Source organism: Lysinibacillus sp. fkY74-1 (genome assembly GCF_053165895.1).
In genome coordinates this window covers 3,631,153-3,861,838 of the sequence record NZ_CP170173.1, presented here as the reverse complement: position 1 = coordinate 3,861,838, position 230,686 = coordinate 3,631,153, and the positions used below count along the sequence as shown (strand labels likewise).

Sequence of the window (230,686 nt, the reverse complement as noted above, 5' to 3'; positions counted from 1 at the left end):
ATCCCGAGTTACAGTGCGGAACAGATGTCTTTAAATATGATTATTTGGTTTTTAGTTGTCATTAGTGGTATGCTGTTTGCTATTTTCTTCTATATGATGAATGTACAAAAGATTGGCCTATATGGCATTCTAAAAGCAATTGGATTAAAAACAGGTAGGTTGTTTAACATGATCTGGACACAGATGGTGATTATTACAGCTATTTCACTAGTATTATCAGTCAGCCTTAGTCAATTATTCAATATAGTTGCGCCAAAGGGGATGCCATTTACGTTAAATTTAGGTACAACAATGCAGCTATCGTTAGTGTTCCTTGTCATTGGTTTTGTGGGAGCTACATTGTCAGGTCTACAAATTAAAAAAATTGAACCGTTACAAGCAATACACCAAGGGGAGGCTTAGTCATGACGTTATTTACGATTGATGAAGTAAGAAAAACGTTTAAAAATGGTGATGTCGAAGAGGAAATTTTAAAAGGTATTAATTTATCCTTAAAAGAAGGAGAGATTACGGCATTGGTAGGTGCATCTGGTTCAGGAAAAAGTACGCTATTAACTATAGCTGCTGGACTGCAACCCGCAACGGATGGACAGATTCTTTTTGAGGGACAAAATCTAACGACTATGAACGAAGAACAAGTACGAAAGCTGCGTGCAAGTAAATTTGGCTTTGTTTTTCAGTTTGCTCATCTTGTACCTTTTCTTACCGTAGAAGAACAGCTGCTATTAATGTTGGATGTTGCTGGGTCTCCACTGAAGAAACATGAACAAAAGCATGAAGTAAATCGTTTATTACAGTTAGTTGGGCTGGCTCATCGTCAAGATGCTTATCCTTCTTCATTGTCAGGGGGAGAAAAGCAACGTGTAGCGATTGCACGTGCCATCATTCATCAACCGAAAGTGCTGTTTGCAGATGAGCCAACAGCAAGTTTAGATTCACAGCGTTCTAAAGAAATTATGATGTTATTAAGAACATTAACAAAAACTTTAAGTATCACAACATTATTAGTGACGCATGACGAAGAGATGCTAGCTTATACAGATCGTATTATTAAAATGAGCGATGGTGTGGTATTACAAAATAAGCAAGGCTCCCACTAGTAGGGAGCCTTTGTAGCGTTTAGGTTAAACGGGCATTACGACTCACTTTACAAACCATTCTCATTAACGCTTTGTGTAGAAAAGGAAAAATAGTAAAAATAACATCCAGTGTTTTGCGCATTGGCATTGGACAAATGATAGGCTTATTTTGATGAACACCTTCTATAGCAATTTTTGCAATTCGCTGAGGTGAGATCATTTTTTGCTGCTGTAATTGTTTGGTGATAATTGATTTATCCATATGAATCGCTTTGGCGTTATCGAAAATAGGTGTATCCACAAACGTTGGACATAAGGCACTCACCTTAATCCCAAATTCCTCAGCCTCATAGTGTAGAGAGGTCGTTAATCCTATAACAGCATGTTTGGTAGTAGCGTATGCAGAAGAAAAAGGAGAAGGTCCTAACCCTGCAGCTGATGAGGTATTGATGATATGTCCAAAACCTTGTTTTTTCATAAGTGAATAACCTATTTGAGTACCATAAATGACACCCCATAAATTAATAGCCATAATTTCCTTCCAATCCTCAATAGTCGTTTCACCCAGCTCTCCGTACATAGCAATTCCAGCATTATTAAACAGATAATCTATCCGATGATATTCTTCAATTACACCATGAATGACAGATGCTACACTATTGTAATCGGTTACATTTAGTGGTACAAATTTTGCATGAACAGCATCATTATTTAACTGTGCTTCTAACATACGACCTTCTTGTTCTTGAATATCAGCAATAATGACAAATATATGTCGAGTAATTAATTCCTGGCAAATGGCCTTTCCTATCCCAGATACACCACCTGTAACAACAGCAATCTTTTTCATTTTTTAGGACCTCCCGATTTTGTCTCCTTCGTTTGCATAATGTTCAATGATAGAGCTATATTGCTGTGCCACTATATCAGCACCTTTACTATTTAAATGAACGCCATCCATAGTTACATGTAGCCCTCTTTTTTGAGATAATTTATCGATGCGTAAAGGATTTTTGTAAAATAAAACATCTAGTAGAACTCTCATTACACTCGTATTAATAAAGCTTGAGCAGTCCAAATGTTCTAAATGCTCTTTAAAGAGATTTTGCATATTCACAAAATAAACATTGCCGGATTTCAATGCAATAGACTCCATAACGGACGTTAGCTCTTTTACTTCGTTGTTAGAGTGATTTTGAAGATCTTCTCCTACTAATGCTGGAGATACTAGCACAACATTTTTAGAAGCGGTATGTGCTTTCTCTAATACTTTGAGGCAGTACTCTTCGAATTCTATATGATCCTTCGTCACGGGTTGTGCTTGCACCTTTAATAATTTTGAATAGACGTCATTGACGCCTACCCAAAGAAAAAGGAGATCATAGGAGGATTGGAGTGGCGTTTTTTCCAAGCGAGTAAATAAACTTTTAATCGTCTCGCCTGGATTCCCAAGATTGTCAAATGAAATATGAGGATATTGCAGTTTTAAAAGATTATAAAATGAAACTCCTGGACGACCTTCTGTTAAGCTATCACCTATTAAACCTACTTTCATTTAAATCCCACCTTTTTTAATTTCTTTTAAGAAAATCGTTATTGCTTGTTGAAAGAGTGGTTCTAATGATTTCAAATGTTGAGTATTGGTAAGCTGACATAATCCGCCTAGCCATGTGCCTAGTAAGACGGTCCAAGTATCTACATCGCCATGAACAAATTCGTTTTGGTCGATGCCCTCTTGAAGAATTGCACGATAAGCATTCATAGGTGTAATAGCTAAATTGAATAACTGCTGTATAGATTCGGGGGTTGATTTAGGATTAGATGCCAGTTCCTGACCTGATTTTAGTAAAGGTGTTTGATACTCATAGAGGACATGTAGGGCCATACCATACAATTTTTCTGTTGATGTGGTGTATGAAGATTCTTTTTGCAACCATTTGTCATGCCAATTTTTCATTGATTGCTGCGCTAAAAGCACAAATAACTTTTCCTTATTTTCGAAATGATAATAAATATGTCCTTTACTGTAACCAGAAACCTTCGAAATATCGCCAACAGATGTTTGATTATAGCCATGTTGAGAAAATAATTGGGTGGCATGTTTGATAATTTCAAGCTTTGCCTTGTCACTGTCATAGCGTCTTTTATTCAATGTTGTACTCCTTTAATGATTTGAACAATCGTTCTAATTTAATTATACATAATTTTCTAATTAAATAAATAGGTAAAATTTTTATTTGAAATACGGTTGGAAAGGAAGGAAATTCCAATTGTTTGTTGAATTATTTGTTATGCTTAAAAAAGGGGGATTTGTATGGGAAGAGTGATTGGCTTTGAATTAAATAGTCAGGAACCGAAGAAAGCGGCAGCTTTTTATAGCAAAGTGTTTGGCTGGAGGATAGCGGCTCCAAATTGGGATTATTGGCCAGTTACAACTGGGCATGAAAGCAAAATTGGGATTAATGGTGGTATTAGCAAAGGACCTAGTGATTATCCACATGGTACACGAATTCAGATTGAAGTGGATGCAATGGATGAAGTTATTGAGCAGGCAACCAGCAATGGGGCTACTATTTTACGTGGAAAAATGGAGTTTGAGGACTTTTATCTTGCTTATTTGATGGATCCGACTGGCATAGAAATTGGATTAATTCAACATAAAAATAACGAATAAAGTCTCTTTCAGAAGAGTCTTTTTTCATTTTTAGCATAACTACACGTCTTTATGGGTAAAGAATCGATGGAGGAGGGATAATGTGAGGAACATATTGAAATTAGTATGTTTGATCCTGATAGCGATTGGCATAATACCGAGGGAAGTGCAGGCAGCCAGCTTTAAAGATTTAACGGATGATACCTTGATGACAGAAATCCATTATTTAGTAGAGCAGGATATTGTGAAGGGCTATTCCAATCAGTTATTCAAGCCGAATGATTATGTAACGAAAGCACAGGTAGCTGTTATGCTAACACGTGCTTTGGGGCTAAACACAATCAACATACAAAACCCCAATTATCAGGATGTAACGCCAGCTAATAAATACTACAAAGAAATAGCTGCTGTACAAAAAAAAGGAATATTTGATGCAGCCCATAAATTTAACCCAGATGCACCGTTAACTAGAGCGGAAATGGCTATTGTGCTAAATAGGGCTTTCAAATTAAAAGGGTCAGATCCTTATTATTTTACAGATGTGACGGAGCAGACATATGGTTATAAAGAAATTTTAACACTGGCTCATAATCATTTGGTAAGGGGCTATGAGAATGGTGAGTTTAAACCTAATGCTCCTGTTACACGTGCCCACTTCTCAGCTTTTTTAGCGCGAGCATTGACTCTTTCTAAGCCTAGTTTGCTAAAGGACCCCGCGTTTGTTTATACGTATGGCTATTATTCTTTAAGTGACCATAAGCGGTATACCTTGAGCTATCGATATAAGCAACATGACGGTAAAAATGATGTATGGACAGTCAAAAATATTAGCACAGGACAAACTCTTTCTGATGAGCTTTTATATGGTCATGATCGTGTATATGGTCAAGCCATTGCTAGTGACGCTAATACACATTATGATTTATATATGGAACTACCACTTAGAATAGGGGTTATTTTACATGAAGATGATCCAGGGGTTACTGCAGGAGAACGAGTAACTGTAAAATCAACGAATGGTACAGTACAAGCTGGAGAAGTGCAATATACGGGTGTAATTATAGTAGAGAAAAGGTCAGTATATAGTGATGTGGTAAAAACTTATTATTTCGTAGATGATATTGGTTTAGTCAAGGAACTACACAATGATAAAGTTGTATTTGAACTATTCAATCGGACAATGAAATAATCAGGAAAGGAAAGCAAGCCACTGATGGACTCGCTTTCCTTTATTGTTGTAAAGAGATATGAAAAAAGCGCTGTAGAGCTTGCAGCCATTCCTTCTCAGTGTTTGTTGTATAGGTAGTTAAGGATTGCCCTTCGTAAATTCTAAATTCATTGTTCATCATCGTGTGACGTCCACGAGTAGTTCGAATCATGGCAATTTTATTTTTTTGTTTAGAGAGTCGTGGGGCAAATTTTGCATCATTTGCATCATCATGAAAACAATAAAGCAAACGCCATTGTTGCTTGGTTAGTTCAAAAAGCATCCAACCATTTTCTTCATCATACTCTACTTTATACAATTCTCGGCCTTCGCGATGCTGATATCCTGCTATTAACGGTACTGGTTTACAAGGCGCTAAAGCACCAACGCCTACATCTGAAATATAGGATTGTTTTGCATCTTTTACTAGTAATAGCTGGTGCATGGGTATATCTTCAGGAGGAGAGTGTTCTTCAACATTACGCCAAAACTGAGCATAGCGATTGGTAACTGAAAAGCCGAGCTCCCGTAAAAGCCAGCTAAATAAAATATTCAGTTCAAAACAATTGCCCCCACGTCTTTCTATAATAATCTTTTGAAATAAATCAGGAATAGAGAATGAGATACCGAGGTTCAAGGCAACATCTAAATTTTCATAGGGAATCGTCAATAGATGCTTTGTTTGTAGCTGTCCAAGTAGTTGGACGGTAGGCTCTAAGGTTCCTTGAAATTGAATATGCTGTAAATATTGCTGAATCTGTGCATTCATAAAATCGCCTCACTTCCTTATTAATAACATAACCGAAACAGCATCAGAATACACGCATAATATTAAGAGGGAAATGATAGAAAAATAGCTAAATAACTTGTAGAATTAATATATTAGCTACTATAAAGTGAAATATTTCCCAGTATAGTTAATGAATAAGAAATTAAGGTAGGTATGATAAGGAAAATGAAATGGATCGAAGTCAATACATATGACGAAATGAGCGAAGTGGCCGCAAATATTTTTTTAAAGCAAATACAGAAGAAGCCCAATAGTGTTCTAGGATTAGCAACTGGTGGTTCACCTGTAGGAATGTATAAAGAATTAGTAGCGCGATATCAAGCCGGTCAATTAACATTTAAGGATGTACAAACTTTTAATTTAGACGAATATGTAGGTCTTAAGCGCTCAAGTCCTGCAAGTTATTGGACTTTCATGCACAACAATCTATTTAATGGTGTAAATATTAAACAAGAAAATATACATTTGCCAAATGGTGAGGCAGAGGATTTAGCTGCTGAATGCAAGGCATATGATGCAAGGATTGATGCAGCAGGAGGTATTGATTTACAGCTTCTTGGAATTGGCGTAAATGGTCATATAGGTTTTAATGAGCCAGGTACACCGTTCGATTCGATGACGAATATTGTTGAATTAACGGAATCGACAAGAACAGAAAATGCGATTTACTTTGATGACGCAGCAGATGTCCCAATACATGCCATTACGATGGGCATTCAATCGATTATGAAGGCGAAGGAAATTGTCCTGATTGCCTTTGGTGAAAAGAAGATGGAGGCCATCCAAAAATTAAAAAGTGGCCATATTACTGAAGATTTCCCTGCAAGCCAATTATTAAAACATCCTAACGTCACGATTATTTATGGCGGTACCAATTAACAATAAAAAGCAAAGCCTTCTTATGATTGAAGTCTTTGCTTTCTTGTTTTTCTGATTACCATATGAGCAAGGAATATACGCTCCAGCAAATTACTGCTACAATAACAATTAAATCAACCTTGTTGAAGAGAAAGGTTACTGTTCAAGAGTCTGAAGGTTCCTATCGCTAGAATGTCGATAGTTTCTCCTCAAGAAGTAAATGATCGTATAGAATCATGGGAAGAAGAGGCAATAATAGATAAGTGCCTCACATCAGTATAGAGGCAAGCTTAAGGAAAATAAGAGGAGGAATGAACGTGAAAAATACCGTACCACGTTTACAAAAGGGAGATCTAGTTGGTGTAGTTGCCCTATCAAGTGTAGTAAATCATGAAAAGCTAGGGGACGCATTATCTTTTTTAGACGAGTTGGGTCTTCACTATATTGTAGGGGATACGATCCATGCAACGCATGATTATTTAGCTGGTAGTGATGAAGTTAGGCTAGCTGATTTTCATGAAATGGTAAAAAATCCTGAAGTGAAAGCTATTTTTTGTGTAAAGGGTGGCTATGGCTCTGCTCGCATAGCTGAAAAAATTGATTATACGTTATTAGAGGAAAATCCAAAAATTTTCTGGGGCTTTTCAGATATTACCTATTTGCATTGTGCGATCAATGAGTACGCCAATTTAGTAACATTCCATGGACCTATGTTAATGGCGGCCAATAAAATGGATGAACTATCGAAGAAAATGTTTGTACAATTATTTTCCCCCATTGAAATACAATACACGGAGTCAATTTCTCCTTTAACAACCATTGCTGGAGGGGTGGCACGCGGTGAATTAATAGGAGGAAATCTGTATCGTCTTGTCAGCACATTAGGCACTAAATTTGAGATACAAACAGAAGGTAAGATTTTATTGATAGAGGAGTTAGCAGAATCCATTCCTAATATTGATTCGATGTTACAGCAATTAAAGCAAGCTAGGAAAATTGAGCAACTAGCAGGTGTTGTCATTGGTTCCTTTACACAAACAGAAGCGAATGAAACAGCCTTACATAATTTAATGAAAGAGTATTTTGGAGACTTAGGTATTCCTGTTGTGGCAGGTTTTAAAATAGGACATGAATCAACCAATGTAGGCATTCCCTTGGGGGTAGACGCCTATTTAGATGCAGAGGAAAAAGTGTTGAAGATATTACCAGGTGTGTATTGACTATAGGGAGATGTTAAATGATATGGATATTGAGAAAAAACTCTATGAGGCAGCCGTCCAATTAGTGGAGAAAAGATATCCGTCAGGATGGGGTGGAGCGGCGGCTTTGTATTCGGAGGACGGGCATATTTTAACTAGTGTTGCACCAGAGGTCATCAATGCAGCTACTGAATTATGTATGGAAACGGGTGCTATTCTGGAGGCACATAAATTGAATACAAAGGTGACACATTCGATTTGTGTTGCTAGAGAAAATGAAAAATCTAAATTCGTAGTACTGACACCCTGTGGGGTCTGCCAAGAAAGACTCTTTTATTGGGGAGAGAATGTGAAAGCAGCAGTTACGAATACAGACGATACACTACTATTTAAAACTTTAAAAGAGATACAACCCTATCATTGGTATAAGGCCTATGAACAATAATGCAAAAAAGACGTTACATAAAAATGTAATGTCTTTTTACGTTTGCCTTAATAAGGCTCAGCATTATGGCCTTTATCTATCGCATTTTGAGGGGCTTGATCTCCATCAATATTGCCAAGTGGCTTTGAAGTTGAGGATTCCTTTCTAGCCTTATGCAACCCTTCTTTTAGCAAACGACCATATTCTTCATCTGCTTCTTCCGCAAGTGCAATCATGGCATTTTGTATCTCCATATGACAGACCGATAAATCACGAATTAAATTGGCAAGCAATTCATCGCGCTCCCATTGCTCAAAGTTACGATAAGTTTCGCCAGCTTGCTTGGTATTACTTTGACGGTCAATGGATTCTCGAACAAGGTTGCCTTCTACATATGGAGTATATTCCTTACCATCCTGTGTTGCTTCCTTTAAGCCATTTAACATGGAGGGCTCATAATTAATATGTGGATTTTGACCAGGTGCTAAATCCCGTTTATACATCATTTGCCCACCGCTTTGATTGGTTGCTACACGTTTTTTTGGCGCATTAATTGGTAATTGAAGATAGTTAGCTCCTACACGATGACGCTGTGTATCCGAATAAGAGAATGTACGACCTTGCAACATTTTATCATCAGAGAAATCTAAGCCATCGACTAGTACGCCCGTACCGAAAGTAGCTTGTTCTACCTCTGCAAAATAGTCCTCAGGATTTTTGTTTAACACCATTTTACCGACTGGATACCATGGGAATTGATCGTTTGGCCAAAGCTTTGTGTCATCCAATGGATCAAAATCAAGCTCAGGATGTGGACCATCCTCCATAATTTGAACATGTAACTCCCATTCAGGAAATTCTTCACGTTCAATCGCATCATATAAATCCTGTGTGGCATGATTAAAATTTTTCTGCTGAATTTCTTCTGCTTCTTTTTGTGTTAAGTTTTTAATGCCCTGAAGTGGCTCCCAGTGATATTTGACGAGGACCCCTTTGCCTTCCTGATTAACCCACTTATACGTATTGACGCCAGAGCCCTGCATCATACGATAGTTAGCTGGAATACCCCAAGGTGAATATACAAATGTAACCATATGGAAGGATTCTGGTGAGCTAGCACAAAAATCAAAGAAACGTTCAACGTTCTGAATATTAGTAATAGGATCAGGCTTAAATGCATGAATCATGTCAGGGAATTTCATGGCATCACGGATAAAGAAGATTTTTAAATTATTACCAACTAAATCCCAGTTGCCATCCTCTGTATAAAATTTTACAGCAAAGCCTCGTGGATCTCGTAATGTTTCAGGAGAGTGTCCACCATGTATAACCGTTGAAAAACGGACAAATACAGGTGTTTTTTTTCCTTTATCCTGAAAGACCTTTGCCCGAGTATATTTAGAAATAGGTTCATTGCCTACAACACCATATGTTTCAAAATAACCATGTGCACCAGCACCGCGAGCATGAACAACTCGTTCCGGTACTCGCTCCCTGTCAAAATGACTTATCTTCTCTAGAAAATCATAATTTTCAAGTGTTGCAGGACCGCGATTACTGACTGTTCGTAAATTTTGATTGTTAGTAATGGGATGCCCCTGTCGATTTGTCAATGTTGTATCTTGATCATGTGTTGAATCATTTTTCTGCGTCATCGTATGACCCCTTTCCAATAGATACGTCCATTTTGTCCTTGAAAGGGGTAATTTAGACATAGGGAATTTTTACATATTCGCTAATAAAAAAAGCTCTCCATACATAAATGTAGGAGAGCCTTGGATGGTGTTTTCAAATGGAATCAAGTTTTTTGAGTATGGCCTTTACCTATAGTTGGTCATTAGTCATGGGTCATACAGTAACAGGTAACTTGTTATTGGTTTTAATCTAATTAGCCGTAAAGCTAAATTTGAAAACAGCACATCCAACTCGGTTTGGAGTCTCACCGCCCCGAGACTAGAAATAGCGGGAATCATCAAAGTTAATTTGTATACTGTAATTTTTTGAATTAATAAGATTGGATAATTTATGTGCCTCTTTTTCAAGCTTCATTGCGCGCTCCCGATAGTCGTCAGGCTCATATAATGCAATCTCGTATAGCATTGCTCCATCACCATAGCCAAAACGAACACTTTCTTTTTCCCGCATACTAAATTCTTTACATAACTCAGCCTCAGCACGAAGCTGTGTAGCTAATTCGATAGCTTCTACTAGTGCGAGTTTCTGATCTTTAAATTCTACTGTGTTTTGGATGTTTGCTTCATATACTAGACGATCTAGTGTACGGGTATCTAGACGAACTTGTGCCAATTCGGTTTCGATAAGGGGGAGTGCACGGTTACTTGTTTTAGGAGTCTGTCCCTTTTCTACTGTCACAAAAGCACTACGATGTAATTCACTAATAAGCTCTTGTGTTTTTTTTCCTAAAATACTTTTTAGTTTAACAGCTTCTGCAAGATTGATCACGCAAACACGTCCTTTTTATAAACTTGTAGATGGTGCATTGTTTGATAGGAGGGCAATTTGATAGTCACCTCCATGAATTTGGTTAAACATTTTGCCTGCTGACGCCAAAAGGTCATTCGCTGCTTCATGTGTTAAAGAGGGTCTGAGATAAAAAATCTGTAGCGCCTCAGTCGTATCCTCTGTAACGGCTGTACGTTTAGAATCGACAAATGGAGAACCAAATGCTCCCTTCTCATCACGACTGTAGAGGATCTTGTTGAATGTATTAAAACGCCCATTTAAACCCTCATAACCAATGTCTTCATGGCCAAGAGCTATTTCTACATATCCTTTCATAAAGGCTATATCATATAGACCAACTGGAATTTCATATTGAAGAGAGAAGAAGTTATTTAAATCTACAGCAGAATGAAATGGTGTTACATAGTTTTGTTTACTAATTCGCCGCATAAGACTTTCTGCTGAGTGTCGATAACGATTTGGATCGGCACCTAGCTTTTTCCAAAATACCCGCCATTCAGCAATACCCTCACGCTGGTTCACAGGAAAATCCTGCATGTCTAGAAAAAGGTTTTCTTGATACAATTGCATCCGACCTTTAATCATTTGAGGGGATTCTGCTACAACAATTTTGGTATAATGAATAATGCCGATTTTTAGCTCGGGATGTTGCGTTAATAGAGATTCATTAATGGAAATTTCCAAAGAACATCACCTACTTTATCTATTTCTATTATTGTATCATGTAAGGAGTTGGAAATAAAATGAACATACATGACCTACAGCGAGACTTTGTGGCATATGCAAGAGCCATTGGCGTTGATAAAATAGGTTTTACAACAGCAGCTCCCTTTACAGAATTAAAAAACCGACTGCGTCGCCAGCAGGAGCTTGGTTATCAGTCTGGCTTTGAAGAAAGTGATATTGAAAAACGTACCGAACCCCTTCAATTATTAAACGAAGCAGAGAGTATTGTCTCGATAGCCGTTGCTTATCCCTCCCGTATGCAAAATGCACCCATTGGTAAAAAGGGAGCTAGAAGAGGAATATTTTGCCGTGCTTCATGGGGTGTCGATTATCATACAGCAATTCGTGAACGTTTGAAGTTATTATCTGCTTGGCTTGAGGAGCGTGTCGAAGGTGTACGTATCGAGTCGATGGTTGATACAGGTGCACTTGTAGACCGTGCTGTAGCAGAACGCGCAGGCATAGGCTGGAGTGGTAAAAACTGTTCGATTATAACACCTGAATTCGGGTCATATGTGTATTTAGGAGAGCTCATAACCAATGTTCCATTCTCGCCAGATAAGCCAATGGAGGATGAGTGCGGGGAATGTCGCTTATGCTTGGATGTTTGTCCAACGGGTGCATTAATCCAAGGAGGGCAATTGGATGCACAACGTTGTATTGCCTTCCTCACTCAAACGAAGGGAACACTTCCTGATGAGTTTCGTAATCACATTGGTAATCGCCTCTATGGTTGTGATACATGCCAGACTGTGTGTCCCAAAAATAAAGGGAAGATTAATTGGATTCATGATGAATTTATACCGGATCCGGAGCTTGCCAAACCATTATTAACACCACTATTAACGATTTCCAATAGAGAATTTAAGGCCAAGTTTGGCCACGTTTCTGGTTCATGGCGAGGTAAAAAGCCTATTCAACGAAATGCCATCCTTGCACTGGCCCATTTTAAAGAGGAAGCGGCTATACCAGATCTCATCAACCTTTTGAAGAACGATGATCGTCCAGTCATACGAGGCACATCAGCATGGGCTTTAGGGAAGATAGGCGGAGAACAGGCTAAGTCTGCCCTATATGACGCGGAAGCTAATGAGCAGGACGAAGAAGTATTGAACGAAATTCACAAAGGTTTGCAGTTTTTTCATGAATGAAGAGAAAAAACACTCCATTAAATGAGTTCCACTTAAAGAAATTTTTATAATAAGGAAGTGTATCGTTATGCCATTGCATATCGTTTTATATCAACCAGAAATTCCAGCGAATACAGGAAATATTGCTCGCACTTGCGCTGGTACAAATACATCATTACATTTAATTCGTCCACTAGGCTTTTCAACCGATGATAAAATGTTAAAGCGGGCAGGCTTAGATTATTGGCATAGTGTGAATATTGTTTATCATAATTCACTGGATGATTTTATAGAGTACTCTAGAGATGGAGATGTATATTTAATCGAAACATATAGTGATGAGCCGTTCACCACACATGATTTTAGTAATAAAGAGCGTGACATTTACTTTATGTTTGGAAAAGAAACAACAGGCTTGCCAAAAGACTTTGCGTATGAACGTCGTAATATGTGCTTGCGTATTCCACAAAGTGATCATGTCCGTTCACTCAACTTATCTAATACGGCTGCGATTGTTATATATGAGGCATTACGACAACAGGGATATCCAGGTTTACATTAATAAAAGCAGTTCTCATTTGTGAGAACTGCTTTTTACTAAAATTTTAATAATACAACATTTCCAGCTGGATCTTCAGTTTGGAATCCACCGTCTATATCGATAACACGTGCACCAATTGTGCGAAGGTTTGCTTTCATCATGGATGCTTGTTCTTCATTATCTAAACGCAGTGAGAACGTTTTTAAGCCTACTTGGTTTTCTCCAAGCTTTGGAGCATTTTCTGAGTGCCAAGTGTTTAAGCCAATGTGATGGTGATAGCGGCCAGTAGAAATAAATAATGCCTGTGAACCATAGCGTGCCACAATATCATAGCCTAAGCCCTTTGTGTAAAATTGTTCAGCCTCTGCCAAGTTCGAAACAGATAAGTGAATATGTCCCATCACTGTACCTGATGGGAGGCCATCCCAATTTCCATCACCTTCTTCTAAAATCGATCGAATATTTAGTGGCTCTGTTACCATATTCACTTGGTCCTGATGCCAATCCCATACATTTTCAGGGCGATCTGCGTATACCTCAATACCATTATGATCAGGATCATTTAAATAGAGTGCTTCACTGACAGCATGATCAGAAGCCCCAAGATATACTCCTTTTTCGTGAAAATGCGTTATAATATTTGCCAAATCACGACGAGTTGGTAATAGTAATGCAAAGTGATAAAGTCCAGTCGTCATGCTAAGCTTTTCTTCCACTGTGTCTGGTTGGACTATTGTTAATAGTGCAGTATGTCCATCTGCTGTTAAAGTAGCTTTATGTGATTCTTGGTGTAAAACGTTGAAGCCAATAACCTCTTGATAAAATGTTAAAGAACGTTGAAGATCGCTTACTTTTATTTCAACATTTGTTACATATGTGTTAGGTTTTTCATGAAAATGCATATAGAATACCTCCGGTAAGTTATTTTTATTCATTTAGTTACTTTATGTAAGTTAGTTTATTTTAATAATAACTGAAAGTCAAGTAAGTTATTTTATTGTCGACAAAAAAGAAAATCACTAAGCATATCTAATGCTTAGTGATTTTCTCGAGGTATTATTTATCCGCTTTGTAATCGCCTTCGTACCCAGCAGTAAAAATAGCTGTTAAGAAAGCAACTGTTACACCAATGATTAATAATAGTTTCATGGAAGTAACCCTCCTCATGTAATAAAGACATCTCTATTTAGTATAGCCTATCTACTATAAAAATGAAACGACATACCTGAATAAAATATGTCAGAAATGGTTCAAACGTATAATTATCGGGAAAACTATTAAGGAGGTGATTAGTATGAAAAAAAAGGTGCCAAACATTGAAAATGGTACGATGGCGAGAGATATGAAGGAATTAAAAGATTTGGGCAAACAAATGGAACATTTACGTGATGGTCTAGAGCTTGCGGATGATGAGCGTATTGCAGATCCTATTCAATTGGAAAGTATCGAGGAAAAGGATGAATAGTGGTAAATAACAGTAGCTTCCTTATTTTTCTTAAATCCAATTTTTTGTATAATGGTACTAGGAAAAAGAAAGGGGTTGTGATTCGTGTATTTACAATCATCGAAAACATTATCAAATGGAGTAGAAATGCCTCGTTTCGGCTTAGGTGTTTATAAAATGACAGATCATGAAGAAACATTACAATCCATCGATACAGCGCTGAAGTTTGGTTATAGAGCTATCGATACAGCATCTTTGTATGGGAATGAAGCAGAGGTAGGAGAAGCTATCCGTTATTCAGGTATACCACGTGAGCATATTTTTGTTACCACAAAAGTATGGAATAATGACCAAGGATATGATGAAACCTTACGGGCTTTTGAAGTATCGCTAAAGAAACTTAAGATGGATTACGTAGATTTATATTTGACACATTGGGCTGTTCCAGAAACATTTGAGGAAACTTATCGCGCTATTGAGCGCCTATACGATGAAAAACTAATTCGAGCAACTGGTGTGTCGAACCATCATGAGCATCATTTAGAAAAAATACTAGCAAAGGCCAATATTGCTCCAATGGTTAATCAGGTGGAAATGCATCCGTATTTACAGCAACAAGCATTAAGTGCATATTGCCATGAACATCAGATTGCTGTCACTGCATGGTCACCGTTAGGGCGAGGTGGCGTACTTGATGATTCTACTATCTTAGAAATTAGCAAGGAAATCGGCAAGACCACTGCTCAGGTAGTGTTACGCTGGCATTTACAAAATGACACATTAATTATTCCTAAATCAGTGACACCAAGTCGAATTGAAGAAAATGCACAGATTTTTGACTTTGAATTAACACAGACTCAAATGGAAAAGATAGCGTCATTAAATCGTAATCAACGATTTGGGCAAGATCCAGATCATTTCAAATTTGATTTTTAGTTCTATATATAAATCCCGCTCTCGTTATTGAGAAGCGGGATTTTTTGATGATTGTTCGTCCTTGACGGTAATGCGTTTATTTAAAAATGGATGGTCAAATTCTAATTGGATAGCATGGAGTTCATAATCACCACTAGCAGTTTCTCTTGCGCCGTACATAGTATCACCAATAATGGGATGACCGATGTAGGCTAGATGTACACGGATTTGATGTGTTCGACCAGTTTCAAGAATCAAATGGACCACACAAGAATTCTTGTAGCGTGAAACGACTTCATAATGGGTCACTGCATGCTGTCCAGTTTGCGACACGACACGTCTAGAAGCGTGATGGCGATCCTTACCAATAGATTCAGAAATGGTACCCGATGAGGAGCGTATATTTCCTTGTACTTCCGCTGCATATGTCCGAATAATAGATTTTTCTTCAATCATTCGATCGAAAATTGATTTCGCTAAAGGATGCTTGGCTACAAGTAATAAACCTTGTGTCCCTTTATCTAATCGATGGACATGCTCTGCATAAATACCACCTTGTTCTTGAATATGTGCCCTAACATGGTTCATACATGTATGGGTATCTCGGTCATCATTAGGGTGAGTTGCCATACCCTTTGGCTTCGATACGATTAAGCAATGATCATCCTCATAGACTATATCAATCGCACAAACAGGTGTTGGTTTATAGCTAGACGCTGGGATTGGGAATGTAAATTTGACAATAGTGCCGACTTGTAAAGGAGTATTCCATTGAACAAGTTCATCATTCTCTAAAGTAATAGCTTTTGCCATACGTAATTCATGTACGAGCTTTTTACCTAGTCGCCAGTGATTACGTAAAAGTTCCTCAATCGTTAAGTTATCTTCATTAAATGCATAAAGAAACATTGATCTTCCTCCGTAGAAAAGACCGTATTCTAATGGTAGAACACGGTCTTTTGATTATTTTACAGCTTTTGTAGCTTTGATTAAATAGAAGCTTGCCCCTGCAATTAAAATAAATGCAGTTAATGCTAAAAATGGGATAGTAATAAAGCCTAACCAATTAATATATTGTCCTGTACATGATACGGCGCCACAAGAAGGGGCACTATCCGCTAAAAAGCTAAGCTTTTGAATGCCATAATGATAGAGTGAGATACAGCCTCCGATAACAGAAAAAACCGCTGTTGTAACAGCAATACGGGCATTTTTTTGTATAAAGGCTACAGTGGCCATAATGACAATCGGGTACATAAAAATACGCTGTATCCAACATAATTTACACGGTTCATAATGACGAATTTCAGAAAAGTATAATGAACCAAGTGTAGCTACAGCAGATACTATCCATATAAATAATAAGCCATTTTCCTCTTTTTTAGACATATCAATTCTCCCCTTTATAAAAACACTACTTGTACGATTATAGTTGTTCTAGTTTTATATGTAAATTAACTTACGCAAAATAAGGAAGATAATTTCAGTCTAAAGTATGAACGGCTAATGAAGACGAGCCTAACGCCTTAATGGTATCATTAATAATAGTAATGCTAAAGAAGAGGTGTTTTCGTGAAGGAAAATGAGCATTCCAATATAAGTATATTAAAGGAAATTGCAGAACTATTAAATGAAGAAACTGAAATCGTTACGATGCTAAAAGGGGCCCTTATCCAATTTTTAAATGGCACGAATTTTGAAACAGGCTGGATTTTTTTTATTGATGCAAAGGGACGCTCGGAGCTTGTTGTTCATGAAAATTTACCTGAGGCATTGGAATTTAAAAACTGTCACTATTTAAATAAAGGTGGCTGCTGGTGTGTATCTCGTTATCGTAATGAGGAGCTAAAAAAGGCATCTAATATTATTGAATGTCAACGTATTGAAAGTGCAATCGCAGCTAATGTTGGGGATCATGAAGGAATTACCCATCATGCCACTGTGCCCCTTCAATCAGGGCAGGAACGTTTTGGTGTACTAAATGTAGCTTCTAAGGATACGGTACGTTTTTCTGAGGAGGAGCTAGCTCTATTGGAGTCAGTAGCATTTCAGATGGGTTCTGCTATAAAGCGAATTTTACTGACGAAACAAGAGCAAGAAATGGCCCTTGTAAAGGAGCGCAACCGTCTAGCAAGGGATTTACATGATTCTGTCAATCAACTATTATTTTCGGTTACGCTAACGGCGAGAGCTGGTATTGAAATGACACAGGATAGTGATGTGAAAGAAACATTTAAAGAGATACAGCATTTAACTCAGGATGCGCTTACAGAGATGCGAGCATTGATTTGGCAGCTACGACCAAAGGGATTGGAAAATGGCTTACTGGAAGCGATAAAAGTATATGCTGAGATGCTTGGCTTAAAATTACATGTTACGGTTTCAGGAGTCCTACAATTTCCATCGCGCATTGAAGAGACATTATTTCGAGTAGCTCAAGAGGCTTTAAATAATGTGCGACGCCATGCTGGTGTTTTAGAGGCAGCACTTTATATTACCGTCACGTCTACAGATATTTTATTGGTTATACGCGATGAGGGACGAGGGTTTGTCATTGACAATAATACGAAGCTATTGTCAATGGGCTTACAATCCATTAAGGACCGTGCAAAATCAGTGGGTGGCACTGCTGACTGGGTAAGTGAAATGGGCAAAGGTACGGAACTGCTAATCCGCTTGCCATACTAAGGGGGAGAGGACATGATACGTGTATTAATTGCAGACGATCATCACGTAGTGCGTCGAGGATTATTGTTTTTCTTAAAGACACAAAAAGATATTGAGGTTGTTGGAGAGGCAAAAAATGGACATGAAGCCGTATCATTAGCAGAAAGTATCCAACCAGATATTATTTTAATGGATTTAGTGATGCCTGAGTTGGACGGCATACAGGCGACAAAGCGCATTAAAGCAAAATTTCCAAAAATAGAGATTTTAATGCTGACAAGCTTTTCAGATAGGGACCATGTTGTCCCTGCAATGGAGGCAGGGGCAGCAGGCTATCAATTGAAAGATATTGAGCCAGATGAATTGGTTTTATCAATTCGTCGCATTATGCGTGGCGAAAATACATTACACCCAGAGGCTACAACCACACTTGAAATGGATCGCCAGGAGGCACAGAATGCCCCACATTCGTTAAATCCATTAACACCTCGTGAGCAGGATGTGCTGGCAGAGCTAACAAAAGGGAAAAGTAATCGAGAAATTGCATCCTCATTGTTTGTTACAGAAAAAACAGTTAAAACTCATATTTCTAATATATTTACAAAATTACAAGTACAAGATCGTACCCAGGCTGCTCTATATGCGGTTAAGCATGGTTTGACAGAGGGAAGCGGTAGCTAAAGCAAAAACGACGAGTTTCTACAATGTGTAGGAGCCCGTCGTTTTTAGTGTGGTTATTTACTTTCCACAAATAATTTTTTTGATATCTCTAATAAAGTAGAGCTTGGAGGTAATGCTAAATCCTCTTTTAGTTTTTGTTTATACGTTAGGAAAATTTTGTGCGCCTGCTCATGAAGACCCGCCTGAATTAATGTGTATAAATAGTGCTCAAGCTTTTGTTCATTATAGGGATCATATTCTAACAAAGCATGTAAAAATTCAATTGCTTTATCAGTATCTGAAAAAACGGTAGTTTGGAACCCTTTTTCTAATAACTCTATGTATGATTTCGTCAATCTATCCTTATAGGCTTTTGCCCATTCATAATCATCGAATACAAATAAACCATTTTTATAAATTGCTAGACATTGATGAATTAAAGATATAGAAGGAAATTCTAATCGTGAAAAATCTTCATGAAGTTTTTGAAAATCATATAAGTCACACACGAGACTTGGTTTTTCAAAAATATAGTATTTATTTGAAAAAACAATACAGTTTTCATAGCCAATTGTATTTAATGTTTTTCGTAAGTACGACAAAGCTGTATGAAGATTTGATTTGGCTCTTACATAATCTAAATCTGGCCAAAGTATTTCAATTAAATAATCTCGGTGAATCGGGATATTTGGATGCAAAATAAAATAAGCAAACAATTCCTTCGTCTTTTCGGTTTTAAATGCCACTAAGCTTTTATTGCTATAAACAGCAAATTGATCAAAGCATTGTACGTTTAATAACGTTTGAGTTGCCTGTTGAAGCATTTGTTGTATTGAAAATTCATGCTCAATACGAGTCACCGTTTTTTCTAAACGAGCATGGCTGATAGGTTTTAATAAATAGTCAAGCCCACCAATTTCATAAGCTTGTAAAGCAAATTCATGATAGGAAGTAATAAAAACAACACTGACATGTGGACGCTCTGTTTTAATCATGTCTGCTACTTCAAGTCCAGAAAGTTCTTTGAGTTTTACCTCTAAGAATAGAACCTCAAATTCTATCGAGGGCAGCTCATTAAGAAATACTTCTACACTAGTAAAGGTTTGGATAACCTGAATTTGTTGAAATACTTGTAATTTATTTTGAAAATAATGTAAAGCTAAAGGTTCATTGTCTATTAAAACGGCTCGAATCACATCAAACTCTCCTTTTTACAATTAAATTAAAAACCATTAAACTCTAGTTCATTTTGGTTGAAAAGGCTTTCTATATATACTGAAAGGGCATGAAAAGATAAAATCACTTAATTTCTCTATTAAAAATTTGATACTAGAATAAAGCAATTTGTAGTAGGTCTTCCACAGGCGAGAGTTAGTAATCCTGTGGGGGTGTCACATCACGCCAAATCCTTTCTTAGAAAGTATTCGCCGTTCATTATATAGAAGAAAGAAGTTTTTTATTTGTGTTAAGAGAATTGAAATAATTGTTTAGGCGTTTATGTATCAAACTATTCTTATAAAAAATTGAAACAGTTTATATTTAGTAGGAATTAAATGCTGTAAGAGATTGACTTTTAAAAGTAATATTTTTTCTTATATTGTAAAAATAGTATAATGATTGTAATAATTAATCAGGCGTTATTATAGTACATTTGTCTTAAATAAAACTCAAAAAGTACTTAAAAAATACTTAAAAATATAGGATGATAGTAATTAAAATGCATTTTGCTGAGAAAAAAATAAGATCTTCTAAGAAAGGGGCTTCGCTATGAAATTAGAGCGTCTGCTAACAATGATAATGATATTAATCAATAGAAAAAAGGTAACAGCACAAGAATTAGCAGAATTATTTAATGTGTCGGTCCGTACTATTTATCGAGATATTGAAACGCTAAGCTGTGCAGGGATACCAGTTATTAGCCAACAAGGGGTGCACGGAGGAATTAGCTTAATAGATGGCTATCGTGTAGATAAACAGGTTTTAACAAAGGAAGAGCTTGCGTCTCTGACAATTGCCATTAAAAGTGCTTTGACTACCTATGAAGATTCACACGCATTAGCTGTTCTCGAAAAGCTAACAAGTATTGCAGATGATCATGTAACACAAACCATTGACCACTTATTTGTGGATCTGAGTCCATGGGGGCCAAACATCCTGTTTAAAGAACATATTACGAGTTTAAAAAGTGCTATAGAAAATAGGCATTGTGTAAGCTTTACTTATACCACGGCGCATGGAGAGTTAACAAAGCGAGTGGTGGAACCTCATACAATAGTTCAAAAAGGGAAGACTTGGTATTTATACGGCTATTGCACATTAAGAATGGACTTTCGTCTATTTAAACTGGCAAGAATAAAGAACTTAATGCAAGAAGATTTACACTTTGAGCGGAAGGAAATTAATTTAAGTGAACTTCCATGGGGGAAGGAATGGTATCAGCCACAAAACGTAGTCGATTTAGTAATTAGTTTTGATACGGCTATAACAACATTAGTGGAAGAATCTTTTGGAGTAGCATATGTTGATCATGGGCAGGACAAAATTTATATATCTATACCAGAGGATGAGTGGCTTTACGGTTTTTTACTTAGTTTTGGCAATCGCATAAAAGTATTAGAGCCGCCCCACATAAGGGACATACTTCAAAAACGTGCGCATGAAATTGCTCAATTATATAATCAGGATAATAGTTGACAGACAGTTGTCAGGTTTCCTTTGCTATAGTAAGGACAAATAAAGCGAAGGGTGGAATCAACAATGATGCAAAGCTATTGTCAAAGCTGTGGAATGCCTCTAACAGATGAGGCTTTATTAGGAACGGAAAAAGAAGGTCACAAAAATCAAGACTATTGTACATATTGTTATGAGGAGGGGAGCTTTAAACAACCTAATTTAACCGTTGAAGAAATGATTGATATTTGTGTGCCACATCTAAAGGGAGATGGCATGCCTGCAAACGAGGCCCGTACTATGCTTACATCTTTTTTGCCAAGCTTAAAAAGATGGAGAAAACAGGAGTGGTCAGAACCAAAGATTATAAAAAGAGAAGCATTCCAAATCATAGGAATTTCGACGAAAACAAGCAATGCAAATGAACTGACAGCACAAGCCAAGATCCCGCAATTATGGCAGGATTTTTATGAAAAAAATATTGTTGACCAATTATCTAAGCTGGATAATCAAAATGTGTACAGTTTGTATTCGGACTATGAAACCGATGTAAATGGAAATTATGCAATTACAATTGGTGTAGAAGCTTCAAAGATGAATGATGCATCACCTGAGTGGGTTATTAAGACTATTCCAGCAGCTAAATATTTAGTATTCACATCACATAAAGGGAAAATGCCAGAAATTGTTATCCAAACATGGCAAGAAATTTGGGCATGGTTTGCAAATTCTAAGGTGGAACGAACATATACTGGTGACTTTGAATTGTATGATGAACGCTGCGCAAACCCTCAAGAGGCGCAGGTGGAAGTTTATATCGCTATAAAATAAAAATAAGTCTCCTACCAATCAACTGGTAGGAGACTTTTCATCGTTTTGAGGGGGGATTATTTCAATATGTGGTTCGATATGCACAAGAACCTGACAAAACCGATTTTCTCGCAAGATGGTACGTTCTATTTCTTCAGTAATACGGTGACTGTCAAAAACATTTAAATAAGGGTCAACAGTTACGGTTATGTCGATAAAGTACATATTACCGTGAGCACGGCCTTTAAAGTCTAGGAGCTCGATTACACCATCCACATTCCGAATTAGGACGGATAACGTTTCCACTTCATCGATATCAAATGCATCTGTAAGACTTTGAACAGCTTCCCAAAAAATTTCTACTGCTGTTTTAATAATTAAAACAGCAACAATAAGGGCCGTAAGAGAATCGATAATTGGAAAACCAAAAATTGCTCCAAAGATTCCTATTGCTGTGCCAATACTAACAAATGCATCTGATCGATTATCAAAGGCAGCTGCTTTGACAGCGGAGCTTTTTATTTTTTTAGATAGTGCCAAATTATAGCGATAAACGATATACATGACAGCACCACTACCTATTGCTACAAATGCGGTTAAGAGGGAAGGAGTTGTGCCGGATGGTGCCCATAAGCTTTTTAAAGAATTGATTAAAACTTGGAGACCAACAACAAGCATGATAAATGATGCTACTAAAGAGGCAATGGTTTCAGCTCGCAAATGCCCATATTGATGATTAGAGTCAGGTGGCCTTTGCGCAATTCGTAACCCAATTAATACGGCGATGGATGCGATAATATCCGTAGTGTTATTTAAACCATCAGCTTTTAATGCCTCCGAGGTGCCGATATAGCCAATCGTTAGTTTGATGGAGCTTAGGATTAAATAAGTACCAATGGATAACCAAGCGCCTTTTTCCCCTTGACGTAAATTTGTATAGAGCTCCATTTTGTTTCCCCCTCGCAAAATTTTCTGACATTAGAAAACGACTCCCTATTATTAAAAGGGAGTCGTTTTTATCTATTATCACGGTATTAACTCCCACCTATATAAGGTGTGAGAAAAAGCCCATATTTATAGCATGAATCATATAAGTTTGCCTTTAATAGTAGCACGCTCAATCATACAAAGCAATGAAATCTTACTCCGTAACGGCGTCAAATTCATTTGATAAATCAGTTTCAGGTAACTTCAGAACTTCTAAGTATAAAATATGGTGACCATCTAATTCTTTTGCAATAAATTCATAACCTTGCTCCTGAATGCTGTCTCCTTCGACTGCATCGAAGCGTTTTGTCATAAACCAACCACCGATAGTATCAATATCATCATCTTCTATGTCAGTACCTAGCATATCATTCACATTTTCAAGAAGCATTTTGGCATCTAAAATAAAATGATTATCTGCAATTTCTTGTACTTCCGGGATTTCATCTTCGTCGAATTCATCTTGAATATCGCCGACAATCTCCTCAATAATATCTTCAATCGTCACTAAACCAGATGTTCCGCCATATTCATCCATTAAAATGGCCATATGAATACGTTCACGTTGAATTTTGAGTAATAAATCGTTAATTTGCGTTGTTTCCATCACTCGAATGATAGGCTGCATATAGTCAATAACTGGTTTATCCCCATTTTTCGAGTCTTTAATGTAAGCGGTTAATAAATGTTTCATATTAACTAGACCAATAATATGGTCTTTATCGCCGTCAATAATCGGGTAACGAGTATATTGCTCAACACCCATTAAATCAAATACTTCTTTTATAGTCAGTTCTTTTTCAATGCCAACAATCTCTGTTCGAGGAACCATTATTTCCTTGGCAAGGCGATCTGAGAACTCAAAAATACTATTTACATATTCATATTCTGCGTTATTAATTTCTCCACCCTTTAAACTATCCGATAAAATCATACGTAGTTCTTCCTCTGTATGAGCTACTTCTGATTCTGACATCATTTTTAAGCCGAAAAGGCCAGTTAAGCCACGGGCAGATCCGTTTAATAACTTTATGACTGGATACGTAATGTTGTGGAATAAAATTAAAGCGCCAGAAAAGTTTAATGTGACAAATTCTGCTTTTTGGATGGCTAATGTTTTTGGCGCCAATTCCCCAATAACAACATGCATAAACGTAACGATTGAGAATGCAAGTATAAATGAAAGGATAGATGTTATACTACCATTCAAATTTAGAAATTCAAACACTGGGTGCAAAATAATTTCGAATGTAGGTTCACCTAACCAACCTAAACCGAGTGCAGTAATGGTAATACCTAACTGACATGCAGATAAGTACTCATCTAAATCTGAAACAACACGTTTTGCATTTTTCGCTTTCTTATGCCCTTCTGCGAGCAATTGATCGATACGTGTAGTTCTCACTTTAACGATTGCAAATTCTGTTGCAACGAAAAATCCTGTCATTATAATTAGTAGGGCGAATGCCGCCAACCTAATGGTTATCTCCAATATGTCTCCGTCCAAATAATTCCTTTGTTCCCGCCCAAATGAGGGAAGTAAACAAAGTGTACACCTCCTATGATTTAAAAAATTGTTGGATGTTTCAATAATAAGTTATTTAAAAGAAAAACACAAATATTGACAACAACTTTTTCAGTTGATTTTCAATCCCGTTTAAAAAAATAGGTAGAATCAAAAGTAAAGTAATTGTCAACGCCATTGCAATATGCTAATTTAAAATTGAGCAAAGATAGTTTGTTTAGGGAAAGAAGCATTTTGCATCTCATATAATACGACACGTCAAAAATCTCAAGAGTGCGTTTACTTGCGGATTTTTTTAAATGAATTATTTTGTATAGCTAAAGGAGAGACTCGATAATTAATTGGGACTTTCCTTTTTTTTGTGAAAAAAACTTAGAAGGAGCAGTCTCACATGTGACTGCTCCTTCTAAGTTTATTCCTGTTGGAAACGTAATTTTAAACATGCCTTCTCCACATCATGAAAGGATTCTTTTAAAGGTAAATCACCCGTAAATGGTGCTATAGATACTGGTGCCTTTTCCGTAATACCTTGCTGAGTCAACATATAATTTTTACCGTTATAAGTAAAGTACATTGTTTTAATTGATTTTTTACCAAAAGTGCTAGCAGAAGAGTCAAAGAAACCTTTTAGTTGACTACAATATTCATTATAGAAATCGCCATTAATACCCGAAATGGCTTCAAATTTTTTAATATCTAAATTACCAGCTTCGTCAGCTAATTCGAATATTTTTGCGGAAAATTCTGAAAAGAATTCTTTTACTTTTACACGTATTAATGCTTTTGAATGATAACTGTTTAAGTCATCTGAAAGCGTGACTTTACTCATTGAAATGGCCCCCTGCATAAAAAACATATACTATTTAATTGCTAACCTTAATGTATAAGAAATATATAGGAATTTCAACATGTATCAACATAATTAGCATAAAGGACGTGCTATATATAGTAAATATAGGTATTTTTATGTGGGAGGTAAGCGAAAAAATTACTATAGTTTTTAATCATATACATGGAATAGCATTAACTCATGAATCATTTTTTTAACATCCTCTTCGTTTGGTGGTGTTGGTCCCGTCCATTGAATAGTGCCATCTTTTAAATATTCAGCAGAGTAGCGTTCACGTTGATAAAAAAATGCAATAGTCCACCCTGGAAGTTGGGTATTTTCAAATAATGGCTTAAAACTAAAATGCTGAATCATCATAAAACCTCATTTCTATAATATGTAGTTCATATTATTCAAGGATAATGGTAATTTTGCAACTATTCACGTTTATGCTCAAATCTAAAGGGGGTATTTCTTTCGTTGGAAATCATTGCTCTGCTATAATAAGTGCAGAAGGCGACAAGAAACGCCAATCGTGAATACAACTGAAATGAGAGGATACTAATGGACAATTTTATAGTGACATTACTTTTTATGGCAATTATAGGCGCAGCAATCGGAGGCGTTACCAATCACCTAGCCATTAAAATGCTTTTTCGTCCACATAACGCAATTTATATTAAAAACTGGCGCGTTCCATTTACACCTGGTCTTATTCCAAAACGACGTGACGAATTAGCAAAACAGCTTGGTCTTACCGTTGTAAATTATTTATTAACTCCTGAAACATTTAGAAAGAAATTTTTCTCGAAGGATATTCAAGAGAAGGTTGAACAGTTTGTGCAAACGAAAGTAGAGGAAACCATCTTTACAAATGATAAAACCATTCAAGATTGGTTAAATATTGCGGGGTTTTCTCATATGCCAGCTACGATTGAGCAGAAAGTTGAAGCAATTGTTGAGGGACAATTTGCATCAGTGAAGAATACACTATCAACAAAATCAATTCGTACACTGCTATCGTCAGATATGCAGGATACTCTTGATGCCAAGATTCCTGTAGCAGTCAGTCATATACTAGAAAAAGGCGAGGATTACTTTTTATCACCTGAAGGTGAAATGACAATTAAAGCAATGATTGATGATTTCTTATCATCAAAAGGATCATTTGGTGGTATGATCAATATGTTTTTAGGTGATTCATCGTCCCTTGTAGGAAAAGTTCAACGTGAGCTCGTAAAATTTTTACAAGCTCCGGGCACGTCAACATTATTAACAAAAATATTTACGCAAGAATGGGAAAAATTAAAAGATCGACCAGCGATGGACTTTTTACAAGACATGCAGTTTGATCCGATTTTATCGAAATTACAAATGTATGTAAAAGAACAATTAGCTGTCGCCGAACGTTTAAATCAACCTATTTCTTATTATTGGCCTGAAGGAAACGAATGGATGAAAAATTCGGTCATTCCACAAGCAATTGACAAAGCTTTTGTCAAAGCAGAGGAAAAACTAGAAGATGTACTTAAACGTTTAAATTTACAAGAAGTTGTTCGTGAGCAAGTGGATTCTTTCCCTGTTGAGAAATTAGAGGAACTTGTATTAGGTATTTCAAAACGTGAATTTAAAATGATTACCGTATTAGGTGCAGTTCTTGGTGGATTGATTGGAATTGTGCAAGGTTTAATTGTTAATTTTATTTAAAAAGGAGATTGTATAAATGGTTAATATTTATAATGACATTAATGCACTAGAGGCAACTTTCCGTAAGACCCCAGAGTTTGAGGCTTTACAAGCGGCGGTTGAAGTTGTAAAGAGTGATGAAGAGGCGTTAAATGTCTTTAAAAACTTCCGTAAAATTCAAATTGAATTACAAAAGAAACAATTAGCTGGAGAGGAATTATTGGAGGATGAACTTGTTTATGCTCAAAAGGCATCTCAGCTTGTACAGCAAAATGAAAAGATTTCAGCTATGCTTGAGGCAGAAATGAAATTAAGTAAAGTGATTGAGGAAGTAAATCGTATTTTAATAAAGCCAATTCAAGGCCTATATGAGGATATTCAATAAATCATTCATATAGTAAGGAATAATTGTCTGAGGAATTGCACATATACAAGTAAGAGGAAAACGTGTATCCGCTAATCGGAGCACGTTTTTACTTTATATACACCAGTCGATTGTATTGGAGGTTTTATCTATGTATGTATTCATTGAATGGACCTATAAAACACCGAAAGGAGCCACAACTGTTTTACGTTCAGAAGAGATGCCTACAGCGCAAGCGCTATTACTAGCAGAGGATATGGAAAAGACCGGAAGAGTCAAGTCCATTCATTGCTTGGATCGTCAAGATACAAGTTGGACAATAAAAGAACTCAAAGCCTATCTAAAAGAAATAGATACAGAGCCGCATAATATCATTGTCTATTTCGATGGAGGCTTTGATCGGGGGACAAGACAGGCAGGGCTTGGATGTGCTATTTACTATGAACAAAATGGCAAGGCTTATCGTTTAAGAAGAAATGCTTTTTCATCCGAGCTTACATCTAATAATGAAGCAGAGTATGCTGCGCTTTATTTAGGTGTAGTAGAGCTAGAATTGCTAAATGTCCATCATCTACCTGTCCAAATTAAAGGCGACTCCCAAGTAGTTATCAACCAATTAAGGGGGGAATGGGCAGCATTAGAAAAGGATTTAGTAGGTTGGGCAGATAAGATTGATGCCAAATTAGCACAGCTTACTATTCAACCGGACTACCAGCTAATCACTCGCAAGGACAATTCAGAAGCAGACCGTCTTGCTACCCAAGCATTAAATGGAATAGATATTACAGGTTTGAGTGAACTCGTAAAAGAATAAATGTAAGAGGTGTCAGTAGTTACTGTCACCTCTTTTTTAAATTCTCTATAGGTGATGAAACTTTTTCCCCATTGAAACTACTACTCCTATGAACCCAAACAATAAGGAGAGATATTTTATGTATATGAAAAAATTAGCACCTGTAGCTTTGTCTGCATTATTAATGGGGAGTGTTATGATACCTGTTGCTTCGGCAAATGAGCAAAAAGATGAAGTTGAAATTCCACAAATTCAAATTGATCCAGTACACATTTTCAATCAAACACATGGAACAGTTGAAGATGTTCGCGTTGGTAAAGACATTACATATTACACTGTTAAAGACGGAGAGCAAACAAATATACTAGAAATTACAAAAGATACTCTTGTGTATGATAATACTGGTAAAAAAGTAGAGCTTAAAGAAGGCGATCAGGTAGTGGCGTATACCTTTGCAAATAAACCACAAAAATATATCTATCCACCGCAATTCAATCCAGAGATTATTATTGTAGATTCAAAAGAAGTTGGGTTTGTAGAAGTGGATTATTTCTTTGATGACTTAACAAACACATATGATATTTTAAAATTAAATATCGGTAAAGAAACAGAGCTAGTCAACGCAAAAGGTAAAAAAGTAACATCAAAAGATTTAGTAGAAAAGCATTTAGCTGTTTTCTATACAGCATCTACTAAAAGTATTCCTGCACAAACAACACCATCGAAAGTAATTGTTCTAGACGACAATTCTGAAATTTCTTTAAGTCCAATAGATGAGGAAATTAATACGATCATTGCCACGGATTATTATATGGTAGCTGAAACAACAATGGTGCCTTTACGTAGCATTGCAGAAAAGCTTGGCTTTCAAGTAGAATCAAAAGGTAAAACGGTTATTCTAACGAAGGGCAATGAATCTTATACAATCACACGTGGTGAAAAAGCGTTTGGTTACAACAAATCATTACGCACTTTGTCAGTAGCACCCTCTTTGAAAGATACGAAAACTTATGTCCCTGTTGAATTCATTGAAGAATATTTGAAATAAATTTGAAACTAGTATGCCAACTTTTTGTGGCATACTAGTTTTATGTTCAAGAGACTATTTTGGAAGAATTAAAAGTCGGATATCTTTTTACGAATTGTTGCAGGCAATACTTGAAAGACACGGTATTCATAAAGTTATTAGCTAATATCATTTCATCTGAATACAATAAAAGCTGCTGGAAGTGCTGTTTAACAAATGCCCTAGCTTTCTCATAGTGCTTGTTGATAGAAATAGCTCCATACATGTCTTGTTGGTCAATGATGTAGATAAAGTCACAAATCACATTATGTGTCCCATACTTAAATAATACAGTGACATATAATGTTTTTTCATCACATCGCGCTAAGTCAAAATGGTGGAATGCTACCTCTACTTGATGAATAAAACTCGAAATGAATGGACGTTTATTATTTTTTAAAAGAAACACTATCAACACCACCTTTTGTAAAAATTATAATGATAAAAAATTAGTTTGTCTATATATAGACTGAATATTCTGTTTTTTGTAATTCCCTATTGTTACTTTGCTTAAAGTCATATAAATTTGTTAAACTTAAGTCTGCAATATATATGGAATAAGAAAAGAAGAGAGCGAAACAATATGAAAATGATTCACATAGATCAAAAATATCCCGAAGATTGGATTCGCGTATTAAATCATATAGCGAATTTATTTTTTGAGGATTCCAAGCTGCGAGTGGAGCCGGAGGAAGCAGATATGTCGGTTTCATTTACGTACGACGTTGAAGAGAATTTTACTATTTCTACAAAAGCAATATTAACTGTAGATGGACAACAATATACAAATAATTACAGCATCCAATATGAATCAGCTGCAACGGGTCGTGAACTCAATATACGTATGAAACGAGCATTATCTCATGTATTTTTAGATGTTCTCGAGCAGCATACAGGGGTACACCAGCAATGGGGGATTTTAACAGGAGTTCGTCCGACTAAGCTCTATCACAAGTTTAGAAAAGAAGGAAAAGGGGAGCAAGAAATTGCTGAGCTATTAATTCGAGATTTTCGCCTGTCTGAGGAAAAGGTGGCACTTTTAAAAGATATCGTGGAACGACAATTAGTAACCATTCCAGATATTGATCAAATTGGGCAAGAGATTAGTGTATATATCGGCATTCCATTTTGTCCAACAAAATGTGCCTATTGTACGTTTCCAGCCTATGCGATAGGAAGTAACCGTAAGCAAGGTCGTGTAAATACATTTTTAGATGGCTTGCATATTGAATTACGCGAAATGGGGAAATGGCTCAAAAACAATAATATGAAGATCACGTCTATTTATTGGGGAGGCGGTACACCAACTTCCATTGAAGCAGATGAAATGGATGCCTTATACCAGACGATGTATGAATCTTTCCCAAATCCTGAAACAATTCGAGAGATTACAGTTGAAGCAGGAAGGCCAGATACGATTACACCGGAAAAATTAGAAGTTCTTAAAAAATGGGGAATTGATCGTATTAGTGTAAATCCACAATCTTATACAGATGAAACGTTAAAGGCAATTGGTCGTCATCATACAGTTCAAGAAACAATCGATAAATTTTGGCTTGCTCGTGAATCAGGGATGAACAATATAAATATGGACCTCATTATTGGTTTACCAAATGAAGGTATTGAAGAATTCCAGCATTCGTTAGTGGAGTCAGCTAAGATGCAGCCTGAGTCATTGACTGTCCATACATTATCATTTAAACGTGCATCTGAAATGACTCGCAATAAAGATAAATATAAAGTGGCGGATCGTGATACAGTTGCTGAAATGATGCAAATGGCACAAGATTGGACAAAGGAAAATGACTATGTTCCATATTATTTATATCGCCAAAAAAATATTTTAGGTAATCTTGAAAATGTTGGCTATAGTAAAGCTGGTGAAGAGAGTATTTATAATATTGTAATTATGGAAGAAGTACAGACAATCTTAGGGGTTGGTTGTGGGGCATCTTCTAAATTTGTTCATCCTGAAACAGGAAAAATCACGCAATTCCACAATCCAAAGGATCCTGCCGCCTATATTATGACCTTTGAAGAGGCTATCGGGAAAAAAATTGAGTTTTTAGATGAGTTATACAAAATATAAAATAAAGGCGGTCTGAGTTATTCAGATCGCCTTTATTTTATAAAGTTCTTAATGTACACGCCATTTGCAATATAACAGCATCTTCAAAATATTGTGGGTCATAGCCAGTTAACTCTCTTATTTTATTTAATCGATAAGTAAGTGTATGGCGATGAATATTTAGTTGCTGTGCACAAAGCTTTAACTGTAAATTGCAGTCAAAAAAGGATTGTAATGTTTCCAATTGTTTTGCGTTGATATTTTTTAGTATTCGGTGATGGAAGGCTTGTACCTCCTCTGATTCACGATGTTTAAAAAGAGAAAATAACTCTACATCTTCGAAAAAGGTAATCTCGTTATGGATGGTAGCAAATTCAAGTGCTGTTCTAGCTCCCTGATAGCTATAGGGAAGTTGCGAAAGTTGCTGCACAACAGGACCAATACCAATTTGTAAGGAAGGAAGTTTTTGTTTTTTCTTTCTTAAAGCTTTTATAATGGATTGATAGTTTTGTTCCTGGCGATATGTTAGCAGTATATAATACTCCTGTAATTGGCTATGTCCAGCTAGAATAGGCTGTCTATAAAATAAATCTTCAAAAAAGAATGGCATCCTATTTTCTAAATAAGATGTTTCATGTAAACTCACTAAAATAACTTGGAAGGGTGCTATTAGTGAAAAGGGTAATTTCTGAATTCGTTTATTTAAAGTAGCATCAAGCTTACTTCCATGAACGAGTGCCTCGAATATGTAGTCATTATTCTTCCGTTGCCACTCGCTTTTAGACTCGACGAGTGCTTGATGTGTCATGATCTCTGTCGTTAATTGAACAAGATTGGCGATTTCAAGCATTTCTTCTGAATTTCCAGTTATACCAATAACACCTACAACTTCATCCTGATACAGGATAGGCATATTAATGCCAGGCTTTGTATTTGGATACAATTCTATATTATCCTCATTAATAATCAACGTTTTTTTGTTTGTGCTACGTAAACTGCACCTTCGTGAATATCCTCCACCCTCATCTTATCTCCAGAAGCTAAAATAACACCAGTAGGGCTAATGACATTAATATTGTGACGTAAGCGTAACATTGTTTGATGTACGATTTCATCTGCTAATTTTTTGGTCAACATGTTTATACACCTCGGATAAAAAACAGTCTGTTATAGGACAGATAAATTGTACATTTATTATAATGTTTTCTGAATTTATTGTCATTATAATAATTTGTAAGCGCTTAACTAAGGAATTTGAAAATTTACGTAAGTGTCAATAGGCGACATAAGTGGAGGTATTGTATGAAAGTCATTATTAGTCCAGATTCCTTCAAGGGTACTCTATCGGCAGTTGAAGTAGCGAAATCCATGCAGCAAGGCATTCTGGATGTAAATCCATCAATAGAAACTATTATTCTACCGGTTGCAGATGGTGGCGAGGGGACACTTGATTCACTTATTGCCTCTACGGGTGGTCAGTATTTTTCAACGGAAGTGCTAGATCCAATAGGAAGAGACATACAAGCACAGTATGGTGTATTGGGTGATAAAGAAACATGCGTGATTGAAATGGCTCAGGCATCTGGCATCATGTTGCTACAAGACCATGAGAAAAACCCTGAATTTGCTACAACGTATGGTACTGGCCAATTAATTAAGGCGGCACTCGACCGAGGCTTTAGAAAATTTATTATCGGTATTGGTGGAAGTGCCACAAATGATGCAGGGATTGGCATGCTCAAGGCATTAGGTGTGCGATTTATAAAGGAAGATGGCTCAGATTTAGAGGATGGTATTTCGAGTTTAATGGAATTAACTGCAATAGATATAAGTGGACTTGATGAAAGATTGATAGGAGCGATATTTACCATTGCCTGTGATGTGGATAATCCATTCATTGGTGAACGAGGAGCAACAGCTATATTTGGCCCTCAAAAAGGTGTGCAGGACTATCAAATTACACATTTTGATAACTGCTTAAAGCATTTTGCAGATATCATCGAGCAACAGTTTGCTATTCGATTGCACGATTATCAAGGAGCGGGAGCTGCAGGAGGATTAGGTGGCGCGTTAATCGCATTTTTAAACGGGACATTTCATGCAGGAATTGATATTGTCATAGATGCTGTCCAGTTACAGGATCACTTAGCAGCCGCACAGTTGGTAATAACGGGTGAAGGGAAGTCGGATCTCCAAACATTACATGGTAAGGCTCCATTAGGGGTTGCTAAAGCGGCTGCTTTAGCACATGTAGAGGCAGTTTTATTGTCGGGAGACATTGATAGTATGGCTAAACCTGCACTTCAAAAGTATTTTAGTGTTGTGGAGACATTAGTAGATGAGGAGATTACTACTGAGCAGGCAATGCGAGAATCCGCTTATTTTATTCGTTTAAAAACTAAGCAAATCTTTGAGCTTTACATACAAAAGGGGGATGACTAGATGTTATTCATCATTATTTTACTAGGGGTATTGTTTGTTGTATGGGGCACGGCCAAATTAAAGCTACATCCTTTTCTGGCGTTATTAATTAGCGCCTTCTTCGTTGGAATTGCTTCGGGAATGCCACTATTAACAGTGGTAGAAAGTATTAACACTGGCTTCGGTGGTCTAATGACGAGCATTGGCTTAGTAATTATCGCTGGAACAATTATAGGTTTAATTTTAGAGAAATCAGGCGCTGCCTATCGAATGGCAGAAGTAGTTTTACGCATCGTTGGTCCAAAACGTCCACAACTTGCGATGTCTTTAATTGGTTACATCGTATCTATCCCAGTATTTTGTGATTCAGGTTTTATTATTTTATCGAGTTTGCAAAAATCATTAGCAAAACGGGCTAATGTAACGATTGCATCCATGGCTGTAGCTTTAGCGACGGGGTTATTTGCAACACATGTATTAGTACCCCCTACACCAGGTCCCATCGCAGCAGCTGGAAATATTGGGGCGGCCAATTATTTAGGGACAGTTATTGTCATTGGTTTATTAGTAGCGATACCTGCTACATTTGTAGGCTATATGTGGTCAGTGAAAGTTGCAACCAAAATTCGTGTACCCCAAGATGAGGTAGAGGCATTAGATTATGAGGAAGTCATTAAATCCTTTGGCAAAATGCCTTCAACATTTAAAGCCTTTTTACCAATCGTTCTACCTATTGTTTTAATTGGTCTTGGCTCAATAGCATCGTTAGCGGGTGATCCCGAATCAACATTCAATACGATTTTTAAGTTTTTAGGTTCGCCAACAGTAGCATTATTTTTAGGTGTAGCAGCTGCCTTTTTATTATTGCCTGAAATTAGTGAAACGACCTTAACGGGCTGGATTGGTGAAAGTTTAAAAGAAGCCGCGCCTATTTTACTTATTACAGGAGCAGGTGGTTCGTTTGGAACAGTTATTAAAAATGCTGGTGTTGGAGAAATACTACAGGAAATGGACTTGGGGATGTTTGCATCAGGTACTTTGTTCTTGCTAGTACCGTTTATAGTAGCAGCTGCCTTAAAAACTGCTCAAGGATCTTCGACGACAGCGCTTGTCATTACGTCTACTTTAGTAGCACCAATGCTCGTGACACTTGGCATTGAGGGCGCTGTCCCATTAGCATTAGTAGTAATGGCCATTGGAGCTGGTGCAATGACGGTTAGCCATGTGAACGACAGTTTCTTCTGGGTAATTACACAGTATAGTGGAATGGAAGTAACTCAAGCTTATAAGGCACAAACCGTTGCTACATTACTACAGGGCATTGTCACAATCATGATTACAATGGTTTTATGGTGGATATTTGTTTAAAGTACAAGGAGGGCTGCCCCATGGGAAGCTCTCTTTTTTGTATAATAGAAAAATAGAAAGGAAGTTAGTAACATGAGAAAATTAATAGTAGTACTCCTTTGCATTTTTTTATTAGCAGGCTGTACAGAAGCAATTAAGACACAGCGGGTGCCTGTAACGGCTGGCGATGAAATGCGAGTTCATTTTATGGATGTGGGACAAGGGGATTCCATATTAATTGAATCGCCAAATGGGAAAACCATGCTTATTGACGCTGGTGTGAAAGGTGCAGGACAACAGGTAGTTTCTTATTTAAAGGAACTTGGTGTGAACAAACTTGATAAGGTAGTGGCGACACATCCCGATGCTGACCATATTGGTGGGCTCATTCCAGTGTTACATGCAATCCCTATTGAGCAATTTTATGATTCGGGCAAAGTACATACTTCTCAAACTTTTGAAGAAATGCTGATGGCGATTGATGAAAAAAACATACCTTATTATGTGCCGAAAACAGGAGATTTTATTGAATTTGATAAGGATGTAACGGTGAAGGTTTTAAATGCAAATGAACATGCAACCGATAATAATGACGCTTCCATTGTCTTAAAAGTGGTTTATGGCAATGTATCCTTTTTATTAACGGGAGATGCTGGCATAGCATTAGAGAAGGAAATGATGTCAAATGATGTAACAGCTACTGTTCTGAAGGCAGGGCATCATGGTTCTAATACCAGTAGCTCAGAAGATTTCATTCGTGCAGTGAAGCCAGAAGTCACTATATTAAGCTATGGTGAAGATAATAAATATGGACATCCACATGCAGAAGTAGTAAATCGATTGCAAGCTATTGGTAGTAACATCTATGCCACTGCGGATTTAGGAACGATTACAGTGGCAACAAATGGGGTAAACTACACGGTGAATGGAAAGAGGGCTGTAACTCAAAAAAAACCATCCACGGTTGAACCAACAACTGCTGTTGAGATTGTCAGCAAAGATTTAGTGACAGAAATTGTAGGCATTAAAAATAACGGTCAACAAGCTGTTTCGTTAAACGATTGGCAGCTCATTTCTCTGGAAGGAGATCAAGTCTTTAATTTTCCTAATCTATCCTTACAACCTGGTAAAATTATTTATGTTACTAGCGGGGCTAATGCTCGTGAAGGGGATAATTATTTAAAATGGACCACTAAACAGATTTGGTTAAATGATGGAGATGCTGCGCAATTACGGAATGAGAAAGGGGAACTTGTTAGTGAGCTCGACTAAATATACTTTAGATCGGATTGAAGACGGTTATGCTGTTTTTTTAAAGTATCCTGAGGAAGAAGAACAAATTATTATTTTACAGTCAGCTTTGAACAAGCCTGTGCTTGTTGGGGATCGTGTACAGATAGAAGAAATAGATGGCATGTACCATATTGAGATTTTAAGAGAAGAAACGGAACAAAAAAGAGCCGATATCCAGAATTTAATGGACCGTTTACGTCATAAAAACAAATAATAAATGATAAGCTGTGGAAGTTACCCGCAGCTTGTTTTTTTGATTGAGCAATGTCCTGTCCATCAGCCTTCTTTGGATAGATGTTTAGGTGTAAGGGATTTGAGAGGAATTGGACATAATTTGTTATCCTAAATATTTTGAAAATATGCTAAAATAATAGTATTAATCAGGAGCTAGGAGCGTACGGACAAAATGTCGATAAACACTATTATTTTTGATTTAGATGATACATTACTATGGGATAAAAAATCAGTAAAAACTGCTTTTGAAAAAACATGTGACTATGCTGCTACGATACATAATGTGAATTCTGCAGAGCTAGAAGAAGCAGTTCGTCAAGAGGCTCGTGCGTTATACGAAGGCTATGAAACGTATGACTATACGGTATTAATTGGTATCAATCCTTTCGAAGGTCTATGGGGAACATTTGATGACCCTACTGAATCCTTTCAAGCCATGAAGAGGCTTGTACCGGGCTATCGTGCGGCAGCATGGACAAAAGGTTTAAGCGCTCTTGGTATAGAGGATGCAAAATTCGGAGCAGAGCTAGGAGAACGCTTTGTAGCTGAGCGCAAAGCATCACCATTTTTATATGAAGATACATTTACTGTGTTAGACGAATTGAAAGGGAAGTACCAGCTTGTTTTACTTACCAATGGTGCACCTAGTCTGCAAAATTTAAAGCTAGAAATTACGCCTGAAATAGCGCCGTATTTTGATCATATTATTATCTCAGGAGACTTTGGAAAAGGTAAGCCAGACGCTTCTATTTTTGAGCATGTGATGGAGAAAACAGGCATTACAGCGGATGATGCCATTATGGTTGGCGATAATCTCAATACTGATATTTTAGGCTCTTCTCGCGTAGGAATGCGAAACGTATGGATTAACCGCGATAATAATATGGCCAATGGAGCTGTGACACCAACCTATGAGATTAGCTCTTTAACAGACCTAGTAAAACTTGTGAAACAGCTTTAAAAAAATGTACTGCACCTTCAAGGATGCAGTACATTTTTTTGTAGAAATATTAAAAAGGCAGACCATGCCTGCGAAGTTCGTCAGATTACCCTTCATAAAAGTATTAATTACCAAAAAAGCAGAGAGTAGGAAACCCTCTGCTTTTCACTTTACATATTATAGATTGATGGCTTTTACTTCATCAATATTTTCAAGCTGTGCCACAAATGCTAAATCCTCATTTGTTACAACGTTATCTATTGTTAACATCATAACCGCTGTTCCGCCAACTTGGGCACGGCCAACTTGCATGGTTGCGATGTTGATATCTTTTTCCGCAAGTTTAGTTGCTACACGGCCGATTGCACCTGGTTTGTCAGTATTTTTAATGTAAAGAAGATGACCCTGTGGAATAACGTCTACAACATAGTCCTCTACTTTGACGATACGTGCACCTAAGCCGTTTAATAATGTACCAGCTACAGTGTGTGTTTCATTCGCAGTAATAATTTCGATGGTAATTAAACTTGTAAAGCCCTTAGCTGTTGTCGTTTTATGCTCAATAATTTTCATACCAATACGCTCAGACAGGTAGCGAGCATTGACATCATTCACATGATTACCGTGATTTTTAGCTAATAAACCTTTTAATGCATTTGAAGTTAATGGACGGACATCATAGTTGGCTACTTCCCCAGCATAAGATAAGTTGATTTCTTTTACGGGCTCTGTTGTTACTTGTGATAAGAATGAGCCGAGTTTTTCCGCTAATTCAAAGAAAGGTTCAACTTGTGCTAGAAGTTCTTTCGGAATAGATGGCATATTCACTGGATTTGTCACAGTACCTGTTTTATAAAATTTAATAATATCATTTGACACATCAACAGCTACAGACTCTTGTGCCTCAATCGTAGACGCACCCAAGTGAGGTGTAGCAATTACTTGAGGTAAAGTAAGAAGCTTATGGTCTGTCGCTGGTTCAGATACGAATACATCCAGGGCAGCACCAGCAACTTTTCCTGCTACGATAGCATCATATAGGTCATCCTCATTAATAATACCGCCACGCGCACAGTTAATGATACGTACGCCATCTTTCATCATCGCAAATTTTTCTTTATTAATGAGATTACGTGTTTCAGGAAGAAGTGGTGTGTGTACAGTAATGAAATCGGCTGCTTCACAAATTTCTTCCACTGACGCCTTTGTGACACCTAATTCTTTTGCACGCTCATCAGTTAAGAAAGGGTCATATGCCATAACATTCATACGTTGACCTTTTGCGCGGTAAGCTACTTCAACACCGATTCGACCAAAGCCTACAACACCTAAAGTTTTGTTTTTTAGCTCTACTCCCACATAAGATTTACGGTCCCATTTCCCATTTTTTAGTGTATTAAAAGCTTGTGGAATGTGACGTGCAAGTGATGTCATCATGGCAATTGTATGTTCAGCGGCTGAGTTTGTGTTACCATCCGGAGCATTAACAACGATAATACCATGCTCAGTGGCAGCAGTAAGGTCAATATTATCGACACCTACACCAGCACGACCGATTAATTTTAAGCTTTTTGCGGCTTCAATTACTTCTCGTGTCACAGTAGTTTGTGAACGAACAAGTAACACATCTACATCTGCAATTTTAGTCATTAATTCTTCTGGTTCTAGACCAGTGTCTACGATAATATTTAAATCTAAATCTTGTTCCTGGCGTAATGGGAAAATACCATCCTCACTTAGTGGGTCAGCGATAAATACGTTAATTGTTTTTGTGGCAGTAATCATTATAATTAGCTCCTTTTAATAAATAGTAATTGTGGTTTTAACTACGACAGTCTGGAATTTGTAAAATTCTAACATCTTACAGCATGCAAACAATCTCCTTTCCGAATCGAAAGCAATATAAAAAGCCTTCCACGCCTTACAAACACAGTTATTGTGTTGTAAGGGGCGAAAGGCTGTATAAACATTGGTTCGCGGTACCACCCTTAATCACTGCTAGAAAAATTTATTCTTGCAGTCTTAGCAATATGCGTAACGTGCATGAGACGGATAAGCTTACTTAGATGGTTCGGCTTAACTATTCAGGAGTGGAACTATTATCGTAGAAATCACTGATTTACACCAACCATCAGCTCGCTTTGGATTTTCTTACGACTAGTGTGTCTCCGTCGTTATATTTTTTATGATTAAATTTGTTAACATCATAATCCCTATTGTTCACCTTTGTCAACAATAATTCTAAAAAAACTAAAAAAACATGACTTCAAAAGTCTGAAAAATACTTATATACGAACAATTTATATATATAAAGTGTATAATGTTCGTCTTTATGGAGCGCACAATGAAAGCGCTAACGATATTTGTAAATACTGATTTTATCAAGCTTCCATGAAGTTTATTGCGAAAATATTATATGGTAATTATATGGAATGAGTGAAGTGTTCTAAATTAGAACTGGATCGTTTTATGAAAGAAGACGAACGTTTTACGTTGTCACATTTTAGACAAACCTTTGATTTTTAGAAGGTAAATAGACTAGTAGAGAAGAATTTAAAGTAAGGATGATTGATTTGGGGGTGTAGTAATGAAATACGATGTTGCAATAGTTGGTGCTGGACTGGCAGGCTTAGTGGCAGCCTGCGAGTTAGTCGATGCAAAGAAAAAAATACTTTTAGTAGATCAAGAGCCTGAAAATTCAATGGGGGGACAGGCATTTTGGTCTTTTGGTGGCATATTTTTGGTAAATTCTCCTGAACAAAGAAGGCTCGGCATTAAGGATAGTAAGGAGTTGGCATGGCAGGATTGGCTAGGGACAGCAGGTTTTGATCGTTTAGAAGATGAGGATTCCTGGGCATACAAATGGGCGAGGGCCTACGTCGATTTTGCTGCGGGTGAAAAATATCATTGGTTGAAGTCAAAGGGTATTAAATTTTTCCCTGTTGTTGGTTGGGCAGAACGGGGTGGCTCACATGCTGGTGGACACGGGAATTCAGTGCCGAGGTTTCATATTGTATGGGGAACAGGTCCAGGCATTGTCAAGCCATTTGTGGATAAAGTTAAAAAGGCAATAAAAGATGGCTATATTGAGTTTAAACCACGACATCGTGTGGATGAATTTATTCAACAAGATGGAAAGATTATGGGGATAAGTGGCACAGTACTAGCAGAAACCTTTATCAGTCGAGGGGAAAAAAGTTCAAGATTAGGAGTCGGAGAATTTTCGTATGAGGCTGCAGCCGTTATTGTGGCAAGTGGTGGTATCGGGGCCAATTTTGATTTAGTGAGAAAAAATTGGCCAGAACGATTAGGGACCCCTCCTAAAAATATGGTCTGTGGTGTTCCTGCATATGTAGATGGAAGAATGCTTGAAATTACAGAGCATGCAGGGGGACGTATTGTGAATCGTGATCGTATGTGGCATTACACAGAAGGATTAAAAAATTGGGATCCGATTTGGCCTAATCATGGAATACGAATTTTGCCAGGCCCCTCCTCTTTATGGTTTGATGCAGAAGGTAACCGATTTCATGCGCCTAATTTCCCTGGATTCGATACGCTCAGTACACTAGAAACGATTCAAAAAACAGGCTATGACTATTCCTGGTTTATTTTAACAGAAAAAATTATTGAGAAAGAATTTGCTTTATCTGGCTCGGAGCAAAATCCGGATTTAACAAACAAAAGCATTGGTGATGTTTTAAAAAGGATCATGCCCGGACCACCTGCTCCAATCCAAGCCTTTAAAAATCATGGTGAGGATTTTGTGATTGCAAATGATTTAAGAGAACTAGTAAATGGAATGAATAAACTAGCAGGCAATGATTTACTCGATTTCATGAAAATTAAAGAGCAAATTTTAGCGAGGGATCGAGAAATGGATAATAAGTTTACAAAAGATATACAGGTGAACGCCATTCATGGTGCCAGAAATTATATTGGGGATAAGCTAATCCGTGTTGCCAAGCCACATAAAATTTTAGATACTAAAAATTGGCCTTTAATTGCGGTACGATTAAATATTTTAACAAGAAAAACCTTAGGGGGCTTACAAACAAACTTAAATGGAGCAGTATTAGGGATGGATGGTCAGCCTATTCCAGGACTATTTGCTGCTGGTGAAGTAAGCGGCTTCGGGGGCGGTGGTGTTCATGGCTACCGCGCTTTAGAAGGTACGTTTGTTGGTGGCTGTTTATTTAGTGGTAGGCAGGTAGGGCGTTTTTTAGCAGAAGTGTAATGCCAGTGCAAAAAGAGCATCGTTATAAACGATGCTCTTTTTGTCACCAAGTAATAATGACAGCGATTATGATTTTGCGTTTTGGACAACTGCAATTCTAGCGATTTGTTCTTCGATTTGATGAACCGTCCAGCCATGCTCCTCCACGAAGAAGTTACGTTTGGCACGACGGCATTCATCAGAGCAGCTGCGCATATAAAAGGCTTCATGCTTTTCTTCACATAGCATTAATTTATGGCATTCAGGGTTTGCACAGTTCGTATAACGTTCGGAAGGTTCACCTGTGAAATAATCTTTTCCGATAACGATATGCTCCACTTGATTGATTGGCACACTGCGACGACGATCAAAAACAAACATTTGCCCATCCCAAAGTTGCCCCTTTACTTCAGAATCTTTTGCGTATGTGGCAATTCCACCATGTAATTGACCAACACTTTTTCCATAGCCCTCACGTTTTAACCAACCAGAGAATTTTTCACAGCGTATTCCACCTGTACAGTAAGTTAAAATCTTTTTATCAGCGAATTCTTCTTTATGTGTTTCCATCCATGCTGGCAAGTCGCGGAAATTTTCAATATCAGGTCGAACCGCGCCTCTAAAATGGCCAAGATCGTATTCATAGTCATTACGTGCATCGATAATAATAGTATTCTCTTCTTGCATTTGTTCCATAAATTCCTTAGGAGATAAATAATCCCCTGTTATCTCTAAAGGATTGATATCATTTTCTAAGCCTAAGTGAACGATCTCGCGGCGAGGGCGAACGTGCATTTTTTTGAAAGCGTGTCCTTCAGCTTCATCAATTTTCCACATGATATCACTAAATCGAGGGTCAGCCTTCATATGATTCATGTAAGCATCTGTTTGTTCAATAGTCCCCGAAACCGTTCCGTTAATCCCTTCGTGACCAACTAAAATGCGGCCAAGAAGTCCGAGTTCTTGACATACTGCTAAATGTTCTTCAGCAAATGCTATAGGGTCTTCAATCGTAACATATTTATAATAAAGTAATATACGATAGTCTTTTTGTGTCAAAATACGTAACCACCTTTATAACAATATTCGTCCTTTAATATAGCATAATGAAGGTAAATTTGTTTAGCAGAGAAGGAGTTTACTAAAAAAACACGAATAGTACATAGTGAATGACTATTCATATTTGGGGGTAATGGAGATGGAATTTTCAACAATTACTGTAGAAAAGCTAGATCGACGTGCAACGTTAACTTTGAATCGTCCTCAGGCGATGAATGCGATGGATGACGTTATGATGCGAGAACTCGCTGAATGCTTTGAGGCTTTGCAACAGGAAAAAGATATACAAGTACTTGTTATTCGTGGAGAAGGGAAGGTCTTTTCTGCTGGAGGCGATATTAAGGCGATGCTTGATTCAACTAAGCCTTTAAATATTGATGAGGCGATGGGTTATCTTACACGCATCGTTAAGGCCTATTATCAGCTACCAATGATAGTCATTGCGGCAGTTCATGGCGCATCGGCAGGTCTTGGCTTTAGTTTAACACTGGGGGCGGATATTGTTGTGGCCTGTGAAAATAGTAAACTAGCTATGAACTTCATAGGGATAGGACTGATTCCAGATGGAGGTGGTCACTTCTTTATGAAGGAACGTGTGGGGACTGTTAAAGCAAAACAAATGATTTGGGAAGGGAAGGTGCTTACTGCAAATGAAGCATTAGATGCAGGATTAATCGACTATATGGCACCAGATGGCACTGTATTTGCAATGGCAGATCAGCTTGTGGGTAAAATGCTTGCTTCACCTATTTCTTCTATGATTACGACAAAAAACATTTTACATGCTCAAAATTTACCACAGCTGGAAAATATCCTTGCACTAGAAGCAGAAGGACAATCAACAATGCGTAAAACGACAGATCATATAGAAGGTATTCATGCTTTTGTAGAGAAAAGAACACCTGTCTTTGTAGGAAAATAAAAATAAGAAAAGGCATGTAGATATCCTACGTGCCTTTTCTCAATTATTAAACATGGAATAAAATTAATTTACCTGAAGCATTTACTAGACGATGAGTTTTGTTGGCAACACCTTTTTCTTCAATTTGTTGTTGGCCATTTAATTTAGCAGCTTCGTCATTTTCAAATGTCCATGTTTCATCAAACAATGTTTCCCCTGTTTTTTCGAAAGCTGTGAAACGATAGTTCTCCATACAAACCCCACCCTTTTATTTAAATATATATCTATTATACATAGAAGATTTATAAACTTCACGGTAAAACTAGTAAACTATTTGATGAATTACGAAAATTGTGGAAAAAGTAAGTCGACGCTTTTTTTTAAGCACTACCATTTTTCATAAATAGGGAAGTATGATAAAATAGAACAAATATTCGGTTTTGTAATCATATATGACTGCTTTGGTTGATAGTTTGTAGTAACTAACTGAGGTGGGAAATATCTATAGTTGGGGTGATTGGATGTCAGAAATTCGTTTTTTTCATATGGCAGATTTACATTTGGATAGTCCATTTAAGGGCTTATTTGGCTTACCTGAACACATTTTAAAGGAAATTCGATCAAGTACCTTTGATGCTTTTGATAAAATTATTCAGAAGGCAATTCAGGAGCAGCCAGACTTTTTATTAATTGTCGGAGATATTTATGATGGTGAAAATCGCAGTTTACAAGCCCAAAGAAAATTTCAAGATGCAATGGAGAAACTTTTTCAACACAATATTCCTGTAATTATTAGCTACGGGAATCATGATCATTTAAAAGGAACTTGGACACGTTTTTCTTTACCAAGTAATGTTTATGAATTACCGGCTGAAACAAGTGTTGTCCAGTTGAAAATCCGTGGTAAGCAAGTCTGTATATACGGCTTCAGCTATAGTGAACGCCACCTGAAGGAGTCTGTTATTGATACGTTTCCAATCGCTCAAGATTCTCATGCAATTCATATTGGCATGTTGCATGGCAGTGAGGCTAGTGATACGTCACATGCTTTGTATGCGCCATTTACCAAACAGCAACTGCTTGAAAAGAATTATCATTATTGGGCGCTAGGGCATATTCATAAACGACAACTGTTACATGAAAACCCTCCTATAGTTTATCCAGGCAATATTCAAAGTCGTCATCGTAAAGAACAAGGAATAAAAGGTTGCTATGATGTAACTTTATCTCAAACAGCATGTGAATTAGATTTTATTCCTACCTCCGCTATTGTTTATACCACGATAGAGGTGGATTGTACAAATATCGTTCATGCTAATGAATTACTTAAAAGATGTGAAGAAGCAATTGCTGTCAATCGTACTTCATGGGGAGCGGCGGTAGTTGAGCTTTATTTAAAAAATATTGATGAGCAAACAGAAGCATTGTTTGAGCATGCGACGGTGGACACTTGGCTGGATACCATTCGAGAGGCAGAAGAGGGTATTGAGCCAATGTGTTGGGTACAAAAAATGGTGTTACAAAAACCTTCGATTCATGGTGAATATTCTGCTGCTACGCAGTCAGTCGTAAGTTTAATGGAGCAATGGGATAGTAATGACTGGAAGGATATACTAAAAGACTTATACCAGTATGCTGGTGGCGCTCGGCTGATTGAGCCTTTATCTGAAAAGGATATAAAGAATCTAACGCACAATGCACAGTCACTATTGGCGGAAGAAATTCAAAGGGCGTGATGCACATGCTAACAATCAAAAAACTACAAATTTATGGCTTTGGTAAGCATGAAAACGTGACGATTCCCTTAAATGAAGGCGTTACAATTTTTTATGGATTAAATGAGGCAGGAAAAACAACGATTCAGCAATTTGTTTTACAAATGCTCTTTGGCTTTCCAACAAGGCAGCAGACACAACGCAAATATGAACCAAAAGCATCGACGAAATTCGGTGGTCAGCTGACACTATTACACCCTATTTATGGTTCATGCATTATTGAGCGTGTGAAAGGCAAGGCTGCAGGTGATGTTACTGTTTATCTTGAAGATGGTACAACAGGACAGGAGGAGCTGTTAGCTAAGCTTTTATATGGCTATTCTAGAGCATCCTTTGAATCCATTTTTTCCTTTTCATTGCATGAGCTTCAGGGCATTGAAAAAATGTCTGAGGAGGAACTAACACATCTTCTCCTCTCCTCTGGTACAACAGGTATCCAGCACTTGTCTGCTCTTGAGAAAAAAATGGATAAAGAGGCCAATGAGCTATTTAAGAAGACAGGTAAAGTTCCAGTAATCAATCAAAAAATTGAGCAGTTAAAGCAACTCGAGCGAATGATTAGACACGAGCAAGGTAAGATCCAAACATTTGAGGATAAATTACAACAATTGCAACTTCTTGAGCAAAACCTTGAGAAACTTTATGCCACTCAAAAAAAGCAACAACAACAATGGCAATACTTAACGGTTCAAAAGCAGGCCTTGCCTCTTATCAAGCAACAACAGATGTTGCAGCAAGCATTAGGTAATGATCCGCATGTTCAATTTCCAGCAGAAGGTGTAAGACGATATGAACAAGTAAAGGACCGACTTTTACATGAAAATCAGCAGTTGCTGCAATTAAAAGAACAATATCAATTGCTACAGGACAAAGTGCTCGCGACAGTGAATGAGCAAACTGTAAATGAAATGGGCCGCCTTATGCAAAAAGAGGCAACATGGCATCAGCTGATCGTGAAGGAGAAAAACTTACGGGATGATCTCTTTATGCTTGAGCAAGAAATAGATGCACAGTTTCGTTTATTAGGTGTGCAAGAAAAAGAGGCACAGAACATTCTTCTTGGAGAAACAGTATCCTTACAGCAGGAACAGCAATTTCAACAGCAATTAAAAAGGCTGGAGGAGGCGGAGGATGAGCTAAAGTTTCATTTGCATTCGCTAGAGCAAATCCATCAAGCATTAGATGCCATAACGCAACAAAAGCAAAGGCTAAAGCAGGAGTCATTAACAAAGGAAGAAGAACATATTTTAGCACAGTGGCCTCAACAAAAGCGGAGGCTAGAGCAATTGCGTGCTGCCAAATCGCAACGGACTAAACAAAGGCAGCCTAATTATTTTTCCTGGATGATTTTATTAATTGGTTTATTATCATTTGTTTATGGGATATTACAAAAAAATGTGGCAGTGGCCATTATTGGTGCTATTTTGACCATCATAACCATTTGGTTGATAAAGTTTGTTAGACCAGCAACGGAGACGTCCGATAAAGTAAATAGTCACCTCTTACGACAATTAGAGCAGGATGAAATGACTGTACAAACTATACTCCTAAAGAAACAAAGATTGGAGGATCGTTGGTTACATGTCCATGAACAGCAAAGTGAGAAGGAGCAACAATATGCTCAATTGGAATATAAAATTCAACAAGCGGAGCTGGAGAGTGAAGAAACTACGCAGTCATTGCAGCAATTTTTAAAACGCTATCGATTACAAGGTACGATAGCTAGAACGTTAATGCCCGAATTATTTATGCGTATACGAAGTGTTCAAGAATTGGCGGTTAAAAGGGAGGGCTCAATAAGCCTTTTGCAAGAAGTTCAGGATGAAAAGAACAGCCTTTATGAACAGCTTCAACTAGTATTAAATGAAAATTATAATGAACATGAAATATATATGTATCTACGAACAGCCTATCTGGACGCACAGCAACAGCAACAGCAAGTGCAGCAAGCACAAGCTCAGCTAGCTGACATCAAGATTAAGCTACAAAGTGGACAAACACGAATAGATCGTTATACAGCTGATATGATGCAGCTATTGAACGAAGCGGAGGTGCAAAACGAGCAAGCTTTTTATGAGAGATATGAGCAATTTGAGCATCAAAGAAAAATAATGACAGAGCTTCAAACGGTTCAGGCTCAAATAGCCTCGTTGGATTTATCTGAAAATGTTGGTTTAAAAGAGGACTCTGTTATCGAGGATATGCGGGTTTTAGAGCAGGAGCAAGCTTCTTTGCAAATGGATATAGACCGATGTCTTGAACATCGTGCTGCATTGCAAATTGAAAAAGAACAGCTATTAAATGATGAAAAATATGGCCAACTACTTCAAGAGTTTGAGCAGGAAAAATCGGAGTTACAGCAAATGATTGAGCATTGGGCAACGAAAAAGGCTGTGGCGACTGCTATTCATGAAACATTATTTCGTCTTCGGGAAGAAAAATTACCACATGTTTTATCGAAGGTTAATGCAATATTCCAATTACTTACAGGAGGGCGCTACGTTCAACTTACGATTCACGACGAAGGCTACTTTATGGCGCAAGATGTGGCGGGAATCCGTTATCAAATGGTTGAATTATCGCAGGCAACTAAGGAGCAAGCCTACATTGCATTACGTCTGGCACTTGCACAAACGTTGATAACCTCTGCGCCATTCCCGATTATTATGGACGATCCGTTTGTCCATTTTGATCGAAACCGTACAGACAAAATGGTACAATTAATGAAAGAAGTAGGATATGAACGTCAAATTTTATATTTTACTTGCCATGATGAAATGCTCAAACATTGGCCAAAAGAGCAAATTATAGATGTAGGAGCACTAGCAAATGAAAGGGGAGTGGCGTCAACATGAAAGGAATTACAACGCTTCAGGTTGGAGAATCAGTGGATCAATATTTATTAATTAAACAAGCGACAAAAGGAGTTACTACTGTTGGGAAGCCATTTATGTCGCTAATATTACAAGATAAAAGTGGAGATATTGAGGCTAAGCTTTGGGATACAAATGAAGATCATGAAAAGATGTATCATGCTGAAGCCATTGTACGTGTCGGTGGAGAAATTCACGACTATAGAGGGAAAAATCAATTGCGTATCAAAGCTATTCGTGTGGCAAAGCCAGAAGAAGGAGTTGCCATTCATGATTTAGTACCCTCCTCTGCAACACCAAAGGAACAACTTTTTGAAGAATTAAATCAATTTTTCTTTGATATTAAAAATCCAAATATTTCACGTATTACGAGAGCGGCCATTAAAAAACACCAGGATGCCATTTTAGTGTTCCCAGCGGCTACTAAAAATCATCATGATTATGCTTCTGGCTTATTAGATCATATGGTGTCTATGCTAAAACTAGGTAAGGCCATTGCTGATTTATATCCGACTCTTAATCGAGATCTATTATATGCAGGTATTATTTTGCACGATATTGGAAAAGTGGTGGAACTGTCTGGACCAGTTGCCACGACGTACACAGTGGAGGGAAACCTTTTAGGACATATTACGATAATGGTGAATGAAATTGCTAAGATTGCTAATGAACTAGAAATTGAAGGTGAAGAAGTGATGCTTTTGCAGCATATGGTTTTATCTCACCATGGCAAAGAAGAGTGGGGTAGTCCGAAAAAGCCGATGGTTCAAGAAGCAGAAATTTTACATTATATTGATAACATCGATGCTAAGATGAATATGCTAACTAGAGCATTAGGTAAAACAGCACCTGGTGAATTTACAGAGCGACTATTCCCTCTGGATAATCGATCATTTTATAAGCCAACATTTTAATCTTTCAACACATTATTTGTGAAATTTTTGTTTCAAAATAACTGGATGAGCGAGCTTTTATATAAGTCTATCTATATATCTGTGGAATTTCAGTACCTATCCATTGTACCAGTACTGTATTTATTTTAGAATATAGGAAGAATTTATAGGAATGGGGAAAAACAATGGATAAAGAGGGACTTGTTTCACTAAAATAAAATTTTGGAAAAGCTTGATTTTCAAAATGATACTAGCTATTGGTATCAGTTTATTTATTAGCTCACATATATCTGAGTTCGTCAGCCAACAAATCGAAAAGGTAGTGGCGTTAAATGGTAGTGCAGGAGTGGCCATTAATACATTTATTTCGCTATTTATTGGTACAGTTATTATTTCTTTATGTACAAGGTATATCGTCTTAAAACGTGTAAAGCGCGTCTTAAAAGCAATGACGGAAGCTGCGGATGGCGATTTAACAGTTCGTATAGATGATAAATTGAAAGATGAAATTGGTCAATTATCAACGGAATTTAATCATATGTTAGAGCAAATAGGTACAGTTATTGAAAAGGCGAATAAAGCATCTTCGGATGTTTCTACTTTTACAAATGAATTTACTACTATTACTGAGCAAAGTAGTAACACAGTTGAAACCATTTCTGTTGCCATTAGAGAAATTGCTGCTAGTGCAGAAGGGCAATTGAAGCAAATGGACTTATTATCGGACTCCGCTAACTTAATTTCCAAAGATATGGACCATGCTTCATCCGCAGTCCAGGCAGTTGCAGATATAGCGAATGAAACGAATCAAAAGGCTGATTTAGGATTACAGTTAATTGAACAAACGATTGGAAAAATGAATACCATTAATGAATCTGTACACCAATCAACAGAGGTTGTTAATGAGCTAGGGGAAAAATCGAAGGAAATTAGTACTATTGTGGCACTAATTACAAGTATTACGGATCAAACAAATTTGCTTGCACTGAATGCTTCCATAGAGGCGGCACGTGCAGGAGAGGCTGGAAAAGGATTTGCGGTTGTGGCAGATGAAGTAAGAAAACTAGCAGAGGAATCTGGGAAGGCTGCTGACAATATTAGAACATTAGTAGATGATATCTTAAGTCAAACATCAAGCGCAGTTTCTGCTATTAATAGTGGTACACAATTTGTGGAGGAAGGGCGAGAGGCTGTTGAGCAGACAGGTGGTGCCTTTAAAAATATTGTAGATTATTTACAACAAATTAGCCAACGTACCAAGGAAGTTACGGATATAGTATTGCGTGTAAATGACAAGGCAAGCCAAACCGATTATGCAACAAAAGAAATTGTTGATATTGCAAATAGCACATCTTCAGGTATACAGCATATCGCGCTCTCTATAGAGCAACAAACTGCGTCTAACGAGGAAATTGCAAGTGCAGCAAATGTCCTTCAGACGATGTCGAATGACTTACAAGCCGAAATAAGCCAGTTCAAAGTAAAATAACAAAAGAGAAAGGGAGCATCTGTATTATGAGATGCTCCCTTTTTTTGAGGATGTCGCTCTTTAAATGGAAAAGGACATCATCTGAATTATTTAGATTCTTTATCTGTATCTTCTGCTTTGTCGCTAGATTCTTCCTTAGAAGCTTTTTCTTCTGCTTTTTTAGCCTCTTCTTCAGCCGCTTTAGCTTGTTCTTCACTTGTAGTCGTAAAGAATTCTAGGGAATCTTTTAAATCTTTATCAGAAGTTTTAACATTCGCATCTTTTGCCATTTTCGCAACGATGTCTTTTAGAATAGTTTGTGCTTCACCTGTTTGGTTCAGTTTACTTAACATAGTTGTACGAATTTTTTCTTCTTCATCTTTAAATGAACCAACATCTTTCACGTCACGTTTCTCCGTAATTTCGATTACGTGATAACCAAAGCTAGATTTTACCGGCTCACTTAAAGTGTTTAATTCAAGCGCATAAGCAGCATCGTTAAACTCATCAACCATCGAACCAACTGAGAACCATCCAAGCTCGCCGCCTTTTTGTGCAGAGCCTGTATCTGTAGAGTACTCTTTTGCTACATCAGCAAATTTAGCGCCACCTTTTATTTTTTCAATGACTTCTTTTGCTGTTTTTTCATCTGCTACTAAAATATGACGACCATTTAGTTCTGTTTTCATTTGCTCGTAGTATTTTTTCACATCTTCTTCTTTAATGGCTTGGTCTTTTAAAGCTTTTTCTTGAAGAAGTTGAACGCGTAATGAATCTTTAAAGCCTTGCTCTGTTAAGCCACTTTCAGCTAGTGCTTGTGCAAAACCATCACCAAATTGTGAAGCTGTTGTATCGTAAGCTTCTTTAAGTTCTTTATCTGTTACTTCATATTTGTCAGACAATACTTTTTCAGTCACCATTTGCTGTAATACATATGAGCCTGTTAAAGATTTGGCTTTTTCATTAAAGTCAGCAACTGAAATATCGCCAACTTTAGAAGTAACGATTGCTTTGCTATCTCCGCCGCTACACGCACCAAGCGCTAAAACAGAAGCAGCTAAAGTTAAAGATAAAACTGTCTTTTTCATAGTGGATATTCTCTCCTAACATGGTTTCGTCCATTTTTTACTATAACATAAACGTTTTAAAAACAAAATGGTTCCCCCTTGAGTATTGCCTATATTTCAAATTTTGAAGCGCATAGGATATAGAAAAGAAAGGGGGTGAAGTTATGGGCAACGGAGGATACGGTGGCGGTGGCTACGGCTCAGGCTTTGCTTTATTAGTTGTGTTATTTATTTTATTAATTATCGTTGGTGCAGCGTTCCTATACTAATTAATAAAACAGTGAAAAGCTAAGAGCTCTATTAACTCTTAGCTTTTCTTAACAATGTTAGTACTTCACGCCGCATGCCAAAGATCCAAGCCGTTAGTAATGGTTTGAACAAGTTGTTTAATGGGGACTCAACTTATCTTGTAGCGTGCGGACGTGAATGTATTTTACTTTTCGATTGTTATACTGCATATAAAATTTCAATATAAAATGAGACAAGTAAAATGGTAATAAGTATATTTATAGTTCGGAATATTTTTGGCTGGTTTTCTTCGGGAATTTCACGTCGCATACATAGAGCATATGTCATACGGTTAATTTGAAATAAATAGAATACCGAGAATAGAACTACAATCATTAATAGCAAGTCTATTCCTCCCCTCTTTCAATAGTAATAGCATAACAAAGAACGCCATTAAAAAACAAGTACAAGCAATTTAGTGAACAGTTGGTGGAACTAAAATCTCATAGCCCTTTGGTGTTTCTTCAATTTGTGAGTTTTTTGGTGAATTCAATAAATATTTCACGTAAAGTATATCAATTAAACATAGACTACAGTGATATGCTAACAGCAATGTACCGTAATGTGTATAGGCTGGTAGTAGCCAAGTACCTATGATAATACTAGTATTGAGAACGATAAAAGGCGTAAGAAGTGCTAGTATATAGCGATTTTTGGATAATGGCTCATGAATACGCATGTGTAGAACAGGAATTAGATAAAATTGCGTACGGACACGCAATTTAAGATGCTGTCGTAAATCGTACAGAGCTAAAAAGTGTAGAAACTTGTGAACCGGATAAAGTGTTAATACGGCTATTACAAAGAGCCAGAATAAATGATCGGTGTAGTGCTCTTCATTAAATAAATTAAACGTCACATACGATACGGAAAAAACGGATAAAAAAGTAATAACACCCATTATAATAATACGCGTAGTGCCGTAATGATGTTCAAGATTTAAAATTTTCCAACAGTGCATAGTTTATTATCAACTCCGAAAATAGGAAGTGTCCTATTTAATGTAAATTGAATTGTCTTAGAATGCAAGAGAAAGGAGGTACTTCAGAAATATTTCTGAAATACCTCCTTTCACATAATTTATTCCTGCTAGCACAACAAGAATCCCCATGAAAATATCTGTACGATAGTTTTATTTATCCTTTTACAGTTGGACGTTCTTCAAGGGTGTCAAAGGAATCACGAAAATGCTGGAAGGAGCGTTCAAAAATATCGATGAAATCCTCACCATAAATATTACGAATGACAGCCATTACGTCTAAAAAATCTGGGAAACGGCCATATAAGTCCTTTAAGGCCAATGATCCTTCTAATACAGAATGATAAGTATTATGGTAGTTTTTATTCATCTCTACAATGAGCTCTGTACCAGCTTCAGTTAGCTCAACATACGTATTGCGCTTATCATCATCTCGCTTTGAAAACTTAAGGAAGCCACGTTCTTCTAATTTTTTGGAGAAATTGAATGCTGTAGATACATGCATGACTCCAAACTTTGCTACATCCGAAATAGATGCCCCTTTTAAATGATAGGAAATCCACAGAATATGGTGTTCATTAATATTTAAATCATAGGGTTTAATCCATTGTTGCCAATCTTTCTCAACCGCTTTCCATAGTGCTTTCGATAATTGCGCGATTCTTTGACTATAAAGCATAGCTTCTTTTTGTGTGTATAATTCCTCTGACAATACCATCACCTACTGCTTTCTTTCACATTTTTAAAAATATTATAGCAGTAAAGAAAAAAAGTTTAAAGTTAGAAAAATTCAAAAATTGAAAAGTGGTTAAAAAATAATATTATAGCAATAGTTTTTGATGAAAAAATAGATAAGTAAGCTCCTAAAGAGGACTTTAGTCGCTTATTTTTTTCTGTGGTTTTTCCTTATTTTCTGTGAATTGTGCAATGTTTTTCTCGATTTCGCTTATCGAATTCTGTAAAGCATCTAATTCTTGTTGCAAATTATTTTTATTTGGCTCTATTTCTTCTGAAAAAGTGGTAATTGTTTGTTTTAAATCATTTATTATTTGTGGGATATTATTTTTAACTTCGTTTGTTAAAGTATTGACAGAGTGTTTCACAGTCCCTACTTGTTGTTTAACATCGAGGAGCATGCCTTTTGTTTGATCTACGTTTTGTTTTAAAGTTGTACGTAACTGCTGGCCTGATTGTGGAGTTGAGAACAAAACAGCAGCTGTTCCACCGATAATACCTGTTGCTAGTCCAATTAAAAATGGTTTTGCTTTCATAATATATACCTCATTTCTTGTCATGTTTATCTACTATTAAACCATGAAAAGCATGAATACAAAAAGAAAAAGAAACTGAACGAGTGATAGATCATCACAGTGCAGTTTCTTTTAAATGTTTAAAGTCAATAGTTATGAAATCTGAGAAATGGCTGTTACAAATTTAGAGCGCTTCACTAATTTTGCTACAATAGGATAAATAATAGCAAAAGCAACGACATTAAATGCTACAGCTGGAAGGACAACCCCAATAAATAGCATTGTAAACGTTGCACCTACATTTGCATTGAAAACAAAAAGTGCTGCTGCTAAAAAGACTGTACCTGATAGAATAGTACCCAAACCAACTAAAAATGCAGAGACAGCGAAACTCTTTGCTATCCTTTTTAGAATAACTAAAGCAGCTAAAAACACAAAGCCTGTCACCGCTTTATCAATAATGTTCGGAACTAGACCAGCAGGAAATGTTGTGAACAAACCTGAAAGTACCCCTGTTGCTAGCGAAAGTAAAAACGTTTCTTTCACTGTAGGAAATAATAAAATGCCAATGAACATCATTGTTAACATGAAATCAGGCTTCATGCCATTAATCATTCCCGGTGTCACGACATATAGTGCCGCTCCGATACCAACTAAAAGGGCCATTAATACTAAATTCTTTGTATTCATTTTTAATCTCTCCTCGACTGAGCTAATCTATTAGTTTCCCAACGTGTCCTCGTGACCGTTAGCGAAACTTATTTGTGATTGTACGCTAAAATTTTTATATTTGCAATACAGTAATTGGGTTATTAAAATGTTAATATATGACAAAAAATTATAAATGAGCTTTAATATTTTCGGCCACATCAGCCAATTGTTCAGGTGAATATTTTTGCGTTTGCCAAACTAAACCTAAGCCTTCTTTTTCGTCATAACGCGGAATAAAATGTAGATGATAGTGGAACACAGTTTGTCCAGCTGCCGCCCCATTATTATTAATTGTATTCAAACCTATTGGCTCAAACGCTGCCTTTATGGCATTCGCAATCTTCGGTGCAACAGCGTATAAATTACGTGCAACATCCTCTGGCATTTCGTATAGATCTTGGCAGTGATGCTTTGGAATTAGTAAGGTATGACCCTTTGCAACTGGCGAAATGTCTGTAAATGCATAGACATGTTCGTCTTCATAAACTTTTGTACTTGGAATGGATCCATCGATAATTTTGCAAAATAGGCAATCGCTCATGAGAATTTCCCCCTTAACGTATATGTAAATTCATTCTATCATACTCAAACCTGTATCATTTGCTAATTTTTGATAAAATATAAAACAAGAAGAGGAGTGAGGATATGTCAGTATTAGAGGTACAGCATGTGACAGGTGGATATACAAGAAAACCTGTTATTAAAGATTTATCTTTTACTATTGAAAAAGGAGAGCTTGTTGGCTTAATTGGCTTGAATGGAGCTGGGAAAAGCACAACGATTAAACATATAATTGGAACAATGTTGCCAAAGGAAGGGGATATTTACCTTAATGGGGTAACGCTAAAGGAAGATACGGACAAGTATCGTACAGCCTTTTCTTATATCCCTGAAACCCCCGTGCTCTATGATGAGCTAACATTAAGGGAACATTTAGAATTAACAGCGATGGCTTATGGTATTGATAAAGCAACTCTAGATGCTCGTTCTGAGGTACTTTTAAAGGAATTTCGAATGGAGAAAAGATTAAACTGGTTTCCTTCGCATTTTTCAAAGGGAATGCGTCAAAAGGTTATGATTATGTGTGCCTTTCTAATTAATCCTAGTCTTTATATTATTGATGAACCTTTTGTGGGGTTAGATCCTCTGGGGATTCAATCATTATTAGATCAAATGGATGAGAAGAAAAAAGAAGGTGCTTCCATATTAATGTCTACGCATATCTTGTCAACAGCCGAAAAGCATTGTGATCGAATTATATTATTGCACGAAGGAAGAGTTCGAGCACAAGGAACGATGGCCGATTTGCGTCAAACATTTGCGATGCCTAATGCAACGTTAGACGATCTTTATATTGCAATGACAAAGGAGCGGGACCATGAAGAACTTGCGTGATGTATGGTCCTCTCGCTTCATGCATTATATAGGAGAAGTACAAAAATATATGCAATTTATTTTTACAGGGCATATTGCCATTGTGCTTGTATTTCTAATTGGAGCAGGAGGCTACCAATATAGTGAATGGTTGAAAGTTGTACAGACAGATTTCCCAGCTGAAATACTTATTGCTGTTTTTATAGGCATTTTATTGGCTTTTAGTCGTCCTACTACATTATTGAGAGAGCCAGACCAGGTATACCTATTGCCCCTAGAATCTAAAATGTCACATTATTTCAGCAAGGCTTTAGCTTGGACATTTTGGTCTCAGGTGTGGATTGTAGCAATCGTCTACATCGTCAGTATCCCGTTATTAAAAGCAGTGACTGATTTAACAACAATTGAAATTTGGTCCATTTTCATACTAGTGATTGTACTGAAATATATAAGTGTTCGAGGAGAATTTAGCTATCGATATAGTGAACGTGGTCAAATGGTTTGGGTGGACAGGCTGATTCGAGCAATAATATTTGCTGCAGCTGTTTATATGGGTCTGCAAGCTCAGTTGCTCCTAACCATTGTGGCTACAGTCATTAGCATCATTTATATGATTGTCTTTAGAAAAAAATCTGTCGGCGAACCAGTACCTTATGAACATTTTGTAAAGCTTGAACAAAATCGTATGATGAGTTTTTATCGTTTTGCAAATTACTTTACAGAGGTACCCCATCTACATGGAAGCATTCGACGTCGAGGATGGATGGACTGGCTCTATAAATTCGTACCATATGGTAAAAAAAATTCTCAAAAATATTTGGTGTTTCGCACCTTTGTCCGTACAGATGATCATTTTTATTTATGGCTCCGTCTTACGGCAATTGCAGGAGTGATTGCAGCCTTTGTAGACATTCCGATAGTTACATGGATTGTAGCTGGGGCACTAAGCTTTGCAACGACTATTCAATTAAAGCAAGCATTACTATCAAGTGGAGAATTCCGCATGGATATGCTGTTTCCATTGCCAGATAATGCTCGTCAACTAGCTGTGAAGCAAATTGTACGTCTAGCTATGGTTACACAAGCAATCATCGTTGGATTATGTGCAATTACACAGCCTATGTTTTACATTGTAGTTGTTATTGTTTTAGTAATTAGCGAATTGACTGCGAAAGTATCTAAATAATGAAAAGCTCATTTTCCCAGTACTGCACTGAGAAGATGAGCTTTTATTTGTTGTAGATCTATTCTGATTGCTCTTTGGGCATAGCACTATAAGTTGTTACGTAGGAAGCTGCTGAGAAAATGTTCTGCTGATTTACTCCTGTTGAATCATCTCTTTTAGCATGAGCTTTTTCAAAGGCTTTAGAGCTTTTCCAAGCTTCAAATGAGTGTGGTCCATGCCATTGAGTCATGACAATATAAGTGTCACTTTTGATGGGACGAAGTAATCGGTAGGACTCAAATCCTGGCTCATCTTCAATGGCATGTGAGCGTTGTAAAAAGCGATGCTCGAAAACAGGGCGACCTTCATCTGTTACGGGAATATTATTAAGAACAAAGAATCCATGTTCTTCTAGCTCGTTTACCGAATCTAACACTTCAAATTTGCGGGGTGTGGCAAAAACAGATTTTCCTTCTGTTTCATGAATTAATACGGAGTTTCCCTCTCCGTGAATTAAGATCATATGCTCATTTGGATACTTATTTTTCAGTTGCTCTAAAAAATCACCAGTACCAGAAGTTAAATAAATATTCATCAATTTATCCTCCTTATGAATCTTGCTAATTATAGCGTGATTATACCCTTTTTAGCATAAGTCTAAGCTTTGACTAAAAAGAATCTGTCTAGAATGAACAATTTTATGACATTTCACTAGGATAACTATACAATAACAGAGGAAGCGTTTACTATTGGAAACGGATATCAATAATAATGGAATAAATAATACATTTTTTTCTTGATTCAGCAAATGTTTTTTGTACTAAAACAATGGATAAGATACAGAAGACTCTTTCCGCTATAGAAAGTGGTAAGCCCACTGATTCAAGATAAAGTCTCTGATGGGGATTGCAGATTTTGAAGAGAAGCTATTTGAGTAAACAGAAAGAAATCTGGAAACAATTACCCGAGAGCGTATGGATAGTAATGAATTTATCGAGGGGAAGGAATTATTCATGACAACTTTTAACGACACACTTCTGCGTGCTGCTCGTGGAGAAAAAACGACACACACGCCAGTATGGTATATGCGACAGGCAGGGCGTTCTCAGGCAGAATATCGTGCCATCAAAGAAAAATATTCTTTAGAGGAAATTACACATCAACCTGAACTATGTGCGTATGTCACTCGTCTACCTGTTGAAAATTACAACGTTGATGCAGCTATATTATACAAGGATATTGTCACACCTCTACCTGGAATTGGCATAGATGTAAAAATTAAAGCAGGTGTTGGTCCTGTTATTTCTAATCCAATTCGTTCAGTTGCAGATGTAGACAATTTAGGTGAATTCAATGCCAAAGAGCATACTCCCTTTGTACTAGAGACTATAAAAATCTTGACAGAAGAGCAATTAAATGTCCCGTTGATTGGTTTTGCTGGAGCACCATTTACACTAGCCAGCTACATGATTGAAGGGGGTCCTTCTAGAAACTATAACAAAACAAAATCATTCATGGTGTCAGAACCGCAAGCTTGGTTTGCGTTAATGGATAAACTTGCTGACATGATTATTGCAGATGTAACTGCCCAAATTAAAGCTGGTGCAAAAGCAATCCAAGTATTTGATTCTTGGGTGGGTGCTTTAAATGTGGAGGATTACCGTGTATTTATAAAACCAATTATGACGCGAATTTTTGCGGAATTACAAAAAGAAAACGTGCCATTAATTCAGTTCGGTGTTGGTGCAAGTCATTTAGCGAAGGAATGGAATGATTTACCGATTGATGTTGTCGGCTTAGATTGGCGTTTACCAATAAAAGAAGCACGCACGAATGGCATTACAAAACCAGTCCAAGGTAACCTAGACCCATCTCTATTATTGGCGGATTGGTCAGTCATTGAAAAACGAACTAAGGACATTATCGATCAAGGTTTAGAAATGCCAGGTCATATCTTTAACCTAGGCCACGGTGTTTTCCCTGAGGTTGATCCAGCGGTCTTAAAACGTTTAACGACACTTATTCATGAATATAGTGCACAACAAATACAAGCTCGTTCTTAAAAAAGCGAATTCAAATGTGAATTATGTCCTTTTCTATGTATGAAATTTTTATCATAGAAAGGGAGCTGTCCAAGATAATAGATTGGACAGCTTCTTTTTATCACATAATGTATAAAACATAAAACAATTTAGAGGTGAAAAGGGTAATGAAAGAAGTTAAAGGCTTATTGGTAATGGCATACGGAACACCTTATAAAGAAGAGGATATTGAACCTTACTATACACATATTCGTCATGGTCGCAAACCTTCGGAAGAGCATTTAGAGGATTTACGTAGTCGCTACGAAGCGATTGGAGGTTTATCTCCTTTAGCGGCAGCAACACAGGCACAAGCTGAAGCATTGTGTTCCCGCTTAAATGAAGTTCAGGATACTGTAGAATATAAATTGTTTATTGGTTTAAAGCATATTCATCCATTTATTGAGGACGCAATAGAGCAAATGGTGGCAGAGGGCATCAAAGAAGCGGTATCCATTGTTTTAGCTCCTCATTTCTCAACATTCTCTATTAAATCTTATAATGGCCGTGCTGTAGAAGCAGCAGGGGATCGCTTAACGATTACATCAGTAGAATCTTGGTATGATGAACCTAAATTTATTGAGTATTGGAAACAACAAGTCAATGATACGTTTAAGTCAATGTCAGAAGAAGAACGTGAAACAGCTTGCTTAATTGTTTCAGCGCATTCACTTCCTGAAAAGATTAAAGATTTAGGTGATCCTTATGAGGATCAATTAATTGAAACAGCTCGACTTATTCAAGAAGCAACTGATTTGAAAAACGTTGAGGTCGGTTGGCAATCAGCAGGACAGACGCCAGAGCCTTGGATTGGTCCAGATGTTCAAGACTTAACACGCGAGCTCTATGAAGAAAAAGGCTTCCGTTCATTTGTTTATACACCAGTAGGTTTTGTAACAGAGCATTTAGAAGTGTTATATGATAATGATTTTGAATGTAAAGTTGTTTGTGATGAACTAGGCGCAAAATACTATCGTCCGTCAATGCCTAATACACACCCTTTATTTATTGATGCGATGGTCGATGCGATTTATAAAAAATTAAGCTAAGCGAAAAGAAAGTGATGATGTTGGTGACTCAGAAAAGACGAAAGGTAGTTGTTGTAGGTGGTGGTATTACAGGCCTTACAGCTGCGTTCTATATGCAAAAACAAGCAAGCACAAAAGAATTGCCATTAGATATCGTACTTGTCGAGTCGTCATTACGTCTTGGCGGAAAAATTCAAACACTAAGAAAAGATGGTTTTATTATTGAGCGTGGACCAGAATCTTTTTTTGACCGAGAAAATTATGTAAATGCTTTAGCGAAGGATCTCGGTATTGAACAAAAAATCATGACAAGTAATGCAGGACCTAACTATGTGGCTGTCGGAAGTCAGTTATACCCAATCCCAAGCCATTTATTATCAGGAGAAACGCCACATATCTCGTCATTCATTACATCAGGTTTGTTTTCACTAAGTGGTAAAGTTCGCGCGGCGGGTGATTTTTTTATCCCGCGTTCCATACAGGACGATGATCAACCATTGGGGTCATTTTTTAGAAGAAGATTTGGCGCTGAGGTTGTTGAAAACCTAGTTGAACCATTACTGGCAGGGACATTTGCAGGGGATATTGAGCAATTAAGTATGAGTTCAACTTTTCCACAGCTTTATCATCTAGAGCAAAAATATCGTAGCTTATTAGTAGGGATGAAAAAGGCAGGAACAAATTTCTTGAGTAATGATGTTATTGATGAAAATAAAGGGATTTTTCAAACGTTTAGTAATGGACTTGAAACCTTAATCGAAAGTATTGAGGAATCTCTACTTCCTGGGACAGTAATGAAAGGTGTCAAAGTGGAAGAAATTGAACATGGAAAAGATGGGTCTGTACATGTAATGCTTAACAATTTCACACATATTAAAGCAGATGCAGTAATTATTGCTACACCCTTTAATATGGCGGATAAGATGTTCAGTAAGTATAATTTGTTAAATGAACTAGGGACAATGAAAGCTGCAACTATCGCAACCGTTACAATGGCATTTAAAAAGGAGCAGCTTGGTGATTTAGACGCGCTATCTTTTTATGTCTCTCGAAATAGTGATTTTTCAATAACTTCATGTACGTGGATGAATCGAAAATGGCCGGGTACCACGCCTGATGATTATGTGCTATTACGTAGTTACATTGGTCGAGTTGGAGATGAGGCGATTGTCGCATTATCAGATACTGAGATAGAAAAAACAGTGCTACAGGATTTAAATAAAACTATCAGTATAGATGGAGAACCCGTAACGACAGTGGTTACACGTTGGAGAAATGCAATGCCACAATACACCGTTGGACATGAGGCGAAGGTCCAACGCATAAAGCAGGAATTACGAGAACATTTTCCAACTGTAAAATTAGCAGGTAGCTCATTCGAAGGAATATCCATCCCCGAATGTGTGCAACAAGGTAAACATGTTGCTGAGGAAGTGTTGGCGGAAATTTTTTGTTAGTAGAAGCAAAATAGTACAAACATTATGTTTGTACTATTTTTTTATTGCAGTAAGTTCAAAATATAAAGAAATAGCAAACTAACTATTTCATAGTTTGCTATTTCCATAACTATATTTTGAAAATTTGAATAACGTTGTTCTAAGAAATTCGGTGACATGACCAAACGATACCGCCAGAGTTTGCTCCGCCTAGTATAAGAGAGATAGTTAATCCATTGGCTTCATAGAACAAATCAATCGTATCTCCAGCATTTAAATTCACTTCTCCTGCTAAAGTGATTGTGCCATTTCCAAGAACTGCTCGTAACGTTAATACAAGTGCCACATTGACGTTTAGTACAGGGAACAGGCCACTAATTAAATTTGTAGTAGCATTTTGCCTAATTGCAAATGAAGGGTTTATTCCCGCTCCTAAAGTAACAGTAATGGCCGCAGAAGTGGAGTAGTTAATGGTTGCTTCAAAGGAATACCTACCTGTAGTTGGTACAGTGAATATTCCAGTAGTTGGATTGAAAGCAGGTGTTGTAAAGTATGGTGACGCTACACTCCAGTTAGTGATTGAAGTAGATCCACTAACTGTCAACGTGTTTTTAAAGGCAGAGAATCCTTCAGTAAACGCAGGTCCAGTAGCCCCCGTCGTGCCTCTAGCCCCAGTAGGTCCAGTAGGTCCAGTAGCCCCAGTAGCCCCAGTAATACCCGTAGCTCCAGTAATACCCGTAGCTCCAGTAATACCTGTAGCTCCAGTAATACCTGTAGCTCCAGTAATACCCGTAGCTCCAGTAATACCTGTAGCTCCAGTGATACCTGTAGCACCAGTTGTACCTGTAGGGCCAGTAGAACCGGTAGTTCCAGTAACACCCGTAGCGCCAGTAACGCCAGTAGCTCCAGTTACCCCCGTAGGGCCAGTAGAACCGGTAGTTCCAGTTATGCCAGTAGCCCCAGTAGTTCCCGTTACCCCCGTAGCGCCAGTAACGCCAGTAGCTCCAGTTACCCCCGTAGTTCCAGTAGCCCCAGTAGCCCCAGTAGCTCCAGTTACCCCCGTAGGGCCAGTAGAACCGGTAGTTCCAGTAACCCCAGTAACCCCAGTAACCCCAGTAACCCCAGTAACCCCAGTAACCCCAGTAACGCCAGTAGAACCGGTAGTTCCAGTTATGCCAGTAGCCCCAGTAGTTCCCGTTACCCCCGTAGCGCCAGTAACGCCAGTAGCTCCAGTTACCCCCGTAGTTCCAGTAGCCCCAGTAGCCCCAGTAACGCCAGTAGCCCCAGTAGTACCAGTAACACCCGTAGTGCCAGTAGCGCCAGTAGAACCGGTAGTTCCAGTGATACCCGTAGTGCCAGTAGCCCCAGTAGTTCCAGTTACACCCGTAGCTCCAGCAGAACCGGTAGTTCCAGTAACACCAGTAGTACCAGTGATACCCGTAGTTCCAGTAATACCCGTAGCTCCAGTAATACCTGTAGCTCCAGTAATACCCGTAGCTCCAGTAATACCTGTAGCACCAGTAATACCTGTAGCACCAGTTGTACCTGTAGGGCCAGTAGAACCGGTAGTTCCAGTAACACCCGTAGCGCCAGTAACGCCAGTAGCTCCAGTTACCCCCGTAGGGCCAGTAGAACCGGTAGTTCCAGTAACCCCAGTAACCCCAGTAACGCCAGTAGAACCGGTAGTTCCAGTGATACCCGTAGTTCCAGTAGCCCCAGTAGCTCCAGTTAGCCCCGTAGTTCCAGTAGCCCCAGTAGCTCCAGTTAGCCCCGTAGGGCCAGTAGAGCCGGTAGCTCCGATATCACCAGTAGCCCCAGTAACACCCGTAGTGCCAGTAGCGCCGGTAGTACCCGTTACACCTGTAGCGCCAGTAGCTCCGATATCACCAGTAGCCCCAGTAGCCCCAGTAGCCCCAGTAACACCCGTAGCTCCAGTTAGCCCCGTAGGGCCAGTAGAGCCGGTAGCTCCGATATCACCAGTAGCCCCAGTAACACCCGTAGTACCCGTTACACCTGTAGCGCCAGTAACGCCAGTAGCTCCGATATCACCAGTAGCCCCAGTAGTCCCAGTAGTCCCAGTAACACCCGTAGCTCCAGTAGAACCGGTAGTACCAGTAGCCCCAGTAACCCCAGTAGCGCCAGTAGAGCCGGTAGCGCCGGTATCACCAGTAGCCCCAGTAACACCCGTAGTGCCAGTAGCGCCGGTAGTACCCGTTACACCTGTAGCGCCAGTAGCTCCGATATCACCAGTAGCCCCAGTAGTACCAGTAACCCCAGTAGCGCCGGTATCACCAGTAGCCCCAGTAGTCCCAGTAACACCCGTAGTGCCGGTAGTACCCGTTACACCTGTAGCGCCAGTAACGCCAGTAGCTCCAGTTAGCCCCGTAGTGCCAGTAGCGCCAGTAGAGCCGGTAGCTCCGATATCACCAGTAGCCCCAGTAGTCCCAGTAACACCCGTAGTGCCAGTAGCGCCAGTAGTACCCGTTACACCCGTTACACCCGTAGAACCAGTAGAACCAGTAGAACCAGTAGAACCAGTAGAGCCAGTAGAACCAGTAGAACCAGTAGAGCCAGTAGAGCCGGTAGCTCCGATATCACCAGTAGCCCCAGTAACGCCAGTAGGCCCAGTAGTACCAGTAACACCCGTAGTGCCAGTAGCGCCAGTAGAACCGGTAGTTCCAGTGATACCCGTAGTGCCAGTAGCCCCAGTAGTTCCAGTTACACCCGTAGCTCCAGCAGAACCGGTAGTTCCAGTAACACCAGTAGTACCAGTGATACCCGTAGTTCCAGTAATACCCGTAGCTCCAGTTAGCCCCGTAGGGCCAGTAGAGCCGGTAGCTCCGATATCACCAGTAGCCCCAGTAACACCCGTAGTGCCAGTAGCGCCGGTAGTACCCGTTACACCTGTAGCGCCAGTAGCTCCGATATCACCAGTAGCCCCAGTAGTCCCAGTAACACCCGTAGCTCCAGTAGAACCGGTAGTACCAGTAGCGCCAGTAGAGCCGGTAGCTCCGGTATCACCAGTAGCCCCAGTAACACCCGTAGTGCCAGTAGCGCCGGTAGTACCCGTTACACCTGTAGGGCCAGTAGCGCCGGTATCACCAGTAGCCCCAGTAGTCCCAGTAACACCCGTAGTGCCGGTAGTACCCGTTACACCTGTAGCGCCAGTAGCTCCGATATCACCAGTAGCCCCAGTAGTCCCAGTAACACCCGTAGCTCCAGTAGAACCGGTAGTACCAGTAGCCCCAGTAGAGCCGGTAGCTCCGGTATCACCAGTAGCCCCAGTAGTCCCAGTAACACCCGTAGTGCCAGTAGCGCCGGTAGTACCCGTTACACCAGTAACGCCAGTAGCTCCAGTTAGCCCCGTAGGGCCAGTAGAGCCGGTAGCTCCGATATCACCAGTAGCCCCAGTAACACCCGTAGTACCCGTTACACCTGTAGCGCCAGTAACGCCAGTAGCTCCGATATCACCAGTAGCCCCAGTAGTCCCAGTAACACCCGTAGCTCCAGTAGAACCGGTAGTACCAGTAGCCCCAGTAGTCCCAGTAACCCCAGTAGCTCCAGTAGAACCGGTAGTACCAGTAGCCCCAGTAGAGCCGGTAGCTCCGGTATCACCAGTAGTCCCAGTAGCGCCGGTAGTACCCGTTACACCAGTAACGCCAGTAGCTCCAGTTAGCCCCGTAGGGCCAGTAGAGCCGGTAGCTCCGATATCACCAGTAGCCCCAGTAGCCCCAGTAACACCCGTAGTGCCAGTAGCGCCGGTAGTACCCGTTACACCTGTAGCGCCAGTAACGCCAGTAGCTCCAGTTAGCCCCGTAGGGCCAGTAGCGCCAGTAGAGCCGGTAGCTCCGATATCACCAGTAGCCCCAGTAGTCCCAGTAACACCCGTAGTGCCAGTAGCGCCAGTAGTACCCGTTACACCCGTTACACCCGTAGCACCAGTAGCACCAGTAGAACCAGTAGAACCAGTAGAACCAGTAGAACCAGTAGAACCAGTAGAACCAGTAGAGCCAGTAGAGCCGGTAGCTCCGATATCACCAGTAGCCCCAGTAGTCCCAGTAACACCCGTAGTGCCAGTAGCGCCAGTAGTACCCGTTACACCCGTAGCACCAGTAGAACCAGTAACGCCAGTAGTACCGGTAGAGCCAGTAGAACCAGTAGAACCAGTAGAACCAGTAGCCCCCGTAGCCCCAGTAGCGCCAGTAGCACCAGTAACGCCAGTAGCTCCTGTTACCCCAGTAGCCCCAGTAGAGCCGCTAGCTCCTGTTACACCAGCAATCCCAGTCGCCCCAGTGGCACCGGTAGGTCCGATATCACCAGTAGCGCCAGTAGCCCCGGTTACCCCAGTAGAACCAGTAACGCCGGTAGCCCCAGTAACCCCAGCAATCCCAGTAGCGCCGGTAGTTCCAGTAGCGCCGGTAGTTCCAGTAACGCCAGTAGCTCCTGTTACACCAGTAACCCCAGTAGTACCGGTAGCGCCAGTAGAACCGGTAGGTCCGATATCACCAGTAGCCCCAGTAGAGCCGGTAGCTCCAGTCACGCCAGCAATCCCAGCGGCCCCAGTGGCCCCGGTAGCCCCGGTAGAGCCCGTAACCCCAGTTGAACCAGTTATACCAGTAGCGCCAGTAGCTCCTGTTACACCAGTGGCCCCGGTAGGTCCGATATCACCAGTAGCGCCAGTAGAGCCGGTAGCGCCAGCAATCCCAGCAGCGCCAGTGGCCCCGGTAGGTCCGATGTTACCAGTGGCACCAGTAACCCCAGTGGCACCAGTAACCCCAGTAGAACCAGTAGCGCCGGTAGTTCCAGTAACCCCAGCAATCCCAGTAGAGCCGGTAGTTCCAGTCACGCCCGTAGCTCCTGTTACACCAGTAACCCCAGTAGAGCCGGTAGCGCCAGTCACGCCAGCAATCCCAGCAGCCCCAGTAACGCCCGTAGCTCCTGTAACACCAATAGCCCCAGTAGCGCCAGTAGGTCCGATATCACCCGTAGCGCCTGTAGAGCCGGTAGCGCCAGTCACGCCAGCAATCCCAGCGGCCCCAGTGGCGCCGGTAGCCCCAGTAGTTCCAGTAACCCCAGCAATCCCAGTGGCCCCGGTAGAGCCCGTAATCCCAGTTGAACCAGTAAAACCAGTAGCGCCCGTAGCGCCAGTCACGCCAGCAATCCCAGTGGCCCCAGTAGGTCCGATATTACCAGTGGCACCAGTAGCCCCGGTAGAGCCAACAATCCCAGCAGCCCCAGTGGCCCCGGTAGAGCCGGTTACCCCAGTAGAACCAGTAGCGCCGGTAGAGCCAGTAGCCCCAGTAACACCAGTAACACCAGTAACACCAGTAACACCAGTAACCCCAGCAATCCCAGTAGCGCCGGTTACCCCAGTAGCCCCGGTAGAGCCAGTAACCCCAGCAATCCCAGTAGCCCCAGTAGCCCCAGTAGAGCCAGTAGCCCCAGTAGAACCAGTAATGCCAGTAGCTCCTGTTACACCAATAGCGCCAGTAGCGCCAGTAGCGCCAGTAGCGCCAGTAGCGCCAGTAGCGCCAGTAGCCCCAGTAACACCAGTAACACCAGTCACGCCAGCAATCCCAGTAGCCCCAGTTGAACCAGTAATGCCAGTAGCTCCTGTTACACCAATAGCCCCAGTAGAGCCAGTAGAGCCAGTAGCCCCAGTAGCGCCAGTAACGCCAGTAACGCCAGTAACACCAGTAACGCCAGTAAAACCAGTAGCGCCAGTAGAACCAGTAATACCAGTAACACCAGTAACACCAGTAACACCAGTAGCCCCGGTAGAGCCAGTAACCCCAGCAATCCCAGTAGCGCCGGTTACCCCAGTAGCCCCGGTAGAGCCAGTAACCCCAGCAATCCCAGTAGCGCCGGTTACCCCAGTAGCCCCGGTAGAGCCAGTAACCCCAGCAATCCCAGTAGCCCCAGTAGAGCCAGTAGCCCCAATAGCGCCAGTAGCGCCAGTAGCGCCAGTAGCGCCAGTAGCACCAGTAGCACCAGTAGCCCCAGTAGCCCCAGTAGCCCCGGTAGTTCCAGTAGCCCCGGTAGAGCCAGTAACCCCAGTAGCACCAGTAGCACCAGTAACGCCAGTAACCCCAGTAGCGCCAGTAGCGCCAGTAGCGCCAGTAGCACCAGTAACGCCAGTAACCCCAGTAGCGCCAGTAGCGCCAGTAGCACCAGTAGCACCAGTAGCACCAGTAGCCCCAGTAGCCCCAGTAGCCCCAGTAGCCCCAGTACTTCCCGTTGCCCCAGTAATGCCCCCAGTAGTTCCGGTAGGTTTTACAGGCCAAACTGGACAACTTGAAATAGGTCCAGTTCTACAACAGCAAGGAAAAGAATTACATTTACTACATACTTGTTTTAAATAATTTCCAAAATGCAAAGTCTCACCTCCCCTCTCAAATATCGTATTCTGAGAATTGATAGAAGAGGTAGACACATAACTATTAAATAATAGTAAATAGAAGTTTGTTACATTGTTTAAGGATTTTTAATGTTCTACTAAATACAAATACGTAATTTTTTGTCCTGTTTAAACTAGCAATTAGAACTTCTAGGAATCCGTCTGATTAGACTTTAAGATTTGCTGAAAATACTTTTTATTGTGTAAAACTTTTGCGTCGTTAGGGATAAAGGAGCCAGCTAATTCATTGTGTGCGTTTGCGAGTTCGTATTCTTGAAGTCGGTCAAATAGAACACAAAGCTGTAAGTGAGGAAGCCAAGTTGAGAAGCTTTTATTTTGAAAAGGAGCGTTAGGATTTTGTTTAATGATAAGTGCTTGTTCGTACCAGAAAATAGCTTGATAATTCTTATATTGCTCCATGAAATAATAACCTAGGCGACAGCATGCTTCAGGGCGGGGGACATCGTATTCAAAGCTTCTTAATATAGAACTAAAATTGTTTTCCGGGTCATTTAAATTTGAATAGCAATCCGCTAATTTAAAGCAAGCACGAATATTATCCTCCACCCAGCCTAGTTTTGAGGTTAAAAATAATTCGTAATAGTAAATGGCTTCTTCAAATTGACCGTGATCTAGTAATTCATTGGCAAAATAAAAGGTATCTCTTGGTGATAATGTTTTACCAGATTCCACTAATGTTTTATAAATCGTTATATTACGTGAATGGTCATGCGTTAGTGGCAAGTGACTTACGGCTATATCGCTATCCAACAGTGTTCCACCCACTTCTAAATATTCGTGGACAGCACCAATCCATTGGAAATTTTTATCTTTCTTTACGAGTCTGTTTCTTCTTATTAAAGCATCTACATTTCCCTCACTATCAAAACTAAGATTGTAATTCATTGAAACGGCATCAATAGTAGCGGAAAGAGAATTCTTTAGCGCCTTAAATTTTTCTTGATCTTCTTCTAAAAATACATCGTCTGCATCTAACCAAAGAATGTAATCCATCGTTGCTTGCTGAAAGGAATAGTTTCTGGCAGCGGCAAAATGATGGATCCATTCGAAATCAAAAATTCTATCAGTAAATTGAGCAACAATTTGTTTTGTACGATCTGTTGATCCTGTATCCACAATATTGATTTCATCTACTAACCCTTTAACAGATTCAAGACATCTTCCAATGACTTCCTCTTCATTTTTCACAATCATACATAAGCTGATGGAAACCACATTTTATTCCTCCTTACGATTATCCTAGTAGTATATGTATAGAAGGAAATATTGGCTGGATGAATACAACTGAAATACTTCGTTTAAATTGTGAAATGTCTTTTTATGGTTTGTCATAAATTTACCTTTCAAGTTTCACCCGGATTTCACAATTGTGAAGTATAGTAAAGGGGCAGAGGTGATAACGTTGAAAAAATGGGCATTCTTCATTTTTTCTTTACTACAAATAATTTGGTTAGCTGGTTGTACTGAAAAATCGTATGAATCGATTGAGCGTGATCGGAATTTTATAGCTTCATTAAATATTCAAGAGCCATCCTTGGACTTTATTGATGAAAATGGTCATGTATTAGCAAAATGGTTATTTGATAAAGCTTACTCAGGAGCAACATTACTGGGGGATGATCAAGTCCTCTTATACGGACACCAATTAAATACCATTGATGTCTATACATTATCAACTGGAGAAAAGCTCTATTCCCAAAAGGTAGAGGTAGGTACAACAAATGTGTATTATGATAACAATATCAAGCAATTTTTTATAACGAATAGTAAAACTAATACAGTGACAAGCTTTGATCATGAAGGAAACATGTTGGCCTCACAACGAATAGGTAATTATCCTATGTCAATGGCATCGTATAAGGATAAGCTGTATGTAATAAATTTTAAAGATACAAAATTATCTGTTCTCAATATGAAAGATTTACAGATTGAACAGGAGTGGCCGATCCAAAAATCCTCACATGGGATAGCCATTATAGACGAGATAGACGAACTCTGGATAGGTGGTCATGGAGAAGGGAGTAAGCCAAATAGTTCGGTTAAAAAATACGATTTGAACAGTGGTCAATTACATGGTGAAATAAACATGCCATTAATGCCAGTAGGGTTAAAAAAGACAAAGGATGCTGTACTTGTTGTCAGTCATGGTCATAATGAGTTATATGTCGCTGACTTTGATGGTCATATAAAATGGCAGCAGGAAGTAGGAGCAAACCCTTTTGTGGTCAATCAATTTAAAGACTATATTGTGGTCGCTGGCTACGACGATCACAAATTGCACTTTATAAAAGATGGCCAGACAGAAAAAACAGTTGATGTGGGGAAAGGTGCTTTTCAGCTGTTAGTAAGGGAGGAAAAATGATGACAACTGTATTAATAGTTGATGATGAGCAAGATATGCGGAACCTAATCGAAATGATGCTTAATAACTCTGATATTGAAACATATACTGCTGCGAGTGGGACTGAGGCATACGATATAATTGTACGTGAGAAAATTGATTTAGTGCTGCTTGATGTAATGATGCCACACGAGGATGGCTTTGTTGTTTGTCAAAGTATACGCGCAATGTCAAATGTCCCGATAATATTCCTTACAGCTCGTGATGCTAATGAGGACAAAGTGAAGGGTCTTACACTTGGTGGAGATGATTATATTGTTAAACCATTTACACATGATGAACTAGCTGCTAGAATCTACGCAGTATTAAGAAGAAGTGGTGCAAATATTGCTGAGCTACAGCAAAAGTATGTTGTATTTGGTCCCATTAAAATAGATGAAATTGCACGTAAAGTATCAGTACATGGAAAAAGTATCCCCCTTACTTTAAAAGAATTTGAACTACTCCATTTATTTATGAAAAATCCAGGAAATGCTTATACACGAGAGCAATTATTAGAACGCATTTGGGATATTGATTATGTAGGTGGGACTCGAACTGTCGACACTCATATAAAAACCTTACGCATAAAGCTTGGAAAGGAAGCGGCTGCACATATTCAAACGGTCTGGGGAGTCGGCTACCGCTTTGATCCTGGCGAATGAAAAAGATAGCCACTCGTATTTGGTTGTTAATTTTCGCATTTCTAATTATTACTGTTGTTTTTATGTATGTCCTCACAAATTTTTTGTACCAACGTTTATATGTACAGGATACGGAAGATACAATGGTTGAGGTTGGCCTAAAGCTACAGACTATGTATAACAATGGAAAGGTAACGGATGAATTTATTGCTGATATTGAACGTTTTAACGATTATTCAAATTTAAATATATTTGCAGTAAGGAATCCACGTGAACTAAGTGCCTGTGTTCCATTTGATATAGATTATGAAACATTAATTGGTCCTGAAGAAAGACAAAAATTACTTTCTGGTAGTTATGTGCAAAAAATCGGCTATGAGCCTCGTTTTGATCGACAGCTAATTTCTGTAGTCTTGCCTCTTGTCGATCAAAATAGATTAGAAGGAATTATCTACATTTATTTCCCTCTAGCCAAAATTAGTGAATTAGCTAATAGCGGGGTGATTCTGTTATTTATTAGTGCCTTTATATTTTTAATGGTTGTAAGCTATTTAATTTATAAAGGGATTCGACATATTATGCGACCATTAAACGATTTGCAACGTGCTGTGGAACAGATGTCCTTCGGGAATTATGAGACACGGGTACCTGTAAATTCACGAGATGAAATTGGTAAATTATCAAGCACTTTTAATAAAATGGCAGAAGCAATCCAGCAGGAGGATGAAGCACAAAAAACATTTTTAGCCACTGTTTCTCATGAGCTACGAACTCCAATTAGCTATGTAAAAGGCTATAGTGAAGCAATGCAAAACGGCATCATAACAGAAAATCAAAAAGAGGAAACGATTCAGCTAATTGTTCGTGAGGCAAATCGTATGGAAAGATTGACGAACGAATTACTTCAACTTGCCAGAACTGAAAATGAACAAACAGAGATTGTAGTATATCCAATTCCTCTGGGAGAGACTTTACGAGAGGTTCAAAAAATCTTAACACATCAAGCTGATAAAAAGAACATAACCTTACATTTAGATGTGGACGATGCCCTCATTATTCAGGCAGATGAGGTAAAGCTTAAACAAATTTTTATAAATATTATTGAAAATGCTATTAATTACTCGTATGAAAATTCGAAGGTTGAAATGGTTGCTATTGAAAAGAATGGCAGTGCCCAAATTACCATCAAAGATTATGGAATCGGAATCCCACAAGAGGATATATCACACGTAACAGAGCGATTCTACCGTGTTAATAAGGCACGGAGCCGAGCAGATGGTGGAAGTGGATTAGGTTTATCCATTGTAGAGCAACTATTAAAACAGCTACAGGGAAGATTAGAAATAAAAAGTATTATTGAAAAAGGCACAATCGTTAAGATTACATTGCCATTAATGGAGGATTAAAAAATGAAAAAATGGTTATTTGCACTAATTGCGGTTCCTGCCTTGTTGGTAGGCTGTGGAGAAAACAAGGAGGAGACTTTACCAGAGCCAGAAGTACCACAAATACCAGAAGTTGAAATTTTAACACCCAAAGAAGTAGCACTTCATGAAACAATTGAGCTTGCAGCCCATGTTGAGCAGGGTGGTAAAAATGTCGATGACGCAGTAGTAGAGTTTGAAGTGTGGGAATCAGGGAAACGTGATGAAGGTCAAATGGTTGATGGGAAATTAGAGAAAGATGGCGTATATAAAGCGACAACTACATTTGATCATGATGGGGTCTATTATATGTATGCCCATACAACAGCAAATGGTGTTCATAATATGCCGAAGCAACAAATTATTGCGGGAAGCCCTGATATGACACAAGTTTTACCTGAAGATGAAAAGAGCAATAACAGTATGGATAATAATATGATGAACCATGGTAATGGCACATCTGACGATACTGATCAGAACGAAGAAAAAAAAGATGAAAAAAATCATCATTAAAGACTTGCAATTTTTTTAAAATAGGAATATGATAATGACCAGATGACCGAAATGGTTTTCTGGTCATTTTTATGAATGTGTACTTTAGATGTACATAACCTAACAAGAAAGGGTGTTACTAATGGATCGTAGGCAGGAAATTCTTGAAGCAGCTGCAAAATCTTTTACATTGTTTGGCTACAAAGCGACAACAATGGAGCAAGTGGCAAAGATAGCTAATGTTGGTAAAGGTACGATTTATACATTCTTTGCAAATAAAGAGATTTTATTTCAGGAAATCGCTATGTCACTTGTTCGAGAGATGAAGGGTGAAGCAGATGCAGTGTTGGATGCATCAGCAAGCTTTATGGATAATGCACATAATGCTTTAATGAAAATGCTACAGTTCCGTGAAAAACATCTTTTATTTGCGAAGTTGATAGAGGAAGAAAAAGAACTACGTACACCAGCTGTTAAACAGGTGCTCCTACGCATCGAGACAGAAATTTTATCGTATGTTGCAGAATTAATTCAGCGACGTATTAATAAAGGTGAAATTAGAGATTGTGATGCAGAGCTGGTTAGTTACTTACTGTTAAAAGCCTATCTTGCATTTGTTGTCGATTGGCATGAGTTACACGGTGATGCGATCCCTGAAGAGAAGATTCTTAATCTTTTCAAGGAGACAATCTTTCGAGGTTTAATTCTAACTTGATTCGATTTCGTTACTCCATAAAGTGTCGAATCAAGTGTTATTTTGCAAAGGTTGAAGGGTTTATATTTTTTTGAATGAAAATGACCAAATGACGTTTTCGGTCAAATAGTTTAGGAGTGAGGATATTATATGATTAAAGCTGAGTGGCTGAAGATCTTTAAAACAAGAAAAATGCTTGTCTCAATCATTGCTGTATTATTTATTCCAGTAATGTATGCAGGTATGTTTTTATGGGCGTTTTGGGATCCTTATGCAGGACTTCCTAATCTTCCAGTAGCTGTTGTTAATGAAGATACTGGTGCTGAGATGGATGACGTTAAATTAGACTTAGGGGACACCTTAGTTGATAAGTTAATAGATAGTGAGCAGTTTAACTTTATAGAGGTCTCAAAGGAAGAAGCAGAAAAAGGCTTAAATAGCCGTGATTATTATATGATTCTAGAAATCCCAACAAATTTCTCTGAACATGCTACAACATTATTAGATGACAAACCATCAAAATTGGTTATGAACTACATTCCAAACGAAGGACTTAACTTCCTTGGTGCACAAATTGGTGAGACTGCAATGGATCGTGTCCGTGCAGAAGTAAATTCACAAGTTTCAGCAACATACGCAGAAAAATTATTTGATTCTATTGCAACACTTGGAGATGGCTTTACAGAGGCAGCTGATGGCTCTAATAAGCTTGATGAAGGTGCACAAAAGGTTGCAAATGGTGCAAAAGATTTAAAAGGTTATCTTGAACAACTAGCATCAAGTACAGTTGAACTGTCTAATGGTACAGATAAACTTACAAAAGGTGCTGGAGATGCTGCAAAAGGTGCGAATGATTTATCTAGTGGTTTAGTTAAACTTCAAGATGGAACTGTACAATTACAACAAGGTGCACAGCAGGCAGCTAATGGTGCAACTAGCCTTGAACAAGGAATATCACAATATACACAAGGTGTTGCAAAAGTTGGGGCTGGTTTAAACACTTTAAACGATAAACAGCAACAAATTAGTGCAGGGGCAGCATCTATTGCAGAAAATGCAGGTGCATTAAATGGTGCAGCTAACCAATTAACTGCTGGTTCTGCAAAGGTGGAAGCAGGCATTACAGCCTTATCCAACCAGTTACAAACAATGATGACTTCAATGCCAGAGGAACAAGCAGCGGCATTAAAGCAAACATTAGCGGAGCTACAAGCAGGAAGTGCTAGTGTGCATAACGGTTTAACGACATTATCTGCAGGTACAGAAAAATTACAAGCTGGTGCTAATCAAGTAAGCTCAGGTGCAGGTCAAATAGCAGCAGGGCAAGCAGAGGTGCTAGCGGGTGCAAATGCTCTAACAGCAAAAAGTAATGCTTTAGTAGAAGGTGCTAAAGGTCTACAAGCAGGTAATGCAACATTAGCTGCAAAATTAGGTGAGCTAAATGCGGGTGTAACTACAGCTGTAACAGGTTCTAAAACATTGGCATCTGGTTTAAATGAATTAGCAAATGGTACAACGACATTAAATCAAGGTACATCTACGCTTGCTTCAAAATCAGGTGAACTAGCACAAGGTTCAGCAACACTTGCAGATGGTTCTACTGAGCTTGCTGACGGTACATCTACATTATCAGGTAAATTAGGTGAGGCTAGCGAAAAAGCGAATGAAGTAAAAGCTAATCAAGACACTTATGATATGGTAGGTAGTCCAGTTGAAGTTGAAAAAGAGTCAGTCAACCATGTTCCTAACTATGGTACAGGTTTTGCACCATACTTTATCTCTCTAGGTTTATTCGTAGGTGCATTATTAATTTCAATTGTATTCCCACTTGTTGAACCAGCTATCCGTCCAAAAAATGGAGCATCTTGGTTCACAAGTAAAGTGACTGTTTTAGCAGTCGTAGGTTTAGTACAAACGGTACTAACAGTAGTTATTGTTAAATGGGGTCTAGGACTTGAAGTCAATAACATGGGCTACTTTATCGTAACAGCATTATTAACAAGCTATGTATTTTTAGCTTTAATCCAAATGCTTGTTTCTATCTTTGGTGATCCAGGTCGTTTCATGGCCATTGTGGTATTAATTTTACAATTAACAACAAGTGCAGGTACTTTCCCACTTGAATTAATTCCATCACCATTACAAGTATTTAACAAACTATTACCGATGACTTATACGGTTCAAGCATTTAAATCAAGTATTTCTACTGGGGATACATCATTCTTAATGCAAAACTATGGAGTTTTAGCCGGCTTCTTAGTAGCATTCTTAGCTATCACATTCGGTTATTTCATGCTGTTGCATAACAAACGTTACTCAAAAATAGCTGAAGAAAATTAAAGTATTTGAAGCACTCACCATCTAAGGTGGGTGCTTTCTTGTGTAATTACCACAAAAAAACAACAGCTGATATGAGCGTATCAGCTGTTGTTTTGTAAGTGTAAGAGATTTAATTAAAGGTTCATCAAAATATGATGAAGAGTGTCATGATTGCTACGTGTGGGGCACGTAAATGACAATTACAGAATAGGCAAATGCTTACAGGTGGTTACATTTTTCACAAGTGTTGCTGTAGCATTCACTTTGTTCTTCAATTTTTTCACCGCACTCTGTACATTGCTTAGCAGGTAAATTCTTGAAAAATTCAACTACGTTTTCTAACATTGTGGACTCCTCCTTTAAGTTCATCTGTACTATTACTGTTTTGATATTTCCTAGTGTATTATAACAGATGCTTTTCGTCAACACAAAATGCCTAATTTACGTTAAAATAAATATGGATATTTTGTGAAGGAGGAAACGTAAACTATGATTTTCGTTGATAATAAAGGGATCCATGATCCGCGTGTTAACCTTGCTATTGAGGAGTATTTGCTTAAAACGATGGATGTGGAAAAGGAGCCAGTGCTACTTTTTTATATTAACCAGCCATCCATCATTATTGGTAAAAATCAAAATACCATTGAAGAGATTAATACGGATTACGTAGAGGATAATGGCATTATTGTTGTCCGTCGTTTGTCAGGTGGTGGAGCAGTATACCATGATTTAGGAAATCTTAATTTCAGTTTTATTACAAACGATGATGGCGATAGCTTTATGAATTATAAAAAATTCACGCAGCCCGTAGTAGATGCTTTGGCAAAAATGGGGGTCAATGCAGAGCTTTCAGGACGTAATGATATTCTTGCAGAGGGGCGTAAAGTTTCTGGAAATGCTCAATTTTCGACACGAGGCCGTATGTTCAGTCATGGTACGTTGATGTTTAATACGGAAATAGACGCTGTTGTGTCCGCCTTAAAAGTCAAAAAGGATAAAATTGAATCTAAAGGAATTAAATCTATTCGTTCCCGAGTAGCAAACATTTCGGAGTTTTTAAAAGAGAAGATGACAATAGAAGAATTCCGTCTTGAAATTTTAAAATCTATTTTCGGTGGAGAAACAAACATTCGTTATTATGAACTGACGGATGAAGATTGGGTAAACATTCATAAGCTTTCTGCAGAACGTTATCAAACATGGGAATGGAATTATGGTAAATCACCACGCTTTAATATTCAAAAGACGCACCGTTTCCCAACAGGTGGCATTGATATTCGCCTTGAAGTTAATCATGGTGTCATCGAAGAGGCACATATTTTTGGAGATTTCTTTGGTGTAGGTGATATGACTGATATAGAACAACGTTTAGTTGGGACAAACCACGATAGAACAGCTATTGCTAATGCATTAGTGGATATTGATATTCCTACATATTTTGGTGGAATTTCAACTGAGGACTTTTTACAATTAATTTATTAAGAAAAATTCGATTTCGTGTAATGATTTAGCCTAAAGGTTCGCTGACAATTATGTCGTCGAACCTTTTTTTGATACAATATAGTTAGAAAGGAGTGTTGATATGGAAAAGCATCGAATATTCATAGTTGAAGATGATGTAAAGATTGCATCATTACTAGCGGAAACGCTTAGAAAATATCAATACGAAGTTGAAACGATTCAAGAGTTTGATCATCTTATAGAAGAATTCACAGCATTTAATCCACATATGGTGCTGCTCGATATAAATTTACCTTCATATGACGGCTACTATTGGTGCCGTCAATTACGTCAACATACAACGTGTCCGATTATTTTTATTTCTGCCCGCTCAGGTGAAATGGACCAAATTTTTGCACTTGAAAATGGGGGCGATGATTTTATTACAAAGCCCTTTAATTATGAAATTGTCTTGGCTAAAATTCGTAGTCATTTGCGTCGTACATATGGTGAGTATGCTACAAGGCAAGAGGAGCGGACAATTAAGCAAGGGCAGCTAATTCTTCATTTAGAGAGGATGGAGCTGCATAAAAATGAATTAGAAATTCCTCTACAGAAAAAAGAGTGTATTATTTTGGAACTGCTTATGGGGAATGCCCCGAAAGTAGTAACACGTGAGCAACTTTTAGAGGAACTCTGGGATGATCAGGCATTTGTCGATGAAAATACATTGAATGTTAATATGACTCGTGTCCGTAAAAAATTAGCGGATTATCATATTTCATCAACCATTGAAACTGTGCGTGGAGCAGGTTACCGATTCATATTGAGTGCGGGTGAGCTATAGTGGGCTGGAAATTATTTTTACGAGATTACGCATCATTTATTGTCTTTCAGCTCTTATTAGTTGGCTTCATCATGGTCTTATATGGACTAGACGGGTTTAGGAATATCGATACAGCTATATATTCCTTCTGTATTAGTCTTGTGCTGCTATGTTCATTTTTACTAGTTCGCTATTTAATGCGACAACGTTATTTGTTGAAAATATCTCAGCTTCCAACAGCTATGGAGGATGTGCTACAAAAAAACGCCAAAACGCCAGAAGCAATGCAAGCAGAGAAATATATGCATGAGTTGTATCGACTTTATCAACATGAGCTGCATTCATTATACGCAAGTCAAAAGCGTCATGATCAATTTATGAATCAGTGGGTGCATCAGATGAAAACACCCATTTCTGTCATTGAGTTACTTTTACAGGATGACCGTCCTCTTGATAAGAAAAATGTGCAGGAGGAAATTGACCGTTTACGTAGAGGCTTAGACATGGTGCTTGTAAATGCACGTTTAGAAAACTTTGAAGATGATATGCAAGTAGAACAGGTTGCATTAAAGACAATAGTGACTGCAACTGTTAATGAGAATAAACGTTTATTTATTACGAAAAGAGTATTCCCTGAAATTCATATTGAAGATGATCTTATCGTGGCGAGTGATTCAAAATGGCTTCGCTTTATTCTCGGTCAGTTTGTAACCAATGCTGTGAAATACACTTTTGAAGCCAATAAAAAAATAGTCATTTCTGCCATTAAAAAGGACGATTATGTGCAGCTAGCCATTTGCGACGAGGGAATTGGTATTCCAGCTTCCGACCTTTCACGTGTTACGAAGGCGTTTTTCACTGGTGAAAATGGGCGAAAAACAGGGGAATCTACTGGGATGGGCCTTTATTTAGCCAAGGAAATTTGCGAAAAGCTTGGACATGATTTGGCTATTTCATCAGAGGTAGGAAAAGGGACGATTGTTACAGTGACATTTACAAATTAGGGGGAGCTAGGATGACAGAAGTAAGCATTGAAGGCTGGTTATTAAATATAAATAAGGAAAAAACAAAAGCACTGTATATGACCCATTTGCAAGAGGGTGATCAAGTATCTTATCAAAATTTCGTCATGGCAAATGAAGTGCTAAATGAAGAACTACTGCATTTTTCAAATATCCTTGGGTTAAACTTACAACAACCAACATTATTACAGGCGTTTCCTGTCGATGGTCAACAGATTATGTATAGTGGACATTACACTGTATATGGTGAAATTCTAGAGGGAGAAATGGATGCCTGGGATGTCATTATAGGAGAGCATTGTTTTAGTTTGGTAGCGGAAGAGTCCGTTTTAGGATTAACAGAGCCCCATTTTCAAATCGGCTTTGAGGTTGTATTACAGTGGCTTTTACCGCAATCATTAGAATTAATGAAGAAATAAGGTGAATTTAGCATGCCTATATTACAAATTAAAGATGTGACAAAAGTTTATGAAGGCAAGGTCACACATCGTGCATTAAATCAATTGAGCTTTGAGGTGGAAGAAGGCGAATTTTTAGCAGTTATGGGCCCTTCCGGGAGTGGCAAAACAACATTATTGAATATTATTTCTACTATTGATGAACCAACGAGTGGTGAAATAATTTTAGATGGCATGAATCCACATACGCTTAATGCAACGGAGCTAGCCTATTTTAGAAGAAGGCAGCTTGGCTTTGTCTTTCAGGACTTCAATCTCCTGCATATGCTAACAGTTGAGGAGAATATTGTGTTGCCGTTAACATTGGACCAGCAACCATTAGAGGTCATGGAGGAACGTTTGGCTAATATTGTCGAAAAGTTAGATTTGACACCCTTCTTGCACAAGCGCCCAAATGAAATTTCAGGTGGACAAGCACAGAGAACAGCCATTGGTCGAGCACTTATTCATAATCCGAGTCTCATTTTAGCAGATGAACCAACAGGTAATTTAGATTCCAATTCTTCACGGGATGTACTTGAACTTTTAACGAAAGTAAATAAGGATAAACGCACGACGATTGTGATGGTAACACATGATCCAATCGCAGCAAGTTACTGTGATCGAGTGCTCTTTATAAAGGATGGCGAATTTTTCAATGAAATTTATCGAGATGACCGTCGTCAAATGTTTTTTCAACGTATATTAAATGTTTTGAGCTTACTAGGAGGAGGGCAAGTAGGTGACCTTTCGACAATTCGCTTACCGTAATGTCGTACGGAACAGCCGGATATATGGTGCCTTTTTCATGGCGAGCTTTTTTTCTGTGGCTGTATTTTTTATCTATTCCATGCTAATGTTTCATCCCGATATTGAACGTGGGATATTAGGAGAAGTGTCCCTTATTGGCATGGTGGGTGCTGAAATTGTACTCGTACTTTTTACTTTGTTCTTTTTATATTACTCTATGAGTGCTTTTTTAGAGGCTAGATCACATGAATTTGCGATTTTATTGCATCTAGGAATGGAAAAGCGTCAGATGAATAAACTTGTCTTTCTTGAGACAATGATTATTGGAGCGGGCTCCATCATTGTGGGAATTGTTTTTGGTTTTTCATTTTCAAAATTCTTTTTCATGATTGTGCGGGAGATTTTGCATTTGGATGAATTACCATTGTATGTTTCGTGGCAGCCATTTCTACTGACAATAGGTGTTTTCACAAGTGCTTTTGTGGTGATTTCTTTTATTAGTGTATATTTTACACGAGAGAGGAAATTACGTGATCTTATTAAAGGTAGCGATTATTTAAATAGTTTAACAACCTATTCCAAAATTCGGGCTGTTTATGGTATTGCTTTAATTTTAGGGACTTATATTCTAGCGTTTGTTGTGGGGCATACTTCTTTGATTGGGCTAACGCTATTAATACCATTTTCAGCAACATTTGGTACTTATTATTTTTTCAGTGACTCTGTGCCGTGTTTTTTAGACTTAGCACGTGGCAAACGTAAATTTCATTGGCAACGTTATCGTCTGCTCTCACTTGCTGAGCAAACTCATATTATGATGGATAATGTGAAGATGTTTTTTGTCGTTACTATGGTGTCCACCCTCGCATTTTTATCTGTAGGTGTATTAGCAACAATGTCTTCCTACACAACCCAATACGATCGTTTAAATCCATTGGGGCTAGTTTATAAGGGCGACATTGATAATCCTTATGAGCGGGAGCATATTAATTCATTGCGCCTGCAGTTAGAAGAGAAGGGTTTATCCTATCAGCTGTCCCGCTTTGTTGTGATTAAGCAAACATCTTCTTTTACGCAAAATGAAGTAGAGGTTTTTCGTGAGTCTGATATGAATGTCTTGCTATCTTCCTATAGTTATCCACTACTAGATCTTGGCTCTGGTGAAGCGGTATTTATTCCTTATTCAGAGGATTCTCTAAAAAAATTAAAAAATAGAGTTGTGCATACAGTGCTTGAAGAGAATTCAATACCTATTACGATTGATAGTGTCTATCCAAAGATTGTGTTTCCTGGTTCAATTGTAAGCGTTAATTCGATCGTTATTAGCGATGAAGATTTTGCAAAGCTTATTCATCCTATTTCTGAGAAAAACCTTATTCAACCAAGCTATCATTTATTTACATTTGTTATTCCACAATGGATGGAAACAAAAGAAGTCGGTAAGGACATAGATTATTTAGAATCCAATTTATATTTTCTTAAAAAGGATAAATTTAGTCCTTTTTACTTTGAAAATGCTGGTTTAAATTATTCTTATATATTAGCTACCTACTCATTATTTACATTAGTGGGTGTTTTAGTAGCTACCGTTTTCTTACTGGCCGCAGGTAGCTTTATTTATTTTAAATTGCATACGTCATTAGAAAGAGAAAAGCGTAAATTCGATGTGTTAAAGCGCATGGGTTTAACGGATATAGAGTTAAAGAAGCTTGTTAACCGTCATTTATTTCCTCAGTTTTTCTTACCGTGGGGCGTTGCTATGATGCACAGTGCCTTTGCTTTTCTAATGGTTCAGGGCATACTAAAAGATATCGCGAATATTTCTATTGTAAAAGAAGTATTCTTTGCTTTTGGCTTTTTTGTATTAATACAAGTAGTGTATTTTTATTTAATTCGTTGGCGGTACATTTCTCATATTCGTTCGTGATGTAATGGTTTAAAAGAGAAAAAAATGAATTAATTAACGTAATTTATGACATGAAATAAAAAGACTCATTGTTTTTTAGATATATTTCTTATATAATATTACTGAATAACGATTCATTTTATACGATAAGGGGATGGTGTAATTGAATTTAGTTTCACGTGTTCGCCAACAGGCAACAGAACAGCCGGATAAAGTTGCGTATCATTTTATGGGGAAAGATACGACATACGGAGAGTTCGAGCAAACAGTTGGTCGTTTTGCAAAGGGGTTACAAGATTTAGGTATTGAAAAAGGGGATCATGTGGCGTTTTTACTCGGCAATACACCACATTATTTAATTGCATTGTATGCAACCATGCGTATAGGGGCAACGGCAATCCCTGTTAACCCAATCTATACACCAGATGAAATTTCCTACATTTTGCATAATGGTGATGTAAAAGCGGTCATTGCGCTAGATCTTTTACTGCCATTGGTAGAAAAAGGTGTACAAGCATTTCCACAAGTAAAAGCATTTGTAGTATGTGAAACAACGGCAGATATAGCGGAAAAAGTGGCAGCTTTATCACTAAAAGCGCAAGAAAAAACACATTTATTTACACAAATCGTCACGAATACTTCTCAATCTTTACAGCCTGTTGAAGTGGCAGATGATGACAATGCTATTATTTTATATACTTCGGGCACTACCGGCACTCCAAAAGGGGCTATGCTCACGCATGAGAATGTGTATTCAAATGCTCGAGATGTTGCCCATTATTTAGACATTCAAGAAAAAGACCGTGTCATTGCCACATTGCCTGTATTTCATGTCTTTGCTTTAACAGTTGTCGTAAACGCACCATTATTAAGTGGAGCAACAGTGCTACTAGCACCTAAATTTAGTCCTACAGAAATTTTTGCTTTAGCACGAGAGCAAAAAGCAACAGTCTTTGCTGGGGTACCAACTATGTATAATTTCTTATACCAATTACCTGAAGGCAACCCGGAAGATTTCTCGACAATTCGTTTGGCTATTTCAGGAGGAGCTTCTTTACCTGTTGCACTATTACATAATTTCGAGCAGAAATTTAATGTGCGTGTATCAGAAGGATACGGCTTATCAGAGGCTTCACCTGTTACATGCTTTAATCCTCTGGATCGTGACCGTAAAGCTGGGTCTATCGGGACATCGATTAGCAATGTGGAAAATAGAGTGGTCGATGTGAACGGTCAGGAAGTACCTGTTGGCGAGGTTGGGGAGTTAATCGTACGCGGACCTAACGTGATGAAGGGGTATTATAAAATGCCAGAGGAAACAGCTATGGCGATACGTGATGGTTGGCTCTATACAGGAGATTTAGCGAAAGTGGATGACGAAGGCTATTTTTACATTGTCGATCGTAAAAAGGATATGATCATTGTAGGAGGGTTTAATGTCTATCCTAGAGAGGTCGAGGAAGTATTGTTTGCCCATAATAATATTGTAGAGGCAGCAGTAGTAGGATTCCCTGATCCTAATTTAGGAGAGGCAGTTCATGCATATGTTGTTTTAAAAGAGGTTGCCGCCACTACGACAGAAGATCTTCTATCATATTGTGGTAAGCATATGGTGAAATATAAGGTACCAAAGGTAATTGAAATTATGGATGAATTACCTAAAAATACGACTGGAAAAATACTTCGCCGCTCCTTAAAAGAAAAAGTTTAAAACGAAAAAAGCTACTATTAAAAAATGGTAGCTCTTTTTTTGTGTACATTATTCGTATAATAGTAAAATGAGTTGAGAGTAGTTATCTGTAAGTGATAAAATCAAACTTGTGAAATCTTCTACATACTTTTCAATAGCTTGTCATATAGTGAGGAAGTAATGTAAAAAGATGTACAAAACTGGAACCCTTTGATGTAAGGCTACGTCAAAGCTTTTAGGTAAAAATACTATTGAAAGAGAGCATACAAAAACATGATAGAACTCATTAAAGAGTTAATAAGCTTTATTGTGCATATAGATGTGCATTTAGAAGAAATCATTCGTGATTTTGGCAATTGGAGTTATCTTATTTTATTTGCCATTGTTTTTGTAGAAACAGGCGTCGTTATTTTCCCATTCTTACCGGGCGATTCATTGCTTTTCGCTAGTGGTACATTGGCTGCTGCAATGGGAGCCTTTGATATGTGGATATTAATACCAGTATTTTTAGCAGCGGCCATTTTAGGTGATACAATGAATTACCATATTGGTCATAAAGTTGGGACGTCGATTCCTCCAAAGAGTCTTCTCGGAAGAGTTGTTAAAAAAGAACGTATGGAAGCAGCTGAAAAATTCTTCAATACACATGGTGGAAAAACAATTGTTATAGCTCGTTTTATGCCATTTATTCGTACATTTATCCCATTCGTAGCGGGAGCAAGTAAAATGAATTATAGCTACTTCTTACTTTATAATATTTTAGGTGCTATTTTATGGGTATTCAGCTGTACATTACTAGGTTATTTCTTCGGTAATATCCCTATTATTAAAGATAACTTCTCAGTTGTGCTTATATTGATTATTTTTATCTCTGTCGTTCCTGCGGTAATAGGTGCGATAAAAGCCAAGGTTGGCAAATAGTTTGGACAGTCCTAACGTGATACAACATCACTGGGACTGTCTTTTTTTAGGTAGAAAAAAGATATAGAAAATCTTCAATGGTGATGATAAATTATATTGAAGTATAAGCATCAGGTCGTAAAAAATGTTATACTATTAATAACTAGAATGTGGAGAAATGGGGGCAACGAAATGGAAGTATTTATTGGCAGGCAACCTATTTTTAATCTTCACGAACAGGTCGTTGCGTATGAATTGTTATATCGTGGAAAAAACGTTAATGCCTTTCCAATGGTTGATTCAGATGCAGCAACTATTGATGTACTGGTGAACTCATTTCTTTCAATTGGTTTTGAAGAAGTAACGAAGGGTAAGCCGGGTTTTGTTAACTTTACTGATAACTTATTAATGAGCTCCATTCATGAATTTTTAAATCCTTCACAAGTTGTCATTGAAATTTTAGAGGATGTTCCACTGACATCTCAATTAGTGAAACGTGTGGTGGAGCTAAAAAATTATGGATTTCAAATTGCATTAGATGATTTTATTATGGATGAACAGGTTGACATCTATGATGAATTATTTGAACAAGTTGATTTTATAAAGGTTGATTTTCTAGCAACATCGATGGTCAAAAGAATGGAAATTGAAAATAAAGTTAAGGGAAATTACCCACATATTCAATTGCTTGCAGAAAAAGTAGAGACTCGTCATCAATTTGAAGTGGCTAAATCTTCTGGGTACGTATTATTTCAAGGCTATTTCTTTGAACAGCCTCAAATCATAAAAGCAACAGATATCCCTGCTAATACGATACAATATATTCATATTATCTCGTTGTTAAAAGAAGAAGAACCAAATATTCAATTATTAGCAGAAAATATCGAACGAGATATTTCTTTGACGTATAAATTATTACAAATGATTAATAATTCTTCTAAGCGTTCAAAATCTAAAGTACGCTCTATAAAACAAGCGATTGTGTTATTAGGAATATCCAATTTACGTAAATGGATTTATCTATTAGCGATGCGAGAAATTGATATTGATGCGGACTCAGACCTTTTTAAAGAAGTAATGTGTATGTCCTTGTTTCGAGCAAAAGTTTGTGAGAAGTTAGCCAAGCTATCCTATAAAAAGAATTTTTCGGAATATTTTCTAGTAGGTATGTTCTCACTTATTGATACATTACTGCAAAGACCCATGAGTGTCATATTGCATCAGCTACCATTTTCAGAGGATATTACCAATACAATCTTAGGGCATGAAACAGATATGACGCCATTTCTAGAATTCAGTATCGCTCTAGGAAAATTAGATTGGGCACGATTAGAGGAACTAAGTGCTCAATTAAATATCCAGCTCAACGATATGGATCATCTATATTATGAGGCAATGGAATGGGCAGAAAAATCATTTTAAATAAATACCTATTACTCCTACAATAAGCTATCTTACGTCCGTTTTAAGATAGCTTATTTTTTATCCTCCACAATAGCTAATCCCTTCATCAAGATGAAGTTCTCAATGTGTAAAGTATTTGCTATAATCATTTCGTCTTTAAAAAATTCTGATAGTTGAAGTGGGCGTGGGGAAATGAAACATGATGTTAGGGAAAACATTGTGGACTATGTGTATGTTATTGTAGGAGCGGCAGTGATTGCTATTGGTTTTAATGTCTTTTTATTACCAAATCAGGTTGCTTCCGGAGGGGTAAGTGGAATTAGTACAATTTTGCATGGGTTATTTGGCTGGAATCCAGGTATTGTGCAATATGCCTTTAATATTCCACTATTTATTGCTGGTGTTTTATTACTCGGCAAAAAATTTGGCATAAAATCATTTATTGGGACGATTACTTTACCGTTTATTGTCTTGCTAACAAATAGTTGGGAGCCTTGGACGGATAATCCTTTGCTTGGAGCTCTTTTTGGGGGAATTGTAGTTGGTTTAGGAATAGGACTAGTCTTTAAAGGGAATGCTTCTACTGGTGGCACTGATTTACTAGCGCAAATCATTACGAAGTATACAGGATTAACGCTTGGTACAAGTGTACTGTTAATAGATGGAATCATAGCGATTAGTGCAGCAGTTGTTTTTGATTTAGAGAAAGGTTTGTATGCCCTGATTGGACTTTATGTAACAACCAAAACGATTGATATTATTCAGCTAGGTTTTAGCCAATCAAAAATGGTCTATATTATTACGTTGAAACAAGATGAAGTACGTGAAGCCATTTATGCTGAAATTAATCGGGGTGTCACTAAGTTACAAGCATTTGGGGGCTATACAGGAGAAGCGCGACCAGTTCTTATGGTTGTTGTTTATCAGACAGAATTCACAAAGCTGAAACAACTCATTAAAAGCGTTGACCCATCAGCGTTTGTCATTGTTTCGGATGCCTATGAGGTATTAGGAGAAGGTTTCAAACGTGCATAATTTTGGTATAATGGCGGCGTAAGGTAATTATCGATTATGAGGAGGGGTACTAATGAAAAAGGCAATGTTAACATTAGTGTTCGGTTCAGCAATTTTCTTAGCAGCTTGTGGAGGCGGAAATAAAGAGGCAACTAACAATGAAGGTGCCACTGCTCCAGATGGAGAAGCTATCGCAATGAAATCATGTGTTACATGTCATGGTGGCGAGCTACAAGGTGCCAATGGACCAGCATTAAACGATGTAGGTTCTCGTTTATCGGAATCGGAAATTTTAGATATTATTAATAATGGTAAAGGTGGCATGCCTGGAGGAATTGTAAAAGGCGCAGATGCTGAAGCAGTTGCTAAATGGTTAGCTACTAAAAAATAATAATTCAAAAACTAGCGGACTGGAGAGCCGCTAGTTTTTTTCATTAAGAGTAAATACATTTCTTTTATACATAGACATGCTAAAATAAGGAGAACTTTATCCATTGATTGGAGGCTTTTTCATTGGTTGTAGTATTAACGAGAGATGTTATGGAGAAATTTAAGTTAGAGTTATTAGCAGGCGAGGAAGGAATCGGCAGAACGATTGTGACAAGTGACATTTCAAGGCCAGGACTTGAAATGGCCGGGTATTTTACGCATTATCCAGCCAATCGGGTACAATTGCTTGGCAAAACGGAGTTATCCTTTTTTGAAATGTTACCAACAGATGTTAAGCTTGAACGGATGCGCTTACTTTGTTCCCAAGATACACCTGCAATTATAATTTCTCGGGATTTAGAAGTACCTGAGGAGCTGATTCAAGCTTCCAACGAAAAGCATGTTCCTGTTTTTAAAACACATATGACAACAACCAAATTTTCAAGTAGATTGACCAACTATTTAGAGGGCCGATTAGCACCAATGACAGCTGCACATGGTGTACTTGTGGATGTGTATGGCATCGGCATACTAATTATTGGTAAAAGTGGCGTGGGTAAAAGTGAAACAGCACTTGAGCTTGTCAAAAAAGGTCACCGTTTAGTAGCTGACGATTGTGTCGAGATTAGACAAGAATCAGAAAATTTATTAATTGGTAGTCCACCTCCTCTTTTAGAGCATCTATTGGAAATACGAGGCATCGGCATTATTGATATTATGACACTATTTGGTGCAAGTGCAGTCCGCCCATATAAACGTATTACACTCATTATTGAGCTAGAAATTTGGGACCCACAAAAAGTATATGATCGATTAGGCTTAGAAGAAGAAAAGATGAAGATCATTGATACAGAATTGACGAAATTAACAATTCCGGTAAGACCAGGACGAAATGTATCTGTAATTATCGAAGTAGCAGCGATGAATTATCGATTAAAGAAAATGGGTGTAAATGCGGCAGAAGAATTTTCAAGACGTTTAGATGAAGTTATTTCGTCGAACGATGTATTAGATGATTAAAAGTTTACCGATCTTTGGTAACAGATAATTGGAGAGGAGCAAAAGATGGATTTATTACTTTTACAAATTAACCCGATTGCCTTTCATTTGGGGCCAATTCCAGTTCGTTGGTATGGATTGCTCATCGTATCGGGTATTATTTTAGCGTATGTGGTAGGCCAACGAGAGGCCGTAAAGCGAGGATTGCCTGAAGATTTTCTTGCAGACTTATTATTGTGGGCTGTTCCGATATCCATCATTTGTGCGCGCATTTATTATGTGTCAATGAGATGGGATTACTATAGTGAAAATCCAGGTAAAATCATTGAGATATGGAATGGTGGTATTGCCATACACGGTGCGTTAATTGGAGCATTTGTGACGGCTTACATATTTACTCGTATTAAAAATGTAAGCTTCTTACGAGTAGCAGATATTGCAGCACCTAGTATTTTAATTGGACAAATTATAGGTCGCTGGGGTAACTTTATGAACCAAGAGGCTTATGGTGGGCCTGTTTCAAAGGAATTTTTAGAAAATTTAATGTTACCAGATTGGATTATCAATCAAATGTATATTGAAGAATTAGGTACTTATGTACATCCTACATTTTTATATGAATCCGTCTGGAATCTAATAGGGCTGATTATTTTACTGATATTACGAAAAGTAAATTTAAATCGTGGGGAAATTTTCTTCAGTTATTTAATTTGGTATTCCATTGGTCGTTTCTACATTGAAGGAATGCGTACAGATAGTCTTTACCTAGTCGGTGATTTACGCTCAGCTCAAATTGTATCTATTATAGGTATTGTAGTAGGTCTTGGAGCCATTATTTATCGTAGAATAAAGGTTAAACCAGCCATGAAATACTTAGATAATAAATAAGGAGATGTAACATATGGCTGTAAAGGCACTACTATTTGATTTTGATGGAACTTTACTGAATACAAATGAATTAATCATTCAAACATTTATGCATGTTTTAAATGAGAGATTTCCCGGGCAATTTTCGCCAAAAGATTGCTTGAAATTCATTGGTCCCTCACTTAAGCAGACATTTAATGACATTGCACCAGGTGAAGAGGAAGCTTTGATAGCCAAATATCGAGCTTGGAATATAGAGCATCATGATGAACTTGTTAGTCAATACCCAGACGTTGTCTCAACATTAGAGCAATTAAAAGCACAAGGGATTCGTTTGGCGATTGTTTCGACAAAATGGAATGATACGATTGATCGTGGGCTATCTATTCTTGGGGCTACACACCTATTTGATGTGCGTATTGGAACAGATGATGTGCATAATGTGAAGCCAGATCCAGAACCAGTTTTACTTGCATTGGAACGTTTAGGGATCAACAAAGATGATGCAATTATGATTGGAGATAACTCGCATGATATTGAAGCAGGACATCGTGCAGGAGTCAGAGCAGCTGGTGTCGCTTGGGCAATTAAAGGCGAGGCATACTTACAGCAGTTCCAACCAGAGTATATATTGCATCATATGACGGATTTATTGGATATTGTGAAAGAGGGGTAAGTTAGATGGCGCGTAAAACAGAACGTTACCGTGTCGAAGGAGCAAATTCACTGTGGAAAATCTACGACACGGTGTCCTTTTGGAAGGTGATGAAGTGTTTCATTGTCATTCAAATTGGACGCTTCACACCATTTTTACGTGTGAAAAACTGGCTTTATCGAACATTTTTAAAAATGACCATAGGTGAAAAAACTTCACTAGCGTTAATGGTTATGCCAGATACTATGTATCCTGAGCGTATTTTTATTGGGGATAATACAGTAATTGGCTTTAATACGACCATCTTAGCCCATGAATATTTAATAGAGGAATATCGTTTAGGGGATGTCCGTATTGGCCATGAAGTAATGATTGGTGCGAATTCTACAATTTTACCAGGTGTGACAATTGGAGATGGTGCCATTGTTTCTGCCGCAACTCTTGTACATAAGGATGTGCCGGCTGGCTGTCTAGCAGGAGGAAATCCGATGCAAATTATTTATACAGCAGAACAAATGGCAGAGCGTAAGCGTCATGAAGTTGTGCAATGGTGTACACCTAAAAAATAATCAAATTCATACATCTAAAAAGCTAAAGCTACTCCCAAAATTGGGAGTAGCTTTTATTTGTTGGTATTTACTCGTCAAATCTTTTAATTTTAGATTTTCAGGTAGTTGCAACCTTCTTCATAAAGTAATTTAAAGATTTAGATAATTAGAGGGAATACGTTGACTGTTTAACAGAAATAAGTTAAAATTCTTTCATAATCTAATTCTCTAATACTCTAGTGAATTAAAGTGAATGTGAGGAAGTGTTCATATGTCGTCAATAAAAATGTTTGAAAAGCCACTTGGAATGCGTGATACCTTTCCACAAATCTTTGAAAAAGTTGAAGCGGTAAGACAAACAGGTAGAGATTTTTTAACTAAAAGGGGATATGAGTTTATTAAAACACCTGCTGTTGAATATTTTGATACAGTTGGAAAAGCTTCTGCGATCGCTGATACCCATTTATTTAAACTTGTAGATAGTCAGGGAAATACATTAGTGCTCCGACCAGATATGACAACCCCAATTGCTCGGGTGGCCACCTCGAAATTATTGAAAGAAATGATTCCTCAACGTTTAGCTTACTTCGCAAGTGTTTTTCGTGCACAAGAAGCAGAAGGGGGGAGACCAGCAGAATTCGATCAAATGGGTATTGAATTAATAGGGGACCAATCTGTATTTGCTGATGCAGAAGTGATTGTGACAGCAATGGAGCTTTTAAAGCACTTAAAACTAGAAGCGTTTAAAGTAACGATTGGACATGCAGGCATACTAAACTGCATTTTACAAGATTACACAGAGAGTATTGAACAGCAAACTACCCTTAGAACATTACTTGTCCACCGAAATTATGTTGGATTTGAAGAAGCGGTAGATTCATTTAATTTACCTAAAGCTAAAGCAGATGCCCTCCTCCAGTTTATTGAAGAAGCAATGGATGTGAAGGATATCCGCGATATTGAAAAATATGTTCGTAAAAATGATGCATTAGTATATATGCAACAGCTTGCTCAATTATTGGAAATGGCCGACTTAGCTGCTTATGTTACGTTTGATTTTACACTCTCAAGTCATATGAGTTACTACACAGGTATGCTTTTTGAAGTATTTGCCTTAGGTAGTGGTTTTCCATTAGGAAATGGTGGCCGTTACGATGGATTGTTAGAGGTGTTTGGATCAAAGGCTGGTGCGACGGGATTTAGCATTCGTGTCGATCGTTTATTGGAAACATTACATGGGCAATCAGAGAAGCAACAAGAAGCAACTGTTGTGCTTTTTGATGAAGAACAATTTGAGGCAGCTTTAATAAAGGTAAACACATTGCGGGCAGCAGGGAAATTAGCTACTTTACAGTTGCGTAGTAGCCTAGTCGATGAAGAAGCCTTTTTAGCTCACTTTACGGAAGTAGTTGTAGTTGGACAGGAGGAAATTGGTAGTGAATGAATTAACAATTGCAATGCCAAAGGGGCGAATCTTTGAAGAGGCCTATCAGATGTTATTGAAGGCAGGTTTTCATTTACCAGAAGAGGTCGAAATGTCGCGTAAATTAATGATTGAAATACCAGAAGAGAAAATTCGCTTTATTTTATCTAAACCAATGGATGTGCCTGTCTACGTTGAGCATGGCGTAGCGGATATCGGTATTGCTGGCAAGGATGTTTTGTTAGAGCAACAGAGAGAGGTACATGAATTACTGGATTTGAATATTAGTAATTGCTATATCGCGTCAGCTGGTTTACCAAATACAGATATGAATGAAATTGCTCCTAGAATTGCGACGAAATATCCGAATATTGCGATGAAATACTATAAAGGCATCGGGGAGCAAGTCGAAATCATTGAGCTTAATGGATCTATTGAATTAGCACCTATGATTGGTTTAGCTGACCGAATTGTCGATATTGTTTCTACAGGACGTACATTAAAAGAGAACGGCTTAGTTGAATATGAATTTATTTCGACTGTGTCGTCTCGGTTAATTGCTAATCCGGTTAGCTATCGTATGAAGGGTGAGCGCATCATTGACCTTGTTAGGCGATTAAAGAAATGTGTGAATGAACAAAAAAGTAATCATATCTAGCTACATATGAGTAACTGAAGGGGTTTAATTCAATGAAAATAACTAAACTAGCAAAGGGTATTTCCTTAAAAAGACCACTTGAAGGTGGAAATGAGGAACAGTTAAAAGTTGTAAGACAGGTGTTAACAGATGTGAGGACACAGGGAGACGTAGCGTTACGTACCTATACAGAACGTTGGGACGGGTATATGCCTACAAGCCTGCGTGTCACGAAGGAGGAAATACAAGAAGCTGTAAATGCTCTTGACCAACAACTCTATCAGGATTTGGTGGAAGCAGCTCAAAATATTCGACTTTATCATGAACAACAGTCACGACAGGGTTATCGCTTAGAGCTAGGTGACGGTTCTTGGCTAGGTCAACGAGTAACAGCTCTAGATGCAGTAGGATTATATGTTCCTGGCGGTACAGCTGCCTATCCCTCATCGGTGCTAATGAATGTGATTCCAGCACAGGTAGCAGGTGTGAAGCGTATTGTGATTGCTTCTCCAGCAGGCCTTGATGGAAAAATGCCAGCAGGTGTCCTAGTGGCGGCTCAGCTTTTAGGAATCGAAGAAATTTATAAAATAGGTGGGGCACAAGCAATTGCTGCTCTTGCATATGGCACAGAGACCATCGCACCAGTCGATAAAATTACAGGCCCAGGAAATATTTTTGTAGCCCTTGCTAAACGGGAGGTATTTGGGGAAGTTGCTATTGATATGATTGCGGGACCTAGCGAAATTGCAGTACTAGCTGATGACACTGCATTTCCAGACGAAATTGCTGCAGATCTGTTATCTCAAGCAGAACATGACCGATTAGCTTGTGCTGTTCTCGTCACGACCTCAGAGGAATTGGCCAAAAAGGTAGCTGAAGAAGTTGAAAAGCAATTGGAGATTTTACCACGTCAAGAAGTAGCGCGTGCTTCAATCGAAAATTTTGGGGTCATTTATATAGCTGAAACGGTATCAGATGCAGTGGAAGCGATTAATTCATTAGCACCGGAGCATTTAGAAATTATGACAAATAATGCTGAGGCGATCGCTGAACAAATAAGGCATGCAGGTGGTATTTTTATTGGTCGTTATAGTTCAGAGCCTGTTGGTGATTATTTTGCGGGGACCAATCATGTGTTACCAACTAATAGCACAGCACGTTTTGCTAGTGGCTTAAACGTAGATGATTTTGTGAAAAAATCAAGTGTTGTTTATTACAGTGAAAAAACTTGGCAAGAGCATGCACCAAAAATTGCACGTCTCGCACGTATGGAGGGTTTAGAGGGCCATGCACGTGCAGTGGAATCTCGCGGATGGAAGAAGGAATAGTACAATGACGGAAAAGAAACGATATGCACAAGTAGAGCGAACAACCAATGAAACGCAAATTTCAGTAGCCATCGATTTAGATGGTGAAGGGAAGGCAGATATTAAAACGGGCGTAGGTTTTATGGATCATATGCTGGATTTATTTATCAAGCATGGTCTTTTTAATGGGACCATCCAAGCGAATGGGGATACCTATATTGATGATCATCATACAACGGAGGATCTAGGCATTGTGTTAGGGCAAGCTATTCGAGAAGCACTTGGTGATAAAAAGGGCATTAAACGCTATGGAACGGCATTTGTACCTATGGATGATGCACTTGCGCAGGTGGTGGTTGATTGCTCGAATCGCCCCCATTTAGAATACCGAGTGCCCCCTTTAAAAGAAAAGGTGGGAACTTTTGATACAGAATTAGTGCATGAATTTTTGTGGAAATTTGCCTTAGAGGCACGAATGAATGTACATGTGATTGTACCCTATGGGCATAATACGCACCATATTATTGAGGCAATTTTTAAAGCCTTAGCTAGGGCGATTGATGCTGCCGTAGAAATTGATCCACGTGTTAAAGGAGTACCATCGACTAAGGGGCTGTTAACGTGAAAATAGGTGTGGTTGATTATGGTATGGGAAATTTATTTAGTGTGGTACAAGCTTTGAATCGACTTGGCTGTGAGGTCATAGTGACAGCTAATCAACAATTGCTAGATACTACAGATGCACTCATATTACCAGGAGTTGGTGCATTCCCAGATGCTAGAAAGCGTTTAGCAGAGACAAAATTAGATTGTTATCTAAAAAATGCCCAAAGCCAGCATCGCCCTCTTTTAGGCATTTGTTTAGGGATGCAATTATTATTTGAAAAAAGTGATGAGGTCACACCAACAAATGGCTTAGGTTTCTTTAAAGGACATATTAAGCGATTTAGTGGCACAAATGAGGGGCGAGCATATCGGGTGCCACATATGGGCTGGAACGAATTAGTTATGGCGAATCGTCCTGCTTGGTTAGAAAATAGTGCTCCTGCAAAGCATGTCTATTTCGTTCATTCATTTTATGCCACTAATATTGAGAAGTCTGAACTTGTTGCTTATGCAGACTATTGTGGTATACAAGTTCCAGGTATTGTAGCGAAAGGTTCTGTGACAGGTATGCAATTTCACCCTGAAAAATCAGGTGAGCTGGGCGTATATTTATTAGAGCAATGGCTGAAAGGAGTGAAATCATGCTAACGAAACGAATTATTCCTTGCCTCGATGTCAAGGAGGGACGCGTTGTAAAAGGGATACAATTTGTATCCATTCGTGATGCTGGTGACCCAGTGGAGCTAGCAAAATTTTATGATGAACAAGGCGCGGATGAGCTTGTATTTTTAGATATATCTGCTTCACATGAAGGCCGCGAAACAATGATAGAGGTTGTCCAACAAACAGCAGCTACTCTAGCGATTCCGTTTACAGTTGGTGGTGGTATTCGAACGTTGGATGATATGAAGCGTATTTTACGCGCTGGTGCGGATAAAGTTTCTGTCAATACTTCTGCTTTAGAGCGCCCTGCCCTTATTCAAGAAGGCTCTGATTTCTTTGGTGCCCAATGCATCGTGGTAGCAATCGATGCTCGCTATAGTGAAGAGGACGGTACATGGATGGTTTATACACATGGTGGGCGCAATAAAACTACTTGGTCAGCTATAGACTGGGCAAAGGAAGCGGTGCGTTTAGGAGCTGGTGAGATTTTATTAACTAGTATGAATCAAGATGGAGAAAAATCTGGCTTTGATTTGGGATTAACAAAAGCGGTACGAGAGGCTGTGTCAGTCCCAGTTATTGCAAGTGGTGGGGCAGGTTATGCCGAACATTTTTACGAAGTATTAGCCGAAGAAGTTGATGCAGATGCAGCACTTGCAGCTTCTATCTTCCATTATAAAGAAACAAGCGTAGCCCAAGTGAAAGAATACTTACGTGCAAAAGGAGTGGCAGTGAGATGATAGAGCGAATTCGATTTGATGAGAAAGGTCTTGTAACGGCAGTAGTACAGGATGCCAATACGAAAGAAGTATTAACGGTGGCTTATATGAATAAAGAGTCATTCGTTAAAACGATGGAATCAGGTGAAACTTGGTTTTATTCTCGTTCACGTCAGGAGCTTTGGCATAAAGGTGCCACAAGTGGTCATACGCAAAAGGTTGTAGCAATTAAAACAGACTGCGATTATGATGCAATAGTTGTGGAAGTATTACCAGAAGGTCCAGCTTGTCATAACGGTACAGCTTCTTGCTTTACTGAGGTTGTACAGCAAAATACTGAGGTAGGTTCTGTAGAAATAATTGCAAAACTTGTCCGTGTAATTGAAAAGCGAGAACAGGAAATGCCTGTGGGAGCATATACTACATATTTATTTGAGAAGGGCATCGATAAAATCTGTAAAAAAGTAGGTGAGGAAGCAACAGAGGTGGTTATTGGGGCAAAAAATCGCGATGCCGAAGAAGTAAAGTGGGAGGCAGCTGATTTAATTTATCACCTTCTAGTATTACTACAAGAACAAAAAGTAAGTATATATGATGTCCTAGATGTGTTGAAAAAACGTCACGAGGAGAAATAACAGCATATTATAAATTGTGTGGTATAATAGGGTTTACTGTGTAAAGGAACGTTTAATACGTTCCTTATTTCTTGTTTCGGAGGAAATGTATTGGAAAAGAAACGTCAAAATAAGAACCAATCGAATATAGTGTCGTTCATTCCAACAGGCGACTATTATTATAAAAAATCAATTCAAGCTATGAACAGTGGACAAATGAATAAAGCCTATAAATATTTGCAGCGTGCAGTTGATCTTAGCCCTGATGATCCTATGATAATCTTGCAGCTTGCTATTATAGAGTTAGAAGGTCAACGTTTTGAAGAAGCGTATGATTTGCTTCGTCGTGCCTATCAAATTGATCCCGATAATCCAGAAATTATTTTTTACATGGCGGAAGTATCAGGTTGTGTAGGAATCATGCAGGATGCGAAACGCTTTGCTGAGGAGTATTTGCAGTTAGAGCCTGAAGGTGCTTATGCAGATGAAGCAGCAGAAATTTTAGAATTTGTTGCATTTGAGCAAGATGAGTTTGAGGAGCTTGAAGGATCTGGTGAAGATTTATATCGTCAGGAACAGGCTCGCCGTCATATGGAAAAAGGCGACTTTCCTGAAGCTATTACTATTTTAGAAGATTTAATTGAAGATCGCCCAGCCTTTTGGTCGGCGTATAATAATCTTGCACTTGCTTATTTTTATGTGGGAGAAGAGGAACAGGCAAAGGCTCTCTTACATACCGTATTACGTGAAAATAAGGGAAACTTACATGCACTTTGTAACTTAACAGTGATTGCGTATTACGAAAAGAATGAAGAGGATTTGCAAGAGCTATTAAATGTGCTTGTTAAAATTCAGCCATATACATGGGAGCATCGTTATAAACTAGGTGCTACATTAGCTTTAATAGGGCAATATGAATTAGCTTATAAATGGTTGCGCAGTATGCAAAAAAGAGGCTATGTAGGCGACGCGGGCTTTTACTTTTGGTTATCTCATGCCGCTTATTTTTCAGGGCATGAGGAGGTTTCCAAAAGTGCTTGGGGTCAACTGCTAGAGGTAGATCCAGATAAAGAAGGCTTTGAGCCTTGGCGCCAACATGATAACGAATTTGCGCTAGACGCGTTGGAACATGATCGGAATTTCATCGTTGAAAAATTAGAAAGTAGCTATTTAAGTGAGCGCATCTTTGGTCTGTTTTTATTAAAAGCTACGGCTCATAAGCAAGAAATAATCGCCCATCCTAAATGGGTTAATATTGAGCAATTCGGTGCTTTTGAGAAATTATTTTTAGCATATGCACTTGGACATGAATTTGATAAGAAAAATAAAGTAGAGGCAAGCTTTCTACGTGCTGTAAATGTGCCAGAAATTTTATTAAAGCAGTACGGCAAATTATCAACATTGATTGTACCTATGTTTCAAATGTGGTTTGTCCTGTGTGAACAAGCTTTAATTCAAAATTACCGTTTTACAAATCCTGTTGCAATTGCAGGAGCAAATGATTATCTATTTAGATCCTCTCAAATGCTCAAAGTAACAAAAAAAGAAATAGCTCAACAATATGGAGTATCTGTTGCCACTTTATCGAAGTATATTGATGAAATTTTAGCTTTTTTACCAAGCAGTCATAATTAGTGTGTGAGCAACATAGTTGAATAACTTTATACTTTCACATACGATGAACATACTAACGTTATCATTAATTTGCCCTGGCAACATTGCGTTCGATTGTTATTCCTTGCTAGTTGCCAATGGTTTATCTTCATCCCCTCTATTGTAAGTTGGGATCATATGTAGGTGACGTTACACTTTCACTACTATTTGTTGAATGAAGATAAAAAGTATTCTGTTTAGGGGGAAGTATTTATGTCGGAAGAAAAAATTTATGATGTAGTCATTATTGGTGCAGGCCCTGCTGGGATGACTGCTGCTGTTTATACATCACGTGCTAATTTGTCAACGCTTATGATTGAACGAGGAATCCCAGGTGGACAAATGGCCAACACTGAAGAAGTAGAAAACTATCCTGGTTTCGATACTATTTTAGGGCCTGAGCTGTCTACCAAAATGTTTGACCATGCTAAAAAATTTGGTGCAGAATATGCCTATGGTGATGTCACAGAAATCATCGATGGGGAAGAATTTAAAACAATTAAATCAGGTACAAAAGAATATAAAACACGTGCCATTATTATTACAACTGGTGCAGAGTATAAAAAAATGGGTGTGCCTGGTGAAAAAGAACTTGGCGGCCGTGGTGTCAGCTACTGTGCAGTTTGTGATGGTGCGTTCTTTAAACAAAAAAATCTGGTAGTTGTTGGCGGCGGAGATTCAGCTGTAGAAGAGGGCGTATATTTAACACGCTTTGCTGATAAAGTAACAATTGTCCACCGTCGTGATAAATTACGTGCACAAAAAATCCTCCAAGATCGTGCCTTTGCCAATGACAAAATTGATTTCATTTGGAATGCTACAGTAAAAGAAATTAATGAAGCAAATGGTAAAGTGGGCAGTGTTACATTGCAATCAACTGTGGATGGAACTGAGTCAGAGTTTACAACAGATGGTGTGTTTGTGTATATCGGTATGCTACCTTTAACAAAGCCATTCGAATCTTTAGGTATTTTAAATGATGCTGGTTATATCCTGACAAATGATAATATGGAAACGACAATTCCAGGTATCTTTGCAGCGGGAGATGTACGTGAAAAATCACTTCGTCAAATTGTTACTGCGACTGGTGATGGCAGTATTGCTGCACAAGCTGTACAGCATTATGTAGAAGAACTATTAGAGAAAATTAATGCATAACATGGCTATTTTAAGGAAAAAAATACAATTTTAATGTGGTTTTAATATTGTTGTAACTTGAATGACATATAAAAGGTGTATGATTTAAAGTGTAATTAGCAATCCCCCTTTTATTTTGTTTAGTAGGTTGTTTCCGCCTCAATTAGGTGGGAACAACCTACTTTTTTATTTGTATAGAGTATGAAAAGAGCATGCGCTTTTTTTCATTAATTTCTTAGTTAAAACTAAATTGTTAAATGTCTAGGTATGAGAGTTGTAAATGAGGACAAATCCTGCAGTGTCTTGCTATAATGGAGAGTAGAATGCAAAAGTGATTAGAGGTGTGCCGATGCAAAGAATTGCAAATTTAATTGCCGTAAAAGACGGTAAAGTATTATTACTTCAGAAACCAAGACGAGGTTGGTACGTTGCTCCAGGTGGAAAAATGGAAAGCGGTGAGTCCATCTTTGAGGCTGCTATTCGTGAATTTCAAGAAGAGACAAATGTTATACCTTTACATGTACACCTAAAGGGTGTTTATACGATGGTCATTAAAGAAAATAATGAAGTCGTAGATGAATGGATGCTTTATACATTCGTTGCTAGGGATGTAGAAGGTGTACCGTTTGTAGAAACTAGAGAAGGTAAACTTGCATGGCACCCAGTAGAGGATTTAGTACATTTGCCAATGGCTGAAGGAGATCGCACTAATTTACAATTTGCTGTTTCGCAATCTGGTATTCAGTATGGCACGTTTGACTATACAACGAATTTTGAATTACTTCATCAGAAAATACAAATATCAAAAGAACAATAAAGGAGTTGCATGACAGTGGTGGTTGAAGGCCAACAAAGAACACATGAATTGGTTATTATTACAGGAATGTCTGGAGCTGGGAAGACCGTAGCTATTCAAAGCTTTGAAGATTTAGGGTATTACTGTATTGATAATTTACCACCTGCGTTACTTACAACTTTTTTAACTCTGTTAAGAGATTCTGGAAAAAATAGTACACGTATTGCGGCAGTGATGGATATGCGGGGAGGCAACTTTTTTGATGCGCTTATTGGGGCGTTAGACCATATACTAAAAGAAGGCGACATTGTAGCACGTATTTTATTTTTAGATGCGGATGATGCCACATTAGTAAGACGCTATAAAGAAACAAGGAGGGCCCATCCATTGGCAGTAAGCGGCTTACCTTTAGATGGTATTAAGCAAGAGCGAGCGCTTTTATCGGAAGTAAAGGGTCGTGCTAATTTTGTTTATAATACATCCAACATGAAGCCTAAGCAATTGCGAGAAAAGATAGTCAAAGAATTTGCCAGTGAGGCAGATACTATTTTTACCGTCAACATCATGTCTTTTGGCTTCAAGCATGGTATGCCAATAGATGCAGACCTAGTGTTTGATGTTCGCTTCCTTAAAAATCCTTATTATGTGGAAGAACTACGTCCGAAGACGGGTCTTCAAACAGAAGTTTCCTCCTATGTTTTAGCCTTGGAAGATACGCAAATACTTATACAAAAACTAACAGATTTGTTCGACTTTATGATTCCTCTTTATCGCCAAGAAGGTAAATCACAACTTGTCATCGCTTTTGGCTGTACAGGTGGTCAGCATCGTTCAGTAACTTTAGCGGAGTTTTTTGGGGCTTATTTAGCCAGCAAAGAGAATACGGTTATTACGCATCGTGATATTAATCGTAGAAAGGAATGAGTGAATGGGGAAAAAGCAAACAAAGCTTGTGGTAATTGGTGGTGGAACAGGACTATCTACATTACTTCGTGGGCTCAAGCACCATCCATTTGATATTACTGCTATTGTGACGGTAGCGGATGATGGCGGCTCTTCAGGACGTTTACGAGATGATTATGATATCCCACCACCAGGTGATGTTCGTAATGTCATTGCGGCATTATCAGATATTGAACCGCTAGTGGAGCAAATGTTTCAATACCGTTTTTCTGCATCAGAGGATTTACGTGGCCATTCCTTAGGGAACTTAATGTTAACAGCACTTACTGATATTACAGGTGATTTTAACCATGCTATAAGTGAGATGGGAAAGGTTTTAAAAGTACATGGCCGTGTAATACCAGCAGCCAATAAAAAAATCAACTTACATGCTGTCTTAGAGGATGGTTCAATCATTGAAGGTGAATCCAAAATCCCAACAGCGACAAAACGCATTGATCGCGTTTTTTTAGTACCCGAAAACGTGCAACCGTTACCAGAAGCTATTCGAGCAATTCAGCGTGCAGACTATATATTAATTGGTCCTGGAAGCTTATACACAAGTATCATTCCAAATCTACTTGTCAAAGAGATTGGGGAATCTGTTGTAAAAGCAAAAGGAAGGAAAATGTATGTATGTAATTTAATGACACAAAAAGGTGAAACCATTTCTTATACAGCAGGTGACCATGTATCTGCCATACATAAGCATGTTGGCGCTTCCTTTATTGATTCGATTTTAGTGAATGACGAAGAACTACCAAATCCTGTAAAAGAATTATATAAAGAGGAAAGAGCAGAGCCAGTGACATTTGATGTGGCAAAGCTTGAAAGTATGGGATTAGAGGTTATAAGGCGCGATATTGCTACAATTCGTCCAGATGGAACGGTTCGACATAATGCTACGAATGTTGCAGAGTGGTTGGTGGATTATGCCGGTATTTATGACCGCTAAGAGAACCAACCGGATAATAGAAACATAAAGTGTTTGTTGTATATGGTAAGATGAACATATACATAGAAATTATGATTGAAAGGGGGGCGTGATATGTCTTTTGCTTCAGAAACGAAAAAGGAATTAACCCAAATAGAAGCGGACAATCATTGTATGAAAGCAGAAGTTTCTGCCCTAATTCGTATGAATGGTTCATTATCCTTTGCGAATAAACAACTAAGCTTGGACGTGCAAACTGAAAACGCTGCAATTGCCAGAAGACTATATACGATTATGAAAAAGTTGTATCCATACAATGTAGAATTGCTAGTTCGTAAGAAAATGCGATTGAAAAAAAATAACGTATATATTTGCCGTGTAAGAGAAGGAGCACGCGAGCTGTTAATTGATTTAGAAATCATCTCAGACGACTTTCAATTTAATCATACGATCTCAAGAAAGCTCATTAAAAAAAATGGCCAAAAAAGAGCCTATTTAAGAGGCGCATTTTTAGCAGGAGGCTCTGTCAATAACCCAGAAACATCCGCCTACCATTTAGAAATTTATTCTTTATATAAAGAACATGGCGAGGCATTGATGGATTTAATGAATGAATTTGAACTCAATGCCAAAACAATCGAACGCAAAAAAGGCTTTGTTACTTATTTAAAGGAAGCAGAAAAAATTTCTGATTTTCTCAATATTGTGGGTGCCCATCAGGCAATGATGAAATTTGAGGATGTTCGGATATTACGAGACATGCGCAATAGTGTCAATCGTATTGTGAACTGTGAAACGGCCAATCTAAATAAAACAATTGGAGCAGCATTACGACAGGTAGAGAATATTCGATTTATTGAAAATTCAATTGGTCTAGATCAACTACCCGAAAAGCTTCGTGAAATTGCACGATTACGAGTAGAGTATCAAGATGTTACGTTAAAAGAGCTTGGCGAAATGGTATCCAGTGGTACTGTCAGCAAATCAGGTGTCAACCATCGTTTAAGAAAAATCGATGAAATAGCAGATGCATTAAGACGCGGTGAAAAAATAGGTGGTTAAGTTTTCATACTTTTCAGGTATGAATGTCATGCGTAATCGCTTATTGTTCTTTTGCTAGTAAGTAAGGTAAGATAAAACTAATAGATGAACGGTAGTGAAGGGGAGTTTTGAGAATGATCGAGAGAAGAGTCCAGGTTAAATTAAAATTAGGACTACAAGCAAGACAAGCGGCACTATTTGTGCAGGAAGCAAATCGTTTCAGTGCGGATATCTTTCTAGAAAAAGATGAAAAAAAAGTTAATGCCAAGTCGATAATGGGTGTCATGAGCTTAGCAGTTGCTAAAGGTACGGAGGTAACTTTAAGTAGTGAAGGCAATGATGCTGAGCAAGCGGTTACAGCATTAGCAACAATTATTGAAAATGAAGATTAACTAACAAGTAAAAAAGCCTCACAGAGGAAATTCTGTGAGGTTTTTTATTACTATTTATTATCAGTACTACGGTGCATAATGTGATCAATTAAACCATACTCTTTTGCACGTTCAGCTGTCATGAAGTTATCACGATCTGTGTCTCTTGCAATAACTTCAAGTGGTTGACCAGTACGTTCAGATAAAATGCCGTTTAATTTTTCACGTAAGAATAAAATACGTTTAGCAGCAATTTCAATTTCTGTCGCCTGGCCTTGTGCCCCACCTAGTGGTTGGTGAATCATTACTTCGGCATTTGGTAATGCAAAGCGTTTACCAGGTTCACCCGCAGCAAGTAGGAATGCACCCATTGATGCAGCCATACCGATACAAATCGTTTGAACTTTTGGCTTAATAATTTGCATTGTGTCATAAATGGCCATACCAGCCGTAATTGATCCACCTGGTGAATTAATGTAAAGAGAAATGTCTTTGTCTGGATCTTCTGCTTGTAGGAAAAGTAATTGTGCGACAATTGAATTAGCCACATTGTCGTCAATAGCACTTCCTAAAAGGATAATGCGGTCTTTAAGTAGACGTGAGTAAATGTCATATGCACGTTCACCACGGCTTGTTTGTTCAATAACTGTAGGAATTAAATTCATGTTAAATCCTCCTTCAAAAAACTAAATTCGATTACCTTTGCTGAAATCTCATTGTTATTTCAGCTGTAACCTTATCATACACATTATAGTCAGGGAAGGTCAAATATTAACCCTGCTAAAGTGAAATTAATTAAATAAAAAAAAATAAATTCTTTTTGTATTATATGGTTGAAATATATGTGATACGTTTGTATAATAGGTAAGGTTATAAGATTGAAAGTACAGAACACTATTTTGCAGGTATGCTCCAAAATGAGGATTATCTACATCATGCTTTTCGTAAGCCTAGGGTGAGTACTTTTTTTTTGTTTTTTTTGCCCTCGTGGTGTAATGGATAACACGTAAGATTCCGGTTCTTGCACTGGGGGTTCGATTCCCTCCGAGGGCGCCATTTTACTGAATATAGATATACTGTAATAGCTCAATCTCCTAATAAGTAGTTTAGCAGCCTGCTTAGTGGAGATAGAGAGGAAAAGTAATGGGAATACTGTCCTAGTTGGCATTATTCCCCTATTTATGCCTTTCAAACCTTCAAAAAAGCAACAACTCCAAATTATTTTTTAGTGAACATACTGACCGTGAAGGCTAGTAATAGCCGAAAAAAAGAATCCTTTCTGAGGGGATTCTTTTTTTTTGTTTAAATTTATCGAAATTTAGCATTTTTTCAATTGTATATATATTAATTTTAGGTTCATATTCTTGTTATTAATGCATTTTTTTTCTATTTAAATGATTTCTTTATTAATGAATATGAAAAAATATTTAGTTTTATGCGAAAAGTTGTTGTACAAATACTATAATATTAATATAATTGACCTAATAGTCTAATATTTCCGAATTGCGAAAAATAATACGCAGAATGGAAAATTATCGAAATAGGGGGAAATGCAATGAAAAAAACAGCTTGGATGTTACTTATGATACTAGCAGCGCTAACTTTAGCACTTGCAGGATGTGGGACAAAGGATACTGCCTCTTCGGGTAGTACACCTTCAGAAGGTGGAGATGGCAAGAAAGTTTATAAAGTAGGTACAGAAGCAACTTTTGCACCGTTTGAATCTGTTGACGATAAAGGGAAAATTGTGGGGATTGATGTCGATATTTTAAAAGCAATTGCTGATGAAATGGATTTCGAAGTAGAGTGGAATAATATTGGTTGGGAACCCGTTTTCCAAACAATTAAAAACGGTGAAACACATATTGGTGCTTCAGGGATTACCATTACAGATGAGCGCAAAGAATCATTTGATTTTACTGAGCCATACTATGAGTCTCAATTATTAATTGTTGTGAAAGAAGATTCAAAGATTAAATCATTAGATGAATTAAAAGATAAAAAGGTGTCCGTACAAATTAATGCTACTGGTCATATGGCAGCTAAAAAGCTACAGGGTGAAGCAAGTACAAATATCATGGCTTTTGAAAGTCAGCCAATCGCAATTCAAGAGATGTTAAATGGTAATGTTGACGCAGCTATTGGAGACAATGCAGTAGTATACGAATATATTAAAGCGCATCCAGATCAAAAAATTAAAGTTATTCAAGATGATGCATTTGAAAAAGAATACTATGGCTTTATGGTTCAAAAGGGGAATAAAGAGCTATTAGATAAATTAAATGAAGGTTTGAAAAAGATTAAAGAAAACGGCAAATTAAAAGAAATTACAGGTACTGATTTCGAATAACAAACTGGTAATGCCACTCGCAAAGCAGTATGCTAGCGACTCATTTAATGGATGTAACTTTAAAGGGGAAATGGGGTTTTCGGATGGACATCTTTGACCTACGCTGGGACATTGTCTGGAACTACCGAGATATGTTTATACGAGGTATTGGCGTAACACTTATTTTGACACTTAGCGGTTATTTTGGCGGTATTCTTTTAGGCCTATTTTTAGGACTAGGGAAATTATCAAGTAAAAAATGGATATACTGGCCATCAAAATTATATATTGATTTATTCCGTGGAACACCAATGCTTGTTCAAATTTTATTAATACACTTAGCTGTTATTCCAACCATTTTTGGTCATTCTTTAGGATATATGGTCTCAGGGATTACCGCGCTTATTTTAAACTGTGCTGCTTACAATGCTGAAATTTTTCGTGCAGGTATTCAAAGTATTGCAAAGGGGCAAATGGAGGCCGCTCGTTCTCTAGGTCTTACACATAACCAGGCGATGCGTAAGGTTATTTTACCGCAGGCATTTAGACGAATGATCCCGCCATTAGGGAATGAATTCATAGCACTATTAAAGGATTCCTCTCTAGTAACAGTCATTGCTGCACCTGATATTCTATATGCTAGTAAAGTTGTAGCAGGTGCAAGCTTCCGTTTCTGGGAACCGTACATGGTTGCTGCATTACTATATTTAATATTAACTTATGGTGTAACGAAGATTGTTGCATTTATTGAGAAACGATTTAGCAATAGTTATGTCCCTCGTAAGGCAGAAGGGCGGGAAGCAAGATGATAAAAATTGAAAACCTACACAAGTATTTTGGTAAGCTAGAGGTATTAAAAGGGATCGATTATGAAATCCAAGAAAAACAGGTTGTTTGTGTCATTGGACCTTCTGGTTCAGGAAAAAGTACTTTTTTACGTTGCATTAATATGCTAGAAGAAGTAACAGATGGTGCCATTTATATTGAAGATGTGAAGATCAATGATCCTAAAACGAACATTAATGCGATTCGAGCTGAGGTTGGAATGGTATTTCAACAATTTAACCTATTCCCTCATATGAATGTTATCGATAATGTCACGATGGCGCCAATGCAAATTCGTAAAATGAGTCGTTCTGAAGCTGAAGCGCTTGGCCATGAGCTGTTAAATAAGGTAGGTCTCGACAGTAAAGCCTATAATTATCCTGAACAGCTATCAGGTGGACAACAACAACGTGTAGCCATTGCACGTGCGTTAGCGATGAAACCAAAGGCCATTTTATTTGATGAGCCTACTTCAGCACTTGATCCTGAAATGGTAAAAGAGGTATTAGATGTTATGAAAAATCTAGCTGCTGAAGGAATGACGATGGTTGTAGTCACACATGAAATGGGTTTTGCTCGTGAAGTGGGTGATCGTGTAGTCTTTATGGATGGTGGCTATATAGTAGAAGAGGGGTTGCCAGAGGAACTATTCGGAAATCCACAAAGTGAGCGTACTAAAGCATTTTTAGGAAAAGTACTATAATTAGTAAAGGCAGTCCGTGGTGAGAATTTCTCACTATAGACTGCCTTTTGATTTTTAATGAAGGGGATTAGAGGTTGTATCGAATGCATTAAGCATCGTTTGCATATCCTGTTGTGAGTATTGAGGCACTTGATAGTAGCCATGTTTATTTTGGTAAATAGATAATTCGTAGGCCATTTCAATGCAGTTGGGAATACTATCAGCAACAACACGGCGAACTACAGGGTTTGTCGTTTCTGTTGCGGCAGCCGTCATACACTTTGCTACACCCTTCTGAGCGCCTAGTAAGAAACCTGAAATGGCTTCATCATTAATTTCATTAGCATTTTGCATCGGTTTTTTTGGTTGCCCTGGAGTTAAACCGTATTTAAAATCATTTCCTGTTTCCATTTGGTAACGCCCCGTAGGAACAGATGGATCATGACCTGTTTTAAAGGACTCAACAATTGTATTATACATGCCCAATGAAAAATTATATTGACGATCCAAAATGCTGAGTAGTTCTTGATCCTTTACTTGTGGACGTAAAATGATAGCTTGGTTCATACCTGCTATAATTTCACCAATTGCTTCATGCATGTCCATCATTTCGTGGCCACCATGATTTAGGCTATGTTGTTGATTTAAATTTGTTTGATTGGATGATTCATTGTAAAACGATTGTGACAAAATAAACGCCTCCTCAATTAATTTTTGTTGCAGTATTTAGTATGTCAAGCCAAATGAATTTCATACGGTATAAATGCAAAGACAAAAATGTAGACTAACACTAACAAAAGGAAATGCAAGTCAAGGAGGTTTTTGAACATGAAGAAATGGTTTGGACCAATTGGGATTATTGTCCTCATGCTTATTGTGTTTGCCTTAGTACTGATTCCAAAATATAACAGTTTAGTCGCAGCTGAGGAAAATGTAGACTCCAAATGGGCACAGGTTGAAAACCAACTCCAACGCCGCTATGATTTAATTCCCAATTTGGTTGAATCTGTGAAAGGGTATACGAATCACGAGCAGCAGGTCATTGCCGATATTACCAACGCACGAGCTCAAATGGGCAATGCTAATTCTCCTGCGCAGCAAGCTGTTGCGAATGATACCTTAACTGGTGCACTAAGTCGTTTACTGGTAGTTGTGGAGAACTATCCTAACTTAAAAGCAGATGCAAATTTTCGGCAGTTAATGGATGAGCTTGCAGGCACAGAGAATCGCTTGGCAGTAGCACGTGAGGATTACAATAATGAAGTACAACAATTTAATAAACATGTTAAACGATTTCCTGGAAATTTAATGGCAGGGATGTTTGGTTTTGAACAAAAAGAATACTTTAAAGCTACTGCGGGTGCCGAACAAGCGCCAGCTATTGATTTTAGTCAATCGGGTACACAGTGATGAAACGTTGTATACTGCAGCTGATTATCATTTGTTCTGTGCTTCTTTTTTGCAGGGATATAACGGAAGCGGCAATGCCGTCGCCAATGAAAAATACGTATATTCATGATTTTGCTAATGTCTTATCTTTAGATGTAAAACAGAAATTAAACCATTGTTCAGAGCAGTTGGATAAAGGAACGGGTGCTGAAATTATGGTTGTAACCGTTGATAGCCTTCATGGGCAGGAGGCGAAGATGTATGCGACAAAGCTGATACGCTCTTGGGGCATTGGGGACAAAGAGAAAAATAATGGTGCCCTGATTCTCGCTACATTTGGACAGGGTAAAGGACAAAATGATGTGGTAATAGCTGTTGGTCAAGGCTTGGAGGGAGCATTACCAGATGGTAAATTAGGGCGTATTTTAGATAATGCTTTTTACCCTCTCGCAAGTGAAGGTGATAATGATCAAGCCTTTCTAGCTACATATGCTGAGGTATTTCGTGCTGTAGCAGAAGAGTATAACTGGAATGGTGAATTACCAGCTGGCGCAAATGCAGATGAAGAAATACCCATTTGGCTCATGATTGTCATCATTATAGCGGTCATCATTTTTTCCTCATTCTTTTCGAAAGGTGGAGGTGGACCACGTGGGAGAGGCTATGGTGGTTACCCTGGCAGCTTTGGTGGGAGACGCTCAGGTGGTGGCAGTTTTGGAGGGTTTGGTGGCGGTTCTTCAGCAGGAGGCGGGGCAAGCCGAAAATTTTAATATACGTCACAACAGCGGGCTAATGGTTTAGTTCGCTTTAAATATGAAAATATTGACAAAAATACATAAAATGGTATAATTTATAATATATCGACTATCGATATAACGTAAACTGATATAGGGAGGAATCATTTTGAAAAAAAGATTTTTAACTGCATCATTAGCAATTATTTTAACAACTGCTACGGTTATTCCTGCAACATTGCAAGAAGTACGTGCTGCCAATGAAACAAATATCGTATTAGCACAAGAGCAACAACTTTCAGCGCAGGAATTTCTAGATTTAGCAGTAACAGCTTTAACATTCCAGCATGGCTCCGATTCAATGCGACAACAAATCAAGGATCAATGGGTAAAGGCTGGAGAGATTACAGACTTAAGCGCCACTATTAAACGTGATCAAGCAGCTCGGATTTTAGTTAGAGCTGCCAATAAAGAAGGAAAAGAAAAGACACTAGCGGAGTATTTAAAGAAAGCGAATAAGCTTGGTTTCTTTAAGGGAATATCATCAAGCACAGATTTTATTTCGAAACAAGAGGCTAGTAAACTTCTTAACAATGTTAAAAAGATAAAAAATGGTTCCAGTAATAAAGGAGTAAAAGAAATTTCCGTGGAGGATTTTGTGAAAAACCCAGGGAACTTTGGCTACGAACTTTCTCCTGATGGGAACTACATTACATTTGCCTCTGCATGGGAGAATCGCTCGAATGTATTTGTGAAAAAAATGAATGATAATAGTGAGCCAGTTCGTGTATCAAGCTCAAAAGATCGGAATATTGCAGGGTTTTTTTGGAAGGACGATTCTTTACTTTATTTGAAAGATAAAGGTGGAGATGAGAACTTCCATATTTACTCTACAACATTTAACGGTTCTGTGGAAGAAGATTTAACGCCATACCCTAATGTGACAGTAGGGATATTGGATAGCCTACAGGGTGTAAAAGACGAAATTCTAATCATGATGAACAAAGAGGATGCAACCGTTTTTGATGTGTACAAGCTAAATGTAAAGACGGGTAAAACAACTCACGTTGCCAAAAATCCTGGCAATATTACGAACTGGTTAGCAGATCGTAACGGCAATGTACGTGTAGCTGTAGCTACTGATGGAGTGAAAGGTGCTATCCTATATAGAGATTCAGAAAAGGATGAATTCAGACCATTTATTAAAATGGGGGCTGGGGATGAAGTAATGCCACTAGCCTTCTCGAAGGACAATAAGTTTATTTATGCAACATCCAATAAAGGTCGAGATAAAGTAGAAGTAGTGAAGTATGACCTACAAGGTAAAGAAGAAGTAATAATGTCTAATGATGAAGTTGATGTTTCAGGTGTATTATATAATGCTGAAAAAGATAAATTATTGTTTGGAGCGTATGCTACGGATAAAATCCATTATCAATTCTTTGATAAGGACTTTGAAAAGTTATTCCGTAAAATTCAAAACAAGCTTGGTGTTCATGAAAGCGAATTGGGTATAAATGATTACAATAAAGAGATGACAAAATTTATTGTGAGTGTTTCGAGTGACACAATCTATGGGAAATATTATTATTACGATTCGACAACAGATGAATTAACGGAATTAGCGACATTGAGCCCTTGGTTAAAATCTGCAGATCTTGCAGAAATGCACCCTATTTCTTATAAGAGCCGTGATGGATTAACGATAAACGGCTATTTAACTTTGCCGAAAAATAAAAAGGCCGAAAATCTTCCTCTAATCGTAAACCCGCATGGTGGACCATGGGCGCGTGATATGTGGGGCTTCAATCCAGAAGTACAGCTATTAGCAAATCGTGGCTATGCAGTGCTACAAGTAAACTTCCGTTCCTCCACTGGCTATGGGAAGGAATTCCTTCAAGCCGGTAATAAGCAATGGGGCTTGAAAATTCAAGATGATATAACGGATGGCGTTCAATGGGCAATTGATCAAGGTATCGCTGATTCTAAACGTATTGGTATTTACGGTGCTTCCTTTGGTGGTTATGCTACGTTAGCTGGTATTACGTTTACACCAGATTTATATGCAGCAGCAGTTGATTATGTAGGTGTATCTAACATTTTCACACTCTTAGACACAATTCCACCGTACTGGGAAACGATGCGGGACTTGTTTTATGAGCGAGTAGGTCATCCAGAGAAAGATAAAGAATTACTAACAGCAGTTTCTCCGGTATTCCATGTTGATAAAATTAAAACACCTTTATTTGTTGCACAAGGTGCAAATGATCCACGTGTCAACAAAGCAGAATCCGACCAAATCGTAGAAGCTTTACGTGCTAGAGGTGTAGATGTAGAGTATATGCTTAAGGATAATGAGGGCCATGGCTTCGCGAACGAAGAAAATAGAATCGAATTTTATAATGCCATGGTGAAGTTCCTTGATCATCATTTAAAATAACATAATAGCAAAAAGGCATTGATGTGATTGTTATTCGCACTCAATGCCTTTAATTTTTATAATAAAGTTTTGAATGAATCCATGATATGATTTACAATCGTTGTGGCTATCAATGCCGTTGCCAGTTTCAGCGTTAAAGCTCAACCATGAAGAAAACGAAAGCAAAAATCTTCGTTTATAATAGAGACAGGAGGTGACATCCATGATTGTTCAATTTTTTAGTCGAGCTAATTGTCCATTATGTGTAGAGGGCCTACATACTTTAAAGCTTGTACAAGAAGATGTAGCGTTCGATATTGAAATAGTAAATATTGAAGAGGATGATCACATACACGAAAAATATATGTTCATGATACCTGTAGTAGAAAAAGATGGGACCGTCATTCAATATGGTAATCTGGACTATGCCACATTAATGGAGCATCTGGGTAGTTAAATTGCATGCCTTTAAAAAGATAGTAACGGCGAAAATTGCTTTATTATTAGTTGTCATTCATACAATTCACAAATTGTTCAATGAAAGCGGTTTGAATTTGAACAGTTTGTGAAGACCTTCACATTAGTCTTTTCTTTTATAAAAATCGGAGTAGAATAGGTATCAAGTAAGACATTGTTATAAAACAGATAATGAAAAGTATCACAATTTTTAGTGGTTGTTATATTACAAAAGCGATGTGAAGGGAGATTTTACAATGTGGGTTATTACAGTATTTGAAAAAAAGGACGTTCGTATTTTTGAATTTACCAATAAAAATGAGGCAACAAAAGCTTTAGAAGGATTCAAGAAAAACGCAATTTTATCTTTCACAAAATAAGCAAACCAAAGTCTCGTAGCTTTTTACAAAGCTGCGGGGCTTTTTTAAATCCAAAACTATACAATTACTTGCACTTTCCAACTATGCGTATTATAATAAAATCATAAGTGGGACACAAAATAATATAGTGGGACTGAAAATATCCCACATCTATTAACAAGGGAGTAGATAAATATGTTCACTATTCCAGAGGCGCAACAAAGGCTACTTCCTGAAATGTATCCGCTTCTGCAATCTAGATATCGTATTTTGCAAGCCGTTCAACTCATGCAACCTATCGGGCGTCGAACACTCGCAGATTCATTGAAAATGACAGAAAGAGAAATACGCAAAGAAACTGACATTTTACGTGAACAAGGGTTATTAGATTCGCAAAAGTCGGGTATGGTATGTACAGATGATGGCGAAGAAGTCATTGAAAAACTAAGAGCCATCGTTTATGAATGGTCTGGTCTAACCCAGCTTGCGAAATTACTTGAAAAACATTTTGGCATACAACATGTTGTTGTTGTCCCAGGTGATTATAGTGAAGACAATACAGTCCTAACCTTGCTTGGCAAGGAAGCTGCATTGCAATTTATGTCTACTGCTTTTGATGAACAAGTTGTAGCGGTTACTGGTGGAAAATCAGTTGCCTCCCTAGCTCAATTTTTACATCCGTTAGATGGACAAAAAGATATTACCTTTGTTGCTGCACGTGGAGGAATTGGTCATGAAATGCAAATGCAAGCCAATACGCTTGTTGCAACATTTGCCATGCAGATGGAGGAACAATATCGTACATTATTTTTGCCTGAGCATTTAAGTGAGCAAGCATACAAAGCTATGTTAACTGAACCTATGGTAACTGAGATGATGGCGTTTTATGATCGAGCAGATTGTGTAATCCATGGCATTGGATCGGCAGAGGAAATGGCGATTCGACGTAATTCATCCTCCGAGGATTTGCGAATTCTTGAGGAGAAGGGTGCGGTAAGTGAGGCATTTGGCTATTACTTTAATGCCGAAGGTGAAATCGTACATCGTATCCGCACGATTGGCATTCAGCTTGAACAGGTTAAAAATAGCCAGCAAGTTATTGCCGTGGCAGCTGGAAAACAAAAGGTCAATGCGATGCTTTCTTATTTTAAAGTAGCGCCAAAGCAAACTATTTTTATTACAGATGAAGCAGCTGCAAAAGCAATTGCTGCTACTTTACCTTCTGACAACAGCCATTTTGAATGATGGGTGTGAGCATTACTATGTCACTCTATCTCAAAAAGTGTTGAAGCACTTTTTGAATGAGCATAAAAGCAATTCAATGTCTCTATTTCAAAAAGAGACAAACATTACAAATTATTGGAGGAATTAACAATGGCATTAAAATTAGCGATTAATGGATTTGGACGTATTGGACGTTTAGTATTTCGTGAGGCAATGAAGCAAAGTGAATTTGAAGTAGTGGCTGTAAACGACTTAACAGACGCAGGTCAGCTTGCACACTTATTGAAATATGATTCAGTCCACGGTATCTATGATGCTGAAGTCAATGCAGATGAAGATTCTTTCGTTGTGAATGGACAACGTATAAAAGTATATGCTGAAAAAGATCCTTCACAATTACCATGGGGTGAATTAGGAGTAGACGTAGTTCTTGAATGTACTGGTCATTTCCGTTCATTGGAGGAAGTGGGTAAGCATATTGAAGCAGGAGCTAAAAAAGCAATTCTTTCTGCACCAGCAAAAGGAGCAATGCCTACATTTGTTATGGGTGTCAACCATACAGACTATAACCCAGCAACTGATGATGTTATTTCAAATGCTTCATGTACAACAAACTGTCTTGCGCCTGTTGCGAAAGTACTGGATGAGAAATTTGGTATTGAACGCGGGATGATGACAACCATTCACTCTTATACAAACGATCAACGAATCTTAGACTTCCCACACTCTGACCCACGTCGTGCACGTGCAGGAGCAGTATCTATGATTCCAACAACAACTGGAGCAGCGGTAGCCGTTTCTAAAGTATTACCACAATTAAAAGGTAAATTAGATGGCTTCTCTATGCGAGTACCAACACCTAACGTATCATGTGTTGACTTAGTTGTAGAATTAAAAGCAGATGTAACGAAAGAAGCCATTAATGCGGTATTAAAAGAAGCTTCTGAAAATGAATTAAAAGGCATTTTAGACTACAATGAACTACCATTAGTCTCTATTGATTATAACGGTAACCACCATTCCTCTACTGTTGATGGTCTTTCAACAATGGTATTAGAAAACAAAATGGTGAAGGTTCTAGCTTGGTACGATAACGAAATTGGTTACTCTACTCGCTTAATGGACTTAGCTTTATACATTGCTGAACAAGGGTTAAACAATAAATAAGTATCATATTTCGACATTTTGAGTAAAAAGTGTGACATAATACTGCTTTTTATGTACAAAAAGTATAGCCTTTATAATATCGAATAGATATAATATACAAGGGTATTGGGAGTAAGGGATAACCCTTACTCCTTTTTTGCTAAATTCAGCAGGAAACGCCCACCTCAATAGGTGAGGGTGATGAGCTGAATACACAAATGGCTCTCTTTCATTCAGTGCGTATCCAACCACTGACCGAATCAAGATGAAAACCCCAGCGGATATACAGATTTTGAAAAGGAGCTTAACAGTAAGCTCGAATAAATCTAGACGCTATGACACTGAGGCGTAATTGATACATGGTGATTGCAAGACATAGAAGGTAACTTTTGCTACTATAAAAACAAGTATTAGGGTTCATTATCCAAAGTTGGAGAATTATAATCACACTAGATAGTGACCCCGAAAAAGTACCAAAATGACTTTTCAATTTAGGAAGCATGGTGTGGAGCCAAGATGGGTAAAACACAAGGGTGTAAGACTAAAACAACTTTGAAGGGGGTTTCTTCATGTTAAATAAGAAGACAATGAAAGATATTGATGTAAAGGGTAAACGCGTTTTTGTACGTGTTGATTTTAATGTTCCAATGGCGGATGGTGTTATTACAGATGAAACACGTATTCGAGCAGCTATTCCAACAGTTGAATATTTAGTAGAGCAAGGTGCAAAAGTCATTTTAGCTTCTCATTTAGGCCGTCCAAAAGGTGAAGTAAAAGAGGACATGCGCCTAACAGCAGTTGGCATTCGCTTAGCGGAATTAATGAGCAAACCGGTGACGAAGCTAGATGAATCCATTGGACAAGCAGTTGAAAAAGCTGTTGCGAACATGCAAGATGGAGACATTTTACTACTTGAAAACGTTCGTTTCCATGCGGGTGAAGAAAAAAATGATCCAGCGTTAGCGCAGCAGTTTGCACAGCTAGCTGACATCTATGTCAATGATGCTTTCGGTGCAGCTCACCGTGCTCATGCTTCTACAGAAGGAATCGCCAAGCATATTCCTGCGGTATCAGGTTTCCTCATGCAAACGGAATTAGATGTACTAGGTAAAGCGCTGTCGAATCCTGAACATCCGTTTACAGCAATTATCGGTGGAGCCAAAGTTAAAGATAAAATCGGTGTGATTGAAAGTTTATTAGAAAAAGTAGACCACTTAATTATTGGTGGGGGATTATCATTCACGTTCATTAAGGCACAAGGCTACGATATTGGGAAATCTTTATTAGAAGAAGATAAAATCGAGCTAGCAAAATCATTTATTGAAAAGGCGAAAGCAAAAGGCGTGCAATTACATATGCCAATTGATGCGGTAGTGGCTAATGAATTTTCACAAGATGCGGAAACAAAAGTTGTGGATGTAGACGCTATACCAGCTGATTGGATGGGGCTAGATATTGGGCCTAAAACAGCTGCTCACTATGCAGAGGTCATTAACAATTCTAAATTAATCATTTGGAACGGACCGATGGGTGTTTTTGAAATGGATAAATTTGCGAATGGGACTAAAACAGTGGCTGATGCTATGGCAACTACATCCGGTTATACAGTAATCGGTGGCGGTGACTCTGCAGCGGCAGTTGAAAAGTTTAAAGTAGCTGATAAAATGGATCACATTTCTACAGGTGGCGGTGCATCACTAGAGCTAATGGAAGGTAAAGAGCTTCCAGGGATTGTTGCACTAAACGATAAATAAGCCAAATAAAAAATCGGAGGCAAGACGATGCGTAAACCAATTATTGCAGGTAACTGGAAAATGTTTAAAACATTTGAAGAAGCTATACAATTTGTAGATGCCGTACAGGATAAACTTCCTTCTAATGAGAAAGTAGACGCCGTAATTTGTGCACCAGCACTTTACCTGCCTACACTGGTGCAAGTTGCTAGTGAATCAGAGCTAGCTATTGGTGCTCAAACGATGCACTATGAGAATGAAGGTGCCTTTACTGGTGAAATTAGTCCTGCACAGCTAGCAAGTGTGGATGTGGATTATGTTATATTAGGTCACTCAGAACGTCGCGAATATTACAATGAAACTGATGAGGCTATTAATAAAAAAGTAGCAGCAGCACTTGCACATAATATTGTACCGATTATTTGCTGTGGTGAAACGCTAGAGGAACGAGAAGCGGGAACGACAGAGCAAAAGGTTGCGGGCCAAATAAAAGCCGCACTTGCTGGATTTGAAGCGCAGCAAGTAGAGCATATGGTCATTGCCTATGAACCAATTTGGGCAATCGGTACAGGTAAAACGGCTACAGCAGATGATGCCAATCAAGTTTGCGGAGCGATTCGTTCGGTCGTTGAGGAATTATTTGATGCTGCAACGGCCAATGCAGTTCGCATCCAATACGGTGGCAGCGTTAAACCAGACAACGTTCATGAGCTTTTATCAAAAGAGCATATAGATGGAGCCTTAGTTGGTGGAGCAAGCTTACAACCAGAATCTTATTTAACATTATTGGAGGCGGCAGCAAATGCCTAAAAAGCCAGTAGCTTTAATTATTTTAGATGGCTTTGCATTTCGTGATGAAACATTCGGAAATGCAGTAGCACAGGCTAAAAAGCCAAATTTTGATCGATATTGGAGCCAATTCCCACACGCTACATTAACAGCATCTGGAGAAGCCGTTGGGCTACCAGAAGGACAAATGGGTAATTCCGAGGTGGGTCACTTAAACATTGGTGCTGGTCGTATTGTTTATCAAAGCTTAACACGCTTAAATAAATCGATACGTGAAGGTGACTTCTTTACAAATCAAGCATTTTTAGATGCGGTGGCACATGTGAAAGCTCATAATTCTAAACTGCATATTATGGGGCTGTTATCAGATGGTGGTGTTCATAGTCATTATGAGCACATGTTTGCTCTATTAAAGCTTGCAAAGCAGCAAGATTTAAATGATGTTTTCGTTCATGGCTTCTTAGATGGTCGAGATGTTGGACCTACAACAGCTTTAGACTATATTGAAGAAACAGAAAAACAAATGTCTGAAATTGGAATAGGTCAATTCGCATCTATTCATGGTCGTTACTATGCAATGGACCGTGATAAGCGATGGGATCGTGTCGCTCTTACGTATAATGTACTGGTAGATGGCGTAGGTCAAACAGCCGAAAGTGCAAAAAGCGGTGTAGCAGCATCCTATGAGCGTGAAGTGACAGATGAATTTGTCATTCCATTCAGCATTCAAGAGCATGGAGAGCCGGTGGCAACGATTGGTGATAACGATGCGGTCATTTTCTTTAACTTCCGTCCTGACCGAGCTATCCAATTATCAAAAGTATTCACAAATGAAGACTTTGATGGTTTTGCCATATCTGCCAAGCATCCAAAAAACTTAAAATTTGTGTCCTTTACTCATTATAGTGATGAAGTCAATGCACAGATTGCTTATGAAAATGACAACTTGAAAAATACGATCGGTGAAGTGTTAGCGATGAATGGTAAAACACAACTTCGCATTGCCGAAACCGAAAAATACCCACATGTCACTTTCTTTATGAGTGGTGGACGTGAGGAAAAATTCTTAGGTGAAGAACGTATTCTAATCGCATCTCCAAAGGTTGCCACATACGATTTAAAACCTGAAATGTCTGCTTATGAGGTGACAGAAGCCTTACTTGCAGAAATTGAGGCTGAAAAATTTGATGGTATTATTCTTAACTTTGCCAACCCTGATATGGTAGGTCATAGTGGAATGCTTGAACCAACAATTAAAGCCATTGAAGCAGTAGATGAATGCTTAGGGAAAGTAGTAGATGCACTCCTTGCAAAAGGTGGAGCAGCTATTATTACAGCTGACCATGGTAACTCTGATGAAGTGGTAACACTAGCAGGGCAGCCTATGACAGCTCATACAACAAATCCTGTTCCAGTGATTGTGACAAAACCAAATGTTGTTTTACGAAATGGTGGTATTTTAGCCGATTTGGCACCAACCATGTTAGAATTATTACAGGTGTCACAACCTACTGAAATGACAGGTCAATCATTAATTGAAAAAGAGGAGAATTAATTATGCCATTTATTACACAAGTTTATGCTCGCGAAGTTTTAGATTCACGTGGGAACCCAACAGTAGAGGTTGAAGTATTTACAGAGTCAGGCGCTTTCGGACGCTCAATCGTACCATCAGGTGCATCAACAGGTGAATACGAAGCTGTAGAATTACGCGATGGTGACAAATCTCGTTACCTAGGCAAAGGTGTATTAAAAGCAGTTGAAAATGTTAACACAATTATTGCGCAAGAATTAGAAGGTAACTATTCAGTTCTTGACCAAGTTGTTATTGACAAAGCTTTAATAGAGCTAGATGGCACAGAAAATAAAGGTAAGCTAGGTGCTAATGCAATTCTAGGTGTATCCATGGCAGTTGCCCATGCTGCGGCAGATTATTTAGATGTACCTCTTTATCAATATCTTGGTGGATTTAATTCTAAACAATTACCAGTACCAATGATGAACATTTTAAATGGTGGAGCACACGCAGATAACAATGTTGATATTCAAGAATTCATGGTTATGCCTGTTGGTGCAGAATCTTTCCGCCATGCACTACGTATTGGTGCTGAAATTTTCCACAACTTAAAGGCAGTCCTTAAAGATAAAGGCTATAACACAGCAGTAGGTGACGAAGGTGGTTTCGCACCAAACCTTGGTTCTAATGAAGAAGCGATTACAGTTATTTTAGAAGCTATTGAAAAAGCAGGCTACAAACCAGGTGAAGAAGTGAAGCTTGCAATGGATGTAGCTTCATCAGAGCTTTTCAATAAAGAAGATGGTAAATATCACTTAGATGGTGAAGGTGTTGTCAAAACTTCAGAAGAGATGGTTGATTGGTACGAAGAGTTAACAAACAAATACCCAATCATTTCAATTGAAGACGGCTTAGATGAAAATGACTGGGCTGGACACAAGCTATTAACTGAACGTATTGGTAGTCGTGTTCAATTAGTAGGGGATGACCTATTTGTTACAAATACAAAAAAATTAGCTGCAGGCATTGAGCAAGGTGTAGGAAATTCAATCCTTATCAAAGTGAACCAAATCGGTACATTAACAGAAACATTTGAAGCGATCGAAATGGCGAAACGTGCAGGCTACACAGCAGTTATCTCCCACCGCTCTGGTGAATCAGAGGATGCAACAATTGCTGATATCGCTGTAGCAACAAATGCAGGTCAAATTAAAACGGGTGCTCCATCTCGTACAGACCGCGTAGCTAAATACAACCAACTTCTTCGCATCGAAGATCAGCTTGGTTCAACTGCTGAATATCTTGGTTTAAAATCATTCTATAACTTAAAATAAGCATTTGTTTTAAGTTATACACAGCCTTTTTATACATTTTGAACTTTGTACATTTAGGTGAAACAACTGTATGGCTACAACCTCTGATTTATAAGTGTGATAAACACTTATAGATTGGAGGTTTTTTTAGTTGCTTAACAAAGATTTACTAAAAGAATTTACATTTGAATTACAGCTTTAAAATGAAGCAATCAGAACAACATATTTGAACGAGTTTCAGGAGGTGAAGACAATTCTAAAAAATATATCACTTGGTAAAAACCATTAACACTATAATTCAATTGTTGAGGTCGTTTTCCACGTATTTGGTGGCAGAAGAATATGTCACATTAATAGAAGTATACGATTTTAACACATAGTTAACCGCGGAAGCAAAGTCATGGGTTGCTTTGTTTGCAGATATAGCCATTAGATGTTCAGAATTAATAAATTTAGAAGTGGATTGATGCAAGAGACAACAAGAGTACCTGCCAACTTTGAGGTTATGTTTAGTCATAAAATTGAATATATAGAAATTTCTCTAGTAAGGGAGTCCTTGAGTTTTTCCAAGTTTTTCGGAAAAATACGACAAAACAAATGATGGACGTGGTCGATTTTGACAACATAGAATAGCGGACGTTAAATAGTATCCATTGAACGCTATTTCAATATTTTGTTATTATTAAACTAATTACATAAAATAAACCAATTATAATAATAAGTGAGGTTTAATAAGATGCAGAGAAAAACCAAATCGGCTATTGTCATTATTGCAGTATTGGTCATTTTTGGAGGGATTTTTGGTTACTTCAAATTCACGGAACCAATGGAGAAACCTACGCCAGTAAAAGAAAAAGCAATTGTTGAAAATGCTGGAGTAACGCTTGATGATAAAAGAGTTACAAAAGAAGAATTACTTTATCCTGACAACTTAATAGAGCACAAAATGAACGAGGCTATCCATAGCATGTCTCACCAAAAGGTTGAAGCTAAAACAAAATGGGGTCATACGCAAATAACACAGGCTAAAGTTGACCGATTGTTGGAAATTTCCAAAGAAAGCAATTATAAATTTAGAGAGCTTTACATTGAAATATTGGAAAGATGGTCAAAAGGTGATTTTTCTCATGCTGTAGAAGATCATAACGCAATTTGGGAGATGCAAGGAGGTGACGAGTCAGGAAATTCAGGGAAAGCTATTCGTTTGTTGACTCCTGCTGAAGAGCAAGCTTATATTGAAAACAATTTAACCTATGACCTATATGATAAATAGCGCCCAATAATGAGCACCATTTTTTATGTATACGCCATTTTAGATTTGTTATCATAAAAGTAATGACTAAAATCCTCCAATCTTAAGATAAAAAAATAATCAGAGGAGGTTTTCTATATGAAAATTCTTGAGACCGAACGACTTATCCTGCGCTTACAAACAACGGAAGATGCGCTATTTATTCTTGAGCTAGTGAATGATCCCTCGTGGATACAATTTATTGGTGACCGCGGTGTGAAGACCGTAGAGGAGGCAGCTAGTTATATAGAAAATGGGGCAATACGTATGTATGAGCAATTTGGATTCTGCTTATATGTAGTTGAAATAAAAGAAAATCAAACCCCGATTGGGATATGCGGTTTTGTCAAAAGAGAAACGTTAGAAGATGTAGATATTGGTTTCGCGTTTCTCCCTGATTATTGGGGAAAAGGATACGCCTATGAAGCAGCGTCTGCTGTATTAGCCTATGGTTTAGTTACACTAGGATTTAATCGAATTGTGGCTATTACTACCCAAGAAAATTATGCGTCAGCTAAATTACTCGAAAGAATAGGCTTACAGTTTGAAAGAGTCATCCAATTTTCCAATGACTCTGAAGAACTTAGACTTTTCTCATTAAATTGTGAAAAAAGCAAATGAAACAAAAAAGGTCAGTCTGTAGTGAATGAACACTTCAGACTGACTTTCCATTAGCTACTATAGATTATTGCTGTGCCCAATATTTATCCATATGCTGGTCTAAATAAACCCAGCCCTTCCAGCCAATATGAATCGTATCCATAATAAAATAAGGATCATACTCATGGTCTGTAAAATCAACATAGTCGACATCGGCATCCTTTAATAGTTGTGCCATCTTCTCATAATATTGTTGGCGTCGTTCCTTAGGATAGCCATTATAATCATACCAATAACCGTTAACGGGAATAGAGATAAATAATGGCTTAGCACCAGCATCCTTTAACACATCCATAACTAACTGAAAATCCTTATACTCAGGAGACTCCGTATAATCTTCATGCTTTCTCATGTCCTTAAACTTTGAAAAATTAGCGTTCACCAGTCGTTTAAAAGCTCGATTTTCAATCATATATTCATTGGAGACTCGTTTCTCCCCATAGGCTTCAGCATGCTGTATTTGCTGTTCAAAGCTTTGGTCTGTAACAAGCTTATCATTATTTTTTAAAGGATGCCCCTTCCGAGGAAATAGCGAATAGTAGAGGTCCTTTTTCTCTAGTAATTCCTTATGAAAGCGACCGGCTACCATAGCCATACGTCCAGTAACTGGATGTTTTTTGCCATTAGACATTTGATATTGATACATCGTTTTTAAGAGACGATCTCGCTCAACGGTATCAAATTCTAACAAGCGTTCCATAGCCTGTTTACGAAGATCAGCATCCATGTCATCATTAAACGCTAAGTCATAGGCATGTAACATAGAGTAATTCGGTGAAAAATGGAATTCACCCATGCCTTTTTCCGTAAACCATTGCGGTGAAATAATAAAGACTAATTTTTTGCCCGCTAAATTTTTCTCTTGCGCAGCAAAATTTAAGAAATGCGTAATGGACTGCATCCCCCCACGACCAATCATAAATGTCGAATACGGAGCGTCTGTTGCTCGCGCATAATTATAAGGATGAAACGGGTCAAACCGATTTAATTCAGAGGAACCGTATAAAGGCATGGAAGTAGGTTCCTGTAACATTCGCTCCTGTAAATACGTACCTTGAAAGACGAGTGGGGACATGTTTGTTTTGGCTTGCTCCACATCATCTTCTGATATCCAGGCTTTAATCCATGAGTTTGGAAAAAAGACAAAGCCAGTAAACAGGGCAAAGGCAATAAATAGTGATAGAAAGCCTTTTTTTATCATTGTCTTTCAGCTAATTTCCCTGCAATACGATTCGGCGTATTCCATTCTTCTCGATTAAAATCAGTGATAGGTACAGAAATATTAAAGCGATTCTCAATTTCCACTAATAAATTAATCGTACCAAAAGAATCGAGAAGACCTTCCTCGAATAGATCGATATCTGGGTTTTCTACAATAATTTCATCTTCACATAACTCCACTAGCATTTCTAAAACTTGTTGTTTATCCATTAATAATTCTCCTTTATTGAACAGGCTTTATTTGTAGAAAGCCTTTGGTTAAAATAATTTTCCTGAAAAAATATAGAAGCCAAAACATACGGCATTGAAAGTGATAAATACACCGATGGCATGGGTCCATTTATTTTTGGGCCAAAGCTTATGCTTTTTATTCCAGCGTTCGAATTTATCAAAGCTAATAATTAATAAAGCATGATAGAGACCATAAACGACAAAATGCCATTCAAGACCATGCCAAATGCCCATTAAAAAGAACAGTAAAAAGAATCCTATATATGAAATGGTGAATTTATTTTTCAACCATTTTTTCTTCGTCATCCAAAGTACAAAGCGCATATAGACATAATCTCTAAACCAGAAGGAAAGACTCATATGCCAACGATTCCAAAAGTCTTTAATATTGCGACTGGCAAATGGACGGTTAAAGTTAATAGGTGTTTGAATGCCCATTATTCGGCTCACACCCACTGCAAATGCACTATAGCCTGCAAAATCAAAGAATAAGTAAAAGCTATACATATACATATACGCCAGTTGTCCCTGGAAAGGTGTCAAATAGTTATACGTATGATTTGGCAAATAAATAAGTGTGTAGTTGTAGATTAAGTATGCCAAAATAAATTTATATAAAAAGCCTACAAAGATATAGTTAATGCCACTTAATAACAGCTTTTGATAGTCTTCCGAAGTGGGAACCGAATGAAAATCCTTTGTAAAACGGCGCCAACGATCGATAGGACCGGATGAAACTGTAGGAAAGAACAGTAAAAAATAGGCCAATTCTGCGATAGAGATTTTTTCCTTCATTAAGCCATCGCGTGTTTCTAAAATCATTTGCACAGCTTTAAACGTAATGTAGGACACACCTAGAAAGCCGAATAAATGATGCAGTCCAAGGATAGGCAAAACCTTCACTAGTACAAGCGGCAAAATCGACAGGAGCACGGCCATGACAAAAACGGGTCCATTATTTTGTCGTAGCCTATAGCGTTGATAGGCTGTAACCAGGATTATTTGAAAGACTGTAAACAAAATTAACGAAATTGATCCGTTCAATGAGTGTCCGAAGATAAGGGCTAAAACAATCAACGAAACAAATAAATTATAATGCTTCGCAGACTTACCACGTAAACCTAATAGGATGGTAGGTAGCAATAATAGTCCAATAATGAGAAAGAATGCTATATTTCCATAAGGCGTCATACTGTTTCCATAACCGCCAATCCTTTACGATCAACTTTACCATTTGCGTTTAGCGGTAAAGCGTCCATATATTTAAAAGTTCTAGGAATCATATAGGCTGGTAAATATTCCGATAATAGAGCCTTCAATTGCTTAGTCATTTTGAAAGCAGAATCTGCTAATGGTTCACGCAAAACGATATGAGCATTAAGAGAAACAATTTCCTTATCCTTATAAACAGGAACCACTACGCAGCTTGAAACAGGTGGTAGGTTACTAATTTGTTTCTCAATCTCCTCGATTTCTAAGCGATAACCATGTAGTTTTACTTGGAAATCCTTGCGACCTAAAAAGAACAAATAACCATCCTGCTCATAGCCCATATCTCCAGTTTGATAGATGCGATGACCATCTACAGTCGGAAAGGCTTTAGCTGTTAGCTCGGGTGCTCCTAAATAACCTGCACTAACCGTTGACCCCGAAATGACAATTTCTCCATCATCTAATAAAGACACGTTCGGCTCAGAAATGGGTGCAATCGGTAATTGCTCAAATTGTTCTAATAATGCTTTGGTTACCTTTACATAGGATACAGCGACAGTCGTTTCTGTAGGCCCATATAAATTATAGATAGTAGCCTGTGGAAACCGTTGCATAAGCTCTTTAATGACGGCTATTGGTAAAACTTCACCACAGAATAAAAAGGTATCTAATGCAGGCATGAGCTGTTGCTCCCATTCCTTGTTCATTAAGCACATTTTGGCAAAGGAAGGGGTAGACGTCCAAACACGCGTATTGGACAAAGCTAATGAGTCAAATAATGCTCGCGGGTTGGCGATTTCTTGTTGTGTAATTGCGTAAAGCGTGTGTCCTCCTACAAGAGCTGGGTACAAATCCATTACGGATAAGTCAAAGGAATAGGGTGCTTGATTTAAAAATACACCTGATTTCTGTAAGGGAAAATGCTCCTGCATCCAAGTAACAAAATGGGCTAGATTATTGGCAGTTATTTGGACACCTTTTGGCTGCCCAGTTGAGCCAGAAGTGTAAATAATATAATGAATGTCCTCCTGCTGCACCCAGTCTCTTGTTGCTGGACTGTTTGGGAGGGAGGGTGAGTCTAACACGTCGCTCACTGCAACGACAGGTATGTTTGTGAGCATCTGTAATGGCTCTGTCGTGAATAGTAAACCAGCCTTCGATGCCTCTAAAATTAACTGTAATCTTTCAGAGGGTGTAGACGAGTCAACTGGTACGTATGGATGGCCTGCTTTTACAGCACCCAAAAAGGCAACAATCTGTAAAGGGGACATATGTCCATAAACGACAATTGGTTGCTGTCTCTGCAAATGATGGGTCATGATATAATCGGCTATACAATCCGAAAAATGCCAAAGCTCACCATATGTTAAGGAAGCATTATGGGTTTGATAAGCAGTTTTTTGTGGCTGTTGGATGGCCACACGTTCAATAGCTGCTAAAATACTTAACATCAGTAAAACTCCTTTATTTAAAATTCCGTATATATAAATGGTCCAGCGTTCATATCATGAAAGCCATGTATAAGAAACAATAGTACCAAAACGATTAAATAAAATAACGTGAATCCAATAAAGCGTAGATACTCATTATTTTTGATGGATTGCATTTGTCCACCTCCATTGAAAAAAAGTATAGGATTAAACTTTCAAAAAATACTAATTTACTAGTTAAAAATCCTTACCTTATGTTTTTAACACTGATTTGACGGAATGTGGAGAAAAATGTTGCTGGATTAAGGTGAATTCAGTAAATCATAAGATTAATTTAAGGTAAATTTAAGGTTTTGGGGGAATGTACATAAGTTACAAACGATTGGATGGCTATTTTTATGTAAAAAGGGCACGAACATAAGGGAATAATCTCAACTTATGTTCGTACCCTTGTCTTTATTTCACTGCATTAATAACTTTTTTAGAAACATAAAATTCAGAGCCATTGTAGACATTTATAGTATTGAATGTATGTGTTTTTGTTGTATTCTTTGAAGCTTGTTCATAAATCATGGTGTTTTTATTGACAGGAATTTTCACTGTCACATCCGCCTTTTGAGCAATGAAGATTGGGTTTTCTTTATCGGATAGATCTATTTTAGTTGTAAAACCTTTCTTTGTGAATGCTTTTGTCGCTGGCACATACAAATCATCTGTTAATGACTTCAGATCGAAGCCCATAAACTGCGCCATTGTATGAGCTACATCTGTATTTTCAACAAGTCCAGTTAATTTAGAAGGACCAAATGAGTAAAGAAATACATCTTCACCCGTATGACCGCCTGTTGTATAACCAATGTTTGCACGGTTTGCTAGCATTTTTACCATTTCACTGCCTACATCTTTAGCAGATTTTAAAGTTGAAAGCTCGTCCTTTGTCAATGGATCTAATCCATACAGAGCAGCTACCTCCACTAAGTTGGAGCGGTCTTCTTTTAGTTGGCTTAAAGCCCCTTCAACGGTCATGGAAGCCTTTTTCAGCGGATCAATATAAGCTGAAACAGGAATGCTTGAATAGGTACTAGTCGTATTGGCGTTCCCCATTGTAATTCCGCTATTCCCATGGTCTGTGACAGCAATAACTAATGTATTACCATCTTCCTTCGCAAAATCAACGGCTTCTTTTACCGCATCATCAAACGACAATATATCACTAATAATACCGATTGTGTCATTGGCATGTGCAGCCCAGTCTACCTTACTACCTTCAACAAAAAGGAAGAAGCCGTCCTTATCCTTTTTAAGCGTGTTGATTGCTTTATTCGTCATTTCAGCAAGTGTAGGCTCAGATTTTCTAGTTTTGGCACGATCTAAATCATATGCCAGGGCACTTGGTGCAAAGCTGCCCCAAATTTTTGATGAGGGACTATTCAATAACTCATCACGAGTATGCACTAAATCATATTGATGATCTTTTAATACCTTCAATAAATCCTCGCCGTCCTTGCGGGCATTTTTAGAGGTACCAGGTGTCAGCGATTCTAAGCCTCCACCTAGGACAACGTCAATATTTTGGTAAACCTGTTGTTCGGCAATATCTCCATATTGGCTCCTATTATTAGCATGTGCAGAGAAACCAGCAGGCGTGGCATGTTGAATTTCAGAGGTAGAAATCAAGCCAGTAGCTTTTCCCTGTTGTTTAGCACCTTCTAATACATTAGCTACGGGTCTAAACGCATCCTTTTTATCTATTTGCGCTAATCCAGGTGAATTAATCTCAGAAGGGAGTACACCTATATATTTATCATTCGATTTATTGCCCGTAGCTAACGCAGTAGCGGCAGGGGCAGAGTCTGTTATGGCTGATTCAGCAGAATATGTGCGCATCGCACCCGATAAAATTTCATCCATTGCTAAGCTCTCACCTTTATACCAACGGGAAAGTGTTACAGCATTATTACTGCTCCCATCCATCACCAGCATGATGACATTTGTCGGTTTCTTTACTGGAGCTGCTTGTACATCTTGCTGTGGAATACTGACTGCGGATAAAGTCACTGCACTTGCTAAAAACAATGAAGCCCATTTTTTTGCGTATTTCATGAATTTCCTCCTTTAGGTGAATGATCAACTGTAAGTGTAAAGGAAGGGTGTAAAGCTACTGTTAAAAACTTGTTAATAAAATATGGTAATACTGTAAATGTGAAGAGATAGCGGTGTATTAGCCAACTGAAGGTGAGGGGGAGAATCTGTGAGGCAGTCGCACAGATTCAACTTAGACTTACAAATTTTGTTGATGCTTGGAGCCGTCAAGCGTTTCGTAATACAAAATACCATCCTGGATGTTTAAGTTCAGTACCTCGTCTTCGAATAATACTTCCTCGGACCCGTCATGGACATTTATTTTTGTTAAATAGCCAGCATTATCATAGTCACTACAATAAATAGATTGTTGGTCAGTCACTAAATAATAGCAGGCAGTGTCTGTAATCTGCTTATTTTCATTTGTCGTTAAGTCGTAAGAATAAACGGTACTATCACTCATGCTGTTATAATAGATCACATGATCTACTGTGTTGGCATACCACATATCATGCATAAAATCATAGTCATTACTAGTAGCAGCAAAATAGTTTTCATTAGCCCATAAATGATCTTGGCTTAGTTTTTCATCATTGACCAAAAAGTATTCGTAGGAAATTGTAAAAGGCTCAGTAGGAGCAACGTCATTCCAGGTTGTATCGAGATGATACCAATTGCCATCAACATTGACTAGATTCCAGGCATGTAACTGATCCTCACTATAGCCATAAACATACTTCGCATCGAGATCAGATGCTGTTAATAGGCGGTATGTTAGTAAAGCATAGGCCTGACACACAGCAGTTTTTTCATTAATTAATTCGAAAACCGATTGACCCTCAGTAGAGCCCTTTTCCGTATAAGTGGCTAACTGTACAACATAATCATTAATGACTTTAGCGCGATCAAAGTCTGTCATATCTTTGGTAATATATTGATTGGCAAACATCTCTACATATTGGTCTACCTTTTGTTCCTTCTTGGCATCGGTTAAATATTGAATGGATAATTCAACTGAATAGCCATTATCGGTTTCCCAAGCTACCCATTCATAATATAAAAAATACCCAGCAGTATAAGGGTCAACAAAGGTAATCAGGTTATTTAAGTCATTCAACTGTACTTCAAAATCCTCAAAATCAAGCTTCCCAGTATAAGAAATCTCAAAGTGCTCTTCAAATTGAGCAACCTGCTTCTCCACTTTTTTCGCAAATTGTAGTAATGCTGGATCATCCTTAAATAAAGTGGTCGAAAATAAATCGGTAGGTGAAAATGAATCAGATAATGCTTTGCTTTCTGGCATCTTTACTTCTGCATTTGTTTCACTTGTTTCATTTGTTTCTTCTAAAGTTGTCATTGTGACATCCTCTTCTTCTTGTAATAGGATGTCGATTGCCTTTGAGCATGCTGTAAGAAAGGGAATGGTGCAGCATAATAAAAGCAACAGTACTATTTTTTTGTTCAATCGTTAAATCCTCCAATAAAATATCATTTTTTCCATTATAATCTAAAATTAGAGGGGGTGTTATCCACAAATAGTCGTATAATTCGACAAATAGAAATACGTGAGGAGGAAAAATTCCTACTAAACAGAAAGCTAAGTTTGTCATGGCACCCTTTTTTTGTTATAATATAGTCTGTTGTGATGTTTCAAAGTTCGGGAGGTGCAGTGAATGCATACAGTAGTATTAGTTTCATTAGTTATCGTATCATTAGCGTTGATCGTTGTGGTATTACTTCAATCTAGTAAAAGTGCAGGCTTATCAGGTGCCATCTCGGGTGGAGCTGAGCAACTATTTGGAAAGCAAAAAGCGCGTGGTATGGATTTAATCCTTCACCGTGCAACAATTGTGTTAGCTATACTATTCTTTATTTTAGCAATCGCTATTACAAAAATCTAATAGTTGAAGATATATCGCCTAACCACATTGGTTGGGCGTTTTCTTTTATCATAACCGAATGGGAAATTTTATCGATGGAGTAAAAATTGATATGTAAACTTATAGCCAATGTTATTCTCGAGGCATAATGGAGAGGGCTATAATGGGTATAGTATATATGAGTGTTTTAGGATGAAGGAGTGCTTACCATGAACAAATCATTATCGCAGCCATTTTTCTTTCAAGCAGGACCTCGTGCCGTTTTATTACTACATGGCTTTACAGGTAGCTCGGCAGACGTACGAATGCTTGGTAGATTTTTAGAGAAAAAAGGGTATACTACTTTAGCACCTCACTATAAAGGTCACGGTGTGGAACCTGAAGAACTAATCACAACAGGTCCAGCAGACTGGTGGCAAGATGTCGTGGCCGCCTACAAACAGTTACAGGATGCTGGCTATGAAGAAATTGCTGTTGCTGGCCTTTCATTAGGCGGTGTAATGGCATTAAACGTTGCCTTAAATAACCCTGTTAAAGGAATTGTTACAATGTGTGCACCTATGACTATGCGTACTACTGACGTCATGTTTGACGGTGTTTTGAAATATGCTAAAGACTATAAAAAGTTCCAAGGTAAACAGGAGGAACAAATCGAAACCGAAGTAGCACTCATTGCTGAAAAAGGCATGCCATCTCTTCAAGAGCTACGTGAATTTATTGTGCGTACTCGTCAAGAAATTGACATGATTTATGCCCCAATTTTTGTTGTTCAAGCTACAAATGATGAGGTAATAGAGACAGAATCTGCCAACATTATATATAATCAAACTGAGTCACTTGATAAGCATATTAAGTGGTATGAAAACTCAAAACATGTTATTACATTAGATCAAGAAAAAGATCAATTACATGAAGACATTTATCGCTTTTTAGAAAGCCTAAATTGGGCACAATAAAATTATAAATAGGATTTTCTCATGAAGGAGGGAATATGTATGAAAGACCAAAAAGATACACTACAAGGTCGGTTACTTGTTTTTTTCGGCCAAGATGATTACGAGCCATTAACTGTCGGCGAAATCGAGGATGAATTCGGCTTTGAGGATGCGGAAGAATTTAAGGAGCTTGTCAAAACATTAGTCCGTATGGAAGGACAAGGCTTAGTTGTTCGTTCTCGTTCCAATCGTTATGGCCTACCAGAACGTATGAATTTACTAAGAGGTAAATTTATCGGTCACGCGAAGGGCTTCGGTTTTGTAGCGCCTGATATGGAAGGCATGGATGATGTATTCATTCCACCACATGAAATTAATGGGGCTATAAATGGCGATATCGTTCTTATTCGTGTGTTAAAAGAATCATTTGGTGACCGCCGTGAAGGGACCGTAACAAAGGTCGTTGAACGTGGTCAAACAAGCTTTGTTGGCACATTCCAAGCTAACCGTGGCTTTGGCTTTGTTGTCCTTGACGATAAGAAGCTACCAATGGATATCTTTATCGCAAAAGGTGATACATTAGGCGCGGTTGATGGACACAAGGTTGTGGTCGAAGTAGCAACTTGGCCAGAAGATTTAAAATCTGCTACAGGTTATATTACAAAAATTTTAGGACATAAAAATGATCCAGGTGTGGATATTTTATCGATCTTATATAAGCACGATATTCCACCCGAATTCCCAGACGAGGTCATTGCTGCTGCACAAAGAGTGCCAGATGACATTACAGAGGCTGATTTAGTAGGTCGTCGTGATTTACGTCATGAAACGATTGTGACAATTGATGGGGCTGACGCTAAGGACTTGGATGACGCAGTAACCGTAACAAAAAATGTAGATGGTACTTATAAGCTTGGCGTACATATTGCAGACGTTAGTTATTATGTAACGCAAGGCTCTGTCATTGATCTTGAAGCCTATGACCGTGCGACAAGTGTTTATTTAACAGACCGTGTTATCCCGATGATCCCGCATCGTCTATCAAACGGCATTTGTTCATTAAATCCGCAGGTTGATCGCTTAACACTATCCTGTGAAATGATTATTGACGCGAATGGAAATGTTATTGCACATGAAATTTTCCAAAGTGTTATTAAAACAACTGAACGTATGACGTATAAGGATGTCTACAAAATTCTAGAAGAGCAAGATGAAGCGTTAATGAAACGCTACGAGCCACTTGTACCGATGTTTAAAAATATGGCAGAGCTGTCTGGCATATTACGTCGTAAACGCGAATCGCGAGGGGCCATTGACTTTGACTTTAAAGAATCCAAAGTGATTGTAAATGAGGAAGGTTGGCCAGTTGATATTGAGCTTCGTGAGCGTACAGTAGCAGAAAAATTAATTGAGGATTTCATGCTAGCTGCCAATGAAACAGTAGCGGAGCACTTCCACTGGATGAATGTACCATTCCTATACCGTATTCACGAAGATCCAAAGCCAGAAAAGCTTCAACGCTTCTTTGAGTTTGTTACGAACTTCGGGATTTTAATTAAAGGTACAGGGAATACGGTGCATCCTAAAGCATTACAGGATGTCTTAAAGGCGATTGAAGGTATGCCAGAGGAGCCTGTTATTTCAACGATGCTGCTACGCTCGATGCAACAGGCAAAATATTATCCGGAAAGTCTAGGTCACTTTGGTCTATCAACGGATTTCTATACACACTTCACATCACCAATTCGCCGTTATCCGGACTTAATCGTACACCGTTTAATTCGTACGTATTTAATTAATAAGGATACTTCTCGAGAAACGGTCGCTCAGTGGGGAATGGCAATGGATGAAATTGCCGACCACACATCAGAGCGTGAACGCCGTGCGGTTGATGCAGAACGTGATACAGATGCTTTGAAAAAGGCACAATATATGTCAGATAAAATTGGCGAAGAATTCGAAGGAATCGTGTCATCCATTACCAACTTCGGTATTTTCGTGGAGTTGCCAAACACGATTGAAGGACTTGTCCATATTAGCAATATGACAGATGATTACTACCGTTTTGATGATCGTCAAATGATTATGATCGGTGAACGTACAAATCGTCAATTCCGTATTGGTGATGAAGTAACAGTCCGTGTGGCCAATGTCATTATTGAGGAGTCATCCATTGACTTTGAAATCGTTGGAATGGTAACTTCATATGGACGAACACGCAAAGCAGCGCCAACGGTTATCCACGCACGTAAAAATTATAATGACAACAAAGGTGGACGCAGTAGCAGAAGCACACGTAGCGATGACGAAAAAGGAGGGCGTGGTGGCAGCCGTAGAAGCAGTCGCCATGAGGAGGAAAGCGGAAGTCGTAGTACAAAACGCGGAGAACGCCGTGAAGGTGATCGCGACCCACGTGGACGTCGCAAAGATGACTCCAGCAGCCCAGGTCCTAAAAAACGCATGAAACAAAAGCAAAAATTCTATGAAGGCATTGCAAAGAAAAACAAAAAGAAAAAATCAAAACGTAAATAAGCATGCGCGAAAGTGTCCTAGGAAAGGATGCTTTCGCTCAAGCTCAACCTTTAAGTAGAGGGTGAATCAAAATGGCAAAAGGTTCAGGAAAAGTATTAGCACAAAACAAAAAAGCTGGACATGATTACTTTATTGAAGACACAATCGAAGCAGGCATGGTACTAACCGGCACAGAAATCAAATCCATCCGTGCAGGAAAGGCCCAACTAAAAGATTCTTACGTTCGAATTACAAATGGCGAAGCATGGATTAGCAATATGCATGTCAGCCCCTTCGATCAAGGAAACCGTTTCAATCACGACCCACTGCGCGCCCGCAAATTGCTTCTTCATAAAAAGCAAATCGGCGAGCTAGTCGGTGCCGTCAAACGTGACGGCTACACGATTGTGCCATTGAAAATGTACATCAAGGACGGCTATGCCAAGCTCTTAATCGGTGTCGGCAAAGGGAAAAAAGACTACGATAAACGTAACGACATGCGCAAAAAAGAAGCCAAACGCGAAATGGAACGTACCTTCAAATCCAAAAATCAATATTAAGAGATTAGGAGAAAGCTCACCTAGTGGTTGGTGAGCTTTTTTACTTTGGCTAGGAGGGTGCTGGAGGGCGAGGTGTGCGGGTGAGACAGATAGGGGCGCGAAAGTGATGGATAAAAGTAAGAATGGGGTGGATAAAGTAGAGAAAGTGGCGGATAGAAGTTAAAGGTGGGGGATAGAACAGGGAAAGTGAAGGATAGAAGTTACAGTGTGGCGGGTAGGACAGAGGGATGGATAGAACTTAAAATGTGGCGGATAGAACAGGGAAAGTGACGGATAGAAATTAAAAAGTGGTGGATAGGAGAGGGAAGTGATGGATAGAAGTTAGAGTGTGGAGGGTAGAGCAGAGAAAGTGATGGATAGAATCGAGAAAGTGACGATGGAATCGAGAAAGTTGCGGATAAAAGTTAAAATGTCACGGATAGCCTCTAAGTCCAAGCCTTATGTTTCCTACTAAAGCGGGACACTTGAACTATCGCTCATTATGTTCTATAATATAAATTACTGATTGCCAGATTTCATGGAAGCGTACTTTTAAGCTCCCACCGTACTAGAAGCAATTCTAGCTCTTTGTTTGAACGAGGCTCAACCGCTTCGATTCATATATCAAGGGGACGTTACGGATTCGACAGGGATGGTTCAAGCTTTAGTCGCGCGTCGGAGGGCTCGGCTCCGTCATCAACGACAGTTATATAATAACTGGCAAACAACAAAACTTAGCTTTCGCAGCGTAAGCTCGTAAGCGCTCTGCCTCTCTATCGCCCATGTAGAGAACGTGGGGCCCAACTTTAGTGGGATACGGTCGATGGTGCCACCTGAGTCATCGTCAAGAGATTTCCAGGTTAGCGTACAGGACGCCTGTTTGTCGGCATAATGTTACGCGAATCGTAAATAGGCAAACTACACGCGTAGAAGCTGAAGTATTGGAGTCTTTGGACGCGGGTTCGACTCCCGCCGTCTCCATAATTAACAATCGTTATTTGTAGCGTTATATCAACGTTCAAATGGCGTACATAGCGTCTGACACTGTACAATCATACAGTCAAGCGGACAACAATCGACCTTCTAATCTTAACGGATTAGGAGGTTTTTTGCGTGGTTAAACGTACGAGAAAACATGGAGCATTTGCTGTCGAAGAATCATTCGATATTGATTTTAAGCGCATAGAGGACAGACGCGATTCATTAACGGTACAACAGGCTCTAAAGACGGTCTTTCGCCAAATGGAAATCAGCGGTAACAGACCACGAACAATCGAAAGCTATGCGTTTGCATGGAACGAATTTATCAAAGTGACAAGCGTTCGATACGTGGAGGATATTGATGCGGATATGATTTACGATTACTTGAACGAAATTGACGTATCAAATGCAACGAAACTAGTTCGCTTGAAATCGTTGAAGGCGATCCTTAATCGTTTCTTCGATAACCGTTGGATTGAGATTCGTTTTTGGTCGAAGATTCAAATTAAAGTTGATAAGACGATTAAAGGCGCATCGAAAGAGAGCGACGTTGAAGTATTGCTATCGCTTATTGACCGCAGCACTTACGTTGGTTTCCGTGATTCAGTTGCGATTTTACTAATGTATAAAACGGGGCTACGTATTACAACGATTGGAGAATTACGTGAACGTCATATCAACTTTACCTCTAATACGATTGATATGGACGGTGCTGTCCTTAAAAATCGCGATACGTTAAAGCTACCGATCGACGATCAGTTGGCGGAAATGTTGAAAGTATTAATCGAGAAAAACAAGCAGATTCGCCGTAAATACAATACGCGTAATACTTACGTTTTCTTATCTGCTAATGGACAAGGCATTAATAATAGCCAGTCGTCCAGTAACGCTATTTCGAAGTCATTGACGAAGTATGCAAGAGAGTTCGGCTTAAAGAACGTCAATGCACATGCGTTAAGACGAGCATTTGCGACTAACTTATTAAATCAAGGCGCTAATGTCGCTTTAATATCGAAAGCTCTCGGACACAAAAGTTTGGAGACAACAACCGTCTATCTCGATTTAGAGAAGGAATTTGTTGCAGAGTCTTTACGTGATTATTTATAAACAGAAAAAAGCCGCTAGTGCTACGAACACTAACGGCTTCTAACTTAATATCTACGCTAAAAATTGCCTGGCAGCAATAGCGTTTCTTAGGGTTCATTATATCGAAAGTTTTTCGGTGATGCAACTTCTATTAAGTGCATCCTTTTTTAGCAGTAGCGACGAGGTTGCCCATAATTCGTCGTTAAAATAACCTGGAAAGGTTGCCGAACCGTTGCAAAAAATCGGCTATATCCCTGTCAAAGCGGTTTCTTGTTTCCGTTGGGATGAATCGGGGAGTACGCCCAATTTAACGGTACGGTGGTTTACTGGCTAACTACGGTTAGGGTAAGCGCAGCCAAGCGGACAAGCAGTTAGCAAAAGCTAACCAATCAAGGACGATCCGCACACGTAGGACAGTAATTACGTGAGGTAACGCAGAACGAAAGTTCTCTACGAAACAAGGCGACGAGCAACCTCAATAAATCTCCATGACGTTGAATGATCGTGTAGTTACTTTATGTCTATTACTCTTTTTTGAGTTTTAGATGTAAGGTAACAACTTTCTCCGATTTCCTAATTTCATCAGCCATTCTGTTGAAAAATCAGGTGATTCTGTCAAGCGGCAATATACAATAAATATTGGTGTTTTTGGTTATTGGAGCATAGAGTGCAGCACGCTTTACATATCTTTTAACTAGGGTAGATTGATAAAGGACGGTGTATATATTAATGATGTATAACCAAGAAAAGTTAAAGAAGTTTGCGGAAGGTGTTCGTAAGCAGACGGAGAAATATAACTTGTCTACAACGCCTAAAAGAAAGAAGAAAAAGAAAGTAGTGAACATAATAGAGGAAAACAAAAGCGCAGCCGATTAGGCTTGCGCTTTTTTAAAATTTAAATTATTGTTTTTAGCATTAGTGTTGTTAAGAATATAATATCTTGAGGTTTATTTGATGTTAAAAGATATACTTCATGATAGGATAAATATAAATGTTATGTAACAAATTGTATTCTTATTTCTGGGGGTTGTTATTTTGAGTGGTTACTATGGTAATGAAACTGTAAAGGGAATAAAAGGGATAGATGTTGTTGAGGATTGTCCTCATTGTAAAAAAGCTGTTGTACCACAGATCCGATATACAAATTATGTCTGGAATGAAGATTATAAATTACAGGGAATTGATATTGTATTAGAGTGTCCTAGAGAAAACTGTAACAAAATTTATCTAGCGAATGTAGTTTATGATGAATACGAAGTAGATGGGTTTAATCAAAAATACTTAATTGATTTTACCATCCATCCGACTAAATATGAAACATTTGAGGATAACCATATTGAGCAGCTCTCACCAATGTTTATAAAAATATATAATCAAACTTTAAAAGCCGACGAAATGAATTTATCTGAAATAGTAGGGTTAGGTTATAGGCGAGCGACAGAATTTTTAGTGAAGGATTACATAAAAAAATTAATTGAGGAAGGAGAGATTGATGAATTAACTATAGAAGATGTTGAAAAATCCTATAGAACTAATAATTTAATTCAGAAATATATTAGAGATACTAGAATTAAAGATGTTGCTAAGAAATTCTTTGATTTAAGTAATGATTATGCTCATTATGAAAAAATTTATACACACAGAGATATAAATGACCTGAAAGTTTTAATTAAATTATTAATTTATGAAATTAAAATGAATATGGTTTACCGTGAATATGAAACCTTGTGAATGCTTTTGGATAGAAGACGATAGCCATTATTGGCCGTCGTCTTTTTTATCGTCTACCCACTCTATACGCTTACCAATTGCCATTGCTATTTGATGTGCTTCATCATAGCGTAATGATCCACGACTCAATTTGTTCGATAAGTTTTGAACTGACGTCTTTTTGTCCTCAGGTAAATCTTTGTTTAATTTCTCAACAAGTTCAGTCATAGTAATGCCAGTAGCAGCTAAGTAGCTCTTAATTTCGTTTTTAATATTCATATAAAACACCCCTTTTTACTCTACAATAACACGTTTATAAATATTTTTAAACTTTTTCGTGTAAAAAGGTTGACTAATTAAACGTTTTCGTTTAAATTTACACTAATAAGTAAAAAAACGGGAGGTTTTACCATGATTACACAATTGCAAATTTTCGAAATTGAGCCAGGTTATTCGTACGTTGTAGAAAGAACTCAGATTATTGACGGTGTATATTTAGAAGTATTTAAGCAACCAGGATATGAAGACGATGCGATTTTATATATCGGTGATAGTGAGATTTTATTCAAATGGGATGATGAGGCACGCTCAATCTTCTCCGAATTGGATACCGCAGAACCTATCGAATTACTAGCGATTCTTGCGCAAGCACCGAAAGTATTAGCTTAAATTGAATCATACTCGCGCCAACGGGTTGAGCCGTCCGTTTTGCGCCAACATTACGGACAATAAACACGCTAGGTCAGCGCCAAATGACCCTAAGCAATTAATACGAAGGATCATTGCGCCAACAATGGTCGTTGAAAACTAGGTGCGCCAACACCTAGTTTTCTTTTTTATCGTTTGTTTAACTAAAGCACCCGTTAGTTTGTAAGAACAGCGACACCTCTTTAACAATCGCGCCTATTTGTTGAACAATTTTTTGTCGAATTGTTAACTTCACTGCTCTATTTATAATGTTCTTTAATTTTCTCGTCTCCTTCTCTAAGTAAGTTGACAAGCTATTGGGATAATTTTGTATGTATTTTGTTCAACTCATTTTTTGTACCTTTCTTCAATTTTTCTTTTCGTTCCATTTCCACTTTTTCTTCAAGGATTAGTAATATAGCTTCTTTAAGAGTGTCATAATGTAAATTACATTCTTCTTCACTTAGCTGATGAACGCCTTTACTTAAAATAGCGTAAATAAAAGGATTTATTTCAGCTAAGTAATTAGGTACATAACCATTTGCGTGTAACATTTTTACTTTATCTTTAGTCTTAGATTCATTGAATGCTTGTTTATCTATATTATTTTCAAGTTTGGCTTGTTCAAATTGTTCAAAAATCAATTTCTCGAAAATCCTACGCAAATAAAGAAAGGCTCCCACACCCATATTATGTGTTTTTAAAATTTCTGCATTTGTTAATTCTTTAGTTACACTCTTGTCTTTTAGAACTTTCTTATATTCTTTTAAAGAATTATCGAAATCTAGAATTGAGGGATATTGTCCAGTCTTTATTAAATAATTATCATCAGTCAATTGAAATATTACATAAAATTTATGTTTATCTTTTGAAGTACATTCTAAATTCATTTGCAGAACTCTATTTTCATCAAATATTCGTTCTATAAATTCTTTAAATTTCTTAACAGAAACCTTCGCTGCATGATCATCATATTCCTCAAATTCTTCTGACATGCTGTACATATACGAATAAGTTGTAAGTGATGAGTCTAGAAGTTCATTTTCTATTTCATAACCCTTGTGAATGATTTGAAGTTCTCTTTTACAAAAAGGGCAATAGTAATAGAAGTTTTTTTCCTGTGTGGCTAACGTTTTTAGGTATTTAACGTCACTGTTTTCTGAAAAATGTATGTGGTAGAGAATTTCTGGTACATCATCTTCGTCATAGCTTAAAGTCTCCATTTCATTTGTCGTTTCAACAGATGTATTAATTTTTACTTTAGTATACAAAGGAAAGTCAAACAAAAGATAAGGGCCTTTTCCAGTAAAATCACTTAACCGTTCATATTGCATATAAACATCTCCTAATTTTATTAAGTAAGATAATTTTACCATAAAAAACTAAGTTTCTTCCAAAAGTCATCGCAATTATGTATCTAGAAGTTTTTAAATTAGTATAGATTTATTCTATTAAATGGCCTGATTGCTGAACTTACCTGCCCCGTTAGTTGAATAGCAACAATCTTTCAGAAACCGACATTAATACAAACGTACAACACATTGTTTTGCCTTTCTAAATCAAGCTGACAGACGTTTTATATCGTAAGTCGACTATTTATCATACGAAGGTTACAACGCCTAAAACGAAGGAGAATTTACGAACTAGCTTCTTATATATATGACGGTCTACATGCTGCAACGTGAGGACCGTTATTTTTTATACTAATTTTGCTGTTAAAATGTGCGAAATAAAAAATTTATCTATATTAGACAAGTAAGAAAGGTATTAATCGTTGTTTGATTTCTTTTTCACGTAAGTGTACGAAACTCATTTTTTCTATATATAAGTCAGTAGGGAGATATTTAAAAGTGTTAACAGAATTTAATTTTACAGACCAATGTAAGTAGGTGAAAGTATTTCGTTCATTTTGTTGCAAAAGGGATATTTCAAGTCCGCTTATTATAGTAGAAAGAAGTTTTTCGTAAGTTTGCGAAAACGTGTCCCAAAATAACGCGTTTTAGTGTGCATTATATAGTAGGACGTAAATTATCAGAAATATGTCCGAAACTGAATTTTCATTCGGGTATATAAAGTAGGGGCAATTTTACCGGAAGTGTTAATGAAATTAATTTTTACCGTGCAGTGTATAGTAGGAGGTAATTTCGTCGAACAACCGACGTTCACATATAAAAATACAACAGCAAAAGGAGACGATATTATGACGGAACAAAAGCAAACAATTGATGAACAAAAGGTATTACCATTTAAATATGATGCCGGTTGGACCGGGGTTCCTAACGCCATATTCGAATTATATTCATTTCATCCAAAGTTTACAGGCGCAACACTACGAGTCTATCTTTATTTACTGCACCGTTTTAATCATACAGAGGGGTACGCTTGGCCAACGCAGGATCAAATAGCTGATGCATTATGCGTGAGTAGGAGTACCGTAGTGACTGCTATCAGCACGTTAAAAGAATTAGATTTAATCTTAGTAAATCGTAATCCTACTTATGATAATGACGTGTACTTCTTCAAACGCCCCATTACGAATCGTACAGCGTTTGATCACAGGTTTCCCGAGGCCTTAGCGAAGCGAATTAAGCATGAAAGGTCGAGACTTGCTGATATTCAACAAAGACATGAGCGTAAACAGGCATTTGAAAAGATACAAGCTGCAGCTAAAGATGGGTTGTTATGATGCTCATATTTTACGATGTGTAATTATTACTTTGCAGTGGTGTAATATCTGTACCGTATTAATACTTACTTACTAAGACTTACGTATAAAGACTTAAAACATTTAGCGCTCATTAATGCTTAAAAGAGTGCATTAATAAACGCTATCTATCACTCTCATATATTAGTGATGGTATTTAAAAGAGCATGAACAAAAAATACAACGTGTGGTTAGATTTTTACACCACATAAATGGAGGCCAGCCAATGACGAAAACAGTCGCAATTAAATTAAGAAAAGCGGGTCGTGCATTAATTGAAATCGCAGAAGCAGAAGGAAAAACGATAACGTATGAAAATGTATATCCTGGTTCTGTATTCACACATAAGATTCTAAAAGCCCGACATAAACCGTTGTATAGTAAAGATTTTCCGAAGCAGAAAAAGCCATCGATCCTAGAACGATTTGCGAATGTTGATGAGGTGTATTTAAAGTGTGCGCCTAAAGGTTCGCTTGAATATGATGGGTTGCAGAGAGTGAAGATATCGGAAAGTTGCGATCAAGAAAAGGCCCGCATATGTCCACCTGTTACTGATCGCTCATACGTCGAACGCTCTGACTTTACGTTGCAAGACTTATATAACGATATTCGATCGGTCATAGAGTGGTATTCAATCGCCACGTACTTGATGCGCTTGTTGATTTTCGGTAATTCAGCCTTAGTTACGTACACTGACCGTTTAGATTGGGATTATTACAGGAGTGAGCGAAAGAAATTCCGAAGTTGTCGCTACAAATACTGCTTAAATATGTTTCCTATTGAAAGCGATAATATCCGCCAGGGAGATTCTAAACGAACGGATAGTCGTTATTGCTGTGATACTTGCCGAAAAGCAGATTATGACGCAACGGAGCGATATAAAAAGCATGGCTCATATTTACCTGTATATTTCTACGTAGAGCAAACCGCTGAACATATTGGAGACACGGCTAGGATGCGTGAAGTAGCCAAACCTATAGAAGCAATTGAGCGTAGGAATGTTAAAGGAATCGCCACATCACCGATGAAAGGTAAACAACGAAAACGTGCTGAAAAGCCAGAGTTTAAGCCGTTTTTAACTGTAAATATTGCCACTGGAGAAGTGAAATATACGTCGGAAAATCACCTATACAAGTATTAAGGGCGGATTAAGCCCACATTTATTTTTGGGGTAGTAGCGTCTAAATGAAACACGATAAATCAAAATGAGGAGGGAGACAATGGATTTGCTGTGGGAAATTTATGGAATGCGTAAACATAAGAAATTAACGCAAAGAGAGTTTGCAGAAATGCTTGGTTTTTCTCGTAGTGCTGTGAATGATATTGAAAATATGCGAAGAAATCCAAGCGAAAGCTTTTTAGTTTCATTTAATCAAATATTTCATTCTGAAAAAACGGATGAATTCTATTCTTTTTTAGATATTTTAAAGGAAAATTCATATAAATATCCAATTTAACATTAACGCAAAATGATGTCTTTGTAAAGGGGGTTTATTATTTTGTCCGCTGATTTGTGGCGTTTAGATAACGCAAGTTTCGCACTCTACGTCGATACCTCGCATGATCGTGAAATTCGCAACATTAAAAGGTCGCGTGATTGGAGCGTCATAGCAACATACCAAAAGAATGGACGAGTTGTCGGCTTGCAATGGCGAGTTCCTGAATCGGACTATCGAGCAGCAAAACGTATAGAAAATCGGATTAACAAAGGTGTACATGAAATCGAGAAAAAGCCTTCGTTAGACACAGGTTAGTGATTAGATGAACAAACACCTTACCTAGTGTTCTATCGTCGCTTAAATCAAGCGAAACGAAAGATTCATGTCAATATATGTAGCTGAAAATGCAAGGTGTCAGTGAGGACGATGCCTATTAAAAGGAGGATTTAAAAATGACAGAAGAAAAACAACCGGTAGTAGAAGAAAAATTATTTACACAGAGCGAACTTGACGAAATTATTACTAAACGTTTAGCTCGTGAGCATAAAAAATGTGAAAAGCCCGAGATATTAAAAGTACGAATTGAGGAACTTTTAAGGGAATTAGCTGAATACGCGGATGCGCTTTCTAGGGAGGTGAGTAAGTGATAGATGAAAAACTGGACGAGCAACCTACTGTAGAAACGCAAGTAACCGATCAATCGACAGAAAAAACGGAAATTGACGAGTTACGAGCGCAAGTAGCTGAGTTTGAAGCGCTAAAAGCACAAATAGCAAAACAAGAGGCGACTCAAAAAGCAGAGATATTCGCGCAGAAGGTCGAACAATCGGGCGTTAAAGACTTCGATAAATTACAACCGTTCCTAGATGCTACAAAGCTAGAAGGCGATGCACTCGACGAACTGCTCGGCATTTTGCAGGGAATGAAGCCAAAGCCGGCACCAATTGGCACAGCAACAAACGGCGGTAGTGGAAATAAAACCGATCAACAGATTGTACTCGCAGAAGCAGAGGTAAAAGCCAGACGCACGGGCACAGTCGAAGATATTGCAGCATTCAGCGGATTAAAACAAAAAATTAAACAATTTGGGGGACGACGATAATGACAAACGCAATTAACACAACAAACTTAGTAGGTAAGAAAGAATCTGTAGTAGATGAGGTACTTTTACTTAATCCAAATCAAACACCTTTAATCAACTTACTTGGTTTCAGTAATCCAGTAACAAATACCATTCATCAGTGGTACGAAGATAAAATGTTTGATACAAAAACGAAGGTAACAGCCGCAGCAACTGCAGCAGCAACGGAATTAACAGTGGCAAGCGTTGAACCGTTTGTAATTCATTCAGTCGCGCAGATTGACGAGGAATTAGTCCTTGTTTCAGCGATTGATGCTTCGGCTAAGAAGTTGACAGTTGAGCGTGGATACGCGGATACTACTGCGGTTGCAATCGTTAAAGATGCCCAAATCGAGTTCCAGTACGATATGACTCCGGAGGGAGCAGACGCTCCGAAATCGCGATACAAATCGCGTACTCCACAAAATAACGTAACGCAAATCTTTATGGAATCAGTAGAAGTAACAGGTTCAGCGCAAGAGGTTGAGCAGTATGGTGTAGATGACCTCTATAATTACGAAAAAGCGAAGAAACAGTTAGAGGTAGCACTCCAACTTGAAAAAGCATTAATCAACGGCATCAAGCTTGATAACGGCATTGTGCGACATATGGCTGGATTACGACAGCTAATTAAAACGAATGTAATCGATGCTGTAGGCGCATCAGTGACAGTTAAAATGCTGGGAGACTTGGTGCAAGCCGTATTTGAAAAAGGTGGTCTGGCTAGTGGTGGACAGTATGCGTTTATTGTATCGGCTAATCAAAAACGTGCAATTAGCGACCTCCAAAGCGATAAAATCCGTATTGTCCAAGCTGAAACTAGTCGAGGTCAAGTAGTTGACCACATCGTCACAGAGTTTGGCCGTTTCCCGGTAATTATGAATGATAACGTAAAACCGACGGAATTATTCTTCATCGATATTAACCGTACGAAAATTAAGCCGTTAGGTAGTCGTGGTTTCCATCACCAAGACACTGCAATCACAGGCGACCATCGACGTGGTTTTATCGTAGGCGAGTACACGCTCGAGTTCAAACAAGAGTCGGCGCATGGTCGAATTAAAAATCTAGTGTAACAATTTCCAAGAGGTTAGCGATAATTTCGTTGCCTCTTTTTTATTACGGCGGTTTATTCCGCCACCAAGCCTTTTGATGCGGCGTGAGTCGTGGCTTACCTACGGGGCTGTAAATTGTCATAGGGCACTAGGCGTGGAAAACCTGGTGTCCAATCTCCGAACTAAGTGGTATTGTAGCACCGCATTTTGGGCGTCGTGGCTTCTACCGGCTACGGCGCCTCTTTTTTTATTTACAAAAAATGGAACCGATTTATTGTTAACTTAAAGGACGGTGTTCAAAATGATTAACGGACAAAACATATCAAGTATTATTGAAAAAATGAAAAAGTTGCATATTAATGATCCTGCAATTTATAAATATTGGGATCAATTGATTTTAGAATTTAATGACGTGAACGATACCATATGTTTTTTAGACGGTTGCACAGAAGAAGAAATTGGTTGGTTATCATCGGTTTTCGATGATTTGGCCTATAAATTTCAAAGTAAGGGATATGCAGAATGTCTTAAGAGACTGGATGAAAAATATCCGGATAATGTGTTATCCAATTTGGTTGAATTAGCAGAATCGTGTATCGATTAATACCGTGCTCTTAAAAAGAGTTGCGGTTTTTTATTATTGTGCGGGTTTTACGCTCGCAGCAGGACGCTCTATTTTAGGGCGTCTTTTTCTATGCAAAAAATGCGAGGGGGCTACGGAAAATGAATAACGCAGATAGAGAAATAGAGATTTTAACTAATGCCACATTACTAGCAGGCGCTTTACTAAACGCAGACGAACGTAAGCGTGAGTCGATGTTGCCGAAGTTAAAAGTACTTGAAAACGAAGTGAAAATGACTCAACTAGATGTACACAAAAATTTAAAAAGATTAGTAATTATGACGGTAAATGCTGCGATAAGGTATTCCTTTAGCGGAAAGCAGTCAGACGCAAAACTAACTCGTAGGAACGGAAATGAAGTGGCCAAAGAATTAGGACGTTTAAAAAGACTTGCACACCGTAAAGGGTGTGATTAGTTTATGGCCGTAAATTTAACCGCAGTATTCCGAGTTCGCGACCAAGGAACTTCAAGGCTTCGACGCATCACTCAAATGATGGACAGGGTGAATCGGACAAGCAGAGCGACAGGTGAATCAGTAAGTCGATCACAAACAGCGGTAAATAGGTTTGGTAGCGCTGTATCTTCTACATCCAATCGTATGAACGGGTTCTCCGCAAGTATCAGCCGAATTCACGTAGGTTCTAACGGATTAAGCGCCTCTTTTGGAGGATTACAAAGCACACTGATAGGTCTAGCAAGTGCGTATTTAGGTGCCCAGGGTGCTGCAAAGGCATTCAACTCTACCATTCTTGCTGCAGCCAATTACGAAATGAGTTCAGTCACAATAGGAGCACTTTTTGATGATGCTGCAAAAACAAAAAAATATATGCAGTCAGTTGAAAAAATGGCACTTGATAGCCCTATTTTAAATTCTACTGAAATGTACAGCTCCTCCAAAGGTCTAATTGCAATGACAAAAGATCTTGATACCCTGGCAAAGACATGGTCTATTATCGAACGTTTACAACTACTGGACCCGGCACAAGGCACAGAAGGTGCTAGTTTTGCCATGAAGGAAATGTTTGGAGGAGATGCAATATCGTTATCCTCGCGATTCGAATTGCCGAAAGGTGAATTAAACAGAATTAAAAAGTTGGACCCTGCAGGACAAGTTGTCGAGCTTGATAAAATGCTTGTTAAAATGGGATACACACAAAAAGCAGTAAATAAGATGTCTGAAACTACTCTTTCACAATGGAGTCAAATAACTGAAAAGGCACAGGTGTTTGGACGTAAGGTCGGTGGGGCAGGTAACACCAAACTAGGGGATGCCCTGCGAAATATAAATATGTATTTAGAAAAATTAGATGTGGATGTGATTGCTAAACGGCTAGGCGACAAATTAGGAGAACTGACAGACAAAGCAATCGCATTCGGAAAGCTTCTATGGCAGTGGCGAGAACCTATCGTCTATGTAGTCGGAGCAATCGCTGCAGCAGTAGGAACGCTTGCCGGCGTAGGAGTTATCGCCGCACTAGCGAATCCCGTATCGTTAATCGCCGCAGGAATAGCTGCAGCAGTAGTCGGATTCAAAGCGCTCTATGACAATAGCGAGATGTTCCGAGGCGCTATCGACGGCATAGTCGGCAAGGTTAAATCGTTATGGTCCGCATTTAAGACGGGCGGCACAGGAGGTTTAATCAGCGCACTATTTCCGCCTGATATTGCGAATCAGATTAACTCGATAGTTGACGGAATTAAGGCGAAAATCTCCGGTTTGATGACGGCGTTTAAAACTGGCGGATTTAAAGGCGTACTGGAAATGCTAATTTCTCCCGAAGCTATCAGCGCAATAGTGACACGGTTTAATACGCTGAAAGAACAGTTTATCAGCGTATTTATGAGCATCGTTGAATACGTATTGCCTATAATCCAAACGTTTTGGTCGTATGTGCAGCCGATTCTTAGCGCTTTATGGGACGCATTAAAAATCGTAGCTGATGTCGCGATGCTTGCGTGGAACAACATTCTTGCTCCTGCGATCGTATTCGTTATGAAAGCATTCAAATTACTATGGAGTTTTGCCGGACCGATGTTCGAGCTTCTAGGAGCAGCGATTGGCGCAGCCTTTAAGGTATTGCGCTTAGTATGGGATACGATTGTAGGTCCGTTCATAGCGTTCCTAGCCGGAGGATTTACGCAAGCATTCGGAGCAGCTTCCGAGATTGTTGACGCTTTGTCACCGGTATTCCAAAAGGTTGGCGGATGGATTAGCAAGGCTGCGGGCTACCTACGGGAGTTTACGAGCATTCTCGGCAAGGTAAAGATTCCGGACTGGATTGGTAATATCGGTTCTGGTGCTGTTAGTTGGGCGAAGAAATTACTGCCAGGCGGTGGGAACAGTAAACCAGACGGCTCGCACTATCACGGTTTAGACAACGTTAGGTATGACGGATACAGAGCCGTATTACACAAGGGTGAGGCCGTGCTAAATCGCCAGGATGCCGAGGCATATCGTAACGGTCAAGCCGGTGGAGGTTCTAGTATGCCTACTATTAACATTGCAAAAATGGAAGTTCGTAAAGACTCAGATATTGATGAAATTGCTTTTAAATTAGCTAAATTAATAGGAGAGAAGGCGATGCAGGTTGGCTACTAGTTCTAAGATTCCTAAAGAGGGCAGTGGTGCCACCCGCTTATTCGAATCAATCCGAGCCTTCGGATATAATCCTGGAGGTACTATAAAGAAAGCAACAGTTACGAGTGAGAGTCCAATTAGTATTCTCCTTGACGGTGACACAGTCGAAACACCTGATCCGTTTATTGTTTGTAATCCGCACTTATTGCCGTATACAGAAACAGTGAGGATTAACGAACAGTTCGCGACTATTGAGTACGACAATAAGCTGAAAGTAGGCGTTCGGGTGCTAGTATTCGAGCCGGAACATCAGCAACAACTATATGTATTATCGTTATCAGACGAATAACAACTAAGGCAGGCATCGGAATTACATCGGTGCTTGCTTTTTCTAATAAAACGAAATGAGGAATGACGAAATGACGACTCTTGATATTGAACGTATCCGCGCAGACTTAAAACGCTTAAAGGAAGAAGAGGCTGCAGCCGATATTGAGCGTGGATATTGTATATTACAGCAGCCTTCATATAAACCGGTTGTGAGCGACGTTTGGGCGGAGCAAGCATATTACAAACACTTGACGGAGATTAAGAGATTTCTTACGGAATATGCTTCGCTAATTCTCGAAGCAAAGGAAATTGTATTAGTCGGAGAGCAGCCGAAATTACTTGAATGGCAAGCGATATTAGATATTGCGGCAGAATGCAAGGACGACATACTACGGAGTAAATGCGTATTCCTATCGAAAATTTATCTAAAGGCAGCAGTTGAAGGAAAGCCACAATTAGATTACGCCAAGTTAGCGGAGATGATTGTTAAAACAATCGATGGTTATCCTTATCATGTTTACTATAAAGAACGGTTTGACGACGGTTATGCAGATGGAGAACGAGGAACATTCGACGAATATTACGAAACTAAAAAGGAGGAATTAGCGGCATGGCTACTAGAACACTAAACGAAATCTTAAAAGAACTTACGATAGACCAGGCGAAAGCAGCTGAACTTTTATACGAAAATGACTTACTTCCGATAGGCAAACGAAAATCATATACGGATATAGCAAAAGAAATCGGAATTACAGACCGGACTCTTCGTAACTGGCGTCATCTGCCAGCTATGCTTGAATACAAAGTTGCGATAACGAGTAAGTATTTAACGGATAATCGTACACGTGTTATGCAAGCGCTTATTCAAGGTTGTGTGGACGGCAACGCTTCGCATATGAAACTGTACATGCAAACGGAAGGTATGCTTGTTGATCGTGCGGAAATTGAGGTAAAAGGTAAGGAAGTTGACGAACAGGCGGTTGCCGCAAAATTAGCGAGTATTAAAGAAAAGCTGTAAACGGCGATATATCAACGTTTTAGTGCGTTAAAGTGTTATAAATGCGAGGTTGGCTACGTGCTGACTTCGCTCTTTTTTTATGCGCTGAAATAGCGATATGATTCCGTTTACTTCCGAAATACGAGAAAACATCGGGCAGAAGGCGCTGGCGGACGCGCTACCTTGAAAACAAATCGTTATCTGACAATTTACATATCTGTATTCGGTATCGTAACTTAAAAGAATTGACACCGTTTAGACGATGTAGTATTATCAACGTATAGAACGGTATCGCAACTCGGTATCATTTAAGGGGCGGATGAAATGACTAAATACGGATACGCTAGGGTATCAACGCAAGGACAGGATTTACAGGCGCAAATCGACCAGTTAAAGGCGGAAGGCTGTGAAGTTATTTACAGTGAAAAGTTTACAGGTACGACGACGGAAAGACCGGAGTTCGATAAGCTACTGGCGAGCCTTAACGAAGGCGATACGTTGGTAGTAACTAAAATGGATCGTTTTGCGCGTTCTGCTACTAAGGGTAGTGACCTAGTACAAACTTTACTAGACCGCGGTATTAAGGTACACATACTCAATATCGGGCTACTCGATAATACATCGGCATCTACACTAGTACGTAACATCTTCTTTGCCTTCGCACAGTTTGAACGCGATATGATTGTAGAACGATTAAACGAAGGTAAAGCGGTAGCAAAGCAGCGTGAAGGTTATCGCGAAGGACGTAAACCGACGTATACTAAGCAACAGCTAGACCACGCTATGAAGTTGAAGGAAATACATAGCTTTACGCAAGTTGCAGAATTGACGGGCATTTCAATTGCTACACTGAAAAGAGAAAGTGCAAAACGTAAAGCTAACGAAGCGATCAACGATTAATGTTGGTCGTTTTTTTTGCGTTGAAAGTGCGTGACCCCAAAGCCCCCGATTCGGAACGGCGTCATCTGGTACTCGAGAATTACATACATCATTTTTAAAACAAGCCAACTTTTTGCGCTGTCAGACGCATCGATATTCGCAAAGTAGGGTAGTTGTACGTCTGAATGACGCTTATCTTTAGGTTATATATGTTATTTTATCCAAAATTAGGAACGTTGTTATCTGGATTTAACTTGCGTCAGTTTTGCGTTAAAAAAATAAGCGCAGGAATCCCCTACGCTCGTAACTCGTTTTTTCAAATGTTACATAAATAATAACCTAAAATAAAAGTGCCGTAAATACCTTTTTTTCGCCATCAGTAAACAGTCGTGAAATCCTATTCTCATGCGGTTTCAAGGGCGTTATACTCGGTACGTAAGGAGAGTGATTGACGATGTTTGAACGTACAATAAGACCAACTGATTTAGCGACTATGCTTGGAGTATCTTTGAAAAATAAACGTCCTAAAGCGTTAGCAGATGCGATGGCAAAAGTAGTACCAGGTTTCGGAGGATTAGGGACCTTTAAGAAATATAATCGGAAAGAGTACGAAGTAATTTCATACATAATGCGGAGGATTGACGAAGAAAGAGCAACGTTAGAGCAGGCGATCAATGATGCAGTAGATTTATATTATCGTAATACCGTTTTAATTTTCGGATGAATCGGCTTTACTTCCGATGTAAAATAACGTAAGATGATTCGTAAGAAGGTCGACTATGCAGTGTACGACCATTGAACGGATATTTGTCCGCCAGTACGTTTATATCACCGTTTCAAATGACGGTACAGTCAACGATACAACAATGCGGATGTTATAGCGATGCAATAACGAATAAGGGACGCGGGTTCGACTCCCGCCGTCTCCATAAATAAGGTGGCTACAAACGTAGTCATACCAACTATTTTAGAAGCTAGGGATATTGAACGGGAGTTGAACTCCTGTTGAATATCCCTATTTTCATCCCTAGAGATAAATAACATATTTATAACTAATTTTTGTTCATAGACCTTCTAATTCAAACAATGAATTGGGAGGTTTTTTTGTATGTTTAGAGGTAGAAATCATGCTATAAGTATGTTGGAACAAAATATAAAACAGCCAACAATTACAATAATTTTTCTATTAGCAAGCGCATTAGAAATCAAGCCTTCGAAATTTGTAAAGCAGATTGAAGAGGCCTTGCATTATGATAATTATTTTGAATGAGATTTTTTTGAGCAGATAATATCATTTGTTCGCGTTTTAAATTAAATTTATCCATTGTCTCATCACCCCACATTATTGATATACAGATTAATTTAATAATACGATACTAATCGTTTACATTATTTATTTAAATCGAATATAAATTACCCATTTTTCTTTATGTAAATGAAATCTAAATTTTATTTACATTTATGTTGTTAGAAAAATACTTAATCAATATAAATGAGGTGATTATAATTGGAATATATTGAATTTAGTAAAAAGAAACAAAGTGTATTTTTGTTTGTATTAATTTTTCTTATAAAATATCAAGGGGAGTATTTAGCTAGTATTTTGTGGGCAGTTTTCTTATTCATTACGCCAGCTGTAATATTACTCATCGCTATTATGATAGTTTAGATTTACATATTTATGCCAAAAAAAGTTTTTGTTGATTTAAAAGAAATAGCAAGTTATCTAAGTGTTTTCACGTTAATTATAATAAATTCATTAGTTAAGTTCTATGTTCTAAGTGATGATGTAAGTGCGAGTAAATCATTAATTATTAATGAAGTAGAAGTATTTGTTAAGATAACTATTGAAGATATAAATTATACATATACAGTACCAATATTTTTCAGTATACAACAATTATTATGTATGTTTTTGAAAAGTGGAAGCATGCAAGTAGTTCTACATACATAAAAAAAGTAAACAAAGCAATAAATATTCCAAATCTGAAAATTGAAAAGTTAGAACAAATTTTAGAGGAGATGAGAAAAAATATATAATGAAGCTAAACAAATACTAAATAATATAGAATGATAGGGGAAATTTAATGTCTATTAGACCATCATTTTGTATACATTTCAAAATTGATCAATTAATTGTATTTTGCTATGTAAAAACCTATAAAACTCTATAATATTTATTCTAATAAAACATAGAAAAAGGCGACTCTTTTGTCGCCTTTTTGTTTATCATTAGCTTACAATATCATATAACTAGCCCTCTAATTAGGTATCGTAGAAAACAACTCAACATCATCAAAGTAATGAATAGCATCTTTATCTTGGTCGTAAATATATAATCCATAACCATTTTTATTTTGTACTATCTCTTTTATATCGCTAGTAGTCAATGGTTTTTCTAAATCTAAATTAAGAGTAACAATATATTTTAGTGAATTAAATTCCATAATAGCTCCAGGAACTAACCCTGTACTATCTTTGTTTATTATAGAAGAAATATTTCCAGGCACCTTTAATTCAAAATAATATTTACTATCAATTTTGCTTAACACATCATAAAGCTGAGGACTGATTCTGTAAGAAATTTTAAATTCTACAAATTTTTCATCAGCATTTACTTTAAATTCATCGACTCCAAAATTTGGGGGCATAAATTTCTTTTCTAAAGAAATGTGACTACTGACACCCTCAATTTGTTGATTATTACTTTGTTCTTCCTCAATTTGTTGAGTATCATCGCATGCTACAATAACAAAAATAGATGTTAAAATAACTAGAATAAGAATAAAATTACTCTTGATTTTTATCATTGTTTAATTTTATCGCTCCAACTAGTATACGTCCATTTTCCTGTAACAGTCTTAGAACTTATTACTTTTCCTGCACTCCATCGTTTTTCAGTTCCACTTGCTTGTACCCAACTACTTCCTGCTCTTAACAAATAATTTGAATTTGCGGGAATAGACCATGTGATTGAAAGTGTTTTTGTAGTAGATGTTCCTAGTTCTACTTGAGTTGAAACCCCAACTTCAGCCACCATTGACTTAAAAGTAGCACTAGTAGCAACATTAGCCGAAGAAGATTGAGTAACAGCTACTGAATAACTAACAGAATCAGTGGCCGAACTAGGATTTTTAGCCAAGTGTTGAAATTCAAGTTGATTGTTTCTAGAAGAACTAGAATGAATATATTCATATCCTGTCATATCATTTGCACGCGGAGTAATACTTGGCAAATTTACAGGCGGCGGGGCATTATCGTATTCTGTATAGTCCTCAGAGTTTGTAAAGTCTACAGAGTTTGTAAAGTTTATAGGTTCTTCAGCGCTAGCACTACTTACAGCATTTAAAGAAAGTAAAGATAACATAGATGTTGCTACTAACATTTTCTTCATATAAACAGCCTCCATTAAGTATACAATTTTAATCTAAATTTTACAAAATTTAGATTAAAAGAATTATATATTACTTTTTTTATATTTCAATTATTTTTCACTTTTACAAATTTATCCTAAAAATGTTCAAGTAATTTATTTTTTGGTTAATAGGATGATTTATTGTTGTATAAACTTGGTATTCTTCTTTACTGCAAGAATTTTATTATGAAAATATGACGAAATCCTGGGGTTACAGCTAAGATTTTTATGGGTTTTTTTACCTTTCACTTGTCTTTGAAACATTCGTTTAATATACAAATTGAAGTCTGTGCTCAACTGGTTGTAGGAGCTTTTTACTTTGGTGAGATGTGCGGGTAAGACAGATAGAAATCGCGAAAGTGACGGATAGAAGTAAGAATGTGGTGGATAAAATAAAGAAAGTGACGGATAGAAGTTAAAATTTTATTAGGCCCTTATTCAAGACGTTTTTCTAGAGAGTTAGTGGATATTTCGGGGGTTTACAATAATAAATCACTTGAATTAGAAGACTTATTACCATCTGATAGGCAATTCAATAATTTATTTAAATGTTGGTATTTAACTGCCTCTATTTTATTGTTAAATTGGCTAAGACTTAGTCATGAAGATTGTTAAAATATACTTTTTGAAAGATATATGCCTCTCTATTAAGGGATGTATATATAGAATTCTCCTTAAAAAATACCATATGTTCAAGATAAGTATTAATTGTAAATGCGGATATAAGTGAAATGAAAATACCCACAAAGCTTGATTACTGGTGTTGGTACTTAGACAATATAAAAAAACTATTTGAAAGGAAACCATAAGCATGCTGCCACTTTATTCAAAGATGTTAGCATGCTACTTTCCTACAATACCGCTACTGCGTTACCATACTTTTTCACAGTAAACAGGGGGATTCTCTGTCCTCCCATAATCTTTAGAATTACTCTCTCCATGTTCTACAGAATCATTGACAATTCTCCCACTTCTGTTTATTTCCGTAGAAGTTATCGAGATCATCAAACGACGCTTTGAAGATATTTAAATTATAGTCATTCACCTCCACCGTACCCTGAATGAATCCTAGCATGTCATCTGAGACGTTAGAAGCATCCTCAGCCCATTCGTTTACCACTTTGTAGACTTCTTTGTCATAAGCCGTTGTATGGGCCATAAGGACCGATGTAGCTAAGTTCTGTGTGATGCCGTTGTAAGCGCCAATTGCGTTATCGAAATTTAGTAATCCATCTTCATTAAGCGCTACACGTTTAAAAGCTAGGTAATTCGAATACATTTCGTCTAAGGCTATTGCGTTTTCAGGTGACAGACAGGATTTATCAGTAGCGGGCTTGTGGATCACCTCAACTGCTTCTACCTCTTCGGTTTCTACAACCTCTGCTTTTTCACCTTCAGCACTCAAACTTTTTTGTTTGGTCTTTGTAAGATAACTATCGTTTGATACGAGATAACTTATAACTATAATACCCATCACTATAATAGATGTTAAAATTGCAATTATTACTTTGTAAACGTTATTCTTTTTCATTGTCAATAACCTCCGAATTATGCGTTAAAATAAACCAAGATTTGTTTCTCCTCCAGCACACATCGTCGCTGGCATTATAAGTGCAATTGACAATTCTATAATGCATTGCTTATAGAAGCATAGTGTAAGAGAAATACCTTCCATGCTTATCATATTATGTAAATAGTTTGAAGGCAAATTTGATTTTGTTGATAAGTAAATAGATTTAAACTACAACTATTTGGAATGTTATACATGATAAAGATGAAGTTCTAATCAACTTAATGGAATCTATTTTTGTATATTAGAGATGGTAAATTTGAAGTAATTAATAAAGGAGAGGGTACTTTGAAAGGCTTATTGATGGAAATTGCAAATACATAATTAGCGGAGACGATAAGGTATGATCCAAGAGTTAGTTGAATTTTAGGTAAAATTCATTTTCTGAATGCTGCTTTCTATCGTGAAATAGAGAAATATCTAATTTTTGATTAAGATCGCTCCTACTTATATCTTTTTCTTTGCTTAAAGAATGTATTAACTATCCTATTTGTGAGCTATTCATATATGGAATTTCAACTCACTTTAAATATCCTCATGCCCTAGAGGGAAAGACGTTAAGTGTCTTTCTCTCTTTTTTTAGAAAATCAATGTTAATCATCAAGGGCAATAACGAAAATGCTTGCTAGCTTTTATATAGTATATCGCTCCATTAAAGTATTTAATTCACGATTTAGTTCCGTTAGTTTTTCAGCAGCATGAGCTACATCTGTAATTGCTTTAATGTGCTCGTCGATGGAAGACGCAATTTCCTGTACTGAAGCGGCCGTCTGCTCTGATACGCTGGACGCACTTTCGATTCCTTCACTCATCAACTTATTATAGGATGTCATCACGTCCATTTCTTTATTAACGGCTAATATGGAATCTACAATTTGTTTAACAGAATCAGACATCTGATTGAATTTACTTTGTGTTAGGGCTACATTATCATTTAACTTTTTAGCAGTTTCCATTGTTCCTTCTACAGTTTCAACTGTTTTAGTAGTTTCTGAAACAATGGATGAAACTACTCCTTGTACTTGGTGGGTGGCCATTTTCGATTGTTCTGCTAGTTTTCTTATTTCATCGGCAACCACTGAGAATCCTCTACCATACTCACCTGCTCTTGCAGCTTCAATACTCGCATTTAAAGCTAGTAAATTAGTTTGTTCTGCGATTGTTTCAATGGTTTCCATCACCTGTGTGATTTGATTTATTTGATCATGTAATTTTTTAATTTCATCACTGACTTCTTGTGAGGCTGCTAGTGAAATAGTATTGGACTGTTGTAATTGTTGTACTATTTCAATTCCCTCGGATGATATTTTTTCTGCATGTTTTGTAATGTCGTACATAACTTTACTTTGTTTTTCTGTGGTTTCTATAGAATTGGATAATAGCTCTACTGTTTGGTTTATGGTATCCAAATCGTGGGCTTGTTCCTGTGTACCAGTAGCAATTTCAGTAATGGCTCTACCAACTTCGTCACTACTAGCAGATGTTTCTTCTGAAACGGCAGATAAGTTAGTTGCTGAATCCAATAAATGTTCACTTGTATTTTTAGTCTTTTCGACGAGCGTGCATAATTGCTGTGACATTTTATTGAAAGCGGTCGCAAGTTGTCCAATTTCGTCATTTGATTCAGGTAGATGGGTAACCATTATATGACCATCAGAAATTTTCGTTGCGGCTTCAGCTACTTCTTTTAACGTGTTTAATTTCTTCCGAATACCTAAATAAAATACCAGTGAGCTTAAAGTAATAAGTACGACTGTTGCACCAAAGATAATATATTGTAAAATGTTTAATCCTTCATAAAATTCATCTTGAAAGACAGCAATTCCAATAGTCCAGCCCCAAGGCTCAAAATATTCTGTATAGGCTGTTTTATCTTTAAAAGAACCATCTGGCTGTTTATCAGAATAAATGACAAAGCGATCTGATTCATTTTTGGACTTGCCGCCTGCAATGATTTTTTCGCGATTACTTCTGTTCAGGTCATCGGCAGGAGCTCCACCTATTTTAGAAGGATGGAGTTGTAACACTAAATCCTCGTCAAAAGCTAATATATATCCATTTTCTTTGTAAGTAAAATTGGATTTTTGATAATCGTACTCTCCCATTTCATTGACGGGTCCATTTAGAATAATTCTGGCTTGTTCTTTTCCTTCTTCTAGTGTTATTTTGCCACTTTCCACTTCTTCATTAATCAATTCTATTGAAGTATAGGCCCCTTTGACAATGCTTTGGAGTTCTCTTTGACCTGATTCTAAGAGCTGATCTTTGGCAACCCAATAGCTTGTTGAGCCAATAATCACAACTGTTACAAGTATAATAATTGTGATTAGTAGCATTAACTTCCCAGAGATGCTTTGTAACCGTAAATTTTTCTTCATCATTCGCTTCCTCCCGCAACTATATATAGGTATATTTCGACAGTAATCTACATAATTCAATAGTATGGAAATTGTTTTTTATAGTAGGCTAAAGGTTCTATCATAAACTAGAAGCAAATTCTTATGATTATAAGGATGAGTATGATTCTATTATTGGCCAGTATGCTGAAGGAAAGTTAAAAACTGGTTAAAGACTATCATTAAAATTTGGCAATACTTGAATCATAATGTAACAAGTAAAACGTCTTTCTTTATAAAAGGGCTAAATTACTGAATAAAATTTGGTGAGTTGTATGTATTTAGTAAAATGTCATATATAAGTTAAGCGGGTTATGAAGAAAAATGGTATTGACAAAATATTTTTTTTCTGTAAAATGAAAAACAATTCAAAAATATTTGTATAGAACAAAGGCTATGAAAAGAAATAGTATCAGTTATTTTTACGAACAGAAAGTTACCGGTTGATGAGAGGTGCATGTAAAACGATTGAGAATTCATCTTGGAGCTGTGTACCGAAAGGATCATTCTGAGTAGGCTACACCGGTAAGCATCCGTAATCATGTGCGAGAGTATCGTCAAATGACCGTACTTCTTAAGGTAAGTAATGTGAATTGCTTATAAATTAAAGGTGGTAACACGAGTTGAATCGTCCTTTTGGTTAATCCAAAAGGGCGTTTTTTTTTATTCCTTTTTTGAGCAAAGTATTTGAAAATCTATACGTATTAGGAGTTAGACATTATGAATGACAATCATCAAGATTCACAGCTAAAGCGCGGATTAAGTACTCGTCACATGCAATTAATTGCACTTGGCGGGTCCATTGGGGTCGGTTTATTTTATGGCTCTAGTTCAACCATTCAAATGGCTGGACCATCTATTTTACTAGCTTATTTAATTGGAGGATTAGTCATTTTCACCATTATGCGTGCATTAGGTGAAATGGCAGTAGCGGAACCTGTATCAGGCTCGTTCAGTACGTACGCGAATAAATATTTAGGACGCTTTGCGGGGTTCTTATCGGGCTGGACGTATTGGTTTATGTGGATTGTCGTTGGTATGGCAGAATTAACAGTAGTCGGTGTATACATTAACTATTGGTTTCCTGATATTCCACAATGGGTAACTGCTCTTGTAGTACTTGTTATGATGACGCTTGTAAACTTAGCAAATGTAAAAGCCTACGGAGAATTTGAATTCTGGTTTGCAATGATTAAAGTTGTTGCGATTATCGGGATGATCGTTCTTGGATTAGCCATTATTTTCTTCGGTGTTGGTAACCACGGTGAAGCAATTGGCTTCGAAAATTTATGGGCACACGGTGGCTTCATGCCAAACGGTTTCCATGGTATTTTAATGTCACTTGTATTAGTTATGTTCTCATTCGGTGGGGTTGAATTAGTTGGTATTTCTGCAGGAGAAGCAAAAAATCCTAGCAAGTCCATTCCTTCTGCTATTAACAACATCGTTTGGCGTATTTTAATTTTCTACATTGGTGCATTGGGCGTTATGATGGTTATTTATCCTTGGAACGAAGTTGGTTCAGAAGGTAGCCCGTTCGTTCAAATTTTCGATTACGTCGGCATCCCTGCTGCAGCTCACATTATTAACTTTGTTGTCATTACAGCAGCAATGTCTGCATTTAATAGTGGTTTATATGGCTCAGGACGCATGCTTCACAACTTATCGGTACAAAAAAATGGTCCAAAATATTTTAAAACGGTAAGCAAAAACGGTAGTCCGCGTAGAGGGATTTTATTTTCTTCAGCGGTGTTATTAATGGCAGTTGTCTTAAACTATGTAGTACCTGAAAAAGTGTTCATCTATATTTCTGCTGTTGCGACTGTTGCAGTCATTACAAGCTGGATGATTATTTTATTTGCACAATTGAAATTTAGAAGGGCAAAAACGAAAGAAGAAGTAGCTGAACTAAAATTTAAAATTCCGCTTTATCCACTATCTACGTATATTGCCATTGCCTTCTTATTAATGGTTATTGTGTTAATGGCGTTTATTCCGGACATGCGTGTTGCCCTATATGTCGCACCAATTTGGTTTTTAATCTTATTTGTTGGATACAAAGGTATCAATATTAAAAAATAGTTACAACATTTCATTTAACATCAAAAAAGTCCTTTTGGTTAACTCGGTTGGCTATGCCTATAATGTATACATCAGCAAATTAAGGTATATTATATTTGTTGAATAGAATATTTGTAAGACAGGAAAAGTAGGTGAACCAACATGGGGAAATATCAATTAGATACTAAAGGTAAGGTTGCTGTGGCAAAGTATCATGAAAAACACAAGCCTGCCAAATTTGATAAAAAGCAGCAACTTGAGAAAATACGTGCGGAGTATTTGAAAAAGAAGCAAGAACAAACAGATCAATAATATGAATGAAAACATAGGAAGATCTATATTATCAAGACCTAATTTAAAAAAAGATAGCAAAATTAAAGTGTTCTACATATTAGTCATATTTAATATGTAGAACCCTTTCTTCTTTTACTAAAGCACCCCGTTAGTCTTATAAGAAGTTATCATTTTCTATGCAAAACAAATTGTGATTTACTGTATTTAAAATTATTTTTTTTGTAAAAAGGAATTAAATGTTCTTCACAAAACAAGCTAATAACATCAATGTGAGATAGTTCGTCTAACAATTTTGATACAAGATTCTTTCCAATACCTGATTTTTGATATGCTTTATGTATAACAACGTCTTCTATATAAGCCCTAAATTTACCGTCCGTTACAGCCCTTGCAAACCCAATAAGAGTACCATCTTTCCATACACCAATTGAAATTTCCCTTTTTAACATTTCTTCAATATCTTGTTCTTTTCTTTCCTCCCACCAACCTGCATCGTTATAAAGTTTCATAAGTTCGATTGCTTTAATTGGTTTTTCATAAAATCTAAAATATTCAAGTTCCAAGTCTTTATCCTCGATTCGTTTTTATTCTAATTTTACATAAATAGTACAGAGTTGTCTTATTCAACTTGGTATGTCAACACTAAACTGGTCAAAAATTATAAGGCCTGTTGCTTGAATTCCACTGGAGTTAAATAGCCTAGTGTTCCGTGAATTCGAATGTTATTGAACCAATGAACATAATCATCAAGTTCAAGAGCGAGCTGTTCAAGAGTAGAAAAATGTGCTCCGTTAGCGAATTCGGTTTTAAACATCGCCTCAGCCACGGCGTTATCATAAGGGCATCCCTTCATGCTCAGAGATCGCTGAATTCCAAATGTTTCTAGGGCTTTTGAAATGAGCGTATTATCAAACTCTTTTCCTCGGTCTGTATGAAACATTTGTATGTCGTTCAAACCAACTCTGCTGTCTTATTTGCACCAGCATTACGGCCAATGATTTCACGATTGAAAAGGTCGACAAGTAAGCATACATAATGCCATTTTGTTCCGACACGGACATATGTTAAATCACTCACGATGACAGCCAACGGCTCTTCTTGCTCAAATTTGCGCTGTAATTCATTTTTTAACGGCGCTTCATCACATGTTGAGTTATGCAGTTTATACTGTGCTACTGTATAGTTTGATACTAGTCCAAGACCTTTCATTAAACGACCAATTCGACGACGTGATACGTGTTTTGGCTCTGGTAATTTACTTAGTTCTTTCTTGATTTTACGCGTACCATAATTGTTACGGCTTTCTTTGAAAATACGAGCAATCTCTTTGGAAATCTCTTTAACTTCAGTTTTTAGCGCACGTTTGCCACAAACATCGGCGTGATAATAATACGTACTTTTCGGAATATCAAGGACGTCACACATTGCTGATACTGAATATTTGTGAGCGTTATTTCGAATTACATCTATTTTCGTCCCATGATCAGCGCTGCTTGCTTTAAAATATCATTCTCCATCAGTAAACGTCTGCTTTCTTTGCGTAATCGAGCTAGTTCGTTATCTTCTTCAGAGCGATTATCTTTGGCAGCGAATGAACCGGTTTCTTAATGGTTTTTAATCCAACGGTCTACAGCCGAAGGCGTTATATCGAATTCTCGGACAATATCTGCACGGGATTTTCCATTTTCATAAAGTTTTACTAATTGCAATTTAAATTCAGATGTAAAAGTTCGACGTTGACGTGACATAATAGCACGCTCCTTTAAGTTGGTAGTCTAAGTGTACTAGCCCTTATTTTTTATGTCCAACTTAGTGTAGCCGATTCAAATAATGTTTTAAGGAATAGCAATACGTTTTTTGAGTATTGGAACTCTTACCTGCCATCACTAAATACTTTAAATATTTCATTACAGGTAGAACAGGAAAGCCATTACTATCAATAAACACATCCCTTTTTGCATTATCTTCTAAAATAACCTCTTGGATACGAATATTACCCACCGCCTATTGAACATTAGTTTCTAATAAATCGAATGAACGTTCTCAACCATATATCATACTATTTATACTAGCTATTCTATATAGAGTTAAGCGTTTTATTATAATTAATCTATATCTCCCTATGTTTTTTCAATTTGATAATAGCGTTTTTGATTCTTGACAAAAACTCGTCATCAGGTATCCATTCTTTGTTAATAGATTTTGACATTACGTGAACCGCCCTAGCATTTTTTTATTTGTTCATACTCTGTTCATATGGTTGTCATGAGGGGGACATCTTCATTGTATAGGGTATTCTTAACGGCTTGCGAAAGTGGCCGGGATTGAAGATGCGAAGTTGATAACGAAAGGGAGGAGTGGCACGAGATCAAAATAGTAAAAGGCTTTCACTGGCTGTTTTATATCGTCGTGCAAAGAGAATGAAAAAAAAGATAACCATTATAGGTAAAATACTAGCGGGTTTAGTTATAGCTATATTACTTTTTTTATTGATTGTTTTCTTAGTCAATACAATTTGCAGCAAAATGGAGCAGGGGAAAATAGAAACGTATGGTCAGTCTGTAAGAGTAGACGGAAAAAATATGAATGTTTTCATTCAGGGAGAGGGCGAGGAAATTGTCGTACTTTTACCTGGTTATGGAACGGCAGCACCGGGACTTGATTTTCAACCATTGGTAGATGAATTGTCTCCATTTTACAAGGTTGTTGTCGTTGAGCCATTTGGTTATGGATTGAGTGATTTAACTGAGAAGGAGCGGAGTTCAGAAAATATTGTTAGTGAAGTACATGAAGCTTTACAGCAGCTTCATATTGAGCGGTATATTCTAATGGGTCATTCGATTTCGGGCCTTTATGGACTGGATTATGTGAATAAATATCCTAATGAAGTGAGTGCATTTGTGGGGCTCGATAGTAGTGTACCGACGATTAGCGAGAAAAAGATTGGTGCTTCCATCATTACTACTATAAAATTCCTTAAACAATCGGGTTTAGCAAGATTGCAGGTGAAGCTGGGTGATGACCCATACGCCGAGCTATCATATGATGAAAAAACAAAAGAACAATTAAGAATGCTACAGCATAAAAACCTGTATAATTCCACTCAGTTAAATGAAGCTGAAATTATGTATGAAAATTTTAAAGCAGCTGAAAATTTATCATTTCCAAAAGATCTTCCTGTTATTTTCTTTATCCAAGCGAATCATCCAGTCACTGATAGATGGGTACCAGAGCATCAAAGGCAAATAAAAAATTCAGTCTATGGTCAGGTCGTGACATTTGACGGGGATCATTATTTGTATCGTGCACAAGCAAAAGAAATTGTGGATAGCTTAAGAGAATTTATGAAAGTGGTAAGGTAGTGAGCTAATCTGTAACATAGTCGAGTCAACTAGGTGAGTCATCAATTAAGCGTAAAAGCCTCATGGGTTCTACAAATAATCGCTCATTTAAATTTCCCTTTATGCATATGGCTAAGTGATTTAAAACCGCCCATTTGGACGGTTTTTTTCACTTTTAACGAAGTATTTTTACAGCAGAGCTAGTGCCTATTCTTGAGGCACCTGCATCTATCATAAATTTTATATCTTCCATGGTACTTACTCCGCCAGAAGCTTTTACCCCAACATTTGGTCCGACTGCTTGTCTCATTATCGCAACGTCTTTAGCAGTTGCTCCATGCAGTGAAAAACCTGTGGAGGTTTTAAGAAAATCGGCGCCAGCTTTTACGGCTATTTGGCATGCACGAATTTTTTCTTCATCTGTTAGTAGACATGCTTCTATAATCACTTTTACTAGCGCTTTTCCTTGTACAGCATTGACAATCATTGAAATTTCTTTTTCCACTAGCATGTTGTTTTTGTTATTTTTTAATTCTGCTATATTCATCACTACATCTATTTCGGTGGCTCCGTTACCAATGGCATTTAAAGTCTCGAATACTTTCGTTTCAGTCGTGTTTGCACCTAAAGGAAATCCTATTACTGTGCATATATTCACATCCGACTCACGTAATAGATCAGCAGATAAGCTCACCCATGTAGGATTCACGCATACAGATGCGAACCCGTATTGTATGGCTTCTTGGCATAATTGAATGATTTCTTTTTCGGTCGTATTAGGTGAAAGTAATGTGTGGTCTATTAATTTTGCATAGTCCATAAATATATCATCTCCGGCTTCAAAATATGATTCTGAAAAATAGGCGATAGGACATGTTTAGCTGGAAAGCGATGTTTCCCTACTAAAAAGGTCTGTAAGGATGTTAAGCAACCTACGTGTTATATATTAAAGGGTTTAACATTTTTTAGACCATCCAGTTTATGTGATTTTTCCTCATCCATTAGGACCTAGGTCTTTATGTGTTTTTAAGTTCAATTTTCTAGAAATTAAATATGGTCCATATATTTCCAACATTTAGCTTGCAGTTGGGTGCAATTGGTTATTTGAAATTTTTGAAATAGGTTTGAAATATTAAATGTGACACTGGCAAAAAAAGGTCTCCCCCCAACCACCAATTCATATACATAAGGTAAAAACTAATAGGAGTAGTGATTATTGGACAAACAACATCACAGATATAGATGGGTTGTGTTTGTTGCGGTATTGTTTACGTATTTGTTAATGGCCAGTCAACGAACTGCTCCCGGGTTAATTACAGACCAATTGATGAGCGATTTTGGGGTGATGGCATCGACCATTGGGCTATTGACGAGTATCCAATTTTTTGTGTATACGAGTTTACAAATTCCGATGGGGGTTTTAGCTGATCGGTTTGGACCGAACTTGTTTCTTATAATGGGTGCTATCCTTACAGGGCTAGGCACGATTCTGTATAGTCTAGGTACACATGAATTCATCCTATTTTTTTCTAGAATACTTACTGGTATGGGAGACGCGACCATTTGGGTGAATATGGTGCTTATTTTGGCACAATGGTTTCAGAAGAAGGAATTTGTTCGTTTAATTGGCTTTGCAGGTATGACAGGTAGTCTAGGGTTCTTATTGGCGACGGTTCCTTTTGCTACTTTGATTCTTTTATTGGGTTGGAGAATTTCATTTTTTTCAACGGGACTCTTATTATGTTTATGTGGTGTTCTTCTTTATTTTGTACTTGTTAAAAATGCGAAACGTATCTTTTCAGTAAAATCGATAGTGGAAGCTGAAGTGCTACAACGTGAGAAAACGTCTGTTTTATTACGGAAAATATTTTTAAATCGACAAGCTTGGGCTTTATTTTTTTGCCATTTTGGGGTTGTTGGGGGATATGTTGGCTTTATCAGTTCGTGGGCTGTTCCCTACGGAATCCATATGTATGAGATGACACGTTCAGAGGCCAGTCAGCTAATTATGATTGGTCTTTTTGGAGCACTTATCGGGGCTCCTCTAACAAGCTGGCTAGCTGGCCGGCTAGAAACGATTAAGAAGCCTTATATAGGTGTTCAATTGGCTGTTTTATTGAGTTGGTTATCCTTTCTCTTACGGAAGGGGCATCCGTCCCTTTATTTACTTATTATACTATTCTTCATCATCGGCTTTGGATATGGAGCAAGTGCCTTAACGTTCGCGGCGGTTCGCCAAACTTTTCCTATCAGTGAATCTGGTATCGTTTCTGGCTTTGCGAATACGGGAGGCTTTTTAAGCGCTGCATTACTACCGATTATTTTTGGCTATGTGTTGGATTATTTTCAATCCACTTCAGGTTATTTAGGGGATGGGTACTACTATGGGTTTTTCACCCCAGTTTTATTCTCCGCCATTGGCTTGATGGGAGTACTATTATTGAAGGAACAGCGTATGAGAGCAGGCAAAAAAATGTCAAATAGATGAAAGGAATACCTGTAAAATAAGGTATTCCTCTTTCAACGACTTACCCCATATAAACACTTTCACAAGTATCTGGTGCTGGTTCATAGAAGCAATGATTTTTAAATTGCCCTGTAAACGGTTGGCCGTACCATGTTGGGGGACATGGGGCATACGGATTGAAGTACCAAAGGGCGTATTTGGCTGGGTGCTGACGCCAGAAGTCTAAGTTCTGTTTGGCTAATCTTTTTTCCGTTTCTCTGGCACGTTGGTAAAACATATTGCCTTTTTGAACGGCTTCAAATGAATAATTTCCTCCTTGCACTTGATAAATCACTTGCTCGATAGTTCTAACATCGTTAAAGTCTAAGCAAGATGCAACAGCGCGATTGACAATCACATTGCCTACGTATAACATACCTTGCTGTCCTTCACCTTCAGCCTCTGCTCGCATCATCCTTGCCATTAATGCAACGTCTGCATCACGGTATTTTACTCTTGGCATTTTTACCACCTCCACCATATAGTATGAAAATGATCGAGGCTAATTTCACGTTATCCTGAAAATTAGCCGTTTTCTATATACGAGGAAAGAAAAAAACGCCATTCGAGCTGCAAAATAAATGAGCAGGATGGCGTGTTTATTAAAAATTCCTTTTGAAATAGGGGGTTTTTTTCAGAACGACACATACTGGAATAGCGATAATTAGGCCAACCATGTTTTGAATAACATCACCAGGAATGGATGCTAACGGTGCAATCCAGCTATTGAACATAATCGCTTGCCCGATATAATAGACGGCAATCATTACGGGCATGGATACAACAGCCCCTAAAATGTTTAAACCAATATGGTCGCCTTTATATCCTTTTGACCAAGCAATTTTACCAACGATAAAGCCTTGTAATGCGCGTGAAATAATAGTAGTGGGTGCCCAAATTAACCAGCCCCCTACGATATCGAACAAGCCCATTCCGATGGCTCCTGCAAGTGCTCCCTTTTTTGGACCAAATAAAATGGCTGAGATAAACAGCATGGATGTCCCTAAGTGAATCAGCCCACCTTGACCAAAAGGTAATTTTAGATTAATAAACATGGTTGCAACGAAAACAAGTGCCGCTAAAATGGCTGTAATGACTAAATCAAATGTTTTCGTACGTGGTCTTGTATAGGATGATCTTTGTATATTTTGCATCTTTATCTTCCTCACTATGATGAATATTTTGATGATTTTTACTTTAGCAAAGGACTGACTGTTGTAAAAGTGTCAATTTTATAAAAAAGTTAGAGGTCAGTTGATGGATATTTTCGCATTTTACGAATTGTGATACGATGAGGTGAGTATAAACAGGATGAGTTAGGTGGAATGTATGATGAAAAAAGTGGCTGTAATTCAGGATATGTCATCCTTTGGGAAGTGCTCGTTAACGGCTGCAATGCCTGTATTATCTGTGATGGGTATGCAGGCGGTGCCATTGCCAACTGCGATTTTAACGGCGCAAACAGGATACTCGAGCTTTTATTGTGAGGATTTAACCTCAAGGATGGACTACTTTATGGATGAGTGGAGCAAACTTGGGGCGAGCTTTGATGGCATTCATACGGGCTTTGTTACAGGGAAAGAGCAAATCGATAATATTTTTCGTTTTTTAGGCGTGTTTCACTCAACAGATACAACCTTGCTAGTTGATCCTGTAATGGGGGATCACGGTGAGGTATATAAAATGTTTACGGGCGACTTACTGGAGCGAATGAAGGAGCTAGTAAAGTGTGCCGACATTATTACGCCAAATGTGACGGAATGTTGCTTGCTCACAGGTTTGTCGTTTGAGAGGATGCAAAGCTATCAGCATGAAATAGATTATATTCAGGTCCTAGAAGAAGCGGGTCAGCAGCTCCAACAGGCCACTGGTGCAAAAGTCATTATAACTGGCTTGAATCCACCAACAGCTGCGGGCAAGCGTTATGTGGGCAATATGTTTGTCGATGCGGAGCGGTCTTTCCATAGTATTCGTGACTATAATGGTGAAAGCTACTCAGGCACGGGTGATCTATTTGCGTCTGTTATTATGGGCGGCATGATGCGTGGGCAGGATTTAGTGGAATCCATGAAGCTAGCAGAGACGTTTTTAGCAGCTGCTATTGAAGCGACTTCCAAGGAGCAAGTACCTCGCGAGGCAGGCGTTCATTTTGAACAATTTTTACGGATGTTACTTTAGAAAAAAGTTTTTAACGTTTTAAAAACGTTGTTAGCAATCAATAGAAATGGGAGGGGAAGACATATGGAAATTAGGTTATTAACAGCACAAGATGCTACATCCTATCGAACATTAAGATTAGAGGGATTACAAACAAATCCTGAGGCATTTGGTTCAAGCTTTGAAGAGGAAAAAGATATGGCGCTTGAGTTGTTTGCAAGTAGACTGGAAGCGCAAGGTTCTTTTACCTTCGGAGCATTTGATCAGAATGAGTTGTGTGGGGTTGCCACATTAGTGCAGGAAAGCAAAATGAAGCTAAAGCATAAGGCAAGCATTTTTGCTGTTTATGTGTCTCCCAAAAAGCGAGGGCATGGCTTAGGTAAACGTTTGATGCAGGAAATAATCAAGCAAGGAAAGCAATTAGCCGATGTAGAGCAGATTAACTTAACCGTAGTATCTTCTAATGAATCGGCAAAAGGACTGTACACATCATTAGGCTTTCTAATGTTCGGGACAGAGAAGAGAGCTTTAAAAATAGACCACCAATGCTTTGATGAAGATTATATGGTTCTATATGTAAAGCCTTTGAAGTAAATCCAAACTTCAAAGGCATTTATGCAAAATTCAAAAAAACAATACAATGAATAAAGTAATGACCGCAATAAAAAGAGCTAATAAAGTGCTAACCATACTTACTTTCTTTTTCAGTAACCATAAGCTTAGCGCAACAATAATGATTGATAATGGGAGTATCAGCCAAAATACAAGATTGCACAAGTATTCAATTTGAATGGGGAATGAATCATAAAAGTAATTATAAGTGATGCCTAGCATGAAAAAAATGGTTATGGCTATATCGGCTGATACCATTGTATTGTGAGTAATCATAATCCCCTCCCATCTCAGAAATATTTATTTTTACATATATTGTATGCATAGACAGAGCGAAATCACACGGCAGCATTCATTAACAGGATGCTGCCGTATTTTTTTTACTATTCCTCATGTTTATTTAAACTTCTTATGATGACAGCTTCTAAATTTTCCATTTTCTTTTCAAATCGCATAAAGAGATAGATGGTGATGGCCATTGGAAATCCTGAATTACCAATTAAGTTCATCCACATTTGAATATTTTCGGGTGTTAACATGACATCTTCCTCCTTCACCAATGTTGTGTCTTACATATGTAAAAGTGGTTTTAAGTTAAATAAAAACAATATTAATTTGATTTTTAAGAACATTTGTTCTTATTTTGGTTTATAATAGATAGATGATAGTCACTTTATTTAGCAAGAAGGCGGATAGATAGGAGTGATGATGATGAAAAACGAGAACTATAAAATCGAGAATTTTTTTGGCAGGAATATGGAACAGATAAAAAATCCAATTATCAAAAGCTTTTTGGCTAATGCTAAAAACCTTTATTTGGTTGAAAAAGCAATCTTATATCCAACTGATTGTAATATGAAATTGGTTGATGAAACATTTCAATTACACTATATAAATGTTCAAAAAATAAAATATGTCAGTAATTTAATTTATTTCTATAGCTTGGATTTTGATAAAAAAAGGAGAAGATTACACGACCGTTTCTTATTAATTGTAGACGATGGTCTATTTGAGACTGGGATGGTGAGAAAGGACGAAATCATTCAAGAAGGGTTATTAGATGCTGTTGAAAACGAGGAATTATTTCAATCTTTGAAAAGCTTAACGGATAAGCAGCTTCAAATTTTAGAAATGATTTATGCTCATGATTATTCGATAAAAGCTGTTGCTGAAACATTACAAACAACACCCCAAAATATATCGAATCTTCATCGAAAGGCATTAAAAAAACTACAACAAAAGCTTCGTAAAGAGGAGGGGTAAGGGATGGAAAGGGAAAATAGCTATCACGAGGAGTCACTTCAATTCATCGAGAATTTTTCACCTAAAATTAAACAATGTCTCCATCAGACAAGCTATCAGGAAAGAGAAGATTTGGAGCAGGAGATTAAATTAAAAATTATTGAAAAACTTGCGACAAAGGAATTTATCAATACCCCTAGCTTTTGGGATTTCTTCACCTAAGCCAAAAAAAGAGCAATTATCCTTGTTTGTGGACAATTGCTCTCTTTTCATTAACCTTTTAAGAAATCTGGTTTAGCAAAGCTTGGGTTTGGATAGGTATAGAAGCCCTCACCTGTTGCACGACCGAGCTTACCTTTTTCGATGTACTCTGTTTTCAGTAGGTTGGCAAGCTTTTTCATGTTTTCATCACCAGTAGCCGTTGCTTTTGCTTCAACAATGTTATAGGCAGTGTTGATACCAACGATGTCTAAGATGGCGAATGGACCAAGAGGCGCGCCTGTACCAATCATCCATGTTTTATCAATCGTTTCCGGGTCTGCCACTTCTTTTACTAATAAAGATTCGGCGGCATCTAAAAATGGTACGAGCAATGAGTTTAAAATATAGCCAGGTTGCTCCTTATATAATGGTAGTGGAACCATGCCGATTGCACGTGCAAATGCAACAACCTCATCGAATACTTTCATATCTGTGCCTGGGTGTTTCATAATTTCAGCTGTGTTGTTTTTCCAAATAGTATTGGCAAAATGTAGAGCTAAAAATTTCTCAGGACGGCCTGTTGCTTCTGCAAATTGGCTAGGTAATAAAGTAGATGAGTTAGTCGCAAAAATTGTTTTGGCAGGTGCTACTTTGCCAAGGTTCGTATAAAATTCTGTTTTAATTTGGACAACTTCAGGGATTGCTTCAATTACAAGATCAGCATCAGCAACAGCTTGTGCTAAGTCGCTTTTAAATGTTAGTCGAGCATAGGCAGCATCTACTTCTTCTTGTGTAGCTCCTAAGTCTTGTTGATAAAGTGGTTTCAATTTTGTAATACGATCCTGTGCATTTTTCAACGCCTCGTCGTTAATATCGTAAATGGTTACTTGAAAACCTTTAAAAGCAGATTGATAAGCAATTTGACTTCCTAAGACACCGCTACCTGCGACCGTAATATTTTGATAATTCATCGAAATTCCTCCTTTAAAATTGTTACATTAATATAATAGTGTGGATATGTAAAAAATCCTTCGATACTATTCCATACTACTTCTTTAGGTAATATAAAATCAAATGATAGCCTCTATTATTATAATGATATAAAGTTTATGGTCTTGCTCCTTTACAAGTATGTACCCAATATCGACTAAACATAACTGTAGAAATAAAAAAGACAGCAACTAAGCTGTCCATGTCTTAACAATAATCCACTGTGGTAAACATCCCGCCAACATCAGGAGCGCCGTTATTGGTAACGTGGTGAGGCATATGACAATGGAGAGGCCAAATGCCTGGGTTATTGGCCAGAAATTCTATATCCCACGTTTCACCAGATGCCACAAGAATAGTGTTTTTTGCGATTTGGGTATGACGAGCAATTGGAAAACCATCTGCGCCAACAACATGAAATTGATGGCCATGCAAATGGATGGGATGGTGATGCATTTGGATATTGCCAAAACGAATTTTTACTGTATCACCGAAATTTACAGATAAGGATTTGGTGAAGGGATAGCACTTCCCGTTCATCGTAAAAAAATTAAATTCTGGCTTCTTAAAATTTAAAGGATACGTGCCCTTCGTAAGAGCCCCCCAGGGTAATTGATCAACTGCCCATTCCTGTAATAAACATAAATAATCTTTGTGCTGTGAAAGGTTCTGTTTGCTTGGATCTTCAACAATAAACCCTCCTAATAGGCCAGCATTATCTTGCACAGCTACATTTACATGAGAGTGATACATATACGTCCCTGGTGGATTTTTTATCGTAAAGTGATAATCAAAATAATGCCCCGGTTCAATAAAAGGGGATGGTTCAATAGGTGGTACACCATCCATAGCATTTGGCACCATTAAGCCATGCCAATGTACACTTGTTTTTTCGGGCAACCGATTAATTACACGAATACAAACACGATCCCCTGGAAAAACGTGGATGGTCGGACCGGGTGTAGAACCATTGTAGCCCCATACCTGAATCAATATCCCATTTACTAGCTCCCATGTTATTTCCTCTGCAGTCAAGGTGAACAGCTTTGTTCCATCTACTTGAATTCTATAAGGTAAATCTGAAATACCAGGGGTAATAACCATTTAGCACCCTCCTGAAGGTTAATCTTCACTATTGTATGTCAATGGTGATTCAATGTAGGACTAGTTACTTTATACCTATTTTTTCATATTTATTACATTAGTAGCATATATAAGGGGAATGATGTTTTGTAAATGACTAGCCTATGCATACATAACATAAAAACTTATCTTATTTCTTCAATGGTCTTTGCTGTGAGTGAAAATAGAGGTAGTCCTATTATAATAGGACGAAAATAGGTCTTTTTATATAATTATTGTAGAATTTACATATTTTTATAGAAATACAAACTATTGATTTAGTACACTGAATTTATAGATCAAAGGAGGAAATAGTAATGAAGAAAATAATGTTAGCCGGAGCACTAAGCATTGTATGTTTTACAGGAGGATTGGGTGGACAAGCGTATGCACAGGAAGCGGTAGATGTTGCAAATTTGATTCATCAAAAGCAAACAGTAGCAGCTGCTGATCAATTACAAGCCATGTCCTATCAAGATATCTATAAAATATTACTACTATCTAAGGTAGGCTATGAAAATAATGAGGTTACAATCGTTACAACAAATACAAATATAACCGTGAAAATTTCACTAGAGGCGATTCTTCAATCCTATAAAGATGGTACAAATCTTTATCCGGAAGGCGAAAAAGATTTTACGGAAAACTATGAAGAAATTAAGAAATTATTCGGTAACGCTATTCAAATTCGAATTACGCAAACTGGAAATGGCTTTAAGAGTGAAATCTTTACGGCAAATAAATGGGAAGCTATAAGTGCGGCAGATTTAAATAGTATGTTAGTAGTATTTGCTCGTGCAGATGTGGAATTAAAACCAGGTGGGTACTTCAAGGATGCAATTGGACATTGGGCAGAGAGCTATATTCAATTGCTCTATCAAGCAGATATTATAAATGGCTCATCTGCCACAACATTTAATCCAAATGGACAAGTTACTCGTGGAGAACTGGCAGCTATTATTTTCAGAGCATCAGGTTTAGATGTAAATGAAGATTATGAAGGACCAGCTACTTATACGGACCTTAATGGCTTTTGGGGTGCGAAGGAAGTAGCCATTTTAGAAGAGTATGGCTTAATTGATATTTTCGATGGTAGTAAGTTCGAGCCCAAAAAACCTGTTACACGTGAGGAAATGGCATACGTGACAGCGAGATATTTAGAAGCTATGGAAGTGGATCTTTCTAAAGTAAGCAAGACCAATACATTTACAGATAAAAATCAAATGCGCAAGGAAACAGTAGAGTCTATTGGTTTATTGCAGCAATTAGGGATTTTAAATGGTACGAATGGTAAGTTTAATCCGAAAGGAAATCTTACTCGTGCAGAGGTTTCAAAAATTCTTACACTCACACTAATGGAATTAAGTGACGAGGAATAACAATAAAAAGCAATCCACCTTATGATTGTGGATTACTTGAATTCATGGCAAAGGTCGTCGAAAAGCTCACTCTCGATGGCCTTTGTCATTTTTTCTCGCAGCTCAAGGCAAAGCAAGTAGGAATAAAGGAATAAACGGTTTTACTTTAATTTCATAGTCTATTCGACCAGTGTATGGAAGATATAGCTTAGGAGATAGCCTAAAATGAGATACATAAAAAATGATCTGAACGAGACATACCTTAGTTGATGCAAAATGAATTCAGAGATGCTGGCTGTGGCAATCAACCCTATAGATATGCCCATTAAGATACCCTGTGCCTTTTCGGGTAATGCCCAATATTGCCCAAACCAGATGAAAATACTGAAAAAGACAGAGAAGATAAAGAAATAAATAAAAAGTCTCCATAGCCTCTCGCCCTGAGAAATGAGTGCGGTTGATAGGGCAAAACCTTCAGGAACATGGTGAAGAATAATGGAGGCTGTGAGAGAAATACTTAGTGCTGCATTACCAAGTAAATTGCCAACAGTAAGACTAATGGGTATGGTATGAATAATCATGGCAAGGGTTAGTAGGGAGACAGAGGGATTTTGCGCATGAGAAGCATGGAATAAAGTATCTAACAGTTGAAAAATGAAATAGCCAATAAAAATACCGAGTATAATTCCAAATGATTGATAGATTTGAAAGGAAGAAGGAATGATATCTAGAACAAGTAGGCCTACTAGAAAACCACCACATAATAATGACAGCCCTTGTGTTGTATGTTGAAATAGCTTAGAGAAAATCCAGGCAATTGCGCCACCAAAGCTCACACTGAAAAATAGAAATCCACCAAGTATCATTGCACTCACCTGTAAAATCCCCCGCCTCATCATAAACTTAAAGTCGTTTTTTCAAATATATGCTAAGTAAAGTTGAATATGCTTGTAGCAAACTTTCTTGAAATGGGATGTCAGCTTTATGTAGAAAAATGGCGAACCTATTAAATTGACTGAAAATTAGTTTAATTCTATACTTCTTTAAGAGGGAGATTATATTCATCGATTTAGCTCATAGGGGAGGAATGGTTGAATGAAGTGGGATGCAAGTTTTGATGTAGTTGTAGTAGGGTCTGGAGCAGCGGGATTGACAGCAGGTTTATCAGCAAAATTACAAGGATTGAAATCATTAGTCATTGAAAAAACAGATCGTTATGGTGGTGCTTCTGCAATTTCTGGTGGTGCCTTATGGATTCCCAATAATCATGTTATTAAAGGTGAAGGTGTCCCAGATACACATGAACTTGCACGCCAATATTTAGATGCCACAATAGGTGATCGTGTACCCGAAGCGTTAAAGGAAGCTTATATCACGAAAGGGCCAGAAATGTTGCGTTTTTTATACAATAAAACGAACCATATGCGCTTCCAATATGCCAAAGGCTATTCCGATTATTATCCTGAAAAATTGGGTGGTTTGTCGCAGGGACGCTCCATTGAACCACTTATTTTCGATTTAACAAAAATGGGCTCACTAGCTGATCATATGCGTCGAGCAACTCTATCGACCAAAGGCTTTACGATGAATAGTTACGAGTTTCATAAGGTCAATATGATTACGCGAACGTTCAAAGGGAAAACAACAGCATTGAGATTAGGAATACGTTTAGTGAAATCTAAGGTGACAAAGAGCGAGCCAGTAGCGCTAGGTGAAGCATTAGTGGCTCGTCTACGATTATCACTTGCCGAAGCAAATGGAGAGCTTTGGTTATCAACGGCTTTTAAAAATTTCATAATGGATAATGAAAGAGTAGTTGGCGTGATAATTGAACGTGATGGACAAGAGCAGCGGATAGAGGCAAAAAGAGGTGTTGTCTTGTCGTCGGGTGGCTTTTCACATCATCAGGCATTGAGGGAAAAGTATTTACCAGCTCCTACTAATGCTGCTTGGACATCTTCACCTGTGGGGCAAACAGGGGATATCATTGAACCTAGTGTGACAATTGGAGCTACTCTCGATTTAATGGATAAGGTATGGGGAGCACCTTCTGTTATTGATCCACAAGGACAGCCATTCTTCCTTGTGGCTGATAGGGGTGTACCTAATATGGTGGTTGTAGATAGTGCAGGACAACGCTATGTCAATGAAGCAGCACCTTATCATGAGTTTGTAGATACAATGTACAAACATCAAGAGGAGACGAAGCAGGCTGTACCTTCCTGGATACTTATTGATACAGCTGCTAAAAGCCGTTATATTTTTACAGGACTGTTTCCTGGACAAGCGTTTCCGAAAAGCTGGTATGACCATGGAATCGTGAAAAGTGCCGAAACGATTGAGGATCTTGCGAGGCAAATGGATGTGCCGAAAGAAAACTTAGTCGAGACGGTCAATCGTTTTAACATCTTTGCACACAATGGTCATGATGATGACTTTAATCGAGGCGATAGTGCTTATGATAATTACTACGGGGACCCGACATTACCTAACCCTAATTTAGCAGAGTTAAAGAAAGCTCCATTTTATGCTTTGCGTCTCTATCCTGGAGATATTGGTACAAAGGGTGGAGTAGTAGTGGATGGATTTGCTCGTGTTGTGAAAAAGGATGGCCAACCAATAGAAGGATTGTATGCATCAGGTAATTGCTCAGCGTCTATTATGGGGGAAACCTATCCAGGACCAGGTGCAACGATTGGACCTGGTATGACACTTAGCTATATAGCAACTACACATATGGCTAATGCCGTCACTAAAATAGAGGAACCACTTATAAAGGTATAGTGTGTGCGAAACCCTTCCTATTCATTTGAATAGGGAGGGTTTCACGTTGGTGGACTGTTCTAATACTTTCTTGCTAGGAATATAGTGGCTACTAAATATGTGGTGAGGATAACGAAAAGGGAGCGATTCAGTGCGGTGCTAGACTATAAAATAATCACTTCAATGGACATGTTAGAGCCCTATCGAAGTACTTGGTCAGGTATACTCGAACAAGAAAAAAATAATAATCCTTTTATTGAATACGAATGGGTTACGACATGGTGGGCAACGCTTGGTATACATGACAATGTAGAAATATTTATAGTCGAGCATCAAGGGACCGCTGTGGCATTTTTTCCGTTAGTTCATACTGTCGGTTTTGGTAAAATTCATTACTTTGGTTTTTTAGGACAAGGGTATGCGACTTATATGGAAGTGATAGCAGAGAAGCAATGGATGGAGCAGGCCATTCATTATATATTGAAGGTGTTCACGCAAAAATATAAGCGTTATTTGCTCGTGTTTCAGGGGCTCATTGAAAGTAAAGATACTTCTCAACAACTTGAGAAATATGCGATAGAATACCAGATGCCTTATTCTATATTTCGAACTGTAACGTCATTTATAGATTTTCAATCAATGACAGTTGATGACTTTTTAAAAAAGCATCGCAAGACATTTAAAAGCATTAAGCGTTATGAGAAGAAATTAAAATTATTTGGACACCTTGACTTTCAGGACGTTGGCGTCAATCATTTTCATAAAATGTTTACGCTTTTTACGCGAAGATGGCGCAAGAAGCTGGACAAAAGTCGATTTACCGAAGCACAGACTCGATTGTTTTATGAACGCTTGGCTGATGTCTCTAATGAAGCCTTTAGAGTCGAGGTTGACAGTTTGCAATTTGAAGGGCATTGGATTAGCTTTACTATTGATTTATGCTGTAGAGATCGTAATTTTTGTCAGGCTATGGGCCATGAGCCTGATTTCAATAGGTTTGGCCCTGGCAGTTTAATAGAAAAGGAAAACATGCTCAAAGCACATGATTCAGGCTTTCGTTATTATGATTTTGGTAGTGGCTATGAGCCCTATAAGTTTCAATGGTATACCGATATTGATTTTACACGAAAATTTATTATGAGTACGAAAGGCACTACTGAGGGCTTTATTCGATCATGGATGGTATTACGAGATCGGGTAAAAGGAAAATTAACAAACAATCACCAGCTTGTGAAATTGAAGCGGGACAGGTTAGGGGAATTGTTGTATTTTTTAAAGCATGCTCGAACAAGAGAATGGTTACGATTAATGAAAGGGGTCCTTCAACGAATCGTAGCTATTCATAGGATAGACATCTATATCGCGGAGCAAAAATACGATCAAGGATATATGCCCTTTGAAGAGCTACATATGAAGGATATTATGACACTGAATGAGCGGCCTGCTTATATCGCGCATTTTTATAAGGGAAATCGTTTTTTTGGTGATGGAGATCAAATTGTTTATAGGAGGCACGATCATATAGCGTACGAAGAAGTGAGCGGCTATACGTACGAGCTATCTGCCAATATGTCTTTCATCAGAGAATACGACACCCAGCTACTAAAGGAAATTGTTGTAGAAGTGCAGCGTGAAGGGCGATCCGTCTGTACAATCGCTCCGTGGTATGAGGGGCGAAGACGACGAAAGCTGAAGCAGGCGGGTTTTCATAAAGTGAGCCAAATTACCTTAGTTAGGTTGTTCAAATGGCGAAAAGAATTTCATGCTAAACAGTAAACCCTCAGTGTTTTCAACTGAGGGTTTACTGTTTAGTAGAGAATTAGATTAAAAATGGATACCAGGTTTATCGATTAGCTTACAGCCTGTCCCGTATTTTGCTTTTAAGGCACCTTTGAATTGAGTTTGCTCTACCTCAGGGAATGTTTGTTTCCAAAGTTCAAAGACATTATGACTGGAAGCCTTTCCGTCCTTTGTAAGTCGTGCAATATGGAAGCCATATTCGTCATTACAACGAGCTAATGGACGATTTTCACGTACAGTAATAATGCGACCACTTACTGTCATTTTATATAGGTCTTCATAGCCTGCAATAGCACGGCTTTCTTCGGTTTCATCAACGACTGCTACTTCTGCTGCTACAGCTTTCTCTTCTAACGTTGCTTCGTTTTCAGATGTTTGCGTTTCAGCAACGTTATTTTGAGTTGGAAGCTGTTCTACAATGACAAAATCCTTATTGGATGCTTTGTCACTCATCGTTGCCATAACATTCATAATAGAACCAACATAACGTAATGGCTTCTCTTTTCCTTCCTCAAAAACAAAAATATTATAATCGGTTTTATTCATCTTTTTCATAATAATATTACCTGTTGTAATAGTAAAACCGATAAACTTGTTCTTTTTAAGTGCCTGTATTGCTTCTTGCTTTGTTAAAATCATTTTAAAATCTCCTAATGAATTATTTATTCTATTCTACCATAAAATTTATCACATTGTTTTTTGTAAAATAATAGTTAGTTTTTATGTAGTAAAGTAAAATATTCCTATTTTAGAACTTAACGCTTATTTCGAGCATACCGTTAAAATGTGGTAGAGTTAGAGACAGCAGTATCATAAAATGGTGGCGTTACGTATCTCTTATCATAATTGGCGTTGAATGCTCGTCTTCTCGGGAGAACGAGCATTTTTCTGTCATACGTACGTAAAGGAGGATTTAAAATGGTTCAGCATAAATTTACAATGGACTTAACTTGGTCGGATGGAAGAAATGGTACTGGAACTATCAACGCTAGCAATCTGAAAACGCAAATTTCTATTCCTCAGGAGATGGATGGACCTGGCATTGGTACAAATCCGGATGAAATGTTATTAGGGGCTTCAGCGACTTGTTATTTAATTACATTAGCGGCTCTTCTTGAAAGATCCGAGGTGGCTGTACATGATTTATCTCTGCAGTCTGAAGGGTATGTCAGTGTAGTAAATGGTGTGTTTACCTATGAAAAAATTATTCATAAGCCTAAAATAGTTATCTTAAATTTAACAGAGCATCTTGAAACAAAAATTACTCGCTTCGCACAAAAAGCGGAACAAACATGTATGATTAGCAAAGCATTAAAGGGTAATGTGGAAATCGAATGTGATGCCCAAATTTTAGGAGCGCGCATATAATAAGAAAAATCGAGTTATTCAGCATGTGCCGCTGGTATAACTCTTTTTTTCATCTAGACTCACTTTTCTTAAAATAGTTCTATAAATGTTCAAAATGAATATATAGTGTTAAGTAGTAAAAAAATGCAAAGGATGGTGAAGTGCACGTTTCGACAACTAAGAATCTCACATTCTATGGTCAGTATGGCAAAAGAATATTTGATATTACCGGGGCATTATTATTACTTTTTATGACAATCCCTCTAATGCTAGCTGTATTCCTCATTTTACTCTTCACAACAGGTCGCCCCATTTTTTTTAAACAAATACGAACTGGCCTGGATCATCACCGCTTTGTTATTTGGAAGCTACGCACAATGTGTATACAGGCAGTTCCAATCAATATGCCAGCTATATGTACGAATGGTATCCCAGATGACTACTTTTTTAAAGTAGAGCAGGATACACGGATTACCAAAGTAGGGGCTATCCTTCGAAAGCTAAGTATTGATGAAATTCCACAGCTGTTAAATGTATTAAAAGGAGAAATGAGTATTGTGGGGCCTCGTCCGGAGGTTCCGACCATTACAAATGCCTATAACAATTTACAGGCCAGAAGACTAGAGGTAAAACCAGGTTTAACAGGTCTTGCCCAGATTAACGGCCGTTCTAATATTTCCCATGGACAAAAAATTTCATATGACATTGAATATGTTGATCATTACTCCTTTTGGATGGATGTCCAAATTGTTTTGAAAACCCTTTATGTAGTCCTAGCAAGAACGGGTGCCTATTAAATTACGGGGAGTGGCCATACTGAAAATTGTTCAGCTTATTACACGAATGGATAAAATCGGTGGAGCACAAAAGCATGTGGAGGCATTAGCCATCCAACTCAAGCAAGATGGGCATGAAGTAACTGTCGTGACTGGCTCCTACCAGCCATCCCTTTGGCGCTTACAAGAGGAAAAAATTACGGTTATCCGTATTCCCGCTATGCAACGTGCAATTCATCTAGCAAAGGATTTCCGCACATTTTGGCAATTAAGAGCCGTTATCAAACGTTTACACCCTGATGTGGTAGCCACACATTCATCTAAGGCTGGTGTGATAGGTCGTATAGTGGGTAGTTTACTGCACATCCCAACAGTTTTTACTGCACATAGTTGGAGCTTTACAGAAGGTGTTCCTCAAAGGAAACAGATGCTTTACTATCGAATGGAAAAATCGGTTCAGCGATTCTCCACAAAAATTATAACGGTATCTGATTATGATCGGGAGCTAGCACTCATGAAAAAAGTTGCTCCAGCTCATAAACTGCTTACTATTCATAATGGTATTGCTCCAATAGACAGTAATCCTTCAACAGAAAATACTTATACGGAGCAGCCAGTCATTGTGATGGTTGCTCGTTTTGAAGTGCCAAAAAGACAAGATCTATTGCTGGAGGCTTTAGCAGAACTGACGGATGTTCCGTGGCAACTTCAATTAGTTGGAGATGGTTCTCTACGACCTGCCCTAGAAGAGTTTGTTGCACAGCATAATTTAACAGATCGCATAATATTTTTAGGTGATCAATTAGATGTACACACCTATTTGGAGAAAAGTCATGTATTTGTTTTGTTGTCAGATTGGGAGGGGCTGCCAATCTCTATTATTGAAGCCATGCGTATAGGCCTCCCTATTGTTGCAACAAATGTGGGTGGTGTTAAAGAGTTAGTTGTGGATCATGGCAATGGTTTTTTAGTAGAGCGAGAGGATAAAGAATTATTGAAGCAGAGGCTTCGTCATTTATTATTGGATGCTACCTTAAGCCAAAAAATGGGCAATGCGAGTGAACGACGCTATTTACAGTATTTTACGTTTACCCCTATGTATCAAAAAACGTTAATGGTCTATCAACAAGCTGTTTCAGAACTCGTAAAGAAAGGAGATTAACTTGCAATTAATACGCATAAGAACAGATGATGAGCTCATGTGGTACAAGGAAATCTGGGATGGCATTTTAGAGGAAGAGGACAATGATAATCCTTTTATTGAATTTGCTTGGTTTTATAATTGGTGGCAAATAGTTGGGCGAAAAGAACGAGTAGAGCTTTTCGCTATTGAACATGAAGGAGTCATCCTAGCCTTTTTCCCCTTTACGGTGACTAGTCGATGGGGAATTAGGGTGTATTCCTTTGCGGGTGAAGGTATTGCCAATTATACAGGGGTTGTTGTCAAAAAAGAGTGGTTAATGAACACTACAACCTTTGTGTTCGATGAACTTATTAGAAAGCATCGGCACGTAATTTTTTCACTGCATGGCTTATTAGAAAGTAAAGTGTCTACTAAAGTCATTGAACAATATTTCGTGGAAAGACAGTTACGAGCAAATATTTTCCGTGTGGTCACTCCCTATCTCGCTTTTTCTGAGGTAGATTTTCTACAACATTTCCAGCAACGCCGGAAACTGCATGGGGTCGATCGGCGGGAAAGAAAGCTACGGAAGCTAGGTACAGTAACAAGGAGAGTTCCCGCACAGGACGAGCTCTGGCAAATGTTTCGATTGTTTGATCGACGATGGGCAAAAAAACTGGATACGAGTGACTTTACAAAAGGGAAGAAAAGAGACTTTTTTGAGCGCTTAACCATGCTTAATGGAGAGGCATTACAAGTAGAGGTTGATGCACTTGTCTTTGAAAATCAGTGGATTGCTTTCACATATGGACTTTTTTGTCGTGGACGCTATGTAACCTACGCGCTTGCCCATGAACCGACATTTAATGTATTTGGTCCCGGGCGTATAGTCAATCAGGAATCTATTCAGCGAACTTTTGCTGCTAATTATCGGCTATTTGATATGAGCATTGGCTATGAGCCTTACAAATTTGATTGGCGTACGAATATCGATTTTACTAGGCGGATGCTTGCCAGCAGTGGGACAAAGCGTGCAAAGCTAGTGACAGGTTTAATGCTGCTAAAGGAACGGTTCAAGGAATATGTAAAAAGTAATCAACGAATTGTAGACTGGAAACGCAATACACTTGGCCGTTTTCGCTATTTAGTAAAGTATGGAAAGCTCAGAGATTGGCTAGAATATGGACAACAATTCGTAGATAGGTTTATTCGTTTGAAGCACGTGGAGCTCTATGAATTATCTCCAACAGAGGATGTGTCACCACAGCAACCTGTGGGCAACTTATTTGAGGAAATGACTATTCAGGAAGCGATGCAGCTTGATCAGGAAGAAGTCATTGCTCTCTATTATAAAGGGTACACGGTTTATAAGGATTCCTTTGCGGAGACAAATAAGCCAGCATTTGCATTACACGCGACAAATTGGCGTGTAGATTCGCTGCAAATAATAGAAGCATTACCGAAGCAAACGTATTTTTTAGCCTATGATATGTTCAAGCAGATCGAAATTATAACGGCCTATTTCAGAAAAGTCAAACCGCGACAAACATTGTGGGTAACGGCAAGCTTTTGGCAATGGAGAAAACGGAAGCGCTTAGGACAGCTAGGCTATAAACCTATTATTCGAATGAAACATTATAAAGTTGCTCGTTTTGAGCGACAACATGTACAAAAAAATACGGAGAGTGGGGGCGATGTTCATTCTGTCCATTAAAAGTAAGCGGTGGAATATTGCGATGCAACATTTTTATTTTTTAGAAAAGCCAGCCAATGTTCGAAAATCCATGAAAGTAATAGGCTATACAAATTCACTTGTACCAAGTCGAAAGCTTGTTAAAAGTGAAGCGATTCATATTGATCTCCAAGGGCATGAACTTTCATTGTATTTAGCACTTTCTGAAGGGAATCGTAAAATATTGCGACGGGCACATAAAGAATATTACCAAGTTATTTTATATAAAGAACCTTCCGTCGAAAACTTACGAGCTTTTCAGCAATTTTATAATCATTTTGCTAAAAGAAAAAAGCTTGAGGGTATTGGTAAATCACAAATGGAAACGATCATGCTTCTCAACAAACAGGGAGCATTATTATTATCTGAAATCCAAAGTATCTGTGGACAGACACTGTGCTATCGATTGGATATTGTACATGAGAATAAAGCGATGTCTTATTATGAAGCTACCTGTGCGGCGTCAGCCATATCGACACATTTAAAGAGACCTTACCGCTATGCAAATCGTTTTTTAATCTGGCATAATCTTCTTCATTTTAAGGAGCAAGGTTTTGTTTTATATGATATGGGTGAATTAACCGATAATCGAAATGTACGTGCCTTCAAACTAAGCTTTGGTGGACAAGTTGTCAATGTTTACTCAGGCTACATTACCCAATCAAAAATACGTGCACTATTACTAGGCGTGCAAAAATGGAGGAAGTAGCAACATGAATGGTGGGGGTCTCGTTATTTCATTAGATTTTGAGCTGAATTGGGGCGTCCATGATGTATTTCGATATGGACAATACAATAAAAACCTATATGGTGTACGGAAAGCCTTGCCCAGTATACTTGCGTTATTTGAGCAATATGACATTCATGCAACTTGGGCGACAGTCGGACTATTGTTTGCAGAATCAAAGGCTGAAATGGCTCATTATTTACGAGGTATCCCTGTTAAGTATGACAATATGCGCTATGCAGCACATAGCCAGCTAGCTAAAGTAGGCGAAAACGAACAAGAGGACCTCTTACATTTTGGTAAATCTTTGATAGAGGAGATTAAACGTACACCACATCAGGAAATTGGTAGCCATACCTTTTCCCATTATTACTGCTTGGAAAAAGGTCAAACAGAAGCTGCCTTTTGTGCAGACTTAGACGCGACAAAGACCATAATCGAGGGTTATATTTCGCCCATGAAGTCCATGGTTTTTCCGAGAAATCAAGTGAATAAAGACTATTTTAAAGCATGTGTAGAAGCGGGCTATGTTTGTTACAGAGGAACAGAAAATCATCCATTGTATGATGCTCAAAAGTTTACGAAAAAAGGCAGATTTTTGGGAGCGAAAAAATGGCTTGATAGCTATATTAATCTTACTGGTCATCATATGGCAACATTGGAGGAAATGCGGGACGAGCAACTGATTAATATTCGTTCAAGTGCCTTTTTAAGACCCTACTTTCGTCCATTGCACGTATTCGAGGGCTCAAAGGTAAAACGCATAAAGGAAAGTATGCTCGAAGCTGCAAAGGCCCAAGCTTTTTATCATTTATGGTGGCATCCCCATAATTTTGGGAAGAATACAGCTAAAAATTTAGCGATGCTAGAAGAGCTATTACGTTATTTTCAAGAATTACGCAGTCAATACAATTTTGAAAGCTATTCCATGTATGAGGTAGCTGAACTTTGTGAAAATATTTCCAAACAACAAAAGTAACAAACTAAAAACCTCATTGAACACTGCGCCAACTCATATGAAATTTGAAGCAAACTGATTTTTAGTTTGCTTTTTTGTGTTTCAAATTTAAAAAGAAAGAGGAAAAAAGAAAAAAATGACGAAGATGAATGTACGAATGGTACTATATAGAAAGAGTAGGAATTGGGTAGGACATTTGAGGGACATGTGAAAAAATGTAGGTTCATTTAACTTGAATAGAAAAGATATAAAGGTGGTAGATGTATATGTTTATAGAACCGGAATGCCGATGGAAGCAAGAGAATGGATCGGCCATGCATCAGTGGATAAAGCAGCAAACAAATCCAAACCCAAATGATGTGGATATTGTCGTGTATGGGGCTCTTTTATCATATGCAGAAGAAGCATCTGGAAAAGCGCAATATCCAACTGCGTTTCGTAAAGTATGGCCAAGCTTCCAATCATATAACTTAGACGAGCAAATAAATTTACGCGCATTATCAGTCGTTGATATTGGCGATGTGGCGATTCATGAACAAGATAGAATGCTTTCTGAATCTGCCATCGAGGCTGCAGCAGAGAATTTGAGTATAGCTTTTCAAAAAAGCTTTACTTGCTTGATTGGGGGAGACCATGCCATTACCGCCTGTTCACTAAAAGGAATAAAGAATGCCTTTCCGCAGGATCGTATTGGTATCATTCAAATTGATACACATTTAGATGCAAGAAACCAAGAGGAAATTGGCTTGGCTCAAGATTCTCCTATCCATCAATTGATTGCCTCAGGCATTGTGGAAGGGAGACATATATATAATGTCGGATTGCACGGTTTTTTTAATTCACCTGAAATGATTCATTATGCTAGAGAACAGGGCATTCATATGATTACATTAAAGCAAATGCGACGTGACGGTATTCAGCTCACCATACATGAAATGTTACGTCAGCTTATGTATGAGGTTGATCGAATTTATGTTTCAGTGGATTTAGATGCACTTGATATTATGTTTGCACGAGATGTTCCAGCTGCCACACCAGGCGGTCTAACAGCCTATGAATTATTTGATATCCTCAAACTTATAGGTGAAAATGAAGGGGTTCGCCATATTGATTTTGTTTATGCAGACCCTAAGGAAGGAACGCTACGTCCAGAAACCGTTAAGATTGGTGTGACAGCATTTTTACAATGGCTAACAGGTATTCAGCTTGATCATCGCAATCGCATCTCAAATAAAGGAAAAGTGACGTTATAAGCATATTGCCGTGTATTGACAATGCCGATTGTTAAAAGTTTGCTATAATATTTCATAGGTATCAAAAATTTATATAAACTTTGCACGGTTATAGAGAGGAAATTTATGATGACAACAAAACCAAAACTACTGATTGTTGACGGTATGGCATTGTTATTCCGTTCATTTTTCGCCTCGGCTGCCATGGGCCACTTTATTCGCTTGGCGGATGGCACTCCAACGAACGGAGCACAAGGCTTTGTACGACATGTACTAACTGCACAATCTTTAATGAAGCCAACACATATGGCAGTTTGCTGGGATATGGGGGCACATACCTTCCGCAATGAGCTATTTGATGGCTATAAAGCAAATCGCCCAGCGCCACCTGAGGAAATGTTGCCTCAATTTGATATGGCAAAAAACCTATCTCTCCAAATGGGCTGGCAAAATTTTGGCGTGAAGGGCATGGAGGCTGATGATTTAATTGGTTCTATGATTGCCAAATGGCAGGACGACGCAGATATTACCGTAATTAGTGGGGATAAAGATTTACTTCAACTTTTAAGACCATCTACAGAGATTGCTTTTATGAAAAAGGGCTACACAGAATATGATATTTATACGCATGGGCGTTTTAAAGAGGAGTATAGTATTGAACCAGCGCAGTTTGCACAGGTGAAAGCCTTTATGGGAGATACGAGTGATGGTTATCCAGGCGTTAAAGGTATTGGTCCTAAGCAAGCACTCACATTAATCCAAACATATGGCTCGATTGATAGTGTGCTAGCGTCGCTCGGTGAATTAAAGCCAGGTCAACGAACAAAAATTCAAGACCAAATAGATATGCTGAAATTATCGCATGAGCTTGCAACGATTCAAACGGATGTCCCTATTGAAGCAGACCTTTCTAGCCTCGTATTACCAAATTATGAGCCACAAATATTTAAAGAGATGGAAGAGAGTGGCTACACGCTTATTGCCAAGCATGCCCGTTCTTTGTATTCTCTTATTTAATCAGTTATCGCAGAGTATAGTATTATGCTCTGCTTTTTTTATTGGTGGGAAAAGAATAGAGAGCAAATAGTAGGCTATTCGATAGTTGCTCTAGTGAGGAACCATTTTTACAAAGGATAATACTTTTTCATTGTTTTGATAGAGTACCTGACGAATGATGCTATCACGATTTGATGTACCATTGTCATGGAAAATTAACCATAGCTGATTATTTTTAATATCATAGCCAGTTAGCGGTACCCAATGATAGGCGAAAGTAGAGGTTTGATCTCGCCAACGAAAACTAAAATAACGATCAAAACGCATAGCAACTGGACGCCCTGCATTAATTTCCTGCAAAGCTTCTTTTAATGAACAAGTACGAACATCCCACGATGGATATAATTGGCGTAATTTGCGAATCAATCGCCATTTGAATAAACCAATTTTTGTACTACCAAGCTGTTTATAGAGTTCATTAATTGAAGGAGCGGACCCATTCAAATAATTTAAAATAACGTGTACTGTAGTAGGACCACAAGCAGAATTACAATAGTTTGGCGCAATCGATGCATCATATTGTGATTTTCCGAGTAGTCCCAATTGTTGGCGCATAATGGTATCTCCTTTCAAAAAGAGCTGCATTTCATGAAGAAATGCAGCTCTCATTATTGTTATTGTTGAGCAGATAAAAATTCCGTTACTTGTTGAGGTGTTTTTGCATTGGCACTGTGTAAGTGAGCAAGCTTTTCACCGTTTTGGAAAATTAATAAACTTGGGATGCCCATTACATCATATTTGTCTGCGATTTCTGGAAGCTCGTCACGGTTTAGTTCATACCAATCAAATTGGTTATACTCTTCAATGATTGGGTCGATGAACATGTTCATACGTGTACAATCTGGGCACCAGCCAGCGTAAAATTTCACTAGTACTTTTTGGTCGCCATTGATTAATTCATTAAATTGTTCTGCAGTAGTAATTGTTTTCATTAAGTATTCACTCTCCTTGCTTACCATTCTACACATTTTTCCCGTAACCTGAAAGTTTTCTGTTTGACTGTGGTGATAGCTACTTATTGTCTCCTTTTAGCTCGTAAACAACAAAAAAAGATGTATATTGCGAAAATAATTCTTGAAAAAAGATTGCTAAATTAGACAAAATAATCTACACTAAAAATAGAAAAGTAGTTTTATCTTCATTCATTAGCAATCTTTTGAAACGGAGATAAACCTTAGGGCTCCTTGGTTGAATTGAGTAAATAGTCATTCAGCAGAGGAACAAAAATCCACTAAGGTACACTTGATATTTTTTTGGCCAAAAAATGAATGGCTATTCATTCAATGGAAGAATAAGGGGGAATTGCTTGTGACTTATAACATTAAAAAAGCTGCTGTTCTAGGTTCTGGGGTGATGGGCTCTGGAATTGCAGCACATTTAGCTAATATCGGTATACCAACATTACTATTAGATATTGCACCGAAGGAACTAACACATGAGGAAGAGGCAAAAGGTCTTTCCTTAGAGCATCCAGCTGTAAGAAATCGTCTTGTTAATGGAGCTTTGCAAAAGTTGTTAAAGCAAAAGCCAGCACCACTTACTTCTAAGAAAAATTTATCACTACTAACGGTCGGCAACTTTGAGGATGATTTAGGGAAACTAAAAGATGTAGATTGGATTATTGAAGTTGTTGTAGAAAACTTACCTATAAAACAAAGTTTATATGAAAAAATCGATGCTATTCGTACACCTGGAACAATTATTAGTTCAAACACATCCGGGATTAGTATTAATGCAATGGCAGAAGGACGTTCAAAGGATTTTAAAAAGCATTTTCTTGGCACACACTTTTTCAACCCACCTCGCTATTTAAAATTATTAGAGGTGATTCCAGCTGATACAACTGCACCTGAAGTAGTGAGCTTTATGAAAACATTTGGTGAAGATGTGCTTGGAAAGGGCGTTGTGCTAGCAAAGGATACACCTAATTTTATTGCTAACCGCATCGGCACTTATGGGTTACTCATCACGTTACAAGAAATGTTAAAAGGTGGTTACTCAGTTGGGGAAGTGGATTCCGTGACAGGTCCACTTATTGGTCGTCCTAAATCGGCAACTTTCCGAACGCTAGATGTTGTTGGTTTAGATACATTTATTCATGTAGCTAAAAATGTCTACGATCAAACAACAGGTGAGGAGCAGCAAGTATTTGCTGTACCAGAGTTTTTGCAAAAAATGGTCACGAACGGTTGGCTTGGGGCAAAATCAGGCCAGGGCTTCTTCATAAAGCAAGGAAAAGAGATTCATGAAATTGACCCAATGACTTTGGCGTATAGTCCTGTGAAAAAATTAAAGACACCTTCCATTGAAATGGCGAAACAAACTCGTGGATTAGCTAATAAAGTGAAGGCTTTAACATATGCAAAGGATCGTACAGGTGAATTATTATGGGGGATATTTGCTCCAACATTAATTTATTCTGCTCAGCTATACGGTGAAATTGCAGACGATATTGTGGCTATTGATAATGCGATGAAATGGGGATTCGGCTGGCAACAAGGACCATTTGAAATTTGGGATGCTATTGGCGTGAAAGAAGCTGTCGCAAAAATGGAGACAGAAGGTCGAGAAGTACCTGCCTTTGTAAAAGAGATGATAGCCAATGGGTTTGAAACTTTCTATTCCGATATAGATGGTGACTTGGCTTACTATAATGGGTCGGAGTATGTTAAAGTGCCTGTCAATGAAAAGGAAATCGATTTAAAACGATATAAGAAAAAACATGGCGTGATTAAATCCAATACAGGTGCTAGTTTAATAGACTTAGGTGATCGAATTGCATTATTAGAGTTCCATTCACAGTCAAATGCTATAGGCTTGGATATTATTCAAATGATAAACTTTGCCATCGATGAGGTAGAAGCTAATTATAAGGGCTTAGTGATAGGAAACCAGGGGAAAAACTTCTGTGTTGGTGCAAATCTAGGAATGATTTTAGTCGAAGCACAGGATGATAATATCTTTGAACTAGACTTTGTCATTAAGGCTTTCCAAGATGCGATGCAAAAAATTAAATATTCACGTAAGCCGGTTGTGGCGGCTCCGTTTGCGATGACATTAGGTGGTGGTGCAGAGGTTTGCTTACCTGCTGCACATATCCAGGCAACGATGGAAACATATATGGGCTTAGTAGAAGTAGGCGTTGGATTAATTCCAGGTGGCGGAGGGAATAAAGCGCTTTATCAAAAATTCCTAAAGGGTCTACCAAATGGTGTAGAAATAGACTATCAACATATTGCAAATAAAGTATTTGAAACAATTGCCATGGCGAAAGTTTCAACATCTGGTGAGGAAGCACGTGAAAATAACTTCTTAAACTTCGCAGATGGAATTTCTGTTAACCCAGACCATCAATTATATGACGCGAAACAAGCGGCTTTAGCACTTTATGAAGCAGGCTATCAACCACCTGTCCCAACAAAAGTTCCTGTGGTTGGTGCATCAGGCTACGGTACATTACTCATTGGTGCGCAAGGTATGTATGAGTCAGGCTTTATCAGTAAGCATGATTTGAAAATTGCTAAAAAGCTAGCTTATGTGATTGCGGGTGGTAAGGTTCCATATGGCACATTAGTAGATGAACAGTATCTATTAAACTTAGAGCGTGAGGCATTCCTTAGCCTTGTTGCTGATCCACTTTCACAGCAAAGAATGCAACATATGCTGTTAAAGGGGAAACCACTTCGTAACTAATGGACGAAATAGACAAAACTTGCACATGAAACAAAGGGGGATTATACGATGCGTGAAGCCGTTATTGTAGCAGGAGCACGAACTCCAATTGGAAAAGCAAAAAAAGGTTCTTTAGCAACAGTAAGACCAGATGACTTTGGTGCTGCCGTTGTCAAAGAAACATTAAAAAGAGCAGGCTATGAGGGACCGATAGATGATTTAATTTTAGGCTGTGCTATGCCAGAAGCAGAACAGGGGATGAATGTAGCTCGTAGCATCGGTGCACTTGCCGGACTACCAGATACAACTCCTGCACTAACCATTAATAGATTTTGTTCTTCGGGTCTACAGGCGATTGCCTATGCAGCTGAGCGAATCATGCTCGGGCACTCAAAGGCCATCCTCGCTGGTGGTGTTGAATCAATGAGTATGGTACCAATGGTGGGGAACACGCCCCGCTTAAATCCAACGTTAGCTGAAACAGCTCCACAATATTATATGGGAATGGGGCATACAGCTGAGGAAGTAGCTCGTCAATACAATGTAAGTCGCGAAGATCAAGATGCTTTTGCTGTTCGCTCACATGCACTTGCTGAAAAGGCAATTAAAGAAGGTAAATTTAATGATGAGATTGTACCTATAGAAGTGGAACAACATTATGTTGATGAGAACAATAAGCCACAGGTGAAAAAATTCACTTTCAGCATGGATGAGGGTGTCCGTTCAGGTACATCGGTTGAAGGTTTAGCGAAGCTTCGTCCAGCTTTCCATGTGAAAGGGAGTGTGACAGCAGGGAACGCTTCTCAAACATCTGATGGTGCAGCAGCTGTATTGGTAATGGAGCGTGAAGAGGCAGTCAAGCAAGGTTTAACACCAATGGCAAAATTCCTAGGTTTTGCAGTGGGTGGTGTACCACCTGAAGTAATGGGGATTGGTCCCATTGTGGCGGTACCAAAAGCGTTAGAAATCGCAGGTTTATCAATAGATGCGATTGATCTATGGGAAATCAATGAAGCATTTGCATCGCAATCCTTACAGGTGGTCCGTCATTTAGGCATCGACCAAGATAAGGTCAATGTAAATGGTGGAGCTATCGCATTAGGACATCCACTTGGTGCAACGGGTGCTATTTTAACACTAAAACTTATTCATGAATTAAAGCGGCAAGGTAAGAAATATGGCGTGGTAACTATGTGTATTGGTGGCGGCATGGGAGCCGCTGGAGTATTTGAAATTCTATAATTTTTCACTAGATCAGCTTGAGGTGTACTGTTTCCGGTTGCCTCCGAGCAAGTATATTTCAAGCTTTTCTATATATATATTTGTCTTCACTCAGCAAAAGGTTTTTGGACCAAAATGAAAGCGTCAGAAACCTTCTCTAAAAGGTAGGAGAGTAGGCTGAATAAAAATCAAGCCTCTGAGCAAATACTACAGATTTTGAAGAGGCAGCATTCAATAGGGGATTAAACTATCAAAATAGATAAATTGGGAGGATTTTATATGACTGAAAAAACAACGGATTTCATTAAAGGCGGCGGATTTCTAATTGAAGATGTGGAATTAGATCGTGTGTTTACACCTGAAGATTTCACTGACGAGCATAAAATGATTGCCAAAACAACAGAAGAATATGTAGCAAATGAAGTTTTACCTGTAGTTGAAAATTTAGAGCATCATGAATTCGAGCACTCAGTACGTCTCCTTAAAAGTGCTGGTGAATTAGGCTTGCTTGGAGCAGATGTGCCAGAAGAATACGAAGGACTAGGCTTAGATAAAGTTTCTTCAGCATTAATTGCAGAAAAAATGTCTGTAGCAGGTGGTTTCTCCATTACTCATGGTGCACATGTAGGGATTGGCTCATTACCAATCGTGCTATTCGGTGGCGAGAATCAGAAGAAAAAATATTTACCTAAGCTTGCCTCGGGTGAATTAATTGCTGCTTATGCTTTAACAGAGCCAGGTTCAGGCTCGGATGCTTTAGGGGCAAAAACAACTGCGAAACTAAACGATGCAGGCACACATTATATTTTAAATGGTGAAAAGCAATGGATTACAAATGCGGGCTTTGCAGATGTATTTGTTGTTTATGCTAAAATTGATGGTGATAAGTTCTCTGCCTTTATTGTGGAACGTACATTCAATGGTGTTTCAGTCGGTCCTGAGGAGAAGAAAATGGGGATTAAGTCTTCATCTACCCGTACACTTGTGTTAGAAGATGCAGAAGTGCCAGTAGAAAATTTATTAGGTGAAATTGGTCGTGGGCATGTCATTGCCTTCAATATATTAAATATCGGTCGCTATAAACTAGGGGTTGGAACAATTGGTGGATCAAAACGCGCATTTGAGCTAGCGGTACAATATACAAACCAACGTCAGCAATTTAAAACAAAGCTATCTGACTTCAACCTAACAAAAGAAAAATTATCAACAATGGCTTCTCATTTGTATGCATCAGAGTCATTAAACTATCGTACTGTGGGTTTATTTGAAGACCGTTTAAGCCAGCTAAGCCCAGAGGAGCAAAAGGAAGGAAAAGTGATTGCAGGTGCTATCGCTGAATATGCGATTGAATGCTCCATTGCTAAAGTATTTGGATCAGAAACATTAGATTATATTGCAGATGAAGCTGTACAATTACACGGCGGTTATGGCTTTATGGCTGAATATGAGGTAGAGCGTATATACCGTGATTCTCGTATTAATCGAATTTTTGAAGGTACAAATGAAATTAATCGCATGATTGTACCAGGTACATTTATGAAAAAGGCACTAAAAGGTGAGCTGCCATTATTACAGGTTGCGCAAAATTTACAGCAAGAGCTTCTAATGCTAATGCCAGAGGATATTGGCACTGAGCCACTAGCTCAGGAAAAATACTTAGTGAAAAATGCCAAGAAGATTGCTGTATTAGCTGCAGGCTTAGCCGCACAACGCTTTGGTGCGAAGCTTGACCAAGAGCAAGAAGTATTAGTGAATATTGCTAATATCGCTAATCAATTATTTGCAATGGAATCAGCTGTATTACGCACAGAAAAAGCGATTGCTCGTGATGGCGTTGAAAAAGCACATCAAAAATTGCTATACACTCAAATTTTCTGCCAAGAAGCATTTGCAGAAATCGAAAAAGAAGCAAAAGATACAATTCTGGCTTCCGCAGATGGTGATGCAGCACGTATGACATTATCTGCATTACGTAAATTAACACGTAATAATCCATACAACCTCATTACGAAGAAACGTGAAGCATCTGTGAAATTAATTGAAGCAGAAAAATATATCGTTTAATCGTAGGAAAATGCTAGCTATCCGTAAGTGGGTAGCTAGTTTTTTATTGTGCCAAATAAATTATTTGTCAAAGTAACGGATAAAAATACAAAATGGATGGATAGACTTACGGAAATGAGCGAAGTTCCACCATTCTCGATGATTATGATGGTATACTACAGAAAAAGACAGCAAAGGAGCATTTTAATGACGATTCAATTTTTCCATTATCCCAAATGTACAACATGTAAAAAAGCGCAAAAGTGGTTAAATGATCATGACGTTTCCTATGAAGAGGTACATATCGTAGAGCAGCCGCCAACAAAGGATGAAATAACAGCTTTATGGCAAGTCAGTGGTCTTCCTTTGAAGAAGTTTTTTAATACTTCAGGCATGAAATATCGTGACCTTGGTTTGAAGGACAAGCTAGCTGATATGACTGAGGAAGAACAGCTTGAGCTACTTGCTTCGGATGGGATGTTAATAAAACGTCCACTCGTAACAGATGGAAAAAAAGTAACTTTAGGGTTTAAAGAATCCGATTTTGAGCAAGCTTGGATATAGCCGTTTTTATTCTTGTTTTTATAGGAGAAGTATGGCACACTGAAAGTGAATATATTACATAATTATGGAGGGGTTTTTTGCATGAGCACACCGAAAGACTTACGTTACTCTGAAGAGCATGAATGGGTTAAAGTAGAAGATGGAAAAGTACGTATTGGTATTACGCACTTCGCACAATCTGAATTAGGAGATATCGTTTTCGTTGAGCTTCCACAAGTTGGCGATGAAATCAAAACGGATGATCCATTCGGTAGCGTAGAATCAGTAAAAACTGTTTCTGAATTATATGCACCAATCTCAGGTACTGTAGTTGAAGTTAATGCAGATTTAGAAGATAGCCCAGAATTCGTTAATGAATCACCATATGAAAAAGCATGGATGATCGTCGTAGAGCCTGCTGATGCATCAGAAGTTGATAAACTTATGACAGCTGAACAATACGAAGAGATGACAGCAGAATAAGACAAGCCATAATCAAAAAACGTCGGAAACTACCGGCGTTTTTTATTATATAATAACGTATAAGTGGGAATGTCTAAATGGAGGTGGCGTAATGTTCGATGGGAAATGCTTGATAGTAGAAGGACGCTCAGATAAGCTACAAATTGAGCCAATTTTAAACGAGAATGTTACAATACTATGTACGAATGGAACAATTGGTGTGCATCAATTAGAAGAGCTAATCGATCCCTATGAGGGCTATGAGCTATTTACCTTTTTTGATGCCGATACTTCAGGCGATAAGCTACGTGCATTAATGGACAGACATTATCCTGAAGCAGAGCATTTACGGACAATGCCAACATATAAGGAAGTAGAAACGACACCTAGAAAAGTGTTAGCCATGATTTTACTTCGTGCGCATTTCTCAATCCATAATGAATATATTTTGTAAGGTTGCGTGAACTAAATGGAAGAATGGTCGAAAGAGCAGTGGGAAACGGCATTACAGTCCGGAGAAAAAGCTGCGTTTTATTTATATACACCGATGTGCGGTACTTGTGCAGTGGCATCAAAAATGATGTCAATTGTAGAACAACTATTACCTCACCTAAAGCTAGGGAAAGCAAATATTAATTTTTTGGAGCAAATTGCTTTTGAGCATCAAATTGAAAGCGTTCCGTGCTTACTTGTTTGTGACGGTGGCAAAGTGACAGAAAAGATTTATGCTTTTCAATCCGTACCTTTTTTGTACGAATTGTTAAAAAAATCAATTGACTGAACTTTATTAGCGTGGTAAAGTAACAAATATATTACTAAAACATTAAATATATCGAACTCTTATGAAGAGCGGCGGAGGGAAGTGCCCTATGAAGCCCGGCAACCATCACATAGTGAAAAGGTGCCAAATCACCCAAAGATTTTTCTTTGAAAGATGAGAGAACGGTTCAACGTATAATACGTGACCCCTTCTACTTGTCTATAAGTGGAGGGGTTTTTTTATATAAGAAAAGGAGTATTCGCTATGATACAGCTTCAAAATATAACGAAGAAATACAAAACAGCAAATGGCGAATTAACGGCAGTCAAAGATGTTAACCTGACTATTAATAAGGGTGAAATTTTTGGCATTATCGGCTATAGTGGCGCTGGTAAAAGTACGATGATTCGTTTACTTAATGGTTTAGAGAAACCAACAACAGGAACAGTAACAGTGAACAATCAGGCTTTTTCATCGATTAAAGGTCAAAAGCTTAGAGCAGCTAGACAAAAGGTTAGTATGATTTTTCAACATTTCAACCTACTTTGGTCACGAACAGTTGCAGAAAACATTGCCTTCCCATTAGAAATCGCAGGTGTATCAAAAGCTCAACGTGAGGCACGGGTGAAGGAATTGATAGCACTTGTTGGCCTAGAAGGTCGTGATCAAGCATATCCATCACAGCTCTCTGGTGGACAAAAGCAACGTGTAGGGATTGCGCGAGCATTAGCCAATAATCCAGAGGTTTTACTATGTGATGAGGCTACATCTGCTCTAGACCCTGAGACAACAGATGCCATTCTTGATTTACTGGTGGATATTAATGAACGTTTAGGGTTAACGATTGTCCTCATTACTCATGAAATGCATGTCATCCGCAAGATTTGTCATCGTGTAGCAGTGATGGAGGCAGGCGAAATTGTAGAGCGTGGAGAAGTATTGCAAGTTTTCCAGGCTCCTCAGGCTGCCATTACTAAGAAATTTGTAGCACAAATTACCAATACAAAGGAAACACAGGATACAGTAGAACAAATCAAAGCAAATTATCCAACTGGACAACTTGTCAAATTGATTTTTGTTGGTGAAAAAACAGAACAGCCAGTTATTTCACATCTAGTGAAGCAATTCGATGTGGAAGTAAGCATTGTACATGGGAATATTTCGCAAACCAAAAATGGTGCATATGGTACTTTCATTGTGCAAATTGATGGGCCGAAAGCAAACGTGACTGAAGCCTTAAGCTATTTAAATACAGTGGAAGTGCAAACGGAGGTGATTGCAGATGCTAACTAATCTCTTTCCGAATGTAGACTGGGATAGCATGTGGCAGGCTACATATGAAACATTATATATGACGGCCATTTCAACAGTTATTACATTTATTCTAGGGTTAGCCATTGGGATTGTTCTGTTTTTAACTAGTCCGAATCAGTTATGGGCTAATAAAATTGTTAGTTTTTTAACAGGGTCACTCGTTAATATATTCCGTTCTATTCCATTTATCGTGTTAATTATTTTATTAATTCCATTTACTAAGTTTTTACTTGGTACAATCCGTGGAGCCAATGCTGCTTTACCTGCTTTAATTATCGGTGCGGCTCCGTTCTATGCGCGTATGGTATTAATTGCGCTACGAGAAATTGATAAGGGTGTTATTGAAGCAGCTCGTTCAATGGGGGCTAAAACAGCCACAATTATTTGGAAAGTACTGATCCCTGAATCATTACCAGCACTCATTTCGGGTATTACTGTTACGGCTGTAGCACTTGTCGGTTATACAGCAATGGCAGGGATAATCGGTGCAGGGGGTCTCGGGAACTTAGCCTTCCTAGACGGTTTCCAAAGAAATCGTCAAGATGTGACATTAATGGCAACTATTTTGATCTTAGTAGTAGTCTTTATCATCCAATGGATAGGTGATTTCATTACAGAAAAAATGGATAAACGTTAATAAAACTGAGGTTATTCCGGTTCTTACCGCTAACATATTTTCATTAAAATAAAGGGAGTGTCATACATGAAAAAGTTATTAACAGGATTATTTTTATCAATACTTGTACTAGCATTAGCAGCTTGCGGTACTGATAAAAAAGAGGATTCAAATGCAGCATCTGGTGATAAAACAGATAGTAAAGAAAACGTTACTTTAACAGTGGGAGCTTCTAATACACCACATGCAGTAATTTTAGATAAAGCAAAACCGATTTTAGCTGAGAAAGGTATTGACCTTAAAGTAGAAACATATACAGACTATGTGCTACCAAACCAAGATTTAGAATCAAAAGAGTTGGATGCAAATTACTTCCAACATATTCCGTATTTAGAGTTGCAAATTAAAGACAATGGCTATGATTTCGTCAATGCTGGTGGTGTTCATATTGAGCCAATTGGTATTTACTCTAAAAAGTATAAGTCTTTAGAAGACCTTCCAGAAGGCGCAACAATCTTACTTTCTAACTCGGTATCAGACCACGGTCGTATGCTGTCATTATTAGAAGCTAAGGGCTTAATTAAATTAAAAGATGGTATTGATAAAACAGCAGCAGAAATTAAGGATATAGAAGAGAATCCTAAAAACTTTAAATTTGATGCGAATACAGCACCAGAAATGCTTGTACAAATGTACGAAAACAATGAAGGGGACGCAGTACTTATCAACTCTAACTTTGCTATTGATAATGGCTTAAACCCTATTGAAGATGCTATTTCTCTTGAAGACAAAGAGTCACCATACGTTAACATCATCGCAGTACGTGCTGGAGATGAAACAAGACCTGAAATTAAAACATTATTAGAAGTATTAACTTCTAAAGAAATCCAAGACTTTATCTTAGAAGAATGGAAAGGTGCAGTAGTACCTGTTCAATAATCTACAAAAAAGGGTACGTAAGTATTGAGTTACTTACGTACTCTTTTCTTTTGAGGTTGCTTACCTGCTTTTAATAGTGATTATCGATAGGATGTCGATTTCCGTGGAAATAAAAATAGCTATATCAAGTATTTAAAAGCTCCTATAATCCCCTATTCTACATGTTTGTCTAATCCCTCCAGTATCGGTGAAAGCCAATGCTGTGAGGGATTTTTAGCAACTTCCTGAAAAGGAAAAATGTTAATTCCTATTTATTAACATTCTTCAGTGTTGCCTAGCATCTTTTTCGTTTACGCTTAATAAGTGACTCTGAATATATTTGTTAAATATCTTAATAATTAATGAATTATTTTGTTGTGTATGTAAAAAAAAGTAGGTGTTTTTTCGTGAGTAAAGAAATTATTTAGAAATTGTTTAGTTACGAGTAGTACTATATAATTGTTAGAAAAGTTTTTTTGTGAAATTTGGATTTTATTAATCTATTTTGACTAAAAAAATCATACTAAAGTATGTGGAGAAGAAAGGGGTTTGTACAGAATGGCGATGAGGAAAAGAAATAACCTATTACGTTGCAAAATACTCGATATGACTAAATATTGAGGATGAATAGATAACGGAAAAATGGCGATAAAAATTACATGTAAGTTTAGCCAAAGGAGTTATTGTTATGACGATAAACACGAAATCGATGAGCTCAGCTTTATTAAATAAAATTCAATTAAAAAAAGCGACAATAGGGGTAATTGGTCTCGGCTATGTAGGCCTACCATTTGCCATTGAAATTGTCCAGAAAGGTTTTCATGTTTTAGGCTTTGATAAAAATCAAGAAAAAATCGCCATGTTGCAAAACGGTGAGAGCTATATAGCTGATATCCCGAAAGAAAATATACAGCAAATATTAAAAGATCAACATTTTGAAGCAACCTTTGATTTTTCCAAACTTGCTTCTGTAGATGTCGTCATTATTTGTGTACCGACTCCTACAACAGTGGATGGTACTCCTGATATTTCCTATATAGAAGAGGCAGCACATGACATCGGGCGTTATATTAAAGCAAATGCATTAGTTATTCTTGAAAGTACGACCTATCCTGGGACAACAGAGGAAATTGTTCAGCCTATTTTGCAAAAGCATGGCTTTGCTGTGGGTCAAGATTTATTCTTAGCTTATTCACCAGAGCGAGTGGACCCTGGTAATAGTAATTTTTCAGTTTCCAATACACCCAAAGTTGTTGGCGGTGTTACTTCTAATTGTTTGGAAGTTTCAAAGGGTTTTTATGAAACAGTCATTCATACTAGTGTATTTACGGTAACAAGTCCCAAAGTTGCTGAAATGGAGAAATTGCTGGAAAATACATTTCGCCAAATCAATATCGCCCTTGTCAATGAGCTCAGTCAAATGTGCTATAAAATGAACATTGATGTTTGGGAAGTCATAGATGCTGCCTCAACAAAGCCTTATGGCTTTATGCCATTCAAGCCTGGCCCAGGAGTAGGGGGGCATTGTATCCCTGTCGATCCCAAATATTTATTATGGGCGGGTCAACAGCATGGTATCTCAGCAACTTTAATTGAAGCAGCAGATAAAATAAATGATTCGATGCCTAATTTTGTTGTGGAGAGGCTGGAACAGTACTTACGTATTCAAAATATTGAGCTGTGCCACGCAAAAATTGTTATTATTGGTGTCACTTATAAGCCAGATATAAACGACTCACGCGAATCTCCTGCACTACGAGTCATTCAGCAATTACTTGATAGTCAGAGCTCATTACAGATTATCGACCCTTATATACAAACGTTCCCGGTAGAACAAACTCTTTTAAACACAGTTCCTTTAACAGAGAAAAGTGTTAAAGATGCAGATGCTGTGTTGATTTTAACCAATCATTCCAACATTGATTATTCATTAATTGATCAGGAAGCCTCATTAATTTTTGATACTCGTAATACCCATTTTTTATTTAAGAATAAAAATTATTACAGACTATAAGGAGAGTTCGTGGGACATGAAACAGCTAAAAATATGTGGGCTTCTAATCCTGATGTTCTTAGCAGGATGTCAATCCACTCCACAAAAAACGATTCAACCAATTGATTCTTCTATAGAGATTAAGGAATCTGATGGTACGATGAGTGATTCAATCAGTCATGTCGATATTATTAAGCCAAAAGTAGCTCTAACGTTTAATGGCTTTGCGGATAATCAAACAATGGAGCTACTATTGGCGAAATTAGATGAATCTAATATGAAAGCCACCTTTTTCTTAGAGGGGCTACGTGTGGCACAGGAACCAGAGCTTGTTCGAGACATTCTAAAAAGAGGCCATGATGTACAAAACGGTACATTGTCATTTCCAGATGTCACAGCTTTAAACTATGACCAAACCTATGAGGAGATTTATTTAACGAATCAAATATTTGAAGAACATTTAGGATATAAGCCGAAATTTGTTCGAAGTCGTTCAGGTGATATTACAGATAATATGCGCTTAGCAGCTGCTGCACTGGATATGAAGGCAGTGATAGGTTTATCCATTAATCCACTTGATCGAAAAATGCAAAGTGCCCAAGATTTGATTGATTATATTGACAAATATATTGATAGAGGTTCTATTATTCATCTCAACACTTATATTAATCCTGCTATTATAGATGCCATTCCTTTACTAGCACAATTAGCAGAAAAACATGATTACACCATTACTACTTTAAGTGATGTGATAGATGAGCGATATTTAACAAAGTCTTTAGAAGAAATAGCAGGTTATGATGCCGTCAAACCTAATTTGAATTATGAAAATGTCGAACCACATTTGTATTATCGAAAAGAGACCTCTAAAAAAGAAATCGCCATTACCTTTGATGATTGGGCACATGAACAGCAGGTGAAAGCTGTTTTAGATGTATTAAAAAAATATAATATTAAAAGTACATTTTTTTTAATCGGTAGTGGGGTGGAGAAAAATCCACAATTAGCCAAGTTAATACTAGAGGAAGGTCATGAAGTGGCAAGTCACTCTTATTACCATTTAGATGTAACTAAAATGACGCCAGAGGAAATACAAGATGATTTAGTGAAGGCCCATAATGCTCTTACTTATGCGTTACAGGAGCCACCATTACTTTATTTTAGACCAGCACAAGGAATTATGGATGAGCGTACTGCTAAAGTGATTACCGCTGCCGGAATTAAAACCATTGCCATGTATGATATTGCTTCCTTTGACTGGAATTTGGATTACAGTGCTCAGGACATTTATGATCGGGTCATATCTAGAGCAGCACCAGGAAAGGTTATTGTCATGCACATCTTAGACGGTACGAAAACAGTTGAAGCACTTCCATTAATTATTGAAAAGTTGCAACAAGATGGTTATAGCTTTAGTAAAATGTCAAATTGGATTGAAGAAGATGCAAATGGGGATGTGAATAAATGATAAAAACGAAAAAAGAGGTTTTAACAGTACCGCGCTCAGATCGTCGGATTCTATCAAATATTCCTGATCCCGAAAATGTCCGAAACCTTGTCAATCGTCGAGGTGCATCTTATCAGAAAGAAGAAATTGATCCGACAGATGTCAATGAAATTTATCGTCTTCAACAGCTTAGCTTACGCTATGAAACTCATTTTGAGGTTCAGGTTAGAAGAGCAAGACATAAAATGAGTTCAGACAAATACTATGCTGAAGATATTTCCGTAACGGGAATTCTTGTTTATTCTCAACAGCCTCAGCAATTATTAATTGATGAAATTTTAGAAATGAATTTTACGATCCCAGGTGGGGCAATGCCTGAAGGATATGAGGCAAAAGTGAAGTTGAAGGCAAAGGTGATCCGGCATTTTACCAAAGAGGTGGATGGTCAAACGCTATATTACTTTGCTTGCGAATTTCTCCAACCTTTAAATAAATATATGGTAAAAAAACGTTGGGGCATTTCTGTTTTTATGGCGAGTTTATTCTTATTGGTTGTCTCACTTATTGTCATGCTGATGAGAGCAGAAAGTGTTATTTATTTTAGATTCAATAAATTTTTATACCTTTATAGTATTATAGCGGCAACGTTTCTATTAAGTAGATACCTATTTGGTATTTTTTATAAAAATGTACCCATCAATCCAAACTATGAGCCCGGTGTATCCATAATTATCCCTGTGTTTAACGAGGAAGAATGGATACATCGCACGATTTCAAGCTGTATTAATCAGTACTATCCTGTAGATAAGTTAGAAGTCATTGTCGTGGATGATTGCTCTACGGATAGGACGGAGGAAAAAGCTAAGGAAATGATAGATCTTATTCATTTTGAGGGTGGGCGTTTTAAAACAACCGATCGCTTAAAGTTTTCTAAGCTTCCTCAAAATGGTGGAAAACGTGAAGCGCTGGTAGCCGGTGTTCATCAAGCAAAGCATGACTTAGTGGTTTTTGTGGATTCCGATAGTTTTTTGGAGCCACATGCAATCCGCAATCTAGTCCAGCCTTTCCAAGACCCTAAAATGGGTGGTGTAGCTGGACGGACAGAGGTAGAAAATAAATTTACAAATGCTCTGACAAAATTACAGACAGTTCGTTATTATATTGCCTTTCGTATTATGAAGGCCGCTGAATCTTGGTTTGATACGGTGACTTGCTTATCAGGACCATTAGCTTGTTATCGAAAAGAACTTATTTTAAAAAATGAAACAGCCTGGCTCAATCAAAAATTTCTTGGGCAGCCTGCTACATTTGGTGATGATCGTAGTATGACAAACTATATTTTGAAAACACATCGAACAGGTTATCAGGATAATGCCATTTGTTCGACGATTGTTCCCTCTGACACTAAAGTTTTTTTATCTCAGCAAATGAGATGGAAACGTTCTTGGCTAAGAGAATCTTTACGAGCCTTTCTATTTATGTGGAAAAAAGAACCCTTCATGTTCCTTTTCTTCATAATAGGCTTAATTGTCCCAATTGCGGCACCAATTGTCGTCGTCTACAACTTAATCTATGTGCCAATCATGTATGGTGTTTTTCCGACTACCTTTTTATTAGGCTTACTTTTAATGGCCATGCTCATGAGTTTGGCTCATCTATTCTTTAGGAAAAGTAAATTATGGTTATTCGGGTTTATCTTCGTTCTTTATTATGAATTTATTTTGCTCTGGCAAATGCCAGTTGCATGGGTAACATTCTGGAAATCAACATGGGGAACAAGGGAAACACCACAAGACGTTTTGGCAAAAGAAAAGAAAATGGAAAAGCAAAAATTACGAAAATCCCGATTTTCAATGTTGAAAATTAGAAAAATGGGTGAGAAGGAATGAAAGAAAAAAATGTAATTTTACAGCCAGCTAAAAAAAATCGAAGGAAAATTATACGCTCGATTATACAATTAGTAGTTGTTATCTTTTTAGCAGTCGTGTTAATTAAAGCCGTCTTTCTGACAGACAAGCGATTTGCTGAGGCGGTCCCGTTAAACAATAAAGACGGATTTATTGCACTGTCCTATTTTGGTGTAAGTAGAAATGACTCCTCTAAATACGTGTCAAAGAAAAATTTAGAAGAACAGCTTACATTGCTTGAAAAACAAGGCTATCAAACGATTACACAAAAGGATATATTGGATTTTTATCAAAAGAATAAACCACTACCAGAAAAAGCCTTGTTTTTATCATTTGAGGATGGCCGTACCGATTCTAGTATTTTCGCACAAAACGTTATGGAAAAATTAAATTATAAGGCTACGATGTTTACGTATGCCAATAAAATGGATACCCGCGACCATAAATTTTTAAAGCCAAAAGATTTGAAGTTGATGGAGAAAAGCGGCTATTGGGAATTAGGCTCTAACGGATATAGACTAACCTACATTAATATTTTTAATGATAAAGGGCAGTCCTTAGGGATGATTGACGAAAATAATATACCGAATAAAACAACAATCGAATACTATAACCACTATTTAATGGATTTTATTCGTAATCAATATATGATCCCAAGTGAAACTCGACAAGAGATGGAAGCTCGAATTAAGAAGGATTACAAGCTTATGCAGGAAATTTATCAGCAAGAGTTTGGGGAAGTTCCTAAAGCCTATGCCATTATGCATGCTAATTCATTGTATAATAATATGGACCCTCTGGTGCAGAGTGTGAATGACAAGGAAATTAAAGACAAGTTTCGTATGCACTTTAATTTAGAATTGAGTGCCTATAATGATAAAGATAGTGATCTATATAACTTGAATCGATTACAAGTTTCTCCTTATTGGTCAACCAATCATGTCATGATGAAAATTAAACAGGCAAGTAATCAAAATATCGAATTTAAAATAGGAGATCCTCAATTAGCCCAAAAATGGCAAACCATTAATGGGGCAGCAGAATTTGATAATAATGAAGTTACATTAACATCGGCTCCTTCTAGTGAAGGTAGGATTCTCTTAAAGGAGATGATGCCACAGCAATATAACGTGAACTTTACATTTAAAGGGAATGTTGTTGGTGAACAAGCGTTGTATGTAAATTATGATGAGAAAACAAATAGCTATTTACGTATTGCCTTGGTAGACAATGAGCTTGTAGTGAGTGAAAAATTACCTGCTTCAGATATTGTGGAAAAGGCTCGTTTCCCATTGAATGAGATTAAGTGGAATGAAGAGGAGTATGCGTTTAATAAGGCGACCGTCTATACGTATCAGGACACCCAAAAGGGATCGCGGATTGTTGAAGAAGAATACCCAAGAAACTTAACTAAAAATAGAGTATTTAACATTACAGTAAATAAGGATAAAATAAAAGTAGATGTAGATCATGTATTATCTGAAACTATTCAAATAAACCCTGGCCTCCATGGCTCTCAAATTGGATTTGGAGCATTGTTTAGCCATAAAGATACATCTCATGAACAGTATGCAGATGATATATACGATACAATAATTGAAGATATTTTAATTACAGATAGGAAAGATCAAACTATTTTTACAAACCAATATACGAATTTCGAGAAGGTTAAGCATAAAAGCACAACATTGTTTAATCATGTTGTAGATTTCTTTATTGAAACCTTCTAATTTGGGGTGAAATTTGAAACAAGTGAAAAATTTTATATTATTTATCTGTATAGCCCTGTTGTTTATCACTGCTTGTAGTAATAGTAAAGAACCACCTGCTATAGCAAAGGAAGAATTAAAGGATAAAGCGAAGTTGCGTTTATCGATGTGGTTACCTGAATGGCAAAATCAATCAGCCTTAGAAGATGTCCAAAACTCCCAACAAGGATTACAAGATATGCGCGTTTTCGGTGCCTATTTTAATCATAAAGATGAATTGCTATTAACGGATAATGCAGTCGATATGTTGCGACAGACACAGCAGCAATTCAATGAATCACATCATGTAATTCTAACGCTTATAAATGATTATGTGACAGATAATGCCTCTTCTGTTCAAAAGGATAGTACACTTTTGCATAGGTTAGTACAGGATTCTTCAGCAAGAAAAAAGCATATCAATAATATATTGCAGGTAGTTGAACAATACCAACCAGATGGCATTGAAATTGATTATGAAAAGATAGCTAAAGAAGACCTTTCAAAATATGTTCAATTTTTAAAGGAGCTATACCGAGAACTTGCGAAAAAGAATGTTACACTGCATGTAGTGCTAGAGCCGAGCTTTCCATTTGATGTGAAGTTACCGAATGGGCCTAGCTATACCGTAATGGCTTATAATGTACATGGCTATCATAGTGGTCCAGGTGCGAAGGCTACATTTTCATTTCTTAATGATTTAATAAAAAATATCAAAAAATCCAACCAAAAATTAGCTATCGCCTTTGCTACAGGTGGTTTCGATTGGGTAGCTCAAGGTAATACGGTTGCATTAACGGAACTTGAGGCGGAGAAAGTATTAGCTGAAACAAACGCAAAGAAACAACGAGATAAAGCAAGTGGTGCTGTTTATTTTACGTATACAGATACTAGCAATATGAGTCATGAGATTTGGTATGCTGATCAGGAAACACTTGAAAAATGGGTCAAATATGTCCAAAGGAAAAGCTATCATGATGTAGTGTTGTGGCGTGCTGGTGGATTAGGTGTCAAAACATTACAGTGGATTAATGAGCAAGAAACTGGTGAGCGTTTGTCTCCCTAAAAAATCGGTAATATAGACACGTTCAACAAAAGTCATCGAGAAGTTCACGCTCGATGGCTTTTTGTCATTCTCTTGTTCGATTTTTGGAGAAACAAAACAGAAATGATGTTGACAAAGAATGAAATCAATAAACGTAACGATTTGCCAATTAGTTACCCAAAACCCTTCAATTTGGGAAAGTCTAGCGAACGTAGAGAGGGAAGCGGCTCGCCTCGGCCGTCATATCCAGGTTTTACCTTATTTGATTGTAAAAAAAGACTATCGGCAAACTCATAATTTTTGAGTTTATCTATAGTCCCAAATCGCCAGTAAAGGCAATTTTTTTATTGAAATTGAGATAGACGTGAAAAGAAATCTTTGACGAAATTTAAAAAAATGGCTTCTGATGGGGCGATTTCTCGATTTACAGGAGAAATAATACCAACCGTCCTTGGAATGGAGGGTGATTCAATAGGCACCTTTACAGTAAAGCGAGCAGCAGAATCGTAAAGTGAACTTTCTGGTAACAGACTAACGCCTATTCCAGCTGCTACTAAGCCTTTAAGTGCATCCAAATCTTCACCCTCTGAAATAATATTAGGCATATAGCCTGCAGCACGACAAGCATCCATTGCCACTTTATGTAATATATAACCATTTGGAAATAACACAAATAAATCATTTCTCAATTCAGCAAGCTGAATACTCTCTCTTTTTGCTAACGGATGATTAGCTGGTAGAAGAGCGGCAATATTTTCCGTAAACAATATAGTCGACTCAATGGATTCATCTTTTGGAGGAAGCGGACCTAAAAAGGCAAGGTTTAACTCTCGATTTTTGACAGCATCAATTAAAAATCGATAAGATCCTTGTCGTAGCTGAAATTGCAAATTGGGATACTCTCGTTTAAAGGCTGAGATAACGGTTGGCAGTACATAGCTTGCTAAACTTGTTGGAAAGCCAATCTTAATAGAGCCCTTAGCAGGATCAAGATACTCTTCTACTTGTTTGGCAGCAAAATCAATGGCCTTCAATGCCGTAATGGTATGTTCAAGAAAGGTCTTTCCAATCGGCGTTAATTTCACATTGCGTCCCACTCGTTCAAATAACGGAGTGCCTAACTCATCTTCAAGATTTGCGATTTGCCGACTAATGGCTGATTGAGCGACGTGAAGATGCTCAGCAGCTTCTGAAATATGCTCGCGTTCAGCAACCTCCACAAAATAGCGTAATTGACGTAACTCCACTAACATTTCACCTCTATTAATCTAAAAATAAGATTGATTATAGCTCAATTATATAATATTGAAGATAAAAAGTGACTGTAAATACAAAAAAAGTTTAAGTATTCAGTAATCTTGCACAATAGAATTTTTTAGTGTGTAAAAGAGACTGCCATGAAAATATCTTATTTTTAATTGATTCCATTTTAATGAAATAGGTTATAGTATAGTTATGGTTGTTACTGCAAATTTGTCACAAAACCTCTACAATTAGCCCTTTTCACGAGGTTTACACTATGTAGCTAGATGAAATCAATTCTCAATTAGAGATATTTCATTGAAAATGAAGAAAGTCTATTCTCAATATCTATTCCAGATAGTAATAATCTGAAAATGCTTACAAAGCCTTTATTTTTCAAGATTTTATTTGAGGAGAAGGAAAGTAATTGAAATGGTTTGCATAGAGAACGATTTTCAGTTAAGATTAGAATGATGATAATTAAGGAATGGTTGACCCATTCACTGAACACTATGGAGGTATTTTCATGTCAACTTTAGTTATTAAAGATCTTCACGTTGCTATCGACGGAAAAGAGATTTTAAAAGGCGTAAATCTTACAATTAATACAAACGAAATTCACGCAATCATGGGACCAAACGGAACTGGTAAATCCACACTAGCTTCTGCTATTATGGGTCATCCTAAATATGAGGTTACTTCGGGTACTGTTGAGCTAGATGGCGAAGATGTACTTGAGATGGAAGTAGACGAGCGTGCTCAAGCTGGTTTATTCCTAGCTATGCAATACCCATCTGAAATTGCGGGTGTTACAAATGCTGATTTCTTACGCTCAGCTATCAATGCTCGCCGTGAAGAGGGCGATGAAATTTCATTAATGAAATTTATCCGTGAATTAGATAAAAACATGGAATTCCTAGAAATGAACGAAGATATGGCTCAGCGTTATTTAAATGAAGGTTTCTCTGGCGGTGAGAAAAAACGTAATGAGATTCTTCAATTAATGATGATTAAACCGACGTTCGCAATTTTAGACGAAATTGACTCTGGACTTGATATTGATGCACTTAAAGTAGTATCTAAAGGAATTAACGCAATGCGCGGTGAAGGCTTTGGCTGCTTAATGATCACGCACTATCAACGTCTACTTAACTATATTACACCAGACCATGTACACGTAATGATGCAGGGACGTGTTGTGAAATCAGGTGGTGCAGAGCTGGCACAACGCTTAGAAGCAGAAGGCTATGACTGGATTAAAAAAGAATTAGGTATTGTAGAAGAAACAGAAGAACAAGAAGCATAAGAGGGAGGACGAACTAGCATGACAGTGGAACTTAACTTGCCTGTAACAGTACAGGACGTGCGCTCGTTCTCAGAAGCAAATGGTGAACCAACTTGGTTTACAGAGCTTCGCGCGGCAGCACTAGACAAAGTAACTGGTTTAGATTTGCCAAAACCAGATAGAACTAATATTACAAAATGGGATTTCATGAACTTCCCAGCATTTACAGTTCATAGTGAGGCATTTCCATCGTTAGATGCTTTACCTGAAGAAGCAAAAGGGTTAATTGACCTTGAAGCGCAAGAGAATCTTTATATTCAGCGCAATAATACACCAGCTTACATTAAAATATCACAAGAGCTTGTTGATAAAGGCGTTGTTTTTACGGATATTTTTACAGCAGTTCGTGAACATGGTGAGCTTGTTCAAAAATACTTTATGACTGAAGCTGTTAAAGTGGATGAACATAAGTTAACAGCGCTTCATACAGCACTAGTTAATGGTGGCGTATTTGTTTACGTCCCAAAAAATGTAGTCATTGAACAACCACTTCAAGTTGTTTTCTTAAACGATAATGCTGAAGCATCATTATACAACCATGTATTAGTAGTGGCAGAAGCAAATTCTGCTGTAACATACGTGGAAACATATGTTTCAACGGTGGAACAAGCAAAAGGCCAAGCAAATATTATTGCGGAAGTAGTTGTCCAAGATAATGCGCAAGTAACATATGGAGCAGTAGATGTACTTGCAAAAGGCTTTACGACTTATGTAAACCGTCGTGCACGCTTAGCACGTGACGCAAAAGTAGATTGGGCTCTTGGTTTAATGAATGACTCAGATACAATCTCAGAAAATATTACTCATCTAATTGGTGACGGTTCACATGCAGATACAAAAACAGTAGTTGTTGGTCGTGGAGAACAAAAACTTAACTTCACTACGGAGGTTCGTCACTGGGGTAAAAACTCAAACGGGCATATCTTAAAGCATGGTGTTATGAAAGATGCAGCTCAATCTATCTTTAATGGTATTGGCTATATCGAACATGGTGCGACGAAAGCAGATGCACAGCAAGAATCACGTGTATTAATGCTTTCAGAAAAAGCTCGTGGGGATGCAAATCCAATTTTATTAATTGATGAAGATGATGTAACAGCAGGACACGCAGCATCTGTTGGTCGAGTAGATCCATTACAGCTTTACTATTTAATGAGCCGTGGTATCTCGAAAGCAGAAGCAGAGCGCCTTGTTATCCATGGATTCCTTGCGCCAGTTGTTACGCAATTACCAATTGAGGGCGTTCAAAAGCAACTGACGGAGGTTATCGAAAGGAAAGTTCGCTAATGATGAATAAAGACATTAAAAGCTATTTCCCAATTTTAAATCAGGATGTAAATGGTCATAGACTTGTTTATCTTGATAGTGCGGCAACGTCTCAAAAACCTGTTCAAGTGATTGAGGCAATTAAAGCCTATTATGAATTTGATAATTCCAATGTTCACCGTGGAGTGCATACTCTAGGGAACCGTGCTACAGATAAATATGAAGGTGCACGTGAAAAGGTTCGTAAGTTTATTAACGCTCAATCAACACAAGAAATTATTTTTACTCGTGGAACAACGACCTCTTTAAATACAGTAGCAGCCAGTTATGGACGTGCAAATGTTGCTGAGGGTGATGAAATTGTCATTACTCAAATGGAGCATCATTCCAATATTATTCCTTGGCAACAGTTAGCCAAAGAAAAAAAGGCGACATTGAAGTACATTGAGCTAGAAGCTGATGGAACGATTAGTCTAGAAAAAGTACGTGCAACGATTACACCTCAAACGAAAATCGTTTCGGTGTCAATGGCGTCAAACGTGCTTGGAACTATAAATCCAATTAAAGAAATTGCGCAAATTGCACATGCTAATGGTGCTGTTATGGTAGTTGATGGAGCTCAAGCGGCTCCGCATATGAAAATTGATGTGCAAGAATTGGATGTAGATTTCTTAGGGTTCTCTGGGCATAAAATGTGCGGACCTACTGGAATAGGTGTACTATATGGTAAAAAGGAACACCTTGAAAAGATGGAGCCAATTGAATTTGGTGGCGAAATGATCGATTTTGTTGGGTTATATGATTCAACGTGGAAGGAATTACCGTGGAAATTTGAAGGTGGAACGCCTATTATTGCAGGTGCAATAGGATTAGGAGCTGCTATTGATTTCTTAACTGAGATTGGGCTAGATAATATTGCAGAACATGAACATAAGCTTGTTGGCTATGCAATGGATCAGCTTGAAACAATTGACGGTTTGAAAATTTTCGGCCCACGTGACCCAATGAAACGTTGTGGACTTGTGACATTTAATTTGGATGATGTCCATCCACATGATGTGGCAACGGTGCTTGATATGAATGGTATTGCTGTTCGTGCGGGTCATCATTGTGCGCAACCACTAATGAAATGTCTTCAGCAAGTAGCGACAGCGCGTGCAAGCTTCTATCTGTACAATACAGAGGAGGATATTGACCGTCTTGTTGCAGGGTTACGTTCTGCGAAGGAGTATTTTGGCGATGTCTTTTAATAATTTAGATCAACTATATCGTTCAGTCATTATGGATCACTATAAAAATCCTCGTAATAAGGGTTCTTTAGAAGGTGAAGCTGTAACGATTGATATGAACAATCCGACATGTGGAGACCGTATACACTTAACATTAAAAGTGACTGACGGTGTTGTAGAGGATGCCAAATTTGAAGGTGAAGGCTGTTCAATTTCTATGTCCTCTGCATCCATGATGACTCAACTTATCAAAGGGAAAAAGGTAGATGAAGCTTTAGAGCTTGCTGATATTTTTTCTAAAATGATGATGGGTGAAGAGTATAGCGATAAATATGACCTTGAGGATGTTGAAGCACTGCAAGGTGTCTCTCAATTCCCTGCACGTATTAAATGTGCAACATTAGCTTGGAAAGCAATGGAAAAAGGTGTGAAATAAAGCATACTGCCTTGTCAGCTGGGTGAAAGTGACATACTTTCACTCATGGCAAAGGTTGAATACCTCGAAAATATAGCTCAATGAACGGAGGAGAAACGATGGCTAAAAAAATGCCTGATATCGGCGATTACAAATACGGTTTCCATGACAAGGACGTATCAATTTTCCGTTCAAAACGTGGTTTGACTGAAGAAATCGTCCGTGAAATTTCAAATATGAAACAAGAGCCAGAGTGGATGCTAGAGTACCGCTTAAAGGCACTTGAAACATTTTATACAAAACCAATGCCGCAATGGGGTGGCGATCTTGGCGATTTAGATTTTGATGAAATTACGTACTATGTGAAACCATCAGAAGCGACACAAAAATCATGGGATGAAGTTCCTGATGAAATCAAAGCTACTTTTGATAAATTAGGTATTCCAGAAGCAGAACAAAAATATCTTGCGGGTGTATCTGCGCAGTATGAGTCAGAGGTAGTTTATCACAACATGAAGCAAGACCTTGAAGATCTTGGTATTGTGTTTAAAGATACAGACTCAGCATTACGTGAAAACGAAGATATTTTCAAACAATATTGGGGTAAAGTAATCCCATACACAGATAATAAATTTGCGGCATTGAACTCAGCTGTATGGTCAGGTGGATCATTTATCTATGTACCACCAGGCGTTAAAGTTGAAACACCTCTACAAGCTTACTTCCGCATTAACTCTGAAAACATGGGTCAATTCGAACGTACGCTAATTATTGTGGATGAAGGCGCACATGTACACTATGTTGAAGGTTGTACAGCCCCTGTTTACACAACAAACTCTTTACACTCAGCTGTTGTAGAAATTGTTGTTCGTAAAGATGCCTACTGCCGTTATACAACGATTCAAAACTGGGCAAACAACGTATACAATCTTGTAACGAAACGTACAGTTGTTGAAGAAAACGGTACAATGGAATGGATTGATGGTAACATCGGTTCTAAATTAACAATGAAATACCCAGCATGTATCCTAAAAGGTGAAGGCGCTCGTGGTATGACGCTATCTATCGCATTAGCAGGTAAAGGTCAACATCAACATGCTGGAGCGAAAATGATTCATATGGCACCAAACACATCTTCTACAATCGTTTCTAAATCGATTGCTAAACAAGGTGGTAAGGTAACATATATGGGACAAGTTCGTTTCGGTCCTAAAGCTAGTGGTGCTCGTGCCAATATTGAATGTGATACGCTGATTATGGATAACCAATCAACATCTGATACAATTCCATACAACGAAATCCTTAATGATAATGTTTCTTTAGAGCATGAAGCTAAAGTTTCAAAAGTGTCTGAAGAACAATTATTCTATTTAATGTCTCGCGGAATCTCTGAAGAAGAAGCGACAGAAATGATTGTAATGGGCTTCATTGAGCCATTTACAAAAGAATTACCAATGGAATACGCAGTAGAAATGAACCGTCTTATCAAGTTTGAGATGGAAGGTTCTATTGGGTAATTTATCAATTAACCCTTGTCACAACGATGTGTGTGGCAAGGGTTTTTGTTTTGTAAAGAAAACAACTTCCTTAATATATTGAAATAATAGTGGATTTTTATAAGGAGACATACTAAAATGATAATGAGAATCAATATCAATTAAAGAAGGGAGAATGAATACGTGAGAAACAAGTTTCTATTTATTAGTATGATAGCGGTATTTATGCTGAGCCTCGCTGCATGCGGAGAGAAGAAAACAACAGAGGAAGATAGGTCCACAGAGTCGATGAAAGAGGAAGTGGCACAAACACAAGATAGTACTACCAATGAAAATTTGACAAGAACAATAGATTATCTAGGAGAAAGCTATGAAGTGCCAGAAAAGGTCGAAAGAATTGTTGTGACGGGTGCGATGGAAGCCATGGAAGATATGGTGGTACTTGATGTCCATCCAGTAGGAGCGATTGCGGTTGGTGGTAAATTCCCTAAGTTATACGCTGCTGTTACAGATAAGGCAGAGTCGATTGGGGAGAAGATTAAGCCAAACTTTGAAAAAATATTAGAATTAGATCCAGATGTGATTTTAGGCTCAACGAAATTTCCAGAGGAAGTACAAAGTAAATTAGAAAAAATTGCTCCAACCATTTTAGTTTCGCATATCTCTACGAATTGGGAATCTAATTTAAACTTATTAGCTGAATTAACAGGCAAGCAAGCAGAGGCAGAAAAAATATTATCTACATATAAGGCAGATATTGAAACGGCAAAGTCTAGCTTAACAAAAAAACTAGAAGACAAAAAAGTAGCAGCCATTCGAATTCGTGGGGGACAAGCTTATGTCTATCCAAAAGAAGTATTTTTAAACCCTGTTCTATATGGTGAGCTTGGTTTAGAAGTTCCTGCTGAAATTGCTAAGGCAACATCTCAAGAAGCGATTTCTGTTGAGCAACTAGCGGATATGAATCCAGATTTTTTATTTGTCCAGTTTTCAACGGATGAAAATGCGGATGCTCCAAATGCGTTAGAAGATTTTAAACAGAATCCCATTATCCAAAATATAAATGCCTTTAAAAATGAGCAAGTGTTTGTTAATGTTGTGGACCCACTAATGGAAGGTGGCCCAGCGTTTAGTCGTATTACTTTTTTAGAGGCCTTCCAACAAAATCTTGATAAATAGCTTGTTTGGCATGAGTTCAATCGTATAAGGACTCATGCTTTTTCTTGTGAAAAGCTATATTTTTTTTACATGATGTTTAATTGTAGGAGAAGACTGTATGCTATGATTATGTTGTAGATAAAGGAGGATGTCACATGATTGTAGTTGGATTAACTGGATGGGGCGATCACCCTTCACTTTATAGTGGAGTGACTTCTTCAAAGGATAAATTATTTGACTATACAGGTCATTTTTTAGCGGTGGAAGTAGATACTTCTTTTTATGCCATACCATCCAAAGATAATGTTCGTAAATGGTGTGAGAATACACCTGAGAATTTTCGTTTTGTAGTGAAGGCCTATCAAGGCATGACTGGACATTTACGGGGAGATATTCCCTTTGAATCAAAGAATGATATGTTTAACGCTTTTATTGAATGTGCCCAAGAATTTAAACGTTTTGGAAAATTAGGAATGATTTTAGCTCAGTTTCCACCATGGTTTGATTGTCAGTCAAAAAATGTTCAATACTTATTGTATATTCGTCAACAATTAAAGGATTTCCAAGTGGCTATCGAATTTCGCAATCAAACATGGTATGCAGATAATGTAGTACAACAAACAATGGACTTTTTAAGAGAGCATCAATTTATTCATACGATTTGTGATGAGCCGCAGGCTGGCGTAGGATCGGTACCCTTCTATCCTGTAGTAACTGCCGATAAGGCGCTGGTGCGTATTCATGGGCGAAATATACATGGCTGGCGTAATACAGGGAATGCAGAAAACTGGCGCAAAGTGCGCTTTTTATATGACTACAATAAAGAAGAATTGCAACAGCTTGGGCATCAAATTCTCAAGCTTGAGCCAGAGGTGCAGGAACTTTTTATATTATTTAATAACAATTCAGGTAATCATGCAGCGAAGAACGCAAAGGAATTACAGGGTGTTTTGAATATTAAAGATGTTGGGTTAGCGCCTAAACAATTAAACATGTTTGAAGGGGAATTATAATGGCGTTTATTTTATTAGTAATTATTGCATTATTTTCAGGTCTCCTTGGCTCATTAGTTGGGCTTGGTGGTGGCGTGGTATTAGTGCCAGCAACTTTATATATCGGTTTAAACCTTGGTATGATCCCAGATATAACACCACAAAAAGTTGTTGGTTTATCTGTTGTCATGATGATTTTTACAGGACTTGCCTCGACATTAAGCTATATGAAATCGAAAACGGTGGATTATAAAACTGGCTATATATTTTTTATCGGCAGTATTCCAGGCTCCATTTTGGGTGCATGGGTTAATAAAGGATTAGATTTACCATCCTTCAATTTATACTTTGGTATTTTGCTTATTATTTTATCCATTATTTTACTTGTTCGCGACAAATTGAAGCCGGTAGAATGGTTTGTGAAAAATGGCCTGCAACAGGAGTTTACTGATGCACAAGGGAAAACCTTTGTCTATGGATATCCGATTTGGTTTGCCATTTTATTTACATTTGGGGTAGGGTTTGCCTCAGGTCTGTTTGGTATAGGTGGGGGCTCAATGATTGTGCCGGCTATGATTATTTTGTTCTTATTTCCACCACATGTAGCAATAGCAACTTCGATGTTTTTAGTTTTTTTAACGTCTGTTGTAAATACGGCTAGCCATATATATTTAGGGCATGTTCCATGGCTTTATACAATTCCCGTAATACCAGGAGCATATATTGGAGCGAAGCTAGGTGCAGCCTTAAATAAAAAAATTAAATCAGATACGCTTGTACTGGTTCTTCGGATTATTTTATTATTATTAGGAATTCGTTCCATCGTTGAAGGGATATTGGCTTAATCGGCTATACTAGCGAATGAAATGAGGTGGCTTTAATGCTTGAAAAAATCCATATTTTTCACACAAATGATTTGCATAGTCATTTTAAGTATTGGCCACGAATGCAAAGCTATGTGAAAGAGAAGCGCAGCAGTCTAGCGAAAATAGGGGAAACAAGTTATTTGTTTGATGTGGGGGATCATTTAGATCGCTCTAATATTTATACTGAAGCGACGATTGGTAAGGGGAACGTACAATTACTTAATGAGGCAGCATACGATGTAGTGACAATTGGGAATAACGAGGGCATTACATTGTCCCATGATGAGCTTTTTCATTTATATGATGATGCGAATTTTGATGTTGTCGTAGGTAATATTGATGCGTATCAGGGGAGAAATCCAGCCTGGCTGAAGCCCTATGTTGTGCTTACAACGGAAAAGGGTACGAAGCTAGGAATAATTGCAGCAACGGCTATGTTTGAAGTGTATTATCAGGCGTTAAATTGGCAAATGGTTGAAGCACGAAGCACACTTCTTCGTTTAGCTCATCAACTACGTAAAGAGGTTGATATTGTTTTATGCCTATCCCATTTAGGGATAACTGAAGACGAGCTATTAGCAGAGGAATGTCCAGAAATTGATGTCATATTTGGATCACATACACATCATGTCTTGCCAGAAGGGAAACTCGTCAATGGTGTTTTATTGACAGGTGGAGGGAAATTTGGTCAATACACAGGACATCTTGTTATCGAATATGATAAAAAAATGAGGAAAATTGTTGAAAAAAAGGATGCTTTAATTCATAATAAGGACTTGCCAAATATCCAAAACGAACAGCAAATTGTACAATCCCTAGAGGATGAAGGAATTAGAATATTGGATACACCAGTATTTACGACAAAGAAATCTTATAATAAGGAATGGTTCCACTACTCACAGCTATCTGATTTATTTGCACATGCTATTTTAGAAAAAAGTGGTGCTGATTGTGCCTTGTTTAATGCTGGTATTTTTTTAGACGGTCTCCCAAAGGGAACTGTGACAGCATTAGATTTGCATCGAATTTTTCCACATCCTATTAATTTATGTACAATTGAATTATCTGTTATGGAAATGAAGGAAATCTATATGCAATCCAAAAATGAGGAATGGCCTTATATTGAATTAAAAGGATTAGGGTTTAGAGGTGTGATCTTTGGAAAAATGTTGACATATGGTTTTTCCATGAACGACAATCGTCAGTTGTTGATTAATGGTAAGCTGGCAGATGACAATCACATCTATAAACTTGTTACATTAGATTTGTTTACTTTTGGATATTTTTATCCAAGTTTCAAATATGCAAAGAAGCAATATATTTTACCAGAATTTTTACGAAACATTATGATAGATTATGGTCAAAGTTTCTTTAAGTAATAGAGTGAGCTTAAAGAATGGATTGGGGAAGAAATCATGCGATTAATTTCAATCGATGTATTAAAAGAAGGAATGGTATTAGGCAGAACCATTTGGAATGAGGCGGGGCATCCGCTTTTAAAGAAGGATGTTATCATTAATGACCGTATTATTCAGCGACTTCAACAGTTAAATACACATTACCTATACATTGACGATGATATTTCGGAGGGCATTGAAGTAGAAGAAACTGTGCCACCTGCAATGCGAAATAAAGTCATTACAACAATTAAAGATTCATTTCAATCAATCGATGGTTTAAATTCAGTAAATGCCTCTTATATATTAGATCAACAATCAAAGACAATTGTCTCGATTGTAGATGAATTACTTTCTGCTGTTACTGGAAATGATGAAATTTTAACGATATTAACAGATGCTTATTTATTTGATGAGTATTTATATCAACACTCCTTTCAAGTGACACTTTACTCGATAGCCATCGCCAAAGAGCTCGGCTACTCTGCTGAGGATTTACGGTTAGTAGGGATAGGTGCATTACTACATGATGTAGGTAAACTAATGGTACCAAAAGATATCCTAACGAAACCAGGTCGCTTAACCAATGAAGAATTTGAAGCCATGAAAATGCATGCCCGCTATGGCTTTGATTTATTACGCAATTTACATTCTATTTCATTGCTTGTGGCCCATTGTGCGTTTCAACATCATGAGCGTATTGACGGTAGTGGCTATCCACGAGGACTAGTTGATTTTGAAATTCACCCATTTGCCAAGATTATTGGCGTGGCTGATGTTTTTGACGCGGTTACGACTAATCGAGTATATCGTGAAAAAATGCTTCCTTCACAGGGACTAGCTATTGTAGAGGCAGGCTCTGGTACGCTATATGATGCTCGCATTGTAAATGCCCTAAAAAGAGCAGTCGTTCATTATCCAAATGGAGTTATCTTAAAATTATCAGATGGTCGACGTGGCATAGTATCTAGACAAAACCCGTTGGATGCCGCATTACCATGGATTCGTATTTTTGAGGAGCAAAATCAATTGCTCGCAGCTACATATGAAATCAATTTAGTGGACTTTCCTAGCATTCTAATTGAAAATGTTGAGACGGATTACATGGTTCCTGCAAAGGTAGAATAAAAATCTCCTCCTGTTCATACGTTATGGAACAGGAGGAGATTTTTTTGTTTTTCCCTCGAAAAAGGATGAAATTGCGCTCTTATCATAAAAGGGGAATACGTCTTAATCGTTTAACCATTTTAATTGTTAGTATCGTTGTTTGTCTTATATTATTTATTTATTATTTAAATGAACGGCTCATGCCCACCTATTTGCAATATGCAGAAGTACAAACTACAAAAATTGCATCATATGTAGTAAGTAAAGCCATTAACTCACGTACCTCCAATGTATTAGATGTAAATGATATTATTGAAGATATTCCTCCAGGTAGTTCTGATATGATGACAACCAAGTTTAATACGGAAATTATTAATCGCGTTCGAGCGGAGACATTAGAGCTTGTAAAAATGTATTTAGAGCAGGCAGAACAAGGAGAACTATCACATTTACCTGAATTAGATAATGTTGAATATGATATTAACAGAATTCAGGAAGGGGATGGTATTGTCTTTTTTGTACCACTCGGGCAAGCAGCGAATATTCCTTTGCTCGGAAATTTAGGACCAAAAATCCCTATACGATTCCATGTGATAGGAAATGTCCACAGTAACGTGACCTCATCTATTCAGGAATTTGGGATTAATAGTGCGTATGTTGAGGTGGGCATTCATTTAGAGGTAAATGTCCAAATTATTGTTCCTTTTGCAAGTAAATCTTCAACCGTTGCACAGGATATTCCTGTTGCTATGGGATTAACTAGAGGTCCAGTACCGAACATCTATACCAATAGCAGTGATGCGCCTCAACCTTCCATTGAAATACCTGTGCCTTTTAAATAGAAATGTTTACTGTGATAGTTGTTGGAGTTCATTTAATATGTTACATTGACAACAGTGAAGATAGTTAATATAAAAAATGCATATTTTTGATAGGGGCGATATCCGTATGACATCTTGTAAACCTACAAGTAAAGAAGAACATTTAAGAAAACCAGACTGGCTAAAAATAAAACTAAACACTAATGATGAATATAAAGGTCTTAAAAAGCTTATGCGTGAGAAAAATCTTCATACTGTTTGTGAAGAGGCTCGCTGTCCAAATATTCATGAATGCTGGGGAGAAAGACGTACGGCTACAATGATGATTCTTGGTTCGGTTTGTACACGTGCTTGTCGATTCTGTGCAGTAAAAACAGGTTTACCAAATGAGTTAGACTTGGCAGAGCCAGAACGCGTTGCAGATTCAGTAGCTATTATGAACCTAAAACACGTTGTCATTACTATGGTAGCACGTGACGATTTAAAAGATGGTGGAGCGGAAGTTTTAGCAGAAACAGTACGTGCTATTCGTCGCAAAAGTCCTTTCACATCTGTTGAAGTATTACCATCTGATTTAGGTGGTATGAAGGAAAATCTTCAAATGCTAATGGATGCGAAGCCAGACATTTTAAACCATAACATTGAAACCGTACGTCGTTTAACACCAAGAGTCCGTGCTCGTGCAAAATACGAGCGTTCTTTGGAGTTCCTACGTCTAGCTAAAGAAATGCAACCAGAAATTCCGACGAAATCATCGTTAATGATTGGTTTAGGAGAAACGCATGAAGAAATTTTAGAAGTAATGGATGATTTACGAGCAAATAATGTGGATATCATGACGATTGGTCAATATTTACAGCCTACGAAAAAGCATTTACCAGTTAAAAAATATTATTCACCGATAGAGTTTGGGAAACTGCGAAAAATTGCTATGGAAAAAGGCTTTAAACATTGCGAAGCTGGCCCACTTGTACGTAGTAGTTATCATGCTGACGAACAAGTAAATGCTGCAACAAAAGAACGTCAGTTACAAGCAGAGCTCTAAACGTCAAGGATGAACAAGAGGGTGGTGTCACTTTGATCATAGTTGAAGGATTAGAATATGAACTATTAGAAGATTTTCGCGAAGCCTTTCAGGAGGAAGTTTTTCAGGAAAGGTATTCCGATATATTAGCTAGATACGACTATATAGTAGGTGATTGGGGCTATAATCAATTACGATTAAAGGGCTTTTTTGATGATAAAAATCAAAAGTCAACTTTTGATACGAAAATAAGCACGCTTCAAGATTATTTATATGAATATTGTAATTTTGGCTGCGCTTATTTTGTCTTACGTAAAACAGGGAAAGTTATGAAACAGCCAGAGGTGCTGGATGTGAATGAAGTAACTGCACAGCCAACCGACCAAGAACCATTAACAGAATAAAAAGAAGAAACTTGATGTGATCATACATCAAGTTAGACTGTAGACAAAAGTCATCGAGAAGTTTATTCTCGATGGCTTTTGTCATGTTTCTTTCTCTTTCATTTTCAATATCTGGTAAATCATTGCTGTATCCAACATACTCTTCGAGCATAGAGGCTCTCTTAAGCTGTCTGCCACGTCCAAGTAGCTAGTTTCTTTAAATTCATGGCAGCAAAAGTAAGCATCGCCTGCATGGACCATTTTTTAGACCTCTTAAGGTTGTCCATCGCATACCATGCTTTTCTTTTGCATCCGCAAAGACACGCTCAATCGTTTCTTTGCGCTTGGCATAAATTTGTTTGATGTCATAGGAATGGCGTAAATGTTGAGCTTCCTCCACATACGACGCCCAAATATGACGTTGAATGAGTTTTTGATGAAGCTTACTTTCTGTACATCGGGAAAGGCTTGGACACTTCGCACAAATCAAAGGATTCGATTTATATTGGTGATATCCTTCCTTCGCCGTTGTCGCATACTTCAATATCTGCCCTTTGTTTCTTTCCATTCTTCCTTTTCAAACTACTCCAGGGGAAAGGGCTTTTTTCCATGTTCTTCACGATCCATATTTACCTCTAATGGAAGTTTTTCTTCATAAGCCCGTGTTTCTTTTCGCACAACCTTTTTATCATACTTCCGTTTATTCGCACTCGCTTTCACATGCGTGGAATCGATAAATAAATGTTCTGCATGGAGCATTTACTTTTCAACACCCTATGTAGAAGTTGATGGGAACGAAGGGTGGCGACTCCTGCGGGAAAAGCGGGAAAGTCGAGATCCTGGACTGAGCGAAGCGAGGGAAGCAGCTCGACCCCGCCCGCGGAAAGCGTCCGCCCGTAGTGGAAATCAACGGCTTTACTTTATTTCATTGTAAAAGAAAAAAGACTGTAGGCAAACTCTCAAATTTTTTGAGTTTGTCTACAGTCTGACTTGATGTGATGATACATCAAGTTTTTTCTTTGTTTTTATTAGCTTTTGTATAATTGGGGAATAATAAAGCTCAAAACAGCTGATTAAAGGTGAGATACAAATGAAAAGAGCCGTCTTTTTAGACCGTGATGGTGTGATCAATGAAGTATTAACAAAACGTGTGAAATTTGTTAATAAACCTAGGGATTTATACTTTTTACCCCAAGTTCCAGAAGCCATTCGAAAATTAAATAAACATTTTGACTATATTTTTGTTGTGACAAATCAGGGTGGCGTGGGTTTAGGTTTTATGAGCGAGAGTGGTTTGCAAAAAATACATGAACATATGGTGAAGGAGCTAAAGAAAAAAGGCGCCATTATTCATGAAGTTGTTTATTGTCCCCATAAGCCTAAGTCGGGCTGTGCCTGTAGAAAACCTAATAGTAAGCTCATTATTGATTTAGGAAAGAAATATAACATTGATTTATCGAAATCCTATATGGTTGGCGATACGGATACAGATATTATAGCGGGAAAACAAGCGGGTACAAAGGGCGTATTTTTAGGCGAGGATGACCCCTTAGCAGATGCAATTTTTCCTGATTTGATGAGAGCTGCGCGATGGATCATAAAAGATGCAACAGCTTAAGCAATGAAGGTACAAGAAGTATAAAACTTTGAAAAAGGGATAATTTATGAGTGGAGGTGATGATGTTGACGAAGGATAAGCGCAATAAAAAGCACCTAGATCGTGAAGAATACGGATATGGTTTTGATATTAGTGTAGATGATTTAGGCGTTATTGGTCAAAATAATGAAGCGAAAAAGCAAAATGACAATGAAAATAAAGACAAGCCACATAATAAGGATAATCCATCCACGCTCAATAAATAATCGACCTTAAAAGATTTCGCAAAAGCCGACTGGTGAGCGGAATTTTTTTATCTTGATTTAAAAATCCTCAGAAAAATATCTAGTGCAATGTAATGATGTCATACAAAAAACACCCTGTAAAAAGGGTGTTAATTCAATAGTTCACGTAAATATTCTCGAAGTTCTTCGGTTTCGTCTTCTGTCCGATTGTAAACATGTTCTAAATAGCCAGGCTCTTCTACATCATCAGGGCCAATAATAGCAAAGCGACCAAATTGAATATCCATGACAAGTACTTTCCCAAAGAAGCGGCCAGATTGTAATATCGCTAAATCATAGCGTAGTTTTTTTCCTGCAAAGCTAACAAAGCGTGTTTTTGTATCTTCTACATCATCATATAAAAAAAAACGTTCCATCTTTTAATCTCCTTCCAGTCCTATAGTTATGGTACTATAGAAGAGAAAAGACTATCAACTTTTAAAGATTTGAATGGGGGCTTTCCTTGTGTATTTTGTAGATCGTAATAAAATCACAAAAAATTTACAGTACTTAGATGGGCTATTAGACATTTTGGAGACAGAGAATAACTGGTCTCAAAATGATATAAAGAAATTAGCTATCGAGCGAATTGGACACAACATTATGGAGTCAATGATGGACGTAGGAAATTTAATGATTGACGGTTTCATAATGCGCGATCCAGGAAGCTACGAGGATATTATTGATATATTAATCGATGAAAAAGTCGTAGTTGCTGAAATGGAGGCACCATATAAAGCAGTTGTTGGCTTGCGTAAAATGCTTGTACGTGAGTTTATAGAAGTAGATATTGATGAAGTTATACACGTACTTACAGCCAATTTATCGGCATTAAAGCAATTTTCACCTGCAGTCCATCATTATTTAACAAATGAGCTAGGCCCAGTTTCTGCATTTTTACCAGAGGATCATCAATGAGAGCGTATAAGGCCTATTGCTTTGATTTAGACGGCACTGTTTACCGTGGAAAGGAAGGAATTCCTTCTGCGATTGCATTTATTCATCGCTTACAGCAAGCAGGAATTGAGCCTTTTTATGTCACGAATAACTCTTCTAAAACGCGAGAACAACTGCAAGATGCTTTACTGTCTATAGGGATTCGTGCACCATTAGAGCATATTTATTCAAGTGCGTCCGTCACAGCGAAGTATGTAGCACTCCATTATGCAGGAAAAAAAGTAGCTATGATGGGTTCAGATGGTATTCGTCAGGCATTACTTAGTGAAAATATTGTGCCTGTTGAAGACGAGGCAGATGTATTTGTCATGGGGATTGATCGAACGCTTGATTATATGGCACTTGCTAGAGCGGCAATTTTTGTCCAAAAAGGAGCAATTTTTATTGCCACTAATCAGGATATTAAGTTCCCAACAGAATATGGCTTCTTACCAGGGAATGGTTCTTTTGCTCGTTTAGTAGGAGAGGTTGCGGGCGTTGATCCTATTTATATAGGAAAGCCATCACCTGCTATCCTAGAAGTGATTGCGACAGAACACAATTTTTCTAAAGAAGACATGGTTATGATTGGTGATAATTATGATACGGACATTATGTGCGGTATTAATTTTGGCTGTGATACAATCCATGTGAATACAGGCGTTACGCCCACAAAGGTTGTACAAGAGAAAGAACTTCAACCTACATATGTAGTGGATGCGTTACAATAAATAAAGGATGTTATGCAGATTTATTAGCATAACATCCATTTTTTTTGTTCAAATTTATTTATATAGGTGCGTTTTAGGAACCTACCATAAAGGGTTTTCTTCAATAAACTGATAAATGGCTTTCGTTAACGCTTCTGGAGAATCAGCTTCTACTAATTCACCATTGACAATAGCATAAAAAGATTCTGAGCACTTTGTACAATAACTGAGGCAGCCATATTCCAAAACGTCAATATTCGGATCGCGTTCGAGTACTTCATAAGTTGCTTGAGAGCCATTTGCTAAATTACTAATACAAAATTCAACCATTGGATTCATCCATGTCACCTCACCAAAGTAATGCTACTCGGTTTTACGAATTTCGTCAATTATTTAAGTTGAAAGTATTAAAGTGTTTTTATATAAAAAATAAAGGGAAAACCGTTATTAATTGCTTAAAAGTCTATCGAAATGAACATCTTTTCATTTATTTTGTGAAATCTTTCACAAAATTTCATTCTGATATTGTGAAACTTCTCACAATCGGTTATACTCGTTTGTGGATACTTTGTGAACAATTATTAAAAGAGATATAAAAGGAGAATATTATGGGTAAATTAGTACTTTTAGGTGGCGGCTATGGCAATATGCGTGTCATGCTTCGTCTATTAAATAATCTGCCATTAGACAGAGAGGTAGTCATAGTAGATAGAGCCCCTTTCCATAGTTTAAAAACGGAGTTTTATGCGCTAGCAGCAGGAACTGCTACCGATAAAGAAATTCGTGTAAGCTTCCCTGAGCATGAACGTTTAACGCCTGTATATGGAGAAATAACTGAAATTAATCGTGCGGAAAAAGTAGTCGTTTTAGAAGATGGACAACGTATTGAATATGATGATTTAGTCGTTGGTCTTGGTTGCGAAGATAAATATCATGGTGTACCGGGTGCAGAGGAGTACACTTATAGCATTCAAACGATGGGGCAATCACGTGCCACACTTCAAGCGCTATGTGGTTTACCTGCTGGTTCTACAGTTGGGATTGTAGGGGCTGGCTTAAGTGGTATTGAACTTGCAAGTGAGCTCCGTGAAAGTCGATCTGATTTAAAAATTAAGCTATTTGACCGAGGGCCACGTATTTTAAAGGATTTCCCAGAAAAATTAAGTAAATATGTAAAAGATTGGTTTGTTAAGCATAACGTTGATGTTATTGCCAATTCCAATATTACTAAAGTGGAACAAGGTAAAATTTTCAATCATGAGGAAGAAATTTTACTCGACAAGGTGGTATGGACTGCTGGCGTACAGCCTGTCAAAATCGTACGTGATATGGATGTTGAGAAGGATAAACATGGTCGTCCACTAGTAACACAGTATTTTAATGTACTTGACGATGAACATGTATATATTGTTGGGGATTGTGCTTCCTCAGATTTACCTCCAACGGCACAGTTAGCAGAGGAACAAGCAGAGCTAATTGTAAAAGTACTTCGTATGCGTTGGAAGGGCGAACAATTACCTGAAAAAATGCCAGAAATTAAATTAAAAGGTTTCATGGGTGCGCTTGGTAAAAAACAAGGCTTTGTCTATTTGGCAGATACAACAGTTACAGGCCGTATTGCTCGTTTAATGAAATCCGGACTATTATGGTATTATAAACGTCAAAATGATTAGTTAGTAAAAGGGATTGTTTCCATTTGAAACAATCCCTTAGCTTTGGTTATACTGTTTCATCTGGGACAAAACCTAAACCTTCAAGTGCAGTAAATACCGGTTTCAGCTGTACATAACCTTCGCCTACAACTTCATTATTTATGAGGACAAGCGGATAGAAAAACTCATCCTCCTGGATACGAGTCGCATAGTCTTGATCACGTTCATTCTCAATTGGTCCTTCAATATCGATATAGCGAATATCGTATTGTTGATCTGGATATTTTCGATCGATAGCTGCTTGTAGCCACTCATATGTATCTTTGGAAGATGGAGCATTGACACAGCTAGCGCAAATTACAGCTGTTCCATAAATTTCAATCATAGGTTTAGTTGGTTGCATCGTATTTTCTCTCCTTGTGATTCAATATTGGATTTTTTCTGTTGCTAACATTATAATCATTATAAGGAAAGGAGTCGAGATAAAATGGCAGAAGCAACAATTAACGACCAAGTTCAAGAGGTATTAGATAAATTACGTCCATTCTTACTACGTGACGGTGGAGACTGTGAATTAGTAGATGTTGAGGATGGCGTTGTAAAATTACGTTTATTAGGTGCTTGTGGCAGTTGCCCAAGTTCTACTATTACATTGAAAGCTGGTATTGAACGTGCATTATTGGAGGAAGTACCAGGTATTGTGGAAGTAGAGCAAGTATTCTAAGACATTAAAAAGTTCTAGCTGAATCTCAGACTAGAACTTTTTTTAAATTATATGTGGCGCGCATGCTCTTTTTCTTCACGGATGATAGCCCATTGCTCTTTTGCCATATCTACAATTTTAGCCTCGCCACCGCTACTTTGTTTTTCAATCACTCTCGAAAAGAAACGTGTCGCATTTTCAATGTCTCCGATTCTTCTTGATAATTCCGCAATCATATACATGATGCGTACAGCAGACATTTGTGTAGAACTGTAATCTTCTGTGGAGTACGATTCCATATAATGATCACGTGCTAGTTTCATAAAGCGTTCCTCTTGCCCACTATTTTTGAGCGAACGGTAAAGCCAAGCAAGACGTAAAGCTAAACCAGCAATAGCGACATGTTTTTCTTTTTTTATTGTGCCACAGAGGAAAGCTAATTTATAAGCTTGTATGGCCTGAAAAACAGTACGCTCTCCCTTAAAATCATGATGCACCCACTTTTTTGTAATTTGTGTGTGTATTTCATCTTGAATACCTGGTGCAAAATATTTTGTAAAGTCCTCTGTAAACGAAAAGCCACAATGCTCGCAAACGAAGACATTGTAATAAAGCGCATTCACATCATCTGTGTAAATAGGGTGGAAATCGGTTTCTGTATGTTCTACTTTAATAAATTTAGAACGTACTTTTAACGTCGGAAAATCCTTTTTACAATTCAAACATTGAATTTGTTTTTCATAATACGGTGAAATATCCATATATATTACCCCCTACATAGAAGTCATTGTAACTATTATACCAATGGAGCTGTTAGAAGCATGAACAAAAAATCCTAAACATGTGAAAAATATAAGAACTATCACTAAAATTTACCTTGAAGCTGAATGTTTGTCATACATTGGTCAAAATTGATATGATAATACGTAAGAAGGAAGGTGATGGGGATGACAAGTACAAAGCAAGTTATTGAAATTACACAGGCTGCCGGCTTTCATATTAATGAAATGATGGAGCATAACGAAGAGCAAGGTTCTTTTTTACGTGTAGTAGTAAACGGTGGCGGCTGTAGTGGACTATCCTATGGCATGCATTTTGATCAAGAGAAAAAAGAGGATGACTTTGTAGATGTACAACATGGTTTAACAATTCTTGTTTCCCGTGAAGATGCGCCGATTTTGATGGGAACAAAAATTGACTATAAACAATCGCTAATGGGCGGTGGCTTCACAATTGATAATCCAAATGCCATTGCATCGTGTGGCTGCGGTACATCTTTCAAAACAGCAAAGCGTGAAGGTACACCTGAGATTTGTGAGTAATTAAACGTCATATAAATGTAGAAGAAGGATTGTAAATAACGGTTAGAATTGATGTGTACACAATCCAGATTATATGTAAACACAACCCTAAAATAGCGTATTTAGGGCTGTGAATACCAAGCCTTTTTGATTTGTTTGTTTTGATAACAACAAATTGAAGAGGCTTTTACTATGGCTTGAAAACATCAAAACCTAAAACAAAAGCCCTGTTTACATAATTAAACAACGCATTCGGATTATTTAAAATCTATAATACCAAAAAATTGCTATTTCATTTGCTGTTGGAAAGTTTGAATAAAGCATGGTATCCACTGCACCTATTACAAATTGATTTTTGGCATAAAAATGACAGGCTGAAACATTGATATCCTGTGTTTCAAGCATGAGACCACAGTAATTCCTTTCTTTTGCCCACTCAATGGCTTTATTTATTAAAGCTGTACCAATGCCATCTTTTCTGTAATCTTTTGCAACAGCAATGTCTTCAATAAGTGCATATCCATTCCAGTTAGAGCACAACTTAATCTGCCCTACACAATTGGATTCAATATAGTAAAAAAATACGGCTTTCTCCATATCGTTTATGTAGCTAAGGTCAATTTCATCATCTTCATATTTTTTAAAAAAAGGCTCAGTGCCTATTTCCTCTGTAAATGTCCAAACTTTATTTTTGTATGTCGGTATAATTTTTCCTGAGACTATA

The 230,686-nt window shown here is 37.9% G+C and carries 229 protein-coding genes, 1 tRNA gene, 1 other RNA gene, 4 pseudogenes, 1 riboswitch and 2 other annotated features (2 of these 238 running past the window's edge); of the genes and pseudogenes, 167 read left to right on the top strand and 68 right to left on the bottom strand.

The window, feature by feature from the left end; all coding sequences use genetic code 11:
• Positions 1 to 402: the final stretch of an ABC transporter permease gene (locus tag ACE1MS_RS19105; RefSeq protein ID WP_031418223.1), read on the top strand. Its footprint begins 630 nt before the window's first position; the window shows 402 of its 1,032 coding nt (coding positions 631-1,032); its start codon lies beyond the left edge, outside the window; it ends in the stop codon at positions 400 to 402.
• A gap of 2 nt (positions 403 to 404) precedes the next feature.
• Positions 405 to 1,100, top strand: coding sequence for an ABC transporter ATP-binding protein (locus ACE1MS_RS19100; RefSeq protein ID WP_012292131.1), 696 nt, complete (start codon positions 405 to 407; stop codon positions 1,098 to 1,100).
• A 19-nt stretch (positions 1,101 to 1,119) separates the two neighbouring features.
• Here the strand turns inward: ACE1MS_RS19100 and ACE1MS_RS19095 are convergent, their stop codons facing one another.
• Genes ACE1MS_RS19095 through ACE1MS_RS19085 form a run of 3 tightly spaced genes read right to left on the bottom strand, consistent with a single transcriptional unit; the run spans position 1,120 to position 3,231 of the window.
• The gene (locus ACE1MS_RS19095) at positions 1,120 to 1,929 is read right to left on the bottom strand and encodes an SDR family NAD(P)-dependent oxidoreductase (protein ID WP_447402564.1); all 810 of its coding nucleotides are present in this window, start codon (positions 1,927 to 1,929) and stop codon (positions 1,120 to 1,122) included.
• Positions 1,930 to 1,932: 3 nt separating this feature from the next.
• Entirely contained in the window at positions 1,933 to 2,634 is a 702-nt protein-coding gene (locus ACE1MS_RS19090) for an SGNH/GDSL hydrolase family protein (RefSeq protein WP_012292133.1), read from the bottom strand.
• The gene (locus tag ACE1MS_RS19085) at positions 2,635 to 3,231 is read right to left on the bottom strand and encodes a TetR/AcrR family transcriptional regulator (RefSeq protein ID WP_036165440.1); all 597 of its coding nucleotides are present in this window, start codon (positions 3,229 to 3,231) and stop codon (positions 2,635 to 2,637) included.
• 162 nt (positions 3,232 to 3,393) lie between these two features.
• Between ACE1MS_RS19085 and ACE1MS_RS19080 the strand changes: the two genes are divergently transcribed.
• On the top strand, positions 3,394 to 3,753 hold the full coding sequence (locus ACE1MS_RS19080; protein ID WP_031418229.1) for a VOC family protein: 360 nt from the start codon (positions 3,394 to 3,396) through the stop codon (positions 3,751 to 3,753).
• Positions 3,754 to 3,835: 82 nt separating this feature from the next.
• Entirely contained in the window at positions 3,836 to 4,921 is a 1,086-nt protein-coding gene (locus ACE1MS_RS19075; protein WP_447402563.1) for an S-layer homology domain-containing protein, read from the top strand.
• A 40-nt stretch (positions 4,922 to 4,961) separates the two neighbouring features.
• On the opposite strand, the gene ACE1MS_RS19070 is transcribed toward ACE1MS_RS19075, so the two are convergent.
• Positions 4,962 to 5,708 (bottom strand): arylamine N-acetyltransferase family protein, encoded by a 747-nt coding sequence (locus ACE1MS_RS19070; RefSeq protein WP_012292137.1) that lies wholly within the window; start codon positions 5,706 to 5,708, stop codon positions 4,962 to 4,964.
• Positions 5,709 to 5,894: 186 nt separating this feature from the next.
• Here ACE1MS_RS19070 and nagB point away from each other — a divergent pair, with 186 nt between their 5' ends.
• The 3 genes from nagB to ACE1MS_RS19055 all read left to right on the top strand — a co-directional run bounded on the left by nagB (position 5,895) and on the right by ACE1MS_RS19055 (position 8,231).
• Entirely contained in the window at positions 5,895 to 6,608 is a 714-nt protein-coding gene (gene nagB, locus ACE1MS_RS19065; RefSeq protein WP_012292138.1) for a glucosamine-6-phosphate deaminase, read from the top strand.
• Between the two features lie 290 nt (positions 6,609 to 6,898).
• Entirely contained in the window at positions 6,899 to 7,807 is a 909-nt protein-coding gene (locus ACE1MS_RS19060) for a S66 peptidase family protein (RefSeq protein WP_012292139.1), read from the top strand.
• 22 nt (positions 7,808 to 7,829) lie between these two features.
• The gene (locus ACE1MS_RS19055) at positions 7,830 to 8,231 is read left to right on the top strand and encodes a cytidine deaminase (RefSeq protein WP_031418233.1); all 402 of its coding nucleotides are present in this window, start codon (positions 7,830 to 7,832) and stop codon (positions 8,229 to 8,231) included.
• 47 nt (positions 8,232 to 8,278) lie between these two features.
• Here ACE1MS_RS19055 and ACE1MS_RS19050 read toward each other — a convergent pair whose 3' ends face one another.
• The 3 genes from ACE1MS_RS19050 to ACE1MS_RS19040 all read right to left on the bottom strand — a co-directional run bounded on the left by ACE1MS_RS19050 (position 8,279) and on the right by ACE1MS_RS19040 (position 11,378).
• Positions 8,279 to 9,865 carry a catalase gene (locus tag ACE1MS_RS19050; RefSeq protein ID WP_012292141.1) on the bottom strand — a complete coding sequence of 529 codons (1,587 nt, stop codon included), beginning with the start codon at positions 9,863 to 9,865 and terminating at the stop codon, positions 8,279 to 8,281.
• A gap of 298 nt (positions 9,866 to 10,163) precedes the next feature.
• Complete coding sequence (locus tag ACE1MS_RS19045; RefSeq protein WP_031418234.1) at positions 10,164 to 10,673, bottom strand: hypothetical protein; 510 nt, start codon at positions 10,671 to 10,673, stop codon at positions 10,164 to 10,166.
• 15 nt (positions 10,674 to 10,688) lie between these two features.
• A complete protein-coding gene (locus ACE1MS_RS19040) occupies positions 10,689 to 11,378 on the bottom strand; it encodes a B3/B4 domain-containing protein (protein WP_099806322.1) in 690 nt (229 codons plus the stop codon).
• A 59-nt stretch (positions 11,379 to 11,437) separates the two neighbouring features.
• Here ACE1MS_RS19040 and queG point away from each other — a divergent pair, with 59 nt between their 5' ends.
• The gene (queG, locus tag ACE1MS_RS19035; RefSeq protein WP_012292144.1) at positions 11,438 to 12,571 is read left to right on the top strand and encodes a tRNA epoxyqueuosine(34) reductase QueG; all 1,134 of its coding nucleotides are present in this window, start codon (positions 11,438 to 11,440) and stop codon (positions 12,569 to 12,571) included.
• Between the two features lie 67 nt (positions 12,572 to 12,638).
• Positions 12,639 to 13,112: a tRNA (uridine(34)/cytosine(34)/5-carboxymethylaminomethyluridine(34)-2'-O)-methyltransferase TrmL gene (gene trmL, locus ACE1MS_RS19030; RefSeq protein ID WP_012292145.1), complete on the top strand. Its 474-nt coding sequence runs from the start codon at positions 12,639 to 12,641 to the stop codon at positions 13,110 to 13,112.
• A gap of 35 nt (positions 13,113 to 13,147) precedes the next feature.
• On the opposite strand, the gene ACE1MS_RS19025 is transcribed toward trmL, so the two are convergent.
• Entirely contained in the window at positions 13,148 to 13,993 is an 846-nt protein-coding gene (locus ACE1MS_RS19025; protein ID WP_031418236.1) for a VOC family protein, read from the bottom strand.
• Positions 13,994 to 14,385: 392 nt separating this feature from the next.
• Between ACE1MS_RS19025 and ACE1MS_RS19020 the strand changes: the two genes are divergently transcribed.
• Together ACE1MS_RS19020 and ACE1MS_RS19015 are read left to right on the top strand one after the other, a co-directional pair.
• Positions 14,386 to 14,556, top strand: a complete 171-nt coding sequence (locus ACE1MS_RS19020; RefSeq protein ID WP_012292147.1) for a hypothetical protein — start codon at positions 14,386 to 14,388, stop codon at positions 14,554 to 14,556.
• Between the two features lie 84 nt (positions 14,557 to 14,640).
• Positions 14,641 to 15,471 carry an aldo/keto reductase gene (locus tag ACE1MS_RS19015; protein ID WP_012292148.1) on the top strand — a complete coding sequence of 277 codons (831 nt, stop codon included), beginning with the start codon at positions 14,641 to 14,643 and terminating at the stop codon, positions 15,469 to 15,471.
• 24 nt (positions 15,472 to 15,495) lie between these two features.
• On the opposite strand, the gene ACE1MS_RS19010 is transcribed toward ACE1MS_RS19015, so the two are convergent.
• Positions 15,496 to 16,359, bottom strand: a complete 864-nt coding sequence (locus ACE1MS_RS19010; RefSeq protein WP_447402562.1) for an RluA family pseudouridine synthase — start codon at positions 16,357 to 16,359, stop codon at positions 15,496 to 15,498.
• A gap of 54 nt (positions 16,360 to 16,413) precedes the next feature.
• Positions 16,414 to 16,839 carry a disulfide formation protein C gene (locus tag ACE1MS_RS19005; RefSeq protein ID WP_012292150.1) on the bottom strand — a complete coding sequence of 142 codons (426 nt, stop codon included), beginning with the start codon at positions 16,837 to 16,839 and terminating at the stop codon, positions 16,414 to 16,416.
• Positions 16,840 to 17,022: 183 nt separating this feature from the next.
• Here ACE1MS_RS19005 and ACE1MS_RS19000 point away from each other — a divergent pair, with 183 nt between their 5' ends.
• The gene (locus ACE1MS_RS19000; protein ID WP_197224064.1) at positions 17,023 to 18,138 is read left to right on the top strand and encodes a GAF domain-containing sensor histidine kinase; all 1,116 of its coding nucleotides are present in this window, start codon (positions 17,023 to 17,025) and stop codon (positions 18,136 to 18,138) included.
• 12 nt (positions 18,139 to 18,150) lie between these two features.
• Positions 18,151 to 18,798, top strand: coding sequence for a response regulator (locus ACE1MS_RS18995; protein WP_008173403.1), 648 nt, complete (start codon positions 18,151 to 18,153; stop codon positions 18,796 to 18,798).
• 53 nt (positions 18,799 to 18,851) lie between these two features.
• Here the strand turns inward: ACE1MS_RS18995 and ACE1MS_RS18990 are convergent, their stop codons facing one another.
• Positions 18,852 to 19,973: a response regulator gene (locus ACE1MS_RS18990; RefSeq protein ID WP_012292152.1), complete on the bottom strand. Its 1,122-nt coding sequence runs from the start codon at positions 19,971 to 19,973 to the stop codon at positions 18,852 to 18,854.
• Positions 19,974 to 20,544: 571 nt separating this feature from the next.
• Between ACE1MS_RS18990 and ACE1MS_RS18985 the strand changes: the two genes are divergently transcribed.
• Complete coding sequence (locus ACE1MS_RS18985) at positions 20,545 to 21,471, top strand: helix-turn-helix transcriptional regulator (protein WP_447402561.1); 927 nt, start codon at positions 20,545 to 20,547, stop codon at positions 21,469 to 21,471.
• Positions 21,472 to 21,534: 63 nt separating this feature from the next.
• Positions 21,535 to 22,278: an effector binding domain-containing protein gene (locus ACE1MS_RS18980; protein ID WP_447402560.1), complete on the top strand. Its 744-nt coding sequence runs from the start codon at positions 21,535 to 21,537 to the stop codon at positions 22,276 to 22,278.
• An 18-nt stretch (positions 22,279 to 22,296) separates the two neighbouring features.
• Here ACE1MS_RS18980 and ACE1MS_RS18975 read toward each other — a convergent pair whose 3' ends face one another.
• From ACE1MS_RS18975 to ACE1MS_RS18960, 4 genes are all read right to left on the bottom strand, one after another.
• The gene (locus tag ACE1MS_RS18975) at positions 22,297 to 23,205 is read right to left on the bottom strand and encodes a cation diffusion facilitator family transporter (protein WP_036165451.1); all 909 of its coding nucleotides are present in this window, start codon (positions 23,203 to 23,205) and stop codon (positions 22,297 to 22,299) included.
• 193 nt (positions 23,206 to 23,398) lie between these two features.
• The gene (locus tag ACE1MS_RS18970) at positions 23,399 to 24,718 is read right to left on the bottom strand and encodes a hemolysin family protein (protein WP_031418246.1); all 1,320 of its coding nucleotides are present in this window, start codon (positions 24,716 to 24,718) and stop codon (positions 23,399 to 23,401) included.
• Positions 24,719 to 25,181: 463 nt separating this feature from the next.
• A complete protein-coding gene (locus ACE1MS_RS18965) occupies positions 25,182 to 25,598 on the bottom strand; it encodes a hypothetical protein (protein ID WP_036160476.1) in 417 nt (138 codons plus the stop codon).
• Positions 25,599 to 25,769: 171 nt separating this feature from the next.
• Positions 25,770 to 25,973, bottom strand: a complete 204-nt coding sequence (locus ACE1MS_RS18960) for a YheE family protein (protein ID WP_031418249.1) — start codon at positions 25,971 to 25,973, stop codon at positions 25,770 to 25,772.
• Positions 25,974 to 26,162: 189 nt separating this feature from the next.
• Here ACE1MS_RS18960 and ACE1MS_RS18955 point away from each other — a divergent pair, with 189 nt between their 5' ends.
• The 4 genes from ACE1MS_RS18955 to ACE1MS_RS18940 all read left to right on the top strand — a co-directional run bounded on the left by ACE1MS_RS18955 (position 26,163) and on the right by ACE1MS_RS18940 (position 29,489).
• Complete coding sequence (locus ACE1MS_RS18955) at positions 26,163 to 27,305, top strand: DUF445 domain-containing protein (protein ID WP_012292160.1); 1,143 nt, start codon at positions 26,163 to 26,165, stop codon at positions 27,303 to 27,305.
• Positions 27,306 to 27,321: 16 nt separating this feature from the next.
• Complete coding sequence (locus tag ACE1MS_RS18950; protein ID WP_012292161.1) at positions 27,322 to 27,669, top strand: YlbF family regulator; 348 nt, start codon at positions 27,322 to 27,324, stop codon at positions 27,667 to 27,669.
• A gap of 130 nt (positions 27,670 to 27,799) precedes the next feature.
• The gene (locus ACE1MS_RS18945; RefSeq protein WP_198695339.1) at positions 27,800 to 28,462 is read left to right on the top strand and encodes a ribonuclease H family protein; all 663 of its coding nucleotides are present in this window, start codon (positions 27,800 to 27,802) and stop codon (positions 28,460 to 28,462) included.
• A 118-nt stretch (positions 28,463 to 28,580) separates the two neighbouring features.
• Entirely contained in the window at positions 28,581 to 29,489 is a 909-nt protein-coding gene (locus ACE1MS_RS18940; RefSeq protein WP_031418253.1) for a copper amine oxidase N-terminal domain-containing protein, read from the top strand.
• Between the two features lie 46 nt (positions 29,490 to 29,535).
• Here ACE1MS_RS18940 and ACE1MS_RS18935 read toward each other — a convergent pair whose 3' ends face one another.
• The gene (locus ACE1MS_RS18935; RefSeq protein ID WP_012292164.1) at positions 29,536 to 29,916 is read right to left on the bottom strand and encodes a hypothetical protein; all 381 of its coding nucleotides are present in this window, start codon (positions 29,914 to 29,916) and stop codon (positions 29,536 to 29,538) included.
• 174 nt (positions 29,917 to 30,090) lie between these two features.
• On the opposite strand from ACE1MS_RS18935, the gene ACE1MS_RS18930 reads away from it, so the two are divergent.
• Positions 30,091 to 31,596, top strand: a complete 1,506-nt coding sequence (locus tag ACE1MS_RS18930; protein ID WP_012292165.1) for a coproporphyrinogen III oxidase — start codon at positions 30,091 to 30,093, stop codon at positions 31,594 to 31,596.
• Between the two features lie 37 nt (positions 31,597 to 31,633).
• Here the strand turns inward: ACE1MS_RS18930 and ACE1MS_RS18925 are convergent, their stop codons facing one another.
• Positions 31,634 to 32,383 carry a PucR family transcriptional regulator gene (locus ACE1MS_RS18925; RefSeq protein WP_447402974.1) on the bottom strand — a complete coding sequence of 250 codons (750 nt, stop codon included), beginning with the start codon at positions 32,381 to 32,383 and terminating at the stop codon, positions 31,634 to 31,636.
• Positions 32,375 to 32,670 (bottom strand): annotated as a pseudogene (locus ACE1MS_RS18920) (sugar diacid recognition domain-containing protein); the annotation flags it as partial. The gene ACE1MS_RS18925 and the pseudogene ACE1MS_RS18920, both read right to left, overlap by 9 nt.
• A gap of 207 nt (positions 32,671 to 32,877) precedes the next feature.
• On the opposite strand from ACE1MS_RS18920, the gene ACE1MS_RS18915 reads away from it, so the two are divergent.
• The 5 genes from ACE1MS_RS18915 (at position 32,878) to ACE1MS_RS18895 (ending at position 37,831) form a co-directional block, all read left to right on the top strand.
• Positions 32,878 to 34,017, top strand: a complete 1,140-nt coding sequence (locus ACE1MS_RS18915; RefSeq protein WP_099806327.1) for a glycerate kinase — start codon at positions 32,878 to 32,880, stop codon at positions 34,015 to 34,017.
• A complete protein-coding gene (locus ACE1MS_RS18910) occupies positions 34,018 to 35,364 on the top strand; it encodes a GntP family permease (protein ID WP_012292168.1) in 1,347 nt (448 codons plus the stop codon). It begins immediately after the preceding gene.
• Between the two features lie 72 nt (positions 35,365 to 35,436).
• Entirely contained in the window at positions 35,437 to 36,615 is a 1,179-nt protein-coding gene (locus ACE1MS_RS18905) for an MBL fold metallo-hydrolase (protein WP_198695337.1), read from the top strand.
• Positions 36,602 to 36,850 carry a DUF3006 domain-containing protein gene (locus ACE1MS_RS18900; RefSeq protein ID WP_012292170.1) on the top strand — a complete coding sequence of 83 codons (249 nt, stop codon included), beginning with the start codon at positions 36,602 to 36,604 and terminating at the stop codon, positions 36,848 to 36,850. The genes ACE1MS_RS18905 and ACE1MS_RS18900 overlap by 14 nt, the downstream gene beginning before the upstream one ends.
• A gap of 192 nt (positions 36,851 to 37,042) precedes the next feature.
• Positions 37,043 to 37,831, top strand: a complete 789-nt coding sequence (locus tag ACE1MS_RS18895; protein WP_036165461.1) for an HAD family hydrolase — start codon at positions 37,043 to 37,045, stop codon at positions 37,829 to 37,831.
• Positions 37,832 to 37,987: 156 nt separating this feature from the next.
• Here the strand turns inward: ACE1MS_RS18895 and serA are convergent, their stop codons facing one another.
• Entirely contained in the window at positions 37,988 to 39,595 is a 1,608-nt protein-coding gene (serA, locus tag ACE1MS_RS18890) for a phosphoglycerate dehydrogenase (RefSeq protein WP_036165464.1), read from the bottom strand.
• Between the two features lie 158 nt (positions 39,596 to 39,753).
• Positions 39,754 to 39,994, bottom strand: a binding site (T-box leader).
• Between the two features lie 403 nt (positions 39,995 to 40,397).
• Between serA and ACE1MS_RS18885 the strand changes: the two genes are divergently transcribed.
• On the top strand, positions 40,398 to 42,047 hold the full coding sequence (locus ACE1MS_RS18885) for an FAD-binding dehydrogenase (RefSeq protein ID WP_036165467.1): 1,650 nt from the start codon (positions 40,398 to 40,400) through the stop codon (positions 42,045 to 42,047).
• A gap of 66 nt (positions 42,048 to 42,113) precedes the next feature.
• Here the strand turns inward: ACE1MS_RS18885 and trhO are convergent, their stop codons facing one another.
• A complete protein-coding gene (gene trhO / locus ACE1MS_RS18880) occupies positions 42,114 to 43,085 on the bottom strand; it encodes an oxygen-dependent tRNA uridine(34) hydroxylase TrhO (RefSeq protein ID WP_031418266.1) in 972 nt (323 codons plus the stop codon).
• A 139-nt stretch (positions 43,086 to 43,224) separates the two neighbouring features.
• On the opposite strand from trhO, the gene ACE1MS_RS18875 reads away from it, so the two are divergent.
• Positions 43,225 to 44,007, top strand: coding sequence for an enoyl-CoA hydratase (locus ACE1MS_RS18875; protein WP_036165470.1), 783 nt, complete (start codon positions 43,225 to 43,227; stop codon positions 44,005 to 44,007).
• Between the two features lie 46 nt (positions 44,008 to 44,053).
• On the opposite strand, the gene ACE1MS_RS18870 is transcribed toward ACE1MS_RS18875, so the two are convergent.
• Positions 44,054 to 44,239 (bottom strand): YhzD family protein, encoded by a 186-nt coding sequence (locus ACE1MS_RS18870; RefSeq protein WP_008173354.1) that lies wholly within the window; start codon positions 44,237 to 44,239, stop codon positions 44,054 to 44,056.
• A gap of 268 nt (positions 44,240 to 44,507) precedes the next feature.
• Between ACE1MS_RS18870 and ACE1MS_RS18865 the strand changes: the two genes are divergently transcribed.
• The 4 genes from ACE1MS_RS18865 (at position 44,508) to ACE1MS_RS18850 (ending at position 51,016) form a co-directional block, all read left to right on the top strand.
• Positions 44,508 to 45,722: a metallophosphoesterase family protein gene (locus tag ACE1MS_RS18865; RefSeq protein WP_099806330.1), complete on the top strand. Its 1,215-nt coding sequence runs from the start codon at positions 44,508 to 44,510 to the stop codon at positions 45,720 to 45,722.
• A gap of 5 nt (positions 45,723 to 45,727) precedes the next feature.
• On the top strand, positions 45,728 to 48,616 hold the full coding sequence (locus ACE1MS_RS18860) for an AAA family ATPase (RefSeq protein ID WP_447402559.1): 2,889 nt from the start codon (positions 45,728 to 45,730) through the stop codon (positions 48,614 to 48,616).
• Entirely contained in the window at positions 48,613 to 49,548 is a 936-nt protein-coding gene (gene yhaM / locus ACE1MS_RS18855; RefSeq protein ID WP_036165476.1) for a 3'-5' exoribonuclease YhaM, read from the top strand. The genes ACE1MS_RS18860 and yhaM overlap by 4 nt, the downstream gene beginning before the upstream one ends.
• Before the next feature lie 223 nt (positions 49,549 to 49,771).
• Complete coding sequence (locus tag ACE1MS_RS18850) at positions 49,772 to 51,016, top strand: methyl-accepting chemotaxis protein (RefSeq protein ID WP_447402558.1); 1,245 nt, start codon at positions 49,772 to 49,774, stop codon at positions 51,014 to 51,016.
• 86 nt (positions 51,017 to 51,102) lie between these two features.
• On the opposite strand, the gene ACE1MS_RS18845 is transcribed toward ACE1MS_RS18850, so the two are convergent.
• Positions 51,103 to 52,083, bottom strand: coding sequence for a peptidylprolyl isomerase (locus ACE1MS_RS18845; protein ID WP_036217592.1), 981 nt, complete (start codon positions 52,081 to 52,083; stop codon positions 51,103 to 51,105).
• 143 nt (positions 52,084 to 52,226) lie between these two features.
• On the opposite strand from ACE1MS_RS18845, the gene ACE1MS_RS18840 reads away from it, so the two are divergent.
• A complete protein-coding gene (locus ACE1MS_RS18840; protein WP_004230765.1) occupies positions 52,227 to 52,331 on the top strand; it encodes a YjcZ family sporulation protein in 105 nt (34 codons plus the stop codon).
• Positions 52,332 to 52,509: 178 nt separating this feature from the next.
• Here ACE1MS_RS18840 and ACE1MS_RS18835 read toward each other — a convergent pair whose 3' ends face one another.
• From ACE1MS_RS18835 to ACE1MS_RS18810, 6 genes are all read right to left on the bottom strand, one after another.
• Positions 52,510 to 52,695, bottom strand: coding sequence for a hypothetical protein (locus ACE1MS_RS18835; RefSeq protein WP_008173337.1), 186 nt, complete (start codon positions 52,693 to 52,695; stop codon positions 52,510 to 52,512).
• Positions 52,696 to 52,765: 70 nt separating this feature from the next.
• The gene (locus tag ACE1MS_RS18830) at positions 52,766 to 53,311 is read right to left on the bottom strand and encodes a DUF3267 domain-containing protein (RefSeq protein WP_031418273.1); all 546 of its coding nucleotides are present in this window, start codon (positions 53,309 to 53,311) and stop codon (positions 52,766 to 52,768) included.
• A 175-nt stretch (positions 53,312 to 53,486) separates the two neighbouring features.
• Positions 53,487 to 54,047 (bottom strand): HTH-type transcriptional regulator Hpr, encoded by a 561-nt coding sequence (locus ACE1MS_RS18825; RefSeq protein ID WP_008173331.1) that lies wholly within the window; start codon positions 54,045 to 54,047, stop codon positions 53,487 to 53,489.
• Between the two features lie 157 nt (positions 54,048 to 54,204).
• Positions 54,205 to 54,600 carry a YtxH domain-containing protein gene (locus tag ACE1MS_RS18820; protein ID WP_031418274.1) on the bottom strand — a complete coding sequence of 132 codons (396 nt, stop codon included), beginning with the start codon at positions 54,598 to 54,600 and terminating at the stop codon, positions 54,205 to 54,207.
• Between the two features lie 132 nt (positions 54,601 to 54,732).
• Entirely contained in the window at positions 54,733 to 55,269 is a 537-nt protein-coding gene (locus ACE1MS_RS18815; RefSeq protein ID WP_036160491.1) for a tryptophan transporter, read from the bottom strand.
• A 148-nt stretch (positions 55,270 to 55,417) separates the two neighbouring features.
• Positions 55,418 to 55,831, bottom strand: coding sequence for an HIT family protein (locus ACE1MS_RS18810; protein ID WP_012292187.1), 414 nt, complete (start codon positions 55,829 to 55,831; stop codon positions 55,418 to 55,420).
• A gap of 104 nt (positions 55,832 to 55,935) precedes the next feature.
• On the opposite strand from ACE1MS_RS18810, the gene ACE1MS_RS18805 reads away from it, so the two are divergent.
• Together ACE1MS_RS18805 and ACE1MS_RS18800 are read left to right on the top strand one after the other, a co-directional pair.
• Positions 55,936 to 56,685, top strand: coding sequence for an ABC transporter ATP-binding protein (locus ACE1MS_RS18805; protein ID WP_036165492.1), 750 nt, complete (start codon positions 55,936 to 55,938; stop codon positions 56,683 to 56,685).
• On the top strand, positions 56,669 to 57,850 hold the full coding sequence (locus ACE1MS_RS18800) for an ABC transporter permease (RefSeq protein WP_036160494.1): 1,182 nt from the start codon (positions 56,669 to 56,671) through the stop codon (positions 57,848 to 57,850). The genes ACE1MS_RS18805 and ACE1MS_RS18800 overlap by 17 nt, the downstream gene beginning before the upstream one ends.
• Positions 57,851 to 57,908: 58 nt before the next feature.
• Here the strand turns inward: ACE1MS_RS18800 and ACE1MS_RS18795 are convergent, their stop codons facing one another.
• Positions 57,909 to 58,424 carry an antibiotic biosynthesis monooxygenase family protein gene (locus ACE1MS_RS18795; protein ID WP_012292190.1) on the bottom strand — a complete coding sequence of 172 codons (516 nt, stop codon included), beginning with the start codon at positions 58,422 to 58,424 and terminating at the stop codon, positions 57,909 to 57,911.
• A 418-nt stretch (positions 58,425 to 58,842) separates the two neighbouring features.
• Here ACE1MS_RS18795 and hemE point away from each other — a divergent pair, with 418 nt between their 5' ends.
• The 3 genes from hemE to hemY all read left to right on the top strand — a co-directional run bounded on the left by hemE (position 58,843) and on the right by hemY (position 62,395).
• Positions 58,843 to 59,892, top strand: a complete 1,050-nt coding sequence (gene hemE, locus ACE1MS_RS18790) for a uroporphyrinogen decarboxylase (RefSeq protein ID WP_031418282.1) — start codon at positions 58,843 to 58,845, stop codon at positions 59,890 to 59,892.
• 146 nt (positions 59,893 to 60,038) lie between these two features.
• Positions 60,039 to 60,959 carry a ferrochelatase gene (gene hemH, locus ACE1MS_RS18785; protein WP_012292193.1) on the top strand — a complete coding sequence of 307 codons (921 nt, stop codon included), beginning with the start codon at positions 60,039 to 60,041 and terminating at the stop codon, positions 60,957 to 60,959.
• Between the two features lie 14 nt (positions 60,960 to 60,973).
• Positions 60,974 to 62,395 carry a protoporphyrinogen oxidase gene (gene hemY / locus ACE1MS_RS18780; RefSeq protein WP_036165498.1) on the top strand — a complete coding sequence of 474 codons (1,422 nt, stop codon included), beginning with the start codon at positions 60,974 to 60,976 and terminating at the stop codon, positions 62,393 to 62,395.
• Between the two features lie 139 nt (positions 62,396 to 62,534).
• Here the strand turns inward: hemY and ACE1MS_RS18775 are convergent, their stop codons facing one another.
• Complete coding sequence (locus ACE1MS_RS18775) at positions 62,535 to 68,750, bottom strand: beta strand repeat-containing protein (protein WP_447402557.1); 6,216 nt, start codon at positions 68,748 to 68,750, stop codon at positions 62,535 to 62,537.
• 171 nt (positions 68,751 to 68,921) lie between these two features.
• Positions 68,922 to 70,007, bottom strand: a complete 1,086-nt coding sequence (locus ACE1MS_RS18770) for a glycosyltransferase (RefSeq protein WP_031417821.1) — start codon at positions 70,005 to 70,007, stop codon at positions 68,922 to 68,924.
• 178 nt (positions 70,008 to 70,185) lie between these two features.
• Here ACE1MS_RS18770 and ACE1MS_RS18765 point away from each other — a divergent pair, with 178 nt between their 5' ends.
• The 6 genes from ACE1MS_RS18765 (at position 70,186) to ACE1MS_RS18740 (ending at position 76,766) form a co-directional block, all read left to right on the top strand.
• Entirely contained in the window at positions 70,186 to 71,154 is a 969-nt protein-coding gene (locus tag ACE1MS_RS18765; RefSeq protein ID WP_230586073.1) for a YncE family protein, read from the top strand.
• Positions 71,154 to 71,837, top strand: coding sequence for a response regulator transcription factor (locus ACE1MS_RS18760; protein WP_031417817.1), 684 nt, complete (start codon positions 71,154 to 71,156; stop codon positions 71,835 to 71,837). Before ACE1MS_RS18765 ends, ACE1MS_RS18760 begins: the two co-directional genes overlap by 1 nt.
• Positions 71,834 to 73,222, top strand: a complete 1,389-nt coding sequence (locus tag ACE1MS_RS18755) for a sensor histidine kinase (protein WP_012292200.1) — start codon at positions 71,834 to 71,836, stop codon at positions 73,220 to 73,222. The genes ACE1MS_RS18760 and ACE1MS_RS18755 overlap by 4 nt, the downstream gene beginning before the upstream one ends.
• Positions 73,223 to 73,225: 3 nt before the next feature.
• On the top strand, positions 73,226 to 73,753 hold the full coding sequence (locus ACE1MS_RS18750; protein WP_012292201.1) for a FixH family protein: 528 nt from the start codon (positions 73,226 to 73,228) through the stop codon (positions 73,751 to 73,753).
• A gap of 121 nt (positions 73,754 to 73,874) precedes the next feature.
• The gene (locus ACE1MS_RS18745) at positions 73,875 to 74,447 is read left to right on the top strand and encodes a TetR/AcrR family transcriptional regulator (protein ID WP_012292202.1); all 573 of its coding nucleotides are present in this window, start codon (positions 73,875 to 73,877) and stop codon (positions 74,445 to 74,447) included.
• 129 nt (positions 74,448 to 74,576) lie between these two features.
• Positions 74,577 to 76,766 (top strand): YhgE/Pip domain-containing protein, encoded by a 2,190-nt coding sequence (locus tag ACE1MS_RS18740; protein ID WP_031417816.1) that lies wholly within the window; start codon positions 74,577 to 74,579, stop codon positions 76,764 to 76,766.
• A 198-nt stretch (positions 76,767 to 76,964) separates the two neighbouring features.
• On the opposite strand, the gene yhfH is transcribed toward ACE1MS_RS18740, so the two are convergent.
• The gene (yhfH, locus tag ACE1MS_RS18735) at positions 76,965 to 77,090 is read right to left on the bottom strand and encodes a protein YhfH (protein ID WP_012292204.1); all 126 of its coding nucleotides are present in this window, start codon (positions 77,088 to 77,090) and stop codon (positions 76,965 to 76,967) included.
• Between the two features lie 144 nt (positions 77,091 to 77,234).
• Between yhfH and ACE1MS_RS18730 the strand changes: the two genes are divergently transcribed.
• The 29 genes from ACE1MS_RS18730 to ACE1MS_RS18590 all read left to right on the top strand — a co-directional run bounded on the left by ACE1MS_RS18730 (position 77,235) and on the right by ACE1MS_RS18590 (position 104,496).
• Complete coding sequence (locus ACE1MS_RS18730) at positions 77,235 to 78,227, top strand: lipoate--protein ligase (RefSeq protein WP_036164281.1); 993 nt, start codon at positions 77,235 to 77,237, stop codon at positions 78,225 to 78,227.
• A 100-nt stretch (positions 78,228 to 78,327) separates the two neighbouring features.
• Positions 78,328 to 79,032, top strand: a complete 705-nt coding sequence (locus ACE1MS_RS18725; protein WP_012292206.1) for a response regulator transcription factor — start codon at positions 78,328 to 78,330, stop codon at positions 79,030 to 79,032.
• Positions 79,032 to 80,015, top strand: coding sequence for a sensor histidine kinase (locus ACE1MS_RS18720; protein ID WP_031417815.1), 984 nt, complete (start codon positions 79,032 to 79,034; stop codon positions 80,013 to 80,015). Before ACE1MS_RS18725 ends, ACE1MS_RS18720 begins: the two co-directional genes overlap by 1 nt.
• 11 nt (positions 80,016 to 80,026) lie before the next feature.
• Complete coding sequence (locus ACE1MS_RS18715) at positions 80,027 to 80,452, top strand: hypothetical protein (RefSeq protein WP_012292209.1); 426 nt, start codon at positions 80,027 to 80,029, stop codon at positions 80,450 to 80,452.
• Between the two features lie 12 nt (positions 80,453 to 80,464).
• Positions 80,465 to 81,241 (top strand): ABC transporter ATP-binding protein, encoded by a 777-nt coding sequence (locus ACE1MS_RS18710; RefSeq protein WP_012292210.1) that lies wholly within the window; start codon positions 80,465 to 80,467, stop codon positions 81,239 to 81,241.
• Complete coding sequence (locus ACE1MS_RS18705) at positions 81,213 to 83,147, top strand: FtsX-like permease family protein (protein WP_036160509.1); 1,935 nt, start codon at positions 81,213 to 81,215, stop codon at positions 83,145 to 83,147. The genes ACE1MS_RS18710 and ACE1MS_RS18705 overlap by 29 nt, the downstream gene beginning before the upstream one ends.
• Before the next feature lie 142 nt (positions 83,148 to 83,289).
• Positions 83,290 to 84,837 (top strand): fatty acid--CoA ligase family protein, encoded by a 1,548-nt coding sequence (locus tag ACE1MS_RS18700; RefSeq protein WP_031417812.1) that lies wholly within the window; start codon positions 83,290 to 83,292, stop codon positions 84,835 to 84,837.
• A 255-nt stretch (positions 84,838 to 85,092) separates the two neighbouring features.
• The gene (locus ACE1MS_RS18695; RefSeq protein WP_031417811.1) at positions 85,093 to 85,737 is read left to right on the top strand and encodes a VTT domain-containing protein; all 645 of its coding nucleotides are present in this window, start codon (positions 85,093 to 85,095) and stop codon (positions 85,735 to 85,737) included.
• Positions 85,738 to 85,908: 171 nt separating this feature from the next.
• Positions 85,909 to 87,138 (top strand): EAL and HDOD domain-containing protein, encoded by a 1,230-nt coding sequence (locus ACE1MS_RS18690; protein WP_031417810.1) that lies wholly within the window; start codon positions 85,909 to 85,911, stop codon positions 87,136 to 87,138.
• 174 nt (positions 87,139 to 87,312) lie between these two features.
• Positions 87,313 to 88,155, top strand: a complete 843-nt coding sequence (locus ACE1MS_RS18685; RefSeq protein ID WP_031417809.1) for a YitT family protein — start codon at positions 87,313 to 87,315, stop codon at positions 88,153 to 88,155.
• Between the two features lie 52 nt (positions 88,156 to 88,207).
• A complete protein-coding gene (gene cccB, locus ACE1MS_RS18680; RefSeq protein ID WP_031417808.1) occupies positions 88,208 to 88,525 on the top strand; it encodes a cytochrome c551 in 318 nt (105 codons plus the stop codon).
• 122 nt (positions 88,526 to 88,647) lie between these two features.
• Positions 88,648 to 89,583 (top strand): HPr(Ser) kinase/phosphatase, encoded by a 936-nt coding sequence (gene hprK, locus ACE1MS_RS18675; RefSeq protein WP_031417807.1) that lies wholly within the window; start codon positions 88,648 to 88,650, stop codon positions 89,581 to 89,583.
• A gap of 45 nt (positions 89,584 to 89,628) precedes the next feature.
• The gene (gene lgt, locus ACE1MS_RS18670; protein WP_012292219.1) at positions 89,629 to 90,450 is read left to right on the top strand and encodes a prolipoprotein diacylglyceryl transferase; all 822 of its coding nucleotides are present in this window, start codon (positions 89,629 to 89,631) and stop codon (positions 90,448 to 90,450) included.
• 13 nt (positions 90,451 to 90,463) lie between these two features.
• On the top strand, positions 90,464 to 91,105 hold the full coding sequence (ppaX, locus tag ACE1MS_RS18665) for a pyrophosphatase PpaX (protein WP_447402556.1): 642 nt from the start codon (positions 90,464 to 90,466) through the stop codon (positions 91,103 to 91,105).
• 5 nt (positions 91,106 to 91,110) lie between these two features.
• Complete coding sequence (locus ACE1MS_RS18660) at positions 91,111 to 91,653, top strand: acyltransferase (protein ID WP_012292221.1); 543 nt, start codon at positions 91,111 to 91,113, stop codon at positions 91,651 to 91,653.
• Positions 91,654 to 91,903: 250 nt separating this feature from the next.
• Positions 91,904 to 93,076: an ATP phosphoribosyltransferase regulatory subunit gene (locus tag ACE1MS_RS18655; protein ID WP_447402555.1), complete on the top strand. Its 1,173-nt coding sequence runs from the start codon at positions 91,904 to 91,906 to the stop codon at positions 93,074 to 93,076.
• Positions 93,069 to 93,713, top strand: coding sequence for an ATP phosphoribosyltransferase (gene hisG / locus ACE1MS_RS18650; protein WP_012292223.1), 645 nt, complete (start codon positions 93,069 to 93,071; stop codon positions 93,711 to 93,713). The genes ACE1MS_RS18655 and hisG overlap by 8 nt, the downstream gene beginning before the upstream one ends.
• A gap of 32 nt (positions 93,714 to 93,745) precedes the next feature.
• On the top strand, positions 93,746 to 95,020 hold the full coding sequence (hisD, locus tag ACE1MS_RS18645) for a histidinol dehydrogenase (RefSeq protein ID WP_447402554.1): 1,275 nt from the start codon (positions 93,746 to 93,748) through the stop codon (positions 95,018 to 95,020).
• A gap of 4 nt (positions 95,021 to 95,024) precedes the next feature.
• Positions 95,025 to 95,624 (top strand): imidazoleglycerol-phosphate dehydratase HisB, encoded by a 600-nt coding sequence (gene hisB / locus ACE1MS_RS18640; protein ID WP_012292225.1) that lies wholly within the window; start codon positions 95,025 to 95,027, stop codon positions 95,622 to 95,624.
• On the top strand, positions 95,621 to 96,253 hold the full coding sequence (gene hisH, locus ACE1MS_RS18635; RefSeq protein ID WP_012292226.1) for an imidazole glycerol phosphate synthase subunit HisH: 633 nt from the start codon (positions 95,621 to 95,623) through the stop codon (positions 96,251 to 96,253). The genes hisB and hisH overlap by 4 nt, the downstream gene beginning before the upstream one ends.
• Positions 96,247 to 97,008 carry an imidazole glycerol phosphate synthase subunit HisF gene (gene hisF, locus ACE1MS_RS18630; protein ID WP_447402553.1) on the top strand — a complete coding sequence of 254 codons (762 nt, stop codon included), beginning with the start codon at positions 96,247 to 96,249 and terminating at the stop codon, positions 97,006 to 97,008. The genes hisH and hisF overlap by 7 nt, the downstream gene beginning before the upstream one ends.
• Positions 97,005 to 97,622 carry a bifunctional phosphoribosyl-AMP cyclohydrolase/phosphoribosyl-ATP diphosphatase HisIE gene (hisIE, locus tag ACE1MS_RS18625; RefSeq protein WP_031417799.1) on the top strand — a complete coding sequence of 206 codons (618 nt, stop codon included), beginning with the start codon at positions 97,005 to 97,007 and terminating at the stop codon, positions 97,620 to 97,622. The genes hisF and hisIE overlap by 4 nt, the downstream gene beginning before the upstream one ends.
• A 90-nt stretch (positions 97,623 to 97,712) precedes the next feature.
• On the top strand, positions 97,713 to 99,236 hold the full coding sequence (locus ACE1MS_RS18620) for a tetratricopeptide repeat protein (RefSeq protein WP_031417798.1): 1,524 nt from the start codon (positions 97,713 to 97,715) through the stop codon (positions 99,234 to 99,236).
• A gap of 231 nt (positions 99,237 to 99,467) precedes the next feature.
• The gene (trxB, locus tag ACE1MS_RS18615; protein ID WP_012292230.1) at positions 99,468 to 100,412 is read left to right on the top strand and encodes a thioredoxin-disulfide reductase; all 945 of its coding nucleotides are present in this window, start codon (positions 99,468 to 99,470) and stop codon (positions 100,410 to 100,412) included.
• 328 nt (positions 100,413 to 100,740) lie between these two features.
• Positions 100,741 to 101,208, top strand: a complete 468-nt coding sequence (locus ACE1MS_RS18610; RefSeq protein WP_012292231.1) for an NUDIX domain-containing protein — start codon at positions 100,741 to 100,743, stop codon at positions 101,206 to 101,208.
• 9 nt (positions 101,209 to 101,217) lie between these two features.
• Positions 101,218 to 102,111 (top strand): RNase adapter RapZ, encoded by an 894-nt coding sequence (gene rapZ, locus ACE1MS_RS18605; protein WP_012292232.1) that lies wholly within the window; start codon positions 101,218 to 101,220, stop codon positions 102,109 to 102,111.
• A gap of 4 nt (positions 102,112 to 102,115) precedes the next feature.
• Positions 102,116 to 103,084 carry a gluconeogenesis factor YvcK family protein gene (locus ACE1MS_RS18600; RefSeq protein WP_012292233.1) on the top strand — a complete coding sequence of 323 codons (969 nt, stop codon included), beginning with the start codon at positions 102,116 to 102,118 and terminating at the stop codon, positions 103,082 to 103,084.
• A 93-nt stretch (positions 103,085 to 103,177) separates the two neighbouring features.
• Complete coding sequence (gene whiA, locus ACE1MS_RS18595) at positions 103,178 to 104,125, top strand: DNA-binding protein WhiA (RefSeq protein ID WP_008173244.1); 948 nt, start codon at positions 103,178 to 103,180, stop codon at positions 104,123 to 104,125.
• A gap of 113 nt (positions 104,126 to 104,238) precedes the next feature.
• A complete protein-coding gene (locus tag ACE1MS_RS18590) occupies positions 104,239 to 104,496 on the top strand; it encodes an HPr family phosphocarrier protein (protein ID WP_004228023.1) in 258 nt (85 codons plus the stop codon).
• A 50-nt stretch (positions 104,497 to 104,546) separates the two neighbouring features.
• Here the strand turns inward: ACE1MS_RS18590 and clpP are convergent, their stop codons facing one another.
• The gene (clpP, locus tag ACE1MS_RS18585; protein WP_008173241.1) at positions 104,547 to 105,140 is read right to left on the bottom strand and encodes an ATP-dependent Clp endopeptidase proteolytic subunit ClpP; all 594 of its coding nucleotides are present in this window, start codon (positions 105,138 to 105,140) and stop codon (positions 104,547 to 104,549) included.
• Between the two features lie 316 nt (positions 105,141 to 105,456).
• Here clpP and ACE1MS_RS18580 point away from each other — a divergent pair.
• The 4 genes from ACE1MS_RS18580 to ACE1MS_RS18565 all read left to right on the top strand — a co-directional run bounded on the left by ACE1MS_RS18580 (position 105,457) and on the right by ACE1MS_RS18565 (position 108,332).
• Positions 105,457 to 105,531: transfer RNA gene (locus ACE1MS_RS18580), tRNA-Arg, on the top strand.
• Between the two features lie 499 nt (positions 105,532 to 106,030).
• Positions 106,031 to 106,825, top strand: a complete 795-nt coding sequence (locus ACE1MS_RS18575; protein WP_012292235.1) for a basic amino acid ABC transporter substrate-binding protein — start codon at positions 106,031 to 106,033, stop codon at positions 106,823 to 106,825.
• Between the two features lie 83 nt (positions 106,826 to 106,908).
• The gene (locus ACE1MS_RS18570) at positions 106,909 to 107,613 is read left to right on the top strand and encodes an amino acid ABC transporter permease (protein WP_031417795.1); all 705 of its coding nucleotides are present in this window, start codon (positions 106,909 to 106,911) and stop codon (positions 107,611 to 107,613) included.
• Positions 107,610 to 108,332 carry an amino acid ABC transporter ATP-binding protein gene (locus ACE1MS_RS18565; protein ID WP_012292237.1) on the top strand — a complete coding sequence of 241 codons (723 nt, stop codon included), beginning with the start codon at positions 107,610 to 107,612 and terminating at the stop codon, positions 108,330 to 108,332. The genes ACE1MS_RS18570 and ACE1MS_RS18565 overlap by 4 nt, the downstream gene beginning before the upstream one ends.
• Before the next feature lie 54 nt (positions 108,333 to 108,386).
• Here ACE1MS_RS18565 and ACE1MS_RS18560 read toward each other — a convergent pair whose 3' ends face one another.
• Positions 108,387 to 109,001 (bottom strand): spore coat protein, encoded by a 615-nt coding sequence (locus ACE1MS_RS18560; protein WP_012292238.1) that lies wholly within the window; start codon positions 108,999 to 109,001, stop codon positions 108,387 to 108,389.
• Between the two features lie 138 nt (positions 109,002 to 109,139).
• Here ACE1MS_RS18560 and ACE1MS_RS18555 point away from each other — a divergent pair, with 138 nt between their 5' ends.
• From ACE1MS_RS18555 to ACE1MS_RS18495, 13 genes are all read left to right on the top strand, one after another.
• A complete protein-coding gene (locus ACE1MS_RS18555; RefSeq protein ID WP_031417793.1) occupies positions 109,140 to 109,721 on the top strand; it encodes a LemA family protein in 582 nt (193 codons plus the stop codon).
• 74 nt (positions 109,722 to 109,795) lie between these two features.
• A complete protein-coding gene (locus ACE1MS_RS18550; RefSeq protein ID WP_447402552.1) occupies positions 109,796 to 110,470 on the top strand; it encodes a TPM domain-containing protein in 675 nt (224 codons plus the stop codon).
• 133 nt (positions 110,471 to 110,603) lie between these two features.
• A complete protein-coding gene (locus ACE1MS_RS18545) occupies positions 110,604 to 112,874 on the top strand; it encodes a S9 family peptidase (RefSeq protein ID WP_447402551.1) in 2,271 nt (756 codons plus the stop codon).
• Positions 112,875 to 113,076: 202 nt separating this feature from the next.
• Entirely contained in the window at positions 113,077 to 113,310 is a 234-nt protein-coding gene (locus tag ACE1MS_RS18540; protein ID WP_012292241.1) for a glutaredoxin family protein, read from the top strand.
• Positions 113,311 to 113,566: 256 nt separating this feature from the next.
• Positions 113,567 to 113,689 (top strand): hypothetical protein, encoded by a 123-nt coding sequence (locus ACE1MS_RS18535; RefSeq protein ID WP_255250346.1) that lies wholly within the window; start codon positions 113,567 to 113,569, stop codon positions 113,687 to 113,689.
• A 174-nt stretch (positions 113,690 to 113,863) separates the two neighbouring features.
• Complete coding sequence (locus ACE1MS_RS18530; protein WP_012292243.1) at positions 113,864 to 114,913, top strand: sugar-binding transcriptional regulator; 1,050 nt, start codon at positions 113,864 to 113,866, stop codon at positions 114,911 to 114,913.
• 129 nt (positions 114,914 to 115,042) lie between these two features.
• On the top strand, positions 115,043 to 116,059 hold the full coding sequence (gene gap, locus ACE1MS_RS18525; RefSeq protein WP_031417788.1) for a type I glyceraldehyde-3-phosphate dehydrogenase: 1,017 nt from the start codon (positions 115,043 to 115,045) through the stop codon (positions 116,057 to 116,059).
• Between the two features lie 548 nt (positions 116,060 to 116,607).
• Complete coding sequence (locus tag ACE1MS_RS18520) at positions 116,608 to 117,792, top strand: phosphoglycerate kinase (RefSeq protein ID WP_012292245.1); 1,185 nt, start codon at positions 116,608 to 116,610, stop codon at positions 117,790 to 117,792.
• A 27-nt stretch (positions 117,793 to 117,819) separates the two neighbouring features.
• Positions 117,820 to 118,581, top strand: a complete 762-nt coding sequence (tpiA, locus tag ACE1MS_RS18515; RefSeq protein WP_012292246.1) for a triose-phosphate isomerase — start codon at positions 117,820 to 117,822, stop codon at positions 118,579 to 118,581.
• Positions 118,574 to 120,115, top strand: a complete 1,542-nt coding sequence (gene gpmI / locus ACE1MS_RS18510) for a 2,3-bisphosphoglycerate-independent phosphoglycerate mutase (RefSeq protein ID WP_012292247.1) — start codon at positions 118,574 to 118,576, stop codon at positions 120,113 to 120,115. The genes tpiA and gpmI overlap by 8 nt, the downstream gene beginning before the upstream one ends.
• A gap of 2 nt (positions 120,116 to 120,117) precedes the next feature.
• Positions 120,118 to 121,410 (top strand): phosphopyruvate hydratase, encoded by a 1,293-nt coding sequence (eno, locus tag ACE1MS_RS18505; protein WP_012292248.1) that lies wholly within the window; start codon positions 120,118 to 120,120, stop codon positions 121,408 to 121,410.
• A gap of 715 nt (positions 121,411 to 122,125) precedes the next feature.
• Positions 122,126 to 122,662: a DUF6241 domain-containing protein gene (locus ACE1MS_RS18500; RefSeq protein WP_031417783.1), complete on the top strand. Its 537-nt coding sequence runs from the start codon at positions 122,126 to 122,128 to the stop codon at positions 122,660 to 122,662.
• A 117-nt stretch (positions 122,663 to 122,779) separates the two neighbouring features.
• Complete coding sequence (locus ACE1MS_RS18495) at positions 122,780 to 123,301, top strand: GNAT family N-acetyltransferase (RefSeq protein ID WP_031417782.1); 522 nt, start codon at positions 122,780 to 122,782, stop codon at positions 123,299 to 123,301.
• Positions 123,302 to 123,365: 64 nt separating this feature from the next.
• On the opposite strand, the gene dltD is transcribed toward ACE1MS_RS18495, so the two are convergent.
• From dltD to ACE1MS_RS18460, 7 genes are all read right to left on the bottom strand, one after another.
• A complete protein-coding gene (gene dltD, locus ACE1MS_RS18490) occupies positions 123,366 to 124,541 on the bottom strand; it encodes a D-alanyl-lipoteichoic acid biosynthesis protein DltD (protein ID WP_031417781.1) in 1,176 nt (391 codons plus the stop codon).
• Positions 124,538 to 124,771, bottom strand: coding sequence for a D-alanine--poly(phosphoribitol) ligase subunit 2 (dltC, locus tag ACE1MS_RS18485; RefSeq protein ID WP_012292252.1), 234 nt, complete (start codon positions 124,769 to 124,771; stop codon positions 124,538 to 124,540). The genes dltD and dltC overlap by 4 nt, the downstream gene beginning before the upstream one ends.
• A gap of 48 nt (positions 124,772 to 124,819) precedes the next feature.
• Positions 124,820 to 125,983, bottom strand: coding sequence for a D-alanyl-lipoteichoic acid biosynthesis protein DltB (gene dltB, locus ACE1MS_RS18480; protein ID WP_426388799.1), 1,164 nt, complete (start codon positions 125,981 to 125,983; stop codon positions 124,820 to 124,822).
• Positions 125,980 to 127,455 carry a D-alanine--poly(phosphoribitol) ligase subunit DltA gene (dltA, locus tag ACE1MS_RS18475; protein ID WP_012292254.1) on the bottom strand — a complete coding sequence of 492 codons (1,476 nt, stop codon included), beginning with the start codon at positions 127,453 to 127,455 and terminating at the stop codon, positions 125,980 to 125,982. The genes dltB and dltA overlap by 4 nt, the downstream gene beginning before the upstream one ends.
• Before the next feature lie 17 nt (positions 127,456 to 127,472).
• Entirely contained in the window at positions 127,473 to 127,610 is a 138-nt protein-coding gene (locus tag ACE1MS_RS18470) for a teichoic acid D-Ala incorporation-associated protein DltX (RefSeq protein ID WP_004228095.1), read from the bottom strand.
• Between the two features lie 280 nt (positions 127,611 to 127,890).
• Entirely contained in the window at positions 127,891 to 129,537 is a 1,647-nt protein-coding gene (locus ACE1MS_RS18465; RefSeq protein WP_012292255.1) for an alkaline phosphatase, read from the bottom strand.
• Between the two features lie 178 nt (positions 129,538 to 129,715).
• Entirely contained in the window at positions 129,716 to 130,981 is a 1,266-nt protein-coding gene (locus tag ACE1MS_RS18460; RefSeq protein WP_200990637.1) for a DUF5050 domain-containing protein, read from the bottom strand.
• A gap of 208 nt (positions 130,982 to 131,189) precedes the next feature.
• Between ACE1MS_RS18460 and secG the strand changes: the two genes are divergently transcribed.
• The 7 genes from secG to ACE1MS_RS18425 all read left to right on the top strand — a co-directional run bounded on the left by secG (position 131,190) and on the right by ACE1MS_RS18425 (position 139,179).
• Positions 131,190 to 131,417, top strand: coding sequence for a preprotein translocase subunit SecG (gene secG / locus ACE1MS_RS18455; protein WP_008173196.1), 228 nt, complete (start codon positions 131,190 to 131,192; stop codon positions 131,415 to 131,417).
• Positions 131,418 to 131,605: 188 nt separating this feature from the next.
• Positions 131,606 to 132,352 (top strand): alpha/beta hydrolase, encoded by a 747-nt coding sequence (locus tag ACE1MS_RS18450; RefSeq protein ID WP_012292258.1) that lies wholly within the window; start codon positions 131,606 to 131,608, stop codon positions 132,350 to 132,352.
• A 39-nt stretch (positions 132,353 to 132,391) separates the two neighbouring features.
• Entirely contained in the window at positions 132,392 to 134,863 is a 2,472-nt protein-coding gene (rnr, locus tag ACE1MS_RS18445) for a ribonuclease R (protein WP_447402550.1), read from the top strand.
• A 71-nt stretch (positions 134,864 to 134,934) separates the two neighbouring features.
• Positions 134,935 to 135,402: an SsrA-binding protein SmpB gene (gene smpB / locus ACE1MS_RS18440; protein ID WP_012292260.1), complete on the top strand. Its 468-nt coding sequence runs from the start codon at positions 134,935 to 134,937 to the stop codon at positions 135,400 to 135,402.
• A gap of 607 nt (positions 135,403 to 136,009) precedes the next feature.
• Positions 136,010 to 136,365, top strand: a transfer-messenger RNA (tmRNA) gene (ssrA, locus tag ACE1MS_RS18435).
• 129 nt (positions 136,366 to 136,494) lie between these two features.
• Positions 136,495 to 137,469 carry a tyrosine-type recombinase/integrase gene (locus tag ACE1MS_RS18430; RefSeq protein ID WP_447402549.1) on the top strand — a complete coding sequence of 325 codons (975 nt, stop codon included), beginning with the start codon at positions 136,495 to 136,497 and terminating at the stop codon, positions 137,467 to 137,469.
• Between the two features lie 1,014 nt (positions 137,470 to 138,483).
• Positions 138,484 to 139,179 (top strand): hypothetical protein, encoded by a 696-nt coding sequence (locus tag ACE1MS_RS18425; RefSeq protein ID WP_447402548.1) that lies wholly within the window; start codon positions 138,484 to 138,486, stop codon positions 139,177 to 139,179.
• Positions 139,180 to 139,206: 27 nt separating this feature from the next.
• On the opposite strand, the gene ACE1MS_RS18420 is transcribed toward ACE1MS_RS18425, so the two are convergent.
• Positions 139,207 to 139,437, bottom strand: coding sequence for a hypothetical protein (locus ACE1MS_RS18420; protein ID WP_447402547.1), 231 nt, complete (start codon positions 139,435 to 139,437; stop codon positions 139,207 to 139,209).
• A 132-nt stretch (positions 139,438 to 139,569) separates the two neighbouring features.
• On the opposite strand from ACE1MS_RS18420, the gene ACE1MS_RS18415 reads away from it, so the two are divergent.
• On the top strand, positions 139,570 to 139,827 hold the full coding sequence (locus ACE1MS_RS18415) for a hypothetical protein (RefSeq protein ID WP_447402546.1): 258 nt from the start codon (positions 139,570 to 139,572) through the stop codon (positions 139,825 to 139,827).
• Positions 139,828 to 140,159: 332 nt separating this feature from the next.
• On the opposite strand, the gene ACE1MS_RS18410 is transcribed toward ACE1MS_RS18415, so the two are convergent.
• Positions 140,160 to 141,179, bottom strand: coding sequence for a hypothetical protein (locus ACE1MS_RS18410; RefSeq protein ID WP_447402545.1), 1,020 nt, complete (start codon positions 141,177 to 141,179; stop codon positions 140,160 to 140,162).
• Between the two features lie 866 nt (positions 141,180 to 142,045).
• On the opposite strand from ACE1MS_RS18410, the gene ACE1MS_RS18405 reads away from it, so the two are divergent.
• From ACE1MS_RS18405 to ACE1MS_RS18330, 16 genes are all read left to right on the top strand, one after another.
• A complete protein-coding gene (locus ACE1MS_RS18405) occupies positions 142,046 to 142,531 on the top strand; it encodes a helix-turn-helix domain-containing protein (protein ID WP_447402544.1) in 486 nt (161 codons plus the stop codon).
• Between the two features lie 244 nt (positions 142,532 to 142,775).
• Entirely contained in the window at positions 142,776 to 143,690 is a 915-nt protein-coding gene (locus ACE1MS_RS18400; RefSeq protein ID WP_447402543.1) for a hypothetical protein, read from the top strand.
• A gap of 79 nt (positions 143,691 to 143,769) precedes the next feature.
• Positions 143,770 to 144,006, top strand: a complete 237-nt coding sequence (locus ACE1MS_RS18395) for a helix-turn-helix domain-containing protein (RefSeq protein WP_285395987.1) — start codon at positions 143,770 to 143,772, stop codon at positions 144,004 to 144,006.
• Between the two features lie 42 nt (positions 144,007 to 144,048).
• A complete protein-coding gene (locus ACE1MS_RS18390) occupies positions 144,049 to 144,303 on the top strand; it encodes a hypothetical protein (protein WP_447402542.1) in 255 nt (84 codons plus the stop codon).
• 137 nt (positions 144,304 to 144,440) lie between these two features.
• A complete protein-coding gene (locus tag ACE1MS_RS18385; RefSeq protein WP_447402541.1) occupies positions 144,441 to 144,635 on the top strand; it encodes a hypothetical protein in 195 nt (64 codons plus the stop codon).
• Entirely contained in the window at positions 144,632 to 145,090 is a 459-nt protein-coding gene (locus tag ACE1MS_RS18380; protein ID WP_447402540.1) for a hypothetical protein, read from the top strand. Before ACE1MS_RS18385 ends, ACE1MS_RS18380 begins: the two co-directional genes overlap by 4 nt.
• Positions 145,090 to 146,184: an SU10 major capsid protein gene (locus ACE1MS_RS18375; RefSeq protein WP_447402539.1), complete on the top strand. Its 1,095-nt coding sequence runs from the start codon at positions 145,090 to 145,092 to the stop codon at positions 146,182 to 146,184. The genes ACE1MS_RS18380 and ACE1MS_RS18375 overlap by 1 nt, the downstream gene beginning before the upstream one ends.
• Before the next feature lie 280 nt (positions 146,185 to 146,464).
• Positions 146,465 to 146,767, top strand: a complete 303-nt coding sequence (locus ACE1MS_RS18370) for a hypothetical protein (RefSeq protein WP_447402538.1) — start codon at positions 146,465 to 146,467, stop codon at positions 146,765 to 146,767.
• A 119-nt stretch (positions 146,768 to 146,886) separates the two neighbouring features.
• Positions 146,887 to 147,201 (top strand): hypothetical protein, encoded by a 315-nt coding sequence (locus tag ACE1MS_RS18365; RefSeq protein WP_447402537.1) that lies wholly within the window; start codon positions 146,887 to 146,889, stop codon positions 147,199 to 147,201.
• 3 nt (positions 147,202 to 147,204) lie between these two features.
• Positions 147,205 to 149,385, top strand: coding sequence for a phage tail protein (locus tag ACE1MS_RS18360; RefSeq protein ID WP_447402536.1), 2,181 nt, complete (start codon positions 147,205 to 147,207; stop codon positions 149,383 to 149,385).
• Positions 149,375 to 149,713, top strand: coding sequence for a DUF2577 family protein (locus ACE1MS_RS18355; protein WP_036120746.1), 339 nt, complete (start codon positions 149,375 to 149,377; stop codon positions 149,711 to 149,713). Before ACE1MS_RS18360 ends, ACE1MS_RS18355 begins: the two co-directional genes overlap by 11 nt.
• Before the next feature lie 70 nt (positions 149,714 to 149,783).
• Positions 149,784 to 150,323: a hypothetical protein gene (locus ACE1MS_RS18350; protein WP_447402535.1), complete on the top strand. Its 540-nt coding sequence runs from the start codon at positions 149,784 to 149,786 to the stop codon at positions 150,321 to 150,323.
• Complete coding sequence (locus tag ACE1MS_RS18345) at positions 150,305 to 150,712, top strand: phBC6A51 family helix-turn-helix protein (RefSeq protein ID WP_036120740.1); 408 nt, start codon at positions 150,305 to 150,307, stop codon at positions 150,710 to 150,712. Before ACE1MS_RS18350 ends, ACE1MS_RS18345 begins: the two co-directional genes overlap by 19 nt.
• A gap of 303 nt (positions 150,713 to 151,015) precedes the next feature.
• Positions 151,016 to 151,591: a recombinase family protein gene (locus tag ACE1MS_RS18340; protein WP_036120737.1), complete on the top strand. Its 576-nt coding sequence runs from the start codon at positions 151,016 to 151,018 to the stop codon at positions 151,589 to 151,591.
• Positions 151,592 to 152,024: 433 nt separating this feature from the next.
• Entirely contained in the window at positions 152,025 to 152,294 is a 270-nt protein-coding gene (locus ACE1MS_RS18335; protein ID WP_054610753.1) for a hypothetical protein, read from the top strand.
• Between the two features lie 384 nt (positions 152,295 to 152,678).
• On the top strand, positions 152,679 to 152,840 hold the full coding sequence (locus ACE1MS_RS18330; RefSeq protein WP_155272989.1) for a hypothetical protein: 162 nt from the start codon (positions 152,679 to 152,681) through the stop codon (positions 152,838 to 152,840).
• A gap of 991 nt (positions 152,841 to 153,831) precedes the next feature.
• On the opposite strand, the gene ACE1MS_RS18325 is transcribed toward ACE1MS_RS18330, so the two are convergent.
• The 4 genes from ACE1MS_RS18325 to ACE1MS_RS18310 all read right to left on the bottom strand — a co-directional run bounded on the left by ACE1MS_RS18325 (position 153,832) and on the right by ACE1MS_RS18310 (position 158,936).
• Complete coding sequence (locus ACE1MS_RS18325; protein ID WP_447402534.1) at positions 153,832 to 154,380, bottom strand: hypothetical protein; 549 nt, start codon at positions 154,378 to 154,380, stop codon at positions 153,832 to 153,834.
• Positions 154,377 to 154,964, bottom strand: a complete 588-nt coding sequence (locus ACE1MS_RS18320; protein ID WP_447402533.1) for a hypothetical protein — start codon at positions 154,962 to 154,964, stop codon at positions 154,377 to 154,379. Before ACE1MS_RS18320 ends, ACE1MS_RS18325 begins: the two co-directional genes overlap by 4 nt.
• 973 nt (positions 154,965 to 155,937) lie before the next feature.
• The gene (locus tag ACE1MS_RS18315; protein ID WP_036164296.1) at positions 155,938 to 156,516 is read right to left on the bottom strand and encodes a hypothetical protein; all 579 of its coding nucleotides are present in this window, start codon (positions 156,514 to 156,516) and stop codon (positions 155,938 to 155,940) included.
• 671 nt (positions 156,517 to 157,187) lie between these two features.
• Positions 157,188 to 158,936, bottom strand: a complete 1,749-nt coding sequence (locus tag ACE1MS_RS18310) for a methyl-accepting chemotaxis protein (protein ID WP_447402532.1) — start codon at positions 158,934 to 158,936, stop codon at positions 157,188 to 157,190.
• 402 nt (positions 158,937 to 159,338) lie between these two features.
• Positions 159,339 to 159,590 (top strand) — a binding site (T-box leader).
• 81 nt (positions 159,591 to 159,671) lie between these two features.
• On the opposite strand from ACE1MS_RS18310, the gene ACE1MS_RS18305 reads away from it, so the two are divergent.
• Both ACE1MS_RS18305 and ACE1MS_RS18300 read left to right on the top strand, forming a co-directional pair.
• Complete coding sequence (locus ACE1MS_RS18305; RefSeq protein ID WP_036164297.1) at positions 159,672 to 161,033, top strand: amino acid permease; 1,362 nt, start codon at positions 159,672 to 159,674, stop codon at positions 161,031 to 161,033.
• Positions 161,034 to 161,174: 141 nt separating this feature from the next.
• Positions 161,175 to 161,324 (top strand): hypothetical protein, encoded by a 150-nt coding sequence (locus tag ACE1MS_RS18300; RefSeq protein ID WP_012292280.1) that lies wholly within the window; start codon positions 161,175 to 161,177, stop codon positions 161,322 to 161,324.
• Positions 161,325 to 161,473: 149 nt separating this feature from the next.
• Here ACE1MS_RS18300 and ACE1MS_RS18295 read toward each other — a convergent pair whose 3' ends face one another.
• The 3 genes and pseudogenes from ACE1MS_RS18295 to ACE1MS_RS18285 form a co-directional block, all read right to left on the bottom strand.
• Positions 161,474 to 161,815, bottom strand: a complete 342-nt coding sequence (locus ACE1MS_RS18295; RefSeq protein ID WP_051563314.1) for a GNAT family N-acetyltransferase — start codon at positions 161,813 to 161,815, stop codon at positions 161,474 to 161,476.
• A 149-nt stretch (positions 161,816 to 161,964) separates the two neighbouring features.
• Positions 161,965 to 163,054: pseudogene (locus tag ACE1MS_RS18290) on the bottom strand (IS3 family transposase).
• Between the two features lie 67 nt (positions 163,055 to 163,121).
• Positions 163,122 to 163,298: pseudogene (locus ACE1MS_RS18285) on the bottom strand (tyrosine-type recombinase/integrase); the annotation flags it as partial.
• A gap of 428 nt (positions 163,299 to 163,726) precedes the next feature.
• Between ACE1MS_RS18285 and ACE1MS_RS18280 the strand changes: the two are divergent.
• Positions 163,727 to 164,668 (top strand): alpha/beta hydrolase, encoded by a 942-nt coding sequence (locus ACE1MS_RS18280; protein ID WP_418936745.1) that lies wholly within the window; start codon positions 163,727 to 163,729, stop codon positions 164,666 to 164,668.
• Between the two features lie 154 nt (positions 164,669 to 164,822).
• On the opposite strand, the gene deoC is transcribed toward ACE1MS_RS18280, so the two are convergent.
• Positions 164,823 to 165,467 (bottom strand): deoxyribose-phosphate aldolase, encoded by a 645-nt coding sequence (gene deoC, locus ACE1MS_RS18275; RefSeq protein WP_031417744.1) that lies wholly within the window; start codon positions 165,465 to 165,467, stop codon positions 164,823 to 164,825.
• A 396-nt stretch (positions 165,468 to 165,863) separates the two neighbouring features.
• On the opposite strand from deoC, the gene ACE1MS_RS18270 reads away from it, so the two are divergent.
• Positions 165,864 to 167,135, top strand: coding sequence for an MFS transporter (locus ACE1MS_RS18270; RefSeq protein WP_036217867.1), 1,272 nt, complete (start codon positions 165,864 to 165,866; stop codon positions 167,133 to 167,135).
• Between the two features lie 40 nt (positions 167,136 to 167,175).
• Here ACE1MS_RS18270 and ACE1MS_RS18265 read toward each other — a convergent pair whose 3' ends face one another.
• Positions 167,176 to 167,616 (bottom strand): cell wall hydrolase, encoded by a 441-nt coding sequence (locus tag ACE1MS_RS18265; protein ID WP_025116607.1) that lies wholly within the window; start codon positions 167,614 to 167,616, stop codon positions 167,176 to 167,178.
• A 139-nt stretch (positions 167,617 to 167,755) separates the two neighbouring features.
• Positions 167,756 to 168,307, bottom strand: coding sequence for an ECF transporter S component (locus ACE1MS_RS18260; RefSeq protein ID WP_012292287.1), 552 nt, complete (start codon positions 168,305 to 168,307; stop codon positions 167,756 to 167,758).
• Positions 168,308 to 168,482: 175 nt separating this feature from the next.
• Here ACE1MS_RS18260 and ACE1MS_RS18255 point away from each other — a divergent pair, with 175 nt between their 5' ends.
• Together ACE1MS_RS18255 and ACE1MS_RS18250 are read left to right on the top strand one after the other, a co-directional pair.
• Entirely contained in the window at positions 168,483 to 169,331 is an 849-nt protein-coding gene (locus ACE1MS_RS18255) for a pyridoxamine kinase (protein ID WP_012292288.1), read from the top strand.
• Positions 169,332 to 169,394: 63 nt separating this feature from the next.
• Positions 169,395 to 169,904, top strand: a complete 510-nt coding sequence (locus ACE1MS_RS18250) for a GNAT family N-acetyltransferase (protein ID WP_036164301.1) — start codon at positions 169,395 to 169,397, stop codon at positions 169,902 to 169,904.
• A 30-nt stretch (positions 169,905 to 169,934) separates the two neighbouring features.
• Here the strand turns inward: ACE1MS_RS18250 and ACE1MS_RS18245 are convergent, their stop codons facing one another.
• Both ACE1MS_RS18245 and ACE1MS_RS18240 read right to left on the bottom strand, forming a co-directional pair.
• Positions 169,935 to 170,198 carry a hypothetical protein gene (locus ACE1MS_RS18245; protein WP_447402531.1) on the bottom strand — a complete coding sequence of 88 codons (264 nt, stop codon included), beginning with the start codon at positions 170,196 to 170,198 and terminating at the stop codon, positions 169,935 to 169,937.
• 107 nt (positions 170,199 to 170,305) lie between these two features.
• A complete protein-coding gene (locus ACE1MS_RS18240; protein ID WP_080695160.1) occupies positions 170,306 to 170,461 on the bottom strand; it encodes a YvrJ family protein in 156 nt (51 codons plus the stop codon).
• A gap of 172 nt (positions 170,462 to 170,633) precedes the next feature.
• On the opposite strand from ACE1MS_RS18240, the gene ACE1MS_RS18235 reads away from it, so the two are divergent.
• Together ACE1MS_RS18235 and ACE1MS_RS18230 are read left to right on the top strand one after the other, a co-directional pair.
• Positions 170,634 to 171,185 (top strand): sigma-70 family RNA polymerase sigma factor, encoded by a 552-nt coding sequence (locus ACE1MS_RS18235; protein WP_036160539.1) that lies wholly within the window; start codon positions 170,634 to 170,636, stop codon positions 171,183 to 171,185.
• Positions 171,186 to 171,188: 3 nt separating this feature from the next.
• On the top strand, positions 171,189 to 171,386 hold the full coding sequence (locus ACE1MS_RS18230; RefSeq protein ID WP_012292293.1) for a hypothetical protein: 198 nt from the start codon (positions 171,189 to 171,191) through the stop codon (positions 171,384 to 171,386).
• 50 nt (positions 171,387 to 171,436) lie between these two features.
• Here ACE1MS_RS18230 and ACE1MS_RS18225 read toward each other — a convergent pair whose 3' ends face one another.
• Together ACE1MS_RS18225 and ACE1MS_RS18220 are read right to left on the bottom strand one after the other, a co-directional pair.
• On the bottom strand, positions 171,437 to 172,336 hold the full coding sequence (locus ACE1MS_RS18225; RefSeq protein ID WP_012292294.1) for a 3-hydroxyacyl-CoA dehydrogenase: 900 nt from the start codon (positions 172,334 to 172,336) through the stop codon (positions 171,437 to 171,439).
• Positions 172,337 to 172,562: 226 nt separating this feature from the next.
• A complete protein-coding gene (locus tag ACE1MS_RS18220; RefSeq protein ID WP_447402530.1) occupies positions 172,563 to 173,459 on the bottom strand; it encodes a multicopper oxidase domain-containing protein in 897 nt (298 codons plus the stop codon).
• 335 nt (positions 173,460 to 173,794) lie between these two features.
• On the opposite strand from ACE1MS_RS18220, the gene ACE1MS_RS18215 reads away from it, so the two are divergent.
• Positions 173,795 to 174,856: an S-layer homology domain-containing protein gene (locus tag ACE1MS_RS18215; protein WP_036217869.1), complete on the top strand. Its 1,062-nt coding sequence runs from the start codon at positions 173,795 to 173,797 to the stop codon at positions 174,854 to 174,856.
• A 158-nt stretch (positions 174,857 to 175,014) separates the two neighbouring features.
• Here ACE1MS_RS18215 and ACE1MS_RS18210 read toward each other — a convergent pair whose 3' ends face one another.
• Positions 175,015 to 175,701, bottom strand: a complete 687-nt coding sequence (locus tag ACE1MS_RS18210) for a ZIP family metal transporter (RefSeq protein WP_227256897.1) — start codon at positions 175,699 to 175,701, stop codon at positions 175,015 to 175,017.
• A 229-nt stretch (positions 175,702 to 175,930) separates the two neighbouring features.
• On the opposite strand from ACE1MS_RS18210, the gene ACE1MS_RS18205 reads away from it, so the two are divergent.
• Together ACE1MS_RS18205 and ACE1MS_RS18200 are read left to right on the top strand one after the other, a co-directional pair.
• Complete coding sequence (locus ACE1MS_RS18205) at positions 175,931 to 177,619, top strand: FAD-dependent oxidoreductase (protein ID WP_447402529.1); 1,689 nt, start codon at positions 175,931 to 175,933, stop codon at positions 177,617 to 177,619.
• Between the two features lie 135 nt (positions 177,620 to 177,754).
• Entirely contained in the window at positions 177,755 to 179,374 is a 1,620-nt protein-coding gene (locus ACE1MS_RS18200) for a GNAT family N-acetyltransferase (RefSeq protein ID WP_447402528.1), read from the top strand.
• Positions 179,375 to 179,422: 48 nt separating this feature from the next.
• Here ACE1MS_RS18200 and ACE1MS_RS18195 read toward each other — a convergent pair whose 3' ends face one another.
• Complete coding sequence (locus ACE1MS_RS18195) at positions 179,423 to 180,037, bottom strand: 3-ketosteroid-delta-1-dehydrogenase (protein WP_447402527.1); 615 nt, start codon at positions 180,035 to 180,037, stop codon at positions 179,423 to 179,425.
• A 279-nt stretch (positions 180,038 to 180,316) separates the two neighbouring features.
• Between ACE1MS_RS18195 and ACE1MS_RS18190 the strand changes: the two genes are divergently transcribed.
• The 8 genes from ACE1MS_RS18190 (at position 180,317) to ACE1MS_RS18155 (ending at position 188,310) form a co-directional block, all read left to right on the top strand.
• Entirely contained in the window at positions 180,317 to 180,766 is a 450-nt protein-coding gene (locus ACE1MS_RS18190; protein WP_012292301.1) for an SACOL1771 family peroxiredoxin, read from the top strand.
• A 140-nt stretch (positions 180,767 to 180,906) separates the two neighbouring features.
• Positions 180,907 to 181,542, top strand: a complete 636-nt coding sequence (locus tag ACE1MS_RS18185; protein ID WP_012292302.1) for a sugar transferase — start codon at positions 180,907 to 180,909, stop codon at positions 181,540 to 181,542.
• A gap of 10 nt (positions 181,543 to 181,552) precedes the next feature.
• Entirely contained in the window at positions 181,553 to 182,683 is a 1,131-nt protein-coding gene (locus ACE1MS_RS18180; protein WP_447402526.1) for a glycosyltransferase family 4 protein, read from the top strand.
• Between the two features lies 1 nt (position 182,684).
• A complete protein-coding gene (locus ACE1MS_RS18175) occupies positions 182,685 to 184,358 on the top strand; it encodes a GNAT family N-acetyltransferase (RefSeq protein WP_099806075.1) in 1,674 nt (557 codons plus the stop codon).
• Positions 184,359 to 184,380: 22 nt separating this feature from the next.
• Positions 184,381 to 185,085: a hypothetical protein gene (locus ACE1MS_RS18170; protein ID WP_036217878.1), complete on the top strand. Its 705-nt coding sequence runs from the start codon at positions 184,381 to 184,383 to the stop codon at positions 185,083 to 185,085.
• 4 nt (positions 185,086 to 185,089) lie between these two features.
• On the top strand, positions 185,090 to 186,082 hold the full coding sequence (locus ACE1MS_RS18165; RefSeq protein ID WP_012292306.1) for a polysaccharide deacetylase family protein: 993 nt from the start codon (positions 185,090 to 185,092) through the stop codon (positions 186,080 to 186,082).
• 239 nt (positions 186,083 to 186,321) lie between these two features.
• On the top strand, positions 186,322 to 187,314 hold the full coding sequence (locus ACE1MS_RS18160; protein WP_031417726.1) for an agmatinase family protein: 993 nt from the start codon (positions 186,322 to 186,324) through the stop codon (positions 187,312 to 187,314).
• 108 nt (positions 187,315 to 187,422) lie between these two features.
• Positions 187,423 to 188,310 carry a 5'-3' exonuclease gene (locus ACE1MS_RS18155; RefSeq protein WP_171821103.1) on the top strand — a complete coding sequence of 296 codons (888 nt, stop codon included), beginning with the start codon at positions 187,423 to 187,425 and terminating at the stop codon, positions 188,308 to 188,310.
• Positions 188,311 to 188,400: 90 nt separating this feature from the next.
• Here ACE1MS_RS18155 and ACE1MS_RS18150 read toward each other — a convergent pair whose 3' ends face one another.
• Entirely contained in the window at positions 188,401 to 188,904 is a 504-nt protein-coding gene (locus ACE1MS_RS18150; protein WP_447402525.1) for a C39 family peptidase, read from the bottom strand.
• Between the two features lie 59 nt (positions 188,905 to 188,963).
• Positions 188,964 to 189,281 (bottom strand): thioredoxin family protein, encoded by a 318-nt coding sequence (locus ACE1MS_RS18145; RefSeq protein WP_031417721.1) that lies wholly within the window; start codon positions 189,279 to 189,281, stop codon positions 188,964 to 188,966.
• 376 nt (positions 189,282 to 189,657) lie between these two features.
• Between ACE1MS_RS18145 and ACE1MS_RS18140 the strand changes: the two genes are divergently transcribed.
• From ACE1MS_RS18140 to ACE1MS_RS18070, 15 genes are all read left to right on the top strand, one after another.
• The gene (locus ACE1MS_RS18140; RefSeq protein ID WP_447402524.1) at positions 189,658 to 192,042 is read left to right on the top strand and encodes a 3-hydroxyacyl-CoA dehydrogenase/enoyl-CoA hydratase family protein; all 2,385 of its coding nucleotides are present in this window, start codon (positions 189,658 to 189,660) and stop codon (positions 192,040 to 192,042) included.
• Positions 192,043 to 192,090: 48 nt separating this feature from the next.
• Positions 192,091 to 193,263 carry an acetyl-CoA C-acetyltransferase gene (locus ACE1MS_RS18135; protein WP_031417718.1) on the top strand — a complete coding sequence of 391 codons (1,173 nt, stop codon included), beginning with the start codon at positions 192,091 to 192,093 and terminating at the stop codon, positions 193,261 to 193,263.
• Positions 193,264 to 193,521: 258 nt separating this feature from the next.
• A complete protein-coding gene (locus tag ACE1MS_RS18130) occupies positions 193,522 to 195,306 on the top strand; it encodes an acyl-CoA dehydrogenase family protein (RefSeq protein ID WP_447402523.1) in 1,785 nt (594 codons plus the stop codon).
• Between the two features lie 186 nt (positions 195,307 to 195,492).
• The gene (locus ACE1MS_RS18125) at positions 195,493 to 195,849 is read left to right on the top strand and encodes an arsenate reductase family protein (RefSeq protein ID WP_031417717.1); all 357 of its coding nucleotides are present in this window, start codon (positions 195,493 to 195,495) and stop codon (positions 195,847 to 195,849) included.
• An 81-nt stretch (positions 195,850 to 195,930) separates the two neighbouring features.
• Positions 195,931 to 196,311: a glycine cleavage system protein GcvH gene (gcvH, locus tag ACE1MS_RS18120; protein ID WP_025116632.1), complete on the top strand. Its 381-nt coding sequence runs from the start codon at positions 195,931 to 195,933 to the stop codon at positions 196,309 to 196,311.
• Positions 196,312 to 196,402: 91 nt separating this feature from the next.
• On the top strand, positions 196,403 to 196,744 hold the full coding sequence (locus ACE1MS_RS18115) for a hypothetical protein (protein WP_031417716.1): 342 nt from the start codon (positions 196,403 to 196,405) through the stop codon (positions 196,742 to 196,744).
• Positions 196,745 to 196,759: 15 nt separating this feature from the next.
• Positions 196,760 to 197,071, top strand: a complete 312-nt coding sequence (locus ACE1MS_RS18110) for a thioredoxin family protein (RefSeq protein ID WP_012292318.1) — start codon at positions 196,760 to 196,762, stop codon at positions 197,069 to 197,071.
• A gap of 56 nt (positions 197,072 to 197,127) precedes the next feature.
• Positions 197,128 to 197,231: riboswitch (SAM riboswitch) on the top strand.
• A gap of 83 nt (positions 197,232 to 197,314) precedes the next feature.
• Positions 197,315 to 198,343, top strand: a complete 1,029-nt coding sequence (locus ACE1MS_RS18105) for a methionine ABC transporter ATP-binding protein (protein WP_447402522.1) — start codon at positions 197,315 to 197,317, stop codon at positions 198,341 to 198,343.
• Positions 198,333 to 199,001, top strand: coding sequence for a methionine ABC transporter permease (locus tag ACE1MS_RS18100; RefSeq protein WP_036217874.1), 669 nt, complete (start codon positions 198,333 to 198,335; stop codon positions 198,999 to 199,001). The genes ACE1MS_RS18105 and ACE1MS_RS18100 overlap by 11 nt, the downstream gene beginning before the upstream one ends.
• Before the next feature lie 66 nt (positions 199,002 to 199,067).
• Positions 199,068 to 199,919, top strand: a complete 852-nt coding sequence (locus ACE1MS_RS18095) for a MetQ/NlpA family ABC transporter substrate-binding protein (RefSeq protein ID WP_036217875.1) — start codon at positions 199,068 to 199,070, stop codon at positions 199,917 to 199,919.
• A gap of 667 nt (positions 199,920 to 200,586) precedes the next feature.
• Positions 200,587 to 201,912 carry a nucleotide sugar dehydrogenase gene (locus ACE1MS_RS18090; protein WP_227256893.1) on the top strand — a complete coding sequence of 442 codons (1,326 nt, stop codon included), beginning with the start codon at positions 200,587 to 200,589 and terminating at the stop codon, positions 201,910 to 201,912.
• Between the two features lie 16 nt (positions 201,913 to 201,928).
• Positions 201,929 to 203,359, top strand: coding sequence for a polysaccharide deacetylase family protein (locus tag ACE1MS_RS18085; protein ID WP_227256894.1), 1,431 nt, complete (start codon positions 201,929 to 201,931; stop codon positions 203,357 to 203,359).
• Complete coding sequence (locus ACE1MS_RS18080) at positions 203,356 to 205,227, top strand: glycosyltransferase family 2 protein (RefSeq protein ID WP_036164317.1); 1,872 nt, start codon at positions 203,356 to 203,358, stop codon at positions 205,225 to 205,227. Before ACE1MS_RS18085 ends, ACE1MS_RS18080 begins: the two co-directional genes overlap by 4 nt.
• Positions 205,224 to 206,975: a polysaccharide deacetylase family protein gene (locus ACE1MS_RS18075; RefSeq protein WP_012292326.1), complete on the top strand. Its 1,752-nt coding sequence runs from the start codon at positions 205,224 to 205,226 to the stop codon at positions 206,973 to 206,975. The genes ACE1MS_RS18080 and ACE1MS_RS18075 overlap by 4 nt, the downstream gene beginning before the upstream one ends.
• A gap of 22 nt (positions 206,976 to 206,997) precedes the next feature.
• Positions 206,998 to 208,059, top strand: coding sequence for a glycosyl hydrolase family 18 protein (locus tag ACE1MS_RS18070; RefSeq protein ID WP_099806109.1), 1,062 nt, complete (start codon positions 206,998 to 207,000; stop codon positions 208,057 to 208,059).
• A 323-nt stretch (positions 208,060 to 208,382) separates the two neighbouring features.
• On the opposite strand, the gene ACE1MS_RS18065 is transcribed toward ACE1MS_RS18070, so the two are convergent.
• Positions 208,383 to 209,285: a LysR family transcriptional regulator gene (locus tag ACE1MS_RS18065; RefSeq protein ID WP_036164331.1), complete on the bottom strand. Its 903-nt coding sequence runs from the start codon at positions 209,283 to 209,285 to the stop codon at positions 208,383 to 208,385.
• A 521-nt stretch (positions 209,286 to 209,806) separates the two neighbouring features.
• Between ACE1MS_RS18065 and sufC the strand changes: the two genes are divergently transcribed.
• The 13 genes from sufC to ACE1MS_RS18000 all read left to right on the top strand — a co-directional run bounded on the left by sufC (position 209,807) and on the right by ACE1MS_RS18000 (position 222,800).
• On the top strand, positions 209,807 to 210,586 hold the full coding sequence (sufC, locus tag ACE1MS_RS18060) for a Fe-S cluster assembly ATPase SufC (protein WP_447402521.1): 780 nt from the start codon (positions 209,807 to 209,809) through the stop codon (positions 210,584 to 210,586).
• 18 nt (positions 210,587 to 210,604) lie between these two features.
• On the top strand, positions 210,605 to 211,912 hold the full coding sequence (sufD, locus tag ACE1MS_RS18055) for a Fe-S cluster assembly protein SufD (RefSeq protein ID WP_012292330.1): 1,308 nt from the start codon (positions 210,605 to 210,607) through the stop codon (positions 211,910 to 211,912).
• Positions 211,912 to 213,141, top strand: a complete 1,230-nt coding sequence (locus ACE1MS_RS18050; protein ID WP_012292331.1) for a cysteine desulfurase — start codon at positions 211,912 to 211,914, stop codon at positions 213,139 to 213,141. The genes sufD and ACE1MS_RS18050 overlap by 1 nt, the downstream gene beginning before the upstream one ends.
• On the top strand, positions 213,131 to 213,556 hold the full coding sequence (gene sufU / locus ACE1MS_RS18045; RefSeq protein ID WP_012292332.1) for a Fe-S cluster assembly sulfur transfer protein SufU: 426 nt from the start codon (positions 213,131 to 213,133) through the stop codon (positions 213,554 to 213,556). The genes ACE1MS_RS18050 and sufU overlap by 11 nt, the downstream gene beginning before the upstream one ends.
• A gap of 98 nt (positions 213,557 to 213,654) precedes the next feature.
• Positions 213,655 to 215,052 carry a Fe-S cluster assembly protein SufB gene (sufB, locus tag ACE1MS_RS18040; RefSeq protein WP_031417705.1) on the top strand — a complete coding sequence of 466 codons (1,398 nt, stop codon included), beginning with the start codon at positions 213,655 to 213,657 and terminating at the stop codon, positions 215,050 to 215,052.
• Between the two features lie 189 nt (positions 215,053 to 215,241).
• On the top strand, positions 215,242 to 216,210 hold the full coding sequence (locus ACE1MS_RS18035; RefSeq protein WP_031417703.1) for an ABC transporter substrate-binding protein: 969 nt from the start codon (positions 215,242 to 215,244) through the stop codon (positions 216,208 to 216,210).
• 134 nt (positions 216,211 to 216,344) lie between these two features.
• The gene (locus ACE1MS_RS18030) at positions 216,345 to 217,202 is read left to right on the top strand and encodes a DUF72 domain-containing protein (RefSeq protein ID WP_447402520.1); all 858 of its coding nucleotides are present in this window, start codon (positions 216,345 to 216,347) and stop codon (positions 217,200 to 217,202) included.
• Positions 217,202 to 218,026: a sulfite exporter TauE/SafE family protein gene (locus tag ACE1MS_RS18025; RefSeq protein WP_012292336.1), complete on the top strand. Its 825-nt coding sequence runs from the start codon at positions 217,202 to 217,204 to the stop codon at positions 218,024 to 218,026. The genes ACE1MS_RS18030 and ACE1MS_RS18025 overlap by 1 nt, the downstream gene beginning before the upstream one ends.
• Before the next feature lie 35 nt (positions 218,027 to 218,061).
• Positions 218,062 to 219,426: a bifunctional metallophosphatase/5'-nucleotidase gene (locus ACE1MS_RS18020; protein WP_036164322.1), complete on the top strand. Its 1,365-nt coding sequence runs from the start codon at positions 218,062 to 218,064 to the stop codon at positions 219,424 to 219,426.
• A 36-nt stretch (positions 219,427 to 219,462) separates the two neighbouring features.
• Entirely contained in the window at positions 219,463 to 220,572 is a 1,110-nt protein-coding gene (locus tag ACE1MS_RS18015) for an HD-GYP domain-containing protein (RefSeq protein ID WP_012292338.1), read from the top strand.
• Between the two features lie 23 nt (positions 220,573 to 220,595).
• Positions 220,596 to 221,393: a sporulation protein YunB gene (gene yunB, locus ACE1MS_RS18010; protein WP_447402519.1), complete on the top strand. Its 798-nt coding sequence runs from the start codon at positions 220,596 to 220,598 to the stop codon at positions 221,391 to 221,393.
• A gap of 106 nt (positions 221,394 to 221,499) precedes the next feature.
• Positions 221,500 to 222,417 (top strand): lipoyl synthase, encoded by a 918-nt coding sequence (gene lipA, locus ACE1MS_RS18005; protein WP_031417697.1) that lies wholly within the window; start codon positions 221,500 to 221,502, stop codon positions 222,415 to 222,417.
• Between the two features lie 32 nt (positions 222,418 to 222,449).
• Positions 222,450 to 222,800: a YutD family protein gene (locus ACE1MS_RS18000; RefSeq protein WP_447402518.1), complete on the top strand. Its 351-nt coding sequence runs from the start codon at positions 222,450 to 222,452 to the stop codon at positions 222,798 to 222,800.
• Between the two features lie 161 nt (positions 222,801 to 222,961).
• Here the strand turns inward: ACE1MS_RS18000 and ACE1MS_RS17995 are convergent.
• A pseudogene (locus tag ACE1MS_RS17995) lies at positions 222,962 to 223,538 on the bottom strand (transposase); the annotation flags it as partial.
• A 331-nt stretch (positions 223,539 to 223,869) separates the two neighbouring features.
• On the opposite strand from ACE1MS_RS17995, the gene ACE1MS_RS17990 reads away from it, so the two are divergent.
• Both ACE1MS_RS17990 and ACE1MS_RS17985 read left to right on the top strand, forming a co-directional pair.
• Complete coding sequence (locus tag ACE1MS_RS17990) at positions 223,870 to 224,397, top strand: D-glycero-alpha-D-manno-heptose-1,7-bisphosphate 7-phosphatase (RefSeq protein ID WP_012292342.1); 528 nt, start codon at positions 223,870 to 223,872, stop codon at positions 224,395 to 224,397.
• Between the two features lie 62 nt (positions 224,398 to 224,459).
• Positions 224,460 to 224,642 carry a hypothetical protein gene (locus tag ACE1MS_RS17985; protein WP_031418564.1) on the top strand — a complete coding sequence of 61 codons (183 nt, stop codon included), beginning with the start codon at positions 224,460 to 224,462 and terminating at the stop codon, positions 224,640 to 224,642.
• A 128-nt stretch (positions 224,643 to 224,770) separates the two neighbouring features.
• Here ACE1MS_RS17985 and ACE1MS_RS17980 read toward each other — a convergent pair whose 3' ends face one another.
• Positions 224,771 to 225,037, bottom strand: a complete 267-nt coding sequence (locus ACE1MS_RS17980; RefSeq protein WP_008178058.1) for a DUF3055 domain-containing protein — start codon at positions 225,035 to 225,037, stop codon at positions 224,771 to 224,773.
• 88 nt (positions 225,038 to 225,125) lie between these two features.
• On the opposite strand from ACE1MS_RS17980, the gene ACE1MS_RS17975 reads away from it, so the two are divergent.
• Together ACE1MS_RS17975 and ACE1MS_RS17970 are read left to right on the top strand one after the other, a co-directional pair.
• Positions 225,126 to 225,578: a DUF86 domain-containing protein gene (locus ACE1MS_RS17975; protein ID WP_197224249.1), complete on the top strand. Its 453-nt coding sequence runs from the start codon at positions 225,126 to 225,128 to the stop codon at positions 225,576 to 225,578.
• Entirely contained in the window at positions 225,575 to 226,327 is a 753-nt protein-coding gene (locus ACE1MS_RS17970) for a TIGR01457 family HAD-type hydrolase (RefSeq protein WP_031418561.1), read from the top strand. The genes ACE1MS_RS17975 and ACE1MS_RS17970 overlap by 4 nt, the downstream gene beginning before the upstream one ends.
• Positions 226,328 to 226,408: 81 nt before the next feature.
• Here the strand turns inward: ACE1MS_RS17970 and ACE1MS_RS17965 are convergent, their stop codons facing one another.
• The gene (locus tag ACE1MS_RS17965; RefSeq protein WP_008178065.1) at positions 226,409 to 226,645 is read right to left on the bottom strand and encodes a YuzB family protein; all 237 of its coding nucleotides are present in this window, start codon (positions 226,643 to 226,645) and stop codon (positions 226,409 to 226,411) included.
• A 269-nt stretch (positions 226,646 to 226,914) separates the two neighbouring features.
• Here ACE1MS_RS17965 and ACE1MS_RS17960 point away from each other — a divergent pair, with 269 nt between their 5' ends.
• On the top strand, positions 226,915 to 227,979 hold the full coding sequence (locus ACE1MS_RS17960; protein WP_036166460.1) for an NAD(P)/FAD-dependent oxidoreductase: 1,065 nt from the start codon (positions 226,915 to 226,917) through the stop codon (positions 227,977 to 227,979).
• A 46-nt stretch (positions 227,980 to 228,025) separates the two neighbouring features.
• Here ACE1MS_RS17960 and ACE1MS_RS17955 read toward each other — a convergent pair whose 3' ends face one another.
• A complete protein-coding gene (locus ACE1MS_RS17955) occupies positions 228,026 to 228,361 on the bottom strand; it encodes a YuzD family protein (protein WP_031418558.1) in 336 nt (111 codons plus the stop codon).
• 84 nt (positions 228,362 to 228,445) lie between these two features.
• Here ACE1MS_RS17955 and ACE1MS_RS17950 point away from each other — a divergent pair, with 84 nt between their 5' ends.
• Positions 228,446 to 228,682 (top strand): NifU family protein, encoded by a 237-nt coding sequence (locus ACE1MS_RS17950; RefSeq protein ID WP_004228295.1) that lies wholly within the window; start codon positions 228,446 to 228,448, stop codon positions 228,680 to 228,682.
• 47 nt (positions 228,683 to 228,729) lie between these two features.
• On the opposite strand, the gene ACE1MS_RS17945 is transcribed toward ACE1MS_RS17950, so the two are convergent.
• Positions 228,730 to 229,422, bottom strand: coding sequence for a DUF2225 domain-containing protein (locus tag ACE1MS_RS17945; protein WP_012292350.1), 693 nt, complete (start codon positions 229,420 to 229,422; stop codon positions 228,730 to 228,732).
• Between the two features lie 186 nt (positions 229,423 to 229,608).
• Here ACE1MS_RS17945 and ACE1MS_RS17940 point away from each other — a divergent pair, with 186 nt between their 5' ends.
• Positions 229,609 to 229,983: a HesB/IscA family protein gene (locus tag ACE1MS_RS17940; RefSeq protein WP_025116662.1), complete on the top strand. Its 375-nt coding sequence runs from the start codon at positions 229,609 to 229,611 to the stop codon at positions 229,981 to 229,983.
• A gap of 240 nt (positions 229,984 to 230,223) precedes the next feature.
• Here ACE1MS_RS17940 and ACE1MS_RS17935 read toward each other — a convergent pair whose 3' ends face one another.
• Positions 230,224 to 230,686, bottom strand: partial view of a GNAT family N-acetyltransferase gene (locus ACE1MS_RS17935; protein WP_099806392.1) — the 3' portion only. Its footprint extends 59 nt past the window's final position; only the last 463 of its 522 coding nucleotides appear in the window; the start codon falls outside the window, past its right edge — the gene reads right to left on this strand; its stop codon occupies positions 230,224 to 230,226.

What these genes read in the sequence shown, in the direction of transcription:
- ACE1MS_RS19100 (WP_012292131.1), top strand. Translation starts at nt 405, where the DNA reads ATGACGTTATTTACGATTGATGAAGTAAGAAAAACGTTTAAAAATGGT.
- ACE1MS_RS19095 (WP_447402564.1), bottom strand. Translation starts at nt 1,929, where the DNA reads ATGAAAAAGATTGCTGTTGTTACAGGTGGTGTATCTGGGATAGGAAAG.
- ACE1MS_RS19090 (WP_012292133.1), bottom strand. Translation starts at nt 2,634, where the DNA reads ATGAAAGTAGGTTTAATAGGTGATAGCTTAACAGAAGGTCGTCCAGGA.
- ACE1MS_RS19080 (WP_031418229.1), top strand. Translation starts at nt 3,394, where the DNA reads ATGGGAAGAGTGATTGGCTTTGAATTAAATAGTCAGGAACCGAAGAAA.
- ACE1MS_RS19070 (WP_012292137.1), bottom strand. Translation starts at nt 5,708, where the DNA reads ATGAATGCACAGATTCAGCAATATTTACAGCATATTCAATTTCAAGGA.
- nagB (WP_012292138.1), top strand. Translation starts at nt 5,895, where the DNA reads ATGAAATGGATCGAAGTCAATACATATGACGAAATGAGCGAAGTGGCC.
- ACE1MS_RS19060 (WP_012292139.1), top strand. Translation starts at nt 6,899, where the DNA reads ATGAACGTGAAAAATACCGTACCACGTTTACAAAAGGGAGATCTAGTT.
- ACE1MS_RS19055 (WP_031418233.1), top strand. Translation starts at nt 7,830, where the DNA reads ATGGATATTGAGAAAAAACTCTATGAGGCAGCCGTCCAATTAGTGGAG.
- ACE1MS_RS19050 (WP_012292141.1), bottom strand. Translation starts at nt 9,865, where the DNA reads ATGACGCAGAAAAATGATTCAACACATGATCAAGATACAACATTGACA.
- queG (WP_012292144.1), top strand. Translation starts at nt 11,438, where the DNA reads ATGAACATACATGACCTACAGCGAGACTTTGTGGCATATGCAAGAGCC.
- trmL (WP_012292145.1), top strand. Translation starts at nt 12,639, where the DNA reads ATGCCATTGCATATCGTTTTATATCAACCAGAAATTCCAGCGAATACA.
- ACE1MS_RS19025 (WP_031418236.1), bottom strand. Translation starts at nt 13,993, where the DNA reads ATGCATTTTCATGAAAAACCTAACACATATGTAACAAATGTTGAAATA.
- ACE1MS_RS19020 (WP_012292147.1), top strand. Translation starts at nt 14,386, where the DNA reads ATGAAAAAAAAGGTGCCAAACATTGAAAATGGTACGATGGCGAGAGAT.
- ACE1MS_RS19010 (WP_447402562.1), bottom strand. Translation starts at nt 16,359, where the DNA reads ATGTTTCTTTATGCATTTAATGAAGATAACTTAACGATTGAGGAACTT.
- ACE1MS_RS19005 (WP_012292150.1), bottom strand. Translation starts at nt 16,839, where the DNA reads ATGTCTAAAAAAGAGGAAAATGGCTTATTATTTATATGGATAGTATCT.
- ACE1MS_RS18995 (WP_008173403.1), top strand. Translation starts at nt 18,151, where the DNA reads ATGATACGTGTATTAATTGCAGACGATCATCACGTAGTGCGTCGAGGA.
- ACE1MS_RS18985 (WP_447402561.1), top strand. Translation starts at nt 20,545, where the DNA reads ATGAAATTAGAGCGTCTGCTAACAATGATAATGATATTAATCAATAGA.
- ACE1MS_RS18980 (WP_447402560.1), top strand. Translation starts at nt 21,535, where the DNA reads ATGATGCAAAGCTATTGTCAAAGCTGTGGAATGCCTCTAACAGATGAG.
- ACE1MS_RS18975 (WP_036165451.1), bottom strand. Translation starts at nt 23,205, where the DNA reads ATGGAGCTCTATACAAATTTACGTCAAGGGGAAAAAGGCGCTTGGTTA.
- ACE1MS_RS18965 (WP_036160476.1), bottom strand. Translation starts at nt 25,598, where the DNA reads ATGAGTAAAGTCACGCTTTCAGATGACTTAAACAGTTATCATTCAAAA.
- ACE1MS_RS18960 (WP_031418249.1), bottom strand. Translation starts at nt 25,973, where the DNA reads ATGATTCAGCATTTTAGTTTTAAGCCATTATTTGAAAATACCCAACTT.
- ACE1MS_RS18955 (WP_012292160.1), top strand. Translation starts at nt 26,163, where the DNA reads ATGGACAATTTTATAGTGACATTACTTTTTATGGCAATTATAGGCGCA.
- ACE1MS_RS18950 (WP_012292161.1), top strand. Translation starts at nt 27,322, where the DNA reads ATGGTTAATATTTATAATGACATTAATGCACTAGAGGCAACTTTCCGT.
- ACE1MS_RS18945 (WP_198695339.1), top strand. Translation starts at nt 27,800, where the DNA reads ATGTATGTATTCATTGAATGGACCTATAAAACACCGAAAGGAGCCACA.
- ACE1MS_RS18940 (WP_031418253.1), top strand. Translation starts at nt 28,581, where the DNA reads ATGTATATGAAAAAATTAGCACCTGTAGCTTTGTCTGCATTATTAATG.
- ACE1MS_RS18930 (WP_012292165.1), top strand. Translation starts at nt 30,091, where the DNA reads ATGAAAATGATTCACATAGATCAAAAATATCCCGAAGATTGGATTCGC.
- ACE1MS_RS18925 (WP_447402974.1), bottom strand. Translation starts at nt 32,383, where the DNA reads ATGACACATCAAGCACTCGTCGAGTCTAAAAGCGAGTGGCAACGGAAG.
- ACE1MS_RS18915 (WP_099806327.1), top strand. Translation starts at nt 32,878, where the DNA reads ATGAAAGTCATTATTAGTCCAGATTCCTTCAAGGGTACTCTATCGGCA.
- ACE1MS_RS18910 (WP_012292168.1), top strand. Translation starts at nt 34,018, where the DNA reads ATGTTATTCATCATTATTTTACTAGGGGTATTGTTTGTTGTATGGGGC.
- ACE1MS_RS18905 (WP_198695337.1), top strand. Translation starts at nt 35,437, where the DNA reads ATGAGAAAATTAATAGTAGTACTCCTTTGCATTTTTTTATTAGCAGGC.
- ACE1MS_RS18895 (WP_036165461.1), top strand. Translation starts at nt 37,043, where the DNA reads ATGTCGATAAACACTATTATTTTTGATTTAGATGATACATTACTATGG.
- serA (WP_036165464.1), bottom strand. Translation starts at nt 39,595, where the DNA reads ATGATTACTGCCACAAAAACAATTAACGTATTTATCGCTGACCCACTA.
- ACE1MS_RS18885 (WP_036165467.1), top strand. Translation starts at nt 40,398, where the DNA reads ATGAAATACGATGTTGCAATAGTTGGTGCTGGACTGGCAGGCTTAGTG.
- ACE1MS_RS18875 (WP_036165470.1), top strand. Translation starts at nt 43,225, where the DNA reads ATGGAATTTTCAACAATTACTGTAGAAAAGCTAGATCGACGTGCAACG.
- ACE1MS_RS18870 (WP_008173354.1), bottom strand. Translation starts at nt 44,239, where the DNA reads ATGGAGAACTATCGTTTCACAGCTTTCGAAAAAACAGGGGAAACATTG.
- ACE1MS_RS18865 (WP_099806330.1), top strand. Translation starts at nt 44,508, where the DNA reads ATGTCAGAAATTCGTTTTTTTCATATGGCAGATTTACATTTGGATAGT.
- ACE1MS_RS18860 (WP_447402559.1), top strand. Translation starts at nt 45,728, where the DNA reads ATGCTAACAATCAAAAAACTACAAATTTATGGCTTTGGTAAGCATGAA.
- yhaM (WP_036165476.1), top strand. Translation starts at nt 48,613, where the DNA reads ATGAAAGGAATTACAACGCTTCAGGTTGGAGAATCAGTGGATCAATAT.
- ACE1MS_RS18850 (WP_447402558.1), top strand. Translation starts at nt 49,772, where the DNA reads ATGATACTAGCTATTGGTATCAGTTTATTTATTAGCTCACATATATCT.
- ACE1MS_RS18845 (WP_036217592.1), bottom strand. Translation starts at nt 52,083, where the DNA reads ATGAAAAAGACAGTTTTATCTTTAACTTTAGCTGCTTCTGTTTTAGCG.
- ACE1MS_RS18840 (WP_004230765.1), top strand. Translation starts at nt 52,227, where the DNA reads ATGGGCAACGGAGGATACGGTGGCGGTGGCTACGGCTCAGGCTTTGCT.
- ACE1MS_RS18830 (WP_031418273.1), bottom strand. Translation starts at nt 53,311, where the DNA reads ATGCACTGTTGGAAAATTTTAAATCTTGAACATCATTACGGCACTACG.
- ACE1MS_RS18825 (WP_008173331.1), bottom strand. Translation starts at nt 54,047, where the DNA reads ATGGTATTGTCAGAGGAATTATACACACAAAAAGAAGCTATGCTTTAT.
- ACE1MS_RS18820 (WP_031418274.1), bottom strand. Translation starts at nt 54,600, where the DNA reads ATGAAAGCAAAACCATTTTTAATTGGACTAGCAACAGGTATTATCGGT.
- ACE1MS_RS18815 (WP_036160491.1), bottom strand. Translation starts at nt 55,269, where the DNA reads ATGAATACAAAGAATTTAGTATTAATGGCCCTTTTAGTTGGTATCGGA.
- ACE1MS_RS18810 (WP_012292187.1), bottom strand. Translation starts at nt 55,831, where the DNA reads ATGAGCGATTGCCTATTTTGCAAAATTATCGATGGATCCATTCCAAGT.
- ACE1MS_RS18805 (WP_036165492.1), top strand. Translation starts at nt 55,936, where the DNA reads ATGTCAGTATTAGAGGTACAGCATGTGACAGGTGGATATACAAGAAAA.
- ACE1MS_RS18800 (WP_036160494.1), top strand. Translation starts at nt 56,669, where the DNA reads ATGAAGAACTTGCGTGATGTATGGTCCTCTCGCTTCATGCATTATATA.
- ACE1MS_RS18795 (WP_012292190.1), bottom strand. Translation starts at nt 58,424, where the DNA reads ATGAATATTTATTTAACTTCTGGTACTGGTGATTTTTTAGAGCAACTG.
- hemE (WP_031418282.1), top strand. Translation starts at nt 58,843, where the DNA reads ATGACAACTTTTAACGACACACTTCTGCGTGCTGCTCGTGGAGAAAAA.
- hemH (WP_012292193.1), top strand. Translation starts at nt 60,039, where the DNA reads ATGAAAGAAGTTAAAGGCTTATTGGTAATGGCATACGGAACACCTTAT.
- hemY (WP_036165498.1), top strand. Translation starts at nt 60,974, where the DNA reads ATGATGTTGGTGACTCAGAAAAGACGAAAGGTAGTTGTTGTAGGTGGT.
- ACE1MS_RS18760 (WP_031417817.1), top strand. Translation starts at nt 71,154, where the DNA reads ATGACAACTGTATTAATAGTTGATGATGAGCAAGATATGCGGAACCTA.
- ACE1MS_RS18755 (WP_012292200.1), top strand. Translation starts at nt 71,834, where the DNA reads ATGAAAAAGATAGCCACTCGTATTTGGTTGTTAATTTTCGCATTTCTA.
- ACE1MS_RS18750 (WP_012292201.1), top strand. Translation starts at nt 73,226, where the DNA reads ATGAAAAAATGGTTATTTGCACTAATTGCGGTTCCTGCCTTGTTGGTA.
- ACE1MS_RS18745 (WP_012292202.1), top strand. Translation starts at nt 73,875, where the DNA reads ATGGATCGTAGGCAGGAAATTCTTGAAGCAGCTGCAAAATCTTTTACA.
- ACE1MS_RS18740 (WP_031417816.1), top strand. Translation starts at nt 74,577, where the DNA reads ATGATTAAAGCTGAGTGGCTGAAGATCTTTAAAACAAGAAAAATGCTT.
- yhfH (WP_012292204.1), bottom strand. Translation starts at nt 77,090, where the DNA reads ATGTTAGAAAACGTAGTTGAATTTTTCAAGAATTTACCTGCTAAGCAA.
- ACE1MS_RS18730 (WP_036164281.1), top strand. Translation starts at nt 77,235, where the DNA reads ATGATTTTCGTTGATAATAAAGGGATCCATGATCCGCGTGTTAACCTT.
- ACE1MS_RS18725 (WP_012292206.1), top strand. Translation starts at nt 78,328, where the DNA reads ATGGAAAAGCATCGAATATTCATAGTTGAAGATGATGTAAAGATTGCA.
- ACE1MS_RS18715 (WP_012292209.1), top strand. Translation starts at nt 80,027, where the DNA reads ATGACAGAAGTAAGCATTGAAGGCTGGTTATTAAATATAAATAAGGAA.
- ACE1MS_RS18710 (WP_012292210.1), top strand. Translation starts at nt 80,465, where the DNA reads ATGCCTATATTACAAATTAAAGATGTGACAAAAGTTTATGAAGGCAAG.
- ACE1MS_RS18690 (WP_031417810.1), top strand. Translation starts at nt 85,909, where the DNA reads ATGGAAGTATTTATTGGCAGGCAACCTATTTTTAATCTTCACGAACAG.
- ACE1MS_RS18685 (WP_031417809.1), top strand. Translation starts at nt 87,313, where the DNA reads ATGAAACATGATGTTAGGGAAAACATTGTGGACTATGTGTATGTTATT.
- cccB (WP_031417808.1), top strand. Translation starts at nt 88,208, where the DNA reads ATGAAAAAGGCAATGTTAACATTAGTGTTCGGTTCAGCAATTTTCTTA.
- lgt (WP_012292219.1), top strand. Translation starts at nt 89,629, where the DNA reads ATGGATTTATTACTTTTACAAATTAACCCGATTGCCTTTCATTTGGGG.
- ppaX (WP_447402556.1), top strand. Translation starts at nt 90,464, where the DNA reads ATGGCTGTAAAGGCACTACTATTTGATTTTGATGGAACTTTACTGAAT.
- ACE1MS_RS18660 (WP_012292221.1), top strand. Translation starts at nt 91,111, where the DNA reads ATGGCGCGTAAAACAGAACGTTACCGTGTCGAAGGAGCAAATTCACTG.
- ACE1MS_RS18655 (WP_447402555.1), top strand. Translation starts at nt 91,904, where the DNA reads ATGTCGTCAATAAAAATGTTTGAAAAGCCACTTGGAATGCGTGATACC.
- hisD (WP_447402554.1), top strand. Translation starts at nt 93,746, where the DNA reads ATGAAAATAACTAAACTAGCAAAGGGTATTTCCTTAAAAAGACCACTT.
- hisB (WP_012292225.1), top strand. Translation starts at nt 95,025, where the DNA reads ATGACGGAAAAGAAACGATATGCACAAGTAGAGCGAACAACCAATGAA.
- hisF (WP_447402553.1), top strand. Translation starts at nt 96,247, where the DNA reads ATGCTAACGAAACGAATTATTCCTTGCCTCGATGTCAAGGAGGGACGC.
- hisIE (WP_031417799.1), top strand. Translation starts at nt 97,005, where the DNA reads ATGATAGAGCGAATTCGATTTGATGAGAAAGGTCTTGTAACGGCAGTA.
- trxB (WP_012292230.1), top strand. Translation starts at nt 99,468, where the DNA reads ATGTCGGAAGAAAAAATTTATGATGTAGTCATTATTGGTGCAGGCCCT.
- ACE1MS_RS18610 (WP_012292231.1), top strand. Translation starts at nt 100,741, where the DNA reads ATGCAAAGAATTGCAAATTTAATTGCCGTAAAAGACGGTAAAGTATTA.
- rapZ (WP_012292232.1), top strand. Translation starts at nt 101,218, where the DNA reads ATGACAGTGGTGGTTGAAGGCCAACAAAGAACACATGAATTGGTTATT.
- ACE1MS_RS18600 (WP_012292233.1), top strand. Translation starts at nt 102,116, where the DNA reads ATGGGGAAAAAGCAAACAAAGCTTGTGGTAATTGGTGGTGGAACAGGA.
- whiA (WP_008173244.1), top strand. Translation starts at nt 103,178, where the DNA reads ATGTCTTTTGCTTCAGAAACGAAAAAGGAATTAACCCAAATAGAAGCG.
- ACE1MS_RS18590 (WP_004228023.1), top strand. Translation starts at nt 104,239, where the DNA reads ATGATCGAGAGAAGAGTCCAGGTTAAATTAAAATTAGGACTACAAGCA.
- clpP (WP_008173241.1), bottom strand. Translation starts at nt 105,140, where the DNA reads ATGAATTTAATTCCTACAGTTATTGAACAAACAAGCCGTGGTGAACGT.
- ACE1MS_RS18575 (WP_012292235.1), top strand. Translation starts at nt 106,031, where the DNA reads ATGAAAAAAACAGCTTGGATGTTACTTATGATACTAGCAGCGCTAACT.
- ACE1MS_RS18570 (WP_031417795.1), top strand. Translation starts at nt 106,909, where the DNA reads ATGGACATCTTTGACCTACGCTGGGACATTGTCTGGAACTACCGAGAT.
- ACE1MS_RS18565 (WP_012292237.1), top strand. Translation starts at nt 107,610, where the DNA reads ATGATAAAAATTGAAAACCTACACAAGTATTTTGGTAAGCTAGAGGTA.
- ACE1MS_RS18555 (WP_031417793.1), top strand. Translation starts at nt 109,140, where the DNA reads ATGAAGAAATGGTTTGGACCAATTGGGATTATTGTCCTCATGCTTATT.
- ACE1MS_RS18550 (WP_447402552.1), top strand. Translation starts at nt 109,796, where the DNA reads ATGCCGTCGCCAATGAAAAATACGTATATTCATGATTTTGCTAATGTC.
- ACE1MS_RS18540 (WP_012292241.1), top strand. Translation starts at nt 113,077, where the DNA reads ATGATTGTTCAATTTTTTAGTCGAGCTAATTGTCCATTATGTGTAGAG.
- ACE1MS_RS18535 (WP_255250346.1), top strand. Translation starts at nt 113,567, where the DNA reads ATGTGGGTTATTACAGTATTTGAAAAAAAGGACGTTCGTATTTTTGAA.
- ACE1MS_RS18530 (WP_012292243.1), top strand. Translation starts at nt 113,864, where the DNA reads ATGTTCACTATTCCAGAGGCGCAACAAAGGCTACTTCCTGAAATGTAT.
- gap (WP_031417788.1), top strand. Translation starts at nt 115,043, where the DNA reads ATGGCATTAAAATTAGCGATTAATGGATTTGGACGTATTGGACGTTTA.
- ACE1MS_RS18520 (WP_012292245.1), top strand. Translation starts at nt 116,608, where the DNA reads ATGTTAAATAAGAAGACAATGAAAGATATTGATGTAAAGGGTAAACGC.
- tpiA (WP_012292246.1), top strand. Translation starts at nt 117,820, where the DNA reads ATGCGTAAACCAATTATTGCAGGTAACTGGAAAATGTTTAAAACATTT.
- gpmI (WP_012292247.1), top strand. Translation starts at nt 118,574, where the DNA reads ATGCCTAAAAAGCCAGTAGCTTTAATTATTTTAGATGGCTTTGCATTT.
- eno (WP_012292248.1), top strand. Translation starts at nt 120,118, where the DNA reads ATGCCATTTATTACACAAGTTTATGCTCGCGAAGTTTTAGATTCACGT.
- ACE1MS_RS18500 (WP_031417783.1), top strand. Translation starts at nt 122,126, where the DNA reads ATGCAGAGAAAAACCAAATCGGCTATTGTCATTATTGCAGTATTGGTC.
- ACE1MS_RS18495 (WP_031417782.1), top strand. Translation starts at nt 122,780, where the DNA reads ATGAAAATTCTTGAGACCGAACGACTTATCCTGCGCTTACAAACAACG.
- dltD (WP_031417781.1), bottom strand. Translation starts at nt 124,541, where the DNA reads ATGATAAAAAAAGGCTTTCTATCACTATTTATTGCCTTTGCCCTGTTT.
- dltC (WP_012292252.1), bottom strand. Translation starts at nt 124,771, where the DNA reads ATGGATAAACAACAAGTTTTAGAAATGCTAGTGGAGTTATGTGAAGAT.
- dltB (WP_426388799.1), bottom strand. Translation starts at nt 125,983, where the DNA reads ATGACGCCTTATGGAAATATAGCATTCTTTCTCATTATTGGACTATTA.
- dltA (WP_012292254.1), bottom strand. Translation starts at nt 127,455, where the DNA reads ATGTTAAGTATTTTAGCAGCTATTGAACGTGTGGCCATCCAACAGCCA.
- ACE1MS_RS18470 (WP_004228095.1), bottom strand. Translation starts at nt 127,610, where the DNA reads ATGCAATCCATCAAAAATAATGAGTATCTACGCTTTATTGGATTCACG.
- ACE1MS_RS18465 (WP_012292255.1), bottom strand. Translation starts at nt 129,537, where the DNA reads ATGAAATACGCAAAAAAATGGGCTTCATTGTTTTTAGCAAGTGCAGTG.
- secG (WP_008173196.1), top strand. Translation starts at nt 131,190, where the DNA reads ATGCATACAGTAGTATTAGTTTCATTAGTTATCGTATCATTAGCGTTG.
- ACE1MS_RS18450 (WP_012292258.1), top strand. Translation starts at nt 131,606, where the DNA reads ATGAACAAATCATTATCGCAGCCATTTTTCTTTCAAGCAGGACCTCGT.
- rnr (WP_447402550.1), top strand. Translation starts at nt 132,392, where the DNA reads ATGAAAGACCAAAAAGATACACTACAAGGTCGGTTACTTGTTTTTTTC.
- smpB (WP_012292260.1), top strand. Translation starts at nt 134,935, where the DNA reads ATGGCAAAAGGTTCAGGAAAAGTATTAGCACAAAACAAAAAAGCTGGA.
- ACE1MS_RS18420 (WP_447402547.1), bottom strand. Translation starts at nt 139,437, where the DNA reads ATGAATATTAAAAACGAAATTAAGAGCTACTTAGCTGCTACTGGCATT.
- ACE1MS_RS18415 (WP_447402546.1), top strand. Translation starts at nt 139,570, where the DNA reads ATGATTACACAATTGCAAATTTTCGAAATTGAGCCAGGTTATTCGTAC.
- ACE1MS_RS18410 (WP_447402545.1), bottom strand. Translation starts at nt 141,179, where the DNA reads ATGCAATATGAACGGTTAAGTGATTTTACTGGAAAAGGCCCTTATCTT.
- ACE1MS_RS18405 (WP_447402544.1), top strand. Translation starts at nt 142,046, where the DNA reads ATGACGGAACAAAAGCAAACAATTGATGAACAAAAGGTATTACCATTT.
- ACE1MS_RS18400 (WP_447402543.1), top strand. Translation starts at nt 142,776, where the DNA reads ATGACGAAAACAGTCGCAATTAAATTAAGAAAAGCGGGTCGTGCATTA.
- ACE1MS_RS18395 (WP_285395987.1), top strand. Translation starts at nt 143,770, where the DNA reads ATGGATTTGCTGTGGGAAATTTATGGAATGCGTAAACATAAGAAATTA.
- ACE1MS_RS18385 (WP_447402541.1), top strand. Translation starts at nt 144,441, where the DNA reads ATGACAGAAGAAAAACAACCGGTAGTAGAAGAAAAATTATTTACACAG.
- ACE1MS_RS18375 (WP_447402539.1), top strand. Translation starts at nt 145,090, where the DNA reads ATGACAAACGCAATTAACACAACAAACTTAGTAGGTAAGAAAGAATCT.
- ACE1MS_RS18370 (WP_447402538.1), top strand. Translation starts at nt 146,465, where the DNA reads ATGATTAACGGACAAAACATATCAAGTATTATTGAAAAAATGAAAAAG.
- ACE1MS_RS18365 (WP_447402537.1), top strand. Translation starts at nt 146,887, where the DNA reads ATGAATAACGCAGATAGAGAAATAGAGATTTTAACTAATGCCACATTA.
- ACE1MS_RS18360 (WP_447402536.1), top strand. Translation starts at nt 147,205, where the DNA reads ATGGCCGTAAATTTAACCGCAGTATTCCGAGTTCGCGACCAAGGAACT.
- ACE1MS_RS18350 (WP_447402535.1), top strand. Translation starts at nt 149,784, where the DNA reads ATGACGACTCTTGATATTGAACGTATCCGCGCAGACTTAAAACGCTTA.
- ACE1MS_RS18345 (WP_036120740.1), top strand. Translation starts at nt 150,305, where the DNA reads ATGGCTACTAGAACACTAAACGAAATCTTAAAAGAACTTACGATAGAC.
- ACE1MS_RS18340 (WP_036120737.1), top strand. Translation starts at nt 151,016, where the DNA reads ATGACTAAATACGGATACGCTAGGGTATCAACGCAAGGACAGGATTTA.
- ACE1MS_RS18335 (WP_054610753.1), top strand. Translation starts at nt 152,025, where the DNA reads ATGTTTGAACGTACAATAAGACCAACTGATTTAGCGACTATGCTTGGA.
- ACE1MS_RS18330 (WP_155272989.1), top strand. Translation starts at nt 152,679, where the DNA reads ATGTTTAGAGGTAGAAATCATGCTATAAGTATGTTGGAACAAAATATA.
- ACE1MS_RS18325 (WP_447402534.1), bottom strand. Translation starts at nt 154,380, where the DNA reads ATGATAAAAATCAAGAGTAATTTTATTCTTATTCTAGTTATTTTAACA.
- ACE1MS_RS18320 (WP_447402533.1), bottom strand. Translation starts at nt 154,964, where the DNA reads ATGAAGAAAATGTTAGTAGCAACATCTATGTTATCTTTACTTTCTTTA.
- ACE1MS_RS18315 (WP_036164296.1), bottom strand. Translation starts at nt 156,516, where the DNA reads ATGAAAAAGAATAACGTTTACAAAGTAATAATTGCAATTTTAACATCT.
- ACE1MS_RS18310 (WP_447402532.1), bottom strand. Translation starts at nt 158,936, where the DNA reads ATGATGAAGAAAAATTTACGGTTACAAAGCATCTCTGGGAAGTTAATG.
- ACE1MS_RS18305 (WP_036164297.1), top strand. Translation starts at nt 159,672, where the DNA reads ATGAATGACAATCATCAAGATTCACAGCTAAAGCGCGGATTAAGTACT.
- ACE1MS_RS18300 (WP_012292280.1), top strand. Translation starts at nt 161,175, where the DNA reads ATGGGGAAATATCAATTAGATACTAAAGGTAAGGTTGCTGTGGCAAAG.
- ACE1MS_RS18295 (WP_051563314.1), bottom strand. Translation starts at nt 161,815, where the DNA reads ATGAAACTTTATAACGATGCAGGTTGGTGGGAGGAAAGAAAAGAACAA.
- ACE1MS_RS18280 (WP_418936745.1), top strand. Translation starts at nt 163,727, where the DNA reads ATGAAAAAAAAGATAACCATTATAGGTAAAATACTAGCGGGTTTAGTT.
- deoC (WP_031417744.1), bottom strand. Translation starts at nt 165,467, where the DNA reads ATGGACTATGCAAAATTAATAGACCACACATTACTTTCACCTAATACG.
- ACE1MS_RS18265 (WP_025116607.1), bottom strand. Translation starts at nt 167,616, where the DNA reads ATGCCAAGAGTAAAATACCGTGATGCAGACGTTGCATTAATGGCAAGG.
- ACE1MS_RS18260 (WP_012292287.1), bottom strand. Translation starts at nt 168,307, where the DNA reads ATGCAAAATATACAAAGATCATCCTATACAAGACCACGTACGAAAACA.
- ACE1MS_RS18255 (WP_012292288.1), top strand. Translation starts at nt 168,483, where the DNA reads ATGATGAAAAAAGTGGCTGTAATTCAGGATATGTCATCCTTTGGGAAG.
- ACE1MS_RS18250 (WP_036164301.1), top strand. Translation starts at nt 169,395, where the DNA reads ATGGAAATTAGGTTATTAACAGCACAAGATGCTACATCCTATCGAACA.
- ACE1MS_RS18245 (WP_447402531.1), bottom strand. Translation starts at nt 170,198, where the DNA reads ATGATTACTCACAATACAATGGTATCAGCCGATATAGCCATAACCATT.
- ACE1MS_RS18240 (WP_080695160.1), bottom strand. Translation starts at nt 170,461, where the DNA reads ATGTTAACACCCGAAAATATTCAAATGTGGATGAACTTAATTGGTAAT.
- ACE1MS_RS18235 (WP_036160539.1), top strand. Translation starts at nt 170,634, where the DNA reads ATGAAAAACGAGAACTATAAAATCGAGAATTTTTTTGGCAGGAATATG.
- ACE1MS_RS18230 (WP_012292293.1), top strand. Translation starts at nt 171,189, where the DNA reads ATGGAAAGGGAAAATAGCTATCACGAGGAGTCACTTCAATTCATCGAG.
- ACE1MS_RS18225 (WP_012292294.1), bottom strand. Translation starts at nt 172,336, where the DNA reads ATGAATTATCAAAATATTACGGTCGCAGGTAGCGGTGTCTTAGGAAGT.
- ACE1MS_RS18220 (WP_447402530.1), bottom strand. Translation starts at nt 173,459, where the DNA reads ATGGTTATTACCCCTGGTATTTCAGATTTACCTTATAGAATTCAAGTA.
- ACE1MS_RS18215 (WP_036217869.1), top strand. Translation starts at nt 173,795, where the DNA reads ATGAAGAAAATAATGTTAGCCGGAGCACTAAGCATTGTATGTTTTACA.
- ACE1MS_RS18210 (WP_227256897.1), bottom strand. Translation starts at nt 175,701, where the DNA reads ATGATACTTGGTGGATTTCTATTTTTCAGTGTGAGCTTTGGTGGCGCA.
- ACE1MS_RS18205 (WP_447402529.1), top strand. Translation starts at nt 175,931, where the DNA reads ATGAAGTGGGATGCAAGTTTTGATGTAGTTGTAGTAGGGTCTGGAGCA.
- ACE1MS_RS18195 (WP_447402527.1), bottom strand. Translation starts at nt 180,037, where the DNA reads ATGATTTTAACAAAGCAAGAAGCAATACAGGCACTTAAAAAGAACAAG.
- ACE1MS_RS18190 (WP_012292301.1), top strand. Translation starts at nt 180,317, where the DNA reads ATGGTTCAGCATAAATTTACAATGGACTTAACTTGGTCGGATGGAAGA.
- ACE1MS_RS18170 (WP_036217878.1), top strand. Translation starts at nt 184,381, where the DNA reads ATGCAACATTTTTATTTTTTAGAAAAGCCAGCCAATGTTCGAAAATCC.
- ACE1MS_RS18165 (WP_012292306.1), top strand. Translation starts at nt 185,090, where the DNA reads ATGAATGGTGGGGGTCTCGTTATTTCATTAGATTTTGAGCTGAATTGG.
- ACE1MS_RS18160 (WP_031417726.1), top strand. Translation starts at nt 186,322, where the DNA reads ATGTATATGTTTATAGAACCGGAATGCCGATGGAAGCAAGAGAATGGA.
- ACE1MS_RS18155 (WP_171821103.1), top strand. Translation starts at nt 187,423, where the DNA reads ATGACAACAAAACCAAAACTACTGATTGTTGACGGTATGGCATTGTTA.
- ACE1MS_RS18150 (WP_447402525.1), bottom strand. Translation starts at nt 188,904, where the DNA reads ATGCGCCAACAATTGGGACTACTCGGAAAATCACAATATGATGCATCG.
- ACE1MS_RS18145 (WP_031417721.1), bottom strand. Translation starts at nt 189,281, where the DNA reads ATGAAAACAATTACTACTGCAGAACAATTTAATGAATTAATCAATGGC.
- ACE1MS_RS18135 (WP_031417718.1), top strand. Translation starts at nt 192,091, where the DNA reads ATGCGTGAAGCCGTTATTGTAGCAGGAGCACGAACTCCAATTGGAAAA.
- ACE1MS_RS18130 (WP_447402523.1), top strand. Translation starts at nt 193,522, where the DNA reads ATGACTGAAAAAACAACGGATTTCATTAAAGGCGGCGGATTTCTAATT.
- ACE1MS_RS18125 (WP_031417717.1), top strand. Translation starts at nt 195,493, where the DNA reads ATGACGATTCAATTTTTCCATTATCCCAAATGTACAACATGTAAAAAA.
- gcvH (WP_025116632.1), top strand. Translation starts at nt 195,931, where the DNA reads ATGAGCACACCGAAAGACTTACGTTACTCTGAAGAGCATGAATGGGTT.
- ACE1MS_RS18115 (WP_031417716.1), top strand. Translation starts at nt 196,403, where the DNA reads ATGTTCGATGGGAAATGCTTGATAGTAGAAGGACGCTCAGATAAGCTA.
- ACE1MS_RS18110 (WP_012292318.1), top strand. Translation starts at nt 196,760, where the DNA reads ATGGAAGAATGGTCGAAAGAGCAGTGGGAAACGGCATTACAGTCCGGA.
- ACE1MS_RS18105 (WP_447402522.1), top strand. Translation starts at nt 197,315, where the DNA reads ATGATACAGCTTCAAAATATAACGAAGAAATACAAAACAGCAAATGGC.
- ACE1MS_RS18100 (WP_036217874.1), top strand. Translation starts at nt 198,333, where the DNA reads ATGCTAACTAATCTCTTTCCGAATGTAGACTGGGATAGCATGTGGCAG.
- ACE1MS_RS18095 (WP_036217875.1), top strand. Translation starts at nt 199,068, where the DNA reads ATGAAAAAGTTATTAACAGGATTATTTTTATCAATACTTGTACTAGCA.
- ACE1MS_RS18090 (WP_227256893.1), top strand. Translation starts at nt 200,587, where the DNA reads ATGACGATAAACACGAAATCGATGAGCTCAGCTTTATTAAATAAAATT.
- ACE1MS_RS18085 (WP_227256894.1), top strand. Translation starts at nt 201,929, where the DNA reads ATGAAACAGCTAAAAATATGTGGGCTTCTAATCCTGATGTTCTTAGCA.
- ACE1MS_RS18080 (WP_036164317.1), top strand. Translation starts at nt 203,356, where the DNA reads ATGATAAAAACGAAAAAAGAGGTTTTAACAGTACCGCGCTCAGATCGT.
- ACE1MS_RS18075 (WP_012292326.1), top strand. Translation starts at nt 205,224, where the DNA reads ATGAAAGAAAAAAATGTAATTTTACAGCCAGCTAAAAAAAATCGAAGG.
- sufC (WP_447402521.1), top strand. Translation starts at nt 209,807, where the DNA reads ATGTCAACTTTAGTTATTAAAGATCTTCACGTTGCTATCGACGGAAAA.
- sufD (WP_012292330.1), top strand. Translation starts at nt 210,605, where the DNA reads ATGACAGTGGAACTTAACTTGCCTGTAACAGTACAGGACGTGCGCTCG.
- ACE1MS_RS18050 (WP_012292331.1), top strand. Translation starts at nt 211,912, where the DNA reads ATGATGAATAAAGACATTAAAAGCTATTTCCCAATTTTAAATCAGGAT.
- sufU (WP_012292332.1), top strand. Translation starts at nt 213,131, where the DNA reads ATGTCTTTTAATAATTTAGATCAACTATATCGTTCAGTCATTATGGAT.
- sufB (WP_031417705.1), top strand. Translation starts at nt 213,655, where the DNA reads ATGGCTAAAAAAATGCCTGATATCGGCGATTACAAATACGGTTTCCAT.
- ACE1MS_RS18035 (WP_031417703.1), top strand. Translation starts at nt 215,242, where the DNA reads ATGATAGCGGTATTTATGCTGAGCCTCGCTGCATGCGGAGAGAAGAAA.
- ACE1MS_RS18030 (WP_447402520.1), top strand. Translation starts at nt 216,345, where the DNA reads ATGATTGTAGTTGGATTAACTGGATGGGGCGATCACCCTTCACTTTAT.
- ACE1MS_RS18025 (WP_012292336.1), top strand. Translation starts at nt 217,202, where the DNA reads ATGGCGTTTATTTTATTAGTAATTATTGCATTATTTTCAGGTCTCCTT.
- ACE1MS_RS18020 (WP_036164322.1), top strand. Translation starts at nt 218,062, where the DNA reads ATGCTTGAAAAAATCCATATTTTTCACACAAATGATTTGCATAGTCAT.
- ACE1MS_RS18015 (WP_012292338.1), top strand. Translation starts at nt 219,463, where the DNA reads ATGCGATTAATTTCAATCGATGTATTAAAAGAAGGAATGGTATTAGGC.
- yunB (WP_447402519.1), top strand. Translation starts at nt 220,596, where the DNA reads ATGGAACAGGAGGAGATTTTTTTGTTTTTCCCTCGAAAAAGGATGAAA.
- lipA (WP_031417697.1), top strand. Translation starts at nt 221,500, where the DNA reads ATGACATCTTGTAAACCTACAAGTAAAGAAGAACATTTAAGAAAACCA.
- ACE1MS_RS17990 (WP_012292342.1), top strand. Translation starts at nt 223,870, where the DNA reads ATGAAAAGAGCCGTCTTTTTAGACCGTGATGGTGTGATCAATGAAGTA.
- ACE1MS_RS17985 (WP_031418564.1), top strand. Translation starts at nt 224,460, where the DNA reads ATGTTGACGAAGGATAAGCGCAATAAAAAGCACCTAGATCGTGAAGAA.
- ACE1MS_RS17980 (WP_008178058.1), bottom strand. Translation starts at nt 225,037, where the DNA reads ATGGAACGTTTTTTTTTATATGATGATGTAGAAGATACAAAAACACGC.
- ACE1MS_RS17970 (WP_031418561.1), top strand. Translation starts at nt 225,575, where the DNA reads ATGAGAGCGTATAAGGCCTATTGCTTTGATTTAGACGGCACTGTTTAC.
- ACE1MS_RS17965 (WP_008178065.1), bottom strand. Translation starts at nt 226,645, where the DNA reads ATGAATCCAATGGTTGAATTTTGTATTAGTAATTTAGCAAATGGCTCT.
- ACE1MS_RS17960 (WP_036166460.1), top strand. Translation starts at nt 226,915, where the DNA reads ATGGGTAAATTAGTACTTTTAGGTGGCGGCTATGGCAATATGCGTGTC.
- ACE1MS_RS17955 (WP_031418558.1), bottom strand. Translation starts at nt 228,361, where the DNA reads ATGCAACCAACTAAACCTATGATTGAAATTTATGGAACAGCTGTAATT.
- ACE1MS_RS17950 (WP_004228295.1), top strand. Translation starts at nt 228,446, where the DNA reads ATGGCAGAAGCAACAATTAACGACCAAGTTCAAGAGGTATTAGATAAA.
- ACE1MS_RS17945 (WP_012292350.1), bottom strand. Translation starts at nt 229,422, where the DNA reads ATGGATATTTCACCGTATTATGAAAAACAAATTCAATGTTTGAATTGT.
- ACE1MS_RS17940 (WP_025116662.1), top strand. Translation starts at nt 229,609, where the DNA reads ATGACAAGTACAAAGCAAGTTATTGAAATTACACAGGCTGCCGGCTTT.